A 230,686-nucleotide genomic window follows, 5' to 3' on the forward strand; every position below is an offset into this window, starting at 1 on the left:
CCGTCAGCAGGACGTGCTGACCCTGTTGTTCTTTCTGCTGATGGCCGGGCTGACCGGTAACCTGGCCAGCCGCCAGCGCCAGCAATTACAGGCGCTGCGTGAGACGCAGCGAGAAACCAGCGCACTGCTGGAATTGTCGCGCAAGCTGACGGCGGCCACCGACCGCCAGGCGGTTCTGGCTGCGGCCATGCAGCAGCTGGGCCTGTGGCAGGACGTTGAGGTCAGCTTGCTGTCGCGTAGCCCGGATGCGCTGTGGAAGGTGGAGGCGGGTGCGCAGCGCCTGCTCACTGATCTGGAACGAGCGGCGGCGGATTGGTCATGGCAGCACGATCAGCCGGCCGGACTGGGCACCGGCACCTTGCCGGACGGGCGCTGGTGGTGGTTGCCATTGTCGGGCGAAGAGGGGCCGCTGTTGCTGCTCGGTATCAGCCCCAAGGACGGCAGGAGCTTACCTGCCGAGCGATGGCGTCTGCTTACGGCGTTGGGCCAGCCCTTGGCCCAGGCCCTGGAACGCGCGCAGCTGGCGGAGGATCTGGAGGCCGCGCGCCTGCACGGGCAGACCGAGGAGCTGCGCAGCGCGCTGCTGGCCTCGGTCTCCCATGATCTGCGCACGCCGCTGACCGCTATGCGCGGCTCGATTGATAGCCTGCTGGCGCTGGGTGAGCAGATTCCCCTGGCTGATCGCCGCGAGCTGCTGGAAGGCACCCGCGATGAGGCCGAGCGCCTCGACCGTTATATCCAGAACCTGCTGGACATGACCCGCCTGGGTCACGGCGGGCTGAAGCTGGCGCGTGACTGGGTCGCCCCGGCGGATATCGTTGCCAGTGCGACCCAGCGCCTGCGCCCGGTATTGTCTGCCTTGCAACTGGAAATACAGGTGCCGCAACAGCTGCCGCTGCTCTATGTGCATGCCGCGTTGATCGAACAGGCGCTGGTCAATGTGCTGGAGAATGCTGCGCGTTTTTCCCCGCCCCAGGGGCGTTTGCGTGTGGCCATCGAGGCGGATGCCGAGGAACTGCGCTTTAGTGTCAGTGACCAGGGGCCGGGTATTCCTGAGCATGAGCGCACGAAGATTTTCGATATGTTTTATACCGCCGCCCGTGGTGATCGCGGTGGGCAGGGCACTGGTCTGGGCCTGGCGATCTGTCAGGGCATGCTCGGCGCCCATGGCGGTCGGGTGACTGTGGGCGAAGGGCTGGATGGCCTGGGCGCAAGCCTGACCCTGCACCTGCCGTTGCACACGCAGCCGCAGATGGAAGAAGAACAGTGATGGATAGCCGATGAGCCAAAACCCCGCGACCATTCTGGTTATCGATGACGAAGCGCAGATTCGCAAATTCCTGCGCATCAGCCTTACGGCCCAGGGCTACAAGGTGCTGGAAGGCGCTACGGGGCAGGAAGGTCTGGCCCAGGCCGCGCTGGGTAAACCGGACCTGGTGGTGCTCGACCTCGGCCTGCCGGATATGGACGGCCAACAGGTGTTGCGTGAGCTGCGCGCCTGGTCGCAAGTGCCGGTACTGGTGCTGTCGGTGCGCGCCAGCGAGGGCGAAAAGGTCCTGGCGCTGGATGGCGGCGCCAATGACTACGTGACCAAACCGTTCGGCATTCAGGAATTCCTCGCCCGCGTGCGCGTGTTGCTGCGCCTGGCCGGCGGTGTGGAACAGGCCAGCGCGGCGGTCAGCAGCGGCCCGCTGCAGGTGGATTTCGCCTACCGCCGGGTCAGCCTCGATGGTGTTGAAGTCAGCCTGACCCGCAAGGAATATGCGGTACTGGCGCAACTGGCGCGGCATATCGGCCGGGTAGTGACTCAGCAGCAACTGCTCAAGGACATCTGGGGCCCGACCCACGGCGAGGACAGCCACTACCTGCGCGTGGTGGTCGGCCACCTACGGCAGAAACTCGGCGACGATCCCACCGCGCCGCGCTTTATCGTCACCGAAGCAGGTGTTGGCTATCGCCTGCGCGATTCCGCCTAGGTTCTAGAGCTTATTTACGATCTCGCGAGCTAGAGTCCTGCAAGGCAAAAACAGGCGAGGAAGCGGAGTGTACTTTTGTACATGAGCATTACTCGTTTCACTCGCCCCCTCGGGGTCGCGCTAAAGCGCATTAGCCGCAAGCGGCTTGCCGAGCCTGTTTTTAACGCAGCAGGGCCGACGCGTAGCAGATCGTAAAAAGTCTCTAGCGGTCGCCACGCTCGTACTTATCCAGCGTATCGCTGGCGATCTGCCGGCCGAGCATGATCAGCTCCGGCGCCTTGTAGAACTCGAAGAAGCGACACACTCGCTTGGGTACGTTGATCAGGATGTCCGGCGGATAGCCGGCGATTTTGTACTGAGCCAGGGACGTCTGCATAACCTCGAAGCTCTGGTTGATCAGTTCCAAGAGTGAGGCCGGGCCGCTGAGGTCGGCCACCCGCGAGCCGCTGGCGGATTTCGGTGCGGCGGGTTTGTCCAGGTTGCTACGGGCATTCTGCTGCCAGGGATTGATGGCTTCGGGCTGCAGTGGGTTGCTGTTGTCTTCCAGCAGAAGCAGCTCATCGTCTTCGCCGGGTTTGCGTTTGAACGAGGGCAGGCGTGAGCCGAGCGAGCTCATCAATAGATCAAAGCGGCCCTTGAGCGCCGGCGCGCGTTCGATGATCGGCAGTTCGTAGTGCTGCTGGTTGGTCGAGTTGAGGTTGACCGCAATGATCAGATCGCAGTGGCTGGACACCACCGGCACGATGGGCAACGGGTTGAGCAGGCCGCCATCGACCAGCATGCGCTTGCCCTGTACCACCGGGGTGAACAGGCTAGGAATCGCCGCTGAGGCGCGCATGGCCTGGTGCAGGCAGCCTTCCTGGAACCAGATTTCCTGCTGGTTGGTTAGGTCGGTAGCCACGGCGGTGAAGGGGATCGGCAGCTCTTCAATATTGATCTCGCCGACTATTTCGCGAATCTTGCCGAAGACCTTTTCACCGCGAATCGCCCCTAAACGGAAGCTCACATCCAGCAGGCGCAGCACGTCCAGATAATCCAGGCTCTGCGTCCATTCGCGGTACTCATTGAGTTTGCCGGCGGCGTAGATGCCGCCCACCACCGCGCCCATGGAGCAACCAGCGATACAGGCGATTTCATAGCCACGGGCTTCCAGCTCCTCGATCACGCCGATGTGCGCATAACCACGCGCACCACCGGAGCCCAGTACCAGCGCAATGCGCTTACTCATCCTGATGTCCCTCGTAACTATTAATGCAGCGAACATACGCGCCGTGCCGCGCGCCGCCAAGGCGCGATTTGCTAGTATCCACGGCATTCGGGCCTAAGTGCGACGGCAATTGGAGGCGTTGGCACTTTTGTCTGTTTTGCACGTCTTACTGGCTGTATTGATGCATCGCAATGAGTCGGGCGATGTGTCTTTATACCGAGTGAAACGTATGTCTCTTTGCAGGAGTTACCTGATGAAACTGTTGATCGTGTTGCCCATGTTGCTGTTGGTGCTAAGCGGTTGTGCGGGAAAAACGGCCTATCGCACCAGCTGCGCCAATCAGCTGGACGCCGCCTGGCGCGAGTTGGATCTGGCCAAGGCCGAAGGGTTTGCCGGTACGGTGAGTTATTCCAAGGCGGTGTCGCTGCTGACTGCGGCGAAAACTCAGCAGCAGTTCGAGGGCTACAAGGGCTGTACGGCGAAGTCCGAGCGCGCCCGTTTCTATATCCGTGAGTCGCGAGCTGGCCGCTGATGCAACTGGATTTCAACGCGCTTGAACCGCTCGAACGCTACCGCTGGTTGGCCTCGACTATCACGCCTCGACCGATTGCCTGGGTCTCCAGCCAATCGGACGCAGGGGTCAGCAACCTGGCGCCGTTCAGCTTTTTTCAGGTGATCAGCGATGACCCGCCGACCCTGATGGTCAACGTTAATCACCGCGCCGATGGCGGCCTCAAGGACACGCTGCTGAATGTGCAGGCCAGCGGCGAGCTGGTGATTCAGCTGGTGTCCTTCGCCCAGGCCGAGGCGATGAATGCCAGTGCGGCGGTGCTGCCTTATGGTATCAGCGAGTTCGAGCAGTGCGGTATCGCCAGCCTGCCATCGCAGCGGGTAGCGCCGCCTCGGGTTGCCGGCGCGGCAGTCACCTTTGAATGCCGGGTAGCGCAGATCCAGGCCTACCCAGCGGATAAGCCCAATTGCCATCTGATCTTCGCCGAAGTACTGTTGGCGCATATCGACGATGCGGTGCTCAATGAGCAGGGCCGTATCGACAGCCAGCAACTCGACCTGATTGGCCGTCTCGGCGGCAGTGGTTATACCCGCACCTTGCAGCGCTTTGAGTTGCAACGCCCCTAGGGGCGTTGCCGCCGCAACAGCCACTTCTCCGCTTCAACACAGACGCATACCCCCAGCGCTACCAGCAGGCACCAACCCCAGGCATATGCTGGCAGGGCGGCAGTGGCGAAGACCTGCTGCATCGCCGGCCAGTAGGTGAGCAGCAGTTGCAGGCTGAGCAACAAGCCGACCATGCTCCAGATCATCGGGTTATCGCGTAGGCCGAAGTTCGCCGACCCTTCTAGGCGACGGCTGCTGAACAGGTAGCCGATTTCGCAGGCAACCACTGCGTTGACCGCCAGGGTGCGGCTGCTTTCAAGGCTCCAGCCAAGAGTCTGGGTGTAGAAGAATAGGCCCAGGCTGGCCAGGGTCATCAACGCTCCGATAAACAGCACGCGCCAGAGCAGATGGCGGCTGAGCAGATTGACCTTGGGATCGCGTGGCGGGCGGCGCATCAGGTCGGCTTCTGCCGGCTCAAACGCCAGGGCCAGCGCCAGAGTCACGGCGGTGATCATATTGATCCAGAGAATCTGCAGCGGGGTGATCGGCAAGGTCAGGCCCAGGGCGATGGCCGCCAGCAGTATCATCGCTTCGCCGCCATTGGTGGGCAGGATAAACAGGATGGTCTTCTTCAGGTTGTCATAGACCGTACGGCCTTCCTCGACCGCATGGGCGATGGTGGCGAAGTTGTCGTCGGCCAATACCATTTGCGCGGCTTCCTTGGCCGCCTCAGTGCCCTTGATGCCCATGGCGATGCCGATGTCTGCGCGTTTCAGGGCCGGCGCGTCGTTGACGCCGTCGCCGGTCATGGCCACCCGCGCGCCGCAGGCTTGCAGGCGTTCAACCAGGCGCAGTTTGTGCGCCGGGCTGGTGCGGGCGAACACGCTGGTGGTGGGTAGCAACTGATCGAGTTGGCTGTCGCTGAGGCTGTCGAGATCGGCCCCAGTCAGCGGTTTGCCATCGCCCAGACCAAGACGCTGCGCAATGGCGCTGGCGGTGCCGGCATGGTCGCCGGTGATCATCTTTACCGCGATACCTGCGCTGTGGCAGTCGGCGATGGCGGCAATGGCTTCCTCGCGCGGTGGATCGAGCATACCGACCAGGCCGAGCAGCACGTAATCGCCGTCCAGGTCCTGATAGTCGAGGCTCTGCTGCGGTTCGCCGAGCGGCCGAATGGCCAGGCCGAGCATGCGCAGCCCCTGGCGGGCGCCGCTGTCTAGGGCCTGGTGCCAGTGGCGTGGGTCCAGCGGTTCGGGATGGCCGTCGCGCCATTGGCGGTTGCAGGCTTCGAGCACACGTTCTGGCGCGCCGATCATATAGATCAGGCCATGGTGGGCATGATCATGGTGCAGGCTGGCGGTGCAGCGTTGCTCGGAACTGAAGGGGATGGCATCGACCTGCGGCAGATTACGCGCTTCATGCTGCAGCTCCAGACCGACCTTGCCAGCCAGGGTCAGCAGGGCAGCTTCGGTGGGGTCGCCGGTGATGCACCAGCCGTTCTCGCCGCTGCGCAGGCTGGCGTTATTGGCCAGCAGGCCGGCACGGGCCAGCTCGCGCAGGTCGTCAGCGGCGTCCAGTTGGCACAGCTGGCCGTCATCGCAGTGAATGCTGCCCTGCGGGGCATAGCCAACGCCATCGACGCGGTAATGATGTGCGGCGGTAAATACTTGCTGCACGGTCATCTCGTTGCGCGTCAGGGTGCCGGTTTTGTCTGAGCAGATCACCGTGACCGCACCGAGGCTTTCCACCGCTGGCAGATGGCGAATGATCGCCCGGCGCTTGGCCATGCGCTGCACGCCGAGGGCGAGGATGATCGTCAGCACCGCCGGCAGGCCTTCCGGAATGGCAGCCACCGCCAGGCTGACTGCGGCCAGCAGCATGTCCTCTGCGCTGTACCCCCGCAGCAGCACGCCAAAGGCAAAGGTCAGCAGCGCCAGGGCAAGAATGCCCAGGGTCAGGTGGCGAGCAAACTTAGCCATATCGACCAGCAGCGGCGTTTGCAGGCTAACCACGTTTTCCAGCATGTGGCTGATCTTGCCCAGCTCGGTCTGCTTGGCCGTGGCCACCACCACGCCCGCAGCGCTGCCGGCATTCACCAGTGTGCCGGAATAGGCCATGCTGCGGCGGTCGGCCAGGCTGGCCGAGGCGGCTACGGCGTCGTGGTGTTTATCCACGGGTAGGGATTCACCGGTCAGCGCGGCCTCGTCAATGCGCAGATCACGGGTCTCCAGCAGGCGCAGGTCAGCAGGCACGCGGTCGCCGGCCTCCAGCAGCACCCAGTCGCCGGGCACCAGTTGTTCGGCGGCAATGCTGTGCACCTGGCCGTTACGGCGTACCCGGCTTTCCAGGCTGAGCATCTGCTGAATCGCCAGCATGGCGTGCTGGGCTTTGCCTTCCTGGACAAAACCGACCAGGGCGTTGATCAGCACCACGGCAAAGATCACCGCACTGTCGAGCCATTCGCCCAGCAAGAGAGTAAGCAGGCAAGCGCCGAGCAGGACGTAGATCAGCAGGTTGTGAAACTGCAGCGCAAAGCGCTTAAACGGCCCGTTGGCCTGTGGTTGTGGCAGCAGGTTGGGACCATGCTCGCTGAGGCGTTGGGCGGCGTCGGAACTGTCCAGACCTTGGGCACTGCTGTTGAGGTTCTGCAGGCTTTGTTGCCCTGGCTGGGCGTGCCAGTCATGACCTGATGGCGCTTGCATTCAATGTGCTCCAGCGCTGTTCGGGTCTTTAGCCTAAACACCACAAACGAGGTGGGTGTTAGCTTGGATCAATTGAATGGCTCACAAGTTCGTCAGTAAAGATTTCCAGCCGCTATGCCGTGGCAACGCGGCGCAGTAGCATCGTCAATCGGTCTTAAAGGAGTGATACATGCGCGCCAAACTGGAAACTGTGCTGCAGACGGTCAATCACGTGCTTCTGGGCAAGGAACCGCAGGTGCGTCTGGCGCTGACCTGCCTGTTGGCCCAGGGCCATCTGCTGATCGAGGACTTGCCCGGCATGGGCAAAACCACCCTCAGCCATGCCCTGGCCAAGGTACTGGGCTTGAGTTTTCAGCGCATACAGTTCACCTCCGACCTGCTGCCAGGTGACATCCTCGGCACCTCAGTTTTCGACAAGGACACCGGGCAATTTATTTTCCATCCGGGGCCGATTTTCGCCGAGCTGGTGCTGGCCGATGAGATCAACCGCGCCACGCCGAAAAGCCAGAGTGCGCTGCTTGAAGCCATGGAGGAGGGCCAGGTGACCATCGAAGGTGCGACTCGGCCGCTGCCCGAACCGTTCTTTGTAATCGCCACGCAGAACCCCGTCAGTCAGGGTGGCACCTTCGCCTTGCCTGAGTCGCAGCTGGATCGCTTTTTGATGCGTCTATCGCTTGGCTACCCAGGCAAGGCGGCGGAAAAGGCCCTGCTGCTGGGCGACTCACGGCGTTCGCTGTTGCCGACGCTGCCGGCACTGCTGGATCACGCTGAATTGGCTCTGCTGCAGGCCGAAGTACCGAAAGTGCGCGCCAGCGATGCATTGATCGACTACGTGTTGCGCCTGGTCGATGCCACCCGCACTCAGCCGCAATTCGCCTGGGGTCTGTCGCCTCGGGCCAGCCTGGCGCTGCTTGCGGCTGCGAAAGCCTGGGCCTTCCTCGCCGGGCGAGATTACGTGATTCCAGAAGATGTGCAGGCCGTGCTGCCGTCAGTGGTCGGCCATCGCCTGCGTGAGCGCGCGGACCCGGCCGGGCATGGTGCCGGCAGCTTGGTGCAGTGGTTGCTGCGGGAGGTACCGGCGCTTTGATCGCCCAGCTCCGACCGCGCTGGAACCGCTGGCTGGCGCGGCGCATTCCGGCAGCCAGCAGCGTACGCCTGAACCAGCGGCGGATCTTTATCATCCCCAGCCGGGTTGGCGCGGCTTTTATGCTGGCGCTGCTGTTGATGTTGCTGGCGGCGATCAACTATCAGAACAGCTTGGCCTATGGCCTGACTTTCCTGCTGGCCTCGGTGTTTGTCGTCGCCATTCTGCACACCTACCGCAACCTGGCCGGGTTGATCCTCAAGGCCGGCAGTGCGCCGGCAGTATTTGTTGGCGAGCCTGCCGGTTTTCGCGTGCGCCTGGAAAGCAGTCAGCGGCCTCATCAGGCCGTCAGCCTGGGTTGGCCGCCGGCCGAATTGCAGACGCTGGATGTGCCAGTCGAAGGCGTAAGTGAAAGCCAGCTAAACCTGCCAGCGTTGCAGCGCGGTTGGCTACGGCCCGGTCGTCTGCGGGTCGAGAGCCGTTTCCCCCTGGGCATTCTGGTGGCCTGGAGCTGGGTCGATCTGGATCAGCGCGTACTGGTTTATCCGCGTCCCTTGCCCGGTGATCTGCCGCTGTCCGCAGGCGCCAGTGAGGATCAGGACGAGGATGGCAGTCGGCCCCACGGCCAGGGCGGGGATGATTATCAGGGGCTGAAAACTTATCAGCCGGGCGACTCCAAGCGTCGCTTGCACTGGAAAGCCTATTCCCGTGGCCAGGGCTTGCTGGTCAAGGATTTTGCCTCGATCACCGGGCGTGACCTGTACCTGGATTTCGATGCATTGGCCGGTGATGTCGAAACTCGCCTGTCACTGCTCTGTCACTGGGTGCTGCAGCTGTCCGAGCGTCAGCAACCCTTTGCCCTGAGCCTGCCAGGCCAGGTGCTGGACGCCGATAGTGGCGAGTTGCACCGTGATGCCTGCTTGCGCGCTCTGGCGCTATTCGGGCGTGCAGCATGAGCCGGGTTACTGCGATCCCTCGGATCAGCCTGACCTGGCTGCTGGTGGCACAGGTGCTGGTGATCCTTCCGCATCTGACGCATTTACCGTTGTGGATTATTGGTCTGTGGCTGGGCAGTGCGGCCTGGCGTATTCAAATTTTCCGCATGCGTGCGCGTTACCCGAATGCCTGGGCCAAGGGCGGTTTGATGCTGGCCGCAGCGCTCGGGGTGTTTCTTTCCCGTGGCAGCCTGATCGGGCTGGATGCCGGGGTGGTGCTGCTGATCGCGGCGTTCGTGCTCAAGCTGCTGGAGATGCGCACGCGGCGTGATGCATTGGTGCTGATCTTTCTCGGCTTCTTTGTTGTGGTCACCGCCTACCTGTTCGATGACAGCATGCTGATGGCGTTCTACAGCCTGTTTCCGGTTACCGCCTTGCTCGCCGCGCTGATCGGTTTGCAGCAGAGCAGTCTGGCCACCCAGCCCTGGCCGACCGCGCGCCTGGCCGGTGGGCTGCTGCTGCAGGCGCTGCCGGTGATGCTGCTGCTGTTTGTGTTCTTCCCGCGCATGGGTCCGCTGTGGTCGTTGCCGGTGCCGAATGACAAGGCGACTACCGGGCTGTCGGACAACATGGCCCCGGCGGATATCGCCGATCTAAGTCGCTCCGCGGCGCTGGCGTTTCGCGCCAGTTTCAACGGTGAAACCCCGCCGCGCAGTGAGTTGTACTGGCGTGCACTGACCCTCGATCGTTTTGATGGCCGGCGCTGGTCGCAATCCGATTACGCCGAGTTTGGCCCCGGTGCGCAGTGGCAGAAGCGTGGAGAGGCGCTGAGCTACAGCATCGTCATGCAACCCAGTGCGCAGCGCTGGCTGTTTACCCTGGATGTGGCGGAAACCACGCTGGAACAGACCCGGCAGATGAGCGATTTCCGTCTACAACGCCGGCAGCCGGTGGATCGCTCGCTGATCTATCAGGCCACCTCTTGGCCCGATGCGCTGCGCGAGCCGCAACTGCCCCAGGCAGCTTTGCGCCGTGCCTTGCAGTTGCCGGATCAAGGCGAGCCACGCAGCCGCGCTTGGGCTGAGCAGCTTAAGCGCGAGCATGCGCAGCCCGAATTGTTGGTGCAGGCACTGCTTGGCCACTTCAACCGCGAGCCCTTTGCGTACACCCTGACTCCGCCAACGTTAGGGGTGAACAATATTGATGATTTCCTGTTTGAAACCCGCAGTGGCTTCTGTGCGCATTACGCCGGGGCTATGACCTATGTGCTGCGCGCTGCGGGCATCCCGGCGCGGGTGGTGGCGGGTTATCAGGGGGGCGAATATAACCCGGCGGGTAACTATGTGCAGGTGCGCCAGTTTGATGCCCATGCCTGGGTTGAGTACTGGCAGGAGGGACGGGGTTGGGTCAGTGTCGATCCGACCTTCCAGGTGGCGCCCGAGCGGATCGATATGGGCCTTGAAGAGGCCCTGGTAGGTGAGCAGAGTTTTCTCGAAGACTCGCCTTTCTCGCCGTTGCGCTATCGCAACCTCAGTTGGCTGAATGAGTTGCGTCTGGCCTGGGACAATATCAATTACGGCTGGCAACGCTGGGTGTTGGGCTACCAGAGCCAGCAGCAGCTGGAGTTTCTTCAGCGTTGGCTGGGGCGGGTGGATGCCCAGTCGCTGGTGATCGGCCTGGTCGGTGGTGGGGCGCTGCTGCTTGGTTTGCTATCACTTTGGCTGTTCAAGCCATGGCAGCGTGAACGTGATGTGCAGCAGCGGCTATTCCGTCGTTTTGAGAGTTTGATAGCGCGCCATGGCGTGCCGCGTAAACCCGGTGAAGGTCCGCGCGACTATGCCGTGCGGGCATCCCAGCTGATGCCAGCCCAGGCGCAAGCGATTAGCGATTTTGCGGCGGCCTTCGAGGCGCAGCGTTATGCCGGGCAAGAACCCTCTACCCTGCAGTTGCGCCTGCACCTGAAGGCCCTCAGGCGCGCGCTGCCTTGGCGGCTTACTCGCCTGGAGCCTTAGTACCGCGACCATTGGCCACTTGTGGCTAACCAATAAGCGCATAGTCTGGGTAGTGATTTCAAAGGAGTGAGGCAATGCAAGGCTTGATTGATGAGGTGCCACGACACGTACTGCGTATTCAGATGCGCTTGTTTGCCTGTCGTGAACGGCTGCGGGTGACCACCGATGGCGAGGCCCTGCACGATCTGCGTATTGCTTTGCGCCAGTTGCGCAGCCTGCTGCGGCCGTTATCTTCGGTCGCCGCCTGTGAGACGTTGCAACAGCGGGCGGCAGAGCTGGGCCGCTTGACCGGTCCGCTGCGCGACCTTGAAGTGCTGCAGGGCTATCTGCAACAGCAAGGGCTCGATAGCGCCGCGAAATCTCGGCTACCACTGTTACAGCAGGGCTACCTGCAGCTGTTGGACTGCGCGCCGTTGGCCCATCTGCTCACTGCTTTGGATGACTGGCCGTGGCAATGGCGTCAGGCGGCTAGCAACGGACAACTGCGTGGTTTGGACAAGTTGATCAAGCAACGCTTGCGCAAGGATCGCAAGCGCCTGAAACAGGCACTGCTTGACCCTGCACATGACCGCCATCGCCTGCGCTTGCTGGTCAAGCGTCTGCGTTATGCCGCCGAGGCCTATCCGCAGTTGGCCGGTTTTTCCGGTCGTCTGCGCCTGCAGCTTAAACAGGCGCAATCAGCGCTGGGTGATTGGCATGACCACTGGCAATGGTTGCAGCGCGCCGAAGCCGAAGCAGATTTGCAACCGTGCGTAGCGGTTTGGCGGGCGGCAATGCTCGACGCCGAGCAGCAAGCTGATCTGGCCTTGCAGGCATTGGCAACGGGGTTTGCGCGCGCTGACGACTGAGTTGGCTGAAAAGTCGTTAAACCTTCGGCGTGTTTGGCCGAAATGTCGTGTCATTCGCTGGCGTCTTTACCCTAAGATCACCCGCATCTTCAGTGTTCGAGGTGCTTATGGGCTTTTCCGAGTTACTCCAGGCGGTGCGTGACAACCCTCAGGCGGTGCGGATTCCTGCCGCATGGGGGCAAGGCCGTGCCAGTTTCGGCGGTTTGGTGGCGGCGCTGGCCTATGAGGCCATGCGTGCTCAGGTGCCAAGTGGGCGCCCGCCGCGCTCTCTGGCGATTACCTTTGTTGGCCCTGCGGCGCCTGACGTACCCGTGTGCTTTGAGGTGGAAGTGCTGCGTGAAGGCAAGGCCGTCAGCCAGGTATTGGGGCGGGCAATCCAAGATGGGCAAGTGGTGACTATCGTCCAGGGTAGCTTCGGTGCTGGGCGCGACTCGCGTATTGCCGTGTCGGCAGAGCCGGCACCGGAGGCCAAGGCCGTGGAAGCCTGCCAGGAAATGCCGTATATCCCCACTGTAACCCCTGAGTTCACCCGTTTTCTGGCCATGCGCTGGGCGTTTGGTGGTTTGCCTTTCACTAATAATCCGTCACGGGACATGGGCGGCTGGGTGCGTCTACGTGATCAGGAAGCGGTCGAGGTGGTCACTGAGGCTCACCTGCTGGCTTTGGTTGATGCGTGGCCGCCTGCGGTTTTGCCGCACCTGAGTGCGCCAGCACCCGGTAGTACGTTGACCTGGACGATTGAGTTTGTGCAGCCAATGACGGCGCTGACGACGCAGGACTGGTGTCTGTACCGGGCGCACATTGAGCATGCCCGCGATGGCTACGGCCATGTGGCCGCAGCAATGTGGAGCGCCAAAGGGGAGTTGCTGGCCATCAGCCGGCAGACGGTGGCGGTATTCGGTTAAGCGCTGATTACGGCCGTTGCAGTGACGAACTGCAACGGCTGAATTGCCCGTTCTTCACAGCTTGAGCTGACGGATGGCGGTGTTCAATGAGCCGGCCAAATTGGCCAGGTTGGCACTGGTCAGCGCCGATTCTCCCGTTTGGCTGACGGTTTGTTCGGTCACGTCGCGGATGCGGATCACCGCGCGGTTCATTTCTTCAGCCACCTGGCTCTGCTGTTCCGCCGCCACGGCAATCTGCGTATTGCTTTCACGCATATGCGCCACCGACTCGGTGATGGCCACCAGCGCCTGGCCGGCTTCACCGGCCTGTTTGACGCATTCATCGGCCTTGATCGAGCTGTCCTGCATAAAGTCCACGGCATCACGGGTGCCGCTTTGCAGGGTGTTGATCATCTGGGTGATCACATCGGTGGAGTCCTGCACCCGTCTAGCCAGGTTGCGCACTTCATCTGCCACCACGGCAAAGCCGCGCCCCATTTCACCGGCACGGGCGGCTTCAATGGCAGCGTTCAAGGCGAGCAGGTTGGTCTGTTCGGCAATGCCATGGATCTCACTGACCACACCACCAATCTTCTGGCTATCGGCGGCCAGCTTTTCGATCATCTGCGCGGTTTGTTGCACGCCGCTCGACAACCCGGAAATCGACAGGCTCACGCGGTTGACTGCCTGCTGGCCGCTGTGCGCCAGGTGTTCGGCATTCTTGGACTGGTCACGGGTATCGGCGGTGTGTTCGGCAATGTGATGCACGGTGGCGGACATCTGATTGATTGCCGTGGCCGCTTGCTCCGTTTCGCTTTGCTGTTCGAGCATGCCCTGGCGTACATCGCGCATATTACCGGCCAAGCGTTCGGCACCTTCATCCAGCTGCGCTGCTGACTGGGCAACGATGCCAACAACACGCTGGTAGCCCGCCTGCATGGCATTAAAGGCACTGGCCATCTGGCCCACTTCATCTTTGCTGTCGAGTGGCACACGGGCGCTGAGGTCGCCGCTTTTTTCCACCTGCAGCATCACATCCTTGAGGGTGTTGAGGTGGCTGAGCAGAAAGCGAATCAGCAACTGCGAGGCCGCCAGCAACAGCAGCATCAAGAGCGCAACGACCAGGGCATAGCTCGGTGCACGGTCGAAAAACACTTCGGGCAGGCTTGGCGCCGAGGCGGTGATGGCCAGGCGCTGACCGTCTTCACGGACGATGACTTCGGCACCAATCAGACCCTCACTGCCATTCAAATCGACCCAGCCGCGGGCGTTGGCCAGGGCGCTGCCCTGATTGTCCGGCTGGCGTGGAGTCTGGCCGGCCGCAACGCTCAGCAGGTTGCTCGCGCTTGGCAGGGCCTGATCCTGAGGCCATTGGCTTAATAGTCGGGCCTGCTGCTGTGCGGCCTGCTTGGCGGCGGTGTGGTGCACCTGCTGCTCCAGCTGCAGCGCATAGAGCACCAACAGCAGCGTGGTAAAGAAGGCCACGGCATTTACGGCCCAGAATTTGTACTTCAGGGAAAGGTCGCTGATCCAATGGCCCATGCAGGTGTCTCTGTGTGAGGTGAAGGCTTGGCAAAGTGCCAGTAGTGTCGGTCAACGACACTGCGGCGCTATTGATCCTTATCAACAAGCTAGCACTCACTGCGCTACTCAGGGTTCAGTCGGTCGTACCCTTTGGGGTGGGCAGGTTGAAGAAGGCCCGGGCTGTAGCGCTGGTATGGGCCGCCAAAACCTGTTCGGTTTCACCGCGGTGCAACGCCACTTCACGCAACACCTCAACCAGAAAGGCCGGCTCGTTACGACCGTTCTTCGGCTTCGGGCGCAGGCTGCGTGGCAGCAGGAACGGCGCATCACTTTCCAGCATCAGGCGGCCGCGGGGGATTTCCTTGACCAGCGGATGCAGGTTACTGCCGCGGCGCTCGTCGCAGATCCAACCGGTGATGCCGATGTGCAGGTACATATCCAGGTAGTTGAACAGCGCGCGCTTCTCCCCGGTGAAACAATGCACCACGGCCGCCGGCAGCTGGTCGCGGAAGTGCCGCAGGATCGCCAGCAGGCGCTCGTCGGCATCGCGTTCATGCAGGAATACCGGCATTTGCAGTTCTACCGCCAGGGCTAACTGCTGCTCCAACACCTGTTCCTGTTGTGGCCGTGGTGAAAAATCGCGATTGAAGTCCAGTCCGCATTCGCCCACCGCCCGCACTCTGGGATCTTCCAGTAAAGCCTTGAGCTGCGCATGGCTGTCGCTGTTCCAGCTGCTAGCGTCGTGGGGGTGAATACCGGCAGTGCTGAACAAATGTTCGGCGCTGTCATCCAACTGTCGGCACAGCTCTAGGGCGTGTTGGCTTTCCGTCAGACTGGTGCCGGTTAACAGCATTTGCTGGACGCCCGCCGCATAGGCGCGAGCGAGGAGTGCTTCGCGTTGTTCAGCAAAGCTTGGGTGAGTCAGATTGACGCCGATGTCGATGAGTTGCATGGTGCTACCTGCTGAATTGATTGGGCAGCATAGCAGAGCTTTTTTAATAGATTAAAAGCTAATAAATACAGCAACTTAAAGCTTATACGTGATGTTGTATGTGATTGTCGGCTGGCGTCTGAGTGCGGGCTGTGCGAACCTCCGCGCCCCGCGCGAGGGGTCAGTTGCCTTGTCTGCAGCCTGTTTAACCGGGTGGCGGTGCTGATCTGTCGGCCGATTCTGCCCTGGAGCCTTGATGTCGCGAGTGCTGCTCATCTGCTGTCTATTGCTGCTGTCTTGCACGGCGGTAGCGCGCGTGGCTGGCCCGCTGGAAGTCGAGCAGCCTAAGGCGGTCCGCGACCTGGCGAGTATTCGCAGCAGCGGCGAGTTGCGCGTGCTGGTCAACCAGAGCCGCAACAGCTCGGGTGAAGTCAAAGGCCAGAGCATTGGTGTTGAATATCAACGTATGCGCGCCTTCGAGCAGTACCTCAATCGCAACTCGCGGGATGGCCGCACACTCAAGCTGAAGATCATTCCGCGCGCCAAGGACCAATTGCTGGCCGCCCTGCAGCGGGGCGAAGGCGATCTGGTCGCGCCTGGCGAACTATTGAATATGCCGCGCGGCAGTAACCTCAGCGCCAGCGCGGCGATCCGCAGCAACGTGCCAGTGATCATCGTTGCCAAGCAGGGTAACCGGCGTTATCAGAGCCTCGAACAGCTGTCCGGACGCAGTTTGGCATTGCCTGCAGGCAGTGTGGCGGGTGAGGCGGTACGGGCACTCAATCAGCGGCTGATCGACAGTAAACGCTCACCGATTATCGTCGAGTGGGTTGACCCGAGCTTGGCGGTCGAGGACGTGTTGGAAATGGTTCAGGCTGGAATCTTCAGTGTCACCGCAGTCGAGCAACCGATTGCCGAACGTTGGGCCAAGGTGATGCCTAAGTTGCGCCTGGACCGCCACCTGCCATTGGCCAGCGACGGTGACATGCGCTGGTATGTGCGCCGCGACACCCCCATGCTTGGCGCCAGTATCGATCGCTTCCTCAAGGGTTACCGTGATCCTGCGGATTTAGATGCCGCGTTCCAGCGCGTCTATCGGCGATTGTACAAAGTGCATTATCCGCTGGGCCGTACCGAGCGTCAGCGCCTGGAAAAGGTCCGTCCGGTGCTACAACGCTATGCGACCCAGCATGATTTCGATTGGTTGGCGCTGGCGGCCGTTGCCTTTAAGGAATCGACCCTTAACCCCGCCGCCCGAGGTGCGGGCGGTGCCACCGGTTTGATGCAGATCACCCCGGCGGCGGCACGCAGTGTTGGCGTGAGCAATATCGGCGTGCTGGATAACAACGTGCAGGCCAGCGCCAAGTACCTGGCGATGATTCGTCGCAACTACTTCAACAGCCCACAGCTCAACGAGCGTGAGCGCATGGCCTTTATCCTGGCTGGCTACAACCTGGGCCCGCAACGGGTGCAGAGCTTGCGGGCTGAAGCGCGTCGGCGTGGCCTAAATCCTAACCAGTGGTTCTTCCAGGTCGAACGGGTGGCGATGGAGCAGATGGGCATGGGCGTGGTCAGCTATGTGAATAGCGTGAATAAGTACTACCTTGCTTATGACCGTGAGCGCTATCTGCTTGAACCCTAGCGCGCAGGTTGAGAATGTCGATTTATTAATTTATTCGATATTTTAAAGCGATTTTATGCGCTTTAAATATTGGTTAATTGGTTTAATCTTTGTTCCATCAACCCCTCACTACAAGGACTGCTGCACATGAACGCTCTGATCAAATCTGTTGTTGCAACTCAAGCTGGCTATGGCCTTACCGTGCTGCGCATCATCGCCGGCATTACCTTTGCCGCCCACGGTGCGCAGAAGCTGTTTGGCTGGTTTGGCGGTTACGGCCTGGAAGGCGTAGGCCAGTGGATGGAAAGCATCGGTCTGGCGCCGGGCTACTTGTTGGCACTGATGGCCGGTAGCGCCGAGTTCTTTGGTGGCATTGCCTTGATTATCGGTCTGCTGGCGCGCCCAGCTGCAGCGGTACTGGCAGTGACCATGGTGGTGGCGATTGCCACTGTGCACCTGGCCAATGGTTTCTTCATGAGCAACAACGGTTATGAGTTTGCCCTGGCACTCTTGGCGATCAGCGTAGCAATCCTGATTGAAGGCGCTGGCAAACTGTCCCTGGACAAGCGCATCGCTGGTTAATCGACACGGCAGCAGCCAGTAAAAAGCCCACTTCGGTGGGCTTTTTGCGTTTCAGGGTTGGGGTTTGTTCTGCGTCGCCAGCTGTTCGGCAGCTTCCAGGCGCAGCTGTTCACGCTCATCGAAGTTCTCTGCGGCCAGCTGGGCAATGGCGGCGCGTTTGTCGCTGGCGCTCATGCCTGGGTTGTTTTCGATGGCGGCTTTTTCAGTGCTGTACTGGGCAATGCGTTTTTTCCAGGTTTGCCGCTGCTGATCGAGCACTTCGAGACGCTGGGTGGCTTCGGCGCCGACCAGTTGCTGACGCAGCTGGCGGATCTGTTCCGGTTTGGCGCCGGCCGCCTGCAGTCGCGCGGTTTGCTGGCGCAGCTCGTTCTGCAGTTGCGGCAGCACGGTGTCCTGCATCTCGGCAGGCAGATTGTTGCGCAGCTGATCGACGGCGGCGGCTTTGCCGGTATCGTCCAGCTGGCTGTTCTGCAGAATCGCCAGGCGTTGCAGGGTGAATTGGTTGTAGGCCTCTTCGCGGGCGAAGAATGCTTGCTGCGTTTCACTGTCGAAAATCCGCGCGCGCAGTGCCTGCACGGCGGCCTCGCGCTGACGCAGGGCATCCAGATTAGCCATCTGCGGCAGGTCGCGTTCGAGCAGTACCAACTCGCGCTTATAGTCGAGGTACTGGTTGAGCAGAACCAGGGCCTGCTCACGGGCATTGGCCGGCAGTTCTGCGGCGATATAGGCACGCAGCCGCTCGACGCTGGTACGCAGCGGTTCTTCACCGGTTGCGGCAAGGAAATAATCGAAGATGCGCCGGATGTCTTCGCTGATCAGCAGGTTGCCGTTAGCGTCCAGACGAAAGACGCCATCCACTGTGGTGCCGCCGAATGAGGCAGGCAGGTTTTTTAGTGGCGCTACTTGGGTCTGCATGCCGATCTGGCTTGGTGAAGCCGATGGCGTATCACTGCGTTGAATCGGCTGTGGCGCATCGCCACTGAGCTGCGCGGGAATATCCACGGGTTGCAGGTACAGCGCGAGAGCCAGGCAGGCGGCGAACATAAGCGGGGAGAGCAGCAGAAATTTTTTCACAGGCACTCTTCAGGCGGACAGGCGAGTTCGGCGAAACGGACAACAGCACCAGAGGCTGCACGGCAGCCCCTGGTGAAGCCGTTACAGGCCGTCGTTTTTCAGGCGGTTGGCATGTTGGCGGTAGACCGTGACCGGGTCCGTTTCAAACAGGCTGGTCAGGCCGAGGGTCTGGTTGACCTCATCGAGGTGGTTCATCCGGTAGTTATCGCGGATTACCTTGCCCATGCGCGAGCTGCAGCGGCCAACCAGGCCGTCGTTGGCTTCGCCATTGAAGGTTAGCGCGGTGGCGCCCAGCAGCAGGTCGCTCGGGTCGATGATATTGGTCACCGGGCTGGTACCACTCCAGGAGTAGTAGCGCACGCCATTGACGCTGTAAGCACCTTCACCGCAGGCGGTGGTTGGAATCCCCTGTGGGAACTTGGCGTTGAAACGCGCTGCACCCTGGCTGTTAAGAGATTCCAGCGATCCAAGTGCGTTCTGCGGGGTGGTGCTCGAACTGCCAGAGAGGAAGTTGATCAGTGTGCCGAGGCCATTGACGATACCCGATAGCAGGGTTTCTCCAGCTGAACCCGGCGGTACCTGGCGGATAAAGTCGGCGGTGGCCGAGCCTTTATGCGGTGCACCGACGCTGGTGGCGGAGGCAATCAGGTTTGGTTTGACGGCAGCGACGTAGCGGATGGTCGGTCCGCCATGGCTATGGCCAATCAGATTGACCTTGGGCTTGCCGCTGATGGCGACAATCTCTTCCACCTGATCCAGCAGTTCTTCGCCGCGGGCTTCTGAGGTGTTCAGTTGACTGACTTCGGTGATGTACACGCTGGCACCGTCGCGCCGCAGCGCCGCAGGAATGCCGTACCAGTAGTCGACGCCCAGGATACTGTCGAAGCCGAGCATGCCGTGGGCCAGTACAACCGGGTATTTGGTCTGGGTGTAGCCGGAGGAGCCGAACCAGAAAGCATGGGTGTTGCCAGAGGCCAGCAAGCCGGCGCCCAGGCAGAGGGCGAGCAGGGTTTTATTGTTGTTCATTGGTGCTCTCGCTAGGGTTTATCGGGCAGTTCAAGGCACTCCATGCAGCCAAAACGCCCATCCCGTGGCGCGTACATCAGCCCAAGGGTAGTGGCAGAAACCATGCCAGTAGTCGCAAACAGCCGTATAGCCCTCTGCCACGGGCGATACATCGAAGTTGTGCGCAATCCGGTGCAGGCGCGGTGCCGCGGGTTTGTTACGGGGTGAAACGGTGCTGGTCTGGATTCAGGCCCCAGATGGCGGATCAGCGGCCTGCGAGCCAGCGGCAAAAAGCCAGGTTGGCCGGCCGAATAGGGGTGCCACCAGTCAAAGGTTGGGGTGGTTGGGGAGGGCCGCAGGATCGCGGCTTGACAGCTTTGCGCGGGCTTCTCTAGGATGCCGACCCATGCGCCGATTTAAACAGCTACTTGCGGGGCGCCGGGTTAACTGCTGATTGCAGTGCCCTGAGAAGCACTCTTCTGAGGCTTTGAAATTCCGCTAAAGCGCTGGTTCGGTGTCGCCTCTCACCGCTGCCCAGCGGACTCAATGAGGCGGAGACATATCGATGCACTGTCCCCAACCGCTTATTCGCCTGGCCCCGATCACGTCCGGGCTTACCCTGCACAATCCGAAAATCCTCCTTGGCGGTAGCCATCAGCCGACTCTGCTGCGCTATCTCGACGGCTGGCCCAAGCGTTGGCCTGGACCGCGGACCTTTCTGATCAACTTTGTTCACGACGGCGAATCCCTGGCGCGCTTTGCCAGCAATCATTTCGATATGGCGGTGATCCAGGCGCCAACGGCCGCGCAGCTGGATGAAACCGTGCGGCAGTTGACGCGTGTAGCCAAGCAGGGGCTGATTACCCGGCGCTGAGTGAATCCCACAATAGCTTTGGCCAAAGCCACCGCCGATCCGCTAGGCTCAAAGGATATTGTCAGGGAGTGGGCTATGTTCGAATCCGCCGAGATTGGCCGCAGCATTGATAAAGAAACCTTTGAGGCCGAGGCCCCTGCGCTGCGCGAAGCACTGCTGGAAGCGCAGTATGAGCTGCAGCAGCAAGGGCGTTTTGCCGTACTTATTCTGATTAACGGCATCGAAGGTGCGGGTAAGGGCGAGACGGTCAAGCTGCTCAATGAGTGGATGGATGCGCGACTAATTCAGGTCAGTACCTTCGATCAGCAGACTGATGAAGAGCTGGCGCGCCCGCCGGCCTGGCGTTACTGGCGGCAACTGCCGCCCAAGGGGCGTATCGGCATTTTCTTCGGCAACTGGTACAGCCAGATGCTGCAGGGCCGGGTGCATGGGCGGATCAAGAATGCTGTGCTCGATCAGGCCATCGATACCACCCTTGGGCTGGAGCGCATGCTCTGCGATGAGGGCACGCTGATCTTCAAGTTCTGGTTCCACCTGTCCAAACAGCAGATGAAGGCGCGGCTCAAGGCGCTGCAGGATGACCCGCTGCACAGCTGGCGGATCAGTCCATTGGACTGGCAACAGTCAAAAACCTACGACAAATTTGTACGCGTTGGCGAGCGTGTGCTGCGCCGCACCAGCCGCGACTATGCGCCCTGGTATGTGGTTGAAGGGGCAGACGAGTATTACCGCAGCCTGACGGTCGGACGCATTCTGCTCGATGGCTTGCAAGCCGCGTTGAAGGCCAAGGCGCGCCCAGTGCCTCATCCTCATGCCGCGCCGCTGACATCCAGCCTGGATGAACGTGGGCTGATCGACAGCCTGGACATGACCCAGGCGCTGGACAAGGACAGCTACAACGAGCAACTGGTGGTTGAGCAGGCACGCTTGTCTAGCCTGATGCGCGACAAGCGCATGCGCCGCCATTCGCTGATCGCGGTGTTCGAAGGTAATGATGCAGCCGGCAAGGGCGGCGCGATTCGCCGGGTGATTGGTGCGCTTGATCCCCGCCAGTACCGCATCGTTCCAGTTGCCGCGCCGACCGAAGAAGAGCGCGCGCAGCCTTATCTGTGGCGTTTCTGGCGGCATATTCCACCGCGCGGTAAGTTCACCGTATTTGATCGCTCCTGGTATGGCCGGGTGCTGGTCGAGCGAGTCGAGGGCTTCTGCAGCACCGGCGACTGGCTACGTGCCTATGGCGAGATCAATGATTTCGAAGAGCAGCTCAGCGAAGCCGGCGTGGTGTTGGTGAAGTTCTGGTTGTCGATTGATCAGCAGACCCAGTTGGAGCGCTTCAAAGCCCGCGAACAAATCCCCTTTAAACGCTTCAAGATCACCGAAGAAGACTGGCGCAACCGTGAGAAATGGCCGCTGTACCGCGATGCGGTAGGCGATATGGTCGACCGCACCAGCACAGAAATTGCCCCGTGGACGTTGGTGGAAGCCAATGACAAGCGCTTTGCCCGGATCAAGGTGCTGCGCACCATTAATGAAGCGCTCGAAGCGGCGTTCAGCAAAGACTAAGGCACATGGGCAAGAGGATGGTCGCGCATACGGCTGATGAATGATCATCGCTGAGCGAGATTGTCCGGCTTTATTCTTATTGGCAACTCAACCCAATAACAATGAGGTGCGACATGCGTGAAGTGGTGATCGTTGACAGCGTACGGACTGGTTTGGCCAAGTCCTTCCGTGGCAAGTTCAATCTGACCCGTCCAGACGACATGGCGGCTCATTGCGTCAATGCATTGCTGGCGCGCACCGGTATCGACCCAGCGCTGGTGGATGACTGCATCGTTGGCGCCGGCTCCAATGAAGGCGCTCAGGGCATGAACATTGGCCGTAACGTGGCCGTGCTGTCTGGCCTTGGCACCAACGTGGCGGGTATGACCCTCAACCGTTTCTGCTCCTCGGGCCTGCAAGCCATTGCGATTGCAGCCAACCAGGTGGCGTCGGGCTGCAGCGATGTAATCGTGGCGGGCGGCGTTGAGTCGATCACCATGACCCTGAAAAGCATGAACACGCAGAACCTGTTCAACCCGCTGCTGCAAAAAGACGTGCCGGGCATCTATTACCCGATGGGCCAGACCGCCGAGATCGTCGCCCGTCGTTACAACGTCAGCCGCGAAGCCCAGGACGCTTATGCTCTGCAGAGCCAGCAGCGCACTGCGCGGGCGCAGGCCGAAGGCCTGTTCGACGATGAAATCGTGCCGATGCACGTCAAGTATCAAGTCGAAGATAAAGCCACCGGCGAGAAGAGCATCGTCGACGGCATCGTCGCTCACGACGACTGCAACCGTGCTGACACCACTCTGGAAAGTCTGGCCGCGCTTAAGCCGGTGTTTGCCGATGACGGTTCGGTCACCGCTGGCAACGCCTCACAGCTCTCCGATGGCGCTTCGATGACCCTGGTGATGAGCCTGGAAAAAGCCATCGAGCTGGGTCTCAAGCCACTGGCGTTCTTCCGTGGCTTTGTTGCCGCCGGTTGTGAGCCGGACGAGATGGGCATTGGCCCGGTGTTCTCGGTGCCCAAACTGCTCAAGGCCAAGGGCCTGAGTATTGCCGACATCGACCTGTGGGAGCTTAACGAGGCGTTTGCTTCGCAGTGCCTGTATGCCCGTGACCGTCTGGAAATCGACAACGCCAAGTACAACGTCAACGGCGGCTCGATTTCCATCGGCCACCCGTTCGGCATGACGGGTTCGCGTCAGGTCGGCCATCTGGTGCGTGAGCTGCAGCGGCGTAACCTGCGTTACGGCATCGTCACCATGTGTGTGGGCGGCGGCATGGGCGCGACCGGGTTGTTTGAAGCCGTGCGCTGATCGTCCTGCTCTCAATAAAAAACCGCGACATGTCGCGGTTTTTTATGGGCTGGTTTTTGTGTTCAGAATGCGCGACTTTCGATGATCTCGTTGGCCTGTTTCATCCGGCGGATATAGAAAGCGATCTCCCGTTCTGCATCCGTTCGGTTGAAGTAAGGGCCTTCCAGCGTACCCTCGCGGGTGGAAAAGAAGTATTGCCCGTTGACCGCGCTGACGCGTTCACTGCGGTAGTGGGTCCCGGGGTTATGGTCGATATGACGTTGGCCGAACATAGATGAACCTCCCGCAAAATGAGCTGCTGAGGTCAGTCTAAACGGCGTTTGGATGGCTGCAGATTTTGACGACAAATGGTCGGTTTTGCCGAAATTCGGCTTGATTTCACTGTTTTTAATATTTTTGACGCCAGAGCGCTGGCTTGATGCGGTGCAGCCATCAGTACAGTTTCCGTGAATTGCGGTGCTTGTCTGTGACTGTGCCGGTTTGCTGGGACGACCTAGAATGCGGCATTACCGCTCGAACCCACATCGGGCAGAGGGTGTGGTGCTGGTTGCGAGGCGTTTATGCACATTTCTTCCGGTCGTTGGCTCTACGGTCTGTTTCTCGCGCTGTTGACCGCCGTGCTGTGGGGCGTGCTGCCGATCAAGCTCAAGGAAGTGCTGCAGGTGATGGACCCGGTCACGGTGACCTGGTATCGCCTGCTGGTTTCCGGCTCTATCCTGTTGGCCTATCTGGCTGCCAGTCAGCGCTTACCCGCGTTTCGCCCGCTGGGCAAGAAAGGTGGCGGGCTTCTGCTGCTGGCGATTGCCGGGCTGACCGGTAACTATGTGCTGTATTTGACGGGGCTTAACCTGCTCAGCCCTGGTACGACTCAGCTGGTGATTCAGGTAGCCCCGATTCTGTTGCTTGTCAGCAGTATTTTTATCTTTCGCGAGCGATTCAGCGTTGGCCAAGGGCTTGGCTTGTTGGTACTGCTGGTCGGTTTTGCTTTGTTCTTCAACCAGCGTCTGGATGAGCTACTGACCTCGCTGACGGCCTACACCACCGGTGTATTGATTGTATTGCTGGCGGCGTTTGTTTGGACGTTCTACGGCTTGGCGCAAAAGCAACTGTTGACGGTGTGGAATTCGCTGCAGGTGATGATGGTGATCTACCTGGCCTGCGCTTTATTGCTGACGCCTTGGGCACACCCGCTGCAAGCACTCGAGCTCAACCCGTTACAGGGGTGGCTGCTGTTCGCTTGCTGCCTGAACACCCTGGTGGCTTATGGCGCGTTTGCCGAAGCATTGGCGCATTGGGAGGCTTCGCGGGTCAGCGCCGCATTGGCGATTACGCCGTTGGTGACGTTTGCGTCGGTGGCCCTGGCTGCCAGTTGGTGGCCTGACCATGTGCAGCCTGAACAGATCAACTGGTTGGCCTATGGCGGCGCCGTGCTGGTGGTGCTGGGCTCGGCGCTGACGGCGCTGGGGCCGTCGTTGTTGGCGGGTTGGCGCACCCGCAAGGCGCGTTTGGCTGCTCTGACGTAAGTAACGTTCAGGCCCGGCTGCCGAGCGTTTCTGCCCGGCGTAACCAACTCTGACGTTGCTCTTCGCTGGAAGGGCGCACCGGCGCGAATTCAGCCAGGCGGCGAGTTTTGATGCCGCTGAAACCGAGGATGGTGCGAGTCATCTGCCGATGCCCGGGTGCCCCATAAATCCAGCGGAAGTACCAGGGCGGGGTATCCATGGTCACCAGCAGATCTGCCGTGCGCCCCGTCAGCAGCTTGTCCCAGAGTTGCGAGCGGTTGCGGTACTTGAAGGCGAAACCGGGTAGAAAGGTGCGGTCAAAAAAGCCTTTGAGCAGCGCGGGAATGCCGCCCCACCAGACCGGATAAACGAAGACCAGATGCTCGGCCCAGTGAATCTGCCGCTGCGCCTCCAGTAGGTCGGGCTCCAGCTGCTGGCTCTGCTCATAGCCGTCGCGCAGCACCGGGTCGTAGTTCATTTCGCCAAGCTTCAGCTGGCGCACCACGTGGCCCTTGCTGCGTGCGCCCTGGGCATAGGCTTCACCGAGGGCATGGCAGAAGCTGTTGCCCTTAGGTGTGCCGAGAATCATCAGGATGCGTTTGCCATCACCTTCCAGTGGCGTTGCGCCGCTCTTTGCCGCTTCACTCATGTTGACCTGCCTCCAGCATGTTTTCAGGACGCACCCAGGCGTCGAATTGTTCATTGCTCAGGTAGCCCAACTGCAGTGCTGCTTCGCGCAAGGTGGTGCCATTCTGGTAGGCCTGTTTGGCGATTTGTGCGGCTTTGTCATAGCCGATATGTGGATTCAGCGCCGTGACCAGCATCAGACCGCGCTCCAGGTGCTCGGCCATCTTCCCTGCGTCCGGTTGCAGGCCAGCGACGCAGTGTTGTAGGAAGTTATGGCAGCCATCCGCCAGCAAGCGGATCGATTGCAGCAGGTTGTGAATGATCACCGGTTTGAACACGTTGAGTTGCAGATGGCCCTGGCTTGCGGCAAAGGTAATCGTGGTGTCGTTACCCAGTACCTGGCACGCCAGCATTGACAGCGCCTCGCATTGTGTCGGGTTGACCTTGCCCGGCATGATCGAGCTACCCGGCTCATTGGCCGGCAAACGTACCTCGGCCAAGCCGGCACGCGGGCCGGAGCCCAGCAACCGTAAGTCGTTGGCAAGCTTCATAAGGGCCACCGCCAGGGTTTTCAAGGCACCGGACAGCGCCACCAAAGGTTCATGGCCGGCGAGGGCGGCAAATTTGTTCGGCGCACTGACCAGTGGCAGGCCACTCAAGGCGGCCAGTTCGGCAGCCATGGCATCGGCAAAGCCCTGAGGTGAATTCAGACCGGTGCCGACGGCCGTGCCGCCTTGGGCCAGTTCGCAGACGGCTGGCAGCGCAGCCTGAATGGCGCGTTCGGCATAACCCAGTTGCGCGACAAAGGCCGATAGCTCCTGGCCGAAGGTCATTGGGGTGGCGTCCATCATGTGTGTGCGCCCGGTCTTGACCAGCCGAGCATGCCGTTCAGCCTGTTCCTGCAAGCCATCACGCAGTTCGTGTAAGGCGGGTAGCAGTTGCTGCTGCACCGCTTGCACGGCGGCGATATGCATGGCTGTAGGGAAGCTGTCGTTGGAGCTTTGCGCGCGGTTGACGTGGTCGTTGGGGTGCACCGGTGTTTTGCCACCACGGCCGTTGCCGGCCAGTTCATTGGCGCGCCCAGCGATCACTTCATTAACATTCATATTGCTCTGCGTACCGCTGCCGGTCTGCCAGACCACCAGGGGAAATTGCTCATCATGCTGACCGGCCAAGACTTCATTGGCGGCCTGCTCAATCAGTCGGGCCAGATCTGCGGGCAATTCACCGATACGCTGATTAACCCGCGCCGCAGCTTTCTTGATCAGCGCCAGGGCATGAGCCACTGGCAAGGGCATGCGCTCCTGGCCGATGGCGAAGTTGATCAGCGAGCGCTGAGTCTGTGCGCCCCAGTAGGCTTCATCCGGCACGTCGATGGGGCCGAGGCTGTCGGTTTCAGTGCGACTCATGGCGATTCTCCTGAGGGTTGAGCGTGCAGCAAGCGACTTGCCCGGCGGGTGGATGCACGCCCGGGTGTCTTTCAGCTTAGGTTGCGATGCAGCAGGAGAGGTTCAACCGCAATGGCCGATTACCAACGGGCGCGGGTTTCACCGAGCCAGCCAAGGGCGTTGTTGACTGGCACTCGTTCACCTTCCGGACCGCGTAAAACCCCCTCGAAATGTCCGAACCACTGCTGCGTATCTGCATAAAACGGCCCGAGACGGCGGTAGGCCTGGTGACGCTGGCGTGGGGTGAAGGTCAGCTGTACGGCATTATCCGGGCTGCGCAGTTGCCAGGGCGCCAGGGGGGTGTGCGGCGCCTGAGTGATGGCAATTGGGATATCCAGATGCTGCAACTCGCCACCAAACCACAGGGTGTTTTCCGACAGGCCACTGTGATCCGTCCAGCCAGAGCCGAAATTGCCGGCGATGCCACCCGGCGCGGCAAAAGCGGCGCGGGTCCAGTGACTATTGAGCGGCCAGACGCCACGGCCGAAATCCAGTGAGGCAAAGCTTTGCCCGTTTACACAGCTGTAATGCTGTTTGCCCAGTTGCACGCTGCCACTGCAGGGCAGGCCTAGCTGACGACTGGTGGCGTGAAAGCTATGCGGGCCAAGCGGGGCGACTAGGTTGACCGAATCCAGGTGGCTAGGGCGCTGAATGTCCAGGGCGACTTGCAGTGGTTGCCCGCCAATGTCCGGTGCATTGATGGTGATACGGGTGCGTCCGGTGTGTTCAGCCACGCGCAGTTGTAGGCGTGGGTGGTTGAATTCGTGGCTTGCCTGCGGTTGGTCTGGCAGGTCACAGCCACGGCCGAATAGGCGGTACTGGCTGTAGGCGACGGCTTGGCCGCTTTGCAGATCAAGGAAGTAGGCGGCGGCGTAACCCAGGTAGTCGAGGTCGGCCTGGGTAAAGGAGAGCATCCACTGCGGGGTGGTGATGCACCAATGGTTCCAGCGTTTGCGCCGACCGAAGTGCCCGGGTATGGCGCAATCGATCATGGGCCTTGGCGACCAGCCGATGGCCTGCGGGTTGAGCAGGCCGCGGCTGTCGCATAGTGCGATGGCGGCAAAAGGCTCTGGGTGAGTGAAACTGTTCATCGACACGTCCATGTGTGTGCTGGCGCCTACCTTGTGGGCTCAAAGGCGCGCTGAAGCAGAAGATGGCTTATCTCGTCGAGCATGCACAGGCGCAGACCTGCTCGGCAAGTGCTGGCATTTTGGCCTTTAACCAGGCAGTGCGCCAGTGCACAGTTGTAGCGTGAATCAATCGATGCTCTGACTGGCTTGAGTGTGACCCGTGGTTGGGCACAAAATGCCGGCAATTGGGTCCAACAGCACTCATGCCCTTTCTCAGGAGTAGTACATGTCACGTTTACCTGCCTTTTGCGCTGCCCTAATACTGACGTGCGGTAGTGCTCAGGTGCTCGCCGATGCCAAAAGCCACGCGGCTGACGCTGAGCGCTTCCTGCTGCTGGCTCGCGCTGACAAGCTGGCTGTTCCGGTGTATGCCCAGGTGCAGCAGATGTTTGCCCAGCGTTTTGCCGAAAGTAATGCGCCGCAGAGCGAGAAGGCTGTGCTGGAAACCTACCAGGCTCAGGCCAATGCGGCTCTGGAACAGGCCGTGGGTTGGGACAAGCTCAAGCCGGATATGGTCAAGCTCTACACCAGCAACTTCAACGAGCAGGAAATGAAGGACCTGATCCGTTTCTACGAATCGCCGCTGGGCAAGAAAGTCCTGGAGAAAATGCCAACGCTGACCGCACAGTCGGCGCAGCTGACTCAGGGCAAGCTGGAAGCCGCCGTACCCAAGGTCAATCAGCTGTTGGCGGAAATGACCACCAAGCTGACTCCAAAGAAGCCCTGAGTGACAGTCCCTATGCCGAAGATCGATTTGTTGCAGGCCGCTCTGGCAAGCCTGCAGCCCCAGCAGCTCGATGTGCTGGATGAAAGCCATATGCACAGCCGGGGGCTGGAAACCCATTACAAGGCGGTGATCGTCAGCGAGCAGTTTGCTGGCCTGAATGCGGTTAAACGCCATCAGAAAGTCTACGCCGCCGTAGGTGAACTGATGGGGCAGATCCATGCCCTGGCGCTGCATACCTACACACCCGATGAGTGGACACAGCAGGGCGTGGCTCCGGCTTCGCCGACCTGCAAGGGCGGCCACTGAGGCAATTCGCCTCTACACGGCGCTTCTCAAGGGCAGTAAACTGCGCACCCCGCCGGCCTAGCGCCGGCGGTTTTGTTTGTGGCTCAGCAGCCTGTTAAAGCCGCTGCCGGTCACGTTTGTATCCCGGTCCGCCCTTTACGTGGGCGACTACTGAAGGATTTGCTTATGACTGACAAGATCGTTGTCGCTGCGCTGTATAAATTCGTTTCCCTGCCTGACTTCCATGACCTGCGTGAGTCGCTGCTGCAATGCATGCTGGATAACGCGGTAAAGGGCACCTTGCTGCTGGCTGAAGAGGGCATCAATGGCACCGTCTCCGGCTCGCGTGCCGGTATCGATGGCCTGATGGCCTGGTTTGACCAGGATCCGCGCCTGGCCGACATCGACCACAAGGAATCCTACTGCGACGAGCAGCCGTTCTATCGCACCAAGGTCAAGCTGAAGAAGGAAATCGTCACCCTGGGCGTGCCCGGCGTCGATCCGAACCAGAAGGTCGGCACCTACGTTGAGCCCAAGGACTGGAACGCGCTGATCTCAGATCCCGAAGTGCTGCTGATCGATACGCGCAACGACTACGAAGTGTCGATTGGCACCTTTGAAGGCGCGGTAGACCCGAAAACCAAGTCGTTCCGCGAGTTTCCCGATTACATCAAAGCGCACTTCGACCCGGCAAAACACAAGAAGGTTGCGATGTTCTGCACTGGCGGCATCCGCTGCGAGAAGGCTTCCAGCTATATGCTCGGTGAAGGCTTTGAGGAGGTTTTCCACCTCAAGGGCGGCATCCTCAAGTATCTCGAAGAAGTGCCGCAGGAAGAGACCAAATGGCAGGGCGACTGCTTCGTTTTCGATAACCGGGTTACCGTACGTCACGACCTCAGCGAAGGCGATTACGACCAATGCCACGCCTGCCGCACGCCAGTGTCGGTGGAAGATCGTCAGTCCGAGTTCTACACCCCGGGCGTCAGCTGTCCGCATTGCTGGGATTCGCTGCCGGAGAAAACCCGCGCCGGCGCCCGCGAACGTCAACGGCAGATTGAATTGGCTAAAGAGCGCAATCAGCCGCACCCACTGGGCTACAACCCCCGACAAAATCGCGAGGCTTAAGCATGCACGCACGCCTGCTCTATGTGATGGACCCGATGTGTTCATGGTGCTGGGGCTTTGCCCCGGTGCTGGAGTCCCTCGCTGAGCAAGCGGCTGCAGCAGGTGTAGGGCTGGAGTTAGTGATGGGCGGGTTGCGCCGTGATGGTGTGGCCATTGATGCCGCCGCCCGCGTGCGATACCTGGGCTATTGGCAGGCGGTCAATGCCAGCACCGGGCAGCTATTCAACTTCAATGCCGGTTTGCCTGAGGGGTTGGTCTACGACACCGAACCGGCCTGCCGCGCTCTGGTGACAGCACGCAACCTGGCGCCCGAGCTGGTCTGGCCGCTGGCCCGACTGATTCAGCGGGCGTTCTACACCGAAGGCGTGGATGTCACCCGCGCCAGTGTGTTGGTGGAGTTGGCCGAGCGCGCCGGGATTCCGCGCATCGTGTTTGCCGAAGCCTTCGACAGCGCTGCACAGCGCGCCGCCACCGCCGCTGACTTCTGCTGGACTCAGGATCTGGGCATTGCCGGCTTTCCCACGCTGCTCGCTGAGCGCAACGGCCAACTGGCGCTGCTTACCAACGGCTATCAACCCCTGGACGTGTTGCAGCCCTTGCTGACGCGCTGGCTGGAGCGGGTTGCCCATGCCTGATCGTTTGAGTTGGGCGGAAGTTCGTCGGCTGGCCCTGCAGCACAAGAAGGCGTTGATCTGGGCCAACTTGGTTGCCGTGCTGGCCACTCTGTGCAGCGTGCCGATCCCGCTGTTGCTGCCGCTGTTGGTCGACGAAGTGCTGCTCAACGACGGTGACGCCGCGCTCAAGGTGATGGATAACTTCCTGCCGGCGCACTGGGAAACCGCTGCCGGCTATATCGGCCTGATGCTGGTGCTGACCCTGTTTCTGCGCGGCGGTGCGCTGATCTTCAACGTGTTGCAGGCGCGGTTGTTTGCCCGCTTGTCGAAAGACATCGTCTACCGCATCCGCATTCGCCTGATCGAACGGCTCAAGCGGATTTCCCTTGGCGAATATGAGAGCCTCGGCGGCGGCACGGTGACCACGCACCTGGTTACCGACCTCGATACCCTGGACAAGTTTGTCGGCGAGACCCTTAGCCGTTTTCTGGTGGCCATGCTCACTCTGGCCGGTACCTCAGCGATCCTGATCTGGATGCACTGGCAGCTGGCGTTGTTGATCCTGCTGTTCAACCCGCTGGTGATCTACGCCACGGTGCAACTGGGTAAGCGGGTCAAACACCTGAAGAAGCTGGAGAACGACAGCACTTCGCGCTTTACCCAGGCGCTGACCGAAACCCTCGAAGCGATTCAGGAAATCCGTGCCGGCAACCGCCAGGGCTTCTTCCTCGGTCGCCTCGGTGGTCGTGCCAAGGAAGTGCGCGACTACGCCGTGGCCTCGCAGTGGAAGACCGATGCCTCGAACCGCGCCAGCGGTCTGTTGTTCCAGTTCGGTATCGACGTGTTCCGCGCGGCGGCGATGCTCACCGTGCTGTTCTCTGATCTGTCGATCGGCCAGATGCTCGCGGTGTTCAGTTACCTGTGGTTTATGATCGGCCCGGTCGAGCAGCTGCTTAGCCTGCAATATGCCTTCTACGCCGCCGGTGGCGCGCTGACGCGGATCAACGAGCTGCTGGCGCGTAAGGACGAGCCGCAATACCCCGGGCGCGTCGATCCGTTCAAAGGCCGCGACACCGTGGGCATCGAGGTCAGTGGGCTGACCTTTGCCTATAACGACGAACCGGTGCTTAACCAGCTTAATTTGAGCATCGCCCCAGGCGAGAAGGTCGCCATCGTCGGCGCCAGCGGCGGCGGCAAGAGCACCCTGGTGCAGCTGCTGCTCGGGCTGTATACGCCGCAGGCCGGGACTATTCGGTTTGGCGGCAGCAGTCAGGAAGAAATCGGTCTGGAAGGCGTGCGTGAACACGTCGCGGTGGTGCTGCAGCATCCGGCGCTGTTTAACGACACGGTGCGCGCCAACCTGTGCATGGGCCGCGAGCGGGGCGATGACGCCTGCTGGCGCGCCCTGGAAATTGCTCAGCTGGCCGACACCATTCACGGCTTGCCGCAAGGCCTGGACAGCATTGTCGGTCGTTCCGGCGTGCGCCTCTCCGGTGGCCAGCGTCAGCGCCTGGCCATTGCCCGTATGGTGCTGGCCGAGCCGAAAGTGGTGATTCTCGATGAAGCCACCTCGGCTCTGGATGCCGCTACCGAATACGCCCTGCACCAGGCGCTCAATCAGTTTCTGCATGGCCGCACCACGCTGATCATCGCTCACCGTCTGAGTGCGGTTAAGCAGGCTGATCGGGTGCTGGTATTCGACGGCGGCAGCATCGCCGAAGACGGAGGTCACCAAGAGTTGATTGCCGAAGGTGGGCTTTACGCCAAGCTCTACGGCCATCTGCAGCACTAGCAAAGCATTAAACGCATCGTTATTTCGCGGGTATCAATCGGGCCTGAGCTACTGCGGCCTCGCACTTGGCAGTTAAATCGACCGCTTTGTAAAGTTATCGTTACGCATGTTGGGTGCTTTCGGTCAGCATTCCCGCTGTTTCTCTAGCTGTATTAAAAACTTGCCGAAAGCCTTGGCCAAGCCTGGGGCAGGGCGCTCTGGTTCGGCTTGTTAGCGGGCCTGCGCTCGGTTGTTATGAGGTCAATCCCGCTGACGCAGCGGCTGATCAAAACAACAACGAGGAGGCGCAATGAACGCCGTGAACAAGATCGAACAGCACAACCCTATCGGCACCGACGGCTTCGAGTTCGTTGAATACACCGCGCCGACCCCGGAAGGCATCCAGCAGCTGCGTGAACTGTTCACCGCCATGGGCTTTACCGAAACCGCCAAGCACCGCTCGAAAGAGGTCTGGCTGTTCCAGCAGAACGACATCAACTTCGTGCTGAACGGCAGCCCTACTGGGCACGTGCGCGAATTCGGTCTGAAGCACGGCCCGAGTGCCTGCGCCATGGCCTTCCGCGTGCAAAACGCCGCCCAGGCCGCCGCCTACGTGGAATCCCAGGGCGCCAAACTGGTGGGTAGCCACGCCAACTTCGGCGAGCTGAACATCCCCTGCGTCGAGGGCATCGGCGGCTCCTTGCTGTATCTGGTGGACCGCTTCGGCGACAAGACCATCTACGACGTCGACTTCGAGTACATCGAAGGCCGCACGCCGAACGACAATTCGGTCGGCCTGAAAGAGCTGGATCACCTGACTCACAACGTCAAACGCGGGCAGATGGACGTGTGGTCGGGCTTCTACGAGCGCATCGCTAACTTCCGCGAAATCCGCTACTTCGATATCGAAGGCAAGCTCACCGGCCTGCTGTCGCGCGCTATGACCGCGCCGTGCGGCAAGATCCGCATCCCGATCAACGAGTCGGCCGACGACAAGTCGCAGATCGAGGAATTTATCCGCGAGTACCAGGGCGAGGGTATCCAGCATATCGCCCTGAGCAGCGAGGACATTTACGCCACCGTGCGCCAGCTACGCGCCAATGGCGTGCAATTCATGGTCACCCCCGGCACCTATTACGACAAGGTCGATACCCGCGTGGTCGGGCATGGCGAACCGACCGATGTGCTGCGTGAGCTGAGCATCCTGATCGATGGCGCCCCCGGCGATGACGGCATCCTGCTGCAGATTTTCACCAATACTGTGATTGGCCCGATCTTCTTCGAGATCATCCAGCGCAAAGGCAACCAGGGTTTTGGCGAAGGCAATTTCAAGGCGCTGTTCGAGTCCATCGAGGAAGACCAGATCAAGCGCGGCGTAATCTCCAAGGAGTGATGCCATGAGCCGTAACTGGATCAGTTTCCCCCTGCGTGAAGGCGAATGTTCGCGCCAGGCGCACTGCGACTTTCCTGAAGGCACCTACGAGCGCGAGATGGGCCGCGAGGGCTTCTTCGGCCCCACCGCGCACCTGCACCACAAGCATCCGCCGACTGGTTGGATCGACTGGCAGGGGCCGCTGCGCCCGCATGCGTTCAACTTCAACGATATTTCCAGCGAGCGTGATTGCCCGCTGGCCGCGCCGCTGACTCTGCATAACAGCGATGTGAAGCTGCGCGTGTGGAAAACCCACGGTGCTATGCGCCATCTGGTGCGCAACGCCGACGGCGATGACCTGCTGTTTATCCATGAGGGAGCAGGGGAGTTCTACTTCGATTTTGGCCACCTGACCTACCGAGATGGCGATTACCTGCTGATTCCGCGTGGTACCGCCTGGCGCATCGAGGCCAGCGAGCCGACCTTTATGCTGCTGATCGAGAGTACCGATGGCGCCTATCAGCTGCCGGACAAGGGCCTGCTCGGCCCGCAGGCGATCTTCGACCCGGCGGTGCTCGATCATCCGCGCATCGATAAGGCCTTCAAGGCCCAGCAGGATGAAAACACCTGGCAGATTCGCATCAAGCGCCGTGGCCAGATCAGCACCGTGACCTATCCCTACAACCCGCTGGATGTGGTCGGCTGGCATGGCGACAACACCGTGGTGCGTCTCAACTGGCGCGATATTCGCCCGCTGATGAGCCATCGCTACCACCTGCCGCCGTCGGCGCACACCACCTTTGTCGCCAATGGTTTTGTGATCTGCACCTTTACCCCGCGTCCGGTGGAAAGCGACCCCGGCGCGCTGAAGGTGCCGTTCTATCACAACAACGACGACTACGACGAAGTGCTGTTCTACCACCGAGGCAACTTCTTCAGCCGCGACAATATCGAGCAGGGCATGGTCACTCTGCACCCGTGTGGCTTCCCCCATGGCCCGCACCCCAAGGCATTGAAAAAGGCGCAGATCGATCCGGCCACCTTTATCGATGAAGTGGCGGTGATGATCGATACCCGCCGCGCCCTCGAAGTCGGCGAAGCCGCCGCCGGGGTGGATGTTCCCGAATATGTGAATTCCTGGCGTGCGCCGGGTAAGGAATCTTGATGAAACTCGCATCACTGAATCAAGGCCGCGACGGCATGCTCGTCGTGGTATCGCGCGACCTGAGCCGCGCCACCGAAGTCCCGGCGATTGCCGCGACCCTGCAAGCCGCGCTGGATAACTGGAAGGTGGCCAAGCCCAAGCTGGAGGCGGTGTATCAGCGTTTGAACGATGGCCTGGAAGAGGGCGCATTTGCCTTCGATCAGGCGGCCTGCCACAGCCCCTTGCCGCGTGCCTATCACTGGGCCGACGGCAGCGCCTACGTCAATCATGTGGAGTTGGTGCGCAAGGCGCGTGGCGCCGAAATCCCGGAAAGCTTCTGGCATGACCCGCTGATGTACCAGGGCGGTGCCGACTGCTTTATCCCGCCGCACAGCCCGATTCAGATGGCCGACGAGGCCTGGGGTATCGATCTGGAAGCCGAGATCGCGGTGGTCACCGATGACGTACCGATGGGCGCGACCGCTGCCGAGGCCGCCGGGCATATCCAGCTGCTGATGCTGGTCAACGATGTGTCACTGCGTAATTTGATTCCCGGCGAACTGGCCAAGGGCTTCGGTTTCTACCAGAGCAAGCCGTCGTCGAGCTTCACGCCTGTGGCGATTACCCCGGATGAGCTTGGCGATACCTGGCGCGATGGCAAGGTGCATCGACCGCTGGTTTCGCATATCAATGGCGCGCTGTTCGGTCAGCCGGATGCCGGCGTGGACATGACCTTCAACTTCCCGACTCTGGTCGCCCACGCCGCCAAGACCCGGCCGTTGTGCTGCGGCACCATCATCGGTTCCGGCACCGTGTCGAACTACGACCGAAGCGCGGGTTCCAGCTGCCTGGCAGAGAAACGCATGCTAGAAATCATCGAGAGCGGCGAGGCGAAAACCCCGTTCCTCAAGTTTGGTGACCGGGTGCGCATCGAGATGTTCGACGCCGCCGGCCATAGCCTGTTCGGTGCCATCGACCAGGCGGTGGAGCGCTATGAACACTGAGTTGACGCTCTATGGCTACTGGCGATCCAGCGCGGCCTACCGGGTGCGTATCGCGCTTAATCTCAAGGGCCTGGCCTACCAGCAAGTGCCGGTACATCTGGTTAAGGACGGCGGTCAGCAGCATTCGGCCGAGTATCAAGCGCTGAATCCGCAGGAGCTGCTGCCCTTGCTGGTGGACAAAGGCAACGGCGGGGTGCGCATCGCCCAGTCGCTGGCGATTCTCGAATACCTCGATGAGGTGTTTCCGACGCCGGCGCTGCTGCCCAGCGATCCGGTGCAGCGCGCTCAGGTGCGTGCCTTGTCGCTGCATATCGCCTGTGATCTGCATCCGCTGAACAACCTGCGGGTGCTGCAGTACCTGACCGGCGAGCTTGGGGTGGGCGAGCCCGCCAAGGACATTTGGTATCGCCATTGGCTGCACAAGGGTCTGGCTGCGGTCGAGGCTGGGCTGGCGATATTCAATGATCGCCTGTCACTCGGCGAACGGCCCGGATATCTGGAAGCCTGTCTGGTTCCGCAGCTGTATAATGCGCGCCGTTTTAACTGTGACCTTGATGCGTACCCGCGCATCCTCGCCATGGCGGCGCGTTGTGAATCTCTGGATGCCTTTAAACAGGCGGCGCCGGAGGTGCAACCCGACGTTCAGTGATCCCAGCCGGCTTCGCCGCCGCTAGGGTCTGGCGAATCCGGCTTCCTCAGGTAGGCGCAAAGCGGCATAGCCGAGCGCAGTAGCTTTAAACCGACCTGAATGCCTTGCCACTCCGCCGCGCCACAAGCGCTGCGGGTTCTATTTCGTCACAGATAAAAACAAACAGGTGACGCATGACCCGTGAAAAACCGAAGAACCTCTGGCTCTCGCGCTGGGGCTTTATTCTTGCTGCAACCGGCTCCGCTGTGGGCCTGGGCAATATCTGGAAATTCCCCTACATCACCGGCGAATACGGCGGTGGTGCGTTTGTACTGATGTACCTGGCCTGCATCCTGGCCATCGGTATTCCAGTGATGATGACCGAGATCGCCATTGGCCGACGCGGCCGTGGCAGCCCCATCGATGCGATTGGTCGGATGGTCAAGGAAAACGGCGGCAACCCGCTGTGGAAGGCCGTCGGCGGCATGGCCATGCTGGCCGGCTTTATGATCCTGTGTTTCTACGTGGTGGTGGCCGGTTGGGCCTTTGCCTATACGTGGAAGATGCTCGACGGCTCCTTGGCGGCAACCAGTGTCGAACAGTTGGGCGGGGTATTCGAAGCGCATAACGCCAACCCATGGCAACTCGGTGGCTGGAGCGTGTTGGTGGCGCTGCTGACCCTGTGGATTGTCGGCAAGGGCGTGCAGGCTGGTGTCGAAAAAGCCTTTCGTTGGATGATGCCGGGCCTGGCTGTAATGCTGATCGTACTGGTCGGTTATGCCTTCACCAGTGGCAGCTTCAAGGCCGGCTTCGATTTCCTGTTTACCTTCGATGCTTCGAAAATTACCGGCGAAGCGTTGCTGGCGGCTCTGGGCCATGCCTTCTTTACCCTGAGCTTGGCTTCTGGGGCGATTCTCACCTACGGCTCCTATATCCCGGATGGCCAGTCGATTACCCGCACCACCTTTATGGTGGTGGTCTGCGACACCTGCGTGGCGCTGCTAGCGGGGCTGGCGATCTTCCCGATCATCTTCGCCAATGGCATGAGCCCGAGCGCGGGGCCTGGCCTGATCTTTATGAGCTTGCCGCTGGCCTTCCAGCAGATGCCGTTCGGCACTGTCTTCGGTGTGTTGTTCTTCGCCATGGTGTCGGTGGCGGCGCTGACCTCGGCCATCTCGATGATCGAGGCACTGGTTGCCTATCTCAACGAGAAACACGGCGTCAGTCGGGTCAAGGCCGCTGCCGCGTCCGGTGCGGTGCTGCTGGTGATCAGTCTGTTGGCGATGCTCTCGTTCAACCTGCTGGCCGGTTGGACGCCGCTGGGCAAGAACTTCTTCGACTGGCTGGATTACCTGACTTCGCGCTGGATGATGCCGCTGGGCGGGATCTTCATGGTGCTGCTGGCCGGTTACGCCCTGCGCGATGAAATCATGCGTGATGAGCTGAACCTGCCGCCGCTGGGCTATGCACTTTGGCTGTTTATGGTGCGCTACGTCAGCCCGGTGCTGATCATGGTGGTGTTCCTCCACGCTCTGGGCTGGTTGATGTTTGACCCGATTGCCCAGTGGTACTGGATTGCTGGCGCCATTGGCTTGCTCGCGGTGTTCGGTGAAGTGCTCAGGCCACGGGTCGTACCGGTGCTCGCCGGGCGTTAATCACGCCAAGCTGAGCCGCAATAGAGAAGGGCGCACGAGCAAAAGCCGTGCGCCCTTTTTCTTACTTACAGATTGGTTCGCCATAACCTTGGCGCGGGCTTTTTGGCGATAAATCGCCACTCTCGGTAAGGCATCAGCGGAAACATGCCGATAAACCGGGTTATCCGCAGCTTTCGACCTTTGGCTTTATCTCGCTGAACAGCGGTTAACGGCTCTGGCTCGGGCCTTGGCGCTGATACCTAAGCCCGGGTCAGACCTCTGGCGCAAGGGTTGCAATAAAGCGGGGCTAAACTGCCATCAGTTGTTCATGAGCTTGCCTAGGCCGCCATCACGCCGCCTTGCTGCGCTCGATAATAAAAACGGAGTTGTTGCTATGTCCTCTTCTGCCGCGCGTCTGTTCGCCGATCTGTCTGTCGGAAAAAAGCTTATGTGTGGCTTCGGCCTCGTGCTGTTGCTCACAGTTGCCGTTACCGGCAGTGGCTTTCTGGCAGTGCAAGCCGTGTTGGATGGGCATGCCAGTACCAGTGGTTTGTCGGCGATCGATGCGCAGGTGTTGCAGGCGCGCCGCGCCGAGCGTGATTTCGCTCTGCGGCAGAACAGCGAGGCCGCCGCGCAGGTGCACGAGCAGTTGGATCGGGTCGGCGCCACGCTGGCTCAGCAGCTGGCGGCCGCTTCCGGCGCCGATCAGGCGCGTCTGCAAAGCATGCAGCAGGCCATCGACGACTATCGCCGGCAGTTCGACAGCTTTGTCGAGCAGCAGAACAATGCCCGCGCGGCGCGCACGCAGATGCGTGAAGCGGCTGGTGAGGCACGTGACCAGTTTGATGTGATCGAGCTGGATATGTATGACGCCGTGCGTGAGCTGCGCCTTGAAGGTGACAAGCTGCGCGGCAGCGACCCACTGACCCTGGCGGAAACCGCCTCGGGCCTTAGCAAACGCATGCTCGATCTGCGCGGCCATGAGAGCCAGTACATCATCGATGGCTCGGCCGAAGCGCTGGAAGAGTGGACCTATATCAATGACGACCTACAAACCGTGGCGCGCAGCCTCATGGTTTGGCTGGATGACGACCAGAAAGGCGCCATCGAAACGGCTTTGAAGGCGCTGACCCTGTATCAGCAGGCGTTCACCAATTACCAGCAGGTACGTGGGCAGAGCCAACAGAGCGAAGTGGCCATGGTCGAGCGTGCCCAGGCCGTGCTGGCCCTGGTGGATGAAGCCAAGGTTCAGCAAGAGCAGGCCATGGCCGCTGATAGCCGCAAGGCCATGCTGTTGCTCGGCGCGATGGGCATTGCTGCGGTGATTATCGGCATGCTGGCGGCGCTGATTATCTCCCGCTTGATTGTTGCGCCCTTGCAGCAGACCGTGGTGTTTGCCCAGCGCATCGCAGCTGGCGACTTGACCCACGACCTGCCGCAGGATCGGCGTGACGAGCCGGGCCAACTGATGGCCGCCATGCAAGTGATGAGCGTGAGCCTGCGCACCCTGGTTGGGCGCATTGGCGGTGGCGTCAGCCAGATTGCTGCTGCCGCCGAGCAGCTGTCGGCGATTACCGCGCAAACCAGCATTGGTGTGCAGAACCAGAAGATGGAAACCGAACAGACCGCCACCGCTATGCATGAAATGGCTGCAACCGTGCAGGAAGTGGCGCAGAACGCCGAACAGGCTTCTTTGGCCGCCCGCGCCGCCGATCAGGAAGCGCAACAGGGCAACCAGGTGGTGCAGCAAGCTGTCAGCCAGATCAGCAGCTTGGCCAGCGAAGTTGAAGAGTCTGCCGAAGCGATTGCCGCGCTGAATCAGGAAAGCGCTCGAATTGGCGGTGTGCTGGAGGTGATTCGCAACGTAGCTGAGCAGACCAATTTGCTCGCATTGAACGCGGCGATCGAAGCCGCACGGGCTGGCGAGCAGGGGCGTGGCTTTGCTGTGGTAGCCGATGAGGTCCGCGCCCTGGCCAAGCGTGCGCAGGACTCTACCGAAGAAATTGAAGGGCTGATCGCCAGCTTGCAGCGCCTGGCTAAGGGCGCCGTGGACAAGATGGACAGCAGCCGCAATCTGACGCTGCGTACTGTCACTCTTGCTGGCGAAGCTGGCGCTGCACTGGGCCGCATCACTCAGGCGGTGAGCACCATTGAGCAGATGAACCAGCAAATTGCTGCGGCGGCCGAAGAACAGAGCGCGGTGGCGGAAACCATCAGTGAAAGCGTGACGCGGGTGCGCGATATCGGCGAACAAAGCGCCAGTGCCAGTCAGCAAACAGCAACATCCAGTGCCGAACTGGCGCGCTTGGGCGTTGAGTTGCAGGGGCTCGTGGCGCAGTTCCGCAGCTGATTGATGTGCGAAACTCTCCGAGCGGTTGGGCTCGGTGGGCTGACCAAGGGTATTGAGTAACCGGCTCAGCGCGTGGCTCAGGTCTGAAATTGCAGCACTGCGTTCTGCATGCTGCGCGCAACACGGTCGAGGCTTTGCGCCGCATTGGCCAACTCATTGACGGTGCGGCTGTTTTGTTGCGACATCTGCGCGATATGTTCGACTTGCTGTGCCACTTCACTGCTGGCACGGCTCTGCTCGTTGATGGTTTGCGATATTTCTTCCACCACTTCAGCTGCACGGTGCGCGCCGCCACGGATTTCGTTGATCGACTCACCGGCTTGACGAGCCAGCGCCACGCCATCACTGACCCGAGTGACCCCCGTCTGCATGCTGTTCACTGCTTGTTCGGTGCTACTACGGATGCGTTCGATCATCCCGGTGATTTCTTGGGTCGATTGCGCGGTACGTGCGGCGAGGTTGCGTACTTCATCGGCTACCACGGCAAAGCCACGACCTGCTTCACCGGCGCGAGCAGCCTCAATGGCCGCGTTGAGTGCGAGCAGGTTGGTCTGTTCGGCAATGCTTTTGATCACCTGGATGATCGAGTGAATTTCTTCCGATGATTCGCCCAGCGCGGTGATGGTGGCACTGGATTCATTGACGGCTTCGGCGATCCGGCTCATGCCATCGACCACGCCCATGATGACCTGGCCGCCGTTACTGGCCAGGTGTTCCGAGTGCGAAGAAATTTCCTGAGCATTGCGTGCATGGCCGGCAATTTGTTCGATGTTTTGCATCATCTGTTCCATCGCGCCAGCCATGCTGCTGGCGCTTTGTGATTCTTCTGTGGTGCTGTGTACGATGCTCTGCGAGGCACCGTTGAGGTTGCGCGCTGTTTGCTGCAACTGCTCACCTTCCTGGCGAATGTCATCAATCATTTGCCGAAGGTTGGTTTGCATATCCGCCAGTGCTTGCTGCAGCTGTCCGGCTTCATCGTTACTGTCGATGGTGATGGTGCTACGCAGGTTGCCTTGAGCAATATTGCGCGCCACTCCGATGATTTTCTCCAGTGGGCGCAAAACGGCTTTCATCAACTGGGTAGTGAGCAGGCACAGCAGGCAGCAGACCATCAGAATGCCGCCAATCAGCAACCAGGCTGCCTGTTGCACGGCGGCCTCGCCGTCACTACGGGTTTTTGCCGAGTGCGTTTCGATCAGGCCGCTGAGGGCTTCGTTCTTTTCTTCCAGGTCGCCAAAGCTGGCATCGAAGGCCGCCATCTGTTGCCGTGCGGCCTGTGGGTCAGTCAGAGCCAGATTGACGATGCCCTCGGCCTGCTGAATGTAGCTGGCCAGGGCTGGCTGCGATTGGCTGATGGCCTGGCGAATATCCGCACTGAGCGGCAGTTTGGCGTTGTCATTCAGGGTACGGGTAAACCATTCGCTGTGCTCGCGCAGGTCATCGCGTACTTGGGTGACCGCCGCGCTGTCGGCGGGGTCGATATAGAAGGCGGCGAGTACATCGGCGCGCAGGGCGTCATGCATCATGTCGCCCTCCAGGTGGTTGCGCAGGGCGCTGACGCTCAGCTGATTCTCGTTGAGCGCACTGGCCAGGCGGGTTTGCCCCCAGAAACCGATGCTACCCAGCAGGGTGGCTGCGAGTACGCTGATAGCACCACAGGCGATCATTTTCTGCCGGATATTCATGGCTAGACTCCAACGGATAGAGGTTGGAGTTCAGCCTAGACCATGCGCAGCATCTCTGTAGGGCCGGCCCATGCAGGCTGGCAGGCGCGGTTATGGCAAGTCGCTGCTGGCCAGCGGCACTTTACGTAACTCATCAGCCCAGACCAGCAGCGGTACTTGCACCTCAGGCTGCCAGATGCGCGCCCACAACAGCTGCAGGCGCGATACATCGCCGCGTTCTACCGGCAGGCGCTGGATGTTGTCATGTACGCGCCATTGGACGTTTTCCAGGGTGGCGAAGTCGAAGCGGAAGGGGTGGAAACCGGTCATGCCCAGGCGGATATCGGTCACGACCAAGTGATTGCCGAGCTGGTCATAGCGCAGCACACCATTGGTAAACCAGGCCAGCCGGGCATGCGCCGGTGAATCTGCCAGCGCTGCTGCCAGGTGCGTCCCCCGGGGGATGCGCTCGAGCATCGGTGGCGTATCGTCAAACCAGCTGACCAGCGCCTCGTGGTAATCGTCGCCATCCAAAACAATCACCCGCCACAGCAGGCTGTTGAACGGCGTGGTGGTGCTGAAGATTTGCTGGGGCTCGATGCCCTGACGCGCCAGTTCGGCTTCCACGCGTTGCTCGGCCATGTACTTACCCGCGACGGTAAAACTCAGGTACAGCGAAGACACCAGCAAGGCCAGTGCGGGCGCCTTAGTAGCCGTCTTCTGCCCAGTGGTGTCGCGTAAGCCATAAAGCAGCCCGAGCGCTACGGCGATGCACAGTGGCACGGTGTAGAGCGGGTCGATAATAAAGATGCTCGACCATGCAGTTGGTACCGGGGTTAGCGGCCAGAGCAACTGGGTGCCATAACTGGTAAAACTGTCGAGCAATGGGTGGGTAATCAGCACCAGCCATACCGTCACGAACAGACGTTGGGCGGAATAACCAGGGTGGTTGCGAAAGCGTCGTGTGATCCATGTCAGGAACAGCGCGAGACCGGTGAGGACAAACAGCGAGTGGCTGAATCCCCGGTGATATGTCATGTCAGCCACGGCGTCGCCATAATCGATGACTACATCCAGATCTGGCAATGTGCCGAGCATGGCGCCATAAAGCAGCGCCTTGCGTCCCTGCCAACGACCGAGCAGTGCGCCCTGAATAGTGGCGCCCAGTACCGCCTGGGTTATCGAGTCCATGACTGATCTCTGAATTAAACAGGCGGCTAAATTAGCCGAACGCCCAGGTTTTGGCAGCGGCTAATTTTCGAGCAAAGGTTTCAGTGGCGGACGTGATGGTCATGCACTTCTTGGACGCTGAAGAGTAACTGCGGGCGGTTTTCGCTATACCAGGCGATTAAGCCAGGCAAAGCCATCGGCCTGCCGTAGAAGTAGCCTTGGGCATAGTCGCTGCCAAGCGAGCGAATCTGCTGGTCATCAGCACGGTCTTCAATGCCCTCGCAGATGACGCTGAAATTGAATCCATGACAGAGCTCGATAATGCTGCGCACAACCCTCTGCATTTGCAGATCCTGGCTGATGCCCTGGATAAAGGATTTATCAATTTTTATGCGCTGCACTTTTAAGCTGCTGAGGTAGGAGAGCGAGGAGTAACCGGTGCCGAAATCATCCAGTGCAATATCAACGCCTAGTGCATTTATCTGCTGCAGAATGCCTTGGCACTCATTGAAATTGGCCACAGAAATCGACTCGGTCATTTCCAGTAGCAACTGGTCTGCGCTTATGGGCGCATCTGCTAGCCATTTGGCCAGGCTGTTAGGTAAGCGTGGGGTGAACTGGGAAGGCGATACGTTGATAGAAAAGTACAGATGCTCGCGCATCTCGTCCGGCAGTTTATAAAGATCCTGCTTCAGTCGTTGCAGCAACCAGCGGCCAAACGGTAAGCCAAGCTGATTATTCTCGGCCAGTTCCACGACTTCCAGCGGCGAGATGTAACCCATGCTTGGATGGTTCCAGCGCAGCAACACCTCAACGCCCATGACATCTTGCTTGAGCCCGAGAATCGGCTGGTAATGCAGCGCCAGGCCGGGGAACGTGCCATTTATGGCGCGGCGTAGATCGCTCAGCAGCTGCTGGCTGCGCAGATAACGGTTGTTAATTTCTTCATCGAATACTTTGAGCCCACGGGTTTGGCTCAGGCGCATTTCGCGTGTAGCAAGCGTTGCGCAGTAGTAAAGCTTTTCGATGCTGTGAGTATTGTCGCTGTTGAATACGACGCCAATGCGAGCGTTGACCTGAAAAAGCTGCTTATCACTCTGGAAGTCAAAGCTCAGGGCTTTTGTCAGCACTTTCAGGGTTTCAATGACCAAGTCAGCGGGGAAGCGTTCACTGAATGTCATAAGGAACTCATCACCGCCAACGCGCGCAATAAAGCTGCCTTCGGGTTTTAACTGGTTCAAGGTCTGGCCAATTCTTTCCAGTAGACGATCGCCTGCCTCATGGCTGATGGTTTCGTTGACCGTGCGAAAGTTGTTCATCTCGATTACGGCAACAGCGCTGTATGCAGTGGGGCTGACACTGCCGGTTTGCAGTGCCAATAGGCTTTGGCGGTTGGGTAGCTGAGTCAGGGCGTCGTTGCGCGCAAGAAAGTTGTTGCGGCGGCTTTCAAAGAACAGCAGCGACAGCAGGGCTCCGCCGCAAAACAGTAAACCGAGCAGAAGGCCTTGAGTCAGAAAGCGTTGGGCATGGGCTTCATCGACGATACTGGCCGCCTCTGGGCCCGTGAAATTGCGCACAATCAGTCGTCGAATGGGCTGTTGATACTCGCTGTAAGCCTTAATCAATTGCTCGATTTGCTCGCTAGGCTGCAGTTGGGGCGCAAACAGCAGTGCTTCATCCTGTTTCAGCTGGTTCAGTAGGCTTCTTGCCAGCGCGGCGGCATCAAAGCGCTCGCGAATCGCTCGGTTTTCTTCACCATTGAGGAAAACTTCCAAACGGTTCCAGAGCAAGTCGTAATCAAGCTGCAGCTGTTCCGCCAGCAGCTTATCTGCCTGGAATAGTCGCAGGCTGGCATGAAACTTTAGAAATTCATGCTCAAGCTGGGCTAACGACCACGCTGATAGCTGGATACGGCTGGAGGTCAATTCTGCACTGCGCTGGCTGCTGATAAGTGATGCCGCGATACCAATGGCAAAGCCCAGCGTCACCAACAACAAAAAGACATAGCGCAGACGCCGCATCTGAATTACTCACTGATCTGCAGGGATTTGAGCTGCCAGACCATGGCGTGGTGGTGTTCTTCTTTGCGTAACTGCGGATAGTCGTTCAGTGGGTACATGATCCAGATGGGCCCTTTGTCGCGTACACGCATCAATTGCTGATTGCGGCGGGTTGCCAAAATGACCGGGTACTCTAGCGAGGCATCACTGCTGAACTCAGTGCTGTAATCATTCAGTGCCGTTGCACTTATCTTGTTGCCTTTGGCGCCCAGGGCTGTGAGCAATTCACTCAGTCTGACACCTGAATAGCTGTCGGTGGTTTCAGTCCAGGGGGGCATGGTGCTGACAACGCTCTGCGGCAGAGCATCCAGGCGTTGCAGGTCAAAATAGGCAGTGCCACTGGGGCAGCAGTCCAGTTCGCCGCTGATAGTCAGTATCAGCGGCCCTGACGGTTGCTCCTGCCAGGAAGTCTCCGCCCAAAGCGCTGAGCTGATAGTCAGTAAAACAAGTGTTGAAAACAGGCGGCGAGCGGAGAAGGTCATAAGGTGACTCCGTAGAAGAGGCAGGCACTATTGATACTGTCGCGCTGTAGGATTGTAGAACATAGCGGATGATATCACTGTGCCATTACTCTGCCGAAATCAATAGTGCAAATCGCCCCGCGCATTGGAATCTATGGCATCTGCGCCAGGGCTTTGCTTGCCTACAGTCATAACTTAAAGAAGCTGACTTTGTCCGTTAGGCGATTGGCCAGGGTGGCCAGTTCACGGCTGGAGGCTGCCACCTGTTCGGAACCGGAGGAGGTCTCCAGGGTGGCGCTGTGGATGCGGTTGATGTTCTGGTTGACCTCTTCAGCCACCGCGCTTTGCTCTTCCGAGGCGCTGGCGATCTGCGCGTTCATTTCGTTGATGGCGGTGACCTCGCGGCGAATCTTGTTCAGCGCAGTCTCGGCCTGACCAGTCTGTTCGACGGTTTGTTGGGCCAGTTGACGGCTGTTGCGCATCACTTCGGCGGCTTTGCCAGCACCTTCCTGCAGCTTGCCGATCATGCCGCGAATTTCCCGGGTGGAATCCTGAGTACGGGTAGCTAGGGAGCGGACTTCGTCGGCCACCACGGCAAAGCCACGGCCATGTTCGCCCGCTCGTGCGGCCTCAATGGCGGCGTTAAGGGCGAGCAGGTTGGTTTGCTCGGCAATGGAGGTAATCACCTCGATGATTTTCTCGATGCTCTCGCTGTCCGTGGACACCTGCTGCACGCTTTCGGCAGCGCTTTCCAGGGTACGCGCCAGGTTCTGGATGGCGCTGGCGGTAGCGCCCACCACTTGATTGCCGGTGGCGACTTCGCTGTCTGCGTTGCGGGTAGCGGAGGCTGCACTGGCGGCATAGTTGGCCACTTCATTGACGGTGGCGGCCATCTGGTTGATGGCGGTGGCCATCTGCTCAGCCTCGCTGGATTGCAGGCGGATCTGCTTATTGTTGCTGTCGGATGTGGTCAGCAGTTGGTCTGAGGCCAGAGTCAGTTCGCTGGCGGCTCCGCGTACCTGGGTAATGGTATCAGCCAGGTGTTTGACCATGTCCTGCAGGGCGCCCATAACGCTGTCCGGATAGTGGGTTTGGATGCGTTGATTGAGTTCGCCATTGGCCAGACGCTGAATAATCTCGGCGACTTTGTAGGGTTCGGCGCCCAGCGTGGATTTCAACTTGTTGATGATGATCAGTGACACGCCAATGCTCAGCAGTACGGCTGCAGCGGTTACCAGCAGTATCAGCAGGCGAAAGCCGCCGGCGGCCTCACGCACCGCACCAATATCCTGGCCGATTTCTTGTTCCTGATGGTCGATGTAAGCATTGATGCGTTTGAGCCATTCGCGATAAGCCGGGGAGGCTTGCTCCATCAGCAGGGTTCTAGCTGCGTCCGTATCGCCTTGACTGCGCAGGCTGACCAATTGCTCGGTCAAGGCCAGGGTGCTGCGCTCAATAGTCTGAATATCGCTCAGAAGACGCTGTTCGGTAGCTGTTGGCGCTTGTTCGCGCAGCAAACTGTCCATGGATCGGGCCGACTCTTGATAAAAGTCTTTAAGGCGTTGAATTTCGCTCAGTTGACGGTTCAGCGCCACATCGTTATCCACCAACACGGCATCGCGGATGGCGATGGCGCGATCATGCACGCTGCCACGGAAGTTGATGGCATAACGCTGCTTGAGCGAGGCCCCTTCACTGACAGCGGTCAGGGTCTCGTCGATAAAGCCAACGCGTATTACACCGATGAGGGTAATCAGGATCATCAGTGACAGGATCAAGCCAAATCCAAGGCTCAGGCGTTGCGCAATACTCAATTGTGATTGCATGAAATCGACTCCTCTTGCCCCTTGGGGCGGCGACTGCTTACTGCGTTAAGGGGAGGCTCAGCAGGTGGTGAGTACTCTCTTATGCAAATCTTATACAGAATAATTGCTTTGTACAATTTTGTTTTGGGTTTTAGCTATAGTGATCGATGGCCGGTAGCGGCGCTGCACAGGAGTCCTTGAAATGGCCGTAATACCCGCAAATATGCGGTTTATTGAGGTTCAGGAAGGGCGAATTGATCTGCCAAGCTGAGCAGGCAGATCATCTGTTGGGTTATACGAAAGTTGTACAGGCTGAGCGTGTGGCTGAAATAGGCTTATGCCGATTGATCATGAGCAGACCGCTGTATACGGCCTGGGTAGCCTTGATCAGAACGAGGCGAGTATGCGCCCCAGCACAGCCATCGCCTGTTCGCTCTGCGCATCCCAGGGGTGGCCATAGTTCAGGCGAGCGCAGTTGCCGAAGCGCCGGGTGGCCGAGAAGATCGGCCCTGGTGCCAGGCTGATGCCCTGGGCCAGGGCCAGTTGGAACAGGCGCAGTGCATCAACCTGTTCAGGGAACTCGAACCAGAGGAAATAGCCCCCGCTGGGGCGAGAGACCTTGGTCGTGGCGGGGAAATGGCGTGCGGCGGAGGCGAGCATTGACGCCTGTTGCGCTTCCAGAGCATGGCGCAGTTTGCGCAGGTGGCGATCGTAGCCGCCGTGCTGCAGGTAATCGGCCAGGGCGGCCTGGGCTGGTACGGAGGGGGAGATGGTGGTCATCAGCTTGAGTCGGCTGATCTGTTCGGCATAACGTCCGCCGGCCACCCAGCCAACCCGATAACCCGGGGCCAGGCATTTGGAGAACGAGCCGCAGTGCATCACCAGTCCGTCGCGGTCGAAGCTCTTGACGGGTTTAGGTGGTTGGCTGCCGAAGTACAGTTCGGCGTACACGTCATCTTCTATAAGCGGTACTTGATGGCGATGGAGCACCTCATAAAGAGCGCGCTTTTTGTCATCACTCATGCTCGCGCCCAGCGGGTTCTGCAGGCTGCTCATAAACCAGCAGGCTTTGATTGGCAGGCTGGCCAGACGTTCGCTGAGCACGTTCAGGTCGATGCCTTCACGTGGGTTGACCGGGATTTCCACGGCCTTGAGCTTCAAGCGCTCCAGCACCTGCAGCGTGGCATAAAAGGCGGGCGCCTCGATGGCCACCAGATCACCGGGTTGGGTGACGGTTTGCAGGCACAGATTGAGTGCTTCCATGGCGCCACTGGTGATCACCAGTTCTTCCAATGGCAGCATTACGCCGCTGACCATGTAGCGCAGGGCAATTTGCCGGCGCAGGCTGGGGTTGCCCTCGGTCATGTCGGCAATCACCGCCTGTGCCTGCATGTCGCGCACGCTCTGGGCCATTGAACGGGCCAGGCGTGGCAGGGGAAATAGCTGTGGGCTGGGGAACGCCGAACCGAATGGCACAGTGCCGGGGTCTTTTAGCGACGCGAGGACTGAGAACACCAACTCGCTGACATCCACCTCGGTGGTCTGGGTCGGCTGCTGACTGGTTTCCGGCTCGGCCAGAGAATGCCGTGCCAGCTCACGCACGAAGTAACCGGAGCGGGCGCGCGCCTGGATCAGGCCACGGTCTTCCAGCAGGTAATAGGCCTGGAACACCGTGGATGGGCTCACCCCATAGGTGCGGCTGGCGTGGCGCACCGAGGGCACTTTTTCGCCAGGCGCGAGCATGCCGCTGCGGATCAGTTCGGCAATCTGGTCGGCAAATATCTCGTAGCGTTTCATCGTGTCCGTAGGCGCGCGTTGCAGATTCGCGCACTCTACGGGGAGTTGCCTGACCATGCGACTGTCAGCGCCCACTGGGTGAGAGAAAGATGCTCTGCGTCTGTGCCTGCTCACGGGCATTGGTAAGGTTCTGGATCACGAACTGCACGGGTAGGGTGCTGGATGTGTCCTGCTGGTTTTCCTGGATCACGGTCACCGGTACGTCGAGGATTTCTCCAGGGTTGAGTTGCAGTTGTGCAGGAGCCTGCAGGCGCAGATCAGGGCTGTTGGCCAGTGTCAGCGCATAGCGCTGTGGTTGCTGGGTCTTGTTGATCACCTTGAGCAGGTAGGTGTTCTCGATCTGCCCCGATTGGTTCTCACGGAACATGCTGCGGTCTTTGGCTGCATCAATGGACAGCATCGAGCGGCCATGCAATGCCCAGATGAAGGCCCCGATCATCAACACCAACGCGATGCAGTAGCCAATCAGCCGTGGCCGAAGCCAGTGGGTTTTGCCACCCTGCAGTTCGCGTTCGGAGTGGTAGCCAACCAGGCCACGGGCATAGCCCATTTTGTCCATGATGGAATCGCAGGCATCGATGCATGCTCCGCAGCTGATGCAGTCGATCTGCAGGCCATCACGGATGTCGATACCGGTGGGGCACACTTGCACGCACATATAACAGTCGATGCAATCACCCAGTCCTTCAGCTTTGTGATCGCTTTCCTTCTTACGTGGGCCACGGCCTTCACCACGCGTGGCGTCGTAGGCCACTAGCAGGGTGTCGTCGTCAAACATGGCACTTTGAAAGCGTGAGTAGGGGCACATGTGCACGCAGACTTTCTCACGTAGCCATCCGGCGTTCAGGTATGTGGCCGTCATAAAAAACAGTACCCAGACCAGCGTGCCGCTCTCCAGTTGAAAACTCAGCAGATCGCGGGTGAGCTCACGGATTGGCGTGAAGTAGCCAATAAAGGTCAGGGCTGTGAGCAGGCTAACCGCCAGCCAGATGGCGTGCTTTGCACTGCGCCGCACCAACTTGCTCAGCGACCAGGGGGCTGCATCCAGCTTGATCCTTTGGTGGCGTTCGCCCTCGGTGATCTTCTCCGCCCACATAAACACCCAGGTCCACACACTTTGCGGGCAGGTGTAGCCACACCATACGCGCCCAGCCACTACCGTGATGGCGAACAAACCGAAGGCGGCGATGATCAGTAATGCCGAGAGCAATATGAAGTCTTGCGGCCAGAAGGTTGCGCCAAAAATGTAGTAGCGGTGCTCGGCCAAGTTCCACAGCACCGCCTGCCGGCCATCCCAGTCAAGCCATGCGGTGCCAAAGAAAATCAGAAACAGCAAACCTGCTCCGTACAGGCGCAGGTTACGAAAACGGCCGCTGAAACTGCGAGTATGAATCGGTCCACCCGCTTGTGAAGGCGTCAGGCGGATAGGTTGGCGCGGGTCGATGGTTTCGATGATCTGCGCAGGTATGCGTTCGCTCATTGCGGGCCTCGTCGGGCTTTATCAGGCGAGGGGCATAATGCGAGCACGTCTGTTTGAGTAACAGACTCAGGTTTTCAAATAAAAAGCGGATCAGATCGTCAGGTCGTTGGTAGTTGTGGCGAGTTATTGTCAGAGCTTTGGGGGCAACGCAGATACTTGCTATGAGCCTGTGCTGCTTCAGTCGTGACGCTACTGACATAAGTCTGTCGCTTTGAAACATCAGGCTTAGGGCACAAAACTATTGTGGCTATGGCAAGCACCAGCACTAGTGTTAAATAGCCATACCAAACATCTAGGGAGTACCGAGGGATCCCAGCAATCGTGAGCTTTTGCTATCCCTTTGTGTTTCTCCGTTATTGCGATTTTTCTATCAATGCGACGCCTATGACCACCACCGTTATCCTTGGCATGCTCTGCGTGCACTTAATCTGCTTTTGTGTAATGTTCCTGCTAATCAGCACTCGGCTGAATGGCAAGAAGATGGGCATGGAGGTTTTGGCGCTCGGTAATCTTCTGCTTGGACTCGCTTATATTCTTCAATTGCTCGGCGGCCCCTCGAGTTGGGGTTTCATGAGTGTCGTCAACCATACGCTGACTCTCAGCGCTCCTGTCGCGTATGTCTTGGGTGCCATGCGCTTTTTTGATCGGACAACCCCGGTTTTGCGCCCACTGCTTGTATTGGCTCTTATCTACTCGGTGGTGCAGGTACTGGTGCAACTGTTGCTCGGAGACGCAGCCCGTCATGCACTATTAGCGGCCTTGTGCGCTTTGCTCTTTCTGGGCATGACAGCGGCAGTGCTCTATGGCAGGCGAAGTTTTGCCAAGGACCTGAGCGTTGAAATGATCATATTTGCAGTGCTGATCGGCGGCATCTGCATTCTCAATGCCGCGAAGTTTGTATTAATTGTCGATGGCGGAATGGCGGCGCTCGATATGAGCAGCAGCTTCCAGAAGGTCTTTTATATCTACATGTCGTTCCTGGCGACCGTGCTACCACCTTGTGCGGTTTGGTTGGTGCTGCGCCGCCTCACGGATGAACTGCGTAGCTTGGCCGCGCATGACCCGCTCACCAGACTGCTAAACCGGCGTGGGCTTTTGGATGCAATGGAAGCGCACTTCCGCTCACGCACTGCCGGGCCTGCGTACCTGCTGATCGTCGACATCGACCACTTCAAACGTATTAATGACACTCATGGCCACAACGTCGGCGATCTTGTCCTTTGTCACGTTGCCGAAGTACTCAAGGCCACCGCCCGGCAGGGCGATCTGGTCTGCAGGCTGGGCGGCGAGGAGTTCGTGATTATCGCCCTGGATACCGACAGCGTTGGCGCCGTGCAACTGGCAGAACGCACACGGACGGCAATTGAATACAGCGAAGTACCTAGTACCGACAACAGCCAGTTAATCCGCTGCACCGCAACCATTGGAGTCTCGGATCAGTTCACTAGCGCACAGGCGTTCGACAAGTTTTTGCAGCAGGCAGATGCTGCGCTATACCGAGGCAAGGCCGCAGGGCGCAACCGGGTTGAGTTGGGGTATGCGCAAGGGGGTTAGAGGCCATGCACAAGCTATCGAAGCGCTGATCGCCGGCCTGCAGAACTGCACCAAAATGGTGGCAGCGGCGATGCGCAACAGCTGCAGCCTTACTGACAGCAGCGTCGAACTGACGCGCAATGCCGGCGACACTCTGGGCAACATCACCCATGCGGTGTCCAACATCTAGTCGATGAATCATCAGATTGCCGCAGCCGCCGAGGAGCAGAGTGCGGTGGCCGAGGAGATCAGCCGCAGCATCCTCAGCGTGCGTGACGTATCCGAACAAACCGCCAGCTATGAAACCGCCGCCTCAAGTGCAGATCTGGCGCGCCTGGGCAATCAACTGAAAACGCTGGTCAGCCGTTTCCGCGTTTAACTCAGCCGCCTGAGGCCGTGGCAACCAGCCACGGCCTCAGGTATTTGCGCCACTTTAATCGCTCAGGTGGTTAGCAACCTGAGCGAGCGGCTGACCTACGTTCGCGTTATCCTGAACGCCCTTCCTTGCGCCGAATCCTGTCCATGCTGGTTATTTCCAACAGCGTTCACCTGCCCGACGATGAGGTCGAGTTGACCGCCATTCGTGCCCAGGGCGCCGGTGGGCAGAACGTCAATAAGGTGTCCAGCGCGATCCATTTGCGTTTCGATATCCAGGCATCCAGCTTGCCACCGTTCTATAAGGAGCGGCTGCTGGCGTTGCGCGACGGGCGCATCACCGCCGAAGGTGTGGTGGTTATCAAAGCCCAGCAGTACCGCACCCAAGAGCAGAACCGCGCCGACGCGCTGGAGCGCCTGGCCGAGCTGATTCGCAGCGCCGCTAAGACTGAGAAAGCCCGCCGTCCGACCAAACCGACCCTGGGTTCGAAAAAACGCCGCCTGGAAGGCAAGAGCATCCGCGGTACGATCAAGGCCGGGCGTGGCAAGGTCGACTTCTAATAATCTGCTTACAGTCCGCTGCGTGGTGAAAACAGCCGCTATCAGCTTATTTTCGTGAGTAAAGGTAGTGTTTTTAGGCGTGAATACTTGACTAATATGCATGAATGAAAACGACCCTCGATGAACTGCTGGCCTTTGTCAGCGTGGTGGACGGCGGCTCGATCAGTGCCGCTGCCGAACAACTGACGCAGACGGCTTCCGGTGTTAGCCGTGCGCTGAGTCGGCTGGAAGAAAAGCTCGATGTCACCCTGTTGCGCCGCACCACCCGGCGTTTGGAGCTGACCGAGGAGGGCCAGGCCTTCTTGGTGCAGGCGCGCAAAATACTTGATGCCGTGGAAAGCGCCGAAGAGCAGATGATGGTGCGCCGGCAAAAGCCAGCAGGGCGCTTGCGGGTAAATGCCGCCGCGCCATTCATGCTGCATGCAGTGGTGCCGCTGGTGGCGGGTTTTCGGGCGCAGTACCCGGAGATTCAGCTGGAGCTGCACAGCAGCGACCAGATCATCGATCTGCTGGAGCAGCGCACCGACGTGGCAATACGTATCGGTCCATTACGCGACTCCACCCTGCATGCGCGGCCACTTGGCAGTAATCGCCTGCGTATTCTTGCCAGCCCGGCTTACCTCAAGGCACAGGGCACGCCGAAACGTGTTGAAGATCTGAGCGGGCATAGCTTGCTCGGCTTTACCCAGCCCGACAGCCTTAACCAGTGGCCGCTGCGACATGCGCTGGGCGATGCCTACAGCATTACTCCGAGTCTGAGCGCGTCCAGTGGCGAGACTTTACGCCAGCTGGCCTTGAGCGGTGCTGGAATCGTCTGCCTGGCGGACTTTATGACCGGCGCTGACCGGGCCAATGGTGCCTTGGTGCAGCTGATGGCTCGCGACACCGTCGAGGTGCGTCAACCGATTCATGCGGTGTATTACCGCAATACCGCGCTGACCTCGCGCATCACCTGCTTTCTCGATTACCTGAGCAGTCAGCTGGCTGAGCGTTCGCTGCCTCACCCGCGTCAGCTGTGAGTGGGGATTAACTTCAGTACTTTTTGCACGCCTGTCGATTGGCCATTTCGCCGTTCGACTCACGTACAGAACCTAGCCTTGGGTTTGCGGTCTGCCATTACATGCCCGGAAAAAGCCCCAGTGGCAGGCTATCAATCAAGTACGCGAGTTCTAAGGAGAGTGCTGATGAAGATCCATACCTACTTGACCTTCGATGGCCAGTGCGAAGCGGCCTTTAACTATTACGCCCAATGCCTGGGCGGCAGTCTGGAGCTGATGCGCATGGGCGAAAGCCCGGAAGCAGGCAATGTGCCGGAGCAGTTTCATGACCGTGTGATGCACGTGTGCCTGACCGTGGGCGATCAGCTGCTGATGGCGTCTGACACCTTCCCCGGTATGCCGTACGAGGGCATCAAAGGTTCTTCCGTCTCCCTGCAGGTGGAAAATGTGCCAGAGGCCGAGCGCCTGTATAAAGCGCTCTCTGCGGGCGGTTCGGTGCAGATGGAGTTGCAGGCGACCTTCTGGGCTACGCGCTTTGCCATGTTCACCGACCGCTTTGGCGTCGGCTGGATGATTAACTGCGATATTGATGCGCAGATGGGCTAGGTATGCAGGCTTGGCTCGGCGCAGCTGAACGATGCAGCTGCGCTGTTGCCGCCTAGCCGACCAGCCCGAGGGCACGGTCCAGTTGCTCCTGCGGGTCGCTGACGGCGGCGAGGAATTCATCACCCCAGCGGCGGATATCGTTGTAGTTGACGATATCGAACAGCTCACGCAGGCGTGCCTGGGCCTCGGCCTTAGGCATGTTCAGCGCCACATAACAGGTTTGCGTCATATCCACCGGGTCATGCGGGTTGGTCAGTAGCGCGCCTTTGAGCTCGGCGGCAGCGCCGGCAAACTCCGAAAGTACCAGCACGCCACGGCCATCCAGCAGGCCTTGAGCGGCGACAAATTCCTTGGCCACCAGGTTGAGGCCGTCGCGCAGTGGGGTAATCCACATCACGTCGGCCATGGCGTACCAGGCGCTGACTTCCTCGAACGGCAGGCTGCGGAAGAAGAACTGCAGTGGTGTCCAGCCGATGCGGGCGAAGCGGCCGTTGATGCGGCCCACGGCCTGCTCGATCTGCCCTTGCAGCTCGTCATAAATGGTCATTTCCTTGGCCGCCGGCACGCACACGGTTACCAGGGTGACCTTGCCGAGCAGCTCGGGGTTTTCTTCCAACAGGCGTTCGTAAGCGTTGAGCTTTTCCAGAATGCCTTTGGTGTAGTCGAGGCGTTCTACCGAGAGAATCAGTTTGACCCCGGCAAGTTCGCTGCGCAGACGTTCCATCATTTGCCTGATCTTCGGTGCGGCCAGGGCGCTGCGTACCCGCTCGATATCCAGGCCCACCGGGTGGGCGCCAAGTTTGACCACGCGGTTACCAGTGTCCACGGCGGTGGTCATGCGCTCCAGGCCCACGGCGCAGCCATAGGTAATAAAGCGTGGCGCGCAGTTCTGTCGGCTGACGGTTTGCAGGGGCATCACGCCGCGCGCGGCATCGACGAAGTTTTCCACCTGGCGCGGGATATGGAAGCCGATGTAGTCGCATTGCAGCAGGCTGCCGATGATCTGCCGGCGCCAGGGCAGTACGTTGAACACATCCGCCGAGGGGAAGTAGGTGTGGTGGAAGAAGGCGATGCGCAGGTCCGGGCGCAGCTCGCGCAGGTAGCCGGGGACCATCCACAGGTTGTAATCGTGCAACCACACTGTGGCGCCCTCAGCAGCTTCCAGGGCGGTGCGTTCGGCAAAGGCGCGGTTGACCTTGAGGAATACCTGCCAGTCGTCTTCACGGAACTGCGCACGCTCCCAGAAGGTGTGCAGGGTCGGCCAGAAGGCTTCCTTGGAGAAGCGCTTGTAGAAAATGTCGACTTCTTCCTTGCTCAGCGCCACCCGCGCGGCGGTCAGCCTCGGGTAGCGTTCGGCATCCACCGTGGTGTGGCTGTCGAAGGTTTCCCCACTGTTTTCGTCATGCTCGGCCCAGGCCACCCAGGAGCCAGCGCGACCATCGCCGAAGAAGCTCAGCAGGGTCGGAATAATGCCGTTGGGTGACGTCGGACGGCGGCGCTGCAGCTTGCCATCGGCGCCACGGAATTCTTCATAGGGCAGGCGGTGGTAGACCATCACCAGATCGGCCTTGCCGGGTTCGGCAACTTGCTTGCCTTCGGCGGCGATGCCCTGTTTGCCGAGAAAGCCAAAGTGCACAAAGGCTTCAAGAATACCGCCGCAACCGGCGCGCTCGGCGTGGAACACCCGCGAATACTGCCGGGTGGCTTGCAGCAGGCCCGGCTCGGATGCGCCGACGCAGACGCCCTTGAACTGGCCGCTCAGCATGGAGAGGTCGTTGAGCGTGTCGCCAGCCGTTAGCACCTGGTCGTTGTCCAGCTCCAGCCAGTCGATCAGCGCCTGCAGGCTGCTGCCTTTATTCACGCCTTTTGGCAGAAAATCCAGATAGCGCTCGGCCGAGTAGAGCAGGTCGCAGCCCAAGCTTTCAGCAATTGTCAGCAGCTCCGGGTTGGCCGCCTGTTCAGGGTTGCAGAAGTAGGAGCAGCGGCGCACCTGCGGTACGTCCTGGCGCTCCAGGGCAAAGCGTTCGATGGCGCTGGCAACCTGGCTGTCGCCGGGCCAGAGGGCGTCCACCGCGCTTTGCAGCGGCTGAATCGGCTGCAGGCTGTCGCCATGCACCAGGCTTGCTCCAACGTCGGAGATGATGAAATCCGGTTGCGGCAGGGTCGGGTCTGCCAGCAGTGGCAGCACTGATTCCAGGCTGCGGCCGGTGACGTAGGCCAGGCGTATTTCCGGGTGGGCGGCGATGGTTTGGTAAAGGCTTAAGCGATCCTTGGGATCGCCGCCGAGAAAGGTTCCATCGAGATCGGTGGCAAGTAACATGCGCTGTCTTCCTGTCCAGTTAAGTGGGTGCAGTGACGCGCCGACAAAGGCCGACGAGCTATGGACGATTGCGCCACGGGGCGTTCGTCTCTTGGTTTACCCAGGCGTCTGCGGCGCCGGGTTGGGCGGGTCCTCATGTGAGTCAGTTGGGTCTGGGTCGTCTGTGGGCGGTGCATCGGGCATCAGCTCAAGCACCGTGTGGCTGGTGCGCAGCATGGGCATAAAGTGCCCGGCCGGTGCGCTGACCAGGTCGCTGACATGGCGCAGGCGGTACAGCGTGTACGCCGCGAGCAGGCCGAGCGTGGCGGCGAAATACAGCGGCAGCGCCTGGGCACCGAGGTGATGCATCAGCAGGCCGGCGAGCAGCGGGCCGCATACCGAGCCGATGCCATTGACCATCAGCAGGCTGCTGGAACCGGCGAGGATTTCATCGCTGTGCAATTGGTCGATCAGCTGCGCCACGGCAATCGGGTAGATAGCAAAGGCCAAACCGCCCCAGATAAATATCAGCCCTAGCAGCAGGCGACCGGCCGGCAACAGGCTCATCAGCACGGCAACCACTACGGCCAGCGCGACTACCCAGAACAGCACCAGGCGGCGGTCGTGTTTATCCGAGTAGATACCAATCGGCCATTGCAGCAAGGCGCCGCCAAGGATCGTGCTGCTCATCAGCAAACCCACGCCGGTGGCATCGAAGCCATTCAGGCTGGCATACACCGGAGCCATGCCCCAGAACGCTCCGAGGGCTAGACCGGATAAGCCCGCGGCGGCCAGCGCCAATGGGGCGATTCCGGCGATCTGCCGCAGATTGGTGTGCAGGGTATCCGGCACGCTGGGTTGGATCTGCCGAGTCAGGGTGATGGGCATCAAGGCCGCGCTGATCAGCATGGCGGCCAGTACGAACAGCACGAAGTCGCTCGGCGAGGCCAGATTGAGCAGCTGCTGCGCGGCGGCCAGTGCGCCGAGGTTGACCGCCATATACACGGCAAACACCTGGCCGCGTTTGTCGTTGGGCACCTGCGCGTTAAGCCAGCTCTCGATCACCATATACAGGCTGACCAGCGCCAGGCCGTAAAGCACGCGTAGGCCCAGCCAGACCCAAGGGTCAACAATCAGCACATGGAGTAGGGCGGTGATGGCAGCGAGGGCGGCGCAAAAGGCAAACGCACGGATATGCCCAACGCGGTGGACCAGCGGAATCGCCAGCCAGGTGCCAAGGAGAAAACCGACAAAGTACCCGGACATAATCAGGCCGAGCATCGAGGTGGAGTAGCCTTCAGCGACGCCACGCAAGGTCAGTAGGGTGTTGAGCAGACCATTGCCGAGGAGGAGTAATGCAACCCCACCGAGCAACGAGCTGATAGGGGCAATCAGGGACCACATGGCGACCTACCCTAGGGAACTATGCCGCTGAGTGCAAGCATGAAGGGTGCCAGTGCTTAGCCAGGTAACGAATTAAGCTGTTGTTTTTAAACGGTTAATTTTATAGATGAACGGTATTTTGATTTTTCCAGGCATTGCCTCTGCGTGCGCCGAGGGCGCTGAAGCGCTGTGCTGCACCCATACAGACCGCAGCCATCACTTTACTTTTTCGGCGCGTTTACAAGGCTTCCCGCGAGCTGGTCGAGGGTTGCTGGGTGTTGTCTTCCGCACCCTTGCTGCCCGGTATGCCAAGCAGGGCAATCGGCTCCAGGGCTGAACTGGTCTGATTGATGCGTTCGAGCAGCTGGTTGATGGCTTGGCGATCGCGGCTGTTGCACAGGTGCTGATCGGCGGTTTCCTGCACGCTGCGCACATGCCGCAGCAGATCGGTTTTCTGCGTTGCGCGCAGCGGCTGGTAGAGCAGGTTCTTGAAGGCCTGCAGCAACCCGATCAGCACACTCACATCGGCGCAGCCGTAGTGGCGAATGGGGCCGAATACCCGTTGCAGCAACTCATCCAGCGAGAGTTCGTAATGCAGCAGGCGTGGCGGGCCATCGTCCGCCAGGGTGACATCCAGGTCCGGCAACGCCAGGCGCTTGCTGAATAGCACGCTGAGCAGGTCGATGGCGGTAATCGCCGTGCCGGGGTCGTTGATGCCGGGGCTGAGCGCCTTAACGGCGATTTCCGACATCTGCGTGCAGCCAAACAGGTAGTGGGAGTGCGCGTATTCCTCGAGAAAGAAATCGAAGCAGTCGAGTAGCGCGTCAGTGATTGCCGAATCGACCTGGCGGTCAAGCTTGAACAGCGGCCGGCCACTCATCACGAAGAACCCGCGGTGGATCATCACGGTCATGCGCAGGTCGTGCTCACACAAGATGGTGTTGATCGTATTGACGTTGAGCTCTTTGAAATAACCGCTGCGTTGCGCGCAGACCTCCTGCCAGTTTTGATCCTTTGGCCAACTGGGCAGGTTGTCGATAGCGGCCAGCTTGGCTTCGCGCGCGGCGAGTTTCGCCAGGGTGGTGTGGTACAGATTGTTGAGGATGTACTCCACCTGAATCGAGCGGGAAATCGAGTGGATAAAGTGCACAAACAGGCCGAGGCAGGCGATACCCATCGCCAATGCCATCAATACGCCGAGGCTGGGCACCTGGGTGGAGTTGTCCAGTTCAATAGTGGTGATCAGCAGCAGCGAGAAGAGGATGGTGCCGAGGTAGAAACCGAGGGTCTTCTGGTGGCTCTTATCGCTGATCAGTCCAGGCACTACGCGCGGTGACAGTGCGGCGGCGGCATTGTTGAGCACGACCATGACCATGGAGAAGCTGAACACCATCAGCGAGAGGATGCCGCCGACCAGCGTGCCGAGAATCAAGCGGGCATTCTCGGCATTGCGCACCAGGCCGACATCAATCTCGCCTTTGAGCGACATCATCCAGGGCTGGTATTCGATGCTCATGCTCAGCAGGCACAAAACGAAGAAGCCCAATGCGATCAGCGTCGGGTAGAGGGCCAGGCTGTGCAAGATGCGCTGGTACAGGCGGAAGGCAAAATTCAACAAGCGGGGCACGGGCGTCTCGCTGCGATGGGCGTGCGGCGACTATAGCAAGCTTGTCGGCACATGCTGCTACCAGAGCCCCAGCGCTGTGCGGGGCTCTGGTGCGTGTCAGTCGCAGCAGACGCGCGAAATGGCGCTGGCCAGCTGATCCAGGCGCTCGGCGTCCAGCCCGGCCATATTCGCCCGGCCTGAGCCGACCATATACACGCTGAACTCATCGCGCAGGCGTTGCACCTGTGTTGGACTCAGGCCCGTGTAGGAGAACATCCCGCGCTGCAGCGAGATATGCGCAAAGCGCTCACTCAGACCATACGGTTGCAGGGCTTCAACCAGGCCGCCGCGCAGGCTGGCAACGCGCTGGCGCATGGCGTCCAGCTCGCTGACCCACAGGCTGTGCAGTTCACAGTCAGCCAGGATATTGGCGACCACTGCCGCGCCGTGAGCCGGCGGGGTGGACCACAGATTGCGCGCGATAAACGCCAGCTGGCTGCGCACGTCCTGCAGCTTCGTCGCAGTCTCGGCGCAGACGATAAGCGCACCAGTGCGCTCGCGGTACAGGCCGAAATTCTTCGAGCAGGAACTGGTGATCAGCAGTTCGGGCAACTCGGCGGCAAACAGGCGCACGGCAAAGGCGTCCTGTTCCAGGCCATCGCCAAAACCCTGGTAGGCGAAGTCGATCAGCGGCAGCAGCTCGCGGGCTTTGACCACCTCCAGCACGCGCTTCCAGTCACGCGGGGTGAGGTCGAAGCCGGTGGGGTTGTGGCAGCAGGCGTGCAGCAGCACCACATCGCCTTTGGGCACGTGGGCGAGGGCGGCGATCATCGCCTCGACATTCAGCTGGTTGTCCGCGCCGACATAGGGGTAATGCCCAACGCGTAGGCCGGCGGCAGCAAAGATGCTCTCGTGGATTGGCCAGGTCGGGTCACTCAGCCAGATGCCACGGCCCGGTAGGCAGTGGGCGATAAAGTCCGCGCACAGGCGCAGCGCACCGGTGCCGCCAGGCGTTTGGGTAGCGCCAGCGCGTTCAGCCAGCAGCGGGCTGTCTGCGCCCAGTACCAGCTGGCTAAGCAGGCTGCCAAACAGTGGTTCGCCATGGCCGCCGATGTAGCTCTTGGTTGTTTCGCTTTCCACCAGCCGCTGTTCCGCGAGCTTTACCGCGCGGGGAATCGGCGTCAGGCCCTGGGCGTCCTTGTACACGCCCACGCCGAGGTCGAGCTTGGCCGGGTTACGGTCAGCGCGGTAGGCGTCCATCAGGCCGAGAATCGGATCGCCCGGCACTCGCACAATGCTGTGGAAGTGGCTCACTTGCGGCCCTCGGCACCTGCAGCCAACACATCGGTGCGTGCGGCCATGATGAAGTCGTTACGGTGCAGGCCGCGCATTTCATGGCTCCACCAGGTCACGGTGACCTTGCCCCATTCGGTGAGCAGGGCCGGGTGATGGCCGACTTCCTCGGCGATGGCACCGACGGCGTTGGTAAAGGCCAGGGCATGGCGGAAATTCTTGAACAGGTAGACCCGTTCCAGCTCCATATGATCGTCACGAACTTCGATGTTCCAGTCCGGAATCTCGCGGATCAGTTCGGCCAGTTCGTCATCGCTGACTTTTGGCGCATCGGCGCGGCAGGCTTCGCATTGGGCTTGGGCAAGGGACATGGGGATTCTCCGAGGGTCAAAAGTGAGCCGTAGGATGGGTGTGGGGCCATCCTACAAAGGTTATGCCGCTTTCGGCGGAAACTTCGGTGCATGTAAGCCCAGGCGCATGGCTTGCTGCACCATGGCCATGACGTCTTCATGGGCCAGTTCGAACAGACGCTTAAGTTCCGGAAGAACAAAGTACAACGGTTGCAGGATGTCGATGCGATAGGGCGTGCGCATTGCCTCGATTGGGTCGAAGGCCAGGTGCTGCGGTGCATCGGACAGGCAGTAGAGGGTTTCTTTTGGCGAAGAAAGAATGCCGCCGCCGTAGATGCGCTGGCCCTGGCTGGTATCAACCAGGCCGAACTCGATGGTCAGCCAGTACAGCCGCGCCAGGTACACGCGCTCTTCCTTGCTGGCGGCTAGGCCGAGCTTGCCGTAGGTGTGGGTGAATTCGGCGAACCAGGGGTTGGTCAGCAGCGGGCAGTGGCCGAAGATCTCGTGGAAGATATCCGGCTCCTGAAGGTAATCCAGCTCTTCGGGCGTGCGGATAAACGTCGCTACCGGAAATTGCTTGCTGGCCAGCAGCTCGAAGAAGGTCTGGAACGGAATCAGCGCCGGCACCCGTGCCACGCGCCAGCCGGTGCTGGCTTGCAGCACTTGGTTGATCTCGCCGAGCTGCGGAATACGCTCATGGGGCAGGCCGAGCTGCTCGATGCCGTCCAGGTACTCCTGGCAGGCACGCCCTTCAATCACCTTGAGCTGGCGGGTGATCAGGGTATTCCACACCTGATGCTCAGCTTCCGGGTAATGGATAAAGCCACTGTCATCCGGTTCACGCGCCAGGTATTGCGTGCTCTTCATCACTGCCTCCTGCTGGGGCTTTGTTGTTGTATTGGACTCAGGAATACGCCAGCTCGTGCGGTTATGCAGCCCTGGGTTGGGTCTGGTAAGGGAGAAAAGGGCAGTTATTGCGTAAAGAATTGGTTACGTGGGCGGCGGTGCGGCGAACTATCGTCTTGCTGCTGCGCTAATCTGTCACATATTCTTGACGGATAATCCGCCGGCAACGTCGATTGTTCGTCGTTTACGGTCATAACAAGACCCATAAGAGCCCTGCCATGCGTATCAAAGTCCACTGCCAGAACCGAATTGGCATCCTGCGCGACATCCTCAACCTGCTGGTCGAATACGGCATCAACGTCGCCCGTGGCGAGGTCGGTGGCGAACAGGGCAATGCCATCTATTTGCACTGCCCGAACCTGATCAACCTGCAGTTCCAATCGCTGCGACCTAAGTTCGAGGCGATTTCCGGGGTGTTCGGCGTTAAGCGTGTGGGTCTGATGCCCAGCGAGCGTCGTCATCTGGAGTTGAATGCCTTGCTCGGTGCGCTGGATTTCCCGGTGTTGTCGATTGATATGGGTGGCTCCATCGTCGCGGCCAACCGCAGCGCCGCGCAGTTGCTCGGGGTGCGGGTGGATGAAGTGCCGGGTATTCCGCTGTCACGCTACGCCGAGGATTTCGACCTGCCCGAACTGGTGCGCGCCAATAAGTCGCGGATCAATGGGCTGCGGGTAAAAGTGAAGGGCGATGTGTTTCTCGCCGATATCGCGCCGCTGCAAACCGAGCATGAAGAGAGCGATGCCATGGCCGGCGCGGTGTTGACCCTGCACCGCGCGGATCGAGTGGGCGAGCGCATCTACAACGTGCGCAAGCAGGAACTGCGTGGCTTCGATTCGATCTTTCAGAGCTCCAAGGTAATGGCCGCTGTAGTGCGCGAAGCGAGGCGTATGGCGCCCCTGGATGCGCCGTTGCTGATCGAGGGCGAAACCGGTACCGGCAAGGAGCTGCTGGCTCGCGCCTGCCACCTGGCCAGCCCGCGTGGGCAGTCGCCGTTTATGGCGCTGAACTGCGCCGGTCTGCCGGAATCCATGGCCGAAACCGAGCTCTTCGGCTACGGCCCCGGAGCTTTCGAAGGCGCGCGGCCTGAAGGCAAACTCGGCCTGCTCGAGCTGACCGCTGGCGGCACGCTGTTTCTCGATGGTGTCGGCGAGATGAGCCCGCGCCTACAAGCCAAGCTGCTGCGCTTTCTGCAGGATGGCTGCTTCCGCCGGGTGGGCAGTGATGAAGAGGTGTACCTGGATGTGCGGGTGATTTGCGCCACCCAGGTCGATCTGTCCGAGTTATGCGCGAAAGCTGAGTTTCGCAAAGATCTTTACCATCGCCTCAACGTACTCAGCCTGCATATCCCGCCGCTGCGCGAATGCTTGGATGGCCTGCCGCCTCTGGTGGAGCACTTTCTTGACCAGGCCAGCCGGCAGATCGGTTGCCCGCTGCCCAAACTCGCACCGCAAGTGCTGGACAAACTCAGCCATTACCACTGGCCGGGCAACGTGCGCCAACTGGAGAACGTGCTGTTTCAAGCCGTTTCACTGTGTGACGGCGGGGTGGTCAAGGGCGAGCATATCCGCCTGCCGGACTACGGCGCGCCGCAGCCGCTGGGCGAGTTCTCGGTGGAAGGCGGCCTGGACGAGATTCTCGGGCGCTTTGAGAAAGCCGTGCTTGAGCGTCTGTTCCATGACCATCCCAGCAGCCGTCAGTTAGGTAAGCGTCTTGGCGTGTCACACACCACGATTGCCAACAAGCTGCGTCAGCATGGGTTGGGTAAGGAGTAGCGGGCCTTTAGCCGTAAGGGCTATTCGCAGTTACGAACCCTCTATTGGGTCAGCCCATCGCGGAAAATGTAGCGCTAGAGTGTGCTGATCAGCCTATGACCTGATGGACCCGCAGCAAGGATGGCCATGCCCAACATAAACCGCAGTGATGCCCAGCAACGTGCCGATGACATTGGCGTTTTCAACCGTGAATTGGCTCGTCTTGAGACAGAGCAGGTGTTGAATCTTAGTGACAGCCAGCGTGCCAATTTGCACGGCTATCAGCAGCAATTGCTTAACAGCTACCTGGCGGCTTTCGATATCGATCACGATATCCAGGCTCGGCAGCTGTCGCTGGGCATGCGCATTGCATCGTTTCTCGGCGCGCTGGCGTTGGCGGCCAGTGTGTTTTTCCTGTTCTACCAGTTCTGGGGGCTGTTCGGCACTCAGAGCCAGGTGGCGATTCTGCTGAACGCGAGCATCGCTTCGTTTGGCCTGACACTGTGGGTGCAACGCCTCGATAGCTCGGGCTATTTCAGCAAGCTGGCGGCGTTGGTGGCCTTTACCTGCTTTGTGCTGAACATCGTCATGCTTGGGCAGATCTTCAATATCACTCCCTCGAACAACGCCTTGCTGCCCTGGGCACTCTACGCGCTGCTGCTGGCTTATGCCTGTGGTTCGCGTCTGCTGCTGGCGGCAGGGCTCAGCTGTCTGCTGGCCTTTGTCGCGGCGCGGATTGGCAGTTGGGACGGCATCTACTGGCTGGGTTTTGCCCAGCGGCCTGAGAATTTCATGCTGCCGGCGCTGCTGATCTTCGCGGTGCCGCTGCTGATTAATCAGCGCCGTTTTGACGGCTTTGCGGTGATCTATCGGGTATTTGGCCTGCTTGGGGTATTTGTCCCGGTACTGGTGTTGTCGCATTGGGGCGCGGGCAGTTACTTCGATTATTCGCCCGAGTACATCGAGAATACCTACCAGATTGGTAGCTTTATCCTCGCCGCCCTGGTGATCTGGCTCGGCGTGCGCCGTGGCTGGGCGGATGTGGTGAACACCGGGCTGAGTTTCTTTGTGATTTTTCTCTACACCAAGCTGTTCGACTGGTGGTGGGAGAGCATGCCCAAGTACCTGTTCTTCCTGGTGCTGGGTTTGAGTGCGGTGCTGATTCTGCTGGTGCTGCGGCGCTTGCGTAGCCGCCACGGTTTGCTGGGAGGTGCGCAATGAGCAGCGTGCGTGCGCGTTATCTGATTGCCGGGCTGGTGCTGATCGGGCTGGTTAACGCCATTGTCCTGGCGGGCGTGGCCTGGAATCGCCAGGAGCCCGAGGAAAGCCGCCTACAACTGTCCGAGCGCGAGCTGGGCGCGACCTACGCCTATTGGCGCAAGGACAACAGCAGCTTGGCGCTGCGCCTTGATTACCGCTGGCCGAGCCAGGCGGATGATGACCACTACTACCCGTCGATCAGCGCCGAAAAGATGGCCGAGCTAGGCTTCCATGTACCCACTGAGCTTAACGAGCAGACCGTGCGGCGTTACCGTCGTCAGCTGGACCGCGATGCGTTGCTGGTGTTGGAACTCGATGGTCCGGCTTATCAGCGTGAAGTGGCGCTGCAGGTTGCCGCCCATGCCGAAGCCTTGCGCCTGCAGAAGTCTGTGCCGGACAGCAAGGAGTTGAGCGAGGCGGCTCAGCATGCTGCTAATGCGCTGAACTATGAGCAGCACCGCGCCACTCGCTTGCTGGTGGTCGATGTTGGAATGGATCAGCAGGCATTGCGCGAGCGTTACCCTGATCGTGCGCGCTACGCCATTGTGCGCAGCATCATCGAAGTGCAAGCCAGCAGCGTAGCGACTGACTGGGATGGAGAGGGCGATGACCCGCGCCCGGATAACCAGCGCTGGACCTGGCAGCTCGGCGGTTCGGCCGAAACCCCAGGGGTGCAGAACCTCAATCTGCCGCATCGCTGGCATGCAACGTTCGACAGCCTGCCCCAGCAAGCTGAGCAGCAAAGCGTCGACTACTCGGGTTATCAGAAGCTGTTTAGTGCCGAAGTCGCCTTCGGTCGGCGGCTGGAGCCCTGGTTTGTTGCGTTGAGTGCCAGGCAGGCGAGTACGCTGCAGCCTACGACCAAGGTGCAATAGTGCAGCGCAGCGTGCTGGGCGAAAGTGGCGGCGTTCCAATCCTGCGTGGTTTGGATGCAAGCGTTTCTCCATTCCTCTCCCTGGAATGATTTGGGTAGGCGGTCAGATGACCGCCTTTTTTTATGTTCAGCACATCCATGTGCTTCTCCCTCGACGGGGCTTGCGCGCAAAAACGCTCCTCGCGTTTTTGTGGCGTGCCATCCCTGGCCGCCGCCCTGCGGGCCGTCGCTACGCGACGTTAAAAATTGCTCCCGTCAATTTTTTTGCCTGGAAAAAGCGTCTGCAACCATGGTCGTAGAGCGTTAAGACCATGGTCGAATGGCTCAAAGGTGGGGTCCTGGCTACAAAATGGCCCATAGAACAACAACTACCCACCGAGGTGTTTCTGATGAGTGCTGCGTCCTTGTATCCCGTGCGCCCTGAGGTGGCGGCCCAGTCGCTGACTGATGAGGCCACCTATAAAGCCATGTACCAGCAGTCGGTGATCAATCCTGACGGTTTCTGGCGTGAACAGGCTCAGCGCCTGGACTGGATCAAGCCGTTCACCAAGGTCAAGCAGACCTCTTTCGACGATCACCACGTCGATATCAAGTGGTTTGCCGATGGCACCCTCAACGTGTCCTACAACTGCCTGGACCGTCACCTTGAAGAACGTGGCGATCAGGTGGCGATTATCTGGGAAGGTGATGACCCATCCGAGCATGAGGAAATCACCTACCGCCAGCTGCACGAGCAGGTGTGCAAGTTCGCCAACGCCCTGCGTGGCCAGGATGTGCACCGCGGCGATGTGGTGACCATCTATATGCCGATGATTCCGCAGGCAGTGGTGGCGATGCTGGCCTGTACCCGTATCGGTGCGATCCACTCGGTGGTGTTCGGCGGTTTCTCCCCGGAAGCACTGGCCGGCCGCATCATCGACTGCCAATCCAAGGTGGTAATCACCGCCGATGAAGGCCTGCGCGGCGGTAAGAAAACCCCGCTGAAAGCCAATGTCGACGACGCGCTGACCAACCCGGAAACCGCGAGCATCCAGAAGGTCATCGTCTGCAAGCGCACCGGTAGCCCGATCAAGTGGAACCAGCACCGTGACATCTGGTACGAAGACCTTATGGCCGTTGCGTCCAGCCATTGCGCGCCGAAGGAAATGGGCGCCGAGGAAGCGCTGTTTATCCTCTACACCTCCGGCTCCACTGGTAAGCCGAAAGGCGTGCAGCACACCACTGGCGGCTACCTGGTATATGCCGCGCTTACCCATGAGCGGGTGTTCGACTACAAACCAGGCGACGTCTACTGGTGCACCGCCGACGTGGGTTGGGTCACCGGCCACAGCTATATCGTCTACGGCCCGCTGGCCAATGGCGCGACCACGCTGCTGTTCGAAGGCATCCCGAATTATCCGGACATTACCCGGGTGTCAAAGATCATCGACAAGCACAAGGTCAATATCCTCTACACCGCACCGACAGCGATCCGCGCGATGATGGCCCAGGGTGATGCGGCGGTTGCCGGTGCCGATGGCTCCAGCCTGCGCCTGCTCGGCTCGGTCGGCGAGCCGATCAACCCGGAAGCCTGGAACTGGTACTACAAGACTGTCGGTAAAGAGCGTTGCCCGATTGTTGATACCTGGTGGCAGACCGAAACCGGCGGCATTCTGATCAGCCCGTTGCCGGGTGCTACTGCACTCAAGCCGGGTTCGGCGACCCGTCCGTTCTTCGGCGTGCAGCCGGCGCTGGTGGATAACCTCGGCAATCTGATCGAGGGCGCTGCCGAAGGCAACCTGGTGATCATCGATTCCTGGCCGGGCCAGGCGCGTACACTGTATGGCGACCATGACCGCTTCGTCGACACCTACTTCAAAACCTTCAAGGGCATGTACTTCACTGGTGACGGTGCGCGCCGTGACGAAGACGGTTACTACTGGATTACCGGTCGCGTCGACGACGTGTTGAACGTGTCCGGCCACCGTATGGGCACCGCCGAAATCGAAAGCGCCATGGTGGCTCACCCGAAAGTTGCCGAGGCCGCCGTGGTTGGCGTGCCGCATGACATCAAAGGGCAGGGCATCTATGTCTATGTCACCTTGAATGGTGGCGAGCAGCCGTCCGAACAATTGCGTCAGGAATTGAAAAACTGGGTGCGCAAGGAAATCGGCCCGATTGCCTCACCGGACGTGATTCAGTGGGCCCCAGGCCTGCCGAAAACCCGCTCGGGCAAGATCATGCGCCGTATCCTGCGCAAGATCGCAACCGCCGAATACGATGCACTCGGCGATATCTCCACGCTGGCCGATCCTGGCGTGGTGCAGCACCTTATCGACACTCACCGCGAGATGCAGGCTGCCTGACTTCGGTTGCAACGCCTGTAAACAACGCCCTGTTTCGGCCACAAGCCGGGCAGGGCGTTGTACTTTGTGCTGCATTATCGATTTTCATCTGGGTATTTCGTTGTCACTCGGGTGTAACAACGCGCACTTTTATGGGGTGTGCGGGAACGTTTTGCGCCAAGATGGCGCGTCGTTCGCTGCGGCTGTAGAAATAAAAACTGCCACCAGGCCAGGTAAATAAAGGCCTTGTTAAAACTGGGCGCGTTAATTGCTTGAATCAATGGTTAAATGTCTTTTCTGTCTCTGCATAAATTTCAGAGGCTGTCAATATCCTCGCTATACCCGTCCTGGCCTTTTGTAATTACTTGTCGCATTGAAGAAATATCGACTTCCGAGCTGTCGCTAGAATGCCGCTCACCCGGCTGGGGCCGTCCGGCGCCTGCGTAGCGCGCAGCTTGGCGGTGACTCACTACAATTCATGCAAGGCTGGATGCATACCCGAACAATCTCTGCCAACCGATGCCATTCCCATTCGAAGGAGTCACACAATGAAGAAGATTGCACTTCTCGGCGCTCTGGCGCTGTCCATGCTGTCGCCGTTGACCATGGCTGAAGACGCCAAGCCTCTGCGTATCGGTATCGAAGCGGCTTATCCGCCGTTCGCCTTCAAAACGGCTGATGGTGCCATCAGCGGTTTTGACTACGACATCGGCATCGCTCTGTGCGAAGAGATGAAAGTGGAATGCAAATGGATCGAGCAGGAGTTCGACGGCCTGATCCCAGCCCTGAAAGTACGCAAGTTCGACGCCGTACTCTCTTCGATGAGCATCACCGAAGATCGCCTGAAATCGGTTGATTTCAGCGGCAAGTACTACCAGACCCCAGGCAAGTTGGCGATGAAGGCCGGCACCGTGATCAACGACCCGCTGGTGGATCTGAAAGGCAAAAAAGTCGGCGTACAGCGCGCCTCCACCTACGACCGCTACGCCACCGATATCTTCGCACCTGCCGGTGTCGAAATCGTGCGTTACAGCTCGCAGAACGAAGCCTTCCTCGACCTGACCTCCGGTCGTTTGGACGCCACCTTTGCTGACGTCGTCAACATCGACGATGGCTTTATCAAGACTGACGCCGGTAAAGGCTTCGCCCTGGTAGGCCCAGACTTCGCCGACGAGAAATACATCGGCATGGGCGCTGGTATTGCCGTGCGCAAGGGCGACAAGGCCCTGGCTGACAAAATCAGCGCTGCCATCCTGGCCATCCGTGCCAACGGCAAGTACAAGGAAGTGCAGGACAAGTACTTCGACTTCAACGTCTACGGCGACTGATTTTCCTGACCGCGTCGTCTTCACTCAAAGTGGCGCAAGCCCGCAGCCTGTAGGCCTGCGTCACTTTCTTGTTGTGCTTCCTGGCGCCGCCTGGCGCTTGCATGAGGTAACCAGAGCATGCTCAACGGCTACGGCTCGACAATTCTCGACGGTGCATGGCTCACCCTGATTCTGGCGCTGACCTCGATGGCCGTGGCCATTGTCTTGGGGCTGCTGGGCGCGGCGTTTCGCCTGTCGCCGATCAAGTGGCTGGCGCTGCTGGGCGAAACCTACGCCACGGTGATCCGCGGGATTCCCGATCTGGTGCTGATCCTGCTGATCTTCTATGGCGGTCAGGACATGGTTAACCGTTTGGCGCCGATGCTCGGCTACGACGATTACATCGATATCAACCCCTTTATTGCTGGCGTGTTCACCATGGGTTTTATCTTTGGTGCTTACCTGTCGGAGACCTTCCGCGGCGCCTTTATGGCCATCCCCAAAGGGCAGGCTGAAGCAGGCGCGGCTTATGGCATGAATGGCATGCAGGTGTTCTTCCGCATCCTGGTGCCGCAGATGATTCGCTTCGCCATTCCTGGGTTCACCAACAACTGGCTGGTGTTGACCAAGGCTACCGCGCTGATTTCCGTGGTGGGTCTGCAGGACATGATGTTCAAGGCGAAAAGTGCCGCCGATGCCACCCGCGAGCCCTTCACCTTCTACTTGGCTGTAGCGGCCCTGTACCTGGTGCTGACCAGCGTGTCGCTGCTGGCTTTGCGTTACCTGGAAAAACGTTACTCGGTCGGCATTAAAGCCGCTGATCTGTAAGCGGGGAGCGCAGCGATGATTTTTGACTACACCGTAATCTGGGAAAACCTGCCGCTGTACATCAGCGGAGTGGGCGTCACCCTGAAAATTCTGCTGATTTCCCTGGCGTGCGGCTTGGCCTTGGCCATTCCTTTGGGCTTGATGCGCGTTTCCAAGTCGCCTCTGGTCAACTTTCCAGCTTGGCTGTACACCTACGTGATTCGCGGTACCCCCATGCTGGTGCAGCTGTTTCTCATCTATTACGGCCTGGCGCAGTTCGAGGCCGTCCGTGAGAGCGTGTTGTGGCCGTACTTCTCCAGCGCCACCTTCTGCGCCTGCCTGGCGTTTGCCATCAACACCAGTGCCTATAGCGCGGAGATTCTCGCCGGCAGCCTGAAAGCCACGCCGCATGGCGAGATTGAAGCCGCCAAGGCCATGGGTATGTCGCGTTTCAAACTGTACCGCCGCATCCTGCTGCCGTCGGCCCTGCGCCGCGCACTGCCGCAGTACAGCAACGAAGTGATCATGATGCTGCACACCACGTCGCTGGCCTCGATCGTCACCCTGATCGACATCACCGGCGCAGCACGTACCGTCAGCTCGCAGTATTACCTGCCGTTCGAGGCGTTTATCACTGCCGGCCTGTTCTACCTGTGCCTGACCTTTATCCTCGTACGCCTGTTCAAGCTGGCCGAACGCCGCTGGCTGGCTTACCTGGCCCCGCGTAAGGCCTGAGGAAGAGAGCATGCAGCGTATCGATCATCCACTGCCCTGGGGCTGCCCCGGCACCGAACGCCACGTGAGCGTATTCCGTTTCGGTCATGGGCCGTGCAAGGCCTACATTCAGGCCTCGCTGCATGCTGACGAACTGCCTGGGATGCGCGTGGCGGTGGAACTCAAGCGCCGCTTGCGTCAACTGGAAGCCCAGGGGCGGCTGACTGGGGTGGTAGAGCTGGTGCCGGTGGCTAACCCGATTGGTTTGGGGCAGATGTTCCAGGCGACCCATCAGGGCCGTTTTGAAATGGCCAGCGGGAAGAACTTCAACCGCGACTTTTTTGCTTTGGCCGCTGCCATCGCGCCGGCGCTGGAAGGCTGCCTGGGCAGTGATGGCCCGAGCAATGTGCGGCTGATTCGCGCCGCCATGCAAGCTGCGTTGGAAGCCTTGCCACCCGCCGGATCAGAACTGCAAGGCATGCAGCGATTGTTGCTAAAACATGCCTGCGATGCCGATGTGGTGCTTGATCTGCATTGTGATTTTGATGCCGCAGTGCATCTATACCTGCTGCCACAACAGTGGCCGCAACTGCGCTCGCTGGCTGCACGCCTGCAGGCCGGGGCGGCGCTGACCGTCGAGGATTCCGGCGGCAGTTCATTCGATGAAGCCTGCGCTTTGCCTTGGGTTCACTTAGCCCGGCATTTCCCCCAGGCCGCTCTGCCGCTGGCTTGTCTAGCAGTAACCGTTGAGCTGGGCGGCATGGCCGATACTGGCAAACCAGAAGCCGAAGCCAGCGCCGAAAGCATTTTGGCGTTCCTTGCCGAGCAGGGCCTGATTGCCGGTGACTGGCCGCCAGCACCCGCTGAAAACTGCGATGCCACGCCATTTGATGGCGCGCAATACGCCTATGCCCCGCATGCTGGGGTGGTGAGTTTTCTGCAACCGGTGGGGGCGTGGGTTAAGGCCGGCGATCCATTGTTTGAAGTGATCGATCCGTTGGACGATCGCCACACAACTGTCTGTGCCGTTACAGATGGTGTGCTCTATGCGCGCGAGCGGTTGCGTTTTGCTCAGCCCGGTTTGTGGCTGGCTAAAGTGGCCGGTCGTACCCCTATTCGCCAGGGTCGCTTGCTCAGCGACTGATTCAAGAGAGTGGAAACCATGTACAAACTTGAAGTTCAGGATCTGCACAAGCGCTACGGCAGCCATGAAGTATTGAAGGGCGTGTCACTGGCGGCCAAGGCCGGCGATGTGATCAGCATCATCGGCTCCAGCGGCTCGGGCAAGAGTACCTTCCTGCGTTGCATCAACCTGCTGGAACAGCCCCACGGTGGCAAAATTCTGCTCAACAACGAAGAGCTGAAACTGGTTGCCAACAAAGACGGTGGCCTGAAAGCCGCTGATCCCAAGCAGCTGCAGCGTATGCGTTCGCGCCTGTCCATGGTGTTTCAGCACTTCAACCTGTGGTCGCACATGAGCGCCCTGGAAAACGTCATGGAAGCCCCGGTGCACGTGCTTGGCATGAGCAAGAAGGAAGCCCTGGAAAAGGCCGAGCACTACCTGAACAAAGTTGGCGTGGCTCATCGTAAAGATGCCTATCCGGCGCACATGAGCGGCGGCGAGCAGCAGCGTGTAGCGATTGCCCGCGCCCTGGCCATGGAACCTGAGGTGATGCTGTTTGATGAGCCGACCTCGGCGCTGGACCCGGAACTGGTGGGTGAAGTGCTGAAAGTCATGCAGGATCTGGCGCAGGAAGGCCGCACCATGGTCGTGGTGACCCACGAAATGGGCTTTGCCCGTGAAGTCTCCAACCAGTTGGTGTTCCTCCACAAAGGTGTGGTGGAAGAGTGCGGCTGCCCGAGAGAAGTGTTGGCCAATCCGCAATCCGAGCGCTTACAGCAGTTCCTCTCTGGCAGTCTCAAATAACCCGCGGCAACATCTGCACGCACCCACGCTATGCCCATAATCGCCAACAGAGCCTAAACTGCCCCCCATGAATGCGCACCGAATTGGCTTCCTGCTTTGGCCCACCACCAAGCCCCTGACCCTGGCTTTGGCGGAAGAAGCGCTGCGCGTTGCCCAGCGCGTCCACCCCGAGGTGGTCTATGAGCTGGTGTTCTTGCAGGCCGAAGCGCCGCTTGAGGGCGCGTGGCGGCTACCGGGGGAATCCTGGGTGGGCAAGCTGGAAGGCTGCCAGAAGCTTTTTCTGCTGGCCGATGAACCACCAGGACCGATGCCCGCAGCGCTTTCCGGCGCGCTCAAGCAGCTGGTGCGCGGCGGCTGCGTGATCGGTGCGATTGCCGCCGGGGTTTATCCGCTGGCGCAGCTGGGCCTGCTCGATGGCTACCGTGCTTCGGTGCACTGGCGCTGGCAGGATGATTTCACTGAACGCTTCCCCAAGGTCATCGCCACCAGCCATCTGTTCGACTGGGACCGTGATCGCTTGACCGCCTGTGGCGGCCTGGCCGTGCTTGATCTGCTGCTGGCCTTGTTGGCCCGTGACCACGGTGCCGAATTGGCCGGTGCGGTATCCGAAGAGTTGGTAGTCGAGCGTATCCGCGAAGGTGGCGAGCGCCAGCGTATTCCGTTGCAGAACCGTCTGGGCTCCAGCCACCCCAAGCTGACTCAGGCCGTGTTGCTGATGGAAGCCAATATTGAAGAGCCGCTGACCACCGACGAAATCGCCCAGCATGTCTGCGTATCGCGCCGCCAGCTGGAACGGATCTTCAAGCAGTACCTCAATCGCGTCCCCAGCCAGTACTACCTGGAACTGCGTCTAAACAAGGCGCGCCAGTTGCTGATGCAGACCAGCAAATCGATCATCCAGATCGGCCTGTCCTGCGGCTTTTCTTCCGGCCCGCATTTCTCCAGCGCCTACCGCAACTTCTTTGGCGCCACCCCGCGCGAAGACCGCAACCAGCGCCGCAGCAACAGCCCCTTTGAGCTGACTTCGACGCCAATTGAACGTGGCTGAGTTAATTGAGAACGCATAAAAAAACCGCAGCTCGCTGCGGTTTTTTATTGGCCAAGATTACTCAGGTTTGTCGACCTGCCGCGGAAACAGCGGGTTGCCGCAGCGAGTGCAGAAGGCAGCGCCGTGTTCGTGGGTGTTTTTCGCGCAGCTTGGGCAGTCGTGAATCAGTTCGTCGCCGCCGCGCATGGCGTTAGCCAATTCGGCGGTGAAGATGCCGGTCGGCACGGCGATGATCGAGTAACCGGTGATCATCACCAGGGTCGACAGCGCCTGGCCCAGCGGGGTTTTCGGCACGATATCGCCGAAGCCGACAGTGGTCAGGGTAACCACGGCCCAGTAGATGCCCTTGGGGATGCTGGTAAAACCGTGCGCGGGGCCTTCGATCACGTACATCAGGGTGCCGAACACCGTAACCATAGTGGCGATGCAGGCGAAGAACACGATGATCTTCTGCTTGCTGCCGCGCAGCGCGGTGAGCAGGAAGTTGGCTTGGCGCAGATAGGGGCTGAGCTTGAGCACGCGGAACACCCGCAGCATGCGGATCACCCGAATGATCAGCAGGTACTGGGCGTCGGCGTAGAACAGAGCGAGGATGCCCGGCAGGATCGCCAGCAAGTCAATCAGGCCGAAGAAGCTGAAAGCGTAGCGCAGCGGTTTTGGCGAGCAGTACAGGCGCACCACGTATTCGATGGCGAACAGCGCAGTGAAGCCCCATTCAATGCCTGCCAGCAGAGGCGCGTACTGGCTGTGCACGCTGTCGATGCTGTCAAGCATCACCACCACCAGACTGGCCATAATGGTCAGCAGCAGGTAACGGTCGAAGCGCTGACCGGCTGGGGTGTCGGTGTGGAAGATGATGCTGTACAGCTTTTGCCGCGTGTCCATGGTGTTCTGGCTGCTCCGTTTGCGGTGCTCGCTGATAACGCGAACAGACAGTCAGCCTAGGGAGTTTTATCCCGCTGATGCAAGCCTTTGCCCTTATTAGGCGGCAGTGGTGTGCAGTCGGCCGCAGCTTTGTGCAGCAGACGCTGGGTGGCACTTACCAGCCAGCAGGTGAGGATAAATGGCATGGTCAGGGCTGGCAGACCCAGTGCGCTGAAGCCGGGTTGCAGCACCAGCGCCAGAGCGATGCCAAGGGCCGGTAACCAAGGGCGGCGATGCACCTGGCTGAGGGCGATGGCCGCCAGCGCTGCGTTATAGCCATACAGACCGGTCAGCGCACTGTGCTGGGGTAAGCCCTGATACAGCGCCAGAGCCAGGCCACCAGTGGAGCCGAGCAGCGCCCAGCTGGCCGCGCGGCGATCCGCCAGCAACAGGCCGATTAGCAGAAAAACGCCGGCCAACGGCTGTTCGAGAAAAATCACCTGCCCCAAGCCGCGTGCCATGGCGATCAGACTGGCCCACCAGTCGAGTGGTTGCGCCGGGCTTGCTACGGCCGGCTGCAACTCCAGCTGCAGGACCGGAGCCAGCCACAACAGCAGCCAGCTCAAGCCGACAAAGGGGAAGGTGAAAGCTGGTAGCCACTGACGCTCGCGCATGCGCTGCATCCATGCGGCCAGCAGCAGGCTGGAAGCTCCGGAGCTGACGATGATCAGCAGCGGTAGCAACGCCGACCAGGCAAATTGCAGGCTGATCAGCATGCCCAGCAGAACCCCGTTGTAGCCATACAAACCGAGATCGATATCGGCTTTGGCATAACCACGACGCTGCGCCGTCAGCGTGCTGCTAAGGCAGCCGAGTAGGGCACCGCCGAGCAGCTGCGGCGCGCCGATGGCAATCGCCAACAGCACCAGCAAGCCGCAGCCGGGGTTGGCTTGCAAAAAAATTTGGCTAAAGCCGTTAAGCAGGGCGCGAGAGCCTTGCAAGGCGTGGGGGGCGAGCGGTAATGGCGACATGCAGACGAACCTGAGTAGACGATCACCAGGGGCCATAAAAAGAGGCACCCACCGCGGGAACAGTGGGTGCCTACAAAACTGGCAAAGCCAGCGTGGGAGTTGCGTTTGCGGCGGGTGCTGGCGACCCACCGCAGAACTGGATCAGTGGAGGATTTCGATACGCAGGCTGTTGGTGCTGCCCGGTTGGCCGAACGGCTCGCCGGCGGTAATCACCACGGTATCGCCGGTTTTCGCCAGCCCGGCTGAGCGGGCGGTTTCCAGGGCAGTGCGGGTGACTTCCTCAACCTTGTGCAGGCGCTCGTTGACCACCGAGTAGACGCCCCAGGCCACGCTCAGACGTCGCGCGGTGTCCAGGCTCGGCGTCAGGCTGAGGATCGGCGCTTTCGGCCGCTCGCGCGAGGCGCGCAGGCTGGAGTTGCCCGACTCGGTGTAGTTGACCAGAACGGCCACCGGCAGGATGGTGCTGATGCGGCGGATCGCGCAGCTGATCGCATCCGAGGCGGTGGCTTCGGCCTGCGGGCGGCTGACGTCGAGCTGGGCCTGGAAGTCCGGGCCGTTTTCCACCTGGCGGATGATCTTGCTCATCATCTGCACAGCTTCCAGCGGGTAGTCGCCGGAGGCGGTTTCCGCTGACAGCATCACCGCATCGGCACCTTCGGCCACGGCGTTGGCCACGTCGGTGACCTCGGCGCGGGTCGGCGCAGGGGAGAAACGCATGGATTCGAGCATCTGTGTGGCCACCACCACCGGCTTACCGAGCTGGCGGCAGGTGCGGATGATGTCCCGCTGGATGCGCGGCACGTTCTCGGCCGGCACTTCCACGCCGAGGTCGCCACGGGCGACCATGATCGCGTCGCACAGCTGGGTGATCGCTTCCAGGTGAATCACCGCAGACGGCTTCTCGATCTTGGCCATCAGGAAGGCGCGATCACCGATCAGCTGACGGGCTTCGACAATGTCTTCCGGGCGCTGCACAAACGACAGCGCGACCCAATCCACACCCAGCTCCAGGCCGAAGCTCAGGTCGCGGCGGTCCTTCTCGGTCAGCGGGCTCAGTTGCAGCACGGCTTCCGGCACGTTGACGCCCTTGCGGTCGGACAGCTCACCACCGGCGATCACTTCGGTGATCACCGCATCGCTGTGCTTGGCGGTGACCTGCAGGCGCAGGCGGCCATCGTCGAGCAGCAGGCTCATGCCCGGCTGCAGCGCTTCGATGATTTCCGGGTGGGGCAGGTTGACCCGATTGACGTCGCCAGGGGTGCTGTCGAGGTCCAGGCGCAGGGTCTGACCGCGTTGCAGGTTGACCTTGCCCTCGGCAAAACGGCCGACGCGCAACTTCGGCCCTTGCAGGTCCATGAGGATGCCGATCGGGGTGTTCAGCTGCTGCTCGACTTCACGCACCCAGTCGAAGCGCTGGGCGTGGTCGGCGTGTTCGCCGTGGCTGAAGTTGAGGCGGAACAGGTTGACCCCGGCCTCCACCAGCTGGCGGATGTCGTCGATGGTTTTGATCGCTGGGCCAAGGGTGGCGAGGATTTTTACTTTCTTGTCGGCGTTCATTTGGCAGGGTTCTCAAGGATCAGAATGGCGCGAAAATCGTTGACGTTGGTACGCGTCGGCCCGGTGACGATCAGTTGATCGAGGGCGGCGAAGTAGCCGTAGCCGTTGTTGTTATCCAGCTCATCGCTGCTGCTCAGGCCCAGGGCGTGGGCGCGGGCGTAGCTGTCGGGGGTCATAAGGGCCCCGGCGTTGTCTTCCGAGCCGTCGATGCCGTCGGTGTCACCGGCCAGAGCGTATACCCCGGGCAGGCCCTTGAGGCTGTCGGTGAGACTCAGTAGGAATTCGGCGTTGCGCCCGCCACGGCCATTGCCGCGCACGGTCACGGTGGTTTCACCGCCGGAGAGAATCACGCAGGGTGCCTTGATCGGCTGACCATGCAGACGCACCTGTTTGGCGATACCGGCGTGCACCTTGGCAACTTCCCGTGATTCGCCTTCCAGGTCACCGAGGATCAGCGTCGGCAAGCCGGTTGCGCGCGCCTTAGCGGCGGCAGCGTCGAGGGATTGCTGTGGGCGGGCAATCAGCTGGAAGTGGCTGCGGGCCAGGCACGGATCGCCCGGTTTGACGGTTTCAGAGGCCGGGTTCTGCAGCCAGGCGCGTACGTTGGCCGGGATCTCGATGCTATAGCGGGCAAGGATCGCCAGCGCTTCAGCCGAGGTGGTTGGGTCGGCCACGGTTGGGCCGGAGGCGATCACTGTGGCTTCATCGCCCGGTACATCGGATATCGCATAGGTATAGACGCTGGCCGGCCAGCTGGCTTTGGCCAGGCGACCGCCCTTGATCGCGGAAAGGTGCTTGCGCACGCAGTTCATTTCGCCAATCGACGCGCCGGACTTCAGCAGGGCTTTGTTGACCGCTTGTTTGTCTTTCAGGCTGATGCCCTCGGCGGGCAGGGCGAGCAGGGACGAGCCGCCGCCGGACAGCAGAAAGATCACCCGGTCGGACTCGCTCAGGTTGCTGACCAGTTCCAGCACGCGACGTGCCACGCGCTCACCGGCGTCGTCCGGCACCGGATGGGCCGCTTCGACCACTTCGATTTTTTTGCAGTTGGCGCCGTGCTCGTAACGGGTAACCACCAGGCCGGAGACTTCGCCTTGCCATTCCTGCTCAATCACTTCGGCCATGGCCGCGGCGGCTTTGCCGGCGCCTATGACGATGACGCGACCGCTACGATCTTCCGGCAGGTAATCAGCCAGAACCTGGCGCGGGTGGGCGGCGTCGATGGCGCTGGCGAACAGCTCGCGCAGCAGGGACGTTGGATTGAAAGACGGATCGATGGACATGGCGATCTCTCTTGATAGGGCCGGAGCCACTTTTTATTACTGAAGCACGTTCGATTCTAGTGCGCAGCGCCCTGGACCAAGACGCTGCGCAATAGAATCGACCCACCCGGCAGGCAGGCCGTGACACCGCCTGCCGGACAGATCGAAAGGGTTGTTTCAGGGCGGCTGACCCCGCCCTGAAACCTGTTACTTACTCACCACGGATGTTGAAGTTGGCCATATGTTCCAGGCCTTTGATCAACGCCGAGTGGTCCCAGTTGCTGCCACCGATGGCCGCACAGGTGCTGAACACTTGCTGGGCGTTGGCGGTGTTGGGCAGATTAAGGCCCAGCTCGCGCGCGCCAGCCAGGGCCAGGTTGAGGTCCTTCTGGTGCAGGCTGATACGGAAGCCTGGGTCGAAGGTGCCCTTGATCATGCGCTCGCCGTGCACTTCAAGGATCTTCGAACCGGCGAAACCGCCCATCAGCGCTTCACGCACCTTGGCTGGATCGGCGCCGTTCTTCGCGGCGAACAGCAGGGCTTCGGCTACTGCCTGGATATTCAGAGCGACGATGATCTGGTTGGCGACCTTGGCGGTCTGACCGTCACCGTTACCGCCAACGCGGGTGATGTTCTTGCCCATGGCCTGGAACAGCGGCAGGGCGCGTTCGAAGGCATTCGGGCAACCGCCGATCATGATCGACAGGGTGGCCGCCTTGGCACCCACTTCACCGCCGGATACCGGCGCGTCGAGGTAGGCAGCACCAGTGGCTTTGATCTTCTCGGAGAAGACCTTGGTGGCGGTCGGGGAGATCGAACTCATGTCGATCACTACTTTGCCAGCGCCCACGCCTGCGGCAACGCCGTCTTCGCGGAACAGTACGTCTTCAACCTGCGGGGTGTCCGGCACCATGATGATGATGAATTCGGCTTCCTGCGCCACTTCGCGCGGGTTGGCCAAACCGATGCCGTTGTCGCCCAGCAGGTCGGCCGGAGCCTTGTCGAAGTGCTCGGAGAAGAACAGGGTGTGCCCGGCTTTTTGCAGGTTCTGCGCCATAGGCTTGCCCATGATGCCGGTGCCGATAAATCCGATTTTTGCCATGAGAAATATCCTCTGATTCAGATTGCGTTGTGCGCTTTCATCCAGCCGAGGCCGGCAGCGGTGGTGGTGGCCGGCTTGTATTCACAGCCGATCCAGCCCTGGTAACCGATACGGTCCAGGTGCTCGAAGAGGAAGCGGTAGTTGATCTCGCCCGTGCCCGGCTCGTTGCGGCCCGGGTTGTCGGCCAACTGCACATGGTTGATCACAGACAGGTTGGCCTCGACGGTACGCGCCAGGTCACCTTCCATAATTTGCATGTGGTAGATGTCGTATTGCAGGTACAGGTTGGGGCTTGCGACCTTGTCGCGAATGGCCAGCGCCTGCTGGGTGGTGTTCAGGTAGAAGCCCGGGATGTCGCGGGTGTTGATCATTTCCATGACCAGCTTGATGCCCGCGGCTTCGAGCTTGCCGGCGGCAAACTTGAGGTTGTCGACAAAGGTCTGCTCGACGGTGGCGCAATCCAGACCCTGCGGACGGATACCGGCCAGGCAGTTGATCTGCTTGTTGCCCAGCACCTTGGCGTAGGCGATGGCCTGGTCGACACCGGCGCGGAACTCTTCAACGCGGTCAGGGTGGCAAGCGATACCGCGCTCGCCCTTGGCCCAATCACCGGCGGGTAGGTTGAACAGCACCTGCTCCAGACGGTTAGCATCCAGGCGCGCTTTGATCACTTCAGACGGAAAATCATAGGGAAACAGGTATTCGACACCGCTGAAGCCTGCGGCTGCGGCAGCGTCGAAACGGTCCAGAAAGTCCACTTCGGTGAACAGCATGGACAGGTTGGCAGCAAAACGGGGCATGTGGTGCTCCTTGTCTTGCGCAGCCCGGATTATGCGTCCGGGCTGCTGGTTCAAAAGCGATTTAGTCGAGCAGTGAGATGGCAGTCGGGGCGTCGACGCCGCGTTCAGCCAGTTCTTCGAACTCGTTTACGGCGTTGATTTCGGTACCCATGGAGATGTTGGTGACACGCTCCAGGATAATTTCCACCACCACCGGTACGCGGTGCTCAGCCATCAGGCGCTTGGCTTCGGCGAAGGCGTTCTGCAGCTCGTTCGGGTCGAACACGCGGATGGCCTTACAGCCCAGGCCTTCAACCACGGCAACATGGTCAACGCCGTAACCGTTGATTTCCGGCGCGTTGATGTTCTCGAACGCCAGCTGTACGCAGTAGTCGATCTCAAAGCCGCGCTGCGCCTGACGGATCAGACCCAGGTAGGAGTTGTTCACCAGCACGTGGATGTACGGCAGGTTGAACTGCGCGCCCACCGCCAGCTCTTCGATCATGAACTGGAAGTCGTAGTCGCCAGACAGCGCCACAACCTTGCGGCTCGGGTCGGCCTTGACCACACCCAGCGCTGCCGGAATGGTCCAGCCCAGCGGGCCGGCCTGGCCACAGTTGATCCAGTGACGCGGCTTGTAAACGTGAAGGAACTGCGCGCCGGCGATCTGCGACAGGCCAATGGTGGTGACGTAGCAGGTGTCCTTGCCGAACGCTTCGTTCATCTCTTCGTACACGCGCTGCGGCTTGGCCGGCACGTTGTCGAAGTGGGTCTTGCGCTGCAGGGTGCGCTTACGCTCGCGGCAGCTGTCCAGCCAGGCGCTGCGATCTTTCAGCTTGCCAGCGGCTTTCCACTCGCGAGCCACTTCTAGGAACGCGTCTAGCGCCGAACCAGCATCGGAAACGATGCCAAGGTCCGGGTTGAATACACGGCCAATCTGCGTCGGTTCGATATCGACGTGGATGAATTTGCGGCCTTCGGTGTAAACATCAACCGAACCGGTGTGGCGGTTGGCCCAGCGGTTACCGATACCGAACACCAGGTCGGAAGCCAGCAGGGTGGCGTTGCCGTAACGGTGTGAGGTCTGCAGACCGACCATGCCGACCATCAGTTTGTGGTCATCCGGAATCACGCCCCAGCCCATTAGCGTCGGTACAACCGGTACGCCGGTCAGCTCGGCGAATTCCACCAGCTTGTCGGCGGCGTCGGCATTGAAGATACCGCCACCGGCAACCAGCAACGGACGCTCGGCATCGTTAAGCATGGCGATGGCTTTTTCTGCCTGCACGCGGTTGGTGGCCGGTTTGGCCAGCGGCAGCGGCTCGTAGGCGTCGATGTCGAATTCGATCTCGGCCATCTGCACATCAAACGGCAGGTCGATCAGCACCGGGCCTGGACGGCCGCTGCGCATTTCATAGAAGGCTTTCTGGAAGGCGCGCGGCACTTGGCCAGGCTCCATTACCGTGGTCGCCCACTTGGTCACCGGCTTGACGATGCTGGTGATGTCGACGGCCTGGAAGTCTTCCTTGTGCATGCGGGCACGCGGCGCCTGGCCGGTGATGCACAGAATCGGGATGGAGTCAGCGGATGCCGAGTACAGTCCGGTCACCATGTCGGTGCCAGCTGGGCCGGAGGTGCCGATGCACACGCCGATATTGCCGGCATTGGTGCGGGTGTAACCCTCAGCCATGTGCGAGGCACCTTCGACGTGGCGAGCCAGGACGTGGTCGATACCGCCAACTTTCTTCAGTGCAGCGTACAGGGGGTTGATGGCGGCGCCGGGGATGCCGAACGCAGTGTCAACGCCTTCGCGGCGCATCACCAGTACGGCGGCCTCGATTGCTCTCATTTTGGCCATTGTCTTGTGCCTCGTTTGTTATCAGATTGTATACAAAACAGCTGACTTGGATTCTATTCATGGCCTGACCTTCCGGTCAACACGTTTTATTGTCGAGGCGCTGTCTGGTAAAAAATCTTTTAAAACAACCGTTTTAGCTGGGGTGCTTGATCTGCTGCGGAAAATAGCTCTGATAACTGTATACAAGTGCAGCTTGTATTGTATTCGACTATTGAGTTTTTTGTTTCTAGTGGGATAGTGATGTTGAGCTTTGGATTGCCCGGCCGCTGTCAATCGCCCTGCAGGCGGCGCAGCGCCAGGTGTTTCGTAGGATTTATCAGCATCGAGGAAGACCCAGCATGAGTACGTTGAATCTGCAAATCGCCACCACCATCAGTAACCGCGCCCTGGCGGTCGGCCGGGAAATTTCCGCCGCGCCGCTGACTGTTGCCGTGTTGGATGCCGGCGGGCATCTGATCAGCCTGCAGCGCGAAGACGGCGCCAGCCTGCTACGCCCGCAAATTGCCATCGGCAAGGCCTGGGGCGCGCTGGCTCTGGGCAAGGGCTCGCGCCTGATCGCCGCCGACGCTCAGCAGCGTCCAGCTTTTATCGGTGCAGTTAACAACCTGGCAGACGGTCAACTGGTGCCGGCACCGGGTGGTGTGCTGATCCGTGATGAGCGCGGCGAGGTGATCGGCGCAGTGGGTATCACCGGTGATTCCTCGGATATCGATGAGCAGTGCGCGGTGAGCGCGGTGGAATCGGTCGGGCTGAAGCCGGATGCGGGTATCGCCGCCTGATGATGTGCGGCTTTCGCCGCAACTAGAGTCGCAATAAAAAAACGGTGAATGCTTTACGGCATTCACCGTTTTTATTTATGGCTGCCTTAAGCCAAGGGCAGGGCGGATAAACGGGCTTAGGCGTTGGTGACCTGCTCGGAGGGGCTGGGCTGGGTTTCGTCGATTTCGCAGCCCTTGATCACCAGGCGGATGATGGTCTGCGCGGCGGCTTCGTAGTCGGCCTCATCCAGGCTGGCTTTGCCGGTGACGGTGGAAATCTGCCAGTCGAAGTCAGCGTAGGTCTGAGTTGCGGCCCAGATGCTGAACAGCAGGTGGTGCGGGTCAACCTGGGCCATCAGGTCCTGGTCGATCCAGCCCTGGATGCAGGAAATATTGTGCTTGGCCTGGGCATTCAGTTGCGCGGTCTGGTCGGCGGACAGATGCGGCGCGCCGTGCATGATTTCGCTGGCGAATACCTTGGAGGCAAACGGCAGTTCGCGGGAGATACGGATTTTCGAGCGGATATAAGCGCGCAGTACGTCGGCCGGTTTGCCTGGCTGATTGAACGGCGAAGAGGCTTCCAGCAATGGTTCGATAATGCTTTCCAGCACTTCGCGGTAGAGGTTTTCTTTCGACTTGAAGTAGTAGTAGACGTTGGGCTTGGGCACCCCGGCCTTGGCGGCGATGTCGCTGGTTTTGCTGGCAGCGAAGCCTTTGTCGGCGAACTCCTCACTGGCTGCGCGTAAAATCAGCTCTCTGTTACGCTCGCGAATACTGGTCATAAGCCTCTTTGCTTCTGTCGAACGCCCGTCGCTGGGCAGCGCCGGGATGGTAGCACCGGCTTTGAGCGGCGCTCAAGGCTTGTGGCCTGGGCTCCGGCGGGCTATCTGACTTGCAAGTCAGGTTGTTGTATACAAAATTTAATATTTCTGTTTTTATCTCCCTGCATGCATGCATGCATTCATAACAAAAAGTCTCGGCTCGTTGAGCTCCAGGAGACACGTAGTGAACAATCAATTGGTTGACCCCTTCGGTCGGCGCATCACCTATCTACGGTTATCGGTCACCGATCGCTGTGATTTCCGCTGCACCTATTGCATGAGTGAGGACATGGTGTTCGCCCCGCGCGAGCAGATTCTCACCCTCGAAGAACTCTACGCAGTGGCGGACGCTTTTATCGGCCTCGGGGTCAAACGCATCCGCATCACCGGTGGCGAGCCGCTGGTACGCAAGAACCTAATCAGCCTGCTGACCCGCCTGGGCCAGCGCGCCGAGCTGGAAGACCTGGCCATCACCACCAATGGCTCACAGCTGGCTGACCTGGCGCCGCAGTTACACGCAGCCGGGGTCAAGCGCCTGAACGTCAGCCTGGATTCGTTGCAGCGCGAGCGTTTTGCTGCCTTTACCCGACGCGACAAGCTCGATCAGGTGCTGGACGGCATCGAGGTGGCGCGCGCGGCGGGTTTTCGCAAGATCAAACTCAATGCCGTGGTGCAGAAAGGCCGCAACGATGACGAAGTGCTCGACCTGGTCGAGTTCGCCATGGCGCGGGGCCTGGACATCAGCTTTATCGAAGAAATGCCGCTGGGCAGTATTTCCAGCCATCAGCGCGAGCAGACCTTCTGCTCCAGTGACGAGGTGCGTGAGCGCATCGAGCAGCGTTATGCCCTGGTGCGTAGCAGCAAGTTGACCGGCGGGCCGTCGCGCTACTGGCAGGTGGTCGGCAGCGACACCCAGGTTGGTTTTATCTCACCGCACAGCCACAACTTCTGCGGCGACTGCAACCGCGTGCGGGTCACCGCCGAGGGCAAGTTGGTGCTCTGTCTGGGTCATGAAAATGCCCTGGACCTGAAAGGCCTGATGCGTGCCCACCCCGGCGACAGCCAGCGCCTGAGTGAAGCCTTGATGCAAGCCTTGCAACTGAAACCCGAACGTCACCACTTCGAGAGCGATGCCCAGGTGCAGGTTATTCGCTTTATGAGCATGACCGGCGGCTAGCCCCTAGCCGCGTCCTCACCGCCTTGGGCGGTTCCATTCGTTCCACTCTCACAATCAACAGGAGGTTTGCTGTGAAGCCCTCGCACGTCTGCAGTTTGTTCGCCGTTGTTTGTTCCAGCGCGGTCAGCGCTGAAAGCTATGTGATCGGTGTAGAGAAACTGGCCTTTGCGCCGCACTACAGCATCGATGCGCAAGGCCAGTACCAGGGCTTTGCCCGTGAGCTGTTCGACCTGTTCGCGCAGACCAGCGGAGTGGAGCTGAGTTACAAGGTGCTGCCTGTTGAGCAGCTGTTGCCTGCGCTACTTAGCGGTCAGGTGGATTTCAAATACCCCGACAGCGAAACCTGGGCGCAGGAGCAGAAGGCCGGCAAGGCCCTGAGCTACAGCCAGGGCGTGGTCGAGTATGTCGATGGTGTGCTGGTGGCGCCGCAGCGCCATGGCCAACCCATCGAGCAGATCAAGCGCCTGGCCATCGTCAACGGCTGGACGCCACGGGGCTATCAGGAACGTATCGATGCCGGGCAGATTGAGCTGACTTACAGCGATGATCTACGCCAGATGATTCGCCAGGCGCTGAAGAAGGACACCGATGGCGCCTATTTCAACGTGGTGGTGGCCACCCATTATCTGGACAACATCCGCGCGCGTCCGGGCGCGCTGATATTCGATGCGCAGTTGCCGCACAGCCGTGGCAGCTTCAAGCTGTCCACGCTCAAGCATGCGACGTTTATGCAGCGTTTTGACCGATTCTTGAGCGAGCAGCAGCCTGCAATTGTCGCGCTGAAAAGTAAGTACAAGGTCGAGGCTAATCTGGAGGCCGACCGCATCGGCCTGGAGCAGTGGAAGCTGGATTTTATCGAGCGCAAAAAGCTCAAGGACGCGCAATCGCAGTAATGCGCTGAGCTAAAAAAAGCCGCTCCAAGTGAGCGGTTTTTTCTGCGTGTAACAAGAGCGAATAGGCGCAACAAAAAGGGGATGGCATCGTTGCCATCCCCTTTTTGTTGCGGGTTGCCGCCTACCCGGCGATCCGCATCCAGCACATGGGCTTAGAAGTGGTACTTCACCAGCGCTTGTACTGCGGTCTGATCGAAGCCATCGGTGGAACCGTCGATTGGCTTGATGCCGTACTTGTTGTGCCACATGTTCAGTTCTGTGCCGACATACAGTTTGCGACCTTCACCGAACAGCGCCTTGCCCGCATCCCATTTGATCTGGATTGAGGAGCCGACTGATGTCTGGGTGCCGGCATCCTTGGATGGCGCGCGCCAGTCGATGTAGCCGTCGACCACAAAGTCCTGTTCGCCAATGGCAAACGGATAAGCCCCGTTCACAGTCAGCTGGTAGGTGTGGCCGTTGCCCTTGTCCGATGCCTTGAAGTCATGATCGAAGAAGATGTGGTTATTGACCTTCACCGCATACAGGTTGGCGTTCAGGTAGGCGAAGCCTGGAGCGTTCCAGGCGGTGCCGATGCCGTACAGGTAGTTCTCGGTGCCAGGGCCGCCGTTGCCCTTTTCATAGGTAAAGGCTGCGTATACATCCTTCAGCGGGCCTGCGGACAGGTCCTGGCCGGTCAGCCAGCTGAGGCTGACGCGTGGCGAGAATTCCATGTAATAGAAGCTGTTCTTCTCATCGACATCCAGGTTGCCGAAGGTGCTGCCACGGGCCTGGTTGTTGTCGGCGTCGATGTAGTCGAGGAAGAAGAAGGTATCGCCCCAGGTCCAGCCACTGGCGTTTTCCAGGGTGAAGGTGGTTTGCGAGCGCTGTTCTTCACCGTTGTTGTTCAGGCGCTGGAAGTTGCTGCCATAGAGGTAGGAGAGGCTGGTGTCTTGCCAGAGGAAGGCACCCTCGGCGAAGGCGTGCTGGCCGGTAAACAGACCGGCTGAGAGAGCGATGCAATGGGGCAGGTGCTTCAGTTTCATCACGTTTTCCTTATTGTGGACTTACAGGGTTTCTCAGCCCCGTGGCGAACCGCAGGGTCGAACAGGCAAATAGGGAGACGTCTCAACTGGGCCGCTGGGGCGTGTTGAACTCATGCAGGGCGTTGAACAGCGAATTGGGCAGATCGGCCTGGGTTGGCTTTGGCAGCGTGGCTTTCGGGATAAGTTTGATTGCGGCCAGGCGGATAGCGCTGAGCCGTATCCGTGCGCTAATTACCAATGGGGCGATCCGCTTGTGGCTGACCGTAGACGGAGCTGGGGTGCGTGGATTGTGAGGGGTTGTCATGTCTGAGCCTGCCAGTTGTTCTTATATGGTCATGGGCTTACATGAGGCTTCACGGGCCTCTGTCCTGAATGCGACATAAAGTTGTCCACATAGTCAGGTTGATTGACTATAGCAATTTGTTTACATCGTTAAAAACAATTTATTTAAATATTGTGCACAAAAATTCACCGCCAGTCAGATTGCTGAACGTCACGGCAAAACGTGCGTAGGACGTGTGGTAGGGCGTATTGGCGCGGGGAGGGGTGTGCGGCTGTTGGCCGAAAGACAAATGCCGCACCCTGAGCGGGTGCGGCATTCGCGTGGATCAGTTGAGCTGTGCGCCCTGGTCGATCCATGAGCCGATCAAGTCGCGCTCTTCCTGGGTCATCTGGGTGATGTTGCCCAGCGGCATGATCTGTGAGGCCACGCTTTGCGCATGAATCTTTGCGGCTTGCGCTTTGATCTGCTCAGGGGTGTCGAGCATGAAGCCGGCCGGTGGCGCGCTGAACATTGGGCTGCTCGGCGTGGCCGAGTGACAGACGCTGCAGCGTTCCTGAATCACGCTGCTGACCTTGGCAAACTCGACAGCTGCTACAGCCGGTGCGGCGGCTGCTGGCTCAGCGGGTGTGCTGGCGGGTTCAGCTGCCTTGGCTACATCCGGATTACCGCTCACGGCAGTGGCCGGAATTTTTGCGTAGGTAATAGCGGCTGCTTTAGGCGCTTCGGTGCTGGCGGCTTTCATACTCGGTCCCGTGACGAACGCCAGGCAGATCATGCCCAGTGCGGCGGCAGGCAGGGTCCAGATGTACTTGCTGCTGTCATGGCGAGTGTTGAAGTAGTGGCGCACTAGTACTGCCAGCATCGCGATGCCCGCCAGAATCAGCCAGTTGTATTGGCTGCCGTAGGTGCTCGGGAAGTGGTTGCTGATCATGATGAACAGCACCGGCAGGGTGAAGTAGTTGTTGTGGCGCGAACGCAGCAGACCTTTGGCCGGCAGAGTCGGGTCCGGCGTGGTGTTGTCTTCGATGGCCTTAACCAGCGCGCGCTGGGCCGGCATGATGGTGAAGAACACGTTGCCGACCATGATGGTGCCGATGATCGCGCCGACATGGATATAGGCAGCGCGGCCGCTGAATATCTGGCTGAAGCCATAGGCGGCAGCGATGATCAGCACGAACAGCACGGCGCCAAGCAGGGCCGGGCGCTTGCCCAGCGGCGAATCGCAGAGGAAGTGATACGCCACATAGCCCGCCACCATCGAACCGAAGCCGATGGCAATGGCCATTTCCGGGGCCAGATCAACGCCGGGTTTAACCAAGTACAGGCTTGGGTTTAGGTAGTACACCACCAGCATCAGGGCCACGCCCGACAGCCAGGTGAAATAAGCTTCCCATTTGAACCAGTGCAGGTTCTCCGGCATTTTCGGCGGAGCCAGTTTGTACTTTTCCAGGTGGTAGATACCGCCACCGTGAATCGCCCAGAGGTCACCAGACAGGCCTTCGCGTGGGTTGCTACGGTTGAGGTTGTTTTCCAGCCAGACGAAATAGAAGGATGCGCCGATCCAGGCGATGCCGGTGATCATATGGATCCAGCGGATACCCAGGTTCAGCCACTCAGTCAAATGCGCTTCCACAATCAGTACCTCTTTCCCGCAGGCCGACACGCCGGCTGCAGGCTTCTCTTATTGGTGGGGGGCGAGGAGCAGTTGCTCGTCGTCGGTAAAGAAATGCTCATCGCAGTTGTTGCCAGAACCACTGCGATCAACCACCAGGAAGTCATCCCGCTTTTCGATCGTCAGCACCGGGTGGTGCCAAACGCCGCGATGGTAATTAATGCCCTGCCTGCCGTTGCTGCGGAAGGCGCGGACCAACTCTGATTCAGGTGCATCGCCAAGTGGCGCGACCACGATCAGAAAGGGGTTGCCGAGCAGCGGAATAAACGCCTGACTGCCCTGCGGATGACGCTCCAGCATGCGAATGGTCAGCGGCATCTCTAGCGCCTCGGCACTGAAGATGCTGATGATCGCCTTATCCTCTGGCTGTGCGGTCTCGACCGTGGCCAGTTTGTGATAGCGGCGAGTGGAGCCATTGTTGATCATGAAGTACTCGCTGCCCTCGGTTTCGATAACGTCACCAAAGGGTGCGAAGGCTTCTTTGCTCAGCGGCTCGATGATCAATGTGCGCATGTTGGTCTTCTTGTTCGTTCGTTTATGCCCCTCTCCCAATGGGAGAGGGGTTTCATTGGCTTACTTGGCGACTTTGCCGAACAGGCGCAGGCGGCTGATACCACCGTCCGGGAACACGTTCACCCGTACGTGGGTGATCGGGCCCAGCGCTTTGATCTGCTCGCTGAACTCGTGCTCGGCGTGCATCTGCAGTTTCTGGCTTGGTAGCAGCTCGCGCCAGAACAGGCTCTGGGTCTCGATCTGGCTGTCGGTGCCGCCTTTGACGAAGGCCGCCTGGATCGAGCAGCTGTCCGGGTAGTTGCCTTTGAAGTGCAGGGTGTCGACGACGATGCGCTCTATCTCGCCGGGATGACCGAGTGCGACAATCACCCAGTCGTTACCTGGGGTACGGCGACGTGCAGTTTCCCAACCATCGCCCATGTTGATGCCACGGCCTGGGTTGAGGATGTTGCTCATGCGGCCGAAGTGTTCGTCCGAGCAGGCCAGGGCGCGACCGCCATTCAGTGCGGCTGCCAGGTCAATCTGCTCGTTGTCGCCGACATTGCTCCACTCACGGAACGGTACGCCGTAGACGCGCAGACGGGCGACGCCGCCGTCCGGATAGATGTTGAAGCGCAGGTGGGTGAAGGCCTGTGCATTGGCAATTTCATGGTAGTGGTGGCTGTTGCCTTGCAGCTCTACTGCGGCCAGCACTTCAGTCCACACGGTGGCGTCGGTCGGGTCACCTTCAGCGACAAAGCAGCCTTCCAGGGACGCCGATGGCGGGAAGTTACCGGTGAAGAAGCTGGTGTCGATGTCCACACCCTTGATCGAGCCCGGTACGCCCAGGCGGATTACCGCGCTGTCGTAACCTTCGAAGCGCTTGCGACGCGACTCCCAGCCATCCATCCACTTGCCGTTGTCATCGAACACGCCCTCCTTCCATACGGCCGGGGTCGGCTGGAACAGACGGTTAACGTCGGCGAACCAGTCGTCGGTGACCGAGATGGCCTTGGTGCCCAGGCGTGCGTCGGCGAGGTTGACGTATTTCTCAAAGGGTACGGCGTAAGCTTTCATGAAATGTCTGCCTTAGTGATGGCGTTGGGGAGGGCGGAGGGCTTGCGGCCTAGAGCTGCTGCAAGCGGAACAGCGCGATCTTGTTGATCTCGGCCAGGGCGCAGGCGAATTCTTGCTCCGGGGAGTTATGAATCCGCTCCTCGAAGGCCGCCAGGATCTGGTGCCGATTGCTGCCTTTCACCGCCATGATGAAGGGGAAGCCGAACTTGGCCTTGTAGGCATCATTCAGTTCGGTAAAGCGGGCGAACTCTTCTGCGGTGCATTCATGAATGCCCGCACCAGCCTGCTCCGACGTCGAAGAGGCGGTTAACTCACCACGAACGGCTGCCTTGCCGGCCAGGTCCGGGTGAGCATTGATCAGCGCCAGCTGTGCAGCATGGCTGGCACTGAGCAACAGGTCGGCCATGCGCTGATGCAGGCCGTTGATTTCATTGATGCTGTCGTCCTGGCCCAGGTCAAAAGCCTTTTCGGCGACCCAGGGCGAGTGCTCGTAGACATCTGCGAAGACTTTGACGAAGTCTTCACGGCTTAAACGGGACGGGGTCAGGGTTTGAAAACGGCTCATTTCGAGCTCTCCTTGGATGGCTCTTGCAGCGGATGGGTCGCGTGCCAGTGTTTGGCGATGTCGACGCGGCGGGCGCACCAGACTTTTTCGTGGCTCTGCACGTATTCAAGGAAGCGCGCCAGTGACGCCAGACGCGCCGGACGGCCGAGCAGGCGGCAGTGCATGCCGATCGAGAGCATCTTCGGTGCGCCGGCCACGCCTTCGGCGTAAAGCACATCAAAAGCGTCTTTCAGGTATTCGAAGAAGTCATCGCCCTTGTTGAAGCCCTGCACCTGAGTGAAACGCATGTCGTTGGTGTCCAGCGTGTAAGGGATCACCAGGTGCGGCTTGGCTGCGGTGCTGGCCGGATCCCAGTAGGGCAGGTCGTCGTCGTAGGTGTCGCTGTCATACAGAAAGCCACCTTCTTCACGGACCAGACGGCGGGTGTTTGGGCCGAGGCGGCCGGTGTACCAGCCCACCGGGCGTTCGCCGGTCAGTTCGGTGAGGATGCGGATGGCTTCAAGCATATGCTCGCGCTCTTCGGCTTCGCTCATGTTCTGGTAGTCGATCCAGCGGTAACCGTGGCTGCAGATCTCGTGGCCTGCGGCGACCATCGCCTTGATCGCATCTGGATGACGCTGCGCAGCCATGGCCACGGCAAAGATGGTCAGCGGGATGTTGTGTTTCTGGAACAGGTTGAGCAGACGCCAGACGCCGGCACGGCTGCCATACTCGTAGAGCGATTCCATGCACAGGTTGCGCTGGCCTTGCAGCGGCTGCGCGGAAACCATCTCGGAGAGAAATGCCTCGGATTCCTTGTCGCCGTGCAGGATGTTGCGCTCGCCGCCTTCCTCGTAATTAAGAACAAACGACAGGGCGATGCGCGCATCATTGGGCCAGTGCGGATGGGGCGGGTTGTTGGCGTAACCGATCAGGTCGCGTGGGTAGTCAGCGCTCACTGCAGTCTTCCTTCTTGCTGTTTGTGGCGGTCATTGGCAGGCATGAATGCGTTGCACGACCGTGATGGACTAATTGTATACAAAATGCTTTGCATCTTGTAAATCTAAAATTCACTTATTTTGCGAAATTTTGCCTTAATGCTGAATCTGTCCAGTGCGTCAGCTGTTGCTGTGCAAAAGCAGTGCTCGCAAGCACTTATGGCTGATTTACTGCCCGATTACGGTGCGCTACGCAGGCTAAATGATCGATGTATTGTGTACAGTTTGTTATAAAACTGTCTTATTTTTGAGTTTCAATATGCTATGCTTCACCTCAGTCGAGGCTGCTTAGCCTGATAAATCTGCCGAATTCAATAAAAGTAGAGGAGGTGCGGCGTCTACGTAGGCTTATCTGCGCAGGTGCCCATAAGCGATGGGACGATTGACCACACACGTACTGGATGCCGCCCATGGTTGCCCAGGCAGCGAATTGAAGATTGAGTTGTATCGCGTTGAAGGGGCTCAGATGGAGCTGCTCAATAGCGTTGTCACCAACCACGACGGGCGCTGTGATGCGCCGGTGCTGCAGGGTGACGATTACCGCAGTGGCGTTTACCAGCTGCATTTCCATGCCGGCGATTACTACCGCGCTCGCGGCGTCAAATTGCCTGAACAGGCCTTTCTCGATGTTGTGGTGCTGCGCTTCGGCATCGATGCCGGGCAGGAGCATTACCACGTGCCGCTGCTGATTTCCCCTTACAGCTACTCCACCTACCGCGGTAGCTGAACCGAATGCTTGTCACCCTCTGACTCAATTTAAGAGTCCCTAGCCCGTACACACTGCGGGCTTTTTTTTGCCTACGATTTGAGGTGCTGATCGGGGCCGAGTGTTTGAGCTGCACGAAACCCAAACAATGGGCTTCGCGCGCTCAGCAATAACCTAGCGGCTAAGCAGTGAGGCAGCTCCAGCTCCGCCAAACAAGGCCGCACTGATGCGATTGAACCATACCTGGCCCTTGCCCGAACGCAGGTAGCGCGCGGCGCCTTGGGCGCTGAGGCCGTAGAACAGCTTGCAGGCCAGGTCCAGCACCGCCCAGGTGGCAATCATCACCAGCAACTGGCCAAGCATGGGGCGCTCGGCGCTGATGAACTGCGGCAGAAAGGCGGCAAAGAACAGGATGTCCTTGGGGTTACTGGCGCCCAGGCCGAAGGCCTTCCAGAACATGGCGCGAAAGCTCGGGTTGACCGGCTGTTCCTCGGCCGTCACCGGCTTGGCGGCTTTGCGCGATTCCTGCCAGCTTTGCCAGGCGAGGTAGAACAGGTACAGCGCGCCGACAATCTTCAGCAAGCTGAACAGCTGTTCCGAGGCCAGCAGCAGTGCGCCAAGGCCAAGGGCTGAAGCGCTCAACAGGCAGATCGAGGCTGACACCCCACCAATAAAGGCCGGTGCCGAGCGGCGCAGGCCATAGTTCAGGCTGTTGCTGACCATCAACAGTGATAGCGGCCCGGGGATCAGAATCACCACCAGTGCAGCACTTGCGAATAACAGCCAGGTTTCCAGACTCATTAGTGATTCTCCAGATGCGCAAAAGCCCCGACGCCATGTCAGGGCTTAGGTTTTGCTTGGTTCATGTTCCTTTGTTTTGAAAACGTAGCGAGCGATGACTAGGCAAGGCGAAGTCAGGCGAAAAAGCGGAGTGTACGACTGTACATGAGCATTTTGAGCCTGACTTCAACGCTGCATAGTCGAGCGCAGTAGTTTTCAATTACAGGAAGGCGAACTTGGCGATAAAAATGATGCACAGAACGTACAAACTCAGCGATACCTTGTCGCGCTGACCGGTCAGCAGTTTCAGTGTCGCGTAGGTCAGGAAGCCCAGGGCAATACCGTTGGCGATGGAGAAGGTCAGCGGCATCATGACCACGGTGACGATCGCCGGGATGGTGTCGGTGTGATCTTTCCAGTCGATATGCGCCATGCCGCTCATCATCAGCATCGCTACATAAATCAGCGCGCCAGCGGTGGCGTAGGCGGGGATCATCCCAGCCAGCGGGGCAAAGAACATCGCGCCGAGAAACAGCACACCAACGGTAATAGCTGTCAGACCGGTACGGCCACCGGCAGCAACACCTGCAGCACTTTCCACATAGCTGGTTACCGGCGGGCAACCGACCATGGCACCAACCACGCTGGAGGTACTGTCGGCCTTGAGGGCCTTGGCTAGGTTCTGGATCTTACCGTCTTCATCCACTAGGTTGGCACGGTGGGCAACGCCCATCAGGGTACCGGCCGTGTCGAACATGTTCACGAAGAGGAAGGCCAGAATCACGCTGACCATGGCAATGTTGAAGGCCCCAGCGATGTCCATCGCCATAAAGGTCGGTGCCAGGCTTGGCGGCATGGAAACCAGACCGTTGTATTCAACCAGGCCCACAGCCCAGCCGATGGCAGTCACGCCGAGCATGCTGAACAGGATGGCGCCGAACACATTGCGATGGCTGAGCACGGCAATCAGCAGGAAGCACACGGCCGCCAGGATTGCACTCGGTTCACCGAACGAGCCCATGGTCAGCAGCGTGGCTGGGCTGTCGACCACGATGCCTGCGGTTTTCAAACCGATCAGCCCGAGGAACAAGCCCACTCCCGCACCCATTGCAAAGCGTAGGCTCATGGGGATGCTGTTAAGCAGCCACTCGCGGATCTTCGACAGGCTCATGATCATAAAGAGCACGCCGGAGATAAACACTGCGCCGAGGGCGATCTGCCAGCTATAGCCCATTTCGCCGACAACGGTATAGGTGAAGAAGGCATTCAGACCCATGCCAGGTGCCAGGCCGACTGGCCAGTTAGCGTAAAGACCCATCAGGAAACAGCCGATGGCCGCGCCGATGCAGGTGGCGACAAACGCGGCGCCATGATCGACGCCAGCCGTGGCCATGATGTTGGGGTTAACGAAGATGATGTAAGCCATGGTGACGAAAGTCGTCAGGCCCGCCAGCAGCTCGGTTTTGATTGTGGTGCGGTGTTCGGTCAGCTTGAAGAAGCGGTCAAGCAGACCGGGTTTGATCAGCTCTTGCATCTGCGTCGCCTGTTGTTCTTGTTTAGCGCTTTCCACAGGGGTACTCCTCATCTCTTGTTGTGTGCCACCCAGAGCCTGTGCTGCGCACTGCTCGACTCTTGAGGTAGGTGGTGTTTTTTTGCCTTGCTGGCGTGCTTAGCTGACCTTTCGGTCAAGAAATAACGCTGAGGCCGATTATGATGTTGTATACAAAAAAAGCAAATAATGTTTCTTGTTAAAAGCTGCTATGTACTCGGCTTTTTTACCTATGCAGTACCTGTCCTGTTACTGATGTGTTCCGGAGCATTTGTTTCGCCGATCTGACGAGGTGTTTACACCCCTCATGATCAGTGGGGCTTCGGCAATAATCGTGGGCATCGCGGTGTTGCCGCCGTAACTCACCAGGGCAGTTGCTAAGCAGATTCGCGAACAAGAAAAATGCTGCATATAAGAAATGAATCTGCCGACTGCGCGTTCTTAGGCAGAGAAGTGCGAACAGAAAGCGCATGAAAATGCACCTTTGCGCGAGGGTTATGCCTTGGTGCGGTGTACGTACTGGTTACATTGTGTACAATGCAAAGGCTTTTTATTTGTGACTTTTCACTGGTTTGCCGCTTGCCAGAGGGTAGGTAGCACACAGTAGAGTTGCATCAGCAACCGCCGAACCTTGATCACGCGAGCCACAATGAACGAACAATTGCAGCCCCTTAAGAAGCAGACGCGCGAAGGCAAAAGCACTCGCAGCGGGACTCAGGACGATGTCGTTTACGCCCATATCTTCGATGCCATTCTTGAGCAGCGTCTGGCTCCTGGCACCAAGCTTAGTGAAGAGGCGCTCGGTGAAATCTTCGGCGTCAGCCGCACCATCATCCGTCGCGCCTTATCGCGCCTGGCCCACGAAGGCGTGGTGCTGTTGCGGCCTAACCGTGGCGCGGTAGTGGCCAGCCCGGGCGCGGAAGAAGCGCGGCAGATTTTCTATGTACGCCGTATGATCGAGCGGGCGATTACCGAACTGGCCTGCAAGAACGCCAAGCCGGAACAGATTGCCGCGCTGCGCCAGATGGTGATCGATGAGCGCGACTGTTTCGCTCGTGGTGATCGCGGCATGGGCATTCGCCTGTCGGGTGAGTTCCACCTGAAACTCGCCGAAGCCGCCGGCAACCTGACCTTGCTGGGCTTTCTGCGCAGCCTGATTTCGCAGACCTCGCTGATCATCGCCCTGTACGAAAGCAATAGCCGTACGCACTGCTCGGATGCCGAACACGACCAGGTGATCGACGCTATCGAGGCCGGCAATGTTGAAGTGGCGGTGGACCTGATGATGCGCCACATGGACAGCGTCGACGCCAAGCTCAACCTGGATGGCGAAACCGCCTCCGATGACCTGCACGCGGTGTTCTCGCACCTGCTGCCAGGCAGCAAGAAGAAAGCCGCGAGCCGCTGATTGGCGCAACCGGCCTAAACGAAAAAGCCCGCTCAATGAGCGGGCTTTTTCTTGGTTGGGTTTTTACCCACCTCAATCGCGGCGATGCACCGACTGGCCGGCGGCGAAGGTTTCCTTGATCGCGCGGTCGTCGCCGAGCATGGTCAGGGCGAACAGCTTCTCGTCCAAGGTCTTGGCCTGTTGCATGCGGTAGCTGATCAGCGGCGTGGCGTTGTAATCGAGCACCACGAAGTCGGCGTCTTTGCCGCTCTCGAAGTTGCCGATCTTGTCGTCCAGGTACAGCGCATTGGCACCGCCGAGGGTCGCCAGGTACAGCGACTTGAACGGATCAAGCTTCTTGCCCTGCAGCTGCATGACCTTGTAGGCCTCATTCAGCGATTGCAGCTGACTAAAGCTCGTGCCGGCACCCACATCGGTGCCCAGACCGACGCGTACGCCGTGCTGTTCCAGTTTGTTCAGGTCAAACAGGCCGCTGCCGAGGAACAGGTTCGAGGTCGGGCAGAAGGCCACGGCCGAGCCGGTTTCGGCCAGGCGTTGGCATTCGTCGTCGCACAGGTGCACGCCGTGGGCGAATACCGAGCGCGCGCCGATCAGCTGGTAGTGGTCGTACACATCCAGGTAGCCCTTGCGCTCGGGGAACAGTGCCTTGACCCATTCGATTTCCTTGAGGTTCTCGGACAGGTGGGTGTGCATATAAAGGTCCGGGTACTCGCCCAGCAGTTTGCCGGCCAGGGTCAGTTGCTCCGGGGTGCTGGTCGGAGCGAAGCGTGGGGTGACTGCGTAATGCAGGCGGCCCTTGCCGTGCCAGCGTTCGATCAGCTCCTTGCTGTCGGTATAACCGGATTCCGGGGTGTCGGTCAGGTAATCCGGAGCGTTGCGGTCCATCAGCACCTTGCCGGCGATCATGCGCAGGTTCAGCGCTTCGGCGGCTTCGAAGAAGGCGTCTACCGATTGCTTGTGTACGGTGCCGAACACCAGCGCTGTGGTGGTGCCGTTGCGCAGCAGCTCCTTCAGGAAGATACCGGCCACGTCGCTTGCATGGGCCTTGTCGGCAAACTGCTGCTCGGTGGGGAAGGTGTAGGTGTTCAGCCAATCCAGCAGCTGTTCGCCGTAGGAGGCGATCATCCCGGTCTGCGGGTAGTGGATATGGGTGTCGATAAAGCCGGGGGTGATCAGCGCGTCGCGGTATTCGGTTATTTCCACGCCCTTGAGGTTGGGTAGCAGGTCGGCGGCATGGCCAACATTAGCCACCTGGCCGTTGTCGATGACCAGCAGGCCGTCTTCGAAATACTCATAGGATTGCTCAACGCCCACCACGGCAGGGTCGGCAATGCTGTGCAGGATGGCGGCGCGGTAGGCTTTCACTGGGCTAGTCATGTAAAGCTGATCTCAATCTATGGAGTTGGTCTCCCAGGTGTGCGTGCGCCTGGGCAAATAGTCAGGCCTGGCTTCGGCGAGAGGCGGGCAGCAGCTTGGCAACGCTGGGCTGGCCCTTTTTGCTCTCTTGGCCAAAGGCGGCGTTATAGGTGGCGATCACTTCGCCGGCGATGGACACGGCAATCTCCACCGGCAACTTGCCTTTGACCTCAGCCAGACCCATCGGGCAGCGCATCCGCGCTACAACTGCAGGATCAAAACCGCGATCACGCAGGCGGTGTTCGAATTTGGCGCGTTTGGTCTGCGAGCCGATCAGGCCGTAGTAGGCGAAATCGTTGCGTTTGAGGATTTCTGCAGTCAGCTCCAGGTCGAGCTGGTGGTTGTGGGTCATGACGATAAAGTAGCTGCCGGCGGGCATGCGCTCGATCTCGTCTATCACCTCGTCATTCACCACTTTGTCGACCCCAACCGGAATCTGCTCGGGGAATTCGTTTTCCCGCGAGTCAATCCAGCGCACCTTGCACGGTAGGCTGGCGAGCAGCGGCACCAGGGCGCGGCCAACATGGCCGGCACCGAATACGGCGATCTGCGCCTGCGGTTGGCCCATGGGCTCAAACAGCAGCACGGTGGCGCCGCCGCAGCATTGGCCGAGGCTGGCGCCGAGGCTGAAGCGTTCCAGTCGGGTGTCCTGGCTGCGGCTGCTGAGCATTTCGCGGGCCAGCTCCATCGCCTTGAATTCCAGATGACCGCCACCGATGGTCTCGAAGATGCGGTCAGCGGTGACCACCATTTTCGAGCCCGCATTGCGCGGGGTTGAGCCGCGCTCTTCGATGATGGTCACCAGCACGCAGGGTTCACCGCGTTGCTGCAGGTCGGCGAGGGCGCTGATCCAGCTCATTTGCTCAGCCTCCAGGTAGGTGGCAGTTGTCCGGGGCGCGGTAAGCGCCAGTTGCTCGGCGACGGGTCCAGTATCGGTACTGGAATCGGTCGTGGTGTCTGGGGTTTCGTTTCGGTGTGTTTTGTCATTGTTGTTCACCCTGGTCTTGCATGGGGTGGATGCAGATACGATCGCTCGTAGCGGCATCCACCCACAGCTTTAGGCTGGTTCTGCCTCTGTTGCGACAGCAGCCTTGGCGCTTTGCTGCAGTTTCTTCATTTGCTCCACCCCCCAGAGCACGCGCTCAGGCGTTGCCGGGGCGTCGATGTTCGGTTGTACGCGGTAATCCGCCAGGCTGGCCACAGCGTCCTTGATCGCACACCACACGGCGATGCCGAGCATAAACGGCGGTTCACCAACGGCTTTGGAATGGAATACGGTGTCTTCCGGGTTCTTGCGGTTTTCCACCAGGTTGACGCGCAGGTCCAGCGGCATGTCGGCGATGGCTGGGATCTTGTAGCTGGCCGGACCGTTGGTCATCAGCTTGCCTTTGCCGTTCCACACCAGCTCTTCCATGGTCAGCCAACCCATGCCTTGAACGAATGCGCCTTCGACCTGACCGATGTCCAGCGCCGGGTTCAGTGAAGCGCCGACGTCATGCAGGATGTCGGTGCGCAGCATCTTGTACTCACCGGTCAGGGTGTCGACGATCACTTCCGAACAGGCTGCACCGTAGGCGAAATAGTAGAAAGGACGACCGGCGGCCTTGTCACGGTCATAGAAGATCTTCGGCGTGCGGTAGAAACCGGTGCTGGAGAGCGATACCTGGCCGAAATAGGCCTTCTGGATCACTTCCTCGAAGCTCAGGAACAGGTCGCGTACGCGCACCTGGCTGTTGCGGAATTCCACGTCTTCCGGGGTGACCTTGTATTCGCGCACTAGGAAGTCGACCAGGCGCTGCTTGAGGGTTTCGGCGGCGTTCTGTGCGGCCTTGCCGTTAAGGTCGGCACCGCTGGAGGCGGCTGTCGGCGAGGTGTTTGGCACCTTGTCGGTGTTGGTGGCGGTGATCTGGATGCGCGAGATATCCACCTGCAGCACTTCGGCGACGATCTGCGCGACCTTGGTGTTGAGGCCCTGGCCCATCTCGGTGCCGCCGTGGTTCAGGTGGATCGAGCCGTCGGTGTAGATATGGATCAGCGCGCCGGCCTGGTTGAGGAAGGTGGCGGTAAAGCTGATGCCGAATTTCACCGGGGTCAGCGCCAGGCCTTTCTTCAGCACCGGGCTCTTGGCATTGAACGCGCGGATTTCTTCGCGGCGCTTGGCGTAGTCACTGCTGGCTTCCAGCTCGGCGGTCATCTCGTGGATAACGTTGTGCTCGACGGTCTGGTGGTAATGGGTGACGTTGCGCTCGGTCTTGCCGTAGTAGTTGATCTTGCGCACTTCCAGCGGGTCTTTGCCCAGGCTGCGCGCGACTGCATCCATTATCTCCTCAATGGCGACCATGCCCTGCGGGCCGCCGAAGCCGCGGTAGGCGGTGTTCGACGCGGTGTTGGTCTTGCAGCGGTGACCATTAATGGTGGCGTTGCCGAGGAAGTAGGCGTTGTCGGAGTGGAACATCGCGCGGTCGACGATCGAGCCCGACAGATCCGGCGAGTAGCCGCAGTTGCCGGCGAGTTCAATCTCGATGCCATGCAGCAGGCCGTTGTCATCGAAGCCCACGTCGTATTCAACGTAGAACGGATGGCGCTTGCCGGTCATCTGCATGTCTTCAACGCGCGGCAGGCGCATCTTGGTCGGCCGGCCGGTGAGGTGCGCGATGACTGCACACAGGCACGCCGGACCGGCAGCCTGGGTTTCCTTGCCGCCGAAACCGCCACCCATGCGGCGCATGTCGATGACGATCTTGTGCATCGGTACGCCGAGCACTTCGGCCACCAGTTTCTGTACCTCGGTGGCGTTCTGCGTCGAGGTGTAGACGATCATGCCGCCGTCTTCGCTGGGCATGACCGAGGAAATCTGGGTTTCCAGGTAGAAGTGTTCCTGGCCGCCGATATGCAGGCTGCCCTGCAGGCGGCGCGGCGCAGTGGCCAATTCGGCGCTGGAATTGCCGATCTTGTGCTGGTGGCTATCGAGGACGAAATGCTTCTTGCGCAGCGCATCGACCACGTCCAGCACCGGCTCGAGGTCTTCATATTCGATGATCGCCGCCATAGCCGCCTTGCGTGCAGTTTCCAGGCTGTCGGCGCCGACGGCGATCACCACCTGGCCTACGTATTCGACCTTGCCGTCCGCCAGCAGCGGGTCACCGGCGACCACCGGGCCGATGTCCAGCTGGCCGGGTACGTCCTTGCTGGTGATCGCGATAGCCACGCCGGGAATGGCATAGCAGGGCGCGGTGTCGATGCTGACGATGCGCGCGTGGGCGCGGTCGCTCATGCGGGCATAGACGTGCAGCTGATTGGGGAATTCCAGGCGGTCGTCGACGTATATAGCTTCGCCGGAGACGTGTTTGTCCGCGCTTTCATGTTTGACGCTCTTGCCGACGCCAGTGGTGATGTCGGCGCGGAACAGTTCGGCCAGTTCGGCCTGGGTTTTGTGCTGGATGTGGTTAGACATAGGCGGTCACCCGGGTTTCGACTTCGGGAGCTTGCAGCTCGAGGAAGAATTTACGCAGCAGATTCTGTGCAGTGAGCAGGCGGTATTCCTTGCTGGCGCGGAAGTCGCTGAGCGGGGTGAAGTCCTCGGCCAGTGCAGCACAGGCGCGTTCGATCACACCTGGATACCAGGCCGAGCCTTGCAGCGCGGCTTCACAGGCAGCGGCGCGTTTCGGGATGGCCGCCATACCGCCAAAGGCGATGCGTGCGCTTTGCACCACGCCATCTTCGACCACCAGGTTGAAGGCGGCGCAGACAGCGGAGATGTCGTCGTCGAGGCGCTTGGACACCTTGTATGCGCGGAACGCCTGGCTGGCCTGATGGCGCGGCACGATGATCTTCTCGATGAATTCGGCTTCCTGGCGCGCAGTCACCTTGTAGTCGAGGAAATAGTCTTCGATCGGCAGAGTGCGGCTGCTGCTGCCTTTGCGCAGCACGATCTGCGCGCCGAGGGCAATCAGCAGCGGCGGGGCATCGCCAATCGGCGAGGCGTTGCCGATATTGCCACCCAGGGAGCCCTGGTTACGGATCTGCAGGGAGGCGAAGCGGTGCAGCAGCTCGCCGAAGTCCGGGTAGTCCTGGGCCAGTGCCGCGTAGCAATCGGACAGCGCGGTGGCGGCACCGATTTCGATGCTCTCTGCGGTCACGTCGACGCGTTTCATCGCTTCGATATGGCCGACGTAGATCATCACCGGCAGTTCGCGGTGGAACTGGGTGACTTCCAGCGCCAGGTCGGTACCGCCAGCCAGCAAGCGCGCTTCAGGGTTGGCAGCGTAGATATCGGCCAGGTCGGCCACGGTCAGCGGCAGCAGGCAGCGTTTGTCGCCGCTGTTGAGCTCGGCGGTGTCTTTAGGGGCGATGGCTTTCAGTTGCGCGACGGTTTGCGGCTCAAACGCGTCGAACTGGTCCGGCTGCTTCTGGCAACAAGCTTGCTCGGCGGCATCGATAATCGGGCGGTAGCCGGTGCAGCGGCAGAGGTTGCCGGCCAGGGCTTCCATAGTGTCAGCCTTGTCGAAGCCGCTGCTGTTTTTCTGCAGGGCGAACAGCGACATGACGAAACCCGGGGTGCAGAAGCCGCACTGCGAGCCGTGGCAGTCGACCATGGCCTGTTGCACGCTGTGCAGTTTGCCCTGGTGCTTGAGGTCTTCAACCGTGATCAGCTGTTTGCCGTGCAGGCTGGAAACGAAGGTCAGGCAGGAGTTGAGGGTGCGATAACGCACGCGCTCACCGTCCAGCTCACCGACTACCACGGTGCAGGCACCACAGTCGCCAGAGGCGCAGCCTTCTTTGGTTCCGGATTTGCCGACATGCTCACGTAGGTAATTGAGCACGGTGATGTTTGGGTCCAGGGCATGCTCAGTACGCAGCTCCCGGTTGAGTAAAAACTGGATCAAGGACGACCTCCAGGCACTTTATTGTTCTCGTATCAGGCTCTGCTGAAACGACTGAGCACAATGGCACAGCGTTTCCACACGGCTTGGCATGAGGCGAATCTAGAGTTTTCTGACTTTAGGGTCAACAAATATTTGACTCTTTGGTCAGGCGATTGTCATACGATTCAGTTATGAGCTCGAAAAGCCCTGCAGCTCGGTTAAACGCTAGCCGCTTTTATGCCAAGCAAGGCGCTGCAGAAACAAAAGTGCAGGACATAAAAAACGCCAAGGGTGTGAGCCCTTGGCGTTTTCTTGTTGCGGTAACTGCTTTTAGGAATGGGTCAGCTGCGAATCAGTCAGTTGATGCTCTTCACCGGCGTAGTAAGCACGTACGCGAGGGTCCATCACCGCGCGCCACAGCGGTGGAAAAAGCGCGAGGACGATCATCCCGGCATAGCCGTTGGGCAATTGCGGACTGTCGTCGAAATGGCGTAGCACTTGGTAGCGGCGTTTGGCATAGGCGTGGTGGTCGGAATGGCGCTGTAGATGGAAGAGAAACAGGTTGGTCAGGAGGAAGTTGCTGTTCCATGAATGCGTCGGATTGGTGCGTTCATAACGGCCATTCTCCAGTTTGCGACGGTGCAGGCCGTAATGCTCCACGTAGTTGACGATTTCCAGCAGGGTGAAGGCGACCACCGACTGCGCGATAAAGAACAGCGCGCCGAGCCAGCCGAAGGCCAGGCTGAAACCGAGGAGAAACAGCGCACTGATCGCATACCAGCCAATCAGCTCATTGCGCCAGTGCAGCGCTGGCAAACTCTTGCGCTTCAGCCGCTCTGCTTCAAGCTTCCAGGCATTGAGGAAATTGTGCACATAGGCGTGCGGGAGGAAGGCATAAAGGCTCTGGCCGTAACGCGAGGAGCTGGCGTCTTCCGGGGTCGATACATGCACATGGTGGCCGCGCACATGCTCGATCTTGAAGCCGCCGTAGCACACGGCCGCCAGCAGTAAACCGCCGGCGTTTTGCTCCAGCTGCGGGTCCTTATGGATAAACTCATGGGCCACGGTGATGCCGATGGCACCAGTCACGGTGCCTACGGACAGCACCCAGCCGAGCTGGCCAACCCAGCTCCAGGCCTCATGGTTGACGAATACCCATCCTGCCCAGCCGAGCATGCCGAGCAAAGCCGGCACGGTGATCAGGCTGAGCAGACGGTAGTAACCTTGCTGCTCCATTTGCGGTACTTGCACCGCTTCGTCGGGGTTGGCAGGGTCACGGCCTATGATGAAATCCAGCAGCGGAATCACCCCAAACACCACCAGCACCACCAGCCAGGGCCAGGCGTTGGCGTATTGGCTATTTAATGACCAGTAATAGCTCAATGGGATGCCCAATACAGGGATCAACCAGAACCAGTAGCCGATGCTTTTAATCACAAGCATCCAGTTGGAGGGCAGGCGTTCGAACATGGTGGCTCCGTACTTATTATTGTTGGAGTGGGTTGATAGTTGGATTGTAGGACAATCCATGTTGCTGCCCATCCCCTCACAGCCCACCTTTTGGTTTGAAAGCAGGGCGCTGGTGGCCTTGGCCCGGTAACACCCTGTGTTACACTCGCGCCGGCGCTCGACCGCTCAGGCCAAGCCTGGCGCGGGTTTAGCCGCTTTAAGCCCCCTCCAATAGGTCAGATAGAGCCTAAGGATCATCATGACGTTCAAGGCACCGGATAGCCTCGCTGAGCAGATCGCCCATCACCTTGCCGAACGCATCATTCGTGGTGAGTTGAAGGCGCGTGAGCGAATTCAGGAACAGAAAGTCACCCAGGCGCTGAATGTCAGCCGGGGTTCGGTGCGTGAAGCGCTGCTGATTCTGGAACGCCGGCACTTGATCGTTATTCCACCGCGCCGTGGCGCGCAGGTGGCTGAACTGACGCCGCATAACGTCAAGAGCCTGTACGCTCTGGTCATGGAGCTGTACATCCTGCTGGGCAAGGCGGTTGCGGATAGCTGGCAGGTTGAGGCGGATCTCGGGCCGTTCCTGGTGATTCAGCAACGTCTGCAGGACAGCCTACAGCGCGAAGATATCAACGTTTTTGTCGAAAGCAGCTTTGACATCATGCGTGCTGCCTTCCCGTTCTCCAATAATCCCTACCTGCAGGAAACCGTGGAGAACCTGCTACCGGCCATCAGCCGCACCTATCACCTGGCGCTGGAGCGGCGCAAAGGTGAAATGGGCCAGTTCCTCAATACCTTTGCCGCCTTGTTGCAGGCAATTATCGCCCGTGACCACCAGGCCATCCGCGAGGTATTGCTGGGTTACGGCGAGCACAATTGCCAGCTGGTGCTGGCCGCACTGGCCGACGCTTAAGGAAGGCTGTTTATGCGGCTCAAGTGCATCAAACTGGCCGGTTTCAAGTCATTTGTTGACCCAACCACGGTGACCTTCCCCAGTAATATGGCGGCAGTGGTCGGGCCTAACGGCTGCGGCAAGTCGAACATCATCGACGCCGTGCGCTGGGTGATGGGCGAAAGCTCGGCGAAGAATCTGCGTGGCGAGTCGATGACCGACGTCATCTTCAATGGCTCCAATACCCGCAAGCCGGTGACCCAGGCATCGATCGAGCTGATCTTCGACAACTCCGACGGCACCCTGACGGGCGAATACGCCGGCTACAACGAAATCTCGATCCGCCGCCGGGTCACACGCGACAGTCAGAACACCTATTTCCTTAACGGCAGCAAATGCCGTCGCCGCGACATTACCGACATCTTCCTCGGCACCGGCCTGGGCCCGCGCAGCTACTCGATCATCGAGCAGGGCATGATCAGCAAGCTGATCGAAGCCAAGCCGGAAGACCTGCGTAACTTTATCGAGGAAGCTGCCGGCATCTCCAAGTACAAGGAGCGCCGCCGCGAAACCGAGAACCGCATCCGTCGCACCCATGAAAACCTCGCGCGTCTGACCGACCTGCGGGAAGAGCTGGAGCGTCAGCTCGACCGCCTGCACCGCCAGGCCCAGTCGGCGGAGAAGTATCAGGAATACAAGGCCGAGGAGCGTCAGCTCAAAGCTCAGCTCACCGCCCTGCGTTGGCAGGCGCTGAATGAGCAGGTGGGTAGCCGCGAGGCGGTCATCAGCAACCAGGAAATCAGCTTCGAAGCGCTGGTGGCCGAGCAGCGCAACGCCGATGCGAGCATTGAACGCCTGCGCGATGGCCACCATGAGCTGAGCGAGCGTTTCAACCTGGTGCAGGGCCGTTTCTACTCGGTGGGCGGCGATATCGCGCGTATTGAGCAGAGCATCCAGCACGGCCAGCAGCGTTTGCGCCAGTTGCAGGATGACCTTAACGAAGCCGAGCGCGCGCGCCTGGAAACCGAATCGCACCTGGGTCATGACCGCACATTGCTGGCGACCCTGGGCGAAGAGCTGGCCTTGCTCGAGCCCGAGCAGGAGCTGACTGCAGCGGCGGCTGAAGAATCTGCGGCCGGGCTGGAAGAGTCTGAAGCAGCCATGCACGGCTGGCAGGAGCAGTGGGACAGCTTCAACCAGCGCAGCGCCGAGCCGCGGCGTCAGGCCGAGGTGCAACAATCCCGAATCGCCCAGCTGGAGCAGAGCCTGGAGCGCCTGGCCGAGCGTCAGCGCCGCCTGACCGATGAACTGCAGCAACTGGCGGCCGACCCGGAAGATGCGGCGATTATCGAATTGAGCGAGCAGATCGTCGCCGGTGAAATCAGCCTGGAAGACCTGCAGCTTGAAGAAGAGCAGCAGGCCGAGCGTCTGCAGCAGCTACGTAATGACCTGCAGCACAGCGGGCAAGCCCAGCAGCAGGCACAAGGTGAATTGCAGCGCCTGAATGGCCGCCTGGCCTCGTTGGAGGCGCTGCAGCAAGCGGCGCTGGACCCAGGCAAAGGCGCTGGCGACTGGCTGCGCGAACAGCAGCTGAGCGAACGCCCACGTCTGGCCGAGGGCCTGCGGGTTGAAGCCGGCTGGGAACTGGCGGTGGAAACCGTGCTGGGTGCCGACCTGCAGGCCGTGCTGCTGGATGATTTCCAGGGGCTGGATTTTGCCGGCCTGACCCAGGGCGATCTGCGCCTGGCCAGCCCGAGCAAGGGCGGCGCGCGGGTTGCCGGCAGCCTGCTGGACAAGGTTGAAGCTAGCGTCGATCTGGCACCCTGGCTGGGCAAGATCAAACCGGTGCAAAGCCTGGATGAAGCGCTGGCCGCGCGCTTGAACTTGGCCGAAGGCGAAAGCCTGATCAGCCGTGATGGCTACTGGGTCGGCCGGCACTTTTTGCGCGTTCGCCGCGCAAGTGAAGCGGAAAGCGGCGTGCTGGCTCGCGGTCAGGAGATCGAACGGTTAAGCCTGGAGCGCGATGAGCGCGAAGCCGCGCTAGCTGTGCTTGATGAGCGTTTGACCCATCTGCGCGACAACCAGCGTGCTCAGGAAGAACAGCGCGAGCAGCAGCGGCGCTTAGCGCAGGACCTGGCCCGTCGTCTCGGTGAGTTGAAGGCTCAGCTGTCTGCCGGCCAGGCCAAGGTTGAACAACTGATCCTGCGTCGTAGCCGTCTGGACAGCGAACTGCTGGAGCTGGGCGAGCAGCGCGAAATTGAACACGAGCAACTGGGTGAATCGCGCTTGCAGCTGCAAGATGCCTTGGATGCCATGGCCAATGACAATGAGCAACGCGAAAGCCTGCTGGCCCGCCGCGACAGCCTGCGCGAACGCCTCGACCGCGTGCGTCAGGAAGCCCGTCAGCACAAAGATCACGCCCACCAGTTAGCCGTGCGCCTGGGTTCGTTGAAAGCCCAGCATGACTCCACCCGCCAGGCCCTAGAACGCCTGGAGTTGCAGGCCGAGCGTCTGCACGAGAAACGCGAGCAGCTCAACCTCAATCTGGAGGAGGGCGAAGCGCCGCTGGAAGAGCTGCGGATGAAGCTCGAAGAGCAACTCGATAAACGCATGGCGGTAGAAGACGAACTCAAGCTTGCGCGCCTGGCCCTGGAAGATGCCGATCGCGAGCTGCGCGATGCGGAAAAACGCCGCACCCAGGCCGAGCAGCAGTCGCAGTTGCTGCGTAGCCAGCTGGAGCAACAGCGTATGGATTGGCAATCGCTGACCGTGCGGCGTAAGGCGTTGCAGGATCAGTTGCTGGAAGACAACTACGACCTGCATGGCGTGCTGGCGACCTTGCCCGCAGAGGCCAGCGAGAAAGCTTGGGAAGAAGAGTTGGAACGCCTGGCCGCGCGTATTCAGCGCTTGGGGCCGATCAACCTGGCGGCGATCGATGAATACCAGCAGCAATCCGAGCGTAAGCGTTACCTAGATGCGCAGAACGCTGACCTGGTGGAAGCGCTGGATACCTTGGAAAACGTCATTCGCAAGATCGACAAGGAAACCCGCAATCGCTTCAAGGAAACCTTCGATCAAATCAACGGCGGCTTGCAGGCGCTATTCCCGAAAGTCTTCGGTGGCGGTAACGCCTATCTGGAGTTGACCGGTGAAGATTTGCTGGATACCGGCGTAACCATCATGGCGCGTCCGCCGGGCAAGAAAAACAGCACCATTCATTTGCTCTCTGGCGGGGAAAAGGCGCTGACGGCATTGGCCCTGGTATTTGCTATCTTCAAGCTCAATCCGGCGCCGTTCTGCATGCTCGATGAAGTAGACGCACCGCTGGACGATGCCAACGTCGGGCGCTATGCACGGCTGGTAAAAGAGATGTCGGAAACGGTGCAATTTATCTATATCACCCACAATAAAATCGCCATGGAAATGGCTGATCAGTTGATGGGCGTAACCATGCACGAGCCTGGTTGTTCGCGATTGGTGGCCGTGGATGTGGAGGAAGCGCTGGCCTTGGTTGAATCATGATGGCCAGGGCGGTGTAAAGTTATCTTTCGTCGTGCTAGCTTAATGCGCATTGTTATTAGACGTGGCGTTATAACTCAGGGAAAGGCCTGGCATAACATAGGCTTGGCGTCGCGGAAAAGAATTAGCAAAATGGCCCAGGAAGGCCTTTTTCATCACATTTTTATTAGGGGTTAAGGTATTTCATGGAATTCGGTCTGCGCGAGTGGCTGATTGTCATCGGCATTATTGTGATTGCCGGCATCCTGTTTGATGGCTGGCGGCGGATGCGCGGTGGTAAGGGCAAACTCAAGTTCAAACTTGACCGCAGTTTTGCCAATCTGCCGGATGATGACAGCGATCCCGATCTGCTTAGTCCGCCGCGTGTAATTGACCGCAGCCATGAGCCGGCTTTTGATGAAGAAGACCTGCCATCGTTAAGCGCCCGTGAACTGAATCGTCGTCGCAGCGGAGAGCCGCAACAGGGCGACCTGAATTTGGGTCAGGATGAACCCGTACCGACATTGCTCAACCCAGTTGATGATGAGGTGGTAGGCAAACCTGCAAGCCCGGCCAAAGAAAGCACCAAGGAATTGCCGCCGGTTGAAGAAGTACTGGTGATCAACGTGATCGCCCGTGGCGATGAAGGCTTTATGGGGCCGGCGTTGCTGCAGAACATTCTGGAAAGTGGCCTGCGCTTTGGCGAAATGGACATCTTCCATCGCCACGAAAGCATGGCCGGTAATGGTGAAGTGTTGTTCTCCATGGCCAACGCACTAAAACCTGGCACCTTTGACCTGGATGATATCGAGGGCTTCAGCACCCGTGCTGTAAGCTTCTTCCTCGGTCTGCCTGGCCCGCGTCATCCCAAACAGGCTTTCGATGTAATGGTTGCCGCAGCGCGCAAACTGGCCCATGAACTCAATGGCGAGTTGAAAGATGACCAGCGCAGCGTGATGACCGCGCAAACTATCGAACACTACCGCCAGCGCATCGTCGAATATGAACGCAAGCAACTGACCAATAAGCGCTGATTTAATCGATGAAATACCAAGAGCAGCCAAGGCTGCTCTTTTCGTTTGAGAGCACACCGCAATGACCGATGCCTCGATTGCTGCCCAGCGCATAGTGCAACTGCGCGACGAACTGGATGGGCATAACTATCGCTATCACGTACTCGATGAGCCGAGTATTCCCGACGCCGAATATGATCGCCTGTTCCATGAGCTCAAAGCACTTGAGGTCGAACACCCAGAGCTGGTCACGGCCGACTCACCGACCCAGCGCGTCGGTAGCCTGGCGCTTTCGGCCTTCGGTGAGGTTAAGCACGAAGTGCCAATGCTCAGCTTGGGCAACGCCTTTGAGGAGGCTGATTTGCTCGACTTTGATCGTCGGGTGCGTGAGGGCCTGGATCTGCCTGCAGGCGATCTGTTTGGTGGCGGCGCCGAGGTTGAATACAGCTGTGAGCCTAAGCTTGATGGCCTGGCGGTCAGCCTGTTGTACCGCGATGGCCTGCTGGTGCGTGGCGCTACGCGTGGCGATGGCAGCACGGGCGAGGACATTAGCGTTAACGTGCGCACCATTCGTAATGTGCCATTAAAGCTGCAGGGCGAGGGCTGGCCGTCTGTGCTGGAAGTGCGTGGCGAAGTCTTTATGTCCAAGGCCGGTTTCGAGGCGCTGAATGCACGGCAGCTGGAGCAGGGTGGTAAGACTTTCGCCAATCCGCGTAATGCGGCGGCCGGCAGCCTGCGCCAGCTGGATTCTAAAATTACCGCCAGCCGTCCGCTGGAATTCTGCTGCTACGGCATTGGTCAGGTGCAAGGCGAGCTGCCACAAACGCATATCGGCATCCTTGAGGCCTTGAAGCAATGGGGTATGCCGATCAGTCGCGAGCTGAAACTGGCCAAAGGTGCCGATGAATGTCTGGCGTATTACCGCAGTATTGGTGAGCGACGCGAGTCGTTAGCCTATGAAATCGACGGCGTGGTGTTCAAGGTCAATAACCTGGCCTATCAGCGTGAACTGGGCTTCCGCGCCCGCGAGCCTCGCTGGGCGATTGCCCACAAGTTCCCGGCGATGGAAGAGCTGACCGAGTTGCTGGATGTGGAGTTTCAGGTCGGTCGTACCGGCGCGGTCACCCCGGTGGCACGCCTGAAACCGGTCAAGGTGGCGGGCGTTACGGTGTCTAATGCCACTCTGCACAATATGGATGAGGTGGCGCGCCTGGGGGTGATGATCGGCGATACGGTAATCATCCGCCGAGCCGGTGACGTGATTCCGCAGGTGGTGCAGGTAGTGACTGAGCGGCGTCCACTGGATGCCAGGCCTGTGCAAATTCCCGAAAGTTGCCCAGTGTGTGGCTCCCATGTTGAGCGCACCCAGTTGGTCAAGCGCAGCAAGGGTAAGGAAACCTTTAGCGAGGGTTCGGTTTACCGCTGTGTCGGTCGTTTGGCATGTGCTGCGCAGCTTAAGCAGGCAATCATCCACTTCGTTTCGCGCCGCGCCATGGATATCGAAGGCTTAGGCGATAAAACCATCGAGCAGCTGGTCGATGAGCAGTTGATCGCCTCGCCGGCCGATCTGTACACGCTGAGCTATGAACAGATCATCAACCTTGAAGGCTTTGCCGAGGTCTCCAGCAACAAGCTGCTGCAGGCCATCGCCGACAGTAAACAACCGACCCTGGCGCGGTTTATCTATGCCCTAGGCATACCCGATGTAGGCGAGGAAACCGCTAAGGTGCTGGCTCGATCGCTGGCATCTCTGGAGCGCGTGCAGCAGGCCTTGCCGGAAGTGCTGACTTATCTGCCGGATATCGGTCTGGAAGTGGCGCATGAGATCCACAGTTTCTTTGCCGACAGCCATAACCAGCAGGTTATCGCGGCCTTGTTGGCCAGTGATCAGTGCGGGCTGCAACTGCAGGAGCAAGGCGGGCTGAGTGCCGAGTTTAGTGCCAGCGCTACCCTGGCCGGAATGCTCGATAAGCTAAATATCCCGTCCGTAGGCCCCGGTGGCGCGCAGAAGCTGGCGGATAAATTTGTCAGCCTGGATGCAGTATTGGCGGCTGACTGGCTGGATATGCGGCAGACCTTGCCTGAGAAGCAAGCGAAGGCGGTGCGCGAGTTTTTCGAGGTTGCAGCCAATGCAGAGCGCGCGCGCGCCATCGAAGCGCAGCTAAAGACCTTTGGCATGCACTGGCACTGCGAGAAAAAAGTGATCGAAGGCTTGCCGCTTGCTGGTCAGACGTGGGTGCTGACCGGCACGTTGGAAGTGATGAGCCGCGATGTGGCCAAGGAAAAGCTGGAAAGTCTGGGCGCCAAGGTAGCAGGGTCGGTTTCGGCAAAAACCAGTTGTGTGGTGGCTGGGCCTGGTGCTGGTTCGAAGCTGGCAAAGGCCAGTGAGCTGGGTGTTCGGGTGATTGACGAGGCGCAGTTCTTGTCAGCCTTGGCAGGCTACGGCCTCTAGAGGTGCGAGTTTTCTGTACTGCCCCCAAACAGGGTTTGGGGGCAGTCGGGCAACTTAGTTACCGGTTACGTTCACGCAGGTTTCGCCGAAGAACGGGTAGAAGCCTTTGGTGTGGTAATCAGCGGTAGCGATGGTGCCGATGTTGCCATTGGCCTTGGCGGCAGCAATGGAAGCGTCGCCTTTGTTGATCAGACCAATGATGGTGGTGGCGCAAGCAGTACCGGTTTTGTTACCGGAAGCGGTGGTGGCGGTGATCGGGCCTTTAACGTCGGTGATCAGGCCAACGCTGACTGGCGACAGGCCAGAAGCGCAACCGCTGAGCAGGGTAACCAGGCCGGCAGCCAGAGCAATTTTCTTCAACATGTTGTGATTCCTTTTCGCTTATCCATAAGAAGCTTTACCCATCCAGGTAAAGTGCACGGGCACCCTAAAGCAGTGCACAGGCAATAACAAGTTCGCCTGCTTGTTTTCAAACCGGTTTCAAATTTATGAAATCTTTCGGTGGATTTTTTGCCAGCCGCTGTTCTTGCGTGCAGCACACTTGATTTGGCAATCCAATGGAGAACGGTGAGGAGCTGGGAGGTGCCTTGCGCCTCGATCAGGCGCAAGGCGGCGATTCAATCGCCGCGGTATTCACAGCCGCTTGTGCAGGTTTCATGAATACGGATACGCGACAGCTCAGGTAGCAGGGGCTTGAGTTGCTGCCAGATCCATTTGGCCAGCACTTCACTGGTCGGGTTTTCCAGGCCAGGAATATCGTTCAGGTAGTTATGATCAAGTTGCTCATAGAGTGGCTTGAAGATCGCCTTGATCTCGGAGAAGTCGCGAATCCAGCCGGTATAAGGATCAACGTCACCTTCGATATACACCGCGACCTTGAAGGAGTGGCCGTGCAGGCGCCCGCATTTGTGGCCTTCGGGGACGTGAGGCAGGCGGTGGGCGGCCTCGAACATAAACTCTTTGAACAATTCCACGGTCTTTCTCTCAAGTGGTACGCGGCTAGCAGCGCGTTTAGCAAGGCGCGAATATTACCAGCTCAAAGGCTGTTAACCGAGTAGCACAGAGGATTGGATACAGTTTTATGGTTGATTCCGCTCCAACCTATAGATGCTGACGGCCTCGTAAACTGCCTTTCTCAGACGGTTGATGCCGCCAATCGGACGGTGTTCGGGCAGAGCATGCCAGGGGTTGAAGGATAGGTTGTCACAGAACAGGTTCTGCTCGCGGCTATCAAAGTCCTGCGCCGGCACCTTGATGGTGGCGACGGTTTCGAACGGTGAAATGGCTTCGCTCCACTCAACACTGGGGTCTTCGATAGGCATGTAGTACTCGGCGTTCTGCCGCTGCACCTGCAGGGCAAAACAGGCCGATACACGGTCCAGCGACAGCTGCTGGTACAGCGCATTGCGCAGGAAATTCGGCAGATCCTGGTTCTGTTCAGGTAACTGGTACTCCGGGCAGGCTTCCGGTTGAGGAATAACTCGATACTTGATGTTGTGCTCACCCAGTTTGAATGGCGCAATGGAGTTGTAGGTGGTCGCCACGGGTGTTTCCGGGGCAGGGGACAGTGTTTTCAGGGCGATGATCAGGTGGCGGATTTCCCAGGTGTCGGGGTTCCAGCTGGGGAAGAATGCCATGACCTTTTTACCGTCGGCCTGGGCAGCGAAATTGCTTTTGTACTCGGCCACATCGCGCACGAAAAAAGCTGGGTGATTGAACATCACAAAGTCCTGCTCGCTGGCATGCTGCGGGCTTTGTGTCAGCTTTTCACCAGGGACATCCAGTAGCTTGATTGCCATGCCGCGGGCATCGCGGGCGCGGTCAAATTGCGGGTAGGCATTACCATTGGACAAGCGCATCCAGGCTTGCCAGGTCTTGCCTGGTTCGCTGAGTACACCGCGTTGCAGGCTGCTATCGATATCGGCGCTGACCGTGACTTCGGCCTTCATGCAGCCATGCGCCTTGGCGTGGGCATCGCGCAGTACCCGTGTGTTGTCGCGGTGCTGTTCGACCACGCGAATGGCATCCTCAATGATGCTTTGAGTGAGCGCGGCTTCATCGGGCGGGATCTGCTCTTCAGTAGATACCGGGCCGGAGAACTTCCAGCCGTAATAGGCGGCTCCGATGGCCCAGCCGCCGATGCCGATAGCCAGTACGAGCACCAGTAATTTGCCCAGTATGCGGCCGAGCCAGAGCCAGAATCGTTTAAACATGGAGTCAATTCCTTTTAATTATTCTCAGTATGCAATCACAGGCGCGGTGCGGTTCAGTTCTGGCAAGACGGGCCGGGCGTCCACGTTTTGGCGGCCACCGGCTGTAGTTGTTGTTCCAATGCGGGGTTACCCAAAACCTTGAGGTACTCGATCAGCGCCCAGCGTTCTTCCGGTTGCAGAGCGCGGCCAATCACCCCGTCTTCACGGCATCCCGCACGGAATTCATGACCGCGATTGCTGTTGCCGGTGACCTGCGTATCGAAGTGGAAACCACCGGTGAATTTCTCACTCAGGTAACCAATCTGCTTGGGGTTGAACTCGAAATTGCCTACCCAGAACTCGGTTTGCCGTTCCGACACCGGCGACAACAGCTGGAACAGGGTCGGCACCGAGCCGTTATGCAAGAAGGGCGGTGTGGCCCAAATTCCGTCGAGCGGGCGAGCCTTGTAGCCACGTTTTTCCTGTACGCCGATAGGGAGGTTGAAACCATCCATATTGCCGCGTTCGGGTTGTGTGATGCCGGCATCCTGATACGCGCGGTTTTCCACATAGGCGGTGACGTAGGCCAGGGCCTTGGCACTGGAGATGCTGCGCATGTCGATGTCATCCAGCTTCGCGCCGTACAGGCGTACATCAAGCTTACTCAGTTCGGCCTTGGTCCAGCCCAGCTTGCTGATATCGAAGCGGTGGTCGGCAATATTGTCAGCTGTAGTGGGGTCAGTGCCGACGATTAAGGTCGGGACCACGCGCATCCGCCATTCCGGATCGCGAGCAGGTGCGAAGCTGTCCTGAGGTGTTTTTGGATCAGGGGCATGGCAATACGCACAGTTCTCGGCAAATAACGCACGGCCGCGACTGGCCAGTGGCAGATCGACCTTGCCAAAAACGTCTTCAGGCCAGGTAGGTGGTCGCAGCTTTTTCAGGGTTTCTTCAAGGGTGAACAGGTCACGCAACCGCACGCTGGAGGCATAGCGTTCGGCTTCGGCCACCGGATGACCGTCAGTATTCAGCAAACGCAGGGTCGCACCGACTCCCAAGGCCTCGCCGACGTTGCGGGCCATGGGCTGCATGGCTGAGCCGTTCCACTGAACCCAGTCGAATTTCCAGATATCCCAGACCTGCGGGTAACTCACTGGCGCATCGGCAACGCGGTAGTTGCTTGGGTCAATGGCATCACCAAATACGCTGTTGGCGATACGGCCGAAAGCATCGGTACGACCAAAGCCCTCCTCGGTTGGATACAAGCCACGGTGCCAGTCATTGAATGCGGTGCCCAACAAGCGGTCGAGCACTACCTTGAAGTCTCGACGCAGCTGCGCCTTGTGACGGGCGTACTCATCTCCCAGTACTTGCTGGGCGAAGCGGTTGAATTTCAGTGGGTTGTAGTAGGTGAACGCCATGCTCATCCCAAGCGCTTGGCCAAAGCTGCCGCCGCGCACGGTCGGTACCGTGGATGCCAGTGAGTGCAACGCAGCACCACCATCAATGCGCACAGCTTGGCCCTGGTAACGCAACTCACCGGTGTGGCAAGCGGCGCAGCTGATATCCAAATAATGCTCACCACTCTCCGCATCTGCGTGGCGGGCAAAGCCCACGGGCAGGTTTCCAGGATTCAGCGGCGTAGGTTGTTGCGCGGGATCGACGAGAAAGCCAAAGCGCGCCAGATAGTCGGGGGTGGCGAACTTGCTGGTGCTGAACGGCAGCTCCAGTGCACGGAACCACTCATAGCGCAGGCCTTTTACCTGGGTACCCTGAGGGGTGTAGTAATAGGTTTGGCGTTCATCAGAAGACCACTGATCGAGGTAGTGCAGCTTGTCTGGCTGCTGATAAACCGGCAGGTTGGGATTGGCGATGAAGTACAGGGCGATCAGCAAGCCTGCGATCAATAATAAAAGAAGCCCATACAGGGCCCGACGGAGGATGCGCATGGAAACTTCCTTGTGGTGTTTTTGTTTGTTGTTTTTATGCCAACTGCAGCCGCAGATGGCAAGCAGCCATTACAGCAAAATCCCGGAAATAGGCTTCTTCTAGGGCCGAAAATCGTTTTACAGTGCGGTGATGACGAAATAACCCACAGGAGTGAATTGATGCATCCATTTGACGCGCCACAGCCGCCAAAATTAGCGTTGATGTTGGGCTATGCCGGGTTGGTGCCTTTTGTCACCGGCGCACTGGGCATCTGGGTGACACCTGAAGGGTGGCGAGAGCTGGTGTTGGCTGCGTTGTTGGATTATGCCGCTGTGATCTTGGCGTTTATGGGGGCGATCCACTGGGGCCTGGCAATGCGTGCGGAAAGTACTGACGAGCAAGCGCAGATGCAGCTGGGGTTATCCGTGGTGCCGCCTTTGCTGGGCTGGCTGGCCATCAGCGGCGGTATGCCAACCAGCTTGGCGTTACCGCTGTGCTTAGTAGCGTTCGGTGGGTTGTATGCCGCTGACTTGAGGGCCGTCAAACTGGGTTTGGCACCGCAATGGTACCCACGCCTACGCCGACCGCTGACGTTGGTTGTCTGCCTGAGTTTGCTGCTGGCATGGGCCAGTGTGCTATTGCGTTGAGTTGAGCCAGTCAGCCACGGTGACCAGCGCCTGCTCTCGGCGCTGCGCCCAGTTACCTTGAATGCATTGCAGCGGCTGGTGATGCTGCCGCAGCCAGTGTTCGCAGTGTTGGTAAAACGTCAACCGTTGAGCCAGCGCTGGCTGGCAGCGCTGGCCATCGTCGACCCAGGGCACATCGACAGGGTTGAGTAGCAGGTGCAGGTGATAGTCACGTTCGAGTAAGGCCTGTTCAATCCAGGCTGGGCAGTCCCCAAAAAGCTCGTGGCTCCAGAGCATGTTGCTGAGCAAATGTGTGTCGAGGATGAGCAACTCAGGGCGTTTAGCTCGGGCTTGATCTTCCCAGGCCAATTGCCCCTGGGCGATCGCGTTGATGTCGGCATAGCAGGTGTCACGCTGTTCACGCTCGATAAAATGTCGCACGTATTCGCCTACCAACACGCCGCCAAAATTCGCCTGGATATGCTCAGACAGCCAGCTTTTACCGCTGGACTCTGGCCCGGTGAGTACCAGCACCTTCATGCTTGTGCCTTCATGGGTTAACCAGCGCGCGATCACGCCGCCATGTCAGCCAGCCATTGACCGCCAACAGGGTAAACAGCCCATACAGTGCCGCTGTCGGGTACAGGCCCTGCTGTACAAACAGCGCGACGAAAAGCAGATCAAGAATGACCCACAGTGGCCAGCACTCCACACGTTTCTGCGCCATCCATACCTGTGCGACCAGGCTGAATGCACTTAGCGCTGCATCCTGCCAGGGCGCGGCCGCATCAGTGAATGTGGCCATCAGATACCCGAGCACAAGTGCACCGGCTGCACCTGTTGCTAAGCTAAGCATCATGCCTTGCTGGCTCAGTCGGCTGACCTGTACGCCGGTCTGGCTGCTGCCGCCGCGCGTCCAAAGCCACCAGCCATAACCTTGCAAGACGGCATACACACCTTGCAGCAGCATGTTTGAGTACATCTTGCCGTCATAGAAAATCCAGGCGTACATCAGCACCATCAGCAAACCCAGCGGCCAGCACCAGCGGTTTTGCCGCACGGTCAGCCAAACGGCCCACACGCCAAGGGCTGAAGCAATGATTTCCAGAGGCGACATGTAACACCGATCAACGAAAGCGCAGGGAGGCGATTGTAACGACTGCACTGTGTGCCGTCTTGGTTGCACAGGCCGCTCATTTCGATGAGATGGCTAATTGCTATGGCTTTGCCGATATACTCAGCGTCCCGATGAGGAGGCATTGCGTGTTCAGGTTTGTTTTAACGGTTATCAGCGCTGTGTGCATATGGGCACTTGGCGTGACAACACCGGTCATCGCTGAGAACGCACACACAGCGGGAAAGACGCCGGCTTCTGTGGTCTTTCTCAATCCGGGGTTTTCCAATGAGCCTTTCTGGGTCGGTTACAGTGACTTTATGCAAGCTGCTGCCTATGACCTGGGCATGCAGCTGCAGATTATCTACGGTGAGCGCAACCCGTCGCAGCTACTGGAAAAAGCCCGCGAGTTACTGATCCGCGATAACCCACCGGATTACCTGATATTCGTCAACGAGATGTACACCGCGCCGGAGCTGCTCCGGCAGTTTGCCGACAGTCCGATCAAGCTGTTTTCCCTGCACAGTACCCTTACGCCTGAACAGCAACAGCGTATCGGCGCCTCACGCGAACGCTACCGCAACTGGATTGGCAGTTTGGTGCCCAACGACGAGCAAGCAGGCTATTGGATGGCTAAGGCCTTGATCGCCAAGCTTGAGGGTAAGCCCGGCAGTCTGCTGGCATTTGCTGGTGTGCGATTCACTCCCTCTTCAAGCTTGCGTGAAGACGGCCTGCATCGTGCCTTGCGTGAGCACCCGGAGATCAAATTGCAGCAGATGTTGCAAGGTGAGTGGAAGCGTCAACGCGCCTATGAACAGGCGCAACTGATCCTTCCACGCTACCCGGAGGCAAAGCTGGTGTGGTCGGCTAACGATGAAATGGCGTTTGGTGTGATGCAAGCGGCACAAGAAATCGGCCGGCAACCGGGCAAGGATATTTATCTGTCGGCGCTGAATAACTCAGACGAGGTTTTGCAAGCGCGTATAAACCGCAAACTATGCGTCTTGGTGGCCGGGCATTTCACCCTCGGAGGGTGGGCCATGGTGATGTTGCATGACTACCATGCAGGGCTGGATTTTGCCGAGCGTGGTGGCAAAGACCGAGTCGACCCGCTTTTCAGCTTACTGGACGCTAAACAAGCTGCTCATTTGCAGAAACGCCTCAAAGTGCCAGGTTTTGGCCTTGATTTTCGCCAGTTCAGTGCCGTCTACCGACCGCAGCTCAAGGATTACCAGTTCTCCATACAACCGCTGCTGCAATAAGTCAGACGCCTGCCAGGTGCAGCACGAGTTTGACGATGCCAAAGATCACCAGCACGAAGACGGCGGTAAACAGCACGCCGAGAATGATGAAGTGGCTGGGCTTGCCCCTTGAGAAGTCACGGCTACGGTTCTTTCCGCTCTGCACACCGAACGCTGCGCTTAGTACGCTTTGCAGCATCTCCCACAGCGTCAACGGCTTGTTGTCCTCGTCGCTCATGTGTGTCTCCTGCTTTGTCCCGAGTGGCCATAACCGAATTAGGCTTTATTGACTCGTTCAGTTGACGCGGGGTACTTGAGCAGTTTGGCGGCCGGACGACGAGGACGCTGGAGCAATTCGCCCCCACAGTTAGGACAGGTGCCATTAAGCCTGTTGTCCGCACACGCCCGACAGAACGTGCATTCGAACGAGCAAATCAATGCATCAGTGGAGTCAGCCAGCAAATCTCGGTCGCAGCATTCACAGTTGGGGCGCAATTGCAGCATGGCAAACTCCTCGCAATGATTGATTTGCTGAGCATAAGCGCTAATGCACGGGTGCAGCAAAGATCAGTCAGGAAATGAGTGCAAGGGCCGCAGGGTGGGATTTGAAACGGGGTAAAGAAGGAAGGGAAGGGCTCTGACAAGTGGGGCCGATTGGCAGCTCAGAGCCCTTATTACAGCAGCCGATTACTCCGGCATGCTCCAGGGCTCCAAGGCGAAACCTTGCTGACTGAGTTGCTCACGGGACTGCTTGAGCACGTCGGCAAATTGCACCGGGTCGCTGTAGATGGTGCTGGACAGTTGCGTGCGGCCGAGCAGGCGGGTGCTGGTCCGGTCGATCACGCTAAGGCTGAGGTTGCCAGTGCCATCTTGCGGGGCCCAGGCGACGCATTGGAAAGGTTGAAAAGCGCGGTCGGCAATCAGCAGGGCTTCGTTAAAACGCAGCGGTGCGTTCATGGGGTCGGTTTCTCCGAGGTGATCCCAAATACACAAGGGCAAACGGTGAATTCACATTTGCCAGTCATAGTTGTTGATGACCGAAGCTGACCAGTAAGTCACATGCCGGCGAAAAAATGCACGGAATTGTCCGATAAATCACAGTTTTAATCGTGTAAGCCGAGAAACTGGGCGAGGAAGAGGGTGGTTAGGGCTTCTCTGAGCCTTTGCAGGCGACCAGTAATTGCTGCAGATAATGAGCGATATAGCGCTGAAAGCCTCGATCATCCCAATAGCCCAAGTGGCTCAACGGGGTATGGCGCTTGTACCAGGGCCCCACTGGCATGGCGCGATCTTCAGCGACCACGGCGGCGTAGTTGGGCAATGGGCGCAGCGGATAACCCAGCGGGTCAGCAGGTGCGTAGAGATTTAGCCAGCGCGCCTGTTTGGTCACCGCGTCAGTCAGGCAGTGGCCGGGGAAGCGGATCGGCACGACCGGGTCATAAGCAAAGGTAAACAGGGGGATATTGCAGCCAAAGGTGATCAGCCCGCTCAGGGTTTCCAAGGCCAGAAAGGGATCCAATGGGCATTCTTCAGCGGTATTGATGCGCTGCTGATCCCATACGAAATTGGAGAAAATATGCCCGCCCAGTGAGTGCGCCAGCACCACCAGCGGCGTATCGGCATCGACCTTGGCGCGCAAGGCATTGAGGCCACTGCGCAGGCACTGATGGACTTCTTCATAGGTGGTGTCGTATGCCTGGCTGACTTTGCGATAGCCGCTGGCATCACCCAGAAACAGCGTGACGATGCGGCGTAACCAGCGCCAGCGCACGGGCTGGTCGCGCAGCTTGTCGAGAAAAGCCAGTTGTCGCTTATCCAGGACGCTGGCCCAGTACAACGTCTGAAAAGCCACCTGGTCGGCTTCGGCACCGAGGCGTTGGCGCAGCCCGGCGATCAGACTGTGGGCAAAAGCGTGCTGGCCTTCGTTGTCACGCAGGTCGGGTTGCGTGCCGATGCCGTGGATAATGGCGACTGCAAGTTTCATCCTGCCCATCCTTGGTCATGCTGCTTTGGGTGTTCGGTCGGCTTCAGTTTTAGAGTGGCTGCAGACGCTCGCCGAGGCGGCCGCTGTCGACCAGTTCGAGAAATTCGTCGCCAAGCCGCTGGCTTTCGCTCATGGCCTTACGCCAATAGCGTTCGCGGTCGGCATCATCGCCCAGGTAACGACTGAAGTCCTTGCGGTCTGGAAGTTTGCCATGGGGCAAGCGGGCTAGGTAGTCACGTGAGGGGGCCAGCAGCAGAACATCCTGCAGGCGTCCGCCATCACCTCGGCGCCAGGGCATGCCCTTATCGAACCAGCCGGGAATGACCTTATCGGTGAAGTGCGGGTAGAGCACGATATCGTCGCCGCTGTACGGCAGGTCGAGGTGGTAATCAAGCAGGCCACCATCGCGGTAGGTGCCAGGGCCAGCGCCGGGGATATCGCGGACCCCTTGCATGATCATCGGGATGGAGCCAGAGGCCAGCAATGCATGACGCAGATTACCGCTGTCGAGTTGCAGATAACGCGAGGGGAAGTCGCTGAGCGTCCCTAAGGGCGGCGCCAGGCGGGCATCGTGCAGAATCACCCGTTCGAAGTGTTTGGCCAGGCGCGGGCGACCCAGCAGGTTGCTGCCAATCACTGACGAAAGCCCCAACCCGAGCGCGCCGCGATGGTCGTGCTGCAGCAATCCATGGCTTTTCACCACGACGATATTCAAGCGGTAATGCGGGTTGCTGAGGATGTTGGCGTCGTCGTTGCCGAGCAGTTGATCAAGCATCAGGCTGCAGCTACTCGACACTTGCGCCATGCTCACGCCTTTGGCAAAGCGCTGCGAGGTATACAGCTCGCCGAGGCGACGCAGGCCTGCTGCAGCATCCGGCAAACAGGCGCTGGCGAAACGCCAAGAACCGATGGATGCCCCGATTAGCGAACGCTCGCGCGGCGCGCGTTGCAGCCAGTCGCCGAACAACGCCAGATCCAGCCCCTGAATCCCTAACGCTTTCGGCCCACCCGCAGCGCCGGGCAGAATGCCGACATCGGCTGGTTGCAAGCCGTGCTCGCGAATACGCGCGAGGGCGCGTTTGCCGGCCTTGATTGTCAAAGCAGGGGACTTGATTAATATCGCACTCATGCTGGCCTCCGTCGCGCAAGGCAGCGATTATAGAGCGCTGAATAGCCAGGCCAAGCGACTTCAGCGCGTGAATGATGCGCGCGTGGGTCTGGATAAATCAGTGCTTGAGCAATGCCTTAAGCAAATTCAGCTTGAGTTAAGTCGTGTGCAGTAACTTGGACTCCGTCGAAAGCCAACTCCATAAGGAACTTGAACATGAAAACACTGACTGCCGTATTTGCCGCTGCTGCGCTGACCCTGACTGCCGGTTTGGCCCAAGCCCGTGACCTGGGCCCGGACGAAGCGCTGAAACTGCGTGACGCCGGCACCATCCAGTCCTTCGAAAAACTCAACGCTGCAGCGCTGGCGCTGCACCCAGGCAGCAAGACCGAAGACACCGAGCTGGAAGAAGAGTACGGCCGCTATATCTACCAAGTTGAAGTTCGCGACGCCCAGGGCGTGCAGTGGGACGTCGAGCTGGATGCTACTAACGCACAAGTTCTGAAGAACCAACGAGACGATTGATGAACACCACTGCTTGGCTTGCCCGCGCATTCCTGGCCTGCCTGCTGCTGACGCTGACGTTCAGCAGCAGCGCGCGCGACCTGGATCAGGATGAAGCATTACGTCTGCGCCGTGAGGGGCTGATCATGCCCCTTGAGCAGTTGTTACAGATGGCTTTGAAGCCTCATCCCGGTGCGGTTCTGCTGGAAGTCGAGCTGGAAGAAGAGGACGGCGTACTGGTTTACGAAGTCGAACTGGTGACCGAGCAAGGCATCGTGCGTGAGCTGGAGTTGCATGCCAGCACCGGCGAAGTGCTCAAGGATGAGGTGGAAGACTGAATGCGCCTGTTGCTGGTTGAAGACCATGTTCCCCTGGCTGATGAGCTGCTGGCCGGTTTGATCCGCCAAGGATATGCGGTGGATTGGTTGGCCGACGGCCGCGATGCGGCTTATCAGGGGGCCACTGAACCCTATGACTTGATCATTCTCGACCTCGGCTTGCCTGGCAAACCGGGGATTGAGGTGTTGCAGGAATGGCGTTCTGGTGGGCTCACCACACCGGTCTTGATCCTTACCGCACGCGGCTCCTGGGCTGAGCGGATTGAAGGGCTCAAGGCGGGCGCCGATGACTACATGAGCAAACCCTTCCATCCGGAAGAGCTGCACCTGCGAATCCAGTCTTTGCTGCGCCGCGCTCATGGTCTGGCTAACCAGCCGCAACTCGAAGCGGCGGGCTTGCAACTGGATGAAGGGCGACAATCGGTACAACGCAACGGCGAAGAAGTGCAGCTGACTGCTGCGGAATTCCGCCTGCTGCGCTATTTCATGCTGCATGCTGGGCAATTGCTGTCCAAGAGCCACCTGGCTGAGCACCTGTATGACGGTGAAAGCGAACGCGACTCGAATGTCATCGAGGTGCACGTTAACCATCTGCGGCGCAAGCTGGGGCGCGAGATAATCGAAACCCGCCGCGGGCAGGGCTATCGATTCAGCGGGGATACTGCTTGAGGTCGATTCAACGGCGTTTGAGCCTTGGCCTGGTCAGCGTATTGCTGATTGTCGGCCTGCTGCTGGCGCAAAGCAGCCTTTGGCTGTTTGACCGCAGCCTACGGGGTTACCTGCAAACAACCTTACAGGATGAAACCCAGACGTTACTGGGTGCGGTTGTGCGTGGGCCCAATGGCTTGCAGCTGGATGAACGTCGCCTCAGTGCCGCCTACAAGCGGCCATACTCCGGCCTGTACTTTCGCATCGACCTGAATGAGCAGAGCTGGCGCTCGCGCTCACTTTGGGACCGAGAGCTGCACACAGTTGAAGCCGAAGGCTTGAAAGATGCACTCGGCGATGGGCCGCAAGGTCAGCAATGGCTGGTGTACCGTGCTGATTATCAGCGTTATGGCCAGCCCATCGTGATCCATGTGGCGCGTGATTACAGGCCGATACTCGATAGTTTCAGCCAGGTGCAGAAAGTTATCCTGGGCTTGGGAGTCAGTGCACTGGTGCTGATTTTGTTGCTGCAACGGCTGATCGTCAGTCGGGCGTTGCGCCCGCTGGAACAAGTCCGCAGGCAGCTTTTGCAGTTGCAGCAAGGCCAACGTAGCCAGCTGGATCAGCAGGTGCCGCTTGAGCTGGAACCGCTGGTGGCGCAGATCAACCACCTGCTGGCGCACACCGAAGACACCCTCAAACGGTCGCGCAATGCGTTGGGTAACCTCGGCCATGCATTGAAAACACCGCTTGCGGTGTTGGTCAGTCTGGCAACGCGGGAAGAGCTCAAACAGCTGCCGCAATTGCGCGAAAGCCTGGACGGTCAGTTGCAACAGATCGAGCAGCGCATCGCCCGTGAACTGGGGCGTGCGCGTTTAGCTGGGGAGGCCTTGCCCGGCGCGCATTTTGACTGCGCCAGCGAGCTGCCGGAGCTGTTCTCGACCCTGACAATGATCCACGGCAACCACCTGCAACTGGAGTGGCAGGCCGAGCCTGGTTTGCGCTTACCCTGGGACCGTGAAGACCTGCTGGAACTACTCGGTAACCTGCTGGACAACGCCTGCAAGTGGGCGGATAGCCAGGTACAGCTGCATATCTGCAAAGTGACAGCGGGCTACCAACTTACGATTGATGATGATGGCCCGGGTATCGACGCCGCGCTGCGGGACGAAGTGCTCAGCCGTGGTAGTCGTCTGGATGAACAGGTCGCCGGTCATGGCCTGGGCCTGGGTATCGTTCGCGATATTGTTGATGCGTGGGGCGGAATTTTGCAGCTGGCAGAGAGCCCGCTGGATGGGTTGCGCGTCACGGTCAGCTTGCCGCTAAAACGCACCTGAGGTCATCAGGTGCGTTCAGTGCAATGTTTACATGCCGTTGGCAAATGCCGGGTTGCTCATATCAATACTGGCGCGAACGGGAAGCAGGGCGTGCGCATACTTGACCAGAATATCCAGCTCATAATCGATCCGTGCGTGCAGGCGCTGGTCCTCTTCGTGGCTCGGTTCTGGCGTGTTTAGCACCTTCTCGACACTGCGTACGATCAAGTGCTCGGGCAAGTAGCAGAGGCGGCAGTTTTTGTAGCTGGAGGCGCGCAGCTCGCTGATCGGATAAGCCCCACCTACCCCTGACGAAACGCCCACTAACAGGCCTGGCTTGTGCGCCAGCTCAGCTTTGCTGGCGTAGATAAAGAAGTTCTTGATGGCCGGGCAGGCCATGCCATTCCACTCCGGAGAAATGATCACCACGGCATCGGCAGCGGCCAGTTGCTTGCTGTACAGCCCCCATGGACCGGCGTCTTCAGCAGGCCACAGCGGCAGCGGGGCGAGGCCCAGGTCGATCACATTGCTTTGCGCATCATCGGTGTAACCCAACTGAATCAGACGCTGGCGCAAAAAGCGGGCAACCTTGCCCGATTGGCTGTTACTGCGGCTGGAGCCGGTCACTAGGGCAATATTGAGCATCGTTCACCTCTCGATTTCTGCGGCATCAATAAAAAACGCAGGCTAACAATGGTTAGCCTGCGTCACAAGGAAGCAGCCGCCAGAGTGGCGGTCCGATCATGCCATCTGCGTTAAACGCGGAATTGGTCCATCAGGCTTTGCTGGTGGTTGGCCAATTTGTTCAGCCCTTGGCTGATTTTTGCTGACTCGTCTGCCTGGGCGGAAATCGATTCAGTAACATCCCGGATCGAAGCGACGTTACGGTTAATTTCTTCGGCCACCGAACTCTGCTCCTCAGCCGCGCTGGCGATCTGCAAGTTCATGTCGGTGATCACGCTGACCGCTTGGCTGATGCGTTGCAGCACGGCCACTGCCTGCTCAACCTGCTCAACGCTGCCCTGCGCCTGGCGATGGCTGCTGTGCATGGTGCTGACCACTTCCTTGGTGCCGCTTTGCAAGCCTTCGATGACTTGGCGAATTTCCTCCACCGAGTCCTGGGTGCGTTTCGCCAGGTTGCGCACTTCATCCGCCACCACGGCAAAACCACGGCCCGCTTCACCGGCGCGGGCGGCTTCAATCGCAGCGTTCAGGGCCAAAAGGTTGGTCTGTTCCGCGATCGAGCGGATCACTTCGAGTACTGAGCCGATCTTCTCGCTGCTATTGGCCAGGCCTTCGACTTCCTGCATGGCCACGTTCATTTCGTTGGCCAGGAGTTCGATAGTCGAAGTGGTTTTACCGATCACACTCATACCTTCACGGCTGGCTTGGTCGGCAGTGCGCGCGGCTTCTGCGGCTTGAGCCGCGTTGTGCGCCACATCCTGCGCGGTGGCGCTCATTTCCTGGAACGCTGTAGCCACCTGATCCACTTCACGGTATTGCTGCTGCATCCCATCGCTGGTCTGGCTGGCGATCAGGGCGGATTGATCGGCTGTGCTGCGCGCATCCTGCACGCTGCGTTTAACGTCAGCGATGATGGGTTGCAGTTTATCGAGAAAACGGTTGAACCAGCTGGCCAGCTCGCCCAGTTCATCCTGCTTGGCGTACTCCAGGCGACGGGTCAGATCACCTTCGCCGCTGGCGATGTTCTTCAGCATTGCTGCAACACCGAGAATCGGCCGGGTCACGCCCAGCGCAGTCAACCAGATGAGCAGAATCCCCACCACCCCGGCAACCAAGCCAAGGCCCAAGGACACCGCAGTGCTGCGCGTGCCCATTTCATCCATTTGCGTTTCAAGACGGGCAGCGGGCGCTAACAAAACCTTCTCAGGCGCCTCCATCAGCACCCCCCACGGCTGCGACTCCGGGATTGGCAGCAGCGGTTGGAGCACTTGTAGTGCGCCATCATGGTGCAAAGTTTCCTGGCGATTGCTTGCCACCAGGCTGAGGATTTCGTTGTGTTGATTGGTAATGGCTTTTTCCAGTTTCCCGCCCAGCAGGCTGCTGTCGCGGCTGTGCCCTGCTAGCAGGCCGGCGGGGCTGATGATGCTCACATGGCCGGCGCCGTCGAACAGACCTTGATGAGCATTGGTGCTGAGCTCTTGCAGGCTGGCCAAGCTGATATCAACCCCCAATACGCCGATCACCTTGTCGCCTTGGATCAAGGGGAAGGCGATGCTCGTCATCAGGGTTTTTACCCCGTCAGCCTCATCAATATAGGGATCAAGCAAGCACACCTTTTTTTTCTGCAGTGGGCAGCTGTACCACGCGTTGTAGGGCGCGCCGCTGATTCCTGGGGTGGTGTCATTGAGGCTTTCTTCTGTCATGGCCTCGGAGCTCAGCTCACCGTTATCACCCTGTGACCAATAGACCGAAAAGCGACCTTTGTCATTGCTGCCCAGGTTGCCTTGATCAGCAAAAAGCTCATCCTTGCCATCCAGCGCGTTCGGTTCGAATGCGACATAAATACCCAGCAAACTGCGGTTGGCTTCCAGCGCACTGCGCACCTGACGAGTCAGGTCTTCACGCAGGTCAAAGGCATCTAGAAAGCGCTTCTCAGCCTGTTCCCGAATAAACAACACTTGCGTCGCCGCGCCGCGCCCGTATTGATAGGCGTCCATAAAGTAGCGTTGAATCTGCAACGCTTGGGATTCGCCACGTGCGGACATCCGCAGCTGCGCAGACTCCTGCAGCATGGCGGTGCTGGCCTGCTTGACCAAGCTGGCGCTGCGCGAGGCCTGAATGACTGAGGCGGATACCAGCACCGCAACAATGGCCAGCAAGCACAGGCCGGCCAATAGGGTGATTTTCAACTGGATGGAAAGTCGGCTGAACAGCATTTTCAGGACCTTTATAGGGCAGAGGCTTAGAACGCCTATCGGCGCTTAGGCGCTTTTCTTTAAGTGTCACGTCAAGTAAAGCAGAGCAAATAGCAGGCCAGTGTGAACACTGTAAATCGCAGGGTAATCGAAATCTGCAACGCAGTGTATAGAATAATTTACGGGTGTTTTGACAGGTCAGTCAGCATTAGGCAGAGTACGCGCCCTTCGCCGAGCCGGCGCAGCATCCACGACGGGTCAAACCTTCGTGGGCCTATTTAAATCGCGGGAGTAAATCGATGAACGCAGTCGTTGCGGCAGTGGGGATCATGCTGATCCTCAGCTTGTGCCGTGTACACGTGGTAGTGGCTCTGATCGTTGGCGCCTTGGCCGGTGGCCTGCTTGGCGGCCTCGGTGTTGAGGGGTCGTTGGCGGCTTTCAATAAGGGCCTGGGCGGCGGGGCGACAGTGGCGTTGTCCTATGCCTTGCTGGGTGCCTTTGCCGTGGCGATAGCCAAATCCGGTCTGGCCCACGCACTGGCGGACAAGGCCTTGGCGATGGTCAACAAGCAGGACGCCAAAGGCGCCGGTCTGCTCAAGTGGCTACTGATTGCGCTGCTGTTGGCGGTGGCGATTTCCTCGCAGAACATCCTGCCGATTCATATCGCCTTTATTCCGCTGCTGGTGCCGCCGCTGCTGTATGTATTGAGCAAGCTGCAGCTTGACCGTCGCTTGATCGCCTGTGTGCTGACCTTCGGTCTAATTACCCCATATATGTTTCTGCCCGTGGGTTTTGGCAGCATCTTTCTAAATGACATCCTGCTGGCCAATGTCGCCAGCGGCGGCGTCGATACCAGCGGCCTGGACGTGACCAAAGCCATGGCGATCCCAGCACTGGGTATGCTGTTTGGCTTGCTGGTGGCGGTGTTCTTCAGCTACCGCAAAAAGCGTGTCTACGACCTGAGCAAAATCGAGCAGGCCGAGCGCGTGGATATTGCCTACAACCCATTGAGCCTGCTGGTGGCGGGTGTGGCGATTGCTGCCGCGTTTGTTGTGCAGCTTTGGCTGGACTCGATGATCATCGGTGCCCTGGTCGGCTTTATCATCTTCTCGGTGTCTGGCGTGGTGCGCTGGAAAGAGGCCGATGGCCTGTTTACCGAAGGTATGAAAATGATGGCAATGATCGGCTTTATCATGATCGCTGCCGCCGGTTTTGCCGAAGTGATGAAGGCCACCGGTGAAGTGAAAAGCCTGGTCGACAGCTCTGCTGAACTGATTGGCCATGATAAGGCGCTGGGTGCGCTGCTGATGTTGCTGGTTGGTCTGCTGGTAACCATGGGCATCGGTTCGTCGTTCTCCACCGTGCCAATCATTGCGGCGATTTTCGTACCGTTGGGTCTGCAACTCGGCTTCAGTCCGCTGGCCATCCTGTGCATCGTCGGCACCGCCGGCGCACTGGGTGATGCCGGCTCGCCAGCCTCAGACTCAACCCTCGGCCCAACCGCCGGGCTTAACGTCGATGGCCAGCACAACCACATCTGGGACAGCGTTGTGCCAACTTTCCTGCATTACAACCTGCCGCTGCTGGTATTCGGTTGGGCAGCAGCTATGGTGATTTAACCGGGGCATTGCTCGCCTACAGCGTTATTGCTTTAGGCGATTCAACCTTTCAGCGGGGCTACCGATAAATCGGTAGCCCCGTTTTTATTTCGCTCCACTGCCAACCAAGGACCTGCCGATGCGCCTAACCTTGAAATCAAAAGTCGTGCTGTTGGCACTGATCCCTGTGGTGCTGTTTGCCCTGGTGCTCAGTGGTGCTGCCGCCAAGGTGTTACAGAACCTGGCCGCTCAGGAAGTCAAAGAAACCCGCGAACGCTTGCTGCAGGAAAGCCGCAACGAGCTGCAGCACTACGTACAGATCGCCCTGGGATCTGTACAAACGCTGTATGACGGTGCTGCGCAAGGCGACATGGCCAGCCGAGAACAGGCAATCGTCATTCTGTCGAAGATCAAGTTCGGCAAGGACGGCTACTTCTTCGGCCACGACTCCAACGTGGTGCGTCTGTTCCGCGGCGATAGTCCGGTAGACGTCGGCAAAAGCCTGGCCGATCGCCGCGACCCGAATGGCGTATACATCAACCGTGAACTGGTGAATGTCGCCAAGAACAACAGCTACTACGTCAATTACAGCTCGCCACTGCCAACTGATGACTCTGTGCTGGTGCCGAAAATGGCCTACAGCTACTACCTGCCGAAATGGGACATGGCCCTAGGCACGGCAATCAACCTCGACGGCGTCGAAGCGCAGATTGCTCAGGTGCAAGGTGAAATCGACGAGCGTATCAGCACCATCATTACCAGCATCATGGTGATTGCCGCCGTGCTGCTGGTGATATTCGGCATTGTCGGGGTGGTGCTGAGCAACACCTTCCTGCGCCCGCTGCAGCAGATCAAGGACAACCTCGATGACATCGCCGCCGGTGAAGGCGACCTGACGCGTCGCCTACCGATCAATGGCGACGACGAGCTTGGCCAGCTGGCCGGCTCGTTCAACCGGTTTGTCGAAAAAATCCACGGCCTGGTTCGGCAGATCGTCGACATGACCGGCCAGCTGACTGAGTTGGTCGGCCAGGTTTCGGCCCAGACGCAGCGTTCAGAAGAGGCCATGGAGCGTCAGCGCCATGAGACCGATCAGGTGGCTACGGCCATCAATGAAATGTCCGCCGCCGCCCATGAAGTCGCGCAAAGTGCTCAGGGCGCAGCAGAAGCGGCGCAAAAAACCGACACCGAAGGCCAGGCTGCGAAACACGTGGTCGATGGCAGCATCGAGCGCATCCACACCCTGGTGCAGGATATCCGCGACAGCGGCGTGTCGCTCGATACGCTGCAAAAAGACGTGTCGTCGATTGTCAGCGTGCTCGATGTGATTCGCTCCATCGCCGAGCAGACCAATCTGCTGGCCCTCAACGCGGCCATCGAAGCGGCACGTGCGGGTGAAGCGGGGCGAGGCTTTGCTGTAGTGGCCGACGAGGTGCGCGCGCTGGCCAGCCGTACGCAGCAGAGCACCCAGGAAATTCAGGGGATGATCGACCGCCTGCAAAAGGGCACTCAGGATGCGGTGACGGCGATGCGTCGCTCCAGTGATGCTGGAGATGTCACCAGCGAGCAAGCTAACCGCGCCGGCACCTCGCTGGATGCCATCGCGCAGTTGATCGGCACCATCAACGCGATGAACGCGCAGATCGCTAGCGCCGCCGAAGAGCAGACCGCAGTGGCCGAAGAGATCAACCGCAGCGTGCACAAGATTGCCGTGGCGGTAGACAGCGTGGCCGACGAAACCCAGCAGGGGGCACAGACCGCGCGCAACCTGGCCGAGCTGGGCGAGCGCCTGGGCGCATTGGTGCGTCAATTCCGCATCTAGCACCTGAGGTAGGCATATAAAAAGGGAAGCTTGGCTTCCCTTTTTTATTGTCATGAGCAGTGTTCTGTCGGCGCAGACCGCAGATAACCGCAGCAGCTTAAAACCAGCAGCGCTATATCCAATAAATATGTAGGGCTGTGGTGAATCAGAGTTTCTTGGACTAGCGTGCATGAATCGCCAGGCTGGCTTGAATGTCGAGCAGCGGCGACACGTTTGGGTACGCGCAGTTACTGCTGCTTCGGCGCGGTGTATGGGCAGTCTCCAGTGGGTGATGGGCTGACTTCGGGTAACAGCTGGAGGGGATTCGTACAACGGCTCGGGTATGTGGACCCATCGATAACAACAAGATGAGGGACTCACCATGTCTGTAGCGATAACACTTCGGCGCTGTGCCGCGCCGCTGATGGTTTCGGCCCTGGCAATGCCGGTGCAGGCCGAGCAGGGCGATTACAACTTCTGGCAAACACTTAGCAACCTAGTGGTTGCACCTGCGGCAGATAACAAGGTCACTCCGGCGCAACGCCTAGGGCCGTATCCGCTGCTGGCCAACCCGAGCGGTTTCAACAGCGGCTTCAAACCGGCTAACTACTACGCCTGGCAAACCGTGCAAATGGCCCCGCAAACCGGCGCCGTGTGTGGCAACGGCTCGCCGTACAAATTCTTCGTCAACCGCGTGCCCAATACCCGCAACACCATCATCTACCTGGAGGGCGGCGGGGCCTGCTGGGACTACGCTAGTTGCACCGGTCAAAGCGGCATTCGTGGCGCACGTAACCCCGACGGCATTCCCAATGACTACATGAGCCTGCTCAACCCAGGTGCCAGTCTGGTCAGCCCCTTTGTGGTGCGTCTGCATCCCTGGACGCGCGTGAAAACCCAGAACTGGAATATGGTCTATGTGCCGTATTGCACCGGCGACATCTACTCCGGCGATAAGGTCGCGGTCTATGAAGACCCGCAAAGCCAGCAGGCTCCGCTGATCTGGCACCACAACGGACTGCGTAATATGCGGGCGGTGGTAGGCTGGTTGAAAGACAACCTGCCGCGCCCCACGCAGATGCTGACCACCGGCTGCAGCGCTGGCGGTGCCGGCAGCCTGACCAACTACGCACCAACCCGGCAGGACATCGCACCGACGCGCAGCTTCCTGATCAATGACTCCGGGCCGGTGTTCTCGGCCATCAGTGGCGGTGGTAACGAGTCTTATCCGTCCTTGCCGTTGCAGGGCTTTATCCGCAATGCCTGGGGGCTGGATACCGGGCCGTTGCCATACCTGCAGTCGCGTTTGCCGGGGCTTAACCTGAACAACCTGGGCACCATTTACCCGGCGTTGTCGAGCAACCTGGCGGCTGATCGCATGGGTCATACGCACTTCTGGAAGGACCTAAATTACTCGTCCTATTCCTATGAGCGTTTCTACCCGGAAATCATCAACGCACCGAACCAGGCCGCCAAGGAGGCACTGATTCACGCCAAGTGGGATGTGGACACCAGCAGGCTGCGTAACGAACTGGCCAACCTGCCGAATGTCGGCGGTTACTTCCCGCAGTACCGTGCGGTTAATGAAAGCCACTGCACCAGCATCATCGAGTTTACCAACGCGGATATTCAGGAGCAGAACCTGCAGCTGGATGACTTCGTCAATAACGTGATGAATGGCAGCGGCCCGGTATTGGATGCCTCTGAGCAGAGCGACACCGCCGACCGCAACAAACCCTTCAACCTGCTTTACTACGCACTCGACCAACTGTTGTAACGCTATAGCTCGACCTGAGCAGTCTGCTCAGGTCGGGTTATTGATAGTGTTGTTCGCGCGCCTGCTGCAGGCGTTGGCGCAGGTACTCATCGCGGCTCAAACCATCGGGAAAGCTGTCCATGCTCAGGACTTCCTCAACGATGCGCTTCTCATCGGTCTTGTAACGACGAAACTCGGCGCTAGGTGTAGCTGCCTTGGCTTCGCGCTCGGCGCTAATCGCCTTGTAGCGGGCGACCAATGCGGCGGCCTGATCCTTCTGCGCTTGTTCATCGCCAGTGGTGAGCTGAATCAGCCCCAGCTGCAGTAACAGCGACTCACTCATGGCCAGTTCACTGCGTAGCTCGTAAGTTTCGATCTGTTGACGCAAGACCTGCGCCTGGCTTTCACGTTGTGCGGGGGACAGCTCGGCGGCGCCGCTGACAAAACTGCGGTACGCCTGATGGAACGCCAGGCGTTGCTCCTGGTTTTTTACGGCGGGGTTTTGCAGCAGCTCGTGCAACTGCGCCTCGGTGGGCATCGGCGTTGCTGGGCTAACGCCCGAGAGCACGCTGGTGGAATTGTCGGCCTGACTGGCCTGCGCAACACCCTGCGGCTCGCTGTGCAGGCGCCAATACAAGGTGCCGAGCACCGCAATCAGCACCAGCCCACCACCTACTAGAAGAGGTTTTCCCTGCACCGGCTATCTCCTGAATGACGCCGCACCGTGCGGCGTTTTCAGCTTAGACCAGCCTGCATTCAGCGCTTCTTGCTGACCCAGGCCCAAAGCATTTCACACTGGATCGGCTGGATACCGGCTTCATCGGTCACCGTCACGGCAACCAGCACTTCGCCTTTTTCCTGGGTGTGAATGGCTTGAATCTGCTCGGGTGTCAGGCTTGCCACGGCGCGTAAGCTACCGGTAGCACGCTTGAGGTAGTCGACCTTGAGGCTTTTGATCAGCGGCAGTTTGTCATCGGGCACGTTCATGCCGACCAGAAAACCCGTAGCGGATTCAGCCAGCAGCGCCATGGCGGCGGCATGCACACCTTTGATGTGGTTCTGCACTTTGCGCTTATTGGCGATGCTCATCACCGCCTGCTGCTGGGTCAGCGTATGCACGCGCACCTTGGCGGTGCCAGCGAACTTCACCTGGGAGCCAAATAGCAGCGACAGCGCCGGGCTTTGCAGGGCCGTAGGAAGTTGCTGGATTTTGCCGACGATACGGCTCAAGCGATTGCTGGACATGCTGATGCTCTTTGCGCAAAGGAGAGGGAAGGGCATGAGTCTGTCACAGTGAAATGTGACCGGCCAGGGCTGGCCGGTCACATAATAGCCAGTCGCTTAGAGCAAGCGACGGCCGTCTTCGCGGGTGATGATCACAGTGGCCGAGCGCGGACGCTGACCGGGGCCATCGGGCCAGGTGCTGAGCAGGTTGGTCGCCGTTGAGCCTTCGCCCGGGTGCTGGATATTGACGAACAGGGTGCGGAAGTCCGGGGTCGCGGTAATGCCGGTTACTTCGGCGCCGACAGGACCCACCAGGAAACGCTTCAGCTCACCGGTGCGTGGCTCGGCCACCAGCATCTGGTTGTTGCCGAATGGACCACTGCTTAATTGGCTGCCGCTCATGTCGGTCTGAATCCATAGCCGGCCTTCCTCGTCGAACCACAGCCCGTCGGGGCTGGCCAGGCGATTATCTGCCGTCAGCGGTTTACCGTTCGGGCCGATGCTGTCGGCTTCCGGGCCTGCCAGCATAAACAGACTCCAGGCAAACTGACGACCGGCGTAATCCTTGCACAGCTCACGCCAGCGGATGATATGACCGAACGCGTTAGCGGGGCGCGGATTGGCAGCATCGACGCTGGTCCGGGCACTGTTGTTGGTCAGGGTGAAATACACCTCGCCGTTGTCCGGGTTGACCGCGCCCCATTCCGGGCGATCCATCTTGGTGGCGCCAACCACGTCAGCTGCCAGGCGAGTATTGATCAATACCTCACCTTGGTCGGCAAAACTCACTCCAGCAGCCTTGCAGGCTTGCTGGAATTTCTTGTCGTAGATATCCAGCGCCAGCCATTCACCCTTGCCGCTGGCGTCGAAGCGCGCGACATACAGTGTGCCTTCGTCGAGCAAGCGGCCATTGCTGCGCCCTGGGCGGTATTTGTCGCGGCTGACGTATTTGTAGATGTACTCGTTCTGTGAATCGTCGCCGGAGTAGCACACTACAGGGCGGCCTGATTTCACCGGGGCGAACACCAGGCCTTCGTGGGCAAAGCGACCGAGCGCCGTGCGCTTGACCGGGACTGATTCCGGTGCGAACGGATCAATTTCGACGATCCAGCCAAAGTGGTTGGGTTCGTTGCGATAGTCCGCGCTGGCGGTGGTGGTGGTACGCGTGGCATCGAAACGCTCGAACTCATCACCCTTGAGGTGATCCCAGCCGTAGCGGCTGCTGCTGCGCAGGCCATAGCGGCTCAGCTCGCGCGGCAAGTCAGTGTCGCGGCTGGCAAAGTAGCCGGCCCAGTTCTCTTCGCAGGTCAGGTAGGTGCCCCATGGGGTAAAACCGTGTGAGCAATTGTTCAAAGTGCCGCGCGTTGCCGTGCCTTTTGGGCTGTAACGGGTTTTCAATAGCGCATGGCCGCGCGCCGGGCCGCTGATCTGCATGGGCGTAGCGCCGGTGATTCGGCGGTTTCTGGCGCTCGGCAATACCGCCCATTCGCCATTCAGGCCGCGGCGTACTTCCACCACGGAAACGCCGTGGGCGTTGATTTCCTTGCGCACTTCTTCGGCGCTGCTGCGTTTGCCGGCCACCAGGGTCGGGCCATTGGGGTGCAGCAGGGGTGCATCGATGTATTCGTGGTTGAGTACCAGCAGGCCGTGATCGCTTTTCTTTCCGCCGCGCTGTGCGTCAATCGGGAAGAAATGCATGCCGTCATGGTGCATGCCCAGTTGCTCGGCCTGATCCTGGGCGCTGTTGCTGCCGTCACTCAGGTAGGCCGGGTAATTACCGGTGATCGGCGTACCCCAAGGGATAAAGGGGGTGGCACGGTAACCGGTCGGTACGCTGATGCTGTCTAAGCGGTTGGTCGCTATAGCCGTGAAGGGCAGCTTGCTGCGCGGTCTAAAGTGCAGTTTTTCCAGGCCTTTGGCGGCTGGCTCTGCTGCCACCGCGGCGCCAGGCATAACACTGCCGAGAAACGCCAGGGTGCCGAGCGCTGCACCGGCGGCCAGCACCTGCCTACGGCCTACGCCGTCGATCAGCTGATTGATATGCGGGTTATCGGACGCATTGCTGGGCAATTCATCGCCATTGCCGAACAGCACTGAGTTGTCATTATTCTGGCTCATGCAGGCTCCTTGGATTAATCGACGGGTGTCTGACGCTATCCAAGGAAATTGACGTAAACATGACAGCGGTTGTGCGAAAGCGCACAAAACCGGAAGAAGGGCGAATCGCGGGCAAAAAATGGCCGGGAGCCATTTTTTAACGTCGTACAGCGACGGCTAGAAGGGTGGCCGCCATGGATGGCCGGCCATAAAAAAATCCCAGCATTTCTGCTGGGATTTTTTTAACACCCTCAACCTTGATCGTGGCCTCGGTTGAGTGAGCCGGTTCTTAGCTGAACTGGTTCATGGTGTTGTCTTTGCCGCCGGCTTTCAGGGCCGCTTCACCAGCGAAGTACTCTTTGTGAGCGTCGCCGATGTCGGAACCGGACATGTTCTGGTGCTTAACGCAGGCGATACCTTGACGGATTTCCTGACGCTGAACGCCTTTCACGTAGGCCAGCATGCCTTGGTCTGCGAAGTAACCTTTGGCCAAGTTGTCGGTGGACAGCGCGGCGGTGTGGTAGGTCGGCAGAGTGATCAGGTGGTGGAAGATGCCGGCGTTGGCCGAACCATCGCGCTGGAAGGTACGGATCTTCTCGTCAGCAACCTGAGCCAGTTCGGTTTCGTCGTACTCGACGCTCATCAGCTTGGCGCGGTCGTAGGCGGAAACATCCTTGCCTTCGGCTACGAATGCATCGTAAGCCTGCTGACGGAAGTTCAGGGTCCAGTTGAACGATGGGCTGTTGTTGTAAACCAGCTTGGCGTTCGGGATGACCTTACGGATTTCATCAACCATGCCTTTGATCTGGCCGACGTGTGGCTTCTCGGTTTCGATCCACAGCATGTCAGCGCCGTTCTGCAGCGAGGTGATGCTGTCCAGTACGCAGCGCGCTTCACCGGTACCAGCACGGAACTGGAACAGGTTGGATGGCAGACGCTTAGGACGCAGCAGCTTGCCTTCACGGTTCAGAACCACGTCGCCGTTCTTCAGGTCGGCAGGGGAGACTTCTTCGCAATCCAGGAAGGAGTTGTACTGGTCGCCCAGGTCGCCCGGCTGGTTGGTAACAGCGATCTGCTTGGTCAGGCCAGCACCCAGGGAGTCGGTACGCGCAACGATCACGCCGTTGTCGATGCCCAGCTCGAGGAATGCGTAGCGAACAGCGTTGATCTTGGCCAGGAAGTCGGCGTGAGGGACGGTTACTTTACCGTCCTGGTGGCCGCACTGCTTCTCATCGGAAACCTGGTTTTCGATCTGGATGCAGCAAGCACCCGCTTCGATCATCTTCTTAGCCAGCAGGTAGGTGGCTTCCGGGTTACCGAAACCAGCGTCGATGTCGGCGATGATTGGTACTACGTGAGTTTCGTAGTTGTCGATCTGGTTCTGCAGGTCAGCAGCTTTGGCGTTGTCGCCAGCAGCGCGGGCAGCGTCCAGAGCGGTGAACAGCAGGTCCAGCTCACGGGCATCAGCCTGGCGCAGGAAGGTGTACAGCTCTTCGATCAGGCCGGAAACCGAGGTTTTCTCGTGCATGGACTGATCCGGCAGCGGACCGAAATCCGAACGCAGAGCAGCAACCATCCAGCCCGACAGGTAGAGGTAGCGCTTGTTGGTAGTCTTCAGGTGCTTCTTGATCGAAATCAGCTTCTGCTGACCGATGAAACCATGCCAGCAGCCCAGGGACTGGGTGTAGACGGAGGAGTCAGCATCGTACTCAGCCATGTCTTTGCGCATGATGTCGGCAGTGTACTGAGCGATTTCCAGACCGGTTTTGAAGCGGTTCTGGGCGCGCATGCGGGCCACGGACTCAGGGTCAATAGCGCTCCAGCTGCTGCCTGCGGCGGCTTTAAGGGCGGCTACGGCTTTGATGTCGTTTTGATAAGCTGACATGGTCAATCCTTCAAAGTATGTGTTTGGTTGAGCACCGACTTCCCCACTGAACACCTGTGTTGCTGGAGGTTGTTGTAGCCAACTGCAGAACGCCGAGACATCGACTTGAGACGGAATTGATCCGGGAGGAGGGTGACGAGCTAAACAGTTCGCGGCTTCAGCTGTTACAAATGAGCGGGTCATTTGATGCTTATCGGACGTGAGCCCGTAAACCATTCAACTTGCTGCGCACTGTGGCTAAACGCTTCCCCGTCCCTCAGGACAACTTCGTTCCAGTCGCAATCTCATCGAACGGCCTTGTGGGCTTTACAACGCAAATCGGCTCGGACGGTAAGTTGGAGCGCGATTCGGAGGGCCTTTAAGCACCTCTGATTAGCGGGAGCGGGGCCATCATGCCTCTGCCAAAAGTGTTCGTCAATTATTTTGTAGTGCTTTTCGTATGACTACTACATAAATCCAAAAACGACTGACAAGTCAGCTTTACGGCTCTATCCGGCGGCTTGCGGGGTTGGCCAATGGCTGCGAGGTATTTGCTTTGCGGCAGCGGCGAAGATCAACCGATGAGCGGTTATCGGCACTGGGCCAGGGCGTCCCAGTGCGAGGGGGCTGCGAGGTTTAGTTCACCACGTCGACTTTGACACGCATGCTCATGTCTTCGCGGCCCTGGGTCGAGCGATGTCGCATAAAGTCGCCTTGCTCGCCCTGGCTCTGCTCGCTAACGCCGCCAATGTTGATCCACTCGCCCACCCGCCCGCTGACCCGCGTATCGGTACTTTGCACATCAATGGCGCCCGCTTGCGATTGGCTGAGGCGGTCACGGTTGCTGCTGATGTTGATGTGCACCAACTCGCCACTGAGGCTGGCTGTGACGTAAAAACCACGGGTTACATTGCGGTATTGAGTGTTGCTGTAGGGCTGGCCATAGGCATCACGCCCGCGGGTAGTCAGCGGCACGCTCTGACCAACCTGGATTAAAGCAGGGTAGCCCTCGGTGGCCTGCACCTGCTGAGTACCACCGCTACGGCTGTCGGTGCTGCGGCGGATGATGCGCACCTGATCGCGGCCATTGATTTCACCCTGGCCGATCTGCACCTCGGCATCGCCCGCGCTGATCGTGCCGTCGGCGCGGTAGCCGCGATCGGACTGGAAGCCTGATTCATTGGTGTCGACGCTGATCAGCAGGCGCCGTGGCTCGGTATCGAGTTGCTGCAGCAGGGCGCGCACTTCGGCAATCTTCGCCGGTTCAGCATTGACGATCAGCTGGTTACCATAGGCGTTGACCTTGCCCTCATGGCCGAGCACCGATTGCACCACGCTGAGTACCTCATCAGCCGTGCGGAAATTCAGCGGAATCACTTCGGTAGCGGCGCTTAGGGACAGGCTACAACTCAACAGCGCGGCGGCGAGCAGGGCGCGAACCTTCATAGCAGAAAACTCCGTAAATCAGCGTCGGTGATGCTGGTGTCCCAGGCTTGATCAAATTGTGCACGGCGCTGGCGATTGCGGCCGGGGTCTTGGTACAGGGCATAGCCGCTGGCCTGGCCAATTTCTGGCAAGAGCAGCAAGCCGCGATCATCGGCCAACAGAAACGCCAGCTCCTCACTAGGGTAGTCCGGGTGCAGCTTGCGGATCTGCAGGTTGCTCGATAGCCGGCGCGAAAGGCTGAGCAGGCGGTGGCCTTCCTTGACTGCACGGCTTGGGTCGCGCAGCAGAATGCGCAGTTGGTTGCGCGGGCTGGCCAGCAGAAAACGCGTGCAGGCGTCTTGCACACTACTGTGGTGATAGAGCCAAGGCTCCAGGTCGTGACTGTAGATGCACAGGCTGCGCTGTGCTTGTTGCAACAGGGCCAGTGCGTGGGAGCGAGCTTGTTCAGGCTGGCTGAAGCGTTCCAGCGTGGTATGTGCGCCGAGGGTAAATGGCGCCGGCTCCGCTCGTGGGCTATCCGGGCTGGGGCTGCCCGGATTGTGCACAGCAAAACGCCCCGGTGACTGAAACTCGATGGCAGGGAGCTCTATGGGCTCCACCGGCTCGGTAGGGTCACTCGGGGCGTTTTCGTCGTTCATCTTGGCCTCTAGGCGCTATGACGCACCATGTCCACGTGGGGGATGCCGGCGTCGAGGTATTCCCCGCTGACGATGGCAAACCCGAGCTTTTCATAGAAGGCAGTAGCGTGCACCTGGGCGCTGAGCATTTGTTGCGTCAGGCCGCGTTTTTCCGCTTCGGCGATCACCGCCTGGATCAACGCGACGCCCACGTTCAGACCGCGCCAGTCCTTGAGCACCGACACCCGACCAATATGACCATCAGGCAATAACCGTGCGGTGCCGATCGGGTAATCGCCTTCCAACGCTAGAAAATGCACGGCATCGGCGTCTTCGGCATCCCATTCGAGCTCCGGCGGCACTGCTTGTTCCGCAATAAACACGGTTTCGCGAATGCGCCGCAGGTCAGCGTTGTCCTTCTGCCAGTCCGCCAGACGAACCTGTATCTCACTCATCAGCAAACTCCAGGCTGCCTTGTTTGACCAGTTCAACCAACAGGTTACGCCCTTCGTCATCGGCGAGCCACGCGCCGAGGTTTTCGATATGCAGGGCGTCGGCCGCGCACACCAGCTTCAGCAGTTCACGCAGGCTGGCAGACAGCAGGCGGCTCTGGCCACTGGCGAACAGCACCAGGTCGTCACCGACTTCTGACCAGGCCATGCGCGCGCTGGGATTGCGGATCAGGATTGCGCCATTTTCCAGGCTGCCGAGGAAGCCTTCTTCGTCGATCTCGATGCCGGCAATCAGCTCTGGATACTTGGGTTCGGTCATAAACTGGCCGAACCAGGTCATCAGCAGCCGCTCATCGCTCATGTGTTCGGTGAGTAGGGCCTTGAGGCGATCCAGGGCGTCTCGCTGGATCTGCGTCGGGTCGCTGGTCGGCTGCGCGTCAGCGTCGCTGTAGCGCTCTTCGTCAGGCAGGAACTGGCCGAGAAAGTCGGTGAAATGGGTGAGAACTTCAGCTGCGCTTGGCGCACGGAAGCCTACGGAATACGTCATACAGTCATCCTCAGCGGTACCACAGTGGGCCAGAAGCGGCGGCAGATAGAGCATGTCGCCGGGTTCCAGAACCCATTCTTCAGTTTTAACGAATTCAGCGAGGATCTTCAGATCCGCGTGTTGCAGCATTGGGCTGTCGGAATCGCACACCTGACCGACCTGCCAGCGGCGCTTGCCGTAACCCTGCAAGAGGAACACATCGTAGTTGTCGAAGTGCGGGCCCACGCCGCCGCCCGGTACGGCGAAGCTGACCATCACGTCATCGATGCGCCACTTGGGCAGAAATTTGAACTCTTCCAGCAGTACGGCGACTTCCGGTACGAACTGGTCGACGGCCTGCACCAGTAGGGTCCAGTCGCGCTCGGGCAGCTCAGCGAAGGCGTCTTCTGCGAACGGGCCGCGGCGCAGCTCCCAGGGGCGCTCGCCATGTTCGATGACCAGGCGCGATTCGACTTCTTCTTCCAGCGCCAGGCCGGCCAACTCGTCGGGGGAAATAGGGCTCTCAAAACCGGGAATGGCCTGGCGTACCAGCAGGGGTTTCTTCTGCCAGTAGTCACGCATGAACTCGCGAGCAGTAAGGCCACCCAACAGTTGCAGCGGAGTATCAGGATTCATCGCTAAGCCCTTGAAGTAAGTAAATACCCATAAATAAAAACGCCCGGCGCAGCCGGGCGTCTGGGAGGCTGTTGCCGGTTAGATGCGTTTGGCCTGAGCGACCGCGTTGCCGATGTAGCTGGCAGGGGTCAGGAGCTTGAGCTCGGCTTTGGCTTCTGCTGGCATGTCCAGGCCATCGATAAAGGTCTGCAGCGCTTCGGGGCTGATGCCCTTGCCGCGGGTCAGTTCCTTGAGCTTCTCGTACGGGTTCTCGATGGCATAGCGGCGCATTACGGTCTGGATCGGCTCAGCGAGCACTTCCCAGCAAGCGTCCAAATCGGCGGCGATGCGTGCTTCGTTCAGCTCCAGCTTGCCGATGCCCTTGAGGCTGGCTTCGTAGGCGATAACGCTGTGAGCGAAGCCGACACCGAGGTTACGCAGCACGGTGGAGTCGGTTAGGTCGCGCTGCCAGCGCGAGATAGGTAGCTTGCTGGCCAGGTGCTGGAACAGCGCGTTGGCGATACCCAGGTTGCCTTCGGAGTTTTCGAAGTCGATCGGGTTGACCTTGTGCGGCATGGTCGAGGAGCCGATTTCGCCAGCGATGGTGCGCTGCTTGAAATAACCCAGGGAGATATAGCCCCAGATATCGCGATCGAAGTCGATCAGGATGGTGTTGAAGCGGGCAATCGCATCGAACAGCTCGGCGATGTAGTCGTGCGGCTCAATCTGCGTGGTGTAGGGGTTGAACTGCAGGCCCAGGTCACCTTCGATGAACTGGCGAGCGTTGGCTTCCCAGTCGATCTGCGGGTAAGCCGAGAGGTGGGCGTTGTAGTTGCCCACGGCGCCATTGATCTTGCCTAGCAATGGCACGGCTGCGACCTGAGCGATCTGCCGCTCAAGGCGGTAGACCACGTTAGCCAGTTCCTTGCCCAGGGTGGTCGGCGACGCCGGCTGACCGTGGGTGCGCGAGAGCATCGGCACGTCGGCGAATTTGATCGCCAGTTCGCGGATGGCTTCGGCTGTCTGGCGCATCAGCGGCAGCAGAACGTCGTCACGACCAGCGCGCAGCATCAGCGCGTGGGACAGGTTGTTGATGTCCTCGCTGGTGCAGGCGAAGTGGATGAACTCGCTGACCTTGTCCAGCTCAGGCAGCTTGGCCGCTTGTTCCTTGAGCAGGTATTCCACAGCTTTGACGTCGTGGTTGGTGGTGCGCTCGATTTCCTTGACGCGCTCGGCATGCTCGACGGCGAAGTTGTCCGCCAGCTCATTGAGCACGGCGTTGGCTTCGGCGGAGAAGGGCGCGACTTCGGCGACGCCTTCGTGGGCGGCCAGGCGCTGCAACCAGCGGACCTCAACCAGTACGCGGAAACGGATCAGACCGTATTCGCTGAAGATCGGGCGCAGTGCGCTGGTTTTGCCGGCGTAGCGGCCATCGACGGGGGAAACCGCGGTGAGCGAGGAAAGCTGCATGGGAGGCGTTCTCGGACAATCGGGCATTGAAAAGGGCGCGTATCATACATGAAATTGACAGCTGAATCGCGATTGGCTGCGACCGTTCAGCCGCGTTTACTTCGAGCAATCGACAGCAGGCTGGCGCTGAAAATCAACGCCGCACCGATCAGAGAGGTCAAATCCGGGGTTTCCCCCCAGCGCAGCCAGGCAATCAGCCCAGCAAACACAATCGCCAGGTAGGCGAAGGGGCCAATCAGCCCTGGTGGTGCCAGGCCATAGGCTTTAGACATGATGATCTGACTGGCTGTGGCTAGCAGGCCGATCACTAGGAGCAAGCCCAGCTCATGCTGGGTCATCGGTTGCCAGGCCCAGGTCAGCGGGATGGCCGAGATCAGTGCACTGAACAGGGAAAAGTAGAAGACGATGCGAAAAGCCGGCTCTGTGTCGCTCATTTCGCGGATCGAGACAAAGGCGAATGCGGCCAGCACACTGGCTGCAAGGCCGATCAGGGCCTGACTGTCGAGCAATGCAGCGGAGGGTTTGGCCACTAACAGTACGCCAACCAGGCCGATGCCAGTGGTTAGCAGCATGCGTTTACTGAGCGGCTCTTTCAGCCACCACCAGGCGATCAGCGGGGTGAATACCGGCGCCGAGTAGGTGAACAGCATCGCGTCGGCCAGTGGCAGGTGGGCAATGGCGTAGAAGAAGCAGTACATCGCCGCCAGTCCATAGGTGGTGCGCCACAGGTGAGACTTCAAGCGGGTGGTCTTGAGCGGGCCAACCCCCTTGAGCAAGACCAGCGGCATAAAGAACAGCACGCCAACCAGGTTGCGAAAGAACACCACCGACTCGTTGTTGACGCTGACCGACACTTCGCGGATGCCAACGCCCATCAGGGAAAACAGCAAGGCGGAAAGCGCCAGCAAGGCAGCGCCCTGCAGCGGCTTGACCGAGCGCGTGCTCATGCGCTCAAGACCGCAGCAGCGGGTAAAGTTCCTTGAGCAGCTTGCTACGACTGAACACCATCTGCCAGCGATGGCCGCCCAGTTGGCGCCACAGGCGCGCCGAGCGAATGCCGGCAAGCAGTAGCGCCCGGATCTTCGCGGCATTGTTGGTCTGTTGCAGGTGGCGCATATCGCCCTGCACCTGGATGCGCTGGCGGAAGGTGCTGATGGTGTCTTGATACAGGCTGGCGCAGTTGGATATCACGTTTTCATGGGTCGGGCCGAAGTGCTCAACCTGCTGCTGCACCTGGTCAAGGCGGCTGCCCATGACTTGCAGCATATCGCCGCGCTTATCCAGCTGACGCTCCAGCGCGAGCAGGGCCAAGGCATAACGCAATGGATCACGTTGCAGGCTGGCCGGGTCGCGCTCCAGGGCGCTGACCAGCGCGCGGTAGCCGTCACGCAGGTTGAGGTCATCGCCGCCGTAAACGTCCAGAGTGTCCTTCGGATCGCGTACTAGCAGGCTGTTGATCATGCAGGCCACGGCGGGCTCGCCGATCTGGCCGGTACGCGCCAGCTTGTCGACCAATACGGCTGATTCGAATACCGCGCCGAGGGCGATCAGTTGCTCGCGGATAGGATTCACGCCGTTTGCTCCCGCACAGTCCATGGTTCAGCGGTTTCAATCACGCCGCCACCCAGGCAGATTTCACCGTCGTAGAACACCACGGACTGGCCCGGGGTCACGGCGCGCTGCGGTTCATTGAATACAGCGCGGTAGCCGCTGGCGGTTTTCTCCAGCGTGCAGGTCTGATCGCTCTGGCGATAGCGCACCTTGGCTGTCAGCTCACGCGGCGTGCTCAGATCAATCGGGTTGACCCAGTAAATTTCCGAGGCGAGCAGGGCGCGGCTGAACAGCCATGGGTGTTCATTACCCTGACCAACCACCAGCACATTGCGGCTCAGGTCCTTGTGCAGGACATACCAGGGCTCGTCACTGGCGTCTTTCAAACCGCCAATGCCCAGTCCCTGGCGCTGACCGATGGTGTGGTACATCAGGCCGTGATGACGGCCGATAATTTCGCCTTCGGTGGTTTCGATATTGCCGGGCTGAGCTGGCAGATACTGTTTGAGGAAGTCGCTGAAACGACGCTCGCCGATAAAGCAGATGCCGGTGGAATCCTTCTTCTTCGCCGTGGCCAGCGCATATTTCTCTGCGATGGCACGCACCGCTGGTTTTTCCAGCTCGCCGACCGGGAATAGCGTCTTGGCGATCTGCTCGCCACCGACCGCATGCAGGAAGTAGCTCTGATCCTTATTTGGATCGAGGCCCTTGAGTAGCTCGGTGCGCCCGTCGATATCACGGCGGCGCACGTAGTGGCCGGTGGCGATCAGGTCGGCGCCGAGCATCAGGGCGTAGTCGAGGAAGGCTTTGAACTTAATTTCGCGGTTACACAGGATGTCTGGGTTCGGTGTGCGTCCAGCCTTGTATTCGGCCAAAAAGTGCTCGAACACGTTGTCCCAGTATTCGGCAGCAAAGTTGGCGGTGTGCAGCTTGATGCCAATCTTGTCGCACACGGCCTGGGCGTCAGCCAGGTCATCCATGGCGGTGCAGTATTCGGTGCCGTCGTCTTCGTCCCAGTTCTTCATAAACAGGCCTTCGACCTGATAACCCTGTTCAAGCAGGAGCAGGGCGGAAACCGAGGAGTCGACGCCGCCGGACATACCGACGATTACGCGCTGAGTAGTTGGATCTGGCATGGGGATACTGGGCACGGGCTTAAAAAGAGGGCGATTCTAGCAGGCGTAGAGCTGTGGCCGTTAATCGCGGATCAGGCTCAGGGGAAAACACTGGCCAGCCAGGTAGTCATCAATGCAGCGCAATACCAGCTCGCTGCGCCAGCGCTCGGGCTGCGCGGCCAGTTCGTCACGGCTTAGCCAGCGCGGGCCGATGATGCCGTCATCCAGCGGATAATTGGGCCGCTGTTGCAAGGGTTTGGCGGCAAAACACACGCGCTGGTAGGTGATGCCGTTACTGGGGGCGGTGTACAGGTAAATGCCAGTAACGCCAGTCAGCTCGACATCCCAGCCGGTCTCTTCGAGGGTTTCGCGCAGCGCCGCCTGCAACAGGCTCTCGTTGGCTTCCAGGTGACCGGCTGGCTGATTGAACACAGCGCGACCTTCGGCCATTTCTTCGACCAACAGAAAACGGCCCTGGTCTTCAATGACCGTGGCCACGGTGATATGCGGCTGCCACTGCATAAACGTGCTACCTGTTATGAGAAAAGGCGATCTTATCCTGATTCGGTCTACCCTGAATGCACAAACCCCGGCACATGGCCGGGGTTTGTGGTGTTGCTGTGCCCGAGGGAACAGGGCGCTACGTTTTAGTTCAGCGCAGCGAGTGCGGCATTGAAGGTCGCGCTTGGGCGCATGACCTGGCTGGTCAGTTGCGGGTTGGAGCGGTAGTAGCCACCGATGTCCACGGGCTTGCCCTGCACAGCGCTGAGCTCGGCAACAATGGTTGCTTCATTCTCGGTCAGGTTTTTGGCCAGCGGCGCGAACTGCGCTTTCAACTCAGCATCATCGTTCTGTGCGGCCAGCTCCTGAGCCCAGTACAGCGCCAGGTAGAAGTGGCTGCCACGGTTGTCCAGCTCGCCGGTTTTGCGCGATGGAGACTTGTTGTTGTCGAGCAGTTTGCCGGTGGCCGCATCGAGGGTTTTGCCCAGCAGTTTGGCTTTCGGGTTGTTGGTCTTAATCCCGGTTTCTTCCAGGGAAACCGCCAGGGCCAGGAACTCACCGAGCGAGTCCCAGCGCAGGTGGTTTTCTTCGATCAGCTGCTGCACGTGCTTGGGTGCAGAGCCGCCAGCACCGGTTTCGTACATGCCGCCACCGGCCATCAGCGGGACGATGGAGAGCATTTTGGCCGAGGTGCCCAGTTCCATGATCGGGAACAGGTCGGTCAGGTAGTCGCGCAGTACGTTGCCGGTTACCGAAATGGTGTCCTGGCCGCGGATAAGGCGCTCCATGCTGACGCGGATGGCCTGGTTGTAGTCCATAACGCGGATGTCCAGGCCGGTCAGGTCATGTTCCTGCAGGTAGGCTTCAACCTTCTTCTGCAGTTCGCGGTCGTGGGCGCGCTCCGGGTCCAGCCAGAAGATTGCTGGGGTGTTGGACTGGCGAGCGCGGGTCACGGCCAGCTTGACCCAGTCGCGGATCGGCGCATCTTTGGTCTGGCAGGCACGCCAGATGTCGCCGGCTTCGACTTCATGCTGCATCAGCACAGTGCCGTCGGCTGCTACGACACGCATGATGCCGCCTTCGGTCAATTCGAAGGTCTTGTCGTGGGAGCCGTATTCTTCGGCCTTCTGGGCCATCAGACCGACGTTCGGCACGCTGCCCATGCTGGTCGGGTCGAACGCGCCGTTGGTTTTGCAGAAATTGATCATTTCCTGGTAAATGCGGGCGTAGGTGCTTTCCGGCATCACCGCTTTGGTGTCTTTGAGCTTGCCATCCTTGCCCCACATCTGCCCGGAGCTGCGAATCATCGCTGGCATCGAAGCGTCGACGATTACGTCGCTAGGGATGTGCAGGTTGGTGACGCCCTTGACTGAGTCGACCATGGCCATTTCCGGGCGATGGCTGTAGCAGGCATGGATGTCATCGAGAATTTCTTCTTGGCGCGAGGCGGGCAGGGATTTGATCTTGTCGTAGACGCTGCTGATGCCGTTGTTCGGGTTGACGCCCAGCTCTTTGAACAGCTCGCCGTATTTGTCGAATACATCTTTGTAGTAGACGCTGACGGCGTGGCCGAAGACGATCGGGTGGGAGACCTTCATCATGGTCGCCTTGACGTGCAGGGACCACATCACGCCGGTTTCCTTGCAGTCCTGCAGGGTCTTCTCGAAGAACTCACGCAATTTGCGGCAGCTCATAAACATGCTGTCGAAGACTTCGCCTTCCTGCAGGGCGAGCTGCTTCTTGACCACGACCTGACCGTTCTTGCTGACAAACTCGATGCGTACATCACCGGCCTTGGCCATGGTGATCGACTGCTCGCTGGAGAAGAAATCGCCACCGCGCATGTAATCAGCATGGGATTGCGAGGCCATGCTCCACTTACCCATGGAGTGTGGGTGCTTACGCACGAAGGCTTTGACTGCGGCAGGTGCGCGGCGGTCAGAGTTGCCTTCACGCAGCACGGGGTTTACTGCGCTGCCAAGTACCTTGCTGTAGCGGGTACTGGCGTCTTTCTCGGCGTCAGTTTGCGGGTCTTCCGGGAAGTTCGGGACGTTATAGCCCTGGGCTTGCAGCTCGGCGATTGCGCCTTTGAGCTGCGGCACCGAGGCGCTGATGTTCGGTAATTTGATGATGTTGGCATCTGGCGAGGTGGCCAGTACAGCCAGCTTGGCGAGGTCGTCGGCGATTTGCTTGTCAGCATCCAACTGGTCGGCAAAGCTTGCGAGGATGCGCCCTGCAAGAGAGATGTCGCGTGTTTCGACGGCAATCTCAGCAGAGGCTGCGAAGGCTTCTACAATAGGCAGAAGCGAATAGGTCGCAAGGGCTGGGGCTTCGTCGGTGAAGGTGTAGATGATCTTCGAGGGGGTGGACATTCTGAGTGAACTCTCTTCTTTGCTGAGCGTGCATAGCCACTCGATATGCGCAGGTAAGCGCTGAGGCCCATATGGATGAGCCAGAAGTCGAGGACTTGCCGCGGTGATGTTGGATGCACCAGTAGAGTGTTGAACGTTTCGAGCCGTTGAAGCGCTGTAGCAATTCGACGGTTTCAAGAGGCGGACAACCTGTTTAAACGATCCGCGCCTTATGACCTGTGAGTCATCTGCGAAGTATACCACCGCGCTAACGCGTCGCAGAATGCCTTGGCGCATAAGACCAACGAACATATGGTTTCGCCCGATTCAAGTGGGTTACTCTGGGGCGATCTGACTGTTTTAACCACAAGACGGAGTCCAGCATGGGATACCAAAAGATCCAGGTGCCTGCCACCGGTGACAAAATCACCGTCAATGCCGATACATCCCTGAACGTACCGAACAATCCAATCATCCCTTTTATCGAAGGTGATGGTATCGGTGTCGATATCAGCCCGGTGATGATCAAAGTCGTTGATGCTGCCGTACAGAAAGCCTACGGCGGTGAACGCAAGATCTCCTGGATGGAAGTTTACGCAGGCGAGAAAGCCACTCAGGTTTACGACCAGGACACTTGGTTGCCTCAGGAAACCCTGGATGCAGTCAAAGACTACGTCGTCTCCATCAAGGGTCCGCTGACCACACCAGTCGGTGGCGGCATCCGCTCCCTCAACGTCGCGCTGCGTCAGCAGCTTGACCTGTACGTCTGCCTGCGCCCAGTACGCTGGTTCGAAGGCGTGCCAAGCCCGGTGAAGAAGCCTGGCGATGTCGACATGACCATCTTCCGCGAGAACTCGGAAGACATCTACGCCGGTATCGAGTGGAAAGCTGGCTCGCCAGAAGCAACTAAGGTGATCAAGTTCCTCAAAGAGGAAATGGGTGTAACCAAAATTCGCTTCGATCAGGACTGCGGTATCGGCGTTAAGCCGGTTTCCAAAGAAGGTACAAAACGTCTGGCACGTAAAGCGCTGCAGTACGTCGTCGATAACGACCGCGACTCGCTGACCATCGTGCACAAAGGCAACATCATGAAGTTCACCGAAGGTGCCTTCAAAGAGTGGGCCTACGAAATTGCCGCTGAAGAATTCGGCGCAACCTTGCTCGATGGCGGTCCTTGGATGCAGTTCAAGAACCCGAAAACCGGCAAGAACGTCATCGTTAAAGACGCCATCGCCGACGCCATGCTGCAACAGATCCTGCTGCGTCCGGCCGAGTACGACGTAATCGCCACTCTCAACCTCAATGGTGACTACCTGTCCGACGCGTTGGCGGCTGAAGTCGGTGGTATCGGTATCGCTCCAGGTGCCAACCTGTCCGACACCGTTGCGATGTTCGAAGCTACCCACGGTACTGCACCGAAGTACGCTGGCAAGGACCAGGTGAACCCAGGTTCACTGATCCTCTCCGCCGAAATGATGCTTCGTCACATGGGCTGGACCGAAGCGGCTGATCTGATCATCAAGGGTACAAATGGCGCCATCGGTGCCAAAACCGTGACCTACGACTTCGAGCGCCTGATGGACGGTGCCAAGCTGCTGTCTTGCTCGGCATTTGGTGATGCACTGATTTCGCACATGTAAGCAAATCAGTCACATAAAGAAAGGCCGGTCATGTGACCGGCCTTTTTTGTGGGCGATTAACTGCCCAGGTAACTCTAATCAGACTTCAACCGTTGAGCCCTGGTGTTGCTTGACAGCGACGGGCGCTTCACTGGCGGCAGTAGCCGCACTGATGTTTACGGCGTGGAGTCCTTTTGGACCTTGAATAATATCGAAGCTTACCGGCTGGCCAGCCTTGAGCGTTTTATAGCCGTCCATCTGGATTGCCGAGTAGTGGGCGAACAGGTCCTCATCTCGACCATCGGCCAGGATGAACCCATAGCCTTTGGCGTTGTTGAACCACTTGACCTTACCGCTAACCATGCTGATATCCCTCTGCAAAGGACTCCATCACTGGAGTATCATCCACATCAATTCCACGCTTTGCTTGACGTAAGCCAGTAAAGCTGTGAAACCCCTTAATACCCACAGTGGGTATTCATTGTTTGTAACACCGTTTTGCCGATAGTCAAGGCAATGCTGTAACTGGCTGAGAAGCCGTTCAAACTCTGTCTAGCACAGACTATTCGCCCATCAATGAAGCTATTCAGCATGCATGCACGTAGCCAGATTCGACTAACATTCAATCAGGATCGCCCCGCAGAGCATGAGGACGATTCCTTCGGCTTAGCCGTTCAGGAATCCAAGCCCGCCCTGCAGGCGCCTCCTATGTACAAAGTGATTTTGTTTAACGACGACTACACGCCCATGGATTTCGTGGTCGAGATTCTCGAGGTGTTTTTCAACCTGAATCGAGAGATGGCGACCAAAATCATGCTGACCGTCCATACAGAGGGGCGGGCAGTGTGTGGAGTGTTTACCCGCGATATTGCTGAAACCAAAGCGACACAGGTGAATCAATATGCGAGAGAGAGCCAGCATCCGCTACTCTGTGAAATAGAGAAGGACGGTTAACGCCGGCCACTTGGGCATGAGGTGAAGCTATGTTAAATCGAGAGCTCGAAGTCACCCTCAATCTGGCTTTCAAGGAGGCTCGTACCAAGCGTCATGAATTTATGACGGTTGAGCACTTGCTGCTGGCCCTCCTGGATAACGAGGCCGCTGCCAGCGTGCTGCGCGCGTGTGGGGCCAACCTGGACAAGTTGCGGCATGATCTGCAGGAATTTATCGACTCCACCACGCCGCTAATCCCACAACACGACGAAGAGCGCGAAACGCAGCCTACGCTGGGTTTCCAGCGCGTTCTGCAGCGCGCGGTGTTCCACGTGCAGAGTTCCGGCAAGCGTGAAGTGACCGGTGCCAACGTACTGGTAGCAATCTTCAGCGAGCAGGAAAGTCAGGCGGTATTTTTACTTAAGCAGCAGAGCGTCGCGCGTATCGATGTGGTCAACTTTATTGCCCACGGCATCTCCAAGGTACCGGGCCATGGTGGCCATTCGGAAACCGAACAGGAAATGCAGGACGACGAGGGCGGCGAGTCCTCCAGCTCGAGCAATCCGCTGGATGCTTATGCCAGTAACCTGAACGAACTCGCTCGCCAGGGCCGCATTGATCCGCTTGTCGGTCGCGAGTCAGAAGTCGAACGTGTGGCGCAGATTCTAGCGCGTCGGCGTAAGAACAATCCGCTATTGGTGGGTGAGGCTGGCGTGGGTAAAACTGCCATCGCCGAAGGCCTGGCCAAGCGCATCGTCGATAATCAGGTACCTGATCTACTTGCAGACAGCGTGGTCTACTCGCTGGACCTTGGTGCTCTGCTGGCCGGCACCAAGTACCGTGGTGATTTCGAGAAGCGCCTGAAGGCGCTGCTGAATGAGCTGCGCAAGCGTCCACATGCCATTCTGTTTATTGATGAAATCCACACCATCATTGGTGCGGGCGCTGCATCAGGCGGTGTCATGGATGCCTCCAATCTGCTTAAGCCCATGCTTTCATCGGGTGAGATTCGCTGCATCGGTTCCACAACCTTCCAGGAGTTCCGCGGCATCTTCGAGAAAGACCGTGCACTGGCTCGGCGCTTCCAGAAAGTCGATGTGGTTGAGCCCTCGGTGGAAGACACCATCGGCATCCTGCGTGGTCTGAAAGGTCGCTTCGAGCAGCATCACAGTATCGAGTACAGTGATGAAGCGCTGCGTGCCGCGGCTGAACTGGCCTCGCGCTATATCAATGACCGGCATATGCCGGACAAGGCGATTGATGTAATTGATGAGGCCGGCGCCTATCAGCGCTTGCAGCCGCTAGATAAACGCCTGACCCGCATCGATGTGGCGCAGGTCGAAGACATCGTGGCGAAAATTGCCCGTATTCCGCCAAAACACGTCAGCAGCTCGGACAAAGAACTGTTGCGTAATCTGGAACGCGATCTGAAGCTCACCGTGTTTGGCCAGGATGCGGCGATTGACTCGCTGTCGACGGCGATCAAGTTGTCGCGTGCAGGTCTCAAGGCACCTGACAAACCGGTGGGCTCCTTCCTGTTTGCCGGCCCTACGGGTGTTGGTAAAACTGAAGCCGCTCGCCAGCTGGCCAAGGCTATGGGCGTTGAGCTGGTTCGTTTCGACATGTCCGAATACATGGAGCGCCACACCGTGTCGCGCCTGATCGGTGCACCGCCGGGCTATGTCGGCTTTGATCAGGGCGGCCTGTTAACCGAGGCCATCACCAAAACGCCGCACTGCGTATTGCTGCTCGATGAGATCGAAAAGGCTCACCCGGAAGTCTTTAACCTGCTGTTGCAGGTTATGGACCACGGCACCCTGACCGATAACAACGGCCGCAAGGCGGACTTCCGCAACGTGATCGTGATCATGACTACTAACGCCGGTGCTGAAACAGCAGCGCGGGCGTCCATTGGCTTTACCCATCAGGACCACTCGTCTGATGCCATGGAAGTGATCAAGAAGAGCTTCACGCCGGAGTTCCGTAACCGCCTGGATACCATTATCCAGTTCGGCCGCCTGAGCCACGAAGTGATCAAAAGCATCGTCGACAAGTTCCTCACCGAACTGCAGGCGCAGCTGGAGGACAAGCGCGTCACGCTGGAGGTCAGCGATGCAGCGCGTAGCTGGTTGGCAGAAAGCGGTTATGACGTGCAGATGGGCGCTCGGCCGATGGCGCGCCTGATCCAGGACAAGATCAAGCGTCCACTGGCGGAAGAGATCCTGTTTGGTGAGCTGGCTGAGCACGGTGGTGTGGTGCATATCGATATTGAAGGTGGTGAGCTGACTTTCGATTTCGAAACCACGGCAGAAATGGCCTAGGCGTAGTTTCCTGCGCGCACAAAAACGCCCGGCTTAGCCGGGCGTTTTTACTGGAGCTTGGTGTAACAGATGCCAGAAAACTGAGTTTTCGCTGGCCTGTTAACGGGCGCGGTAAGTAATGCGGCCTTTGCTCAAGTCATAAGGCGTAAGTTCAACACGAACTTTGTCGCCAGTCAGAATGCGGATGTAATTTTTGCGCATCTTTCCGGAGATGTGCGCAGTAACGACGTGCCCATTTTCCAACTCCACACGGAACATGGTGTTGGGCAGGGTGTCGACGACAGTGCCTTCCATTTCGAAGCTGTCTTCTTTCGACATGCAGTAAAGCCCTCGGTATCCAATGAATGGCCCGGTGCAACTGGCGCCAGGCAAAAGCGGCGTGCATTGTGCCCGAAATTTGGGGTTTGCGCCAAGGGCTTCAGTTAAGACTGACCCAGCGTTGATTGACGAACAGCTCAATCGGCCGGTATTGGGTCTTGTAACTCATCTTGCGGCAGTTCTTGATCCAGTAGCCCAGATAGACCGCATGCAGTCCCAAACGCGCCGCTTCGGCAATTTGCCAGAGGATGGCAAAGCGCCCGAGGCTGCGTCGTTCCTCGCCTGGCTCGTAAAAGGTATAAACCGCCGACAACCCATTGGGCAGTACATCGGTTACGGCAATTGCCAGTAGGCGGTTGTCATGGCGGAATTCATAGAAACGCGAAAAAGCCAGATCGCGCACCAGAAAGGTCGAAAATTGTTCGCGGTTGGGCGGGTACATATCGCCATCGGCGTGCCGCTGCTCAATGTAGCGCACGTACAGCGCGTAATACTCTTCGGTAAATGCCGGGCGCACCAGGCGAACCTGAATGTCCTGATTGCGCTTAAAAATGCGCCGTTGCTGGCGATTCGGGCTGAACTGCGCGGCAGGGATGCGCGCTGGAACGCAGGCGGTGCAGCGTTGGCAGTGCGGGCGATAGAGGTGGTCGCCGCTGCGACGAAAGCCCATTTCCGAAAGCTCAGCATAAACATCCGCATCCATGGGCTGGCTGGGGTCGAGGAACAGGGTTGTCGCCTGCTCATCGGGCAGATAGCTGCAGGGGTGCGGTTGAGTGGCATAAAACTTCAGGCGGGCCAGCTCAGTCATGATCGACTCTCGGGATCGGTCTTGAATTAAGTGTAAGCCAGGCTGGCAAACTCGCCTAGGCGCCCCAGTCGGCCTGGCTGGATTGATCAAGATGGTCGCTCAGGTAGCCGGCAAACTCGGCACGGGAAATCGTCTGAGCGCCGAGGCTGAGCAGATGCTCGGTTGGCATCTGGCAGTCAATCAACACAAAACCCCAGTTCTTCAAGTGTTCAACCAGAGTAACGAAGCCCACTTTGGAGGCGTTGTCCGCGCGACTGAACATCGACTCGCCAAAGAACAGCTGGCCCATAGCCAGGCCATAGAGCCCGCCAACCAGCTCGTTATCGCGCCAGACCTCAACCGAATGAGCGATACCGCGCCTGTGCAGTTCCAGGTAGGCGTCCTGCATAGGGCTGGTGATCCAAGTTTCAGTCGCATAGCTGCGCGGTGCGGCGCAAGCGCGGATGACGGCGGCGAAAGCCTGATCGAAGGTCACCCGATAACGGCCCTGACGCAGCACCTTGGCGAGACTGCGCGAGACATGCAGTTTGTCAGGCAGCAGCACGGTGCGCGGGTCGGGCGACCACCAGAGAATCGGTTGGCCATCCTGAAACCAAGGGAAGCAACCGTGGCGATAAGCCTGGATCAAACGCGCGGGGCGCAGATCGCCACCCGCCGCCAACAGCCCGTTGGGCTCGCGCAGGGCTTTATTGAGGGGCGGGAAATCCAGTGAGTCGCGTTGCAGCCACGTCAGCATGTGCAGGGCCGAAATTGGACAGAGGAGGGCAGGGCGGAGTGTGCGTCTGCCCTGAGTGGATCAATTGTCGTCGAGGAATTTCTCGACATCCAGCGCTGCCATGCAGCCAGCGCCGGCAGAAGTAATGGCCTGACGGTAAACGTGGTCAGCCACGTCGCCCGCTGCAAACACACCTTCAATGCTAGTGGCGGTGGCATTGCCTTCATTGCCACCCTTGATCAGCAGATAGCCGTCGCGCATCTCCAGTTGGCCGTGGAAAAGCTCGGTATTGGGCTTGTGGCCGATGGCGATAAATACGCCGGCTAGAGGCAGATCTTTGCTCACGCCGCTCTGCGTATCTTTCAGGCGCGCGCCTGTAACACCCGTGTTATCACCCAGCACTTCTTCAAGAGCGTGATTCCAGTGCAGCACCACGTTGCCGTTGGCCGCTTTGTCGAACAGCTTGTCCTGGAGAATTTTCTCGGAACGCAGCTTGTCGCGGCGATGCACCAGGTGCACTTCCTTGGCGATATTCGACAGGTACAGCGCTTCTTCGACCGCGGTATTGCCGCCGCCAATCACCGCGACCACCTGGTTGCGGTAGAAGAAACCATCGCAGGTGGCACACGCCGATACGCCTTTGCCGGAAAACGCCTCTTCGGACGGCAGGCCCAGGTACTGAGCCGATGCCCCTGTGGCGATAATCAGTGCGTCACAGGTGTAGGTACCGCTGTCGCCTTTCAAGGTGAAAGGGCGCGATTGCAACTCAGCAGTGTGGATGTGGTCGTAGACGATCTCGGTTTCAAAGCGCTCGGCATGCTTTTGCATGCGCTCCATCAACGCTGGGCCGGTCAGGCCTTCGACATCACCAGGCCAGTTGTCCACTTCGGTAGTGGTGGTCAGCTGACCACCGGGCTGAATGCCAGTAATGATCACAGGCTTGAGGTTGGCGCGGGCAGCGTAAACGGCAGCGCTATAACCGGCAGGGCCGGAGCCCAGGATGATCAAGCGTGAATGCTTGACTTCGCTCATAAAAACACCTCATAAGCCTTTGTCACAAAAGAGAATGCATGCTCCAATTGAGCCGCACGGAAGATATTGGCGGATATGCTACACCGAAGCGGGCGAAGAGCGGGAGTCAACCGCCGTAGCTGTTTATGCATACAGCTCGCTCTGGTATGGTGCGGTTAAACCCGTACAATCGCTGCATATTTTGCCGTTAACCAATTATTCGGCGCCTCTGGCGCAGGAACAGATGCGTTTTGAAGAAATCTAGCCCAACCGCACAAGCCCCTCTCTGGCGTCAGCAGCTGCCTTATCGACTCAAAGAAGGCGCGCTGATTGGCCTGGGCGCACTTTGCCTTTATCTCTGGATGGCTCTGCTGACGTACGATGCGGCTGACCCGGGCTGGACGCACACCAGCAATGTTGAGCAGGTACAGAACGCCGCCGGCCGCGCCGGTGCATGGTTTGCCGACATTCTGTTTATGGCCTTGGGTTATTTCGCCTATTTATTCCCGCTGCTGTTAGCAGTAAAAACCCTGCAGGTGTTCCGCGCCCGCCATCAGCCGTGGCAGTGGAGCGGCTGGCTTTTTTCCTGGCGGCTGATTGGTCTGGTTTTTCTGGTGTTGTCCGGTGCCGCGCTGGCGTATATCCATTTTCACGCCAGCTCAAGCATGCCGGCCTCCGCAGGTGGAGCGCTGGGTGAAAGCCTCGGAGCGCTGGCGATCAATGCGCTGAATGTGCAAGGCAGTACGCTGCTGCTGATTGCGCTGTTTCTGTTTGGTCTAACGGTGTTTACCGATCTGTCCTGGTTCAAGGTGATGGACCTGACCGGCAAGATCACCCTTGATCTGATCGAGCTGATCCAGAGTCTGGCCAACCGCTGGTGGAGTGCGCGGGTTGAGCGCAAGCAGCTGGTGGCGCAATTGCGTGAAGTCGACGAGCGCGTCAGTGAAGTCTCCGCGCCAATCGTGCTGGATCGCCGCGAACAGGCCAAGGTCAAAGAGCGCCTGATTGAGCGCGAAGAGTCGCTGAATAAGCACATGAGTGAACGGGTCAACCGCCCAGCACCGGTGATCACGCCGCCGGCCGCGCCGAAAGCGCCTGAGCCGAGCAAACGCGTGCTGAAAGAGAAGCAGGTTAACCTGTTTGAAGACAGCGCTCTGGCCGGCAGCCTGCCGCCGATTTCGATCCTCGATGTGGCAGAGAAAGTTCAGAAGAAATACTCACCCGAATACCTGGAAGCCATGTCGCGCCTGCTTGAGATCAAGCTCAAGGAGTTTGGCGTCGAGGTTATCGTCGAGTCGGTTCATCCGGGCCCGGTGATTACCCGTTTCGAGATTCAGCCCGCAGCTGGGGTCAAGGTCAGCCGTATTTCTGGCCTGGCCAAGGACCTGGCGCGTTCGATGGCGATTATCAGCGTACGCGTGGTGGAAGTAATTCCGGGCAAAACCACCGTCGGTATCGAGATTCCCAACGAAGACCGGCAGATCGTGCGCTTCTCCGAAGTGCTGTCATCGCCCGAGTACGATGAGGCCAAGTCGCCGGTTACTCTGGCTCTGGGCCACGATATCGGCGGTAAGCCGGTGATCACCGATCTGGCGAAGATGCCCCATCTGTTGGTGGCCGGTACCACCGGCTCGGGTAAGTCGGTCGGGGTTAACGCAATGATCCTGTCGATTCTGTTCAAGTCCACGCCGGAAGAGGCGCGCTTGATCATGATCGACCCGAAAATGCTCGAACTGTCGATCTACGAAGGCATTCCTCACCTGCTGTGCCCGGTCGTGACCGACATGAAGGAAGCAGCAAACGCCCTACGCTGGTCGGTGGCCGAGATGGAGCGTCGCTACAAGCTGATGTCGAAGATGGGCGTGCGCAACCTGGCCGGCTTTAACCGCAAGGTCAAAGACGCCGAAGAGGCGGGCGAGCCGCTTAGCGATCCGCTGTACAAGCGCGAAAGCATGCACGACGAAGCGCCGCTGCTGAAAACCCTGCCGACCATCGTGGTGGTGGTCGACGAGTTCGCCGACATGATGATGATCGTCGGCAAGAAGGTTGAAGAGCTGATCGCCCGTATCGCGCAGAAAGCCCGTGCCGCGGGGATTCACCTGATTCTCGCGACCCAGCGCCCCTCGGTGGATGTGATCACCGGTCTGATCAAGGCCAACATCCCGACCCGTATGGCGTTCCAGGTATCGAGCAAGATCGACTCGCGCACCATCCTCGACCAAGGCGGCGCCGAACAGCTACTGGGCCACGGTGACATGCTCTATATGCCGCCGGGCACCGGCTTACCGATTCGCGTGCACGGCGCTTTCGTCTCCGACGAGGAAGTACACCGCGTGGTTGAGGCTTGGAAGCAGCGCGGCACGCCTGACTATATCGATGACATCCTGGCCGGCGCTGAAGAGTCCGGTAGCGGCTTTGAGGGTGGCAGCGGCGAAGGCAGTGAAGGCAGCGAGTCCGATCCGCTTTACGACGAAGCAGTCAATTTCGTTTTGGAAAGCCGCCGCGCCTCTATTTCTGCGGTGCAGCGCAAGCTGAAGATCGGCTACAACCGAGCCGCACGGATGATCGAGGCCATGGAAATGGCCGGCGTCGTCACCTCAATGAACACCAATGGCTCTCGCGAGGTCATAGCACCAAGCCCCGTTCGCGATTAACGCCTAGCCCGATCTGATAAGGAGTCCCATGCGCCTGATTCGCATGTTGTTGCTGACCGTACTGAGTTTTACCAACGTTGCCGCCATGGCCGACGATGAAGTTGCCGTGCAGCGTTTGACCGAGCTGCTTAACCAGGCGCAGACCATCAACGCACGCTTTTCCCAGCTGACCCTAGACGGCAGTGGTACCCAGCTGCAGGAAACTGCTGGCCAGCTCGCGCTGAAACGTCCGGGTCTGTTCCGCTGGCACACCGATGCGCCGATGGAGCAGCTGCTGGTTTCCAACGGCGAGAAGGTCTGGCTGTATGACCCGGATCTGCAACAGGTGACCATTCAAACCCTCGATCAGCGCCTGACCCACACCCCGGCGCTGCTGCTGTCCGGCGATGTGTCGAAGATCCGTGAGAACTTCGAGATCAGCCACAAAGAGGGTGGCAACGTGGTCGACTTTATTCTCAAGCCAAAATCCAAGGACACTCTGTTCGACAGCCTGCGTCTGTCGTTCCGCAACAAGGTGCTCAACGACATGCAACTGATCGACAGCATCGGCCAGCGCACCAACATTCTTTTCCTCAACGTGAAAATGAATGAGCCACAGAACGATGCGCAGTTCACTTTCGAGATTCCGGCCGGCGCGGACGTGATTCAAGAGTAGAAAGCTCAAAGCAGAGGCGTTAAACCGCAGTCATGGATCTGTTTCGCAAGGCTTCCGTTGCTCAACCCCTGGCTGCCCGTTTGCGTGCAGCCAGCCTGGATGAGTACGTCGGTCAGGAGCACTTGCTGGCCCGCGGCAAACCCTTGCGTGAAGCGCTGGAGCAGGGTGCGCTGCACTCGATGATCTTCTGGGGCCCGCCGGGCGTCGGCAAGACCACCCTGGCGCGGCTGCTGGCGCAGGTTTCCGATGCGCATTTCGAGACGATTTCTGCGGTGCTTTCCGGGGTTAAGGAGATTCGTCAGGCAGTGGAAGTCGCGCAGCAGCATGCCGCGCAATATGGCCGTCAGACCATCCTGTTTGTCGATGAAGTGCACCGCTTCAACAAGTCGCAGCAGGATGCCTTCCTGCCTTACGTGGAAGACGGCACGCTGATCTTTATCGGCGCCACCACGGAAAACCCGTCATTCGAGTTGAACAACGCCTTGCTCTCACGCGCCCGCATGTACGTACTGAAAAGCCTGGATGAAAGCGCGCTGCGCAAACTGGTCGATCGCGCCTTGAGCGACCCAAAGGGCCTGGGCGAGCGCAAACTTAGCCTTCCAGAAGAAAGCTTCCAGATTCTCCAAGCCGCCGCCGATGGTGATGGCCGGCGCTTGCTCAATTTTCTGGAAAACGCTGCGGATCTGGCCGAAGACGGCAGCGAGATCAGCAGCGAGTTGCTGCTCAATCTGCTTGGCGATACCCGTCGGCGCTTCGACAAGGGCGGCGAAGCCTTCTACGACCAGATATCGGCGCTGCACAAATCCGTGCGTGGCTCCAACCCCGACGGCGCGCTGTACTGGTTTGCGCGCATGCTCGATGGAGGCTGTGATCCGCTGTATATCGCCCGGCGCGTGGTGCGCATGGCCAGCGAAGACATCGGCAACGCCGACCCACGGGCGCTGACCCTGTGCCTAAACGCCTGGGATGTACAAGAGCGCCTGGGCAGTCCCGAGGGCGAGCTGGCAGTGGCTCAGGCGATTGTCTACCTCGCCTGCGCGCCGAAAAGCAATGCGGTCTACAACGCCTTCAACGCCGCTAAGCGTGACGCTGCCGAGCATGGCTCGCAAGAAGTCCCGCTGCACCTGCGCAATGCGCCGACCAAACTTATGAAAGAGTTGGGCTATGGCGACGAATACCGCTACGCCCACGATGAGCCTGATGCCTATGCGGCAGGCGAAGATTACTTTCCGGAAACATTCGAGCCACGCGAGTATTACCAGCCAGTGCCACGTGGCCTGGAGTTGAAAATTCGCGACAAGCTGCAGCACCTGAAAAACCAGGACCGCAACAGCCCTCGGCAGCGGAGAAAACCATGATCGGTGTAGTGGTTGCCGTAGCCTTGGGCGGTATGTTCGGCACGCTGTTGCGCTTCGCCACGGCCAACTGGGTCAGCGCAAACTGGCCGCAGCACTTCTACGGTGCGACCTTGGCGGTGAATATTCTTGGTTGCCTGCTGATCGGCTACCTATATGGCCTGTTCCTGCTGCGCCCTGAGCTGCCGCTGGAGTTGCGCGCGGGGCTGATTGTTGGCTTTCTTGGCGGCCTGACCACCTTTTCATCTTTTTCCCTCGACACCGTACGGCTGCTGGAGAGCGGCCAGCTGCCGCTGGCCCTGGGCTATGCGTCAGTCAGCGTGTTGGGTAGCCTGCTAGCGACCTGGGCGGGACTTAGCTTGGCGCGCCTGTGTCAGTAACGGCGTTGTCGATTGGCACTTCCCCCCGCTAAAGCCTTAAACTGCGCGGCATTGCGCGTCATGGCCAAAGCCATGCAAACCCTTGTGAAGTGTTGAGACCAGAACATGCTTGATTCCAAACTCGTTCGTACCCAGCTCCATGAAGTGGCCGAGCGCCTGGCTGCCCGTGGCTTTGTCCTCGATGTTGCGCGTTTTGAAGCGCTAGAAGCCCAGCGCAAGACTCTGCAGACCCGCACCGAGCAGCTGCAGGCCGAGCGCAACAGTCGCTCTAAATCCATTGGCCAGGCCAAGCAGCGCGGTGAAGACATCACGCCGCTGCTGGCGGAAGTGGACCAGATGGGCAGCGATCTGGAGCAGGGTAAACGTGACCTCGATGGCATCCAGGCCGAGCTCGACAACCTGCTGCTGAATATCCCCAATCTGCCGCATGAGTCGGTGCCGGTTGGTGCAGACGAAGAGGGTAACGTTGAGGTGTCGCGCTGGGGCACACCGCGCAGCTTCGACTTCCCGATTCAGGATCACGTTGCCCTCGGCGAGCAGCACGGCTGGCTGGACTTTGAGACCGCCGCAAAGCTCTCTGGCGCGCGCTTTGCCGTGCTGCGCGGGCCCATCGCCCGTATGCACCGCGCCCTGGCACAGTTCATGATTAACCTGCACACCGGCGAGCACGGCTACGAAGAAGCCTACACGCCGTATTTGGTACAGGCGCCGGCGCTGCAAGGCACCGGCCAGCTGCCGAAGTTCGAGGAAGACCTGTTCAAGATCAGCCGCGAAGGCGAAGCCGATCTTTACCTGATCCCGACTGCTGAAGTGTCGCTGACCAATATCGTTGCTGGCGAGATCCTTGACCCTAAGCAGCTGCCACTCAAGCTGGTTGCGCACACCCCGTGCTTCCGTAGCGAAGCCGGCGCATCGGGTCGTGATACCCGCGGGATGATTCGTCAGCACCAGTTCGACAAGGTTGAGATGGTGCAGATCGTCGAGCCAAGCAAATCTTTCGAAGCGCTGGAAAGTCTGACCGCCAACGCTGAGCGCGTGCTGCAGCTGCTTGAGCTGCCATACCGCAAATTGGCGCTGTGTACCGGTGACATGGGCTTCGGTGCGGTGAAAACCTATGACCTGGAAGTCTGGGTGCCGAGCCAGGATAAGTACCGCGAGATTTCCTCGTGCTCTAACTGTGGCGACTTCCAGGCGCGTCGCATGCAAGCACGCTACCGCAACCCAGAAACCGGAAAACCCGAGCTGGTGCACACCCTCAACGGCTCCGGCCTGGCAGTAGGTCGCACACTGGTCGCCGTACTGGAGAACTACCAGCAGGCCGATGGCAGCATCCGCGTGCCGGACGTGCTGAAGCCCTATATGGGCGGTATCGAAATCATCGGTTAATCCGAATTTCAGTTACCTGCGACGGGGCGGCCAGTGCCACCCCGTTTTGTTTATCCGATCGAGAGCGTGCGTCATGGATTTTCTGCCCCTGTTCCACAAACTGCAGGATCGCCTGGTACTGGTGGTCGGTGGCGGCGAAGTTGCCGTGCGCAAGGCGCGCTTGCTCAGTGATGCAGGTGCAACCTTGCGTGTGGTTGCGCCGGAGATTCGTGATGAATTGCGTGAGATGGCCAGCGCCCGTAACGGCGAGGTGCTGCTGCGCGATTATCAATCGGCTGATCTGCAGGGGGTGGCACTGATCATTGCCGCCACCGATGACGAGCCGCTGAATGCGCAGATATCCGCCGAGGCGCAGGCCCTGGGCATTCCGGTCAATGTGGTGGATGCGCCCAAGCTGTGCAGCGTGATTTTCCCCGCCATTGTTGATCGCTCGCCTTTGATTGTGGCGATTACCAGTGGCGGCGATGCTCCTGTATTGGCGCGGCTGATTCGCGCCAAAATCGAGACCTGGATTCCCGCGACCTATGGCCAGTTGGCGGGTCTGGCCAAACGTTTTCGTGCCCAGGTCAAAGGGCTCTTCCCCGATGTGCAGCAGCGCCGGGTGTTCTGGGAGGATGTGTTCCAGGGCCAGGTGGCCGAAAGCGTATTCGCCGGTAAGCTGCAAGAAGGTCAGCGCCTGCTGGAAGAGAAAATTGCTGGCATTGCCCCGCGCACCTTGGGCGAGGTATATCTGGTTGGCGCAGGGCCGGGTGATCCTGACTTACTGACCTTCCGTGCGCTGCGCCTAATGCAGCAGGCCGATGTTGTGTTGTATGACCGCCTGGTGGCACCTGCGATTATCGAACTGTGCCGCCGTGATGCCGAGCGCATTTATGTCGGCAAACGGCGTGCCGAGCATGCCGTACCGCAAGAGCAGATCAACCAGCGCTTGGTCAATCTGGCCAAAGAAGGTAAGCGGGTGCTACGTCTTAAAGGCGGAGATCCGTTCATCTTTGGCCGCGGTGGAGAGGAAATTGAAGAGCTGGCCGCCCATGGCATCCCCTTTCAGGTTGTCCCTGGCATTACCGCAGCCTCTGGCTGCGCCGCTTATGCTGGGATTCCGCTGACTCACCGAGACCATGCGCAGTCGGTGCGTTTTGTTACCGGCCACCTGAAAGATGGCAGCAGTGATTTACCCTGGAACGAACTCACCGCCAGCAGTCAGACTCTGGTGTTTTATATGGGGTTGGTCGGCTTGCCGATCATTTGCCAGCAGTTGATTGCCCATGGCCGCGCCGCTACAACCCCGGCAGCATTGATCCAGCAGGGCACCACGCAGAACCAGCGGGTGTTTACGGGCACTCTGGCCAATCTGGCGGAGCTGGTGGCAGAGCATGAGGTGCATGCGCCGACGTTGGTCATAGTCGGCGAAGTGGTGCAGCTGCGGGAGAAACTGGCCTGGTTCGAAGGGGCTCAGGCGAGCGTCTGATTGCGCGCCGCCCACATCTGGGCGGCACGCTCCAGGGCTTGTTCACGCGGTTCGCCGAGGGCGCGCAAGGCCAGAGCCATGGTGCTGATGACGGCAAGCTGGCCGTAATCATCGGCCACCTCACCACGCCAGAACGCGGACAGGTGAGCGGGCTGCAATGATTCGGGTTTGACGTGGCGCTGCGGCGACAGTGCCGGCCATTCTTCATCCCAGTTGGTGCTGTTAGCCGTGCCATATAGGTGGCTGGTGGCGTCTGGGTTGATCTCGATTTCGCCGCCTTCGCCCTTGATCACCACAGCGCTATCGCCGAGCAACTGGCTGGCTTCGCGGTGCACCGCCTGATAACCCGGATGAAAGATGCTCTGCAGGCCGCAACGCGCGCCCAGCGGGTTGAGAATGCGCGCCAGGGAATGAATCGGTGAGCGCAGGCCGAGGATATTGCGCAGGTCGATCATCCGTTGCAGTTGCGGCACCCAGTCGCCCAGCGGGATAAACGCCAGCTGTTGTTGCGCCAATGCCTGCTCGACGCTCTCCCAGTTGCGGCACAGCGGGATGTGCAGGGTTTCGAGCAGCTGTTCGCTGTACATCCGCCCGGCAGTGTGTGGGCCGCCACCATGCAGCAGGATGCGAATACCGCTATTGGCCAGTGCTTTGGCGGCTAGCAGGAACCAAGGCAGGTGGCGCTTCTTCCCGGCATAGCTCGGCCAATCCAGGTCCACCTGAATCGCTGGCGCCTGCAGGCGCGCGCGCACGGCTTCGGCAAAGCCGGCCATTTCCTCGGCGCTTTCTTCCTTGTGCCGCAACAGCATCAAAAAGGCACCCAACTGGGTGTCTTCGACCTTCCCCTCAAGCAGCATGCCCATGGCGTCTCGGGCTTCCTCGCGAGTCAGGTTACGTGCGCCGCGCTTGCCCTTACCTAGAATGCGTACAAATTGAGCGAAAGGATGTTCCGGCGGAGTAACAAGGTTCATAGGCAATTGGTCGGTTTGGGCAGGCCCGCCAGCTTGGCGGCGAGTTTGGCAGGAGCGCCATTGAACAGGCGATTGAGGTTCAGGCTATTGCCTTTCTCGGCGCCGATTTTCACGGCTATAAATTTGATCAGCGGACGGTTGGCCGGGGACAACTGAAATTCGTCGTAAAAGCTGCGCACCAGCCAAAGGATTTCCCAGTGTTCGGCACTCAGGCTGATGCCTTCACGTTGCGCCAGGGCTTGCGCGGTAGCTTCGGACCAATCCGCCAGGTCGAGCAGATAGCCGTCTTTGTCCAGCGCCAGGCTGCGACCCTCAACATTCAGCGTGGTCATAGCCAGGTGTTTACCTTGTCGTATTGGCAGCTCAGCGCAACGAAGCCAGGGTAATCGACCAGTGTGAGGCGGGCTGGGAACACAAGGCCGCGAGCCTGCACGTCTTCATCCAACGCATACAGCGCAATGCTTTCAGGCATCAATTCAAGCGCCTGACGCTGCGCGCTGCCGTCCTGCAAGGCGTATACGGCATCACCGCAGAGCAGCAGGGCATCCTGGCTGCCGAGAATGCGCAGGCAACTGCTCAGGCGGCTATCGGTAAAGGGCGAGTGCGAAAGTACGTGCAAGGTAGCCATCAGAGCGTAATCACCTGGTCGTAACGGTCAATCAAGGCGCTTATTGAGGAATCATCGAGGCGCTCGACAGCGAGGCTGCTGGGTTGATCCTGCAGGCCACGTTCGGCCAGGCTGCGCTGCGAGACATACAGCGCCTCGACACCGAACATCGGCAAGGCCTGCAGGTTGGCGCTGAGGTCTTTCTGCTGCAGGGTGGCCGGTTGCTGCGCGCTGCTCAGCTGGAATACACCGTCATCGAGAAACAGCAGGCCAATCGGCAAATCGAAGGCGCCGCCGGCCAGCGCGATATCCAGTGCTTCGCGCGCGCCGGGGCCGGACCAAGGCGCTTGGCGGCTGATGACCAACAGCGACTTACTCATCTCAAGGCCCTCCAAAGCACACTAGACGATCCGCCAGCTGCGCTGCTTCGTGCAACTGGCCCAGGCCAGAAAGCTCCCAGGTCGCATCCAGGTTGGCAGCCGTGCGCGAGTAGCGCTGGGCTTCATCGTCATTCAACACGCCACGGCGTAAGGCGGCGGCGATACACACCACGCCATCCAGCTGCTGCGCTTGCACAAATTCTCGCCATTCGCGGGGTAGGTCCACCTCATCCTGCGCGCAAACCACATTGCTCGAGGCGCTGTGTACGCCGTCCTGATAAAAGAACAGCCGCACGATCTCATGCCCGCCCGCCAATGCAGCCTGCGCAAAACGCAGCGCACGGCGCGAGGAGGGCGCATGGGGAGGGGAGAACAGTGCGATGGCGAACTTCATAGCAAACCTGGCGAGCCAATTTGGCGGAATGATAAAGCTTGGGCCGCCAAGATGCGCGCGGCAGGCATAAAAAATGACAGGGAGTCATTTTTAACGTCGCTAGCGACGGCCCGGAGGGGGCGAGCCATGGATGGCAAGCATAAAAAAGCCCGCCGGAGCGGGCTTTTCACAGCAACTTAAATCAGTCGTCGCTGCCCATGATGCCGAAAATCTGCAGCAGGCTGACGAACAGGTTGTAGATCGATACATACAGGCTGATGGTCGCCATGATGTAGTTGCGCTCGCCGCCATGGATGATCGCGCTGGTCTGGAACAGGATGCAGGCCGAGGAGAACAGCACGAAACCTGCGCTGATCGCCAGCTGCAGGCCGCTAATCTCGAAGAAGAAGCCAGCAACCATCGCGCCCAGCAGGACAAAGAAACCCGCAGTGATGAAGCCACTGAGGAAGCTCATGTCCTTGCGGGTGGTCAGTACGTAAGCAGACAAGCCGCAGAACACCAGGGCCGTCATGGCGAAGGCCGAGCTGACAACTTCAGCACCATTGGCCATACCCATGTAGCGATTGAGGATTGGGCCGAGGGTGTAGCCCATAAAGCCGGTCAGGGCGAGGGTCGAAACCAGGCCCCAAGCCGAATTACGCAGTTTGGCGGTGAGGAAGAACAGGCCATAGAAGCCGATCAGCACCACAAAGATATTCGGGTAAGGCACATTGGCGCGCTGCGCGATGTAAGCCACCAAGCCGCTGAAGGCCAGGGTGATGGCTAGCAGGCCATACGTGTTGCGCAGGACGCGGCTGACTTCTTGCTGCTCAACCTGCGTATGGTCAAGTGCATAATTGTGTTCGTTCATGGCGACACTCCTGAAATGGCTGATGGTTCCGTGACCAAGGTCAGGCCCGATCATAGCAGAGGCGAATAAAGAGCCAACACGCAGAGTTTGACAGCGTGTTGCGTTCGGGTAAGATTGCCGCCCGCAAACGCCGGAAGCGTGGCAGAGCGGTTGAATGCAACGGTCTTGAAAACCGTCGAAGGGGAAACTCTTCCGTGAGTTCTTATACTAGGATGCATTCAGTTGCATCTTATGACTGGTTCTCAAGTAGCAACGTAGTAAAAATGGGAAATTGGCAGAGTGGTTTAATGCTCCGGTCTTGAAAACCGGCGGACGCTAACGCGTCCCGGGGGTTCGAATCCCCCGTTTCCCGCCATACACCTGAAAAAACAAGGGCTTAGATGAAAATCTAGGCCCTTTTTTTTGGCTTTTTCGTATCAGGGGTGCGATCAAGAGCTTAAGGGCTTGGAGTCTAACAACACGCAACAGAAAAGTTGCATTCTGTTGCATTAAGTTGCATGTTGTTGTACAAGACTCACCCCTTGTTGCATCTTGTCATGACGGGAAGAAGAATTTTGAGCCGCTTGAAAGCACACCCCGGCCACCTTGACATCAAAGAAACCACACGTAACGGCAAGGCGACCTTTCGCCTGCTAGCCGATGACGAAATGATGTGCGAGTTTTTTGATGAGTGGGCGTACCAGCTGGCCATCAGCAAAAAATTCAGAACGGTCAAGGCCTATTGCTACGCGGTCAGCCGTTTTCTCAATTACATCTACGAAGTGATTGCGCAGCAGGGGTTCCTGACACCGATCCTACTCAGAGATGCCTTGGACTCCTACGAGAGCTACTTGGCATATGGCGCTGACAGTGAGGCTCCACTGGCTGCGTCGACGGCAAAAGCTCTTGGGACAGGTGGTATTGGCGCTAGCTCCATAGACCTGCATTTCGTCGCGATTAATAACTTCATTGATGCTAGCGAAAGGTTGCGGATCGGTCTCCAGCAGTTAGAGCAAGCTGGATATCTGTCTGACTCTAGTTTTTCAGTCTTACCGCTTTCGATGGAAAGATATCAAAAGGCCCCACTAAAAATAAAACAGGCTATAAAGTCAAAAAGCTGGCTTGCTGGCTGTATTGCGGGCGGGCTCAAGTCTATAAAGGTAAAGGGGCTGGTCGCTAAGGCTAAAAATTCTGTTATTGCATACACCGATTGCAATGGTGGTGACGACCTTGTTTTCCCAATAGACAAATGCAAAGCGCTCATAGATAGCGCGAAATGTTTACGAGATAAAGTCTTGTGGAGCTTTATCGCGGCTTCAGGTTGCAGGATATCTGAAGCCCTGACATTGCTGGTTGATGATATTAACCCCAGTGAAGGCAAGGTTAGAATTGTTGACCCTAACACTAGGAAAGACATTCTCGCAAAGTATATGTCTGCAAGTGCGATTGAAAAGCTTGATCACAAGGGGCGGATTACAGAAGAGACATTCTTGATAGAGCCATTTGCATCTATGTTTTGGATCAATCTAGATTTATATATTCAGGAGGAACGGGAAAAAGAGTCTCTCCGCCTCAGGCCCAAAAGACATCGTTTTTTGTTCCGCAATCTGAAGAACGGTGATGCGATGCCCTCGTCCTATCAAGCGACTTGGGAACGATTCAATAAGGCGACAAAAGAGCTTGGGCTGAATAGCTATGGCTTTCATTCTTTACGGCATATGTATGGCTATTACTTAGTGAATTTCTGCCCGAATCCGTCTAGTCCGAATAAATTCGGGCTAGACCTTAAAATGGTTCAGAAATTCATGGGGCATAAAACTATTGAAGCAACGCAGCGTTATGCCAGAAAAGATGCCAAGCTGCTGGAGTTTACACTCTCCTCAATCAATATGCTCAGATTGAGAGACGATTCATTTAGCGTTGCTAATTCGCAAATAAAATACCTCGAAAACCAGTTGGGTAATATGAAAAAGTCTATTGGTCTGGAGGTTGGCTATGATTAATCTCGATAAAAACGCTGCCGTATGGTTTGTCGATGATAGCCAGGTTGGAGTTGAGTTTAACAGGTCAGTGACTAATGTTAGGAAGTTATTTTTCAGTCTGCCAGAGTCAAATGTTCTTGCGGGTAGAACTTCATCACCCAATAAGCTGCGCAAATTTTTTGAATTGGGGATTGATCTAAAAGGGTTCACAAGAAAGCAAGTCGAACAACTGATCACGTACGGCTTTAAGAAAACGTCTGTCAAATTGTCTGATGTCGATGCTCGCTTTTCACAGTTGAAACCTACACACCTTCAAACCCTCTCTAATTTCTTCAGGTTTGCGTTCATTGATCTTTGGGCCAGGAAAAAATTCCTTGCGCCACTCTCATTGATGGGTGTGCTGCACCAAAATGAATTATATGACGCACTTAGCCTTGACTCCGGGGTAGAGACGCTAATACTGCTTCGCTCGATGAGCCCCCAGTCTGCTTTGCCCAGCAGTATTCCTCTGAAGGACGACAGTAGTGGTCGGTTAGGTTTTTGGCTGCGATTGTTGCTGAGCACAACATTTTATTCTGTTGAAGATATGAATGAGGCGGATATCAAGGTTTTATTCGGGGCTGCCAATGGTGTAGGTGATCTACCACTCAGGCGTCATTATGTTAACGATTTCTTGGTGACTCTCTCTAGAAACACACCTGCGATTGCAGATGTGGTCGAGAAAATTATTTCAGACTACAAAATTGCAAAAAAAGAAGAAAGAGAGCAGGCTTGTACAAAGAAGGCAAGGCATGCGCGGATGCATGAGCCTCAGGAACGCAAAAAAAGAAATAACCAATCATTGCTGATTAATCAATCAATGGCTGTCGCCGTTGAATATTCTTCTGGTGAATCTGCATTATCCTTAAGTGATTTTATCAAAAATCATTTAAAGCCAAGTCGGATTAAATTCATTTTCAATCGTGAAGATGGAGTCGATAACTCGCCAATTTATTCGCGCCTACCAAAAAAGGTGGACGATTTTTCTGACTTATTAAACGAGTTATTCAGGTCGTTTTTGAAGTCAAAGAACTATCAGAAAGATTCTCAGCCGATATTTCTCCTGAATCTCGTTATGAGTTATGCTGCTGTCTATCTTCCTAGCTTTTACTTTCGGCGAGATCAATCGCTGGATGACTATCCGACGTCCATGAATGATTTCCAATGCTCCTTATTTATTACTCGTGAAGCGACGATCTCTGATCGCGTACTAAAGGCAAGTAAAGAAATGCCGATGACATTTCTTAACTATCTTGATCTGTGCGCAAAACAATATGAATGGACACAGGATACACATTATAGCCGCGTCCTAATGCTGGAGCAGTGGTGCCAATATGTAGAAGATCATAATTCGATCATACCTAAATGTGATAAATTCAAAAGCACGTTTTCGCCTGCATGTTATCCAAAAATTCAGAAGCGGTATGGCACAGTTAAGAAGCCAATTCCCAGATCTTATTTCTCAACTTTTATTAGCATGCTGTATTCGCTTGAATACTTGGTAATGCATATAAATGACATGTTGGTGCAGGATGTCGTCAACGACGCAGGAAAAGCTGGATATCTGGGTAATTTCGGGATTCTTAATGGCGCTCTGTACAAGCCTACGTTAGGTGAGCTTCGAGAGAATATTGCCTGGAAAGGGATTTGGGGCAAAGAAGGGCAAAGTTATAGTTTAGTGGATCTAGATGCTCTTAACTACTGCCCTATTTTTTTTCATGAGGGAAAAGTTCAGAGGTTTGAGTTCCTGCCTAGATTTTACTCTTTTTCGAGTTATCAAATTGACGGGAGCTGGCAAGAGCGGATTGTTCCAAATCACATACGGGTCACGCAATTGATGTGTGAAACGGGGCTGCGTCAAGCGCACCTTATTTGGCTTAATAAAGACAAGTATGACTGTGTTCTTGATCGCTACAATCAGAGCCAGCTCGCGCCGCTGTTTGTCAGCAGTGATAAATCCCACGGAGCCTGGACGGCAATTGTGTCTCGTCGTGTTTACGAGGTTCTGGATAGGCAGAGAACTTGGTACGATCAATGTAGCGATCCAAGTTATCAGGAAGATTTGTGGTACGGGTTGAAAGAAGGAGCGCGATTCGGCAGATACAAGCCGTTGTTCCGATTGCCCAAATCAAATCAGACCCTATGGTACAATTTCCATATTTTCCCAACGCTGCTGCTCATTCTGCAATATTTCATTAAGGTTCAACTTGGAGATAAAGACGGTGCAGATCTTGTTTATCTAAAAGAAGGGAAAAACAAGCTGCCTTTTGATGATTACTCTTCAAAGTTTCTCAGTGGTATTGGTAAATCCTCTGTGAGGAGTGATCATACTCCACATGGACTTCGTGCGGGCTTCGTATCTGAAGCGATGAACTGGCTTCCAGCGTCAATCATTGGCTCAATGATGACCGGTCAAACAGAGTCGTTGGTGTGGTACTACACAGTTTCTGATACAGACAGTATGCCTAGCCATCAGCAGTTGCTTGAAAATTATCTAATGAAGAATATGGACAAGCTTAATGACGGTGATGCACCGGAGTTGGCTGAGGCAGTTCTTCGTGTGAACGCCAAGCTCATCAGCGATATTGAGACTGATCCTGAGGCGGCGATTCAGACTCACGGCCTCATGAGCTTGACCGGGGTTAAAGAAGACAAAGATGGACTAGGAGTGCTCCGTGGTAAGCATTTCACTGAGCTTGCGCACAATCCGTGTCACATCTGTCCATTCAACAATAACTGTCCTCAGGAAGTGGTTCGGGCGCTTGGTGGTGAGAGGATCTGCTCACTGTGTGTATATGCGATACGTGGTATTGTCCATCTTCCTGCAATTTGTGCTGAGAAGGATAAGTGCAAGGAAATGATGGCTGGTATTCTGAAGAAACTGAATGAATATCGCATTCGAAAGCCGTCTGCTCAGGATAAACAGGTTATGGATAACCTTGAAAGTGAGCATGATCGCTATACTCGTGAGGTCTATGCTTACGAAGCCATCGAGCAGCAGCTTTACATGATGTCAAGGAATGGGCAGGGAGAAGGCTTTTTCTTGCAGGAGAAGGAGCAGTTACTCTCGCATTTTGAACGCGTGGAATTAACGTCTGCTGAGCATTTGATAAAACGCTTGGTTGATGTGCAAAATTTTCCTGACACCTCCAGTCCAGAGTTGGACTCTCAGTTTGCCTATATGCGCGCGGTGATGCTCATGAAGGAGGGGAATATGCTGGAAGGTTTCAAGCCAACCCCCAAAACTCCAGGTATGGCGCTCGCTACTCAGATTGCCAGCATGATTTCTACCGGCTCACTTGACGCTATGGATGTTTTCCGGATCGCTAGTGATCCCGTTAAGGCGTTAGTCATCGAAGAACCCGAAGTTAAACCCAGTCTAATTTTTAATTCCCCTGGGGATGTGTAATTGAAACGGTCTCAAACTTTTGATGAGTATAGACGTAAGCATGAAGCCGAAAGACTTAAGCTCATAACTGACGCTATAAAAATTCTGTCAAATGCAAAATTTTCTAACGTAACTAGCTTTGCTAAGGATGTGGCAAAATTGGTTACGGAGTTTGAGTCAAATCGGAAAACTTCCTCGCAGGATGGTGTGGTGGTCGTGCCTCAAAAGCCCATGAGCCACGTGACTCTTTTGCGAAATAAAACTTATAGAGATCTGCTTGAAAGATTTTTGAAGATTAAGCAGGAAAATCCGGACACTACAAATTTAAGCATTTCGGATAGTGAGGCTCTTAATTTTGAGATCGCAAGCCTGCGCAAGAAAAACCAGTGGCTTGAGCAGAAGATACTCGCCATCGACTCTGGGGTTTCTTTTGAAGGTTCTGGAGGAAGTGAGGCACTACAAGCCACAATTGAGCGTCTTCAAAGCGATCTAGCGCTGGTAATCAGCATCTATGAAGGTATGTGCGGTCAGATACCGGGAGCGTTCAAGCTGGTTCCTGAAGGGAAAACGACTCAAAATTTTGCCACTCCAGGGTTCCATGGGCCTAGGGGGCTGATTGCGCCTATGGAAGATATGCATGAGCTTGATCGCATCTTTGAGGACGTAGCTAAGTGGCGTAAAAGGGCGAAAAGGTTGCCAGACCAATGAGTGAAACGACCTCTTGGCCAACCTCCCTGAGCCTTTAACGCGTCCCAATGACTCGCAAAGACTGGCGGGTCGTCTTAAGTAAATGCTTCAGAGGTCATGGCGACGTCGATGGTTGTCAGTCTCCTGTGGCATTTCGGCTGGCCGTTCCACAAAGCATCACAACCGGCGCCTTCTGTTGGATCTGACTACCAAGCAGGCTCGCTTGGAATGGAGTCCAGGCTCGGAAGCAAGCTGTGAGGGCGACACTGGGTACGCGACTCTGAGCGCTGATCCGCTTTAGCAGCGACCGCCTATCTTCCCTGATTGACCTATCGCAAGGCTTGGCGAATACTGTTTGCATATACAGTATTTGTTGAGTAATCCGATGCCTTCTCTGTCCATACTGGCTCGCGGTGAACGGCTGCGCGAGCGCCTACTTGCCGACGCTGCTGATCTGCGCATCACCGGCTTTCAATCGCCTGCTGAAGATGAGAAAGAAGAGGGCCTTTCCTTAGACCGGCTTACTGGTCTGGGGGCGCCGCATATATGGGGCGTTCGTGTGCTCGATGACACACTGCTGGGCTTCGGGATATTCCCTGGTGACCGGTTGATCGTGAACAGAGCAGCAAGCCACTTGGACAACAAACTTGTGGTAGTCGACCTCGGCGACGGCTACCGGGTGAGGCTGGTTCAGCGGGACTTGTTTGGTGGCCGCTGGCTTAAAGCTGCCGACCCAATCGTCCCGGATGTCCAGCTGGACGGTGAAGAGATCGTCGAGATCTGGGGAGTCGTATCCTGGGTGGTCAGCTGTGTGTCGTCATGAGCGCCCCGCGTCGAGTCTTCGCGCTCATCGACTGCAACAGCTTTTACTGTAGTTGCGAACGAATCTGCCAGCCGGAGCTCAAGCGTCGACCTGTCGTGGTTTTATCGAACAACGACGGGTGTGTGATTGCCCGCAGCAGCGAGGCAAAAGCGTTGGGTATTGGCATGGGCGCCGCGTACTACAAAGTGCGCGATGAGATGCGTCGGCAAGGTGTGGTGGCGCGCTCCAGCAACTACCCGCTGTACGCCGACATCAGTAACCGAGTCATGCGCGTTATGGCAGAGATGCTGCCAGGCATCGAGGTGTACTCAATCGACGAAGCCTGGGGCGACATGACCGGCGTTGCTGATCCTGAAGCACTGGGAAGGAGCATTCGCGAGCGCCTAGCCCGTGAAATCGGTATGCCGGTTGGCGTTGGCATCAGCACGACTAAAACCCTAGCCAAGCTCGCAAACTGGGCGGCAAAAAAATGGAAAGGCACTGGTGGTGTTCTCGACCTGACCGACCCCATTCGCCAGGAGAAGCTTCTTCGCTTGGCGCCAGTGTCAGAAGTGTGGGGTGTAGGACATCGCTCGGCGGCCAAGCTCACGACTCTCAATATCGCGACAGCCTGGGATCTGGCGCAGTTCGATATCGGCACCCTACGCAAAACCTTCGGGGTGACCATGGAGCGCACAGCGAGGGAGCTACGTGGTGTGAGCTGCATCGGCTTTAATGAGGGGCCTCCGCCCAAGGAGGCTATCGGCACCAGCAAGATGTTTGGTGTACGCCAAACAGAGCTACCGCCAATTCGCGAAGCACTGGCTGCTTATGTGAGCCGTGCTGCGGAGAAGTTGCGTGCCCAGAACTCGCTTTGCGGCACCATTCAGGTCGGCCTTCAGACACAGTTGGCTCAGGTTGATGGGCCGCGTTATGCCAATGCGGTGACCATGGCTCTGCCGGCACCTACCGACGACACGCGAGAAATTCTGGCGCTTGCCCAGCGAGGCCTGAGCCAAATCTACCGTCCTGGATATCCGTTCTCAAAGTGCTCCATCCTGCTGATGGATTTGAGTCAGCGCGGCGAGATGACGCCGGATCTGTTTGCGCCCAAACCCCGCCCTGGCTCAGAGCAGCTGATGAAGGTTGTTGACCAGATCAATCAGAGAGAAGGGCGAGGCGCCGTACGCATTGGCCGGGTGCCGGCGAAGCCATCTTGGGCAATGCGCCGGGAGATGTTGAGTCAGAGGTACACGACTCGGTGGGATGAGGTGATTGGGGTGAGGGGGTAGGTTTCTGCTTCCGGCCAAGAGCGGTCACTGGCAATAGACTGGCGCTGGCGGATTCAAGTAGTGTTTCCAGCGAATAGCCGCCGAACATGATCGAGCAGATTGTGCTTGTCGCCCATGTCGCCCTTCCACCCTTAGGCTGTCGCATTTTCCGTGAAATTCCTCAAGCCAGAGTAGAGCTTAAAAAACGACAAGGAACGTTATCCGACACCCGTCGGATGTTATGCGACAGCGATGCCGCCTAATAGTAGTTATGCAAAAAAACAGATCATGAGTAAAACTTACATATGATTGAAAATCCCAAACCATCCGACTGGAAAGATCTGCAATCAGGAGTATGCAGGATACTTAATGAGGTTGGGATAGCTGCTGAAACAGAGAAAACTATCGAGACACCCAGAGGGAAAGTTGAGATAGATGTGTACGGAATAGATGAACACAGCGTAGAAAAAATAAAGTACATCATCGAATGTAAGAACTGGGGCAGCACAATACCGCAAGCAGTCGTGCATTCATTTACAACCGTGCTTCATGAGACAGGTGGCCACATTGGCATATTGATATCCAAGGAGGGCTTTCAGGAAGGAGCACTAAGCTATATACAGCACACAAACATTGTGGCTTTGACATATGCCGAATTTCAAGAGCGTTACTTCAAACAATGGTATAGCAAGTATTTTTGTGTCAAGGTTCTCTCCGCTGTAGATTGCCTACTACAATATGTGGAGCCAATTAATAGCCGCAGATCAAGATTCTTGAATCAGCTTGATGCGACCAAGAAATCAGAATATGAAGTGCTATGCAATAAATATCAAAATTTTACAATGGTTATGGCCATGCTGAGCATGGATAAATTTGCAAGCAGCCACGAACCAACAGCTCTTTTTGATATTGAAGATTTTAAATCAAGGCTAGTTAATGGCTTCGGCGATGAGTTTAAATACAAAGCAGTCTACTATCGGGATCTGACGACTGAAATCTCTAGTCATGCTGCGGTAATTACCGAGAAATTTCATACTGTATTTGGGCGTAATATTTTCGCATAACAAGTGGTTCAAATCGCTCGCTGTGCGCGCTGGGACGGTCTAAAGCCCGCCCCTTAACCAAAAGTTATATGTCCTCATAGATCAGGAGATGTGTTTGAGCAAAGAGAAATATCAAATCAAAGAGAAAGCCACATATTTGTGCCTTACCATCATTCAGCATGACCTGGAATGTCTGGACGATGATCTAAGAGCTCCTACGAATGATCTCAAGGCACACATTGGAAAGCTTAGGAGCACTCGTAACGTCTTCGTCATACTGAACAATCTCAATGACTTCCTAAAGCAAGGAGGCGTTAGAGGGGATGCAGAGTTCCAGAGTCACACACGTGAACTTAGAAAAAAGCTAGGATTTATCAATCATGTTAGAAATAAATCAGTTGGCCATATAGATTTCGTATTGTCGGAGCGCGCTGTTCAATGGATGCCCCAATTATTCATGGAGAGCTCAAGAGAAAATTCTGAATATAGAATTTTTGAAAGTTACAGAGCTCTATTAGAGGCCTCTATAAACTCTTTCTTAACAGAGGACGGGCACCAAAAAGTATTTGGTCACGAGATCGACCTAGTTTACCCGCCGGATAGAAAAGAGTTTTATGAATTTCTGGAAGGCGTAGTTACTGAGTCAATAGCTTGGTTGCGTCATGCAGCTCAAGTGGTCGAGTCTTGTATAGTTTTTCATACTCAAGAGTCGGTAGAAGAGCTCGGAGCAATCGCAGGAAAAACTAATTTTGACTTAAAAAGTGACTCAGAAGTTGAGTACAGCCCTGAAGAAAAAGAGCCTGTCATCAGGAATGCAATTGAGAAACTTAGAGAGATAGGAACGGATGAGCAAGTAATTCGCCATCTGGAGTCAAAAATATAACAACTGGTTCAAACCGCTCGCTCCGCTCACCGGGACGGGCTAAAGCCCGCTCCTTAACCAAACGTTAGTCAATGGCTTCTTCTGGCCGACTCCCGCCTGATGCGACAGGCTCAAAGCGGCACTCAACAGTGTTTACAAATTCAGGGCGACTCTGCGCGATTGCACAATCAGCAGAACAGTCCATTGACTCATCAACAGCGTCTGCGCCGAGGACGTGAGCGCACCTCAGCGTACCAACTCCTTCCTCAATTGGTATAGCGGTAGACGATAGACTCGAAGGTACCGTCCGCTTGGCCTCGCCCCAAGCACTGGTTGAAACTATCCAGGAACCAGCCCATCTTCAGTGACTTAGCGATGCCCATGTGCTTGCTGTCGGTCTTGAACGGCACGGGCAGAGTGGTGAATACACTGCCACGCAGCTCCTCGCTACGCTCGACCAGCCCCTCGATATTCACACTAGAGCCAATCAGGATGGCATCCACGCGCTCGCGCTGGAGCATGGCTAAGCCGCTCTGGATGCTGTTGAAGCCAACAATGGTTAGGGTGCCATTGGCCACCGCCTCGTCGTATGCGGTGCCATAACTAGTGCCCGTGGTCACGCCGATTAACCGCCCCTTGAGATCCTCAATCCGCTCATAGGTGAACTTACGATCCATCTTGACCAGCAGCATGATTCGCTCGGTGAAAATGGGATCGGAAAAGTCGAACAGTTCCAACCGCTCCTGACTGGCTGACAGGCCGATCACTGCACCCTCGGCGCGCTCAGCCTGGCGGTAGGCGCGTGCCCAAGGTGCCAACCTGATCTGGTAAGGAATTTTCATCTCGTCCAAGCAGTGGCGGCTGATGTCCACCACTATCCCCTTGGCCTCACCGTCTTCCTCGTAATACTTGGGGTGCCCATCGTTGGGGCCGTAGATCATGAGCGGCTCGGCCTTAGCCATTGGCAATAGAAGAGAGCTCAGCAGGCAAAGGAGCAAGCGAACGAGCATGGTGGCATCGCTGAATGGCGGTAATGCGCTTTAGACTAGCATCCGACAGGCCGAACTAGCACTCAGCAGGTGAATACCCCAGAGTTTCTCAGGCACTACTGAACGTCTGCTTTTTGCTCATCGTCAGAGGCTGAAGCTGCCAGGGGCCCTGAAAACTAACTGACCCGTCAGCTTGTCATGGGCCCGTAACACTCTGGCCGTACCTTTCACGCCGTCTGAACCGGAGCATGTGAAAGTGAGCAGTCAAAAGTTGTTGCGTAAGACCCTTGATCACGTGGCCTCAAATAATGAGATGGCGGCCATAGCAGTGATGAATGCAGCAGAGCGAACTGGGGATGAACTCTTGCGCCAGAAGCTACATTGCGTCATTCAGCAGATGAATTTGGATGCCCAGGCGCTTCGTTCTGTTCGTGACTCTTCGTTTGAAGGACTGAAGCGGGCGTAAGCTCGTGCCGTTGATCTGGCCCAATACCAGTTTCTGTAAGGACGTATAGATTGTCACAAGGCTGTAATGAGTTGAGCGTAAGACAGGTTTGTCACGGCTACTCCGGGGCACTGGCTACACCAATATTCTCCTATGCCGATAGCACCCCATGCGTCGGCTTTTTTTTTGCTTCGTAATGCCCACTTGGCATGCGGTTTAGCTGCTTTTGGATCTTGATTGAGTGGAGGAATAAGCCGTGAAAGTGGAAGTTCTGAGGCATGAAGATCAAGGCAATCAGTCCTGGCTAGTCTGCACTAGCAGTATTTGCGTTCCTTGCGGGAGCGAGCAAGAAGCCATTCAATATGCGGATACGCTGAGTGCTCGATTAAATGCGCCTCACGAATGGCCAGTGTTTGGCTGTAATTCAGAGCCTAAGCTGGTGCATGAGGCTGACGAACGCCCAGAGTTGGAACATGCGTGATACCTTCATTCGCAGTAAAGGACGGCCTCGAAAGAGGCCGATTTCATTTCGCGGTTTAAGATGAGAGTTACATCATCGCTGCATTTGTAGTCGCTGAAGCCTTCCTGGCGGGAAATTCAACGCTAAAGGGTTGATGCAGTTTGCGAAATTGTTGACTCCGCAATGTGAAATTGCGGAGTCAGTTTATAGTGGGCGCGGGGATCTAAAGGCTGATCCCACCTGACCTGGGCGTGGCGAAGTGTTCAGGCTCTTCACCGAGAGGAAAGGCTACGACGTATAGGATGTTGGCGGGCATAGGTGGAGTGGCTGGATCTGCTCCCCATTTCAGCTTCACCTTTTGCTCTGCATAGAGAAGAGACACGCCAAGCCTTTTGAGTGCATCGATGACCGCCTGCATCTCGTCATAAACGCCAATTTTATCCCGCTCACTATACAGATCGGCGCAATCACGGTACTCCCTAAAGCTGTCCACCAAGTCAGAAAATGCTTCTTCAGCCTCTCGGGCTAACTCGAACGCTGGCTCTGAAATGTCCATTGTGCAGGTTGTTGCCAACTTGGCTAGTTGCCTCCCAGTGGTCAGTGGTTTAGCCGCCAGGGTGACGTTCTCCTTGTCGAATTTCTCCTGGGCGGCCTTGAGTTCTTCTTCGGAGGGTATCTCGTAGGCCTTGTTGAAAACGTCGATGTCTTCGAAGTCGAACGCTCGCGCGAGGGCGCGCCGGGTGTTGATGTCACCCGAAAGGCCTTTTTCTACTCGCTGAATCGTTCGCTCACTCAGACCTGAGATTTCGGCTAATTGTTCTTGAGACCAACGCTTCGCTTCGCGAAACAGTCTGATGCACTTAGCAAGTTCAGTAGGTGTCAGAGTACGAGGTTGCTGGCAGGTATCCGAGGTATTCATTTTGCTGCTCCATCACGTTGAACGATGTAGCAAGTGTGGAGGAGAGGGCAGGCTCGCCAACACGACAGGAGCACGACAGTGACCTGACAACGTCAAGAACCGAATGCCGAAGAGGAGATCATTATGCCGTTGAGAGCGACGCGTCTGGCTGGATGCGCGCTTTTGATTTTGACGCCGCTCTGAGTGCCTGATCGCGTGCGTGCTGTCGCTTAGCTTGTCGCCTTGCATAGAGTGCCTGGCTAGCTGTTACTGATCCCACTACTTGGCCGTTCAAGTCAAATCGGGGTGCATTCGCCGTCATGCATGCCCAATATCGATTTCCCTGGCACCAAGCTGCAATTCCCAGCTTGAGCTGTTCGATTGATATGCCGAGCAGCTGCAACTGCTGCTCAGCATCCTGGAGAATGCCTTCCTTGAGTGGAACCTTGGGAGCTGGATTTAACGGAAAGGCCAATGGGAAGTGCCTCTGCAATCGCCAGATCGCCTCGACCGCAGGATCACTCCCGGCAGACTTCTTCTGCGAGGAGGGCTTACGCTTGCGTTGCCCGGTGTTATCAGTACTTGCTCGCTGATTTTCAGCTCGTAGGCGGTCACGTAGCTCAGCTAGTTGCTCAAAACCCATCGTTCAATTCGCAGCCTAATGGTTGATTGATGGCTCAAGGTTATCCCAAGCCTTCGTGCTGAGCAGCACTATCAGTAGAGGAATACAAGCAGGCGCCCCGAGCACGGCGTTGAGATGCGCTTGTGCGCATTGGCTAACGGCTGTTGCCCAGTGCCTGCCATTGCCCACCTGGCGCTAATCATGAAGCTATTCTAGCTTTTAGGTACTGGCTTGGATGGCCGTTCAAAGAAAGGACTCTGTATGCACCTTTATGCCAAATGCTTGCTTATAGCCCTGGCCTCAGCCTTGGGTGCTAGCTATGCCGTGTTGTGGTTTGTTAAGCCCTCGCCGATTGAAAGCACAACAATCCCGCCATTACTGCTAAAGGAGCAGCAAGACGAGTTGATAGTCTGGGGTGGCTGGAAGACAGTAGAGGGGTATCAGGCTCACAGCACAAGCGCGGTAGAGCTTCGCTGTCATCGAGAGCGGGGGACTTGCACTGAGGCATTAGCCACGATCCTCCACCACGATTCGGGTCAGGATCTTGAGGCTCAAGTGTTCCACTATCAAATCACGCGCTGGGATGAGGCCAGGCTAGAGGCGTTTGCCAGCAAAGCCATAGAGCACTGCTTGGACAAGCATCTTGTTATTCACGTGAAAGACAGATCGGCAGACTTACGTTGGTTGCCCTCTGCGGGGTGTGAAGCCGATCAGGGGCGAGCTGTGTTGATTGGAGACCCGCTCTGAGCATGCAACTCAAGCCAGTGATGCTGGTGAGAGTGATTTGAGCGTGTTTAAAGTTGAGATGCTGATGCGTAATGGCATTGACAGCCTGAAGGATGCATAAAGCGCTTTAGCTGACTACATCCTCAGATGTCCGGATAAATGAATCTGTGCTAGCGCTGCGAAAGGCTGAAACAAAACGCAGCATGGCGCTTGCCGTGGAGATAGCTCCCCCGTTTAGCGGGCCAGATTCGCTAGACGCTTACGTTCACGCTTGTTCTCGTACATGGCTTTGTCAGCGTGATCAAGCAAAGCATCAAGATCGAGGCCATCCTTCACAGCTATAGCTGTGCCAATACTGACACCCAGTTTCAACCACGTGGATTCAAAAAGAAAAGGCGTGGAGATGACCGCCTGAAGACGCTCAACAGTCTCAGCTAAATACGAAATACTATTAGTTGGCTGCAAGATGACCCCGAATTCATCCCCACCCAGACGGGCAATAGTGTCTGACTTTCTGAGGGTCTGGCTTGCGCGACGAGCAACTTCACAAATGGCTGCGTCACCCGCACGGTGACCATAACAATCGTTTATAGCTTTGAGGCCATCCATATCAATCATCAGCAGACCGAACTCCAGGCCGACTCTCGAAACGCGCGAAAGATCATTTCTGATTCTATCGAAGAAGAGTGCCCTGTTAGCTAAGCCTGTCATTTCATCATGAGTAGCGCGGTGGTACAGATCATCGGACGCATATTTAGCCGCCAAGAATAAATCGGCGCCGAGCACCTCAGCGAGCAAGCCCAATACGGCCTCATCAGCCGCATCGAAAGCGGAAACAGCCTTGGACATAACCTTCAAGACGCCGACAGTGCATTTCTCATGCTTTAAGGGAACCAGAAGCATGGAACGAACCTGCAAATGTCTACAGGCAGCACGGTCGACGCGCTCATCGGTTTCGGTATCGGAGCACCGCTGGAGTTCGCCACTCAAGACACAGCGACCCGATAGACTGCTGGCAAGCCGCAAGCGCAAACCAAGCTTACCGGATGCAATCCCAGCGACCGCCCGATACACCATGTCCTCATCTTCAGCTAACTCGACAACGGCCCCATCTGCATTGAGCAAGTCTAGAGACCGCTCTACGACGACCGACATGATTTGAGCGAGATCAAGCCCTTGCTTGGCAATCTCAATCTGAATGCGAATGATAGATAAAAGCTGGTCGCGGGTTGGTAGCGATAAATCGTGTTCTAGCGGCAGACAGCACCATACCAGGCAAGCAGTCAGAATTTTAAGTGTAGCGCTAATGATGGCTTAATGCCGTCATTGGGCAGATGGAAAGTAGAGGCTTGACGAGCGGCAGGCTAGTACTGATGGGATGAGCGGTGTACGAGATTCGTGTTGCATTGGGGGCCGGATAAACTGCCAAAAATTTCAACGTAAACTAGAAGACCGAGTTGCCGAAGAGAAAAACTGCTAGTTGCTCTGTTCGCTTCGTTATCCTTGCTATATACATGCATATGAACATGATTAGCTTAAGTGTGCTGTAAGCCTTAAAAATATAGCAAGTGTGGATCATTTATTAAAAGGGAGTTAGTTGTGCCGAACCTTCGCAAGGATAACCACTATGTGCCGAAGGTGTACCTGAAGCAATGGGCAAAATCGGGGAAAATATCTACTTATAGATTATTGGTTCCAAGCGATAATGTGCCGCATTGGAAGGCGCATTCGCTCAAGGGAATAGCCTACCATCAGCATCTTTATACATATCTTGCAGGGCGAGAGGAAACAGATGAATTCGAGAGATGGCTTGATACAGAGTTTGAGAACCCAGCGGAAGAAGCTATACGCCGGATAGTTAAAGAGGAGCAAATGTCATCTGATCACTGGGAGAGATTAGTGAGATTTGCCGTGGCTCTAGATGTACGGACACCCGCAAGTCTTAGGCGGTTTTTGCGAGAACAGCACGAGAATTTGGCAACTACAATGACTGAAACGCTGATGAAGTCGGTTCAGAAGCTTGAAGAAGCTGTCAGAAGAAGTGAGCAAATACCAATCTCGCAAGAAAAAAATGATGACCGTTCAATGTTCAAGGTGATCATAGAGAAAAGTGCGGAAGGCGCTGGCCATATAAGAACCGAAACCATTGTCGGGCGGCGCTTATGGATTTGGCAGATGAAACACATACTGAAGAATACGATACAGGAGATACCGCTTAAGAAATGGACGATTTTGCAAGCTCCTCATGGTATGGCATGGCCAACCTCTGATAATCCATTAATACGACTTAAATATTATGATGAGGATAACTATGACTTTGAGGGCGGATGGGCGTTAAAAAATGGTGAGGTACTACTTCCTCTTAGCCCGAAACACCTTCTTTATAGAAACCATGGGGGAGTAGTAAGGGTTAGGGGGACTACAGTTGACATGAGAACAGCGGAAATTATAAGTCGCATAATCATCGAACATGCGGATCGCTACGTGTTTTCACGCGAAGAAATCGATATTCATAAGATAAGGTCTAGGGTTGTATGCCCAGTTACCTGGAGGAAAGAGCAAGAAGCGTGGAAGCTGTGGCATGAAGATCAAACTCGGGCCGAGAGAGATTTTCAGGTGGGGTAGGGGTTGGTATATAACAACTGAGCGCATGATTTAATTGGCGCTGTTAAACAATCAGAATACGAGAGTGAGGTCGAAGCTGGTCGGTGGATACCCTTCAGGCAATGGCTGTCATAGTGAGGGTTTCCAGGGCGAGTGTAGGTCTTCCTCAGGAGTTATGAGGTATTTCCTCATAATACTGTCCATTTGCCCATTAAGCTTCATTGCGTGAATTTCATTGCTAAGTATTCTAGCAATTTTTTCAGCGTCAGGATGCTTTCGCGAGATTGAAATATAAACCCGCACCGGATCAGAGATCGGTAAGGTGTGAAATACGCTAGAGAAAGACATCTTGTGAATGTTGTAATTTAATACCTCAATGTCATCAATTGTGGCATCTGCTCTGTTGGAAACAATTAGCTTCAGTATTCTGTGAAGTGAATCGTTGCCCTTTATATAGACGGCTTTTCCTTGGTTTTTGACGATGTCGTCATAGATTGGGAGGAGTGAGTAGTCGTAGTCCTGAATAAGTTTGAATCGGATTTTATTTAAGTCACTTACGCTCAGCACGTGAGGATGCTGCACTCTATTGTGGATGGCATATCCGGCAGTGGCGTAGAAATATGCGTGCTCAGGTAGAATGATATTCTCGGTGTTACCAGTAGGGTCGGTCAATAGCCCGTCAATGGTGCCATTCTCCACAGATCTAATAGCACGACTCCACGGAAGTTCGAGTGCTTTCAGTTCGTAACCGTGACGAGAAAGGGCAAACGATGCTGCTTCAACAACATAGCCAGGATTCTCAGAAGAGTCGAAACAGACCTTAGGGCACCATGGATCGCTCGCTAATACGACCTGATTTTGGCTAGATGCTTGCGCCGAAAAAACGCATCCTAAGCATAAATAAAAGAGCATATTTATGCTGGACGTGAAAATTTTGTTCACGTGTGCCCCCTATGGGCAGAAGCAGAGTAAGGAACGCTCTAAGTGTAGCGCACGGAGTGAATTGTCAATCTTTAGACAAGAAATCTTCTGAAGCGATAGCTAGCCGCTATAAACACACATATCCCTATCGCTGAAATTGCTAAGAAGCGATCCATGACTAATGAGATATCCGTGTCTCGCAATAGAATCGAAATGGATAGCTCAATGAAGTGAGTAGTCGGTGAAAACTGCAACGCGACCTGAAGCCAGGCCGGCATATTTTCAATCGGCGTTGTCCCGCCAGATAGCAAGAGCATAGGTATGACAACAGGTATCGCCAATAAACCGAACTGTGGCGTCGATCTGGAAAAGGTAGCAAGCAAGATTCCAATCGTTGTGCAGGCGAAGAGATAGATGACCGCAGCAAGCAAGAAATAGCCAATAGAGCCTGGCAAAGGTATACCTAAGAAGCCTTTCACGATAATTTCAATAGACAGCCATGTAAAGACAATAATTACAGCTGTGTTGCTCCAAACTTTTGAGAGAATAATCTCTCGGGGTTTCAACGGAAGAACAAGTAGGTGGTCAATTGTGCCATGCTCGCGCTCACGTAATAGGGCTGTTCCAGTTAATAGTATCCCCATGATTGTAATGTTGTAAGCTATTTGGGTAATTGCGAGAAACCAGCTGGCCTGAAGATTTTCATTGAATAGTGTACGAGTCACTATGTTAACTGGCTGAGCCATACTGCTGTGCTGTTGCCGGTCAATTGACTCTAAGATTATCTCTTGAATATAAGCGGCACCAATGAACGCCTGGCTCATAGCGGTGGCGTCAACATTAATGAGCAACTCAGGTTTTTTTCCGGCTATAAGGTCTGACTCAAAATTTCGTGGGATATGAATTACAAAAGTGTAAGCCCCAGAATCTTGAAGTCGAATGGAGTCTGACATTTTAATGTTGACAGGGTTTTGAAAGATGGGCTCGTGAATACTGTCAGCGATGAAGCGAGAGGTTAGAGTTTTATCTTCATCAATGATTGCAATGCTGGCATGCTGTACACCAATTACTGAGCCGGCAGCAGGCATATAGATATCAAGGCTAAATGTATACAATAAAAAGCAAACAAGAATATAGTCTCTGCGAAGGCATGTGAATTCTTTGATGCCAAGATAGAAAATGTGCAGCGCTTCTTTCATTTTATATCTCGTGTTTTTTTAGTAAGAGAACAGATGCGGACGTAAAGACTATAAAAAAGATGATTAGGGCAAGGTATTTATCCCACAGATCACTGACCATTAACGCCTTCGTAAAGACGCCGACTGAAATATCGAGGTAATATCCAGCAGGAATTACATAAGCAAAAAACTCAGCACTGTCTGTCAAGGATGATCTCGGGGAGATAAGGCCGGAGAATTGAATTGCTGGCATGGCCGTCAATACGATTGTGCCAAGAATTGCTGCAATCTGTGTGCGAGTAAAAGATGAAATTAATAGCCCTAGACTTGTGCAGGTTAGTATGTAGAGAAGGGTTCCCAAGGTCAGGGCGACAATATCTCCTTTAAGCGGTACGCCGAAGATCATAATGATGATCGTCATCAGTGCAATGGCATTCAGAGCGCTCAAGAAAATGTAGGGTATCTGTTTGCCAATGAGGAACTCGCAAGCCGTTAATGGGGTCGAATAGAAGTTGTGGATGGTTCCGAATTCTTTTTCCCGAACAATACCTAATGCAGTCAGCATGGCCGGGATCATTGCCAAAATGAGTGCTATGACCCCAGGGGCTATGGCGTTAACACTGCGCACATCTTGATTGTAAATAAAGCGCGTAATGATGTTAATTGAGTCAGAGGGTAGGGTAGGGGATGAACTTTCTCGAACAAAGCGACTGAGTACATGAAAATGCACTGCCAAGGCATAACCTTTAATTACCTCAGCGCTGAATGGATCTCCCCCGTCTATCCATACAGCAAGTTCAGGGATTTCACCTTTGTGCAGTTTTTTTGAAAATCCAGCAGGAATTTCAATTGCAAGATTAATCTCTGAAGACTGTAGTCTTTGATTCAACAATTTTGCAGAGCTGATAGACTGCTTCTCATCGAAGTATGTTGAGTTTCTAAATGCTTCTATAATGGCTCTGCTTTCAATGGAGTTGTCCTGATCGAAAACAGCAAAAGGTACATTGTCAACGTCAAGAGAAATCCCATAGCCAAAGACAATCAGCATGAATATCGCGCCAAATAGCGAAAATGACAGTCTGATAGGATCACGCTGAAGCTCCTTTCGCTCTCTACCGGATACTGCCAGAATGCGCTTCAGGCTGAATTTTGATTTACTACCAGTGGTTTGGGTGATATCACTGAGTATGACAGGTTTATCCGGATTACCATTCTCAGATCTTGCCTCTTCGAGACAGTGAACAAATGCTTCTTCTAGTGTTTCACATCCCATTTTTTGGGTAATGCGATCTGGGCTGTCGCAAGCTAAAACCTTACCGGCGTGCATCAATGAAATGCGATCACATCGTTCTGCTTCATTCATGAAGTGGGTCGATAGAAAGATGGTGACACCCTGATCCCTCGATAGTTCAAGAATAAGACGCCAAAAATCATCGCGTGCCGCTGGGTCTACACCAGAAGTAGGCTCATCAAGTATCAATACGTCTGGGCTATGGATAACTGAAACTGCTAATGACAGACGCTGGCGCAGTCCGAGTGGAAGATCATTGGCAGGTGTATGCGAATACACTTCCAAGCCGAATCTTGATACTAATGAGCGAATACGATCAGCGCTATCACTTAATGATAAGTTGAATATTTTAGAGTGAAGTTCGAGATTCTGAATCACCGTGAGTTCTCCATATAATGAAAAACTCTGCGACATGAAACCGATCTTCTTACGAGAATCCAGGTTGTTAGCTTCAATTGGGCGGCCAAAAAGCGTCGCTGTACCTGAACTGGCGGGTAACAAGCCAGTAAGAATTTTCATAGTGGTGGTTTTGCCACAACCATTCGATCCTAAAAAGCCGAAGATCTCACCTCGTTTGATAGAAAAGCTCACATTGTCAACGGCTGTGAATTCGCCGAATCTCAGTGATAAGTCGATAGCTTCGATTACAATCTCGCCATTGGTATTGCTCAATAGCTTGACTTCCAAAGGCGGAGGTACTTGTCTGTTTCGACTCTGGAGCTTTGTAAAGGCGTCATCAAGCTTTCCACTGGGTGTTATAGACTGGATATCCTTGGTAAGCCCAGAGGAAAGTTTCTTCCCGTCATCGAGTAGCACGCAGTAATCAAACTGACTCGCCTCCTCCATATAAGCAGTGGCGACAACAAGCGTTAAAGAAGGACGTGCGAGACGTACGTTATCAATGAGCTTCCAAAAATGGCGTCGTGATAATGGATCAACACCTGTAGTAGGCTCATCAAGAATCAGTAGATCTGGATCGTGTATCAGCGCACAGCATAAGCCAAGCTTCTGCTTCATGCCGCCTGATAGTTGCCCTGCTGCACGATCATAAAAACGACTAAGATCAGTTGCTGCGAGAAGTGATGAGATTCTTTGTTCATAGTCATTCTTACTTAGACCATACAGGAGTGCAAAATATTCAATATTCTCCTTTACGGTTAATTCAGGATAGAGATTATGCCCTAGGCCTTGGGGCATAAAGGCAATTCGTTCATAGAGGGATTCTCGATGGGAGCCATCTGCTATGGAGCCACCAAGAACCTGTAATTCACCATCCTGAATTTTCTTTACGCCGGAAATAAGTCCAAGAAGGCTTGATTTCCCGGCCCCGTCGGGGCCAATGATCCCGCAACTGGTGCCTGTCGGTAGAGAAAAGCTAAAGTCCTCTAACGCAGCCTGATTGCCGTAGCAATGGAAAACCTTGCCTGCTATAAATGCTGAGTTATTCATACGCTACAATCTTTCAGGCCAAGCTTGATCAGATGTACGAAGATATACTGTTGCAGGTATGCCAGCTTTAAGAGATCTTGAAATATCCTTTTCGTCTAGCACTACTTTCACACGAAAAAGTAGCTTCTTACGTTCATCAAAAGATTCGACTTCTTTCGGGGTGAATTCAGCATGAGACTCAACCAGTACTACTTTTGCCTTGTGTTTTAAAGTGGGTGATAGCTCAGAAACAATCAATGCTTCATCGCCAATACGAATGGCCCCTACGTGCTGGGTAGGTAAATAAATGTTGGCAAAAAGATAGTTAGGGTTAATCAGGATAAATAATGTGCTGCCAGAGCCAACTACCTCACCTTTTTCACTGATACTAGATTGAACAACTCCGTCTATGGGTGAGATAAGGTCGTTGTCATTGATTTCCGCTGTTAATTTCTTCACCGCTGCCTCAGCCGCAGAGAGAGAGGCTTCTGCGGACGCCTTGGCTGCTTGAGAAGACGCTAGGGTCGCCTGAGCAATCTTCTTTCTAGCTAAGGATTGGTCAATTAATTGTTGGCTGGCAAACCCGTGCGCATTGAGCTTATATGCGCGAAGATATTCACTCTCAGCGAGCTTTAAATCACTTTCAAAACCCGTCAAACTGGCAGCGTAACTTCTGACGGTCTGTTTCAAGCTATCAGCTTCGTGTAGTGATTGCTCCCTGGCATGAATCAACGGTGAACTATCGATGCGTCCTAATAGCTGGCCTTGAGTTACATACTCACCTTCATCTACATGAAGCTCGGAGATCCGTCCTGGATTCTTCGCCGAGACGTATGTCTCCTTAGCTTCAAGTCGCCCTTCAGCTGAGATTATTCCTTCTGGAAGTGTGCTTCCAAAAAATCTTGGCCATAAAATTATAATCTGCACAAAAGTAATAATGATGAAGGCTGTAGCCAATATCTTTTTGCTGGGAATTAAATTCATATCGATTAATAATTTAGTAGCGTATGGTTTTGAGTCTGCGCCAAACAGGTTTGCCTGCGATCCATGTCTCAAGCGCCTCAGTGCCTTCGGCAAAAGGATCTCCGCTGCAAATTGTAAAATTAGCCTCGCTGTTAATATACAGTCCGTGTGGTGCTAGTCCAATCGACTGTGCTGCCTTATAAGACATTGCTTTAATGGCCTGAGACTTAGTTAGAGCTTCTTCAGGCATCAATTCACTGCCATTATGTTTTTTGCGATCAACGGCTCTTCTTAAGTTATGTAGCGGGTCGTCGTTACCGCAAGGGGCATCAGAGCTAATGACAACTTTTCCTGAGTGGTTCAGGATGCTTTTGGTGGGGAAGACACGCATAACACTCGAAACGCCCTGTTCTTCAATCGCAGATGCGTAATAAGGGATAAATCCAGGTTGAATGCCAATGTAAGCTTTAGAGCTGGCAATTTGGTGAACCTCATGGTCGTAGAGAGCCATCACATGCTCAATTGAGGCATGTGGTGGGTTAACCGTTCTAAGTAGTTCACAGGCCTGGGTGGCTGCTTCATTTCCTAGAGCATGGATCTTTAGTGAGAAGCCCATATCGACATATGCTCGGCATTTCTCTACTAGCGACTCAATGTTATTGAATCTCAGGTACGGGAGGTGTGCGTGAAACCCTGAGATCTTGACCTTCGGTTCAAGAAGGCGCCTGAGAGGTGCTGCGCTGAGATTAATTGCGCTGCTATACCCTGCTTTAAGCGCGCTTCTAAGTACGATGCCAAGGGGAAGGCATGCGGCACAACGGTTAGCACCATCCAAGAATATTTTTACAGATTTTTGGCCCCACTTCGGCGGAATAAACCTCTCCAGCTCCGAGGCCTCAGCGAGCTCAAAGAGTCCTTTCTCGCTTGTAGCTGACCAGTTCAATCTCAGAGCTGTGACTGTTTGAAGTTTAGCTAAACTCTCCTGGGCTTTAACTCCAAGGCCAGGGTCATGTAGTGCGACAATACCCTGTGAAAGCGTCCTCTCAGCTTCGTTTTCAAGTAACGATTCATATTCTTCATCAGTAATTCTTTTGAGAACGTCTTCGACTACACAGTTCAAGACACGCCCAAAGGCAGCCTCCCAAATAAGGCCTGTCATGATGCCTTCTTTGCGATCTACGTCCTCACCGAAATCAGTATTGCCAAAAACTATGCCACTGCGTACTAACGCAGCGCTTGACGCCATTCCTCGATGGAGCGTGACATCAATCAATAAGACCTTTCTTCCATTGCTTACAGCGTCAAGTTTATAGAGGCTGATCGGGCGCGAGTCTTTCCATTTACTATGGTCAACGAATGTGAAAATTGTCCATTCATCAGGTGCTGAAACGGATGTTAGATATGCGATCTCTTCAAGTGCCTCAGCCGCAGATTGCCATTGTGCGCCTGAGCGCATTTTAGGAAGCAGAGACATGAAGTGGAAATGGCGGTGCGCATCAACGAGACCAGGGAGCAGATGGGCTCCACCCAAGTTGAGCATAGGAATCGGATAGTATGGAGGAGGGGAACCTGCACCAATTTGTTCGATCTTGCCTGCGGCTACGCTCACCCATCCCAGTGTTGGTGAGTCTTGTTCTGGCAGCCAAAGCATGAGGTTGTGCAGAATGAAGTGATACATGTGACGCTCCCGCTAATAGTTATTTTAAATCTATTACGGAAGCCACATGGGCTCAATTGCCATTACACGACAGATTTAGGTACTGGCGTTCCGACTCCATTTAACCAAGAAGGCTGACACCTGGCTTTCCAGAATCTGGCGTGTGTTATTCCATCCCAACTCTGGGACTAGAATGGCTATACTGATTACGCCGTGCAAAGATGCCAGGAACGCACGGAACTCCGTCTCTTGAGCGTCAGAGTGCATTTCGTTGGACATTTTCGAAACAACGCGATGCTTAATTATACGTAGTAGATCAATGACTTCCGGTGACTCGATAAACATTCCACCTTCGTTGTCCGGTTCGTCCGTCACTAGGAATAGCGCTTTGAATGCACTGGCGTTCTCAAGCCAGTAATCAACAAAAAAGCATGAGAAGTCTAAAAGCGTTGACTCTTTAGGATAGCCCGAGAGCTCGATATTCAGGCGGGCTAAATCTTCAGCCCAAACAGCACGCATAAGCGATATTTTACTCGGAAAATAAGTGTATAAAGCCCCTGGAGCCATATCCACTTCTCGGGCTATTGATCTGAGCGATATTAGATCTACATCATTAGCTTGGAAAAGCTTGCGCGCTGTATTGAGTATAAGTGACCTTACAGCTAGCTGCGCTGTCTCGCTCCTTGCCCGCGTTTTCTTAATCATGGGCTCTATGTCTGTGGTCTTTTGTTTGGTTTTATTCATCGTTTCTTATCTTTGAAAGCACATGGTGTTAGACCTGACCAGCGTGTAAATGCTCTCGTGAAATGTGCAGGATCAGAGAAGGCAAGGCTTGATGCCACTTCAGTTGCAGACATATTCTCAAGCATCAATTCATCTATGGCTCTTTGGTAAAGAGCTTGATCTCGGACTTTCTTAAAGTTTGTCCCATCGGCTTCAAGCCTCCGTAATAGTGTCCGGGTAGAGACATTTAAGAGCTTGGCTACATTAATCATGTGCCTATAAGAAAGAGGATCATTATAGATGATTTTTTCGACGCGAGCGCTTAATTTTTGCTTGCTATTCGAGTTCCGCTGTGGGCCCTCAGTCGCAAGGGCTGGCCCCTTGGTCTTGGAATAAAAGGCGTCGGTCACTACGGCAGTTGTATGGCTATTAATAGCCGAATTAATGAGTCGTGTGCTGATTTCACTACACATGGTATGGCGTGGGGTTGTTTGGCGTTCAGCTCTGTGGCATCAGGCGCACGACATATCCAATGCGTGGTTAGATCTGCGTGCGCCTGACTATTCAAGTAAAACTGTTACTGAACCCCCATTCTCCTCAAATTACCTGGCGTCCAAAACTTCTCATCTGGAATCGCTGCACTGAAGTCTCTAGGAATTTTTTCCTGATTTTTAAGTCCCAGTGCCGTGTAGGTTCTATTGGTCAAATCGTGGTAGACAGTCAGCTGCGGAGAAATGGTCGGCACCTCATAAGAAATAAGGGTGTGAGCAATGTTCACTCGCCACAACTCGCCACGACCATCATAGTTTTCGCTCATTACGACAGCCCAGCTGTCCTCGTCAATGTAAAACCTACGCTTACTGTAGATGTGACGTTGCCCTTGCTTGAGATTTGCCTCCAATACCCATACTCGATGCTTTTCCCAGCGAGCATGTTCCGGGTTGATATGCCCAGGTTTAAGAATGTCTTCGTATTTCAATGACTCGCTAGCAAGCTCATATGAGTTGTATGGAATGATCTTCACTGCCTTACCAACGATTTTCCAATCGTATCTGTCTGGCGCACCGTTAAGCATGTCAGCTTCATCGCTGAAGTAACCGTCCTGCGGTGTGTCATATGCCAGGGTAGGTGCGCGACGAACACGACGTTGGCCTGCAAAGTAGGCCCATGCACGACGTGGTTCTTTAACCTGATCGACAGTCTCATGCACGAGCAGAATTTCACCTGCTGATCGTGACGGGGGCAGCATTTTGTTAACAAAATAGATTAGAACGTTATCCAAATCCGCTGGATTATTCTTGTTGTAATAGTTAACAAGAACCTTGTTCTGCTCCCGCAAGAGGGAAAACTTTCCAGACACATCAACGATAGCAGTGCCAGAGGTGTCCTCGTAGTAGACCCCTTGCCAGCGTGCGATGTGGTTCCAGAAAAGCTCTATACCAGACTTTGGAATTGGGAAAGGAATGCCACCAATTGCACCCTCAATTCCGTTACCATCTTTTACCAGTTTTGCACGAGTGGTATTTAGCTTGGTGTTCTGGTACACCTCTTCAGGCGCCGACATAGTCCTGTGTGTTGGGTACAGGTTTATGCTGTAAGTGCCATAAGATTTGTAAAGTGCTTTGACACCTTCCGAGAGGTATTGCTCATAGCTAGCCATGTTGGCGCGATCAATGACAGCAATGGGTTTCTCATCACTGAACGGATTGGTATGAAACTTTCCACCGCTTTGATTAATTGGCTTCTTCTCCAAACCACCAGTCCACTCAGGAATACCTTCTGCTGGATCTGCGGCTCTCTCAGCGCCAAATGGGGTGAGTTCAGGAGAGTTCAGTTCTGCTGCTGCAATTGCACTTGATAGTGAGATTAATGTTGCTACAGCTGAGATTTTTATAATTTTCACAGCATTTACCTTAGAAATTATATGTCGCATTGAAAACAAGGTGGTCACGGTCTTGCATTGGGTTGAGTTCTTTCGCTCCCCAATAGTTCACGTAACTGACCTTGGTCTGGAATGTTTCGCTAAGGTCTAAGCCGAATTCGACGGTGACAGACTTTCGGTCTTCTACGAAGTTTTTCGTAACAACTGGCGAATAGCCTCTGATGTCCTGTCGAAAGGTGAGGCCTGGCTTCAAATCAATGCCTGGAAAGATGTCTTCAACTTTTCCTGCCAGATTGATTGTGTGGCCGTAGGCAGTTTTTGTCAGATAGTTAAAGCTTTCATCATCGACCAAGCCTCCAGGTATATAGTTACCGAACAGTTCATACACAATGGTAAGATCGTCAAGTCCATATGTCGGGCCGACGTTGTGTAGAACAGAGGCGGACATGGTGTAGAACTCATTGCGACGATAAAGCTCAACACTGCCATTCTGGGTGATATCGCCAAAACTCCCCAGATTGATACTGCCACCGCTTGCGCCACCCGACAGCGCACCAATAGCGAGATCCTCCAGTTCGCCAGACATTGAGCTTTCAATGGCCGCGTTTGGTCGGTAGGTAATTTCGCCCGCGATATTGGTGTCACCAACATTACCCGAGACTGTTAGTCCGTAGAGATGAATATTCTCAGGGTAAATCAGGTCATAAGTAGTGGTATCCAGATACTCAAGTCCATCCACCAGCGCAAAATCTTCTGGTGCTGCCGCCAGAGCGCAAAGGGTACTGAACTTGCTGCCACCGCCTACACTACAGGCTGCGCTTTGGCCGCCATTTGCGCGTAGGAATGGGTTGCGACTGTTGTAATTGATGTAGAAGAGCGACACCTCGGTATCGTTGAGCTCTTCGCTTAGGTAGCGTAGCGCGAGGCCAAATTGACCGTTGTCTGAGCCTTCGTCATTGCGCCCCCGCCTGATGCCGCTGACAACGCCATCAACTCCATTTACACCAGGGACAAGAAACTCTGGAATCCCCATGAGTGCGAGATCTGGCCTCAGATCGATGATTGCGCCATTGGAGCCTGGGCCGAAGATGTCTTCATCGCTGTAAAAGCTGCCATTGGGTATGGCCTGATTGCCTTTCCATTCGAGCGCCGTGAAACCTTCAACGGACAGGGTTTCAGTAAGGCCGAACTGAGCGTAGGCCATGTTGACGGGCAACAGTGCTTCTTTGAACTTTGCGTTTGGAGTCGCTAGCTTCGATACGTTGTAAGGGTTCACAACGTTCAGGCTGTCTCCGTAATAAATACTTTCACCCCAACTGACAACTTGGCGTCCCAGTCGGAAGGATGCCGGAACACCACTAATTTCCATGTTGTGAAAAATGTAGGCGTCCAGAAGCTCCGCTCTTTTGCCGACCTCATTTTGAAGCGAGGAGGGGTAGTGCCCATTGCCGGTGTGATTACGTTTATCAAAATCCTCGTTGTCAGGATTTTTGTTCATGATTTCATAGTCATACCAGGCGCTTCCACGTATTAAGGCGCCGGTATCCTCTGCTTGAATCAGCAGGTCAGCAGTGATTTTCATTTCTTTGGAGAACCAGCCTTTATCATAGAGGCCGGTGCCGTCATCACTATTAATGTTGGGATCGCTTTGGTTTGCAGGGCTTTTGTCATAGTCATTAATCCTATAACCAGCGCTTGCTTCTACGGTGCCATTCAATGTGGCTGAAACCTCGTCGCCGCTATAAATATCCACCGCAGCGGCTTTTGAGGAACATGCAATTATGGCTAATGATAGTATTGTTGTTTTTTTCATTTTTACTATTTCCAGAGGCTTCGTTCTTGCCAGGCATCTTCTGCCTTAAGCACGTTTTTAACGGTCGCGATACCAATCTGCTTGAGTGGCTGAACTGGCCAGCGGAATGGTTTTCTGTTTACGAACCAAGCATTTGTTCGTTTGCTTTCAATCCCCAGTGCCAATTCAGCCAAGGTTTTGCCACTATATTGGGTGAAAGAAACGCCATGGCCTGTACAACCGCATAGGTAGAGTGTTCTTTCGTCCTTGTAAAAGCCGAGGTTCGGCGTCATATCCAGAGTGACGGAGACTGGCCCACCCCAGCGATAATCAATGCGTGTATTTTTCAGCTGCGGGAACATCGTTTTCAGGTGATATTCGAGTGTTCTCCAGTACGACTCATTGCTGTCGTAGTTCATATTGTTGCCAATAGAAGTTTCTACGTTAGCGCCGCCAAAGGTAATGCGGCCATCAGCTGTCGGCCTGAAGTAGTGCACCATGTTGCGATTGGTTTCAATGCCGTAACGTCCCTGCCAGCCAATGCTGTCCCACATGGATTGGCTCAGTGGTTCAGTCACAATCTGATAAGTCCAGATCGGCGTTTGATTCCTGTTGAATGCTCCCATTTCTGGAATCAAGTGACCGTAGGCATTTGTGGCAAGGACAACTTTTTCTGCTTTAACGGAGCCTTGACTGGTCTTAACGACAACGCCAGTATTCGGATACTCGACTGAGTTAATAATGGTGTTTTCGTAAATCTTTACGCCCAAATTCTCGCAGAGCTTTTTCCACTCTCTGACCTGTTTTGCGGGGTTAAGAATTCCACACCGTTTTTCATAGAAGCCGACTTTGAATACTGGGCTTTTCAGCTCTTCTTGCAGCTTTCCAGAGTCCCACCACTCAAACGATTTCTCAAAGCCCAATTTGCAATACAGCTCATATTGCTTTTTTAGGCGCTCACTATGTTTTTTGGTAAGCGATACGCGCGCAAACCCATTATGTTCGTAGTTACTGTTGAAGCCTGAAAGCTCTACGAGCTCTTTGACGTAATCAACAGCGTCCTCCATGTATTGATGGGCTGCTGCTGCTTTCTCATTCCCATGCATGAGACTCGTCACTTCAGGCTCAAAACCGAAAAGTGTCATCGAAAAGCCGCCGTTTCTTCCGGAGGCGCCATAGCCGATGACGCTTCCCTCGATGACCACTACGTCGATGCTTGGGTTGAATTTTTTGAGGTGTGCTGCGGTGGAAAGGCCTGTAAAGCCACCCCCAACAATCACGATGTCGGCATTGACGTGCCCATTAAGTTTTTCGTTGGCTTCATAGGGCCCGTACGTGTTCAACCAGAACGATCTGGTTTCGGGCGCACCGAGCTCTGAGTAGTCGATAGTCATTCTCAATATCCTAGCTGAACGCGTTCACATAGCGGAACGCGTTCATTTAAATCCTGAGAGGTGTCTCTGTCAACCCTTTGTCATGATTTTCTGAACGTGTTTGCTTAAGCTGTTCGACAAGCTATTGTGTGGGGACTCAGCGCGACGATTAGCTGTTCTGAGGAGGTAGGGGCGTTCCTGGCGCTGTTCACTTGAGAGGTGTTAAGCCAGTCGCATTGACGTCTGGGCCTTAAGCCATGAGGTTGATGCTGTCCGGTTGATCCAGACAGGGACTCTTGTGAAACACTCACTGCGTGTTGCCCTGGGCTCTCCACTCAATAGTCATTATGTTGCTCTGATGGCATGGCCTGCGGGCACGGGAAGCGTAAAGACTGTCGCTGAAAGAAGGCGGCCTCGGAGCGCAGGTGTGACAAATGGTGGTGCCTACTGGTATTCGTGAGGCTCACTAAGCGTAATTGAGGTCGAATTTATGAGCAGAATCAGGTGGTTTTCAGTCCCCAATCCTGAGCACAAACGCTTTCCTGAGTGGCGGCGTTCCTTTGGTATCGATGATCAAGGAGAGGTCTATGTGCCGGCTGCGATGGCGGGTGATGAGAATGAGTTGAATGTGATGCTCTGTGCCGCAGATGATCGTCAGATCACCGCCGTTCACCTTGAGCACCATTTTGTGCCGAGTGCATGGCTTAAGCGGGAGTTCCCTAAGCACTTCGAGCTGATTGAGATCATTGAGGCGCGGGCTGGATTGACCGTTTCGGACGGATTGGTAATTTAACGTTTTGTCATGGATTGACTAAATGAATTGGACTCGCGTTATTTATTTTTTTGTGATTCTTAGATGCGCCTGGTCTGAATAATTCGTGCTTGCGTATCAAGCTATTTTTTACTGACTGATTGGTTTCGCATCATGAGCACTTCTCCAGTCTTTGACGAAGAAGCCCTAAGCCGGCTCGCTGAACGTACGGAATATGAAGCCTGGCTTCTTGAGGAAGTGTATACACTTGTCGAGCAAGAGCTTTTTTTTAACTGGCCAGATGCCGTGGTTTATCCACTAGATACATCGCAGGCGCAGTACTATAGATATGGGCGCGGAAATATTATTTTAGGCGATTGGCGCCCCGGTTTCCTGAACGCAGAAGCTCCACTTGTGTTTGTCTCAACCTTCAAGCTACTCGATATGCTTATTGAGTGGATCCTGGAAGAGAATGGCATGCCCAGCACGTTTCGGTTTCAGGAGAAACTGAAAAAGCTCAACGATTCACCGATTTTTCCGCAGTTCATCGAAACCCGTTCTTGGCTGAAAGAGCGTCTAATCGGTCTGTATGGAAGCCTTGAGCCGCTTCGCGGCACGATCATTCATAACAAAAGCTTCAGTACGCAAGACGGTTCGCTCAGGGTTTCGAGTACGAAAAGAGGAGCTGCTGGCCCGGTCTCGGATATTAGTGCCGCTAAACTCAGGTCGCTCGCATTTACTATAGTGAGTGTTCTCAGATACCTACATGGCAATTGGCCTCTGGATGCGTTTCGGGAAAAGGTCTTGCGCTTCGAGTTGGACGGACTTTTATCGCTCCATGAACTGCCCCTCTTAGGCCAAAAGCGGCCATTCCATACGCGTGTAAGATTGTATCGAAGCGGCTCTGACCCGTTTAATTTCGATCCGGCAGAAATACTAGATGGTCTTGCTGAGAAAAATCCAGATCAGGATTGTTCATTCGATGTGCGTATACTTTTGGTAGACGGAGGGCAGGTTGTTATAGCCTATTTTTTCCCTTGGTCGATCATTGCTCCATTGCGTGCTAACTGGCACCATGGGATTGATTCTCAGAAATATATTGTTGAGTTGCCAGATGACATCGACTCTACACATGTAGCTGTCGTATAAATTTAACCTACATACTGTAGGTTGCAGGAAAATTTTACTTGATATGTTTTTCTTTGCGAGCGTTTAAATCCAACTACAGTCGTTCGGTAACAATGGTCAGGTGCGACACAGGTTGGTTTCACAAAAAAATTTTAACTATGAGCAAGGCCGATTAACTTTTTGGACTCGCTCGTAATACCCTGGTGGCCTTGAGAATTTTTTTGACCCGCAGGGTTGTTCTACTTCCCCAATAAGGAGTTATGCAATGGCAAGGAATGTTTTCTTTAGTTTTCACTTCAATAATGATTTTTGGCGCACTCAGCAAGTTCGAAACATCGGCGCACTCGATGGCCAAAAACTCTATACCGCTAACGAGTGGGAAGAAGTCAAGAAAAAGGGGGAAGCTGCCATTGAAAAGTGGATTGATGACAGCTTGGTGGGGAAGTCCTGTGTTGTCGTACTGGTGGGCTCAGAGACCGCGAGCCGCCCATGGGTCGTTACCGAAATCATCAAGGGCTGGAACGCCGGCAAGGGCGTTGTGGCCATTCGCATCAACAAGCTTCTCGACACCAATGGACAATCTTCGGCGCCAGGTGCGAATCCTTTCGATAAAGTCATACTGAAGAGCACTTCGTTGTGCCTTTCGAACTACGCCAAGCTGATTACTCCAGTTGGCGCCGACAGCAAGGCTGTCTATGCCTCTATCCAAACAAACATTGAGCAATGGATCGAGGATGCGATTGCTATAAGGAAGAACTTCAAATCCTGAGTTCTCGGTGAGTTTCCGTGTATTCGATGAGTTCTGACCATGACTAAAGCGGCTTTAAACCGATTCCTCACTGAGTATCCTGCTGCCCTGAACGATGGTGTAGGGGCTATTTTCGTGGGTGCCGGCGTCTCGATGGCGGCGGGTTACCCTTCTTGGTCAGAACTACTCAGTGACATCGCTATCGAACTTGAGGTCGACTCCAAGAATGTCCACGACTTAGCGGCCCTTGCTCAATGGAGCATTCTGGAGAGTGGTGGTGCCACACGCGTCCGTAATGTCATTAAGAGCGAAATTGGCCCTGAGAAGCCTATCCCGGAGACGGTTGAGATCATCTCGCGGTTACCGGTTAGGCATATTTGGACGACCAACTACGACCGCTTGATCGAGCGAGCATTCGCATCTATCAGTCGACCTCTGAATCCAATATCCAGCCCTAAAGATCTTGCCCTTAGGGTGACTCCTGGCGCATCGCTGCTCTACAAGATGCATGGCTCAGTTGATCGTCTCGACGATGTTGTTATCTCCACAGATGATTACGAGTTGTTTCGCTCAAAACGAGGCCCCTATCTGCCGCTGTTTCAAGCACACCTGACAAGCATGTCCATGCTGTTTATTGGTATCAGCTTCACCGACCCCAATATTCGGCATGTCTTATCTCTTATCCGGGAAAGCTTCACCGAAGCGCCGCCCGAGCACTTCGCCATTGTACGTGCACCACAGAAGACCGACTTCGCGACCGAAGGTGAATTCGCAGCGCGCAATGCTCAGCACAAGCTGTGGACGAAAGATTTAAAGCGCTACGGCTTGTTGGCGGTAGAGGTCAACGACTATGCCGAGATTCCAGCACTTTTGCGTCAGATCGAAAAACGGGTTGCTGCACGCCGAGTCTGGGTGAGTGGTAGCTGGCCTGTTGAGCGGGGAGGTTCCGAGTCAGCCGACATCCATGCGCTGGCCGAAGACATTGGCCGACGGATTGGTGAGACAGGGCGCCACTTGGTTACTGGCGCAGGCCTGCTGGTAGGGTCTGCGTCACTGTCGGGTTTCTTGGGAGCTCTGCGTCAAGGTGGGGGATGGGATTTGGAGCGAAGGCTGATCGCCAGACCTTTTCCGCAACCCCTGGCAGAAGCCCAGCCAAATAGGGAAGAGTGGTCTGCGCTGCGCTTAGAGCTTGCCCGCCAAGCTGGTATCGCCATTTTCATTGGCGGTGCAAAGGTGGTTGAAGACAAGTTGGATGTTGCTGAAGGAGTCGAGCAGGAGTTTGAGATTGCCAAGTCGACGGGAGTTTTTCTACTGCCTGTAGGGGCATCTGGTGGTGCTGCGAAAACAATCACTGACATGCTGTTTGGGTCGGAGCTTCCTTCATCTGGTCAGGATGCAGTAAGGCCCACAGATAAAGAGCTGAAAGAACTTTCTGCACCATGGCTGCTAGATAACAAGGATGGGCGGCGCAAGCTTGTTTCCCTGGTGTTTGAGATCATTGACCGAATAACTCGTGCTGCTTGACTGGCACCCAGGATGGAGGATTCCATGGCAAGGAACGTTACTAGGGCCGAGCTTCGAGCTTTCACGGCAAAAAGATCGCAAAGTGGTCGCGAGCAGCTTTTTAGATCCAATGCTTCGAGTAGTGGTACGAGCACATTCCTGTCGCACTCCAGCAAAGATCAAGATCTGCTTGAGGGGGCGATGGAGGTACTTCACAACCACGGTGCTCGGGTCTATATCGATGAAATTGATCCTGAAATGCCGCCCTACACTTCAGCAGAAACTGCTGCCCTGCTTAAACAGCGAATTAGTCAAACAAGGCGATTCGTTCTGCTGACGACTGAGAACAGCAAAGACAGTCGGTGGGTTCCATGGGAGTTGGGCATTGCTGATGGTGAAAAGGGCTTGAGGGGGATAGCTCTTTTCCCGGCTTCTGACAGCATCAGCAATGACAGTTGGGCGAGTTGGGAGTATCTCGGCTTGTACCACCGCATCGTCTGGGGAAAATTTTCAGGCAAAGAGCAAGAGGAATGGATGGTGCTGGATGCCAGAGCCAATACAGCTATGACGTTGCATCGGTGGCTTTCAGAGTACTGACATTCTGGTGGGACTGTTGAGCATCCGTGCTAGGATGCTCTTGCCCGGACTGAAAAATAAAAGCCTAATACCATGCCAATAAGGCTGCCAGAGAATGCAAGCACTTCACTGAAGTACTTGCTATTGGTGATTGCAGCGCTAAATACAAGTGCTATTAGCAAGAAGACAACCGAAAATCCAAGAAGTGCAGGCATTCGTTTATTAATTCGCTCAGTCTTGGGCTCAGCCTGACCTATTCCGTTACAGATAGAGCACGGCACTCCAAAAAAAGAAGCTCCCTTGAGATCGTTGTTCTGTATGCAGACTGCGCAAGAGGCTTCTTCATGTCCATTTTTGCATGATCCAAGCCCCGCGCAATGCGCGCATGGATAAAGGTTTGATTTAATGTCATGCATGATTTTATTTCTATAAATTTTGCGTGTGGATGAATGTTACAATAGTAAGAGGTTTTCAGAGATTTTCTTGCCTACGGATATGACCAAATCAAAAGTCATATCAACCCCTTTGCTAATAAAGGTTTCTTTTACCTTACGCCAAATGGTTTCGCTGCGTATTGAGTCTAGAAGATCGTGCCCTTTGTTAGTCAGCCGTTTTGCTAAAGCTGCATTAATTTTTCCATCACCGCTATGAGAGTTGAGGATACTCGCTTCAATGTACCCAGCCTCGTGAAGCAGCTGCATGTTGTAGGCAACTTCCTGCTCATCAAGCCCCTCAATAGCATCCATGCTTAACGAAGTGCGTGCCGTGGTGGAGGTTTCAAGCTCTAGAAGAATGGCGCGAATAATATCCCAGTCTCTTTTCATGTCGCCTCTCAATGAATACAGAAAGTATGAATTTCCTTGAAAATAACTATTTACACTGATGTCTACAAGCAGATTCCTGTTGAAGCGGAAAATATACCACGACTGCTTCCTGATTCTGATATTTCCCCTAAACGTGCGAGGCAAGGTGCGAATCGTATGATTTTCCTCACTAATCGATAGCGCTAACTAAAGCCCAAGATCAAGCATGGATCTAAGTCTCAGCAGATCCTTTGGCACAAGCCGGATGGGAAGGTTGGCCAGGATGGCGTACGTAAGATGATCACAAAGCTGGCGTAGGACTCTAAAGTGCAAACGGTTCATGGTGCGGAGTGCACCTAATAATGGGCGCTCACCGGTATCAATGTTAAGCAGCAGTATGCCTACCAGTTCTGCGAGGCCATCAGCGCTCACCTGGTTCGGTAACTCTGTTGCCTGTTCGCTGTCCAGATGCATAGCCAAAGTACTACGTACTAGTTGCTCTAGATCCGCTGTGCCGTACTCGGCAAGAGCGATTGCCCAAAGACGCTTTTGTTGATCGCGTGTCATGTAGTGCTCAAAACAAAAAAGGCCGCGAATGCGGCCCTTCCTGCGGAGTGATCCAGCTTACTGGAGCCAGCTCTCAACCACATCAGCGCCGTACTGTTCTTTCCAGGCTTTCAAGACCTTGTGGTTGCCACCTTTGGTCTCTACCACATCACCGGTATTTGGGTTCTTGTAGCGCTTCATGGTGCGCTCACGACGAACCTCTTTCACGGCTACAGGGGTGGACTTGCCCGCATTTGGGTCGAGCAGGGCAATGACATTGCGCAGAGAGTAGCCGTAATCAGCCAAGAGACCGCGCAGCTTGTTTTCAAACTCAATCTCTTTCTTGAGCTTCTCATCATTTTTCAACGCTTCGAGGCGCTTCTGCTGCTCGGCAATCTGGGCTTCGAGAGCCTTATATTCTGCAATGATCGACATTTCGAATCCTTAGTTGAGGCACTGGTATACAGAGAATACCTGCAAGAGCAGAAATTACCAAATAAAGGCCAAGCTCTTCTACTGTGACAGTATTGCTTTAAGTGAAAAAACGCCGTTTTCGAGCAGAGGATCAGTAAACCCATGTATAGAGCAGGGGCTTGCAAGGCAAGGCTTGGGCTGAAAGGACTCTCACCAAAGCGCAATTTTGTGTTGCTGCCGAAGCCAAAGTGCCCTTTGGATGAGAGCATTCAATATGGCTTTTGCCTCCTGCCGTGTCTGATGGCGAGCGTGTCGCAAATGATGGCGCCCATGAGTCTGTCTACCAGCGATTTGCTGGAATGGGCCAGGCAGTACTGCTTTGGCTGGGCTGCACTTGATGGGAGGGTCATTCAAACCGGTGATCATTCATCGCTATCGAACGTTACCTCACCGTTCTGTGTCTCAAGCTAGTGCAGGTCGGTGCGCAGACGAGTACTAAAAAAAGCGCTCATCAAATAAATCCTGCATGGATTTAGAGACGGGCCTGCTTAGAAGCGTTTTATGGGCTTCCTTTGCTAGAAGGATATTTATCCCCTTTTTCAGTAGATAGCTTAGTTGTAGATTTGTCTTTCTGTGTTCCTCGATGAAATTTGCTTTCAGTTCAATTGAGGATTTTAGGGTTAGCGCATATGCCAGCTCGTTATTGGTATTGCATATGTCGATGGAGCTTGAAATGGCTATCAGAGCTTCCTCAAGATTGTTGACATGGAGAAATATTTTTGTCAGCAGGAAAAAGTATTTCGGTTCTTGAGGGTCTTTAGAAATTAATGCTAAAGCAATATTCCTGAGTTTTTGGTGCGGAAGATCTATGCTCGCGTCTTGCAGTTCCAGGTACTGACGTAGTGTATTTCGCTTATCGGCTTCAACCCACGGGTATGGATAAATATTATGATTTGTTTTATTTAGCTCAAAGTCGTAACCATAGTAAATGTTATCGCAGACTGGCGCCTCACCTGAGGCGATCCACAAGTTACCACTTTTGGTGTCGACGACAATCGATGTTACGTTGTCTTTGAAGCCAATCGTGCCAGCGTTAGATCGCTCATGTGCTGCGGCCTCGTCGTATCGATCACCCAGCAGTGAGGAAAGAGATTCAGGAGTGAAAGGCTTCTGCCAGTCCCTGAAAATAGACTGCGCTCTAATCATTCGCCCACTGATGTTGTCATGAAAAATCCGAGATTTCTTCAGTATATCCAGAGCCTGGCCCTCGTCAGTTTGGGCGTGGTTGGCCATAAAAAAGAGTTCGGCATGTTGCTCCTTAATAAACAGACGATTTGCAACGCACTCAATCAATAAAGATTTACCACTTTTGTCAGCGATTACCAGTGCAAATGATCCTGCAAAGGTGTATTGCCGGACAACCTCAACTGCTTTCTCAAGGGTAGAGCATTTCGCCATGATTTCGTGCTCAATGCACGAAAAAGGCGTTCCATTTGCTGTTGCTCCTTGCAGACCTAGAAAGTGTCCACCAACAAACAAACCATGCTCGTTTATTGCTGAGTTACACTTAAGTATCCCTGCTGCTGTTACCGAAACATACTTGTAACGACCGGGATTTGCATATCGAATTACCAGCTGATTTTTACACCAGTAGTTGCCGCCTGCGTAGTCAGTATTTCTTGCGATGAGCCCCCCACCCGAATTGCTAAATGACTGTCCAATAACGGCAGTTGAACATTCAGCTAAAGAATTGACTTGGAAAAAGCCTTTTAAGGCCTTTCCCATAGCGCACATCTTCAACTCGGAGATGGAATTAGCTCTGAATAGTTTTCTGTAGGAGATACCTGCACCATCGGCGATTCCTTTAAGCTCTTTAAGAAATCTCGTGGTGCAGTTTTTTTCTAGCGGCCCAAAAATAAATAGGTCAAGTATCAGTGTGATAAGCCACTCAATCAATCTGGAGTTAGTTTTGACCCCTATGCTCTGTGATGGCCTTTCGAAGTACTTGTAAACTCCGTTACGTATTTGCAAGCGGAGTAACTTTCCCTGGGCATAGCCATTCTCGTAGTCGTCGCCGCTGACGATCATGAAATAAGAACGATTCTGATAGCGGGCCACGGCACTGGCTGGGCTATCGACACTTCTTTTCTGTTTGAGAAACTCTTTATCCCTGAATGTATTGCCATTACTGAGTAATCTCACTCGTGCCTCTCTTTATAAAATTAGGCTTTCGGTTCGCAGCGCCGGTGCTTGAACGGCGACTGAGCAGGGGTAAAGGCCAGATTAGTGAACGCGTTCAGCTAACTGTAGACTTGTTCTTGATGAAAGGCAACAAAGAGCAGTGCTGCGGGTTAGCGATCAGGTGGTGAGAGTGTTTTAGGCTTCACTTCGTTCGCGCCGGTAGGCCTTAGCGTTGTGTTTCCTGTGGGTTTCATAGTCGCTGGCGTGGATGCAATAGCTCTCACGGGAGTCGAGATGGCATCTTTGGCTACGGTCGAACTAGATGCTATGACTTAGGGCTTTCATATCTTGATTATTTCAGCATCTCGATATGGCATTAAGGCTGCATGGCTTCAGGGGCTGCCTCTGGATAAAGTTCTATTCGAGATATGTGCTTTCAAAATGGCTGTGGCCAGGTCAGTCAGGCGAGTGGGACATTGATGTTAGGCGAGAATAAAATCTCACTTTTTGATAAGCGCAAAAGGAATGTGTAGCCCTATTTCTTGATTAGTAACTTGGGACGAATATACGTTTATAAACTAAATATAAGCAATCTACGACTGTTACGAGATTTATCGATAAGTTTTATGCAACCAGATGGAGCTTGGCAGCGATGTTGTATCTACATGAATGGCGAACGGTAAAAGGAAAGCCTATCGAGAAACCCAACAATAGTCTGGGGAGCAGTGAGGAATAATTTTGGTAATGCGCATGTTGCGTGAACAAAATTGAGGCGCCAAGGTTGGCGAAAAAATATCAGTGCAACAGTAGATGGGGCAGTCGTAACTTAGCTTGTCCTGATGCCCTGAACTGCATCAGCGAGTACCACCCGATTTTGCGTTCAAAAGTCGCGATGACGTAGAAGCTGCCGCTAGTGGTATGTAGTACCCAGAAGCCGCTTTCTTTATGAAGGTGGATAACATCTGACGTGCGAATTGTTACCCCTTCCCTGAATACTTTTCGTGAGCTGCGATGGCTGAAAACGCGACCGACGCCGCACCTAGCGAAGATATAGACATCAGTCAGGTATCCAGTCACTCGCCATGAAAATTGCGTGTTTTGTGCTTTGATCAGGCGTAGCTTGGTGCGTCTTGATTGGCCGGCTGCTGACATCAAAAAATGCGCCCAAGGGTCTCAAGAGACGCTCTTGCTCTGATGCCATCGCCGATCAAGATGTAAATAGAATTTAGTGTCATGAAGATGAACCCGTCTTCGAATTTATGGAGATAGCTTGTGCGCACAAAGTCGCCAACATCCCATCTACGCTGACTGTCGTAAATCACGGTATGTGCGTAGAGGACGACTGGCTCTCGGTTGGTTCTAACTAGCTGGTCTCGTTGCTCTTGAGTTACATCTAAATCGAGCCATCTCCAGTTAGAAACTAGGCAGAACTCTGCATAGGGGTAGCGCTCACGGACAATCCGCACAGCCTCATCCTGGCTGACCTTGGATCCAGCCATTGGTATTCCTTCGCCGTAGAGCAGATCGGTTATCTCATTCAATTCTTTCATGGCTTAGCCCCCGTAGTAGCGGCGCGCCGGAGACTCGGCGGTGTAGAGCACTACATCAGACCCAAACTGAACTTGACTGGACATTACCTTGGAGGGGCCGCCGAATTGGTAGCAACCAAACTTGGTATGGACAAGATGAAGTAACTCGCCGCGTTTAGTTCGCTCTTCGATGAATTTCAGGACATCCGCGACGGCAATTCCTTTGTTGTCGGGAAAGTCACAGCTAACGACCGCCTGGAAGCTTCGGATGTAAAGCCCTTCGCCAGGGGCATTAAGGGTTCGCTTGATGATCTCTGGATCATTTGTAGCGATGGTGTTTACAACGCTATTGGTTTCGACACTGGCCAGCGTAATGCTCATCCAGCGTTCGCTTCCTTTTTTACTCAGGCACCAGAGGCCTGCGCTTTCTGATTTGAACTCAAAGTCTATATGTCCGGCCTTGGCAGCCATCGTGTTTCTCCGCTTCGAATATTTGTTCAGTTGCTACGTCGCCTCACGGGCAAGTCTTAACCTTTGGTGCCAGGAGCACAGGTTTGGCATTCTTTTTTTGGACTCACTTGGCTTGGCCTCGCCGTAGACGTTCCGCTGCCTGCCTGCTTGATTGCTTGTCGCCTAAAATTTCAATTGGCATGTATTGACAGGTTTTGCTGTTATGATGATCCGCCACATGGTTAGCATAATAGCTAACGATGTGGCGCGTCAAAGCTGGTTTGATCCTTGTTTTTGAGCGCAAAGAAAATGAGGTTCGAAAAAGTACTGGGACAGGTGCTCAGAGACATCAGGCTCCAGGCAGGACTCTCGCGCACTGAGTGTGCAGAGCGAATCCACAAAGCAAACCTAAGCAAAATTGAGAATGGTCAGACTCTCCCTCGCATCGATACGCTTGCTGCACTCTGTGAGCTGATGGGTATAGCCCTTGCGGATTTTCTTTTGATTGTCGAAGCGCGCCAATCTGGTCTTGCCGTCGAAGATCAGATACAAAGGAGCAACAAAAGGCTAAGGGCGTTGTGTGATGCTGGGCGGCTTGAGCCTGTTAGCCAAGATGATGCTGCTCGTGGGATTCGAGGGCAGAAAGCGGACAACACACGTGCAGCCGTCTCGCGGTTACAGACCGAAGGGCTGAGCAAGGAAGAGGTAGCTAGAAAGTTGGATCTGGGGCTTCGCACTGTTCAGCGGTATTGGTCTAAAGCGGAGTAGCACAGGTAATTTGACCGCACCGATGCGCTTATACTCAGACGGTGTAAGTTTTAGGGGGTGGGCAAAATCTTTCCTGCGTTCCCTCCATGACCAGCCGCTCAAGCGGTGGCTCAACTTTCACAGCGGCGATCACAATGTCACCAGAAATCGGCTGTTTAGACCGGTTTACTATCAGCAGGTCGCCACAGAAAATACCTACGTCGCTCATGCTGTCGCCGCCACAGTGAACCCGGTAGGGAGGGCATTTGGCTATCAACGTAGCCTCATGCTTCTGGACATGCCAATGGGTAGAATCATGAGGGGCGGAGGGTGATTGCGCTCAGCTCATTTAGTTGTAATCGCATGCTTTCGGTTAGCATTGCGGAAATCACGGTACGAAAAATATTTGCCGGGCAATAAGGTGCAACGGGTTGCATTTTGTGGAAAAGGTTGATAAGCTATTGAAATCTAGAGCTTAACTCCGATTAAGCCCCGGTTTTACTGGCTTCTAGGTGGTTGAGGTTTGGGGACTATGTCAAGAAGATTCCTCCGCAAGGAGAGCTACCTTGTATAAGAGTTCGAATCTCACCGCTTCCGCCATATTTTCTCTGGCCGTCATTTAGCGCTCACTTATTGGCGCTTGCCTTTTGACGGTTATGCGCCAAGCTGGTGGCTTACAGGCACCAGACTTTCAACCCAGCAACTGCTCAACGCAGTTGATGTCGACCGGGGTGACGCTTGATCAGAGTTCTCGTTGTTGATGACCACGACCTGGTACGTACCGGCATTACTCGTATGCTGGCCGATATCGACGGTTTACAGGTGGTCGGCCAAGCCGAATCAGGCGAAGAGTCACTGAAAAAAGCCCGCGAGCTGAAACCTGACGTTGTTCTGATGGACATCAAAATGCCGGGTATCGGTGGTCTTGAAGCCACCCGTAAGCTGATTCGCAGCCATCCTGATCTTAAAGTTGTTGCCGTAACCGTATGTGAGGAAGACCCTTTCCCCACGCGCCTACTGCAAGCTGGTGCCGCTGGCTATCTCACTAAAGGCGCTGCGCTGGAAGAAATGGTTCAGGCGATTCGCATGGTATTCAGCGGTCAACGCTATATCAGTCCGCAGATTGCCCAGCAGCTGGCACTCAAGTCATTTCAGCCACAGAGCAGTCACTCACCGTTCGACTTACTGTCCGAGCGCGAAATTCAAATCGCCCTGATGATTGCAGGCTGCCAAAAGGTTCAGGCCATTTCCGATAAGCTTTGCCTGTCGCCGAAAACCGTGAATACCTACCGCTATCGCATCTTTGAAAAGCTCTCGATTACCAGCGATGTCGAACTGGCCCTGCTGGCCGTACGCCACGGCATGATTGATGCCAACACCTGATAACAGTCCTGCCTCTTTCGACTCCAGCGCATTCCTCTCCACCTGCAGCGGTCGTCCTGGCGTGTACCGCATGTTCGATGTGGACGCAAAACTGCTGTATGTCGGCAAAGCCAAAAATCTGAAAAAGCGCCTGGCCAGCTACTTCCGCCAGAGCGGCTTAACGCCAAAGACCGCCGCGTTGGTCGGCCGAATCGCTCAGATCGAAACCACCATCACCGCCAACGAAACCGAAGCCCTGCTGCTTGAGCAGACTCTGATCAAAGAATGGCGCCCGCCTTACAATATTCTGCTGCGCGATGATAAGTCCTACCCCTATGTGCTGCTTTCCGACGGCGACTTCCCGCGCCTGAGCATTCATCGTGGGGCGAAAAAGCAGAAAGGCAGGTACTTCGGCCCGTATCCCAGCGCAGGCGCCATTCGAGAAAGCCTTAACCTGCTGCAAAAAACTTTTCTGGTGCGCCAGTGCGAGGACAGTTTCTACAAGAACCGCACTCGGCCCTGCCTGCAGTACCAGATCAAACGCTGCAAAGGCCCCTGTGTTGGCCTGGTAGAGCCCGCTGAATATGCTGATGACGTACGCCATTCAGTGATGTTTCTTGAGGGGCGCAGCAATGCCCTGACCGACGAGCTGTCCAGCGGCATGCAGGCAGCGGCCATGGCGCTCGACTTCGAGCGAGCAGCTGGACTACGTGATCAGATCTCACTGCTGCGCCGGGTGCAGGATCAGCAGAGCATGGAAGGCGGCACCGGTGATGTGGACGTGGTTGCCGCTATGGTCAATCCCGGTGGTGCATGTGTGCATTTGATCAGTGTGCGTGGTGGCCGAGTGCTCGGCAGTAAAAACTTCTTCCCGCAGGTGGCCATCGAGGAGGAGGGCAGTGGCGTACTGCTGGCCTTCCTTGCGCAGTATTACCTGAGCAGTCAGGAGCGCGACCTGCCGAGCGAACTGATCGTCAATGCGCAGCACGAAGATTTCCCCACGCTGATTGCCGCCATTGATGAACTGCGCGGCCGTGAGCTGAGCATCAGCTACCGCGTACGTGGCACCCGTGCGCGCTGGCAGCAGTTGGCCGTGACCAATGCCGAGCAGGCGCTGGCGGCGCGCCTGGCCAATCGGCAGCACGTTGCTGCGCGCTTTGATGCCCTGGCTCAGGCGCTGTATATGGATGAAGTGCCGCAGCGCCTGGAGTGCTTCGACATCAGCCACTCCAGCGGCGAGGCGACGGTTGCTTCCTGCGTGGTATTTGGCCCGGAAGGCCCGCTGAAGTCCGATTACCGCCGCTACAACATCGAGGGCGTGACGCCTGGCGATGACTACGCCGCCATGCATCAAGCGCTGACCCGGCGCTTCAGCAAGATCAAGGATGGCGAAGGCAAGCTACCGGACATCCTTCTGGTCGACGGCGGCAAAGGCCAGCTGGCCATGGCCCGCGAAGTGCTTGAAGAGCTGTCGGTGCCTGATCTGATTTTGCTCGGTGTGGCTAAAGGCACCACCCGCAAGCCGGGCTTGGAAACCCTGTACCTGAATGACGCCGCCCATGAGTTCACCCTGCCGGGCAATTCACCGGCACTGCATCTGATTCAGCAGATCCGTGATGAGTCTCACCGCTTTGCCATTACCGGTCACCGCGCCCGCCGCGGCAAAACCCGGCGCACCTCCACGCTTGAAGAGGTGGCTGGCGTCGGGCCAAAGCGCCGGCGCGAGCTGCTCAACCACTTCGGCGGGCTGCAGGAGTTGTCCCGCGCCAGCATCGAAGAAATCGCCAAAGCACCTGGAATCAGTAAAAAACTCGCCGAGTTGATTTATGCGGCACTGCACAGTGAGTAGAATGCCGACTCTCTTTACCGCCAAGTTGTGTCGATGAATATCCCCAACCTGCTTACCGTGCTCCGTGTATTGCTGATCCCGGTGTTTATTCTGCTGTTCTACCTTCCTTTCAGCTGGAGCTATTGGGCCGCCAGCGCGGTGTTTTCAGTCGCTGCTGCAACCGATTGGCTGGATGGTTACCTGGCGCGCCGCTGGGAGCAGAGCACGCCTTTTGGCGCCTTCCTCGATCCAGTTGCCGACAAACTGATGGTGGCGGTTGCCCTAGTGTTGCTGGTGGCTGAGCACGCCAATCTCTGGCTGACGCTGCCTGCGGCCATCATCATCGGTCGCGAAATCGTGGTTTCGGCGCTGCGGGAATGGATGGCAGAGATAGGTGCCCGTGCGCATGTTGCCGTATCAAAATTGGCCAAGTGGAAAACCGCCGCACAGATGGTTGCCCTGGTGATTTTGCTGGCCAATCCACCGACCTTTACCGCTTGGGTTGTGCTCGGTTACGCGTTGTTGATCATTGCCGCGGTACTCACCCTGTGGTCGATGGCGCAGTACCTGCTGGCCGCATGGCCACACCTGCGAATCACCTCGGAAAAGAAATAAGCTTTTTTGAATCAAGGGGTTGACGGGGCGTTCTGAAGCTATAGAATGGCGGCCGTCAGCACGACAAGCGGGAATAGCTCAGTTGGTAGAGCACGACCTTGCCAAGGTCGGGGTCGCGAGTTCGAGTCTCGTTTCCCGCTCCATTTTCAACGGACCGTTTTACACGGTCCGTTTAGTTTCAAGGCTGAGTAGCAGAGTGGTTATGCACCGGATTGCAAATCCGTGAACGCCGGTTCGATTCCGACCTCAGCCTCCAATTAGAAAAGCCTCGTAGATCACTGATTTACGAGGCTTTTTCATTTAAGCTTGAAACCTTGCGAGGCATCCACGGGCTGTATATAGTCCAAGCCTCGCAATGCAGCGCTACCGCCCGAATGGCGAAATCGGTAGACGCAAGGGACTTAAAATCCCTCGAGGGTAACCTCGTGCCGGTTCGACCCCGGCTTCGGGCACCATATACATGATTTCAGATGTTCCCAGATGAACCTGAAACCCACTAAAACCGGCCTTCGTAGCCGGTTTTTTTGTGTCTGAAATTTGTGCGCATGCGTTTATCCAGGCTTGTCATCTGGATGTCGCACGCCAGTCATACGCCTGCCATCTGCTTTAGCTGCAATCACGGTAACTCAGCGAGGAGTGCAGGCGATGCGGATTTGTGTGATTGGCGCAGGATACGTGGGGCTGGTATCGGCAGCCTGTTTTGCCGAGATGGGCAATCGAGTGATCTGCGTTGAGCGCGATGCGCAGCGTGTGGCGCGGCTTGCCCGCGGCCAGTTGCCGATTTACGAGCCTGGGCTGGAGGCCATGCTGCAGACTCATTTGAGTAGCGGTCAGCTGAGCTTTAGTCAGCACCTGCATGAAGGCATCAAGCAGGCTGAGATCATCTTTATCGCCGTAGGTACGCCGAGCGGGGAGGACGGCTCCGCAGACTTGTCCCATGTACTCGCGGTGGCTGATGAGCTGGGCGACCTGCTTGAGCAGAACTGCGTGGTGGTGAACAAATCAACGGTGCCGGTGGGCACGGCAGAGCGTGTTGCCCAGCGCATCAACAGTCGATTGAGCAAACGCGGCAAACGTTTTGCGGTGACGCTGGCGAGTAACCCGGAATTTCTCAAGGAAGGCTCGGCGATTGACGACTTCATGCGTCCGGACCGGGTTATCGTCGGTTGTGACGATGCCGCCGCGAGCGAAACGCTGCGCCGCCTGTACGCGCCATTTCTGCGTAACCACGAGCGCTTGCTGTGCATGAGTCTGCGCGCGGCGGAGTTCAGCAAGTACGCAGCCAATGCCTTTTTGGCCACCAAAATCTCCTTTATCAACGAAATGGCCAGCCTGTGCGCACGCTTAGAGGTCGATATCGAGGAGGTGCGCCGTGGCATCGGCAGTGACAAGCGCATTGGTACCCACTTTATCTACGCCGGCTGCGGCTATGGCGGCTCGTGTTTCCCCAAGGATGTGCGGGCCCTGATTCGTTGCGCAGAGCAGGAAGGCATTGAACCTGGCATCCTGCGCGCAGTCGAAGCCCGTAACGCGCTACAGAAGACGCTGTTGTTTCAGTCACTGCGTGAGCATTTTTCCGGGTATTGGCAAGGGCGGGTAGTGGCGCTTTGGGGCTTGGCGTTTAAGCCGGGCACCGATGATCTGCGTGAAGCGCCCAGCCTGGTTCTACTGGATGCCTTGCTGGCAGCCGGCGTCACCGTTCAGGCGTGCGACCCGGTTGCCACAACGGCTTTGGCAGAGCGCTATAGCCAGGCAGTTGATAGCGGCCAGCTGCGCTTGAGTACATCGCCGTATAGCGTTGTCGAAGGTGCGGATGCACTGGTGCTGGTCACCGAGTGGAAGCAGTTCCGTCAGCCCGATTTTGTCCGTATTCGCGGTTTGATGCGCATGCCTGTGCTGTTTGACGGGCGCAATATCTACGATGCCGCACAGTTGGCCGAACTGGGTTTTCTTTACCGAGGCATTGGCCGGCCTGCGCAGGGGCATTGTAAGGCCAGTGCAGCCTGATAAACTGCGCACGCGATTTTCACCCCATCTTCCCAAGGTTTCCTATGATCAAGAAATGCTTGTTCCCTGCAGCCGGTTACGGCACCCGCTTTCTGCCAGCCACCAAGGCCATGCCCAAGGAAATGCTGCCGATTGTGAACAAGCCGCTGATCCAGTACGGCGTTGAAGAGGCCCTGGAAGCCGGGTTGACGGAAATTGCCATGATCACCGGCCGCGGCAAGCGTGCACTGGAAGACCATTTCGACATCAGCTACGAGCTGGAACATCAAATTCGCGACACCGACAAGGAAAAGTACCTGGTCGGCATCCGTCGCCTGATCGAAGAATGCACCTTCTCCTACACCCGTCAGGTTGAGATGAAGGGCCTGGGCCACGCGATTCTATGTGGCCGCCCGCTGATTGGTGATGAACCATTCGCCGTGGTTCTGGCGGACGACCTGTGCCTGAACCTGGACGGCGACGCGGTGCTGACGCAGATGGTCAAGCTGTACAACCAGTTCCGCTGCTCGATCGTGGCCATCCAAGAAGTGCCGCCAGAAGAAACCCATAAATATGGCGTGATCTCCGGCGAGATGATTCGTGAGGACATCTACCGGGTCAACAGCATGGTCGAGAAGCCAAAGCCGGAAGATGCCCCGTCGAACCTGGCGATCATTGGCCGCTATATCCTGACTCCGGACATCTTCGAGCTGATCGAGCAAACCGAACCCGGCAAAGGCGGCGAAATCCAGATCACCGACGCGCTGATGAAACAGGCACAGAACGGCTGCGTAATGGCGTACAAATTCAAAGGTAAGCGTTTCGATTGCGGCGGCGCTGAAGGTTATATCGAGGCCACCAACTTCTGCTTCGAGAACCTCTACAAGACCGGCAAGGCTTACTGAGTCCTGCTCGCCAGCGTTACTCACACAGCCACCTTCGGGTAGCTGTGTGCATTTAGGGCATGGGTATCTGTTCAGCACCAGGCCCTAGCGGTTGGCCATAGCTGAACTCCACATAGTTGCCTGCGGGGTCACGCAACCCACAGTAGTAACCAACGGGAAAGGGTTCATCACGCGGCTCCCAGACCAGACATCCTGCTAATCGCGCTCGCGCTGCGATGCTATCGACCTGTTCTCGACTTTCCAGGGCAAAGCCAAAGTGGCTGTAATCATCCGCAGCCAATCGGCGATCCTGTCCGCCCGGCATGATCACAAAAATAAAGCTGTGTTCCTTACCCTGTTCGGCCATCCAGACAATTCGTGAGCCTTTGCCCGCGCGCTCATGAATCACCTGCATCGCGCAGAACTGCTCGTAAAAGCACACACATGCATCGAGATCAGGCACGTGCAAGGCCAGATGAGTAAGGGTAGGGCGCATAAATGCTCTCCTGTTCGGCATGCATCAAGTTTAGGCCCTGGCGCGCCTTGGGGTATGCTAATGGTCTGCTCTGGAGGCTGAAATGACCTACGACTTTGACCTGTTTGTGATTGGTGCCGGTTCTGGCGGTATGCGGGCTGCGCGATTTGCCGCCGGCTATGGCGCACGCGTGGCGGTTGCTGAAAGCCGTTACCTGGGAGGCACCTGCGTCAACGTCGGCTGTGTACCGAAAAAGCTACTGGTCTATGGTGCGCATTTCGCCGATGACTTCGAACAGGCTCAGGGGTTTGGCTGGGCGCTGGGCGAGGCTCGCTTCGACTGGTCGACCCTGATCAGCAACAAAAACCGTGAAATCGAACGACTCAATGGCATCTACCGCAACCTGCTGGTGAACAGCGGCGTGACCTTGCTGGAAGGCCACGCGCGGATTGTCGATGACCATACTGTCGAGCTGGGCGGTAAACGCTACAGCGCCAAACATATCCTGATTGCCACCGGCGGCTGGCCGCAGATGCCTGAAGTTCCGGGGCATGAACATGCCATCGGCTCGAATGAAGCTTTCTTTCTTGAGCAACTGCCCAAGCGGGTACTGGTCGTGGGCGGTGGTTATATCGCCGTAGAGTTTGCCTCGATCTTCAACGGCCTTGGCGCAAAAACCTCGTTGCTCTATCGCGGCGATCTGTTCCTGCGTGGCTTCGACAAGGCCGTGCGTCTGCACCTGCAGGAAGAGTTGAACAAGCGCGGCGTCGATCTGCAGTTCAACAGCGACATCGCCCGTATCGACAGACAAGCCGATGGCAGTCTATTAGCCACGCTCAAGGACGGTCGCGTGCTGGAAGCCGACTGTATCTTTTACGCCACCGGCCGTCGGCCGATGCTGGATAATCTGGGCCTGGAAAATACTCCAGTGCAGCTGGATAAGCGCGGCTTTATCGAAGTGGACGAGCAATACCAGACCAGCACACCCTCGATTCTCGCCATCGGCGATGTAATCGGTCGTGTGCAGCTGACACCGGTCGCGTTAGCCGAAGGCATGGCGGTTGCCAGGCGCCTGTTCAAACCAGAGGAATACCGCAAGGTCGACTACCGGATGATCCCGACGGCGGTATTCAGCCTGCCCAATATCGGCACGGTTGGGCTGAGCGAAGAGCAGGCAAAGGAGGAGGGCTACAGCGTCCAGGTTTTCGAAAGCCGCTTCCGACCGATGAAACTGACCATGACCGAAAGCCAGGAACGCACCTTGATGAAACTGGTGGTGGACGCTGCCACAGACCGTGTTCTCGGCTGCCATATGGTCGGGCCGGACGCCGGCGAAATCGTTCAGGGCCTTGCGGTTGCACTCAAAGCCGGAGCCACCAAGCAATTGTTTGATGAAACCATTGGCGTGCACCCAACGGCTGCCGAAGAGTTCGTCACCATGCGTACCCCCGTGTCGTCCTGAGGTCAGCATGGCTCAACTGTTCTATCTGGCTGATCTGTTCGGCGTGGCGGTATTCGCCATTACCGGCGCGCTGATGGCGGGGCGCAAGTCCATGGACCTGTTCGGCGTGCTGGTGATTGCCATCGTCACTGCACTGGGCGGCGGTACGCTGCGTGATGTGATTCTAGACAACCATCCAGTCAGCTGGATTCGCAATGACCTGTATATCGTTGTCGCATCACTGGCAGCCGTGGCTACGGTCGTCTGGGTACGCATGACACAGCCGATTCACGAGAAAGGTCTGTTACTGGCGGATGCTTTCGGGCTGGCGGTGTTTACCGTGATCGGCACAGAGGTCGCTATGCAGCACAATGTGCCGCATAGCACTGCTGTAATCATGGGCGTGATGACCGGTGTCGCAGGCGGAGTGATGCGCGATGTGATTTGCAATGAAATCCCACTGATCTTTCAGAAGGAAATCTATGCCACCGCCTGCATAGCTGGCGCAGTGGTGTTTATCGGCATGCGCGCCCTCGATACGCCACATTGGCTGGATACCGGTGTGGCCATGCTCACGGTGCTGCTGATTCGTCTGGCTGCCATTCGCTGGCATGTCGCGTTGCCCAGCTTCCACTTGTTGGATCGCGATTAGTTGCCCAACTCAGGCAGGGTCACTCATGCTCGGTGCTTGAGGCGTTCGTAATAATCCAGCAACGGCTGGCTGGTTAGCCCGTGTAATACGATGCTCATGGCCACCACACTCAGCACCAGATCGCTGGCTGTTTGTGCCACTGTCGCGGGCAGACCCTTATTGATCGAATAACTCAGGTAATACAGGCTGCCAATGCCGCGAATGCCGAACCATCCAATCAGCAGTCGATGCGACGGTGGTATTAACCGATCACCGATCAGCAGTAACACCATGCCCGGACGCGCCACGCAGAATAGTGCCAACCCCAGAGGCAGTGCGCGCCAGTCCCAGTGCTGATAGAGCAGGGCGCCGAGCAGGGTCACCATGAGCACTTCCAGGATACGCTCCAGCAAGCTGCCAAATGACAAGATGTCCATCATCAGGGCTCCAGCGGTCACCTTGGGATGCTCATCCTTGTCTTCGCCAAACTCGATATCTCCGTGCGTCTGGCCTTCTTCACGAGTCATTGAATTGCTCGTCCGCTTTTCTGCGGGCTGCTCATGTCCTTGGCTAGCAGTCACTTCGGCATGCCGTAGGCCCAGCCCAGCGGCAAAAGTCGCGAGAAAGCCCCAACCTCCGATGCTTTCTGCACCTACATAGGAAAGGGCGATCAAGGCCAGTGCGATGAAATCATTGGCTGATATGGTTGTGTCGGTCTGCCGGGCACGTAGGTGAATGACCAGCCGGCCAACGTTACGTCCCAGCGTATAGCCCAGTAACAAGCTCACGGGAACGGCCCACACGACATAGATCAAAAACCAGTCGAACGCCTCACGCAGAGGGCTTAAGGGCGCCTGGGCACTAAACTGAAGAACTAATAACGCGGCGATTACAAAAGGAAAGGCAATGCCGTCGTTCAGTCCAGCTTCACCCGAGATGGCATAACGCACGCGATCCTCGTCCCCAGCGTGACTGACCTGCACCAGGCTGGCCAGCACCGGATCGGTAGGCGAGAGAATCGCCGCTATTAACAGTGATAGCCCCCAGCTCAGACCGAATAGATAGTGGGCAATTAACGTCACGCTGAGAATGGTGCCGAGGAGCACCGGACCTGCGAGCAACCAAGCGGCTTGCCATTCAGGGGCGCGAAACGGCAGACGCAGTTTTAGCCCGCCAATAAACAACGAAATCAGCACAGCGATTTCCGCCAAGTGTTCCAGCCAGGTGGAAATATCCAATAAATCCTGCTGCCAGATGCCTAAGCCGAGCGGGCCTATCGCTAGGCCGAATGCCAGATAAAGCGTTGACGTTGTAACCGGCAAAAGCCGCACAAAGGTTGAGGCCAGTCCGAGAATCAATAACAGGGTGCCCATCACCAGCATCCACGTACTGAAGCTCATTGGCGCTTATCCACGTTATGTGCGTGTGCGGATGTGGGAAGCCACAAACAAAGAGACTCCCGATTAAACAGAGTCGTTTGGATTCGAAGCAGAAAGGCCTAGCAAAGTTCATCATTCCTGATGGACGGGAGGACGTAGTAACAAACAGATCAGACAGCCGGCTGGGGCACTCGTAGCATGCCCCCTATGCCATTTAACATAATATACATTATACGAACTAATGCGTACTAAGCAGTGAACCTAGACCACTTAGGATTCACCGCTCTCGCCCTAATCCGGGCTTCGTACAATGTGAGTTATGTTTAACGCGCGTCGATATCCAGCAACACACGGCCACGGCTTGGACAGGTTTCCATATAACGATGCGCTTCGACTACGTCATCGAAGCTGTAAACCTTGTCGATCAACGGCTTGAGCAAACCATCTGCCGTCAGCTGATTGATGCCTTGCACGGCCTTGGCCACGGCAACTGCATCCTGCGGGATATTCAGCTCTTCCTTGCCGGTGAAGTTACCGATGCAATGCACGAAGAATTGAATGTTCTTCTGGAAAGCCGCACAAGCTGGGAATGGCGTTTCATTGCCGCCTTGCAGATCGAACAGAATCAGTCGACCGCGCGGCGCGATGGCGTCGCCCAGCAGGCACATCTGCGGGCCGCCAAGTGCATCCATCACCACGTTGACGCCGCGGCCATCGGTCAGTTTGCTGACGCGGCTGACCAAATCTTGCTCCTCGGTGAGGATGATGTGATCTGCACCCAGCTGCTTGAGAAAGTCGCTGTCCTCGGCAAATGCTGTCGCCGCAATGACTGTGGCGCCCAGAGCTTTGCCCATCTGCACGATGTACGGGCCCCAGCAGCGGCTTGCGGCCGTTACCAGCACGGTTTCGCCGGGCTGCAAACGCGCCAGTTCAATGAAACCGAACCAGCCGACCATCGATGGTAGATAGTGCACGGCAGCTTGCTGCGCGGTCAGGTTATCCGGGTAACGCGCCAAGGAACTGCGTGGTAATACCACGTGCTCAGCGTAACTGGGATAACGGTTGGCGCTGTGCCCCGGGAAGCTCGCGACTCGATCACCGACAGCCAAATCAGTCACGCCATCGCCGACGGCCAGCACCACGCCGGCCAGTTCGTGGCCCAGGCCTGCCGGCAATTGCGTCGGCGTATTAGCTAAATTCTGCCGCCAGAGCACGTCGTACCAGCTGACACCTACGGCTTCAACACCGACCAGCACTTCACCTGCGGCGGGCGCCGGTGCTTGACGCTCTTCGATCTTGAGGACATAGGCCTCACCAAATTCGTGGAAACGCACTATGCGGGACATCGCAAACCTCTTCGGTTGACCCATTCAGGTCGTGGTAGCTGTTCAGCATTTCTGCGCGATACAGCCGCGGCGACCTCTTATGGCCACGGACTTTATCCGGGCTTTGCCAGCAATTCCACCGCTCAGGGCTGATATTCACCATGCTTGTCGATGATGATGAGTCACGCACACATCATTTCGCCGTGCATATTGCCTGGCAATAGCATTCGGCATTAGCCTGATTCGCGCGCAAAACCGCAGCCACTCCAGAATGGACACCGGATGAACCGTAACGATCTTCGCCGCGTCGATCTCAATCTGCTGATCGTCTTTGAAACGCTGATGCATGAGCGCAGCGTCACCCGTGCGGCGGAAAAACTGTTTCTCGGCCAGCCGGCCATCAGTGCTGCCCTCGCCCGTCTGCGCAGCCTGTTCGATGACCCGCTGTTCGTGCGCACGGGGCGCAGCATGGAGCCCACCGCTCGCGCCATGGAGATTGCCGCCCTGCTCTCGCCGGCGCTGGATTCGATTTCTACGGCGGTCAGCCGTGCGGCTGATTTCCACCCAGCCACCAGCACCGCGGTGTTTCGCATCGGTTTGTCGGATGACGTTGAGTTCGGCCTCTTACCGCCGCTGATCAAACGCCTGCGCGCTGAAGCCCCCGGCGTGGTGCTGGTGATTCGCCGCACCAACTACCTGCTGATGCCGGCCTTGCTTGCCTCCGGGGAGATTTCCGTGGGCGTTGCCTACACCGAAGAGTTGCCGGCCAATGCCAAGCGCAAGGTACTGCGCCGTAGCAAACCGAAGCTGCTGCGTGCCGATACCGCGCCTGGCGCACTGAGCCTGGATGATTTCTGCGCCAGGCCACACGCGCTGGTGTCCTTTGCGGGCGATCTGGGTGGTTTTATCGATACCGAACTGGAAAAACTGGGGCGCAAGCGTCGCGTAGTACTCGCCCTGCCCCAGTTCAACGGCCTGGGTACCCTGCTGGCCGGCACCGATATTCTGGCCACAGTGCCGGATTACACCGCAGCCGCCTTGACCTCTGCAGGCGGGGTACGCGCCGAAGAACTGCCACTGCCGACGCAGACTTTCGAGCTGCATATGGCCTGGCGTGGCGCCCAGGACAACGACCCGGCGGAGCGCTGGCTGCGCTCGCGCATCCAGATGTTCTGCGGTGATCCGGACAGCCTGGAGTAAACCCAGCACTGCAGCAAAGGTGCATTCAGGGCACTTTGTTCACATAGTTGAAATTGATAGAAGCCCCTTCATCATTCACGATGATAGTCACCTTCGCGGCATTCGATTCGTTCCACGCCAGAGCGCGCAGCAGACTCCGCCCCATCACAACACCCTCGGGCGGATACACACATGGAACAGTCCAATAACAATCGCTGGCATTTCCCCTTGGCCCTTGCCGCAGTGCTGGTCTTGAGTGCATGCGGTAAAGCGCCGGAAACTGCACAGCAGATGCCTGCTGCAAAAGTCAGCGTGGCAGAAGTCATTGAACAACAGATCAACGAATGGGATGAATTCACCGGGCGCCTGGAAGCACCTGAGTCGGTCGAGATCCGCCCACGGGTGTCCGGTTTTGTTGATCGCGTTGCCTTTGCCGAAGGCAGCCTGGTGAAGAAAGGCGATCTGTTGTTCCAGATCGATCCACGGCCGTTCCAGGCCGAAGTCAAACGCTTCGAAGCTCAGCTGCAACAGGCCCGTGCCAGTCAGGCGCGCACGCAAAGTGAAGCCAATCGCGGCGAGCGCCTGCGCCAGAGCAACGCCATCTCTGCCGAACTGGCTGATGCACGCGCCAGCGCCGCCGCAGAAGCCAAAGCGGCTGTGGCCGGTATCCAGGCAGAACTGGATAACGCTCGCCTCAATCTCAGTTTTACCCGGGTTACCGCGCCTATTAATGGCCGCGTCAGCCGTGCGGAAATCACCGAAGGCAACCTGGTCAATGCAGGGCAAAGCCTGCTGACCACCCTGGTCAGCACTGACAAGGTGTACGCCTATTTCGATGCCGATGAGCGCGTGTTCCTCAAATACGTTGAGCTGGCGCGCCAGGCTGGCGGCCAAACGCGCGATGCCAGCCCGGTCTACCTGGGCCTGTCCAGCGAAGACGGCCACCCGCACCTGGGTGAGCTGGATTTCCTCGACAACCAGGTTAACCCGCAGACCGGCACCATCCGTGGCCGCGCGGTGTTCGATAACCGTGATGGCCGCTTTACGCCAGGCCTGTACGCACGCCTGAAGCTGGTTGGCAGCGGTCAATACGCCGCCGCGCTGATCAAGGATGAAGCGGTCGGCACCGACCTGGGCAAGAAGTTCGTCCTGGTGCTCGACAAGGACAATGCCGTGCAATACCGCGCCATTGAGCTGGGGCCGAAGCTGGAAGGCCTGCGCATCGTGCGTCAGGGCCTGGCTAAGGGCGAGAAGATCGTGGTCAACGGCCTACAACGTGCCTTCCCCGGTTCCACGGTTGATCCGCAGAGCGTGCCGATGGCCGACGAGGCCACCCTCGCCCAACTGCTGCGCTTGCGTCAGTCAGCCGATGAGCGCGATGCGCCACGGGTCGCCAAACAGGACACCCACAACGGTAAGCCGCGCGGCTGACCTGACGCCTGGGGCGCATTGCGCCCCTACCCGACAACCTGATTCGTAGGGCGCGCGTGGCCGTTAGGGCCTGGCGCACCGGCGTCCGAGGACTTTCTGATGAACTTCTCGCAATTCTTTATTCAGCGGCCGATCTTCGCCGCTGTGCTATCACTGTTGATCCTGATTGGCGGGGCCATCTCGCTGTTCCAGTTGCCGATCAGCGAATACCCGGAAGTCGTGCCGCCCACCGTGGTGGTGCGCGCCACCTTCCCCGGCGCCAACCCCAAGGTGATTGGTGAAACCGTTGCCTCACCGCTGGAACAGGCGATCACCGGGGTGGAAGGCATGCTCTATATGTCTTCCCAGGGCACGGCCGACGGCAAGATGACCCTAACCCTGACCTTCGCCCTCGGTACTGATCTGGACAAAGCCCAGGTGCAGGTGCAGAACCGCGTGACGCGGACCATGCCGACCCTGCCCACCGAAGTGCAGCGTCTCGGTGTGACGGTCGACAAGGCCTCGCCCGACCTGACCATGGTCGTGCACCTGACCTCGCCAGACGACCGCTACGACATGCTGTATCTGTCCAACTACGCCGCGCTCAACGTCAAGGACGAGCTGGCGCGTTTGGATGGCGTGGGTGATGTACAGCTGTTTGGCCTGGGTAACTATTCGCTGCGCGTGTGGCTCGATCCGAACAAGGTCGCTTCACGGGGTCTGGCCGCCAGCGACGTGGTCAATGCCATTCGCGAGCAGAACCGCCAGGTCGCTGCCGGCTCGCTCGGTGCGCCACCTTCTGACGCAGGCAACAGCTTCCAGCTGTCGATCAACACCCAAGGCCGTCTGGTCAGCGAGGAAGAGTTCGAGAACATCATCATTCGCGCCGGTGAAAACGGTGAAATCACCCGTTTGAAAGACATCGCACGCATTGAACTGGGATCCAGCCAGTACGCCCTGCGCTCCTTGCTCAACAACAAGCCGGCGGTTGCCATCCCGGTGTTCCAGCGTCCCGGCTCCAACGCCATCGAGATTTCCGATGCGGTGCGCGCTCGCATGGCCGAGCTGAAGCAGAGCTTCCCGCAGGGCGTGGACTACGAAATCGTCTATGACCCGACCATCTTCGTGCGTGGTTCCATTGAAGCGGTGGTGCATACCCTGCTCGAGGCCATCATCCTGGTGGTGCTGGTGGTGATCCTGTTCCTGCAAACCTGGCGTGCTTCGATCATCCCGCTGGCCGCCGTGCCAGTGTCGTTGATCGGCACCTTCGCCGTGATGCACATGTTCGGCTTCTCGCTCAACGCGTTGTCGTTGTTTGGTCTGGTGCTGGCCATCGGTATCGTGGTGGACGATGCCATCGTGGTGGTGGAAAACGTTGAACGGAATATCGGCCTGGGCAAAACCCCGGTAGAGGCCACCAAGCAGGCGATGAAGGAAGTCACCGGGCCGATCGTGGCCACGGCCTTGGTACTGTGCGCGGTGTTTATTCCCACGGCGTTTATTTCCGGGCTTACCGGACAGTTCTACCAGCAGTTCGCGCTGACCATCGCCATCTCCACGGTGATCTCGGCCTTCAACTCACTGACCCTATCCCCTGCCCTGGCGGCCGTGCTGCTGAAAAGCCACGACGCGCCGAAGGACCGTTTCTCCAAGGTGCTCGACAAACTGTTTGGCGGCTGGTTGTTCAACCCATTCAACCGCCTGTTTGACAGCGCCAGCCATGGCTATGTCGGTACTGTAAAACGCGTCTTGCGCGGCAGCGGTATTGCTCTGTTCGTCTACGCCGGCTTGATGGGGCTGACCTACCTGGGCTTTGCCAGCACGCCGAGCGGTTTCGTACCGGCGCAGGACAAACAATACCTGGTCGCCTTCGCCCAACTGCCGGATGCCGCGACCCTGGACCGCACCGAAGACGTGATCAAGAAAATGTCGGAAATCGCCGGCAAGCACCCCGGTGTGGAAAACACCGTGGCTTTCCCTGGCCTGTCGATCAACGGCTTCACCAACAGCCCGAACAGCGGCATCGTCTTCACTCCGCTGAAACCGTTCGATGAGCGCAGTGATCCGTCGATGAGCGCCACGGCCATTGCGGCTGAGTTGAACGCCCAGTTCAGTGAGATTCAGGACGCTTACATCGCCATCTTCCCGCCACCGCCGGTTCAGGGGCTGGGCACCATCGGCGGCTTCCGCCTGCAGGTGCAGGACCGTGGCAACCTCGGCTATGACGAGCTGTACGTGCAGACCCAGAACGTCATCGCCAAGGCCCGCGCACTGCCGGAGCTGGACCCGATGTCGGTGTTCACCAGCTATCAGGTGAATGTGCCGCAGATCGATGCCGCTATCGACCGCGAAAAGGCCAAGACCCATGGCGTGGCGATCAGCGACATCTTCGACACCATGCAGATCTACCTGGGCTCGCTGTACGCCAACGACTTCAACCGTTTTGGCCGGACCTACCAGGTCAACGTGCAGGCCGAGCAACAGTTCCGCCTGGAGCCGGAGCAGATTGGCCAGCTCAAGGTGCGCAACAACCGCGGGGAAATGGTGCCGCTGTCAGCGTTCCTTAAAGTCAGCGCCAGTTCCGGACCGGATCGGGTGATGCATTACAACGGCTTTCTCACCGCCGAAATCAACGGCGCGGCAGCGCCCGGTTACAGCTCCGGCCAGGCCGAAGCGGCGATGGCCAAACTGCTCAAGGAAGAACTGCCCAACGGCATGAGCTTCGAGTGGACTGACCTGACCTACCAGCAGATTTTGGCTGGTAACAGCGCGATCTTCGTCTTCCCGCTCTGCGTGCTGCTGGCCTTCCTGGTGCTGGCGGCCCAGTACGAAAGCTGGAGCTTGCCGCTGGCGGTGATCCTGATCGTGCCGATGACCCTGCTGTCGGCTATTACCGGGGTGATCCTCGCGGGAGGCGACAACAACATCTTCACCCAGATCGGATTGATCGTACTGGTGGGATTGGCCTGTAAGAACGCCATCCTGATCGTCGAGTTTGCCAAGGAAAAACAGGAAGAAGGCATGGATCGCGTCAGCGCGGTGCTGGAAGCCTGTCGCCTGCGTCTGCGGCCGATTCTGATGACCAGCTTTGCCTTCATCATGGGTGTGGTGCCGTTGGTGCTGTCTTCCGGCGCCGGCGCAGAAATGCGTCATGCCATGGGCGTGGCGGTTTTCAGTGGCATGCTCGGCGTGACCTTCTTCGGCCTGCTGCTGACACCGGTGTTTTATGTGTTGATTCGCGGTTTCGTGGAGAAACGCGAAGAACAGAAAGCCGCGCGTTTGCAGGAGGTGCAGGCATGAACAGCTTTAACGCCAAACCGCTGACCATCAGCCTGTTAACCCTGGCGCTGACAGCCTGCGCTGTCGGCCCGGACTACCAGGCCCCGCAGACCGCAGATGCCCAGCTGAGCAGCGCGCAAAGCAGCAGCTTTGACCGTTCGCGTTTCGAAGTCAGCTGGTGGCAGCAGTTCGACGACCCGGTGCTCAACCAACTGGTGCAAAAGTCGCTCGAGGAAAACCGCCAGCTGCGCGTGGCCTTTGCCCGCCTGCGGGCGGCCCAGGCCATCCGTGATGATATTGGCAACGATCAGTTGCCGACCGTCACCAGCCGCGCCAGTGGTGAGTTCGGCAAAGCCCAGCAACCCGGCGTCACCGAGCAGCGCGTGCGCGGCGAGCGTTATGACCTGGGTCTGGACATGCTCTGGGAACTGGACCTGTTTGGCCGCATCCAGCGCCAACTGGAAGCCAGCGATGCCGAGTTGGATGTAGCCGAAGCGGATTATCAGCAGCTGCAGGTCAGCCTGATCGCCGAGCTGGTGGATGCTTACGGCAGCCTGCGCGGCGCGCAACTGCGCGAACGCATCGCCCGCGCCAACCTGAAGAATCAGCAGGAATCCCGCGCCATCACCGAGCAGCTGCGTGAAGCTGGCGTCGGTAGCCAGCTGGATGTTCTGCGCAGCGACGCGCGCCTGGCCGGCACTGAAGCCAGCCTGCCGCAATTGCAGGCCGAACAGCAGCGCGCTAAACACCGCATCGCCACCCTGCTCGGTCAGCGTCCGGATCAATTGAGCGTGGACCTCTCGGCCCAGGATCTGCCCGCCATTGCCAAGGCGCTACCGGTGGGCGACCCCGGCGAGTTGTTGCGCCGCCGCCCAGATATCCGCGCCGCCGAACGGCAACTGGCCGCTGCCACTGCCAATATCGGTGTGGCCACGGCGGACCTGTTTCCTCGGGTGAGTATGTCCGGCTTCCTCGGCTTTACCGCCGGGCGGGGTTCGCAGCTGGGCTCATCAGCAGCGCAAGCCTGGGGCCTGGCACCGACCATCAGCTGGGCGGCGTTTGATCTGGGCAGCGTACGTGCACGCCTGCGCGGGGCTGAAGCCGAAGCCGATGGCGCGCTGGCCAACTATGAACAACAGGTGCTACTGGCACTGGAGGAATCGGCTAACGCCTTTAGCGACTACGGCAAACGTCAACAACGCCTGCTCGCCCTGCTACGCCAATCCGACGCCAGCCGCGCCGCTGCCGAACAAGCCCGCGTGCGCTACCGCGAAGGTGAAGTGGATTTTCTGGTATTGCTCGACGCCGAACGCGAACGCCTGAGCGCCGAAGACGCCCAGGCCCAAGCGGAAGTTGAGCTGTATCGCGGCATTGTCGCCATCTACAAGGCCCTCGGCGGCGGGTGGCAGCCTAACGCCTGACTTGCTCAACGACTCTCCCCCAGGTTGGCCTCGCCAACCCCTTCCCGCCCCATGGCAGTTGCTCCTTGCCATGGGGCTTTTTTATTGGGGGAGGTTTTTTTCGGCCAAGAGCGATCAGCTAGGGTCTGTAAAATGCCCGGCAAGGTGGCCGCCGACTGACAGCCGCCACCCATATGGATTCAGACCTGCGGGCTAGCTGGGGGCTGACCACGGGTTTTCCAAAGTGAAAGCAGCACACCGCCCAGCAATAGGCCCAGAGTCACGCTCAAGGAAATCACAGCCGGAATTTTGCCGATGATGCCAACCAGGAAGATCTTTCCGCCGATAAACACCAGCACTAACGCCAGTGCGTACTTGAGGTAAGCGAAGCGGTGAATCATCGCCGCCAAGGCGAAGTACAAAGCACGCAGACCAAGGATGGCGAAGATGTTCGAGGTGTAGACGATGAAAGGATCCTGGGTAATGGCGAAGATCGCCGGCACGCTGTCCACCGCGAACACCAAGTCGGCACACTCGATCAGCACCAGGGCCAGGAACAACGGCGTCGCCCAAAGCACGGATTTACCATTGGCATCCGCCTGACGGACGAAGAACCGCCCTTCATGCAGACGATCGGTCACCCGCATGTGTTTACGCAGGAACTTCACCAGTGGGTTTTCGCTGAGGTCAGGGTGGGCATCGACCTTGCTGAACAGCATCTTCACCCCGGTCAGCAGCAGGAAGATGCCGAATACGTAGAGAATCCAGCTGAACTCGGCGATCAGCGCCGCACCCAAGCCAATCATGATCGCGCGCAGCACGATCACCCCGAGGATGCCCCAGAACAGCACCTCGTGCTGGTACTTACGCGGGATGGCCAGGAAGCTGAAGATCATCGCCATGAGGAATACGTTGTCCATCGACAACGATTTCTCGATCAGAAAGCCGGTGTAGAAATCCATCCCGGCGTCACCGCCCTTGACCTGCCAGACCCAGAGGCCAAACAGCAAGCCAGCCGTGATATAGCCAGCGGACAACAATAGGCTTTCGCGAACGCCGATTTCTCGATGCTCACGGTGCAGCACCCCGAGGTCGAAGACCAACAGGCTGATGACGATGCTGATAAAGACGAGCCACAACCAAGTGGCAGTGCCGAGGAACTCGGCTAGGAAGAACGGTTCTAGGGCAGTCATGAGCCCCTCCTCTAAGTGTCGAAGTTGTACAAACTGCAACTCCGACA

The 230,686-nt window shown here is 57.3% G+C and carries 201 protein-coding genes, 4 tRNA genes and 6 pseudogenes (1 of these 211 running past the window's edge); 101 read left to right on the forward strand and 110 right to left on the reverse strand.

Annotated elements, in window-relative coordinates:
* Together BLO50_RS12890 and BLO50_RS12895 are read left to right on the forward strand one after the other, a co-directional pair.
* On the forward strand, positions 1-1,270 hold the 3' portion of the coding sequence (locus BLO50_RS12890) for a sensor histidine kinase (RefSeq protein ID WP_090253403.1). It extends 1,385 nt beyond the left edge of the window; only the last 1,270 of its 2,655 coding nucleotides appear in the window; its start codon lies off the left edge, out of view; the stop codon is at positions 1,268-1,270.
* Positions 1,271-1,280: 10 nt separating this feature from the next.
* A complete protein-coding gene (locus tag BLO50_RS12895; protein ID WP_090253407.1) occupies positions 1,281-1,976 on the forward strand; it encodes a response regulator in 696 nt (231 codons plus the stop codon).
* Between the two features lie 202 nt (positions 1,977-2,178).
* On the opposite strand, the gene BLO50_RS12900 is transcribed toward BLO50_RS12895, so the two are convergent.
* The gene (locus BLO50_RS12900) at positions 2,179-3,204 is read right to left on the reverse strand and encodes a patatin-like phospholipase family protein (protein ID WP_090253410.1); all 1,026 of its coding nucleotides are present in this window, start codon (positions 3,202-3,204) and stop codon (positions 2,179-2,181) included.
* A 232-nt stretch (positions 3,205-3,436) separates the two neighbouring features.
* On the opposite strand from BLO50_RS12900, the gene BLO50_RS12905 reads away from it, so the two are divergent.
* Together BLO50_RS12905 and BLO50_RS12910 are read left to right on the forward strand one after the other, a co-directional pair.
* Complete coding sequence (locus tag BLO50_RS12905) at positions 3,437-3,715, forward strand: hypothetical protein (RefSeq protein WP_090253413.1); 279 nt, start codon at positions 3,437-3,439, stop codon at positions 3,713-3,715.
* Complete coding sequence (locus BLO50_RS12910; RefSeq protein ID WP_090253415.1) at positions 3,715-4,320, forward strand: flavin reductase family protein; 606 nt, start codon at positions 3,715-3,717, stop codon at positions 4,318-4,320. Before BLO50_RS12905 ends, BLO50_RS12910 begins: the two co-directional genes overlap by 1 nt.
* Here the strand turns inward: BLO50_RS12910 and BLO50_RS12915 are convergent.
* Complete coding sequence (locus BLO50_RS12915) at positions 4,317-7,001, reverse strand: cation-transporting P-type ATPase (protein WP_090253417.1); 2,685 nt, start codon at positions 6,999-7,001, stop codon at positions 4,317-4,319. The genes BLO50_RS12910 and BLO50_RS12915 overlap by 4 nt on opposite strands.
* 169 nt (positions 7,002-7,170) lie before the next feature.
* Between BLO50_RS12915 and BLO50_RS12920 the strand changes: the two genes are divergently transcribed.
* From BLO50_RS12920 to BLO50_RS12940, 5 genes are all read left to right on the forward strand, one after another.
* Positions 7,171-8,088, forward strand: coding sequence for an AAA family ATPase (locus tag BLO50_RS12920; RefSeq protein ID WP_090253419.1), 918 nt, complete (start codon positions 7,171-7,173; stop codon positions 8,086-8,088).
* Entirely contained in the window at positions 8,085-9,041 is a 957-nt protein-coding gene (locus BLO50_RS12925; RefSeq protein ID WP_090253423.1) for a DUF58 domain-containing protein, read from the forward strand. The genes BLO50_RS12920 and BLO50_RS12925 overlap by 4 nt, the downstream gene beginning before the upstream one ends.
* Positions 9,038-11,032 carry a transglutaminase TgpA family protein gene (locus BLO50_RS12930; RefSeq protein WP_090253426.1) on the forward strand — a complete coding sequence of 665 codons (1,995 nt, stop codon included), beginning with the start codon at positions 9,038-9,040 and terminating at the stop codon, positions 11,030-11,032. The genes BLO50_RS12925 and BLO50_RS12930 overlap by 4 nt, the downstream gene beginning before the upstream one ends.
* Before the next feature lie 74 nt (positions 11,033-11,106).
* Complete coding sequence (locus BLO50_RS12935) at positions 11,107-11,880, forward strand: CHAD domain-containing protein (protein ID WP_090253428.1); 774 nt, start codon at positions 11,107-11,109, stop codon at positions 11,878-11,880.
* A gap of 107 nt (positions 11,881-11,987) precedes the next feature.
* Entirely contained in the window at positions 11,988-12,785 is a 798-nt protein-coding gene (locus BLO50_RS12940; protein ID WP_090253431.1) for an acyl-CoA thioesterase, read from the forward strand.
* Positions 12,786-12,839: 54 nt separating this feature from the next.
* Here BLO50_RS12940 and BLO50_RS12945 read toward each other — a convergent pair whose 3' ends face one another.
* Both BLO50_RS12945 and BLO50_RS12950 read right to left on the reverse strand, forming a co-directional pair.
* Positions 12,840-14,306, reverse strand: a complete 1,467-nt coding sequence (locus BLO50_RS12945) for a methyl-accepting chemotaxis protein (RefSeq protein ID WP_090253434.1) — start codon at positions 14,304-14,306, stop codon at positions 12,840-12,842.
* 115 nt (positions 14,307-14,421) lie between these two features.
* Positions 14,422-15,240, reverse strand: coding sequence for a TatD family hydrolase (locus BLO50_RS12950; protein WP_090253437.1), 819 nt, complete (start codon positions 15,238-15,240; stop codon positions 14,422-14,424).
* A gap of 235 nt (positions 15,241-15,475) precedes the next feature.
* Between BLO50_RS12950 and BLO50_RS12955 the strand changes: the two genes are divergently transcribed.
* Positions 15,476-16,861, forward strand: coding sequence for an MltF family protein (locus tag BLO50_RS12955; protein ID WP_090253440.1), 1,386 nt, complete (start codon positions 15,476-15,478; stop codon positions 16,859-16,861).
* Positions 16,862-16,987: 126 nt separating this feature from the next.
* The gene (locus BLO50_RS12960) at positions 16,988-17,422 is read left to right on the forward strand and encodes a DoxX family protein (RefSeq protein WP_090253443.1); all 435 of its coding nucleotides are present in this window, start codon (positions 16,988-16,990) and stop codon (positions 17,420-17,422) included.
* A gap of 51 nt (positions 17,423-17,473) precedes the next feature.
* Here the strand turns inward: BLO50_RS12960 and BLO50_RS12965 are convergent, their stop codons facing one another.
* Positions 17,474-18,496: a lipase secretion chaperone gene (locus BLO50_RS12965; RefSeq protein ID WP_090253446.1), complete on the reverse strand. Its 1,023-nt coding sequence runs from the start codon at positions 18,494-18,496 to the stop codon at positions 17,474-17,476.
* 81 nt (positions 18,497-18,577) lie between these two features.
* Positions 18,578-19,522 (reverse strand): triacylglycerol lipase, encoded by a 945-nt coding sequence (locus BLO50_RS12970; RefSeq protein WP_090253448.1) that lies wholly within the window; start codon positions 19,520-19,522, stop codon positions 18,578-18,580.
* 544 nt (positions 19,523-20,066) lie between these two features.
* Between BLO50_RS12970 and BLO50_RS12975 the strand changes: the two genes are divergently transcribed.
* From BLO50_RS12975 to BLO50_RS12985, 3 genes are all read left to right on the forward strand, one after another.
* Entirely contained in the window at positions 20,067-20,375 is a 309-nt protein-coding gene (locus tag BLO50_RS12975) for a hypothetical protein (RefSeq protein WP_090253450.1), read from the forward strand.
* 75 nt (positions 20,376-20,450) lie between these two features.
* Complete coding sequence (gene pap, locus BLO50_RS12980) at positions 20,451-21,938, forward strand: polyphosphate:AMP phosphotransferase (protein ID WP_090253452.1); 1,488 nt, start codon at positions 20,451-20,453, stop codon at positions 21,936-21,938.
* Between the two features lie 113 nt (positions 21,939-22,051).
* Positions 22,052-23,236, forward strand: coding sequence for a thiolase family protein (locus BLO50_RS12985; protein ID WP_090253455.1), 1,185 nt, complete (start codon positions 22,052-22,054; stop codon positions 23,234-23,236).
* A 62-nt stretch (positions 23,237-23,298) separates the two neighbouring features.
* Here the strand turns inward: BLO50_RS12985 and BLO50_RS12990 are convergent, their stop codons facing one another.
* Positions 23,299-23,508, reverse strand: coding sequence for a DUF6316 family protein (locus BLO50_RS12990; RefSeq protein ID WP_090253457.1), 210 nt, complete (start codon positions 23,506-23,508; stop codon positions 23,299-23,301).
* Positions 23,509-23,796: 288 nt separating this feature from the next.
* Between BLO50_RS12990 and BLO50_RS12995 the strand changes: the two genes are divergently transcribed.
* Positions 23,797-24,759 (forward strand): DMT family transporter, encoded by a 963-nt coding sequence (locus BLO50_RS12995; protein WP_090253459.1) that lies wholly within the window; start codon positions 23,797-23,799, stop codon positions 24,757-24,759.
* A gap of 7 nt (positions 24,760-24,766) precedes the next feature.
* Here the strand turns inward: BLO50_RS12995 and BLO50_RS13000 are convergent, their stop codons facing one another.
* The 3 genes from BLO50_RS13000 to BLO50_RS13010 form a co-directional block, all read right to left on the reverse strand.
* Positions 24,767-25,387 carry an NAD(P)H-dependent oxidoreductase gene (locus tag BLO50_RS13000; protein ID WP_090253461.1) on the reverse strand — a complete coding sequence of 207 codons (621 nt, stop codon included), beginning with the start codon at positions 25,385-25,387 and terminating at the stop codon, positions 24,767-24,769.
* The gene (locus tag BLO50_RS13005; RefSeq protein ID WP_090253463.1) at positions 25,380-26,774 is read right to left on the reverse strand and encodes a class II fumarate hydratase; all 1,395 of its coding nucleotides are present in this window, start codon (positions 26,772-26,774) and stop codon (positions 25,380-25,382) included. Before BLO50_RS13005 ends, BLO50_RS13000 begins: the two co-directional genes overlap by 8 nt.
* Positions 26,775-26,893: 119 nt before the next feature.
* Complete coding sequence (locus tag BLO50_RS13010) at positions 26,894-27,904, reverse strand: DUF2804 domain-containing protein (protein WP_090253468.1); 1,011 nt, start codon at positions 27,902-27,904, stop codon at positions 26,894-26,896.
* A 265-nt stretch (positions 27,905-28,169) separates the two neighbouring features.
* Here BLO50_RS13010 and BLO50_RS13015 point away from each other — a divergent pair, with 265 nt between their 5' ends.
* The 12 genes and pseudogenes from BLO50_RS13015 to BLO50_RS22295 all read left to right on the forward strand — a co-directional run bounded on the left by BLO50_RS13015 (position 28,170) and on the right by BLO50_RS22295 (position 40,597).
* Positions 28,170-28,670: a DUF2059 domain-containing protein gene (locus tag BLO50_RS13015; protein WP_090253470.1), complete on the forward strand. Its 501-nt coding sequence runs from the start codon at positions 28,170-28,172 to the stop codon at positions 28,668-28,670.
* Between the two features lie 12 nt (positions 28,671-28,682).
* Complete coding sequence (locus tag BLO50_RS13020; protein WP_090253472.1) at positions 28,683-28,976, forward strand: BolA family protein; 294 nt, start codon at positions 28,683-28,685, stop codon at positions 28,974-28,976.
* Positions 28,977-29,141: 165 nt separating this feature from the next.
* A complete protein-coding gene (gene trhO / locus BLO50_RS13025) occupies positions 29,142-30,080 on the forward strand; it encodes an oxygen-dependent tRNA uridine(34) hydroxylase TrhO (RefSeq protein WP_090253474.1) in 939 nt (312 codons plus the stop codon).
* A gap of 2 nt (positions 30,081-30,082) precedes the next feature.
* On the forward strand, positions 30,083-30,715 hold the full coding sequence (locus BLO50_RS13030; RefSeq protein ID WP_090253476.1) for a DsbA family protein: 633 nt from the start codon (positions 30,083-30,085) through the stop codon (positions 30,713-30,715).
* Positions 30,708-32,486: an ABC transporter ATP-binding protein gene (locus tag BLO50_RS13035; protein WP_090253478.1), complete on the forward strand. Its 1,779-nt coding sequence runs from the start codon at positions 30,708-30,710 to the stop codon at positions 32,484-32,486. Before BLO50_RS13030 ends, BLO50_RS13035 begins: the two co-directional genes overlap by 8 nt.
* A gap of 289 nt (positions 32,487-32,775) precedes the next feature.
* On the forward strand, positions 32,776-33,858 hold the full coding sequence (hppD, locus tag BLO50_RS13040; RefSeq protein WP_090253480.1) for a 4-hydroxyphenylpyruvate dioxygenase: 1,083 nt from the start codon (positions 32,776-32,778) through the stop codon (positions 33,856-33,858).
* 4 nt (positions 33,859-33,862) lie between these two features.
* Positions 33,863-35,002: a homogentisate 1,2-dioxygenase gene (locus tag BLO50_RS13045; protein WP_090253482.1), complete on the forward strand. Its 1,140-nt coding sequence runs from the start codon at positions 33,863-33,865 to the stop codon at positions 35,000-35,002.
* Positions 35,002-35,985 (forward strand): fumarylacetoacetate hydrolase family protein, encoded by a 984-nt coding sequence (locus BLO50_RS13050; RefSeq protein WP_090253484.1) that lies wholly within the window; start codon positions 35,002-35,004, stop codon positions 35,983-35,985. The genes BLO50_RS13045 and BLO50_RS13050 overlap by 1 nt, the downstream gene beginning before the upstream one ends.
* The gene (gene maiA, locus BLO50_RS13055) at positions 35,975-36,634 is read left to right on the forward strand and encodes a maleylacetoacetate isomerase (RefSeq protein WP_090253486.1); all 660 of its coding nucleotides are present in this window, start codon (positions 35,975-35,977) and stop codon (positions 36,632-36,634) included. The genes BLO50_RS13050 and maiA overlap by 11 nt, the downstream gene beginning before the upstream one ends.
* A gap of 173 nt (positions 36,635-36,807) precedes the next feature.
* Positions 36,808-38,268 carry a sodium-dependent transporter gene (locus tag BLO50_RS13060; RefSeq protein ID WP_090253487.1) on the forward strand — a complete coding sequence of 487 codons (1,461 nt, stop codon included), beginning with the start codon at positions 36,808-36,810 and terminating at the stop codon, positions 38,266-38,268.
* Positions 38,269-39,580: 1,312 nt separating this feature from the next.
* A pseudogene (locus BLO50_RS22290) lies at positions 39,581-39,739 on the forward strand (HAMP domain-containing protein); the annotation flags it as partial.
* A gap of 144 nt (positions 39,740-39,883) precedes the next feature.
* Entirely contained in the window at positions 39,884-40,597 is a 714-nt protein-coding gene (locus BLO50_RS22295) for a methyl-accepting chemotaxis protein (RefSeq protein WP_420875468.1), read from the forward strand.
* Positions 40,598-40,674: 77 nt separating this feature from the next.
* Here BLO50_RS22295 and BLO50_RS22430 read toward each other — a convergent pair whose 3' ends face one another.
* The 8 genes and pseudogenes from BLO50_RS22430 to ccoG form a co-directional block, all read right to left on the reverse strand.
* Positions 40,675-42,282: a methyl-accepting chemotaxis protein gene (locus BLO50_RS22430; RefSeq protein ID WP_090253491.1), complete on the reverse strand. Its 1,608-nt coding sequence runs from the start codon at positions 42,280-42,282 to the stop codon at positions 40,675-40,677.
* A 90-nt stretch (positions 42,283-42,372) separates the two neighbouring features.
* On the reverse strand, positions 42,373-43,452 hold the full coding sequence (locus BLO50_RS13075) for a metal-dependent hydrolase (RefSeq protein ID WP_090253493.1): 1,080 nt from the start codon (positions 43,450-43,452) through the stop codon (positions 42,373-42,375).
* An 80-nt stretch (positions 43,453-43,532) separates the two neighbouring features.
* Entirely contained in the window at positions 43,533-45,452 is a 1,920-nt protein-coding gene (locus BLO50_RS13080; protein ID WP_090253495.1) for a putative bifunctional diguanylate cyclase/phosphodiesterase, read from the reverse strand.
* Between the two features lie 5 nt (positions 45,453-45,457).
* Positions 45,458-45,973 carry a putative pterin-binding protein gene (locus BLO50_RS13085; RefSeq protein WP_090253498.1) on the reverse strand — a complete coding sequence of 172 codons (516 nt, stop codon included), beginning with the start codon at positions 45,971-45,973 and terminating at the stop codon, positions 45,458-45,460.
* Positions 45,974-46,140: 167 nt separating this feature from the next.
* Positions 46,141-47,022, reverse strand: a complete 882-nt coding sequence (locus tag BLO50_RS22310; protein WP_420875470.1) for a methyl-accepting chemotaxis protein — start codon at positions 47,020-47,022, stop codon at positions 46,141-46,143.
* Between the two features lie 240 nt (positions 47,023-47,262).
* Positions 47,263-47,778, reverse strand: a pseudogene (locus BLO50_RS22315) (MCP four helix bundle domain-containing protein); the annotation flags it as partial.
* 366 nt (positions 47,779-48,144) lie between these two features.
* Entirely contained in the window at positions 48,145-49,554 is a 1,410-nt protein-coding gene (mapR, locus tag BLO50_RS13095; protein ID WP_090253502.1) for a GntR family transcriptional regulator MpaR, read from the reverse strand.
* A gap of 64 nt (positions 49,555-49,618) precedes the next feature.
* Positions 49,619-51,034, reverse strand: a complete 1,416-nt coding sequence (gene ccoG, locus BLO50_RS13100; protein WP_090253504.1) for a cytochrome c oxidase accessory protein CcoG — start codon at positions 51,032-51,034, stop codon at positions 49,619-49,621.
* 384 nt (positions 51,035-51,418) lie between these two features.
* On the opposite strand from ccoG, the gene BLO50_RS13105 reads away from it, so the two are divergent.
* The 5 genes and pseudogenes from BLO50_RS13105 (at position 51,419) to BLO50_RS13125 (ending at position 55,107) form a co-directional block, all read left to right on the forward strand.
* Positions 51,419-52,588: a GGDEF domain-containing protein gene (locus BLO50_RS13105; protein ID WP_090253506.1), complete on the forward strand. Its 1,170-nt coding sequence runs from the start codon at positions 51,419-51,421 to the stop codon at positions 52,586-52,588.
* A 16-nt stretch (positions 52,589-52,604) separates the two neighbouring features.
* A pseudogene (locus BLO50_RS13110) lies at positions 52,605-52,946 on the forward strand (methyl-accepting chemotaxis protein); the annotation flags it as partial.
* Positions 52,947-53,089: 143 nt separating this feature from the next.
* Positions 53,090-53,503 carry an alternative ribosome rescue aminoacyl-tRNA hydrolase ArfB gene (gene arfB / locus BLO50_RS13115; RefSeq protein WP_090253508.1) on the forward strand — a complete coding sequence of 138 codons (414 nt, stop codon included), beginning with the start codon at positions 53,090-53,092 and terminating at the stop codon, positions 53,501-53,503.
* A 104-nt stretch (positions 53,504-53,607) separates the two neighbouring features.
* A complete protein-coding gene (locus BLO50_RS13120; RefSeq protein ID WP_090253509.1) occupies positions 53,608-54,522 on the forward strand; it encodes a LysR family transcriptional regulator in 915 nt (304 codons plus the stop codon).
* A gap of 165 nt (positions 54,523-54,687) precedes the next feature.
* Positions 54,688-55,107, forward strand: coding sequence for a VOC family protein (locus BLO50_RS13125; protein WP_090253511.1), 420 nt, complete (start codon positions 54,688-54,690; stop codon positions 55,105-55,107).
* 52 nt (positions 55,108-55,159) lie between these two features.
* Here the strand turns inward: BLO50_RS13125 and ggpS are convergent, their stop codons facing one another.
* From ggpS to phhA, 6 genes are all read right to left on the reverse strand, one after another.
* On the reverse strand, positions 55,160-57,427 hold the full coding sequence (gene ggpS / locus BLO50_RS13130; RefSeq protein ID WP_090253513.1) for a glucosylglycerol-phosphate synthase: 2,268 nt from the start codon (positions 57,425-57,427) through the stop codon (positions 55,160-55,162).
* Positions 57,428-57,523: 96 nt separating this feature from the next.
* Positions 57,524-58,810 (reverse strand): MFS transporter, encoded by a 1,287-nt coding sequence (locus BLO50_RS13135; RefSeq protein WP_090253515.1) that lies wholly within the window; start codon positions 58,808-58,810, stop codon positions 57,524-57,526.
* 217 nt (positions 58,811-59,027) lie between these two features.
* On the reverse strand, positions 59,028-60,416 hold the full coding sequence (locus BLO50_RS13140; protein ID WP_090253517.1) for a DUF2254 domain-containing protein: 1,389 nt from the start codon (positions 60,414-60,416) through the stop codon (positions 59,028-59,030).
* A 96-nt stretch (positions 60,417-60,512) separates the two neighbouring features.
* Positions 60,513-61,709: an amino acid aminotransferase gene (locus BLO50_RS13145; RefSeq protein ID WP_090253518.1), complete on the reverse strand. Its 1,197-nt coding sequence runs from the start codon at positions 61,707-61,709 to the stop codon at positions 60,513-60,515.
* The gene (locus BLO50_RS13150; protein ID WP_090253520.1) at positions 61,706-62,059 is read right to left on the reverse strand and encodes a 4a-hydroxytetrahydrobiopterin dehydratase; all 354 of its coding nucleotides are present in this window, start codon (positions 62,057-62,059) and stop codon (positions 61,706-61,708) included. The genes BLO50_RS13145 and BLO50_RS13150 overlap by 4 nt, the downstream gene beginning before the upstream one ends.
* 60 nt (positions 62,060-62,119) lie before the next feature.
* Positions 62,120-62,905: a phenylalanine 4-monooxygenase gene (phhA, locus tag BLO50_RS13155; RefSeq protein WP_090253523.1), complete on the reverse strand. Its 786-nt coding sequence runs from the start codon at positions 62,903-62,905 to the stop codon at positions 62,120-62,122.
* Positions 62,906-63,162: 257 nt separating this feature from the next.
* Here phhA and BLO50_RS13160 point away from each other — a divergent pair, with 257 nt between their 5' ends.
* From BLO50_RS13160 to argR, 10 genes are all read left to right on the forward strand, one after another.
* Positions 63,163-64,716: a sigma-54-dependent transcriptional regulator gene (locus BLO50_RS13160; protein ID WP_090253525.1), complete on the forward strand. Its 1,554-nt coding sequence runs from the start codon at positions 63,163-63,165 to the stop codon at positions 64,714-64,716.
* 126 nt (positions 64,717-64,842) lie between these two features.
* Entirely contained in the window at positions 64,843-65,916 is a 1,074-nt protein-coding gene (locus BLO50_RS13165) for a DUF2157 domain-containing protein (protein WP_090253526.1), read from the forward strand.
* The gene (locus BLO50_RS13170) at positions 65,913-66,830 is read left to right on the forward strand and encodes a DUF4824 family protein (protein ID WP_090253528.1); all 918 of its coding nucleotides are present in this window, start codon (positions 65,913-65,915) and stop codon (positions 66,828-66,830) included. The genes BLO50_RS13165 and BLO50_RS13170 overlap by 4 nt, the downstream gene beginning before the upstream one ends.
* A 388-nt stretch (positions 66,831-67,218) precedes the next feature.
* Complete coding sequence (gene acs / locus BLO50_RS13175; protein WP_090253530.1) at positions 67,219-69,174, forward strand: acetate--CoA ligase; 1,956 nt, start codon at positions 67,219-67,221, stop codon at positions 69,172-69,174.
* A gap of 527 nt (positions 69,175-69,701) precedes the next feature.
* Entirely contained in the window at positions 69,702-70,481 is a 780-nt protein-coding gene (locus tag BLO50_RS13180; RefSeq protein WP_090253532.1) for an ABC transporter substrate-binding protein, read from the forward strand.
* Between the two features lie 117 nt (positions 70,482-70,598).
* Positions 70,599-71,288 (forward strand): ABC transporter permease, encoded by a 690-nt coding sequence (locus tag BLO50_RS13185; RefSeq protein WP_090253534.1) that lies wholly within the window; start codon positions 70,599-70,601, stop codon positions 71,286-71,288.
* A 15-nt stretch (positions 71,289-71,303) separates the two neighbouring features.
* Positions 71,304-72,002 (forward strand): ABC transporter permease, encoded by a 699-nt coding sequence (locus BLO50_RS13190; protein WP_090253536.1) that lies wholly within the window; start codon positions 71,304-71,306, stop codon positions 72,000-72,002.
* Positions 72,003-72,012: 10 nt separating this feature from the next.
* Entirely contained in the window at positions 72,013-73,125 is a 1,113-nt protein-coding gene (locus BLO50_RS13195; protein WP_090253538.1) for a succinylglutamate desuccinylase/aspartoacylase family protein, read from the forward strand.
* A gap of 18 nt (positions 73,126-73,143) precedes the next feature.
* Complete coding sequence (locus BLO50_RS13200; protein WP_090253540.1) at positions 73,144-73,908, forward strand: ABC transporter ATP-binding protein; 765 nt, start codon at positions 73,144-73,146, stop codon at positions 73,906-73,908.
* A gap of 67 nt (positions 73,909-73,975) precedes the next feature.
* The gene (argR, locus tag BLO50_RS13205) at positions 73,976-74,956 is read left to right on the forward strand and encodes a transcriptional regulator ArgR (protein WP_090253542.1); all 981 of its coding nucleotides are present in this window, start codon (positions 73,976-73,978) and stop codon (positions 74,954-74,956) included.
* Between the two features lie 57 nt (positions 74,957-75,013).
* Here argR and BLO50_RS13210 read toward each other — a convergent pair whose 3' ends face one another.
* The 7 genes from BLO50_RS13210 to gcl form a co-directional block, all read right to left on the reverse strand.
* Entirely contained in the window at positions 75,014-75,841 is an 828-nt protein-coding gene (locus tag BLO50_RS13210) for an ion transporter (RefSeq protein ID WP_090253544.1), read from the reverse strand.
* 56 nt (positions 75,842-75,897) lie between these two features.
* Positions 75,898-76,851, reverse strand: coding sequence for an urea transporter (locus BLO50_RS13215; protein ID WP_090253546.1), 954 nt, complete (start codon positions 76,849-76,851; stop codon positions 75,898-75,900).
* Positions 76,852-76,992: 141 nt separating this feature from the next.
* Positions 76,993-78,408: a pyruvate kinase gene (gene pyk / locus BLO50_RS13220; RefSeq protein WP_090253548.1), complete on the reverse strand. Its 1,416-nt coding sequence runs from the start codon at positions 78,406-78,408 to the stop codon at positions 76,993-76,995.
* Entirely contained in the window at positions 78,405-79,691 is a 1,287-nt protein-coding gene (locus BLO50_RS13225) for a glycerate kinase type-2 family protein (RefSeq protein ID WP_090253550.1), read from the reverse strand. Before BLO50_RS13225 ends, pyk begins: the two co-directional genes overlap by 4 nt.
* 190 nt (positions 79,692-79,881) lie before the next feature.
* Positions 79,882-80,772, reverse strand: a complete 891-nt coding sequence (locus tag BLO50_RS13230; RefSeq protein ID WP_090253552.1) for a 2-hydroxy-3-oxopropionate reductase — start codon at positions 80,770-80,772, stop codon at positions 79,882-79,884.
* Positions 80,773-80,789: 17 nt separating this feature from the next.
* Positions 80,790-81,572 carry a hydroxypyruvate isomerase gene (hyi, locus tag BLO50_RS13235; RefSeq protein ID WP_090253554.1) on the reverse strand — a complete coding sequence of 261 codons (783 nt, stop codon included), beginning with the start codon at positions 81,570-81,572 and terminating at the stop codon, positions 80,790-80,792.
* Positions 81,573-81,633: 61 nt separating this feature from the next.
* Complete coding sequence (gene gcl / locus BLO50_RS13240) at positions 81,634-83,409, reverse strand: glyoxylate carboligase (protein ID WP_090253555.1); 1,776 nt, start codon at positions 83,407-83,409, stop codon at positions 81,634-81,636.
* A gap of 338 nt (positions 83,410-83,747) precedes the next feature.
* Between gcl and BLO50_RS13245 the strand changes: the two genes are divergently transcribed.
* Complete coding sequence (locus BLO50_RS13245; RefSeq protein WP_090253557.1) at positions 83,748-84,188, forward strand: GlcG/HbpS family heme-binding protein; 441 nt, start codon at positions 83,748-83,750, stop codon at positions 84,186-84,188.
* A 116-nt stretch (positions 84,189-84,304) separates the two neighbouring features.
* Here the strand turns inward: BLO50_RS13245 and BLO50_RS13250 are convergent, their stop codons facing one another.
* Complete coding sequence (locus BLO50_RS13250; protein ID WP_090253559.1) at positions 84,305-84,949, reverse strand: TetR/AcrR family transcriptional regulator; 645 nt, start codon at positions 84,947-84,949, stop codon at positions 84,305-84,307.
* 223 nt (positions 84,950-85,172) lie between these two features.
* Here BLO50_RS13250 and moaA point away from each other — a divergent pair, with 223 nt between their 5' ends.
* Both moaA and BLO50_RS13260 read left to right on the forward strand, forming a co-directional pair.
* A complete protein-coding gene (gene moaA / locus BLO50_RS13255; protein ID WP_420875459.1) occupies positions 85,173-86,165 on the forward strand; it encodes a GTP 3',8-cyclase MoaA in 993 nt (330 codons plus the stop codon).
* Positions 86,166-86,236: 71 nt separating this feature from the next.
* Entirely contained in the window at positions 86,237-87,058 is an 822-nt protein-coding gene (locus BLO50_RS13260; RefSeq protein ID WP_090253562.1) for a substrate-binding periplasmic protein, read from the forward strand.
* Between the two features lie 152 nt (positions 87,059-87,210).
* Here BLO50_RS13260 and BLO50_RS13265 read toward each other — a convergent pair whose 3' ends face one another.
* The 7 genes from BLO50_RS13265 to puuE all read right to left on the reverse strand — a co-directional run bounded on the left by BLO50_RS13265 (position 87,211) and on the right by puuE (position 93,110).
* A complete protein-coding gene (locus BLO50_RS13265) occupies positions 87,211-88,083 on the reverse strand; it encodes an outer membrane protein OmpK (protein ID WP_090253564.1) in 873 nt (290 codons plus the stop codon).
* Positions 88,084-88,165: 82 nt separating this feature from the next.
* Positions 88,166-88,387 carry a hypothetical protein gene (locus tag BLO50_RS21670; protein WP_143003819.1) on the reverse strand — a complete coding sequence of 74 codons (222 nt, stop codon included), beginning with the start codon at positions 88,385-88,387 and terminating at the stop codon, positions 88,166-88,168.
* 304 nt (positions 88,388-88,691) lie between these two features.
* Positions 88,692-89,999 (reverse strand): urate hydroxylase PuuD, encoded by a 1,308-nt coding sequence (locus BLO50_RS13270; RefSeq protein ID WP_090254110.1) that lies wholly within the window; start codon positions 89,997-89,999, stop codon positions 88,692-88,694.
* Between the two features lie 48 nt (positions 90,000-90,047).
* Positions 90,048-90,551 (reverse strand): ureidoglycolate lyase, encoded by a 504-nt coding sequence (locus BLO50_RS13275; protein ID WP_090253567.1) that lies wholly within the window; start codon positions 90,549-90,551, stop codon positions 90,048-90,050.
* A gap of 60 nt (positions 90,552-90,611) precedes the next feature.
* A complete protein-coding gene (alc, locus tag BLO50_RS13280; RefSeq protein ID WP_090253569.1) occupies positions 90,612-91,607 on the reverse strand; it encodes an allantoicase in 996 nt (331 codons plus the stop codon).
* Between the two features lie 49 nt (positions 91,608-91,656).
* Entirely contained in the window at positions 91,657-92,172 is a 516-nt protein-coding gene (gene uraD, locus BLO50_RS13285) for a 2-oxo-4-hydroxy-4-carboxy-5-ureidoimidazoline decarboxylase (protein ID WP_090253571.1), read from the reverse strand.
* Positions 92,169-93,110: an allantoinase PuuE gene (puuE, locus tag BLO50_RS13290; protein WP_090253573.1), complete on the reverse strand. Its 942-nt coding sequence runs from the start codon at positions 93,108-93,110 to the stop codon at positions 92,169-92,171. Before puuE ends, uraD begins: the two co-directional genes overlap by 4 nt.
* Before the next feature lie 412 nt (positions 93,111-93,522).
* Here puuE and uraH point away from each other — a divergent pair, with 412 nt between their 5' ends.
* Positions 93,523-93,876 carry a hydroxyisourate hydrolase gene (gene uraH / locus BLO50_RS13295; protein WP_090253575.1) on the forward strand — a complete coding sequence of 118 codons (354 nt, stop codon included), beginning with the start codon at positions 93,523-93,525 and terminating at the stop codon, positions 93,874-93,876.
* 153 nt (positions 93,877-94,029) lie between these two features.
* Here uraH and BLO50_RS13300 read toward each other — a convergent pair whose 3' ends face one another.
* Both BLO50_RS13300 and BLO50_RS13305 read right to left on the reverse strand, forming a co-directional pair.
* A complete protein-coding gene (locus BLO50_RS13300) occupies positions 94,030-94,656 on the reverse strand; it encodes a LysE family translocator (protein ID WP_090253577.1) in 627 nt (208 codons plus the stop codon).
* A 199-nt stretch (positions 94,657-94,855) separates the two neighbouring features.
* The gene (locus tag BLO50_RS13305) at positions 94,856-96,205 is read right to left on the reverse strand and encodes an NCS2 family permease (RefSeq protein ID WP_420875460.1); all 1,350 of its coding nucleotides are present in this window, start codon (positions 96,203-96,205) and stop codon (positions 94,856-94,858) included.
* A 628-nt stretch (positions 96,206-96,833) separates the two neighbouring features.
* Between BLO50_RS13305 and BLO50_RS13310 the strand changes: the two genes are divergently transcribed.
* Positions 96,834-97,592, forward strand: a complete 759-nt coding sequence (locus BLO50_RS13310; RefSeq protein ID WP_090253579.1) for a GntR family transcriptional regulator — start codon at positions 96,834-96,836, stop codon at positions 97,590-97,592.
* A 72-nt stretch (positions 97,593-97,664) separates the two neighbouring features.
* Here BLO50_RS13310 and guaD read toward each other — a convergent pair whose 3' ends face one another.
* The 5 genes from guaD to BLO50_RS13335 all read right to left on the reverse strand — a co-directional run bounded on the left by guaD (position 97,665) and on the right by BLO50_RS13335 (position 105,343).
* Positions 97,665-98,969: a guanine deaminase gene (guaD, locus tag BLO50_RS13315; protein ID WP_090253582.1), complete on the reverse strand. Its 1,305-nt coding sequence runs from the start codon at positions 98,967-98,969 to the stop codon at positions 97,665-97,667.
* Between the two features lie 61 nt (positions 98,970-99,030).
* Positions 99,031-99,867, reverse strand: coding sequence for a xanthine dehydrogenase accessory protein XdhC (gene xdhC / locus BLO50_RS13320; RefSeq protein ID WP_090253584.1), 837 nt, complete (start codon positions 99,865-99,867; stop codon positions 99,031-99,033).
* A gap of 198 nt (positions 99,868-100,065) precedes the next feature.
* Positions 100,066-102,462: a xanthine dehydrogenase molybdopterin binding subunit gene (gene xdhB, locus BLO50_RS13325; protein ID WP_090253586.1), complete on the reverse strand. Its 2,397-nt coding sequence runs from the start codon at positions 102,460-102,462 to the stop codon at positions 100,066-100,068.
* Entirely contained in the window at positions 102,455-103,894 is a 1,440-nt protein-coding gene (xdhA, locus tag BLO50_RS13330; protein ID WP_090253588.1) for a xanthine dehydrogenase small subunit, read from the reverse strand. Before xdhA ends, xdhB begins: the two co-directional genes overlap by 8 nt.
* 309 nt (positions 103,895-104,203) lie before the next feature.
* A complete protein-coding gene (locus tag BLO50_RS13335; RefSeq protein ID WP_090253590.1) occupies positions 104,204-105,343 on the reverse strand; it encodes an alkane 1-monooxygenase in 1,140 nt (379 codons plus the stop codon).
* Positions 105,344-105,581: 238 nt separating this feature from the next.
* Between BLO50_RS13335 and BLO50_RS13340 the strand changes: the two genes are divergently transcribed.
* The 4 genes from BLO50_RS13340 to ligA all read left to right on the forward strand — a co-directional run bounded on the left by BLO50_RS13340 (position 105,582) and on the right by ligA (position 113,183).
* Positions 105,582-106,241: a GntR family transcriptional regulator gene (locus tag BLO50_RS13340; RefSeq protein ID WP_090253591.1), complete on the forward strand. Its 660-nt coding sequence runs from the start codon at positions 105,582-105,584 to the stop codon at positions 106,239-106,241.
* A gap of 12 nt (positions 106,242-106,253) precedes the next feature.
* A complete protein-coding gene (gene smc, locus BLO50_RS13345; RefSeq protein WP_090253593.1) occupies positions 106,254-109,742 on the forward strand; it encodes a chromosome segregation protein SMC in 3,489 nt (1,162 codons plus the stop codon).
* 182 nt (positions 109,743-109,924) lie between these two features.
* A complete protein-coding gene (gene zipA, locus BLO50_RS13350) occupies positions 109,925-110,752 on the forward strand; it encodes a cell division protein ZipA (RefSeq protein WP_090253595.1) in 828 nt (275 codons plus the stop codon).
* Between the two features lie 61 nt (positions 110,753-110,813).
* Positions 110,814-113,183 (forward strand): NAD-dependent DNA ligase LigA, encoded by a 2,370-nt coding sequence (gene ligA, locus BLO50_RS13355; protein ID WP_090253597.1) that lies wholly within the window; start codon positions 110,814-110,816, stop codon positions 113,181-113,183.
* 54 nt (positions 113,184-113,237) lie between these two features.
* Here ligA and BLO50_RS13360 read toward each other — a convergent pair whose 3' ends face one another.
* The 4 genes from BLO50_RS13360 to BLO50_RS13375 all read right to left on the reverse strand — a co-directional run bounded on the left by BLO50_RS13360 (position 113,238) and on the right by BLO50_RS13375 (position 117,324).
* Entirely contained in the window at positions 113,238-113,546 is a 309-nt protein-coding gene (locus BLO50_RS13360) for a TRL-like family protein (RefSeq protein ID WP_090253600.1), read from the reverse strand.
* 254 nt (positions 113,547-113,800) lie between these two features.
* Positions 113,801-114,157: a 6-carboxytetrahydropterin synthase QueD gene (gene queD, locus BLO50_RS13365; RefSeq protein WP_090253601.1), complete on the reverse strand. Its 357-nt coding sequence runs from the start codon at positions 114,155-114,157 to the stop codon at positions 113,801-113,803.
* Positions 114,158-114,262: 105 nt separating this feature from the next.
* Entirely contained in the window at positions 114,263-115,396 is a 1,134-nt protein-coding gene (locus BLO50_RS13370; protein ID WP_090253603.1) for a catalase family protein, read from the reverse strand.
* 53 nt (positions 115,397-115,449) lie between these two features.
* Positions 115,450-117,324, reverse strand: coding sequence for a di-heme-cytochrome C peroxidase (locus BLO50_RS13375; RefSeq protein ID WP_090253605.1), 1,875 nt, complete (start codon positions 117,322-117,324; stop codon positions 115,450-115,452).
* A 159-nt stretch (positions 117,325-117,483) separates the two neighbouring features.
* On the opposite strand from BLO50_RS13375, the gene BLO50_RS13380 reads away from it, so the two are divergent.
* Positions 117,484-117,951: a DUF3429 domain-containing protein gene (locus tag BLO50_RS13380; protein ID WP_090253607.1), complete on the forward strand. Its 468-nt coding sequence runs from the start codon at positions 117,484-117,486 to the stop codon at positions 117,949-117,951.
* On the opposite strand, the gene BLO50_RS13385 is transcribed toward BLO50_RS13380, so the two are convergent.
* Both BLO50_RS13385 and pnuC read right to left on the reverse strand, forming a co-directional pair.
* Positions 117,940-118,470, reverse strand: a complete 531-nt coding sequence (locus BLO50_RS13385) for an AAA family ATPase (RefSeq protein WP_090253608.1) — start codon at positions 118,468-118,470, stop codon at positions 117,940-117,942. The genes BLO50_RS13380 and BLO50_RS13385 overlap by 12 nt on opposite strands.
* A 10-nt stretch (positions 118,471-118,480) precedes the next feature.
* The gene (pnuC, locus tag BLO50_RS13390; protein ID WP_090253610.1) at positions 118,481-119,047 is read right to left on the reverse strand and encodes a nicotinamide riboside transporter PnuC; all 567 of its coding nucleotides are present in this window, start codon (positions 119,045-119,047) and stop codon (positions 118,481-118,483) included.
* A gap of 131 nt (positions 119,048-119,178) precedes the next feature.
* Here pnuC and BLO50_RS13395 point away from each other — a divergent pair, with 131 nt between their 5' ends.
* Entirely contained in the window at positions 119,179-120,306 is a 1,128-nt protein-coding gene (locus tag BLO50_RS13395) for an ABC transporter substrate-binding protein (protein WP_090253613.1), read from the forward strand.
* Between the two features lies 1 nt (position 120,307).
* On the opposite strand, the gene BLO50_RS13400 is transcribed toward BLO50_RS13395, so the two are convergent.
* The 5 genes from BLO50_RS13400 to BLO50_RS13420 form a co-directional block, all read right to left on the reverse strand.
* A complete protein-coding gene (locus BLO50_RS13400; protein WP_090253615.1) occupies positions 120,308-120,523 on the reverse strand; it encodes a DUF2970 domain-containing protein in 216 nt (71 codons plus the stop codon).
* Positions 120,524-120,561: 38 nt separating this feature from the next.
* A complete protein-coding gene (locus tag BLO50_RS13405) occupies positions 120,562-120,789 on the reverse strand; it encodes a DUF1272 domain-containing protein (RefSeq protein ID WP_090253617.1) in 228 nt (75 codons plus the stop codon).
* 183 nt (positions 120,790-120,972) lie between these two features.
* The gene (locus BLO50_RS13410) at positions 120,973-121,242 is read right to left on the reverse strand and encodes a hypothetical protein (RefSeq protein WP_090253619.1); all 270 of its coding nucleotides are present in this window, start codon (positions 121,240-121,242) and stop codon (positions 120,973-120,975) included.
* A 187-nt stretch (positions 121,243-121,429) separates the two neighbouring features.
* A complete protein-coding gene (locus BLO50_RS13415) occupies positions 121,430-122,269 on the reverse strand; it encodes a hypothetical protein (RefSeq protein ID WP_090253622.1) in 840 nt (279 codons plus the stop codon).
* A 49-nt stretch (positions 122,270-122,318) separates the two neighbouring features.
* Positions 122,319-123,398 (reverse strand): patatin-like phospholipase domain-containing protein, encoded by a 1,080-nt coding sequence (locus tag BLO50_RS13420; RefSeq protein WP_090253625.1) that lies wholly within the window; start codon positions 123,396-123,398, stop codon positions 122,319-122,321.
* A gap of 195 nt (positions 123,399-123,593) precedes the next feature.
* Here BLO50_RS13420 and BLO50_RS13425 point away from each other — a divergent pair, with 195 nt between their 5' ends.
* The 4 genes from BLO50_RS13425 to BLO50_RS13440 are packed head-to-tail and all read left to right on the forward strand — an operon-like array spanning position 123,594 to position 126,204.
* Positions 123,594-123,902, forward strand: a complete 309-nt coding sequence (locus tag BLO50_RS13425) for a PepSY domain-containing protein (RefSeq protein WP_090253626.1) — start codon at positions 123,594-123,596, stop codon at positions 123,900-123,902.
* Positions 123,902-124,219, forward strand: coding sequence for a PepSY domain-containing protein (locus BLO50_RS13430; RefSeq protein ID WP_090253628.1), 318 nt, complete (start codon positions 123,902-123,904; stop codon positions 124,217-124,219). The genes BLO50_RS13425 and BLO50_RS13430 overlap by 1 nt, the downstream gene beginning before the upstream one ends.
* Positions 124,220-124,888, forward strand: a complete 669-nt coding sequence (locus tag BLO50_RS13435) for a response regulator transcription factor (protein ID WP_090253630.1) — start codon at positions 124,220-124,222, stop codon at positions 124,886-124,888.
* Positions 124,885-126,204, forward strand: coding sequence for a sensor histidine kinase (locus BLO50_RS13440; protein ID WP_090253632.1), 1,320 nt, complete (start codon positions 124,885-124,887; stop codon positions 126,202-126,204). Before BLO50_RS13435 ends, BLO50_RS13440 begins: the two co-directional genes overlap by 4 nt.
* Positions 126,205-126,231: 27 nt before the next feature.
* Here the strand turns inward: BLO50_RS13440 and BLO50_RS13445 are convergent, their stop codons facing one another.
* The 3 genes and pseudogenes from BLO50_RS13445 to BLO50_RS22325 all read right to left on the reverse strand — a co-directional run.
* Positions 126,232-126,828, reverse strand: coding sequence for an NADPH-dependent FMN reductase (locus tag BLO50_RS13445; protein WP_090253636.1), 597 nt, complete (start codon positions 126,826-126,828; stop codon positions 126,232-126,234).
* A gap of 110 nt (positions 126,829-126,938) precedes the next feature.
* The gene (locus BLO50_RS22320; protein WP_420875471.1) at positions 126,939-127,694 is read right to left on the reverse strand and encodes a methyl-accepting chemotaxis protein; all 756 of its coding nucleotides are present in this window, start codon (positions 127,692-127,694) and stop codon (positions 126,939-126,941) included.
* A 102-nt stretch (positions 127,695-127,796) separates the two neighbouring features.
* Positions 127,797-129,083, reverse strand: a pseudogene (locus BLO50_RS22325) (PDC sensor domain-containing protein); the annotation flags it as partial.
* Positions 129,084-129,361: 278 nt separating this feature from the next.
* On the opposite strand from BLO50_RS22325, the gene BLO50_RS13455 reads away from it, so the two are divergent.
* The 4 genes and pseudogenes from BLO50_RS13455 to BLO50_RS13465 all read left to right on the forward strand — a co-directional run bounded on the left by BLO50_RS13455 (position 129,362) and on the right by BLO50_RS13465 (position 134,238).
* Positions 129,362-130,681, forward strand: a complete 1,320-nt coding sequence (locus BLO50_RS13455) for a Na+/H+ antiporter family protein (RefSeq protein WP_090253639.1) — start codon at positions 129,362-129,364, stop codon at positions 130,679-130,681.
* A gap of 118 nt (positions 130,682-130,799) precedes the next feature.
* Positions 130,800-131,372: pseudogene (locus BLO50_RS22330) on the forward strand (cache domain-containing protein); the annotation flags it as partial.
* Positions 131,373-131,465: 93 nt separating this feature from the next.
* Positions 131,466-132,482: pseudogene (locus BLO50_RS22335) on the forward strand (methyl-accepting chemotaxis protein); the annotation flags it as partial.
* A gap of 361 nt (positions 132,483-132,843) precedes the next feature.
* Entirely contained in the window at positions 132,844-134,238 is a 1,395-nt protein-coding gene (locus BLO50_RS13465; protein ID WP_090253643.1) for a pectin acetylesterase-family hydrolase, read from the forward strand.
* Positions 134,239-134,275: 37 nt separating this feature from the next.
* Here BLO50_RS13465 and BLO50_RS13470 read toward each other — a convergent pair whose 3' ends face one another.
* The 14 genes from BLO50_RS13470 to BLO50_RS13535 form a co-directional block, all read right to left on the reverse strand.
* Positions 134,276-134,914, reverse strand: a complete 639-nt coding sequence (locus BLO50_RS13470; protein ID WP_143003820.1) for a hypothetical protein — start codon at positions 134,912-134,914, stop codon at positions 134,276-134,278.
* Between the two features lie 59 nt (positions 134,915-134,973).
* The gene (locus BLO50_RS13475; protein ID WP_090253647.1) at positions 134,974-135,462 is read right to left on the reverse strand and encodes a DUF4442 domain-containing protein; all 489 of its coding nucleotides are present in this window, start codon (positions 135,460-135,462) and stop codon (positions 134,974-134,976) included.
* 96 nt (positions 135,463-135,558) lie between these two features.
* Complete coding sequence (locus BLO50_RS13480) at positions 135,559-137,559, reverse strand: PhoX family protein (protein WP_090253649.1); 2,001 nt, start codon at positions 137,557-137,559, stop codon at positions 135,559-135,561.
* A gap of 268 nt (positions 137,560-137,827) precedes the next feature.
* Positions 137,828-139,423 (reverse strand): isocitrate lyase, encoded by a 1,596-nt coding sequence (locus BLO50_RS13485; protein ID WP_090253651.1) that lies wholly within the window; start codon positions 139,421-139,423, stop codon positions 137,828-137,830.
* A gap of 615 nt (positions 139,424-140,038) precedes the next feature.
* Positions 140,039-140,848, reverse strand: coding sequence for a secretin N-terminal domain-containing protein (locus BLO50_RS13490; RefSeq protein ID WP_090253654.1), 810 nt, complete (start codon positions 140,846-140,848; stop codon positions 140,039-140,041).
* On the reverse strand, positions 140,845-141,486 hold the full coding sequence (locus tag BLO50_RS13495; protein ID WP_090253655.1) for a DUF7931 domain-containing protein: 642 nt from the start codon (positions 141,484-141,486) through the stop codon (positions 140,845-140,847). Before BLO50_RS13495 ends, BLO50_RS13490 begins: the two co-directional genes overlap by 4 nt.
* A gap of 8 nt (positions 141,487-141,494) precedes the next feature.
* Complete coding sequence (locus BLO50_RS13500) at positions 141,495-141,920, reverse strand: GNAT family N-acetyltransferase (protein ID WP_090253657.1); 426 nt, start codon at positions 141,918-141,920, stop codon at positions 141,495-141,497.
* On the reverse strand, positions 141,913-143,079 hold the full coding sequence (locus BLO50_RS13505) for a ribosomal protein uL16 3-hydroxylase (protein WP_090253659.1): 1,167 nt from the start codon (positions 143,077-143,079) through the stop codon (positions 141,913-141,915). The genes BLO50_RS13500 and BLO50_RS13505 overlap by 8 nt, the downstream gene beginning before the upstream one ends.
* A gap of 78 nt (positions 143,080-143,157) precedes the next feature.
* Entirely contained in the window at positions 143,158-144,528 is a 1,371-nt protein-coding gene (purB, locus tag BLO50_RS13510) for an adenylosuccinate lyase (RefSeq protein ID WP_090253661.1), read from the reverse strand.
* A gap of 86 nt (positions 144,529-144,614) precedes the next feature.
* On the reverse strand, positions 144,615-145,475 hold the full coding sequence (locus BLO50_RS13515) for a DMT family transporter (protein ID WP_090253663.1): 861 nt from the start codon (positions 145,473-145,475) through the stop codon (positions 144,615-144,617).
* Positions 145,476-145,479: 4 nt separating this feature from the next.
* Positions 145,480-146,124: a high frequency lysogenization protein HflD gene (gene hflD / locus BLO50_RS13520; protein ID WP_186343922.1), complete on the reverse strand. Its 645-nt coding sequence runs from the start codon at positions 146,122-146,124 to the stop codon at positions 145,480-145,482.
* Positions 146,097-147,215, reverse strand: coding sequence for a tRNA 2-thiouridine(34) synthase MnmA (gene mnmA, locus BLO50_RS13525; RefSeq protein ID WP_090253667.1), 1,119 nt, complete (start codon positions 147,213-147,215; stop codon positions 146,097-146,099). Before mnmA ends, hflD begins: the two co-directional genes overlap by 28 nt.
* A 60-nt stretch (positions 147,216-147,275) precedes the next feature.
* The gene (locus BLO50_RS13530; protein WP_090253669.1) at positions 147,276-147,716 is read right to left on the reverse strand and encodes an NUDIX hydrolase; all 441 of its coding nucleotides are present in this window, start codon (positions 147,714-147,716) and stop codon (positions 147,276-147,278) included.
* Between the two features lie 125 nt (positions 147,717-147,841).
* The gene (locus BLO50_RS13535) at positions 147,842-150,067 is read right to left on the reverse strand and encodes an NADP-dependent isocitrate dehydrogenase (RefSeq protein ID WP_090253671.1); all 2,226 of its coding nucleotides are present in this window, start codon (positions 150,065-150,067) and stop codon (positions 147,842-147,844) included.
* Between the two features lie 362 nt (positions 150,068-150,429).
* On the opposite strand from BLO50_RS13535, the gene icd reads away from it, so the two are divergent.
* Positions 150,430-151,686: an NADP-dependent isocitrate dehydrogenase gene (icd, locus tag BLO50_RS13540; RefSeq protein ID WP_090253672.1), complete on the forward strand. Its 1,257-nt coding sequence runs from the start codon at positions 150,430-150,432 to the stop codon at positions 151,684-151,686.
* A gap of 78 nt (positions 151,687-151,764) precedes the next feature.
* Here icd and cspD read toward each other — a convergent pair whose 3' ends face one another.
* Positions 151,765-152,028 carry a cold shock domain-containing protein CspD gene (gene cspD, locus BLO50_RS13545; protein ID WP_090253674.1) on the reverse strand — a complete coding sequence of 88 codons (264 nt, stop codon included), beginning with the start codon at positions 152,026-152,028 and terminating at the stop codon, positions 151,765-151,767.
* A 228-nt stretch (positions 152,029-152,256) separates the two neighbouring features.
* Here cspD and clpS point away from each other — a divergent pair, with 228 nt between their 5' ends.
* Both clpS and clpA read left to right on the forward strand, forming a co-directional pair.
* Positions 152,257-152,619 carry an ATP-dependent Clp protease adapter ClpS gene (clpS, locus tag BLO50_RS13550; RefSeq protein WP_090253676.1) on the forward strand — a complete coding sequence of 121 codons (363 nt, stop codon included), beginning with the start codon at positions 152,257-152,259 and terminating at the stop codon, positions 152,617-152,619.
* Positions 152,620-152,648: 29 nt separating this feature from the next.
* Complete coding sequence (gene clpA / locus BLO50_RS13555) at positions 152,649-154,919, forward strand: ATP-dependent Clp protease ATP-binding subunit ClpA (RefSeq protein WP_090253678.1); 2,271 nt, start codon at positions 152,649-152,651, stop codon at positions 154,917-154,919.
* Positions 154,920-155,018: 99 nt separating this feature from the next.
* On the opposite strand, the gene infA is transcribed toward clpA, so the two are convergent.
* The 4 genes from infA to trxB all read right to left on the reverse strand — a co-directional run bounded on the left by infA (position 155,019) and on the right by trxB (position 157,792).
* Positions 155,019-155,237 carry a translation initiation factor IF-1 gene (gene infA, locus BLO50_RS13560; RefSeq protein WP_002553999.1) on the reverse strand — a complete coding sequence of 73 codons (219 nt, stop codon included), beginning with the start codon at positions 155,235-155,237 and terminating at the stop codon, positions 155,019-155,021.
* Between the two features lie 100 nt (positions 155,238-155,337).
* A complete protein-coding gene (locus BLO50_RS13565; RefSeq protein ID WP_090253680.1) occupies positions 155,338-156,045 on the reverse strand; it encodes an arginyltransferase in 708 nt (235 codons plus the stop codon).
* A gap of 55 nt (positions 156,046-156,100) precedes the next feature.
* Positions 156,101-156,781: a leucyl/phenylalanyl-tRNA--protein transferase gene (gene aat, locus BLO50_RS13570; protein WP_090253683.1), complete on the reverse strand. Its 681-nt coding sequence runs from the start codon at positions 156,779-156,781 to the stop codon at positions 156,101-156,103.
* A 60-nt stretch (positions 156,782-156,841) separates the two neighbouring features.
* Complete coding sequence (gene trxB / locus BLO50_RS13575) at positions 156,842-157,792, reverse strand: thioredoxin-disulfide reductase (RefSeq protein WP_090253685.1); 951 nt, start codon at positions 157,790-157,792, stop codon at positions 156,842-156,844.
* On the opposite strand from trxB, the gene BLO50_RS21675 reads away from it, so the two are divergent.
* The 7 genes from BLO50_RS21675 (at position 157,761) to cysG (ending at position 165,669) form a co-directional block, all read left to right on the forward strand.
* Positions 157,761-158,036 (forward strand): hypothetical protein, encoded by a 276-nt coding sequence (locus BLO50_RS21675; RefSeq protein WP_143003821.1) that lies wholly within the window; start codon positions 157,761-157,763, stop codon positions 158,034-158,036. The two genes, trxB and BLO50_RS21675, sit on opposite strands and share 32 nt — an antisense overlap.
* Positions 158,023-160,425 (forward strand): DNA translocase FtsK, encoded by a 2,403-nt coding sequence (gene ftsK / locus BLO50_RS13580; protein ID WP_090253686.1) that lies wholly within the window; start codon positions 158,023-158,025, stop codon positions 160,423-160,425. The genes BLO50_RS21675 and ftsK overlap by 14 nt, the downstream gene beginning before the upstream one ends.
* A gap of 28 nt (positions 160,426-160,453) precedes the next feature.
* Positions 160,454-161,080 carry an outer membrane lipoprotein periplasmic chaperone LolA gene (gene lolA / locus BLO50_RS13585; RefSeq protein ID WP_090253688.1) on the forward strand — a complete coding sequence of 209 codons (627 nt, stop codon included), beginning with the start codon at positions 160,454-160,456 and terminating at the stop codon, positions 161,078-161,080.
* 32 nt (positions 161,081-161,112) lie between these two features.
* Complete coding sequence (locus BLO50_RS13590; RefSeq protein ID WP_090253690.1) at positions 161,113-162,438, forward strand: replication-associated recombination protein A; 1,326 nt, start codon at positions 161,113-161,115, stop codon at positions 162,436-162,438.
* Complete coding sequence (gene crcB / locus BLO50_RS13595) at positions 162,435-162,815, forward strand: fluoride efflux transporter CrcB (RefSeq protein WP_090253692.1); 381 nt, start codon at positions 162,435-162,437, stop codon at positions 162,813-162,815. Before BLO50_RS13590 ends, crcB begins: the two co-directional genes overlap by 4 nt.
* A gap of 105 nt (positions 162,816-162,920) precedes the next feature.
* Positions 162,921-164,201, forward strand: a complete 1,281-nt coding sequence (serS, locus tag BLO50_RS13600; protein ID WP_090253695.1) for a serine--tRNA ligase — start codon at positions 162,921-162,923, stop codon at positions 164,199-164,201.
* A gap of 73 nt (positions 164,202-164,274) precedes the next feature.
* Positions 164,275-165,669 (forward strand): siroheme synthase CysG, encoded by a 1,395-nt coding sequence (gene cysG, locus BLO50_RS13605; protein ID WP_090253697.1) that lies wholly within the window; start codon positions 164,275-164,277, stop codon positions 165,667-165,669.
* Here the strand turns inward: cysG and BLO50_RS13610 are convergent.
* From BLO50_RS13610 to BLO50_RS13635, 6 genes are all read right to left on the reverse strand, one after another.
* Positions 165,654-166,640: a glycosyl transferase family protein gene (locus BLO50_RS13610; RefSeq protein WP_090253699.1), complete on the reverse strand. Its 987-nt coding sequence runs from the start codon at positions 166,638-166,640 to the stop codon at positions 165,654-165,656. The two genes, cysG and BLO50_RS13610, sit on opposite strands and share 16 nt — an antisense overlap.
* The gene (locus BLO50_RS13615; protein WP_090253701.1) at positions 166,637-166,972 is read right to left on the reverse strand and encodes a TusE/DsrC/DsvC family sulfur relay protein; all 336 of its coding nucleotides are present in this window, start codon (positions 166,970-166,972) and stop codon (positions 166,637-166,639) included. Before BLO50_RS13615 ends, BLO50_RS13610 begins: the two co-directional genes overlap by 4 nt.
* Positions 166,969-167,268 (reverse strand): sulfurtransferase complex subunit TusB, encoded by a 300-nt coding sequence (tusB, locus tag BLO50_RS13620; protein ID WP_090253703.1) that lies wholly within the window; start codon positions 167,266-167,268, stop codon positions 166,969-166,971. Before tusB ends, BLO50_RS13615 begins: the two co-directional genes overlap by 4 nt.
* Positions 167,268-167,627: a sulfurtransferase complex subunit TusC gene (gene tusC / locus BLO50_RS13625; protein WP_090253705.1), complete on the reverse strand. Its 360-nt coding sequence runs from the start codon at positions 167,625-167,627 to the stop codon at positions 167,268-167,270. Before tusC ends, tusB begins: the two co-directional genes overlap by 1 nt.
* A gap of 1 nt (position 167,628) precedes the next feature.
* A complete protein-coding gene (gene tusD, locus BLO50_RS13630; RefSeq protein ID WP_090253707.1) occupies positions 167,629-168,021 on the reverse strand; it encodes a sulfurtransferase complex subunit TusD in 393 nt (130 codons plus the stop codon).
* A 181-nt stretch (positions 168,022-168,202) separates the two neighbouring features.
* Positions 168,203-168,871, reverse strand: coding sequence for a Bax inhibitor-1/YccA family protein (locus BLO50_RS13635; protein WP_090253709.1), 669 nt, complete (start codon positions 168,869-168,871; stop codon positions 168,203-168,205).
* Positions 168,872-169,136: 265 nt separating this feature from the next.
* Between BLO50_RS13635 and BLO50_RS13640 the strand changes: the two genes are divergently transcribed.
* The 8 genes from BLO50_RS13640 to BLO50_RS13675 all read left to right on the forward strand — a co-directional run bounded on the left by BLO50_RS13640 (position 169,137) and on the right by BLO50_RS13675 (position 178,945).
* Positions 169,137-169,226, forward strand: a tRNA-Ser gene (locus tag BLO50_RS13640).
* A gap of 166 nt (positions 169,227-169,392) precedes the next feature.
* On the forward strand, positions 169,393-170,853 hold the full coding sequence (locus tag BLO50_RS13645) for a tyrosine-type recombinase/integrase (RefSeq protein ID WP_244152885.1): 1,461 nt from the start codon (positions 169,393-169,395) through the stop codon (positions 170,851-170,853).
* Complete coding sequence (locus BLO50_RS13650; RefSeq protein ID WP_090253711.1) at positions 170,846-174,280, forward strand: hypothetical protein; 3,435 nt, start codon at positions 170,846-170,848, stop codon at positions 174,278-174,280. Before BLO50_RS13645 ends, BLO50_RS13650 begins: the two co-directional genes overlap by 8 nt.
* The gene (locus BLO50_RS13655) at positions 174,281-174,967 is read left to right on the forward strand and encodes a hypothetical protein (RefSeq protein ID WP_126474947.1); all 687 of its coding nucleotides are present in this window, start codon (positions 174,281-174,283) and stop codon (positions 174,965-174,967) included. It abuts the gene before it with no gap.
* Positions 174,968-175,331: 364 nt separating this feature from the next.
* Complete coding sequence (locus BLO50_RS13660; protein ID WP_090253715.1) at positions 175,332-175,769, forward strand: LexA family protein; 438 nt, start codon at positions 175,332-175,334, stop codon at positions 175,767-175,769.
* Entirely contained in the window at positions 175,766-177,040 is a 1,275-nt protein-coding gene (umuC, locus tag BLO50_RS13665) for a translesion error-prone DNA polymerase V subunit UmuC (RefSeq protein WP_090253716.1), read from the forward strand. The genes BLO50_RS13660 and umuC overlap by 4 nt, the downstream gene beginning before the upstream one ends.
* Before the next feature lie 284 nt (positions 177,041-177,324).
* Complete coding sequence (locus tag BLO50_RS13670) at positions 177,325-178,083, forward strand: restriction endonuclease (protein WP_090253718.1); 759 nt, start codon at positions 177,325-177,327, stop codon at positions 178,081-178,083.
* Positions 178,084-178,177: 94 nt separating this feature from the next.
* Positions 178,178-178,945 carry a hypothetical protein gene (locus BLO50_RS13675; RefSeq protein ID WP_143003822.1) on the forward strand — a complete coding sequence of 256 codons (768 nt, stop codon included), beginning with the start codon at positions 178,178-178,180 and terminating at the stop codon, positions 178,943-178,945.
* A 245-nt stretch (positions 178,946-179,190) separates the two neighbouring features.
* Here BLO50_RS13675 and BLO50_RS13680 read toward each other — a convergent pair whose 3' ends face one another.
* Positions 179,191-179,865 (reverse strand): substrate-binding periplasmic protein, encoded by a 675-nt coding sequence (locus BLO50_RS13680; RefSeq protein ID WP_167354460.1) that lies wholly within the window; start codon positions 179,863-179,865, stop codon positions 179,191-179,193.
* Positions 179,866-180,169: 304 nt separating this feature from the next.
* On the opposite strand from BLO50_RS13680, the gene BLO50_RS13685 reads away from it, so the two are divergent.
* Positions 180,170-180,379: a hypothetical protein gene (locus BLO50_RS13685; protein WP_090253724.1), complete on the forward strand. Its 210-nt coding sequence runs from the start codon at positions 180,170-180,172 to the stop codon at positions 180,377-180,379.
* A gap of 662 nt (positions 180,380-181,041) precedes the next feature.
* On the opposite strand, the gene BLO50_RS13690 is transcribed toward BLO50_RS13685, so the two are convergent.
* The 3 genes from BLO50_RS13690 to BLO50_RS13705 form a co-directional block, all read right to left on the reverse strand.
* Positions 181,042-181,737, reverse strand: a complete 696-nt coding sequence (locus BLO50_RS13690) for a helix-turn-helix transcriptional regulator (RefSeq protein ID WP_090253725.1) — start codon at positions 181,735-181,737, stop codon at positions 181,042-181,044.
* Between the two features lie 121 nt (positions 181,738-181,858).
* On the reverse strand, positions 181,859-182,359 hold the full coding sequence (locus tag BLO50_RS13695) for a ProQ/FINO family protein (RefSeq protein WP_090253727.1): 501 nt from the start codon (positions 182,357-182,359) through the stop codon (positions 181,859-181,861).
* Positions 182,360-183,298: 939 nt separating this feature from the next.
* Entirely contained in the window at positions 183,299-184,375 is a 1,077-nt protein-coding gene (locus BLO50_RS13705; RefSeq protein ID WP_338110984.1) for a GGDEF domain-containing protein, read from the reverse strand.
* 288 nt (positions 184,376-184,663) lie between these two features.
* Here BLO50_RS13705 and BLO50_RS13710 point away from each other — a divergent pair, with 288 nt between their 5' ends.
* Positions 184,664-185,689, forward strand: a complete 1,026-nt coding sequence (locus tag BLO50_RS13710) for a DUF4238 domain-containing protein (RefSeq protein WP_167354461.1) — start codon at positions 184,664-184,666, stop codon at positions 185,687-185,689.
* Between the two features lie 108 nt (positions 185,690-185,797).
* On the opposite strand, the gene BLO50_RS13715 is transcribed toward BLO50_RS13710, so the two are convergent.
* The 10 genes from BLO50_RS13715 to BLO50_RS13760 form a co-directional block, all read right to left on the reverse strand.
* Complete coding sequence (locus tag BLO50_RS13715; RefSeq protein WP_143003823.1) at positions 185,798-186,610, reverse strand: substrate-binding periplasmic protein; 813 nt, start codon at positions 186,608-186,610, stop codon at positions 185,798-185,800.
* A 71-nt stretch (positions 186,611-186,681) separates the two neighbouring features.
* The gene (locus BLO50_RS13720; protein WP_090253738.1) at positions 186,682-187,788 is read right to left on the reverse strand and encodes an ABC transporter permease; all 1,107 of its coding nucleotides are present in this window, start codon (positions 187,786-187,788) and stop codon (positions 186,682-186,684) included.
* Between the two features lies 1 nt (position 187,789).
* Entirely contained in the window at positions 187,790-190,507 is a 2,718-nt protein-coding gene (gene rbbA, locus BLO50_RS13725; RefSeq protein ID WP_090253740.1) for a ribosome-associated ATPase/putative transporter RbbA, read from the reverse strand.
* A 3-nt stretch (positions 190,508-190,510) separates the two neighbouring features.
* The gene (locus BLO50_RS13730; protein WP_143003824.1) at positions 190,511-191,563 is read right to left on the reverse strand and encodes an HlyD family secretion protein; all 1,053 of its coding nucleotides are present in this window, start codon (positions 191,561-191,563) and stop codon (positions 190,511-190,513) included.
* Complete coding sequence (locus BLO50_RS13735; protein ID WP_090253744.1) at positions 191,484-193,127, reverse strand: amidohydrolase family protein; 1,644 nt, start codon at positions 193,125-193,127, stop codon at positions 191,484-191,486. Before BLO50_RS13735 ends, BLO50_RS13730 begins: the two co-directional genes overlap by 80 nt.
* Before the next feature lie 75 nt (positions 193,128-193,202).
* Positions 193,203-193,850: a TetR/AcrR family transcriptional regulator gene (locus tag BLO50_RS13740; protein WP_090253746.1), complete on the reverse strand. Its 648-nt coding sequence runs from the start codon at positions 193,848-193,850 to the stop codon at positions 193,203-193,205.
* Positions 193,847-194,302: a helix-turn-helix domain-containing protein gene (locus BLO50_RS22340; RefSeq protein ID WP_090253749.1), complete on the reverse strand. Its 456-nt coding sequence runs from the start codon at positions 194,300-194,302 to the stop codon at positions 193,847-193,849. Before BLO50_RS22340 ends, BLO50_RS13740 begins: the two co-directional genes overlap by 4 nt.
* A 104-nt stretch (positions 194,303-194,406) precedes the next feature.
* On the reverse strand, positions 194,407-195,732 hold the full coding sequence (locus BLO50_RS13750) for a DUF1329 domain-containing protein (RefSeq protein ID WP_244152886.1): 1,326 nt from the start codon (positions 195,730-195,732) through the stop codon (positions 194,407-194,409).
* Between the two features lie 10 nt (positions 195,733-195,742).
* Positions 195,743-197,524 carry a DUF1302 domain-containing protein gene (locus BLO50_RS13755; RefSeq protein ID WP_090253753.1) on the reverse strand — a complete coding sequence of 594 codons (1,782 nt, stop codon included), beginning with the start codon at positions 197,522-197,524 and terminating at the stop codon, positions 195,743-195,745.
* Between the two features lie 5 nt (positions 197,525-197,529).
* Positions 197,530-198,897 (reverse strand): NAD(P)/FAD-dependent oxidoreductase, encoded by a 1,368-nt coding sequence (locus tag BLO50_RS13760; RefSeq protein WP_090253754.1) that lies wholly within the window; start codon positions 198,895-198,897, stop codon positions 197,530-197,532.
* 469 nt (positions 198,898-199,366) lie between these two features.
* Between BLO50_RS13760 and BLO50_RS13765 the strand changes: the two genes are divergently transcribed.
* From BLO50_RS13765 to BLO50_RS13785, 5 genes are all read left to right on the forward strand, one after another.
* Entirely contained in the window at positions 199,367-199,669 is a 303-nt protein-coding gene (locus tag BLO50_RS13765) for a hypothetical protein (protein WP_090253756.1), read from the forward strand.
* A 132-nt stretch (positions 199,670-199,801) separates the two neighbouring features.
* Entirely contained in the window at positions 199,802-200,776 is a 975-nt protein-coding gene (locus BLO50_RS13770) for a hypothetical protein (RefSeq protein WP_090253758.1), read from the forward strand.
* Between the two features lie 244 nt (positions 200,777-201,020).
* Complete coding sequence (locus tag BLO50_RS13775; protein ID WP_090253761.1) at positions 201,021-201,524, forward strand: TIR domain-containing protein; 504 nt, start codon at positions 201,021-201,023, stop codon at positions 201,522-201,524.
* 39 nt (positions 201,525-201,563) lie between these two features.
* Positions 201,564-203,027 carry an SIR2 family protein gene (locus BLO50_RS13780; protein WP_090253762.1) on the forward strand — a complete coding sequence of 488 codons (1,464 nt, stop codon included), beginning with the start codon at positions 201,564-201,566 and terminating at the stop codon, positions 203,025-203,027.
* Between the two features lie 24 nt (positions 203,028-203,051).
* A complete protein-coding gene (locus tag BLO50_RS13785) occupies positions 203,052-203,603 on the forward strand; it encodes a toll/interleukin-1 receptor domain-containing protein (RefSeq protein WP_090253764.1) in 552 nt (183 codons plus the stop codon).
* A 431-nt stretch (positions 203,604-204,034) separates the two neighbouring features.
* On the opposite strand, the gene BLO50_RS13795 is transcribed toward BLO50_RS13785, so the two are convergent.
* From BLO50_RS13795 to BLO50_RS13820, 6 genes are all read right to left on the reverse strand, one after another.
* Positions 204,035-204,406 (reverse strand): DUF2513 domain-containing protein, encoded by a 372-nt coding sequence (locus BLO50_RS13795; protein ID WP_090253768.1) that lies wholly within the window; start codon positions 204,404-204,406, stop codon positions 204,035-204,037.
* Between the two features lie 186 nt (positions 204,407-204,592).
* A complete protein-coding gene (locus BLO50_RS13800; RefSeq protein WP_090253770.1) occupies positions 204,593-204,952 on the reverse strand; it encodes a hypothetical protein in 360 nt (119 codons plus the stop codon).
* Positions 204,953-205,009: 57 nt separating this feature from the next.
* Positions 205,010-205,366 carry a histone-like nucleoid-structuring protein, MvaT/MvaU family gene (locus tag BLO50_RS13805; RefSeq protein ID WP_090253772.1) on the reverse strand — a complete coding sequence of 119 codons (357 nt, stop codon included), beginning with the start codon at positions 205,364-205,366 and terminating at the stop codon, positions 205,010-205,012.
* 474 nt (positions 205,367-205,840) lie between these two features.
* Entirely contained in the window at positions 205,841-207,547 is a 1,707-nt protein-coding gene (locus tag BLO50_RS13810; protein WP_090253774.1) for a C45 family autoproteolytic acyltransferase/hydrolase, read from the reverse strand.
* A 1,130-nt stretch (positions 207,548-208,677) separates the two neighbouring features.
* Positions 208,678-209,076 carry a DUF6957 family protein gene (locus tag BLO50_RS13815; protein WP_244152887.1) on the reverse strand — a complete coding sequence of 133 codons (399 nt, stop codon included), beginning with the start codon at positions 209,074-209,076 and terminating at the stop codon, positions 208,678-208,680.
* A 3-nt stretch (positions 209,077-209,079) separates the two neighbouring features.
* Entirely contained in the window at positions 209,080-209,526 is a 447-nt protein-coding gene (locus BLO50_RS13820; RefSeq protein WP_090253778.1) for a hypothetical protein, read from the reverse strand.
* Positions 209,527-209,814: 288 nt separating this feature from the next.
* Between BLO50_RS13820 and BLO50_RS22345 the strand changes: the two genes are divergently transcribed.
* Positions 209,815-210,273: a helix-turn-helix domain-containing protein gene (locus tag BLO50_RS22345; RefSeq protein ID WP_090253779.1), complete on the forward strand. Its 459-nt coding sequence runs from the start codon at positions 209,815-209,817 to the stop codon at positions 210,271-210,273.
* Between the two features lie 34 nt (positions 210,274-210,307).
* Here BLO50_RS22345 and BLO50_RS13830 read toward each other — a convergent pair whose 3' ends face one another.
* Positions 210,308-210,529 carry a LexA family protein gene (locus BLO50_RS13830; RefSeq protein WP_262372028.1) on the reverse strand — a complete coding sequence of 74 codons (222 nt, stop codon included), beginning with the start codon at positions 210,527-210,529 and terminating at the stop codon, positions 210,308-210,310.
* 461 nt (positions 210,530-210,990) lie between these two features.
* Here BLO50_RS13830 and gacA point away from each other — a divergent pair, with 461 nt between their 5' ends.
* From gacA to galU, 8 genes are all read left to right on the forward strand, one after another.
* Positions 210,991-211,635 carry a response regulator transcription factor GacA gene (gacA, locus tag BLO50_RS13835; RefSeq protein WP_090253783.1) on the forward strand — a complete coding sequence of 215 codons (645 nt, stop codon included), beginning with the start codon at positions 210,991-210,993 and terminating at the stop codon, positions 211,633-211,635.
* The gene (uvrC, locus tag BLO50_RS13840) at positions 211,622-213,463 is read left to right on the forward strand and encodes an excinuclease ABC subunit UvrC (protein ID WP_090253785.1); all 1,842 of its coding nucleotides are present in this window, start codon (positions 211,622-211,624) and stop codon (positions 213,461-213,463) included. Before gacA ends, uvrC begins: the two co-directional genes overlap by 14 nt.
* A 33-nt stretch (positions 213,464-213,496) precedes the next feature.
* Entirely contained in the window at positions 213,497-214,057 is a 561-nt protein-coding gene (gene pgsA, locus BLO50_RS13845) for a CDP-diacylglycerol--glycerol-3-phosphate 3-phosphatidyltransferase (protein WP_090253787.1), read from the forward strand.
* Between the two features lie 67 nt (positions 214,058-214,124).
* Positions 214,125-214,200: transfer RNA gene (locus tag BLO50_RS13850), tRNA-Gly, on the forward strand.
* A gap of 39 nt (positions 214,201-214,239) precedes the next feature.
* Positions 214,240-214,313: transfer RNA gene (locus BLO50_RS13855), tRNA-Cys, on the forward strand.
* A gap of 112 nt (positions 214,314-214,425) precedes the next feature.
* Positions 214,426-214,512 (forward strand) — tRNA-Leu (locus BLO50_RS13860).
* A gap of 181 nt (positions 214,513-214,693) precedes the next feature.
* Positions 214,694-216,064 carry a UDP-glucose dehydrogenase family protein gene (locus tag BLO50_RS13865; protein WP_338110978.1) on the forward strand — a complete coding sequence of 457 codons (1,371 nt, stop codon included), beginning with the start codon at positions 214,694-214,696 and terminating at the stop codon, positions 216,062-216,064.
* A 44-nt stretch (positions 216,065-216,108) separates the two neighbouring features.
* Complete coding sequence (galU, locus tag BLO50_RS13870) at positions 216,109-216,948, forward strand: UTP--glucose-1-phosphate uridylyltransferase GalU (RefSeq protein ID WP_090253791.1); 840 nt, start codon at positions 216,109-216,111, stop codon at positions 216,946-216,948.
* Positions 216,949-217,000: 52 nt separating this feature from the next.
* Here the strand turns inward: galU and BLO50_RS13875 are convergent, their stop codons facing one another.
* Complete coding sequence (locus BLO50_RS13875; RefSeq protein ID WP_090253794.1) at positions 217,001-217,423, reverse strand: VOC family protein; 423 nt, start codon at positions 217,421-217,423, stop codon at positions 217,001-217,003.
* Positions 217,424-217,505: 82 nt separating this feature from the next.
* On the opposite strand from BLO50_RS13875, the gene gorA reads away from it, so the two are divergent.
* Positions 217,506-218,864: a glutathione-disulfide reductase gene (gorA, locus tag BLO50_RS13880; RefSeq protein ID WP_090253797.1), complete on the forward strand. Its 1,359-nt coding sequence runs from the start codon at positions 217,506-217,508 to the stop codon at positions 218,862-218,864.
* A 7-nt stretch (positions 218,865-218,871) separates the two neighbouring features.
* Positions 218,872-219,495, forward strand: coding sequence for a trimeric intracellular cation channel family protein (locus tag BLO50_RS13885; RefSeq protein WP_090253798.1), 624 nt, complete (start codon positions 218,872-218,874; stop codon positions 219,493-219,495).
* Positions 219,496-219,518: 23 nt separating this feature from the next.
* Here the strand turns inward: BLO50_RS13885 and BLO50_RS13890 are convergent, their stop codons facing one another.
* Positions 219,519-220,874 (reverse strand): cation:proton antiporter, encoded by a 1,356-nt coding sequence (locus BLO50_RS13890; protein ID WP_090253800.1) that lies wholly within the window; start codon positions 220,872-220,874, stop codon positions 219,519-219,521.
* Between the two features lie 302 nt (positions 220,875-221,176).
* Entirely contained in the window at positions 221,177-222,199 is a 1,023-nt protein-coding gene (locus BLO50_RS13895; RefSeq protein WP_090253802.1) for a zinc-dependent alcohol dehydrogenase family protein, read from the reverse strand.
* 261 nt (positions 222,200-222,460) lie between these two features.
* Between BLO50_RS13895 and BLO50_RS13900 the strand changes: the two genes are divergently transcribed.
* The 4 genes from BLO50_RS13900 to BLO50_RS13915 all read left to right on the forward strand — a co-directional run bounded on the left by BLO50_RS13900 (position 222,461) and on the right by BLO50_RS13915 (position 229,467).
* Positions 222,461-223,378, forward strand: coding sequence for a LysR family transcriptional regulator (locus BLO50_RS13900; RefSeq protein ID WP_090253805.1), 918 nt, complete (start codon positions 222,461-222,463; stop codon positions 223,376-223,378).
* Between the two features lie 171 nt (positions 223,379-223,549).
* The gene (gene mexE, locus BLO50_RS13905; RefSeq protein WP_090253807.1) at positions 223,550-224,788 is read left to right on the forward strand and encodes a multidrug efflux RND transporter periplasmic adaptor subunit MexE; all 1,239 of its coding nucleotides are present in this window, start codon (positions 223,550-223,552) and stop codon (positions 224,786-224,788) included.
* Positions 224,789-224,887: 99 nt separating this feature from the next.
* Positions 224,888-228,067: an efflux RND transporter permease subunit gene (locus BLO50_RS13910; protein ID WP_090253809.1), complete on the forward strand. Its 3,180-nt coding sequence runs from the start codon at positions 224,888-224,890 to the stop codon at positions 228,065-228,067.
* Positions 228,064-229,467: an efflux transporter outer membrane subunit gene (locus tag BLO50_RS13915; protein ID WP_090253811.1), complete on the forward strand. Its 1,404-nt coding sequence runs from the start codon at positions 228,064-228,066 to the stop codon at positions 229,465-229,467. The genes BLO50_RS13910 and BLO50_RS13915 overlap by 4 nt, the downstream gene beginning before the upstream one ends.
* A 179-nt stretch (positions 229,468-229,646) precedes the next feature.
* Here the strand turns inward: BLO50_RS13915 and BLO50_RS13920 are convergent, their stop codons facing one another.
* Positions 229,647-230,639 (reverse strand): TerC family protein, encoded by a 993-nt coding sequence (locus BLO50_RS13920; RefSeq protein WP_090253813.1) that lies wholly within the window; start codon positions 230,637-230,639, stop codon positions 229,647-229,649.
* Positions 230,640-230,686: the final 47 nt, after the last annotated feature.

Source organism: Pseudomonas peli (genome assembly GCF_900099645.1).
Classification (GTDB): Bacteria; Pseudomonadota; Gammaproteobacteria; order Pseudomonadales; family Pseudomonadaceae; genus Aquipseudomonas; species Aquipseudomonas peli.

What these genes read in the sequence shown, in the direction of transcription:
- BLO50_RS13755 (WP_090253753.1), bottom strand. Translation starts at nt 197,524, where the DNA reads ATGAAAAAAACAACAATACTATCATTAGCCATAATTGCATGTTCCTCA.
- BLO50_RS13485 (WP_090253651.1), bottom strand. Translation starts at nt 139,423, where the DNA reads ATGTCAGCTTATCAAAACGACATCAAAGCCGTAGCCGCCCTTAAAGCC.
- BLO50_RS13410 (WP_090253619.1), bottom strand. Translation starts at nt 121,242, where the DNA reads ATGAACGCACCGCTGCGTTTTAACGAAGCCCTGCTGATTGCCGACCGC.
- BLO50_RS13080 (WP_090253495.1), bottom strand. Translation starts at nt 45,452, where the DNA reads ATGCGGCGTCTGCGCTATGTCTTTTTGTTGTTGGTGACGCTGGGCTTT.
- ccoG (WP_090253504.1), bottom strand. Translation starts at nt 51,034, where the DNA reads ATGAGCGAACGCATACCTGCGCAGATCATCGAAACCATCGACCCGCGC.
- BLO50_RS13360 (WP_090253600.1), bottom strand. Translation starts at nt 113,546, where the DNA reads ATGTTGAAGAAAATTGCTCTGGCTGCCGGCCTGGTTACCCTGCTCAGC.
- BLO50_RS13190 (WP_090253536.1), top strand. Translation starts at nt 71,304, where the DNA reads ATGATTTTTGACTACACCGTAATCTGGGAAAACCTGCCGCTGTACATC.
- BLO50_RS13650 (WP_090253711.1), top strand. Translation starts at nt 170,846, where the DNA reads ATGATTAATCTCGATAAAAACGCTGCCGTATGGTTTGTCGATGATAGC.
- BLO50_RS13775 (WP_090253761.1), top strand. Translation starts at nt 201,021, where the DNA reads ATGGCAAGGAATGTTTTCTTTAGTTTTCACTTCAATAATGATTTTTGG.
- BLO50_RS13760 (WP_090253754.1), bottom strand. Translation starts at nt 198,897, where the DNA reads ATGACTATCGACTACTCAGAGCTCGGTGCGCCCGAAACCAGATCGTTC.
- gorA (WP_090253797.1), top strand. Translation starts at nt 217,506, where the DNA reads ATGACCTACGACTTTGACCTGTTTGTGATTGGTGCCGGTTCTGGCGGT.
- BLO50_RS13885 (WP_090253798.1), top strand. Translation starts at nt 218,872, where the DNA reads ATGGCTCAACTGTTCTATCTGGCTGATCTGTTCGGCGTGGCGGTATTC.
- BLO50_RS13275 (WP_090253567.1), bottom strand. Translation starts at nt 90,551, where the DNA reads ATGCGCACATTGATCATCGAGCCGCTGAGCAAAGAAGCCTTCGCACCC.
- BLO50_RS13915 (WP_090253811.1), top strand. Translation starts at nt 228,064, where the DNA reads ATGAACAGCTTTAACGCCAAACCGCTGACCATCAGCCTGTTAACCCTG.
- uraD (WP_090253571.1), bottom strand. Translation starts at nt 92,172, where the DNA reads ATGAGCCGTTTTCAAACCCTGACCCCGTCCCGTTTAAGCCGTGAAGAC.
- BLO50_RS13245 (WP_090253557.1), top strand. Translation starts at nt 83,748, where the DNA reads ATGAGTACGTTGAATCTGCAAATCGCCACCACCATCAGTAACCGCGCC.
- ggpS (WP_090253513.1), bottom strand. Translation starts at nt 57,427, where the DNA reads ATGTTACTTGCCACCGATCTCGATGGAACCTTTCTCGGCGGCGATCCC.
- BLO50_RS12995 (WP_090253459.1), top strand. Translation starts at nt 23,797, where the DNA reads ATGCACATTTCTTCCGGTCGTTGGCTCTACGGTCTGTTTCTCGCGCTG.
- BLO50_RS13910 (WP_090253809.1), top strand. Translation starts at nt 224,888, where the DNA reads ATGAACTTCTCGCAATTCTTTATTCAGCGGCCGATCTTCGCCGCTGTG.
- icd (WP_090253672.1), top strand. Translation starts at nt 150,430, where the DNA reads ATGGGATACCAAAAGATCCAGGTGCCTGCCACCGGTGACAAAATCACC.
- BLO50_RS13425 (WP_090253626.1), top strand. Translation starts at nt 123,594, where the DNA reads ATGAAAACACTGACTGCCGTATTTGCCGCTGCTGCGCTGACCCTGACT.
- BLO50_RS13735 (WP_090253744.1), bottom strand. Translation starts at nt 193,127, where the DNA reads ATGTATCACTTCATTCTGCACAACCTCATGCTTTGGCTGCCAGAACAA.
- crcB (WP_090253692.1), top strand. Translation starts at nt 162,435, where the DNA reads ATGATCGGTGTAGTGGTTGCCGTAGCCTTGGGCGGTATGTTCGGCACG.
- BLO50_RS22320 (WP_420875471.1), bottom strand. Translation starts at nt 127,694, where the DNA reads ATGCAGCAGCAATACCGTGAAGTGGATCAGGTGGCTACAGCGTTCCAG.
- BLO50_RS13310 (WP_090253579.1), top strand. Translation starts at nt 96,834, where the DNA reads ATGAACGAACAATTGCAGCCCCTTAAGAAGCAGACGCGCGAAGGCAAA.
- BLO50_RS13060 (WP_090253487.1), top strand. Translation starts at nt 36,808, where the DNA reads ATGACCCGTGAAAAACCGAAGAACCTCTGGCTCTCGCGCTGGGGCTTT.
- uraH (WP_090253575.1), top strand. Translation starts at nt 93,523, where the DNA reads ATGGGACGATTGACCACACACGTACTGGATGCCGCCCATGGTTGCCCA.
- BLO50_RS13075 (WP_090253493.1), bottom strand. Translation starts at nt 43,452, where the DNA reads ATGGACTCGATAACCCAGGCGGTACTGGGCGCCACTATTCAGGGCGCA.
- BLO50_RS13635 (WP_090253709.1), bottom strand. Translation starts at nt 168,871, where the DNA reads ATGAACGAACACAATTATGCACTTGACCATACGCAGGTTGAGCAGCAA.
- BLO50_RS13050 (WP_090253484.1), top strand. Translation starts at nt 35,002, where the DNA reads ATGAAACTCGCATCACTGAATCAAGGCCGCGACGGCATGCTCGTCGTG.
- BLO50_RS13420 (WP_090253625.1), bottom strand. Translation starts at nt 123,398, where the DNA reads ATGAGTGCGATATTAATCAAGTCCCCTGCTTTGACAATCAAGGCCGGC.
- BLO50_RS13160 (WP_090253525.1), top strand. Translation starts at nt 63,163, where the DNA reads ATGCGTATCAAAGTCCACTGCCAGAACCGAATTGGCATCCTGCGCGAC.
- BLO50_RS13670 (WP_090253718.1), top strand. Translation starts at nt 177,325, where the DNA reads ATGATTGAAAATCCCAAACCATCCGACTGGAAAGATCTGCAATCAGGA.
- BLO50_RS13565 (WP_090253680.1), bottom strand. Translation starts at nt 156,045, where the DNA reads ATGACTGAGCTGGCCCGCCTGAAGTTTTATGCCACTCAACCGCACCCC.
- BLO50_RS13475 (WP_090253647.1), bottom strand. Translation starts at nt 135,462, where the DNA reads ATGTCCAGCAATCGCTTGAGCCGTATCGTCGGCAAAATCCAGCAACTT.
- aat (WP_090253683.1), bottom strand. Translation starts at nt 156,781, where the DNA reads ATGCTGACGTGGCTGCAACGCGACTCACTGGATTTCCCGCCCCTCAAT.
- BLO50_RS13005 (WP_090253463.1), bottom strand. Translation starts at nt 26,774, where the DNA reads ATGAGTCGCACTGAAACCGACAGCCTCGGCCCCATCGACGTGCCGGAT.
- BLO50_RS13250 (WP_090253559.1), bottom strand. Translation starts at nt 84,949, where the DNA reads ATGACCAGTATTCGCGAGCGTAACAGAGAGCTGATTTTACGCGCAGCC.
- BLO50_RS12955 (WP_090253440.1), top strand. Translation starts at nt 15,476, where the DNA reads ATGTCGCGAGTGCTGCTCATCTGCTGTCTATTGCTGCTGTCTTGCACG.
- BLO50_RS13035 (WP_090253478.1), top strand. Translation starts at nt 30,708, where the DNA reads ATGCCTGATCGTTTGAGTTGGGCGGAAGTTCGTCGGCTGGCCCTGCAG.
- tusB (WP_090253703.1), bottom strand. Translation starts at nt 167,268, where the DNA reads ATGGCTACCTTGCACGTACTTTCGCACTCGCCCTTTACCGATAGCCGC.
- BLO50_RS13740 (WP_090253746.1), bottom strand. Translation starts at nt 193,850, where the DNA reads ATGAATAAAACCAAACAAAAGACCACAGACATAGAGCCCATGATTAAG.
- BLO50_RS13335 (WP_090253590.1), bottom strand. Translation starts at nt 105,343, where the DNA reads ATGTTCGAACGCCTGCCCTCCAACTGGATGCTTGTGATTAAAAGCATC.
- trxB (WP_090253685.1), bottom strand. Translation starts at nt 157,792, where the DNA reads ATGAGCGAAGTCAAGCATTCACGCTTGATCATCCTGGGCTCCGGCCCT.
- clpA (WP_090253678.1), top strand. Translation starts at nt 152,649, where the DNA reads ATGTTAAATCGAGAGCTCGAAGTCACCCTCAATCTGGCTTTCAAGGAG.
- BLO50_RS13030 (WP_090253476.1), top strand. Translation starts at nt 30,083, where the DNA reads ATGCACGCACGCCTGCTCTATGTGATGGACCCGATGTGTTCATGGTGC.
- BLO50_RS13480 (WP_090253649.1), bottom strand. Translation starts at nt 137,559, where the DNA reads ATGAGCCAGAATAATGACAACTCAGTGCTGTTCGGCAATGGCGATGAA.
- hflD (WP_186343922.1), bottom strand. Translation starts at nt 146,124, where the DNA reads ATGGACTGTGCGGGAGCAAACGGCGTGAATCCTATCCGCGAGCAACTG.
- BLO50_RS13340 (WP_090253591.1), top strand. Translation starts at nt 105,582, where the DNA reads ATGACGTTCAAGGCACCGGATAGCCTCGCTGAGCAGATCGCCCATCAC.
- BLO50_RS13435 (WP_090253630.1), top strand. Translation starts at nt 124,220, where the DNA reads ATGCGCCTGTTGCTGGTTGAAGACCATGTTCCCCTGGCTGATGAGCTG.
- BLO50_RS13020 (WP_090253472.1), top strand. Translation starts at nt 28,683, where the DNA reads ATGCCGAAGATCGATTTGTTGCAGGCCGCTCTGGCAAGCCTGCAGCCC.
- BLO50_RS13405 (WP_090253617.1), bottom strand. Translation starts at nt 120,789, where the DNA reads ATGCTGCAATTGCGCCCCAACTGTGAATGCTGCGACCGAGATTTGCTG.
- pyk (WP_090253548.1), bottom strand. Translation starts at nt 78,408, where the DNA reads ATGAACGCCGACAAGAAAGTAAAAATCCTCGCCACCCTTGGCCCAGCG.
- BLO50_RS13000 (WP_090253461.1), bottom strand. Translation starts at nt 25,387, where the DNA reads ATGAGTGAAGCGGCAAAGAGCGGCGCAACGCCACTGGAAGGTGATGGC.
- umuC (WP_090253716.1), top strand. Translation starts at nt 175,766, where the DNA reads ATGAGCGCCCCGCGTCGAGTCTTCGCGCTCATCGACTGCAACAGCTTT.
- BLO50_RS13455 (WP_090253639.1), top strand. Translation starts at nt 129,362, where the DNA reads ATGAACGCAGTCGTTGCGGCAGTGGGGATCATGCTGATCCTCAGCTTG.
- BLO50_RS12940 (WP_090253431.1), top strand. Translation starts at nt 11,988, where the DNA reads ATGGGCTTTTCCGAGTTACTCCAGGCGGTGCGTGACAACCCTCAGGCG.
- pap (WP_090253452.1), top strand. Translation starts at nt 20,451, where the DNA reads ATGTTCGAATCCGCCGAGATTGGCCGCAGCATTGATAAAGAAACCTTT.
- BLO50_RS13465 (WP_090253643.1), top strand. Translation starts at nt 132,844, where the DNA reads ATGTCTGTAGCGATAACACTTCGGCGCTGTGCCGCGCCGCTGATGGTT.
- BLO50_RS13195 (WP_090253538.1), top strand. Translation starts at nt 72,013, where the DNA reads ATGCAGCGTATCGATCATCCACTGCCCTGGGGCTGCCCCGGCACCGAA.
- BLO50_RS13780 (WP_090253762.1), top strand. Translation starts at nt 201,564, where the DNA reads ATGACTAAAGCGGCTTTAAACCGATTCCTCACTGAGTATCCTGCTGCC.
- BLO50_RS21670 (WP_143003819.1), bottom strand. Translation starts at nt 88,387, where the DNA reads ATGACAACCCCTCACAATCCACGCACCCCAGCTCCGTCTACGGTCAGC.
- infA (WP_002553999.1), bottom strand. Translation starts at nt 155,237, where the DNA reads ATGTCGAAAGAAGACAGCTTCGAAATGGAAGGCACTGTCGTCGACACC.
- BLO50_RS13535 (WP_090253671.1), bottom strand. Translation starts at nt 150,067, where the DNA reads ATGTCCACCCCCTCGAAGATCATCTACACCTTCACCGACGAAGCCCCA.
- BLO50_RS13400 (WP_090253615.1), bottom strand. Translation starts at nt 120,523, where the DNA reads ATGAGCGACGAGGACAACAAGCCGTTGACGCTGTGGGAGATGCTGCAA.
- BLO50_RS13895 (WP_090253802.1), bottom strand. Translation starts at nt 222,199, where the DNA reads ATGTCCCGCATAGTGCGTTTCCACGAATTTGGTGAGGCCTATGTCCTC.
- BLO50_RS13515 (WP_090253663.1), bottom strand. Translation starts at nt 145,475, where the DNA reads ATGAGCACGCGCTCGGTCAAGCCGCTGCAGGGCGCTGCCTTGCTGGCG.
- BLO50_RS13720 (WP_090253738.1), bottom strand. Translation starts at nt 187,788, where the DNA reads ATGAAAGAAGCGCTGCACATTTTCTATCTTGGCATCAAAGAATTCACA.
- BLO50_RS12985 (WP_090253455.1), top strand. Translation starts at nt 22,052, where the DNA reads ATGCGTGAAGTGGTGATCGTTGACAGCGTACGGACTGGTTTGGCCAAG.
- hppD (WP_090253480.1), top strand. Translation starts at nt 32,776, where the DNA reads ATGAACGCCGTGAACAAGATCGAACAGCACAACCCTATCGGCACCGAC.
- pgsA (WP_090253787.1), top strand. Translation starts at nt 213,497, where the DNA reads ATGAATATCCCCAACCTGCTTACCGTGCTCCGTGTATTGCTGATCCCG.
- BLO50_RS22310 (WP_420875470.1), bottom strand. Translation starts at nt 47,022, where the DNA reads ATGGGCGCCCTGCAGGACATGGTCAAACACCTGGCTGATACCATTACC.
- BLO50_RS12960 (WP_090253443.1), top strand. Translation starts at nt 16,988, where the DNA reads ATGAACGCTCTGATCAAATCTGTTGTTGCAACTCAAGCTGGCTATGGC.
- BLO50_RS13180 (WP_090253532.1), top strand. Translation starts at nt 69,702, where the DNA reads ATGAAGAAGATTGCACTTCTCGGCGCTCTGGCGCTGTCCATGCTGTCG.
- BLO50_RS13375 (WP_090253605.1), bottom strand. Translation starts at nt 117,324, where the DNA reads ATGCGCATCCTCCGTCGGGCCCTGTATGGGCTTCTTTTATTATTGATC.
- ligA (WP_090253597.1), top strand. Translation starts at nt 110,814, where the DNA reads ATGACCGATGCCTCGATTGCTGCCCAGCGCATAGTGCAACTGCGCGAC.
- BLO50_RS13430 (WP_090253628.1), top strand. Translation starts at nt 123,902, where the DNA reads ATGAACACCACTGCTTGGCTTGCCCGCGCATTCCTGGCCTGCCTGCTG.
- BLO50_RS13680 (WP_167354460.1), bottom strand. Translation starts at nt 179,865, where the DNA reads ATGATCTACGGCCCCAACGATGGGCACCCCAAGTATTACGAGGAAGAC.
- uvrC (WP_090253785.1), top strand. Translation starts at nt 211,622, where the DNA reads ATGCCAACACCTGATAACAGTCCTGCCTCTTTCGACTCCAGCGCATTC.
- BLO50_RS13200 (WP_090253540.1), top strand. Translation starts at nt 73,144, where the DNA reads ATGTACAAACTTGAAGTTCAGGATCTGCACAAGCGCTACGGCAGCCAT.
- BLO50_RS13800 (WP_090253770.1), bottom strand. Translation starts at nt 204,952, where the DNA reads ATGACACGCGATCAACAAAAGCGTCTTTGGGCAATCGCTCTTGCCGAG.
- BLO50_RS13170 (WP_090253528.1), top strand. Translation starts at nt 65,913, where the DNA reads ATGAGCAGCGTGCGTGCGCGTTATCTGATTGCCGGGCTGGTGCTGATC.
- BLO50_RS13165 (WP_090253526.1), top strand. Translation starts at nt 64,843, where the DNA reads ATGCCCAACATAAACCGCAGTGATGCCCAGCAACGTGCCGATGACATT.
- mexE (WP_090253807.1), top strand. Translation starts at nt 223,550, where the DNA reads ATGGAACAGTCCAATAACAATCGCTGGCATTTCCCCTTGGCCCTTGCC.
- BLO50_RS12945 (WP_090253434.1), bottom strand. Translation starts at nt 14,306, where the DNA reads ATGGGCCATTGGATCAGCGACCTTTCCCTGAAGTACAAATTCTGGGCC.
- BLO50_RS13920 (WP_090253813.1), bottom strand. Translation starts at nt 230,639, where the DNA reads ATGACTGCCCTAGAACCGTTCTTCCTAGCCGAGTTCCTCGGCACTGCC.
- xdhC (WP_090253584.1), bottom strand. Translation starts at nt 99,867, where the DNA reads ATGAGCTGGATCAGCGCCCTCGCCGACCTGCAGCAACGCGGTGAACCC.
- BLO50_RS13900 (WP_090253805.1), top strand. Translation starts at nt 222,461, where the DNA reads ATGAACCGTAACGATCTTCGCCGCGTCGATCTCAATCTGCTGATCGTC.
- BLO50_RS13085 (WP_090253498.1), bottom strand. Translation starts at nt 45,973, where the DNA reads ATGACCTTCTCCGCTCGCCGCCTGTTTTCAACACTTGTTTTACTGACT.
- BLO50_RS13815 (WP_244152887.1), bottom strand. Translation starts at nt 209,076, where the DNA reads ATGAAAGAATTGAATGAGATAACCGATCTGCTCTACGGCGAAGGAATA.
- BLO50_RS13660 (WP_090253715.1), top strand. Translation starts at nt 175,332, where the DNA reads ATGCCTTCTCTGTCCATACTGGCTCGCGGTGAACGGCTGCGCGAGCGC.
- alc (WP_090253569.1), bottom strand. Translation starts at nt 91,607, where the DNA reads ATGAAAGCTTACGCCGTACCCTTTGAGAAATACGTCAACCTCGCCGAC.
- galU (WP_090253791.1), top strand. Translation starts at nt 216,109, where the DNA reads ATGATCAAGAAATGCTTGTTCCCTGCAGCCGGTTACGGCACCCGCTTT.
- BLO50_RS21675 (WP_143003821.1), top strand. Translation starts at nt 157,761, where the DNA reads ATGATCAAGCGTGAATGCTTGACTTCGCTCATAAAAACACCTCATAAG.
- BLO50_RS13765 (WP_090253756.1), top strand. Translation starts at nt 199,367, where the DNA reads ATGAGCAGAATCAGGTGGTTTTCAGTCCCCAATCCTGAGCACAAACGC.
- BLO50_RS13015 (WP_090253470.1), top strand. Translation starts at nt 28,170, where the DNA reads ATGTCACGTTTACCTGCCTTTTGCGCTGCCCTAATACTGACGTGCGGT.
- BLO50_RS22295 (WP_420875468.1), top strand. Translation starts at nt 39,884, where the DNA reads ATGCATGAAATGGCTGCAACCGTGCAGGAAGTGGCGCAGAACGCCGAA.
- BLO50_RS12990 (WP_090253457.1), bottom strand. Translation starts at nt 23,508, where the DNA reads ATGTTCGGCCAACGTCATATCGACCATAACCCCGGGACCCACTACCGC.
- BLO50_RS13530 (WP_090253669.1), bottom strand. Translation starts at nt 147,716, where the DNA reads ATGCAGTGGCAGCCGCATATCACCGTGGCCACGGTCATTGAAGACCAG.
- BLO50_RS12975 (WP_090253450.1), top strand. Translation starts at nt 20,067, where the DNA reads ATGCACTGTCCCCAACCGCTTATTCGCCTGGCCCCGATCACGTCCGGG.
- BLO50_RS13795 (WP_090253768.1), bottom strand. Translation starts at nt 204,406, where the DNA reads ATGAAAAGAGACTGGGATATTATTCGCGCCATTCTTCTAGAGCTTGAA.
- BLO50_RS13185 (WP_090253534.1), top strand. Translation starts at nt 70,599, where the DNA reads ATGCTCAACGGCTACGGCTCGACAATTCTCGACGGTGCATGGCTCACC.
- mapR (WP_090253502.1), bottom strand. Translation starts at nt 49,554, where the DNA reads ATGAAACGCTACGAGATATTTGCCGACCAGATTGCCGAACTGATCCGC.
- BLO50_RS12920 (WP_090253419.1), top strand. Translation starts at nt 7,171, where the DNA reads ATGCGCGCCAAACTGGAAACTGTGCTGCAGACGGTCAATCACGTGCTT.
- BLO50_RS12970 (WP_090253448.1), bottom strand. Translation starts at nt 19,522, where the DNA reads ATGAACAACAATAAAACCCTGCTCGCCCTCTGCCTGGGCGCCGGCTTG.
- BLO50_RS12935 (WP_090253428.1), top strand. Translation starts at nt 11,107, where the DNA reads ATGCAAGGCTTGATTGATGAGGTGCCACGACACGTACTGCGTATTCAG.
- serS (WP_090253695.1), top strand. Translation starts at nt 162,921, where the DNA reads ATGCTTGATTCCAAACTCGTTCGTACCCAGCTCCATGAAGTGGCCGAG.
- BLO50_RS13490 (WP_090253654.1), bottom strand. Translation starts at nt 140,848, where the DNA reads ATGAAGGTTCGCGCCCTGCTCGCCGCCGCGCTGTTGAGTTGTAGCCTG.
- BLO50_RS13230 (WP_090253552.1), bottom strand. Translation starts at nt 80,772, where the DNA reads ATGGCAAAAATCGGATTTATCGGCACCGGCATCATGGGCAAGCCTATG.
- BLO50_RS13385 (WP_090253608.1), bottom strand. Translation starts at nt 118,470, where the DNA reads ATGAAGGTGCTGGTACTCACCGGGCCAGAGTCCAGCGGTAAAAGCTGG.
- xdhB (WP_090253586.1), bottom strand. Translation starts at nt 102,462, where the DNA reads ATGTCTAACCACATCCAGCACAAAACCCAGGCCGAACTGGCCGAACTG.
- smc (WP_090253593.1), top strand. Translation starts at nt 106,254, where the DNA reads ATGCGGCTCAAGTGCATCAAACTGGCCGGTTTCAAGTCATTTGTTGAC.
- BLO50_RS13820 (WP_090253778.1), bottom strand. Translation starts at nt 209,526, where the DNA reads ATGGCTGCCAAGGCCGGACATATAGACTTTGAGTTCAAATCAGAAAGC.
- BLO50_RS12895 (WP_090253407.1), top strand. Translation starts at nt 1,281, where the DNA reads ATGAGCCAAAACCCCGCGACCATTCTGGTTATCGATGACGAAGCGCAG.
- pnuC (WP_090253610.1), bottom strand. Translation starts at nt 119,047, where the DNA reads ATGTCGCCTCTGGAAATCATTGCTTCAGCCCTTGGCGTGTGGGCCGTT.
- BLO50_RS13215 (WP_090253546.1), bottom strand. Translation starts at nt 76,851, where the DNA reads ATGTCGCCATTACCGCTCGCCCCCCACGCCTTGCAAGGCTCTCGCGCC.
- BLO50_RS12900 (WP_090253410.1), bottom strand. Translation starts at nt 3,204, where the DNA reads ATGAGTAAGCGCATTGCGCTGGTACTGGGCTCCGGTGGTGCGCGTGGT.
- BLO50_RS22430 (WP_090253491.1), bottom strand. Translation starts at nt 42,282, where the DNA reads ATGAATATCCGGCAGAAAATGATCGCCTGTGGTGCTATCAGCGTACTC.
- BLO50_RS13225 (WP_090253550.1), bottom strand. Translation starts at nt 79,691, where the DNA reads ATGTCCATCGATCCGTCTTTCAATCCAACGTCCCTGCTGCGCGAGCTG.
- BLO50_RS13265 (WP_090253564.1), bottom strand. Translation starts at nt 88,083, where the DNA reads ATGAAACTGAAGCACCTGCCCCATTGCATCGCTCTCTCAGCCGGTCTG.
- trhO (WP_090253474.1), top strand. Translation starts at nt 29,142, where the DNA reads ATGACTGACAAGATCGTTGTCGCTGCGCTGTATAAATTCGTTTCCCTG.
- BLO50_RS13445 (WP_090253636.1), bottom strand. Translation starts at nt 126,828, where the DNA reads ATGCTCAATATTGCCCTAGTGACCGGCTCCAGCCGCAGTAACAGCCAA.
- guaD (WP_090253582.1), bottom strand. Translation starts at nt 98,969, where the DNA reads ATGACTAGCCCAGTGAAAGCCTACCGCGCCGCCATCCTGCACAGCATT.
- rbbA (WP_090253740.1), bottom strand. Translation starts at nt 190,507, where the DNA reads ATGAATAACTCAGCATTTATAGCAGGCAAGGTTTTCCATTGCTACGGC.
- tusD (WP_090253707.1), bottom strand. Translation starts at nt 168,021, where the DNA reads ATGAAGTTCGCCATCGCACTGTTCTCCCCTCCCCATGCGCCCTCCTCG.
- BLO50_RS13370 (WP_090253603.1), bottom strand. Translation starts at nt 115,396, where the DNA reads ATGTTTAAACGATTCTGGCTCTGGCTCGGCCGCATACTGGGCAAATTA.
- arfB (WP_090253508.1), top strand. Translation starts at nt 53,090, where the DNA reads ATGCTGGTTATTTCCAACAGCGTTCACCTGCCCGACGATGAGGTCGAG.
- maiA (WP_090253486.1), top strand. Translation starts at nt 35,975, where the DNA reads ATGAACACTGAGTTGACGCTCTATGGCTACTGGCGATCCAGCGCGGCC.
- BLO50_RS13045 (WP_090253482.1), top strand. Translation starts at nt 33,863, where the DNA reads ATGAGCCGTAACTGGATCAGTTTCCCCCTGCGTGAAGGCGAATGTTCG.
- BLO50_RS13690 (WP_090253725.1), bottom strand. Translation starts at nt 181,737, where the DNA reads ATGAATACCTCGGATACCTGCCAGCAACCTCGTACTCTGACACCTACT.
- BLO50_RS13135 (WP_090253515.1), bottom strand. Translation starts at nt 58,810, where the DNA reads ATGTGGTCCCTGATTGCCCCTATCAGCTCGTTGCTCGGTGGGGTTGCA.
- BLO50_RS13805 (WP_090253772.1), bottom strand. Translation starts at nt 205,366, where the DNA reads ATGTCGATCATTGCAGAATATAAGGCTCTCGAAGCCCAGATTGCCGAG.
- BLO50_RS13785 (WP_090253764.1), top strand. Translation starts at nt 203,052, where the DNA reads ATGGCAAGGAACGTTACTAGGGCCGAGCTTCGAGCTTTCACGGCAAAA.
- tusC (WP_090253705.1), bottom strand. Translation starts at nt 167,627, where the DNA reads ATGAGTAAGTCGCTGTTGGTCATCAGCCGCCAAGCGCCTTGGTCCGGC.
- BLO50_RS12930 (WP_090253426.1), top strand. Translation starts at nt 9,038, where the DNA reads ATGAGCCGGGTTACTGCGATCCCTCGGATCAGCCTGACCTGGCTGCTG.
- BLO50_RS13500 (WP_090253657.1), bottom strand. Translation starts at nt 141,920, where the DNA reads ATGAGTGAGATACAGGTTCGTCTGGCGGACTGGCAGAAGGACAACGCT.
- phhA (WP_090253523.1), bottom strand. Translation starts at nt 62,905, where the DNA reads ATGAAGAGCACGCAATACCTGGCGCGTGAACCGGATGACAGTGGCTTT.
- lolA (WP_090253688.1), top strand. Translation starts at nt 160,454, where the DNA reads ATGCGCCTGATTCGCATGTTGTTGCTGACCGTACTGAGTTTTACCAAC.
- clpS (WP_090253676.1), top strand. Translation starts at nt 152,257, where the DNA reads ATGCATGCACGTAGCCAGATTCGACTAACATTCAATCAGGATCGCCCC.
- BLO50_RS13495 (WP_090253655.1), bottom strand. Translation starts at nt 141,486, where the DNA reads ATGAACGACGAAAACGCCCCGAGTGACCCTACCGAGCCGGTGGAGCCC.
- BLO50_RS13610 (WP_090253699.1), bottom strand. Translation starts at nt 166,640, where the DNA reads ATGAACCTTGTTACTCCGCCGGAACATCCTTTCGCTCAATTTGTACGC.
- hyi (WP_090253554.1), bottom strand. Translation starts at nt 81,572, where the DNA reads ATGCCCCGTTTTGCTGCCAACCTGTCCATGCTGTTCACCGAAGTGGAC.
- BLO50_RS22340 (WP_090253749.1), bottom strand. Translation starts at nt 194,302, where the DNA reads ATGTGTAGTGAAATCAGCACACGACTCATTAATTCGGCTATTAATAGC.
- argR (WP_090253542.1), top strand. Translation starts at nt 73,976, where the DNA reads ATGAATGCGCACCGAATTGGCTTCCTGCTTTGGCCCACCACCAAGCCC.
- BLO50_RS13615 (WP_090253701.1), bottom strand. Translation starts at nt 166,972, where the DNA reads ATGACCACGCTGAATGTTGAGGGTCGCAGCCTGGCGCTGGACAAAGAC.
- zipA (WP_090253595.1), top strand. Translation starts at nt 109,925, where the DNA reads ATGGAATTCGGTCTGCGCGAGTGGCTGATTGTCATCGGCATTATTGTG.
- BLO50_RS13125 (WP_090253511.1), top strand. Translation starts at nt 54,688, where the DNA reads ATGAAGATCCATACCTACTTGACCTTCGATGGCCAGTGCGAAGCGGCC.
- BLO50_RS12950 (WP_090253437.1), bottom strand. Translation starts at nt 15,240, where the DNA reads ATGCAACTCATCGACATCGGCGTCAATCTGACTCACCCAAGCTTTGCT.
- BLO50_RS13505 (WP_090253659.1), bottom strand. Translation starts at nt 143,079, where the DNA reads ATGAATCCTGATACTCCGCTGCAACTGTTGGGTGGCCTTACTGCTCGC.
- BLO50_RS13010 (WP_090253468.1), bottom strand. Translation starts at nt 27,904, where the DNA reads ATGAACAGTTTCACTCACCCAGAGCCTTTTGCCGCCATCGCACTATGC.
- cspD (WP_090253674.1), bottom strand. Translation starts at nt 152,028, where the DNA reads ATGGTTAGCGGTAAGGTCAAGTGGTTCAACAACGCCAAAGGCTATGGG.
- BLO50_RS13695 (WP_090253727.1), bottom strand. Translation starts at nt 182,359, where the DNA reads ATGGGTTTTGAGCAACTAGCTGAGCTACGTGACCGCCTACGAGCTGAA.
- purB (WP_090253661.1), bottom strand. Translation starts at nt 144,528, where the DNA reads ATGCAGCTTTCCTCGCTCACCGCGGTTTCCCCCGTCGATGGCCGCTAC.
- BLO50_RS13105 (WP_090253506.1), top strand. Translation starts at nt 51,419, where the DNA reads ATGACCACCACCGTTATCCTTGGCATGCTCTGCGTGCACTTAATCTGC.
- BLO50_RS22345 (WP_090253779.1), top strand. Translation starts at nt 209,815, where the DNA reads ATGAGGTTCGAAAAAGTACTGGGACAGGTGCTCAGAGACATCAGGCTC.
- gcl (WP_090253555.1), bottom strand. Translation starts at nt 83,409, where the DNA reads ATGGCCAAAATGAGAGCAATCGAGGCCGCCGTACTGGTGATGCGCCGC.
- BLO50_RS13875 (WP_090253794.1), bottom strand. Translation starts at nt 217,423, where the DNA reads ATGCGCCCTACCCTTACTCATCTGGCCTTGCACGTGCCTGATCTCGAT.
- BLO50_RS13890 (WP_090253800.1), bottom strand. Translation starts at nt 220,874, where the DNA reads ATGAGCTTCAGTACGTGGATGCTGGTGATGGGCACCCTGTTATTGATT.
- BLO50_RS13590 (WP_090253690.1), top strand. Translation starts at nt 161,113, where the DNA reads ATGGATCTGTTTCGCAAGGCTTCCGTTGCTCAACCCCTGGCTGCCCGT.
- BLO50_RS13120 (WP_090253509.1), top strand. Translation starts at nt 53,608, where the DNA reads ATGAAAACGACCCTCGATGAACTGCTGGCCTTTGTCAGCGTGGTGGAC.
- BLO50_RS13380 (WP_090253607.1), top strand. Translation starts at nt 117,484, where the DNA reads ATGCATCCATTTGACGCGCCACAGCCGCCAAAATTAGCGTTGATGTTG.
- BLO50_RS13150 (WP_090253520.1), bottom strand. Translation starts at nt 62,059, where the DNA reads ATGTCCCTTGCCCAAGCCCAATGCGAAGCCTGCCGCGCCGATGCGCCA.
- mnmA (WP_090253667.1), bottom strand. Translation starts at nt 147,215, where the DNA reads ATGCCAGATCCAACTACTCAGCGCGTAATCGTCGGTATGTCCGGCGGC.
- BLO50_RS12905 (WP_090253413.1), top strand. Translation starts at nt 3,437, where the DNA reads ATGAAACTGTTGATCGTGTTGCCCATGTTGCTGTTGGTGCTAAGCGGT.
- cysG (WP_090253697.1), top strand. Translation starts at nt 164,275, where the DNA reads ATGGATTTTCTGCCCCTGTTCCACAAACTGCAGGATCGCCTGGTACTG.
- BLO50_RS12910 (WP_090253415.1), top strand. Translation starts at nt 3,715, where the DNA reads ATGCAACTGGATTTCAACGCGCTTGAACCGCTCGAACGCTACCGCTGG.
- BLO50_RS13770 (WP_090253758.1), top strand. Translation starts at nt 199,802, where the DNA reads ATGAGCACTTCTCCAGTCTTTGACGAAGAAGCCCTAAGCCGGCTCGCT.
- BLO50_RS13300 (WP_090253577.1), bottom strand. Translation starts at nt 94,656, where the DNA reads ATGAGTCTGGAAACCTGGCTGTTATTCGCAAGTGCTGCACTGGTGGTG.
- acs (WP_090253530.1), top strand. Translation starts at nt 67,219, where the DNA reads ATGAGTGCTGCGTCCTTGTATCCCGTGCGCCCTGAGGTGGCGGCCCAG.
- BLO50_RS13415 (WP_090253622.1), bottom strand. Translation starts at nt 122,269, where the DNA reads ATGAAACTTGCAGTCGCCATTATCCACGGCATCGGCACGCAACCCGAC.
- BLO50_RS13210 (WP_090253544.1), bottom strand. Translation starts at nt 75,841, where the DNA reads ATGGACACGCGGCAAAAGCTGTACAGCATCATCTTCCACACCGACACC.
- BLO50_RS13395 (WP_090253613.1), top strand. Translation starts at nt 119,179, where the DNA reads ATGAGGAGGCATTGCGTGTTCAGGTTTGTTTTAACGGTTATCAGCGCT.
- BLO50_RS12915 (WP_090253417.1), bottom strand. Translation starts at nt 7,001, where the DNA reads ATGCAAGCGCCATCAGGTCATGACTGGCACGCCCAGCCAGGGCAACAA.